The organism is Nocardiopsis ganjiahuensis DSM 45031 (genome assembly GCF_000341085.1).
Classification (GTDB): domain Bacteria; phylum Actinomycetota; class Actinomycetes; order Streptosporangiales; family Streptosporangiaceae; genus Nocardiopsis; species Nocardiopsis ganjiahuensis.
This window is the reverse complement of the sequence record NZ_ANBA01000014.1, coordinates 171,985-396,616: the sequence shown is the minus strand read 5'-3', so window position 1 is coordinate 396,616 and position 224,632 is coordinate 171,985. Positions and strand designations below refer to the sequence as shown.

The following is a 224,632-nucleotide window of genomic DNA, read 5'->3' as shown; positions in this document are numbered from 1 at the left end:
GCCGCGGCCATCACCCCGCCGGTGGGGGTGCACAACCCGCGCAGCGTCAACGCGGACCGGGCGACCAGATCCTGCTGCGTGCGGGGCAGGGACAGCTGTGAGAGCCAGCCGGACCACCCGTGTTCGGCGTGCTCGCGGCGGTCGGCCTCCGGGTCGGGGTGCGCGTTCAGCGTGTCTGCGCCGCAGCGCAGCTCGAACACGACCGGCTCGCCCTGAACCGGATGGAGTACGGCCCGGGCGGTGTCCTGCCCGTCCTCGGTCCCGACGTGCCACTCCACGCCCGGGGAGCGCAGCACCAGGGGGAAGTCGGCGCCGTGGACCCGCAGCCCGTCGTCCTCGGCGATGATCCGGACCGGGGCGCGCCCGAAGTCGGGGCGCGGGGCGAACTCCACCGTCACGGGGGTCGATCCCTCGACCACCCGGACCAGGTCGGTGCGGCCGGGGGCGGTTCCGGTCGGGGCGGCGAGGGCGGTGGACGTGTCCTGGGCGAGGTAGTCGGTCACCGACAGGCGCGACCACCGGGTGCGCACGGTCATGGTGCCGGGCAGGTAGCGCTGGCCCAGCGGCATGCGGCCGTGAGCCGGGGCGATGGTGAACACACCCGCCCGCGGACCGCCCAGGACCTCGGCGAACAGGGCGTTGGAGTCCGGCTCGGGATGGCAGAACCACAGCAGGCGCGCGTCCGGGCCCAGCAGCGCCACGGAGGCCTGGTTGGACAGCATGGACATGCGCTCGATCGGGATCGGGCGCTCCTCCGGTTCCCCGGCGCCGGAGCAGCAGCTCCTCCGCGCCGTGTCGAACCCCGTTGCCCCCTGTGTGAGAGTCACCCCGCCACCTTCCTCCGCTTCCGGCGGGTCCGGGGTCCACGTCGACTCCGGCAGCCCGATTTTCGCTGGTCACCGACCAGCGGGAAAAACCTAGAACAGGGACGAACCACCGCACACCGCGTTTCACCGGAGCTTAGGTGTGAGCTAAGGAACTCTTAAGGTCCCGGACGGCACGGCCCCGCTTCCGGGCCCGGTCCTCCGACCGGGAAAACCCTTTGCCCTGCCCGAACCCCCGTGGAACGCTGACCGGACGCGCCGCGTGAGCGTGCGCGGGAAGTCGTGGTCAGCAGAGAAGAGCAGTCGTGGGTTACGTCGACGTCAACCAGGTGACACACACCCTGCCCGACGGGAGGGTGCTTCTGGACGGGGTGTCGTTCCGGGTCGGCGAAGGATCCAAGACCGCCCTCGTGGGCGCCAACGGCGCGGGCAAGAGCACGCTGCTGCGCCTGGTCCGCGGTGAGTTCCCGCCCCAGTCGGGCGCGGTCACCCTGGACGGAGAGCTGGGGGTGATGCCCCAGTTCGTGGGACACGTGCGGGACGCCACGACCGTGCACGAACTCCTCGTGTCGGTCGCGCCCGGGGCGGTACGCGGAGCGCACGCGGACCTGGAGGCGGCCGAGCAGGCCATGATGCTCGCCGAGGACGAGCGGACGCAGATGCGCTACGCCGAGGCGATCGCGCGTTACGGCGACTCCGGCGGTTACGAGGCGGAGGTCGTGTGGGACCAGTGCTGCATGGCGGCCCTGGGCACGCCCTACGAGCGCTGCCGGTGGCGGGAGGTGCGCACGCTCTCCGGCGGTGAGCAGAAACGCCTGGTCATCGAGGCGCTGCTGCGGGGTCCCGCGCCGGTGCTGCTGCTGGACGAGCCGGACAACTACCTGGACGTGCCCGGCAAGCGCTGGCTGGAGGAGGCTCTGCGCGCCACTCCGAAGACGGTGCTGTTCGTCTCGCACGACCGTGAACTGCTGAGCCGGGTTCCGGACCGGATCATCACCGTGGAGCTGGGTGCGGCGGGCAACAGCGTGTGGGTGCACGGGGGTGCCTTCGACACCTACCACGCGGCGCGGCGGGAGCGGTTCGACCGCCTGGACGAGCTGCGCAAGCGCTGGGACGAGGAGCACGCCAAGCTCAAGGCGCTCGTGGCGATGTACAAGCAGAAGGCGTCCTACAACTCGGACATGGCCACGCGCTACCAGTCCGCGCGGACCCGGCTGCGCCGGTTCGAGGACGCGGGGCCGCCCCAGCAGCAGCCCAGGGAGCAGAACCTGCGGATGCGGCTGCGCGGCGGACGCACCGGCAAGCGCGCCCTGGTGTGCCGGGACCTGGAGCTGACCGGGCTGATGCGCCCCTTCGACCTGGAGGTCTGGTACGACGAGCGGGTCGCGGTGCTGGGCTCCAACGGTTCGGGCAAGTCGCACTTCCTGCGGCTGCTCGCCGGGGGCGGCGACGACCCCGAGTCCTCGCTGGTACCGGAGGAGGAACGCGCCGGTGTCGCACCGGTGCCGCACACCGGACGGGCCCGGCTGGGCGCCCGGGTGCTGCCGGGGTGGTTCGCGCAGACGCACGAGCATCCGGAGTTCACCGGTCGGACGCTGCTCGACATCCTGCACAACGGACAGGGCACCCGCAGGGGCGTGCCCCGGGAGGAGGCGGGCCGGGCGCTGGACCGCTACGAGCTCGCGCTCTCCGCGGAGCAGCCGTTCGACACCCTCTCCGGCGGCCAGCAGGCCCGGTTCCAGGTCCTGCTGCTGGAGCTGTCGGGGGCCACGATGCTGTTGCTCGACGAGCCCACCGACAACCTGGACGTGGTCTCGGCCGAGGCGCTGGAGTCGGCGCTGGACGCCTACCAGGGCACGATCCTGGCGGTCACGCACGACCGCTGGTTCGCCCGGGGCTTCGACCGGTTCGTGGTGTTCGGCGCGGACGGGCGCGTGTACGAGGCGGACGAGCCGGTGTGGGACGAGGGACGGGTCCAGCGGGCGAGGTAGGGGCGGTTCGGAGAACGGGGCTTCGAGGAAAGGTGTCCAGCAGGCAAGGCTTCTGGGAAGTCCAGTGGACGGGCGCCCCGACGGCCGTGCGGGACAATGTCCCGCACGGCCGGGCGAGGGCTTCACACGGCGTACCGCCCTGGGTCGAGGGTCGCTGACCCTGGTCGGCACGTAGATCCGCCTCCGAACGGTTCAGTTCAGGGGTAGTTCACCGCTGATGGCGCCCTCGCACCCTTGGAAACACTCCAGGGTCAGTTCCAGGGAACCTCCGGTCTCCGCCCCCGCGTAGGTGTACAGCAGCACACCGGAGCTGCCCGCTCCGACCACCTTGTTGCCTGCTGAGGTACCGGGCGACTCCAACACCAGGTTCCCGGCCGGGTCCCGGTAGTCGGCGATGGTCACCTCGAAAGAGGTTTCGGCATCCGCTTCCACGTAGAGGATGACCGCCAGGTGATTGCTGTCATTGGAGTAGTAGCTACTGCCAACCGTGACGGTGGCCCCCTGCTCCTCGAACTCGCCGCCTCCCGGGTGGAAGTTGTCACTGACGGTGTTGCCGTTGACCTCGAAGTCACTCAGCAGGCCGTCCTCGTACATGAAGGCGCCGAAGGTCACGCACCCCGAAGGCTGGCAGAGCTGAGCGTCGTTCTCACGCACGTCCACCTCCAGGGGTTCCACCACCTCGCCCACGTCCTGGAGCGCCTGGGCGTTGTCGGCCCGGTACTGAAGGTAGCCATGGGCCGGAGACCCCTCCCGGGCATGGACGAGTCCCTCCCCCGTCGCCGCCGCAGGTCCTACCGCGACAGCTTCGAGATAGGGCAGGGCGTCCTCGGCGCTGCCGGGTTCGGGTGAGGGTTCCGCCGACTCGGCGGACTCTGTGGCCTCCGGGGTCTCCGTGGGCTCGGATTCGACTTCCACCTGTGTTTCCGCGGTTTCTCCGACATCACTCAGGACTCCGCAGGAAGTGAGGTGGACAAGAAATGCCAGGGCCAGTGCGCCGATGGTCTGTCGGAAAGAGGTCATACCGGGAGGCCTTCTTCTTCGGGGGATGGGGGAAGCGCCCGGGGGCGCCTGGCCCTCGGGCGGTAGAAGGGACTCCACGGGCGCGGGACGGAGTCACTCCATTCCTAGCAGACACGGCCCCAGATCCCCTGCTGCCATGGTTTTTCGGCAGTCAGAACCGGTGGCTGCTCCAGGCCGCACGGACCCGACCCTCGAACCCGACCGCCCGGACCTGGGCTGGTCTGATCTTGGGAACCGCAAACATTACATAGGACCCGGAAAGACCCCCATGCGGCATCCCAACCGTCCTGGGCGCCGCGACCCTGCTGCGTGCCCCGGCAGGAGACCTGCACGGTGAGGGCGGGGGTAGGTCCGACGAACATTCTTCGCACGGGTCAGCGGATGTGGAACTCCACGTCCACGGACGAGGCGCCGCGCAACGGCCCGATCCTCTCGGCCTCGTCTGCCAGCGAGTCCTTGTCCTGGGCCGGCCACGAACCGAACGGTGTGAGGGTGACCTTGAGTTTCCGGCCGCTCTTGCGCGGACGCCAGACGCCGGTGATCTCCCCGTCGGTCAGGACGGTGCCGGGCGCGCCCGCCGACTTCCACACCTGGCCTCGGTACTCCCGGTCGACGATCGTGTCGCGGTCGCGCATCTGTGTGTACGGATCGCCCGGAGGGAGCAGCCGCGCCCCCTTCGGTGACGGAGGCGAGCCCAGTGCGTCGAGGTCCTCTGTGTGGATCCACGACGTGCCGCCGAACCCGACCTCCGTCAGCTCGTCCTCGACCGGGTCCCACCAGGGACCGGTGTCGCCCGTACCGACACCCAGCCAGGCGGCGAAGGCCGCGCGCGTCGAGGGCCCGTAGCAGCGCAGGTAGCGGCGGAGCAGTTCGGCACGCGCGGACTCCGGACCGACGTCCGGAATCGGATGGCCCAACCACTCGTCGACCAGGACGAGGGGCGCCTTGTTGCCGGCGCGCGGCGCGAAGCACACCGCGCCCCGCAGCGTGAGGACGCGGACGCAGAAGTGCACGACTCCCTCGCCGAGCGGCTGGCCCGGGGCGTAGGGGCCCTCCGCCTCCCAGATCCCGCGTCGCCCCGTCGGCAGGGTGCGGGCGATCCTCCGGGCGATCTCGGCACCCAGCTCGTTGATGGCGAGCCCGCCCCCGGTCGGACCGCCTCCGGCCAGTACGTCACCGATCTCGGCGGCGGTCAGCTCGACCGCCTCGGCCAGGCTCATCCCGAGCCGGTCCAACGCCGGGCCCGCGCCGAGGACGAAGCGGCGCGCGGCGGACTCGGTGGGCGGCAGTACCCCGGCCGTGAACACGGGGGCGTCCGCGGTCGGGAAGTAGAACGGAGATCCGCGCATGCTCCAGGTCTGCAGCAGGCTCTTGTCCTCGGCGACCGCGCACTCCAGGCGTTCGGCGGTGAGGCCCCGCGCCCTGGCGTGCAGGGCGAGCAGCGCCGACCCGGGCGGGCTGTTCTGCACCCCGCACCGGCCGACCGCATCGAGCAACCCGCTCTCCCCCACCCGTTCGGTGAGGTGATGGGCGCCCAGGCGGAACGCGATGACGTCGGCTCTCGAAACCGTGACAGCCATCGGATCATTCTAGGTCGCGCCCCCGGGACGCGACCGGTCGGTGGCCCGCACCGGGCACACGGCCGTCTCCGGTTCCGGTGGTCCTTCGGAGCATGCGCCGCTTCCTCCTCCGTTCCCGGTCGCCGGGTCCCCCACGGCGATCCGGAGCGTGGCCGCAGAGCGTTCTTCGTCACGTAGGGAGCCGGTCGCGGAGTGTTCCCCGAGCGGACTTCCGGAACGGCCCGGGGAGCCCGGCAAGGGCCGGAAGGCTTTCGGGAACGGCGATGCGGAACGCTTCGGGGACGGGAGCCGGGACCACGCTCACCCACGGTCGATTTCGGAGAGTCACACCCTCCTCCCCTTGGGTATTCGTGCGTTCATCCAAGCTAAGGCTTCGAATTTGCATGTCGGTTCGGATCATCCGATGATCTGGTGGCGCGACCGAACGACACCGGAAGGCACCACCACGATGAAGTCCCCCACGGGCGGCACCGACTCCGCCTCCGACGGCCGGACCTCCGCCGTCGGCGAGCGGCCCGAGGACGAGCGGCCTCCGCTGCGGCTCATGGTCACCTACGGGATCCAGCACATCCTGGCGCTGTACGCCGGGGTCGTCACTCCGCCGCTCATCATGGCCGCGGCGGTGGGCCTGGACCCGGTGGAGACCGGCCTCATCATCAGCGCCGCGCTGCTGGTCAGCGGGCTGATGACGCTCATCCAGACGCTCGGTGTGTGGCGGTTCGGCATGCGTATGCCGCTGGTCATCGGCTCCTCGTTCATCCCGATCACCGCGATGACCTCGATCGGCGGGGCCAGCGGGCTGCCCGCCGTCTTCGGTGCCTCCATCGTGGCCGGGCTGTTCGGCATCCTCATCGCACCGGCCATGGCCGGCCTGATCCGGTTCTTCCCCCCGGTCGTCACCGGCAGCGTGATCACCGTCCTGGGCCTCGCGCTGATCCCGGTCGCGGTCGGCTGGATCACGGACAACAGCGAGACCGGCGCACCCAGCGACACGGGGCTGCTGCTGGGCGGTGCGACGCTGGTGATCATCCTGGTGCTGTCCAAGGTCCTGCGCGGCGTATGGGGCCGGGCGTCCATCCTCCTCGGCCTGGTACTGGGCACCCTGCTCGCCGCCGCCCTCGGAGAGGTGGACTTCTCCTCCGTCCCCGAAGGGCCGGTCGTCTCCCTGCCGACGCCCTTCCACTTCGGCCCGCCCGAGTTCCAGATCGCCGCGATCATCACGATGTGCATCATGATGGTCGTCATCCTGTCCGAGGGCATGGCCGACATCCTGGCCGTGGGCGCGGTCGTGGGCAGCAAGATCGACGGCCGCCGCCTGGCCGACGGCCTGCGCGCCGACGCCGCCACCGCGGTCATCGGCCCGCTGCTGAACTCCTTCCCGGGCAGCACGTTCAGCCAGAACATCGGGCTGATCGCGCTGAACAAGGTGAAGAGCCGCTACGTGGTGGCCGCGGGCGCGGTCTTCCTCATCGCGCTGGGCCTGTTCCCGATCCTGGGCCGGGTCGTGGCGATGATCCCCTCCCCCGTCCTGGGCGGCGCCGGACTCGTGCTGTTCGGCTCGGTCGCGGCAGCCGGCATCCAGACCCTGGGCCGGGTCGACTACGAGGACAACCAGAACCTGGTCATCGTGGCGGTCTCGCTCGGGTTCGGCGTCCTGTCGATCGCCTCACTGGACTTCTTCTCCGGTTTCCCGGAGTGGGCGACGATGATCCTGCACTCGGGCATCGTCACCGCCACCGCCTCGGCGCTGCTGCTCAACGTGTTCTTCAACGTCCTGGGCTTCGGCGATCGAGCGCGCCGGTCCGAGCCCGCTCCGACGGACTGAAACCGCTCGGGACAGGCATAGGTGCCGCAGAGACCACACGAGCTCGACTCACCCACATCACCACAGGTCAGAAAGTCGCTCTGATTCTTTTGACTGAAGGGCTGATCTCCCGGATGGGAGATATTTGGGAGATCAGCTCCCAGTGGGCTCCGAAGAGAGCTCATCATTGATGTCTTCACGGTACTGCTCTTCGAGCATGGGCGCCATCGCGAAGAGGTGATCACGTTCCGCCTCGGTCAGAGCGCTGACGCTCCCCGCCCACCGAGCTTCGAGCACTCTGAGTACTTGTTTCAGCATCACAGGGGTCACATGCTCATAGACCTGGGCCATCCCCGGGAGCTTGTGTCCCAATCGAGCGGCCCGCGCCACCTCCGGAATCCCGTCTTCGGCCAACCACGTGCGATGAGTGTGTCGACCGGCTTCATGGAACGTGATCCCCTCAACAAGCGGCTGCCGCATCCATGCCTGCTCGTTAGAGTCCCCATCCCATGCCGGACGCCAGAACCGGTACTGGAAGTTGGTCCGACGGAGCCACCCTCCACTAAGAGCTCATCTCATTTGGGCTCTCAGCAACCTGCTCCTGTGTCGATGGTGGAACGGTTGGTGCCGGACGAGCTGTGGGAACTGTTCCAGCAGGTGGTACCCGAGATGCCTCCGCACGGCGACCACCAAGTCTTGGCCGCGATCATCTTCATGGCCACGTCCGGCTGTACCTGGGCCCTGCTCCCACCGGTGTTCGGCCCCTCCGGTGCCACCGCTCACCGGCGCTTCACCGAGTGGACCCAGGCAAGGGTCTGGGCCAAGCTACACGGCGACAAGGGCTACGACTACGACCACCTGCGCCGCCGGCTCCGGCAACGGAGGGTCGTGTGCACCGCCCGGCCCGCACAGGGGTGGAGCCATCGCAGCGACCAGGCAGGCATCGATGCCAGATCGAGCGCACCATGGCCTGGCTGGCCGGATGCCGCCGCGCGCACCACCGCTACCGGCCGAGCACTTTCTGGCCTTCGTCGGCATCGCCTGCACGTCGATTTGCTTCCGCAGACTTACCGAACGAGGTGAGCTCGGTAGGTGTCTCGGGTGAAATGGGTAGTGAGGTGGCCCAGATCGGCCGAGACCACCTTCACGTCCGTTCCTGCGGCCAACACACCATCGAGGCGGCTCCGTGCTGCAACCCGTACAACGTGATCGGTGGAAGTCCGCCGCTCGGATGATACCGAAAGCTGTCAGCGGTGGGATCGTCGTGGCGGGTCGGGAGCCGAGTGACATCGAGTGTTCTTTGAGGGGCTGGGTTGTTTTCCGCTTCGGAGAGTATTAGCCCCTCACCTGAGAGGACACCGAATCTCAAGATCACCGCCAGAGTCGAGCTCAGCGGGAGCGGAACTTGAACCCGACGCCGCGGACAGTAGTGATCCAACTGCTGCCTTCGAGCTTCTTACGCAGACTGCTCACATGCGTATCAATAGTTCGACGGGACCAAGAATCACCCCACACTTGATTCATAAGCTGCTTTCTCGATACGACCTTCCCCGGCTGCGATGCGAGCACCCTGAGAAGGTCGAATTCCTTCGGAGTAAGGTTGACAGGGATTGCGTTGAGTAATACCCGACGAGAGGCGATGTCGATCTCCAAAGGCCCGTGGATGATGACCGGAGAGTCCGGGACCACGGGGCGGACTCTGCGCATGATGGCCTCCATACGCGCAATGAGTTCGTGTACTTGACAGGGCTTGGGCATGTAGTCGTCGGCGCCCGCCTGCAACCCCAGGACTCGATCGAGTTCGGAGATCCGCGCCGTCACCACGATGATCGGAACCATGCTCGTGGCACGAATGGCTTGGCACACTTCCAGGCCGTCCAGATCAGGTAAGTCAAGATCGAGAATCACCAAGTCATATGCCCCACTGGAGTCCAATGCCGATTTTCCCGTATCGGCATGATGGACGGTGTGCCCGTGGCGCCGCAGGGCATCCATAAGGGTACGGGCATCAGTCGTTTTATGATCGACGACAAGGAGGTTCCAAGGAAAGAGAGATTCATTCTGTAAGCCCGGCTTCTCCAGCCTGGATGCGGCCCATTCCATCTGGAATGAGACCGGTTCCTGGGTTTCCACTACGATGCTCCCATCGGCAGTCATTTTCCCACTTCAGAAAGAAGGTCCGCAAATTTACCAACGTCGCCCTGGAGGAGTTCGATGAAATGGCGCTCGGCTCGCCGGAGCCGAAGGGCTCCGGACCATCGGCCGATGGGAAGCCGACCACACCATCGGTGAGGACGGCCCGTCCGGCCTCGGTCACTATGGTGGGCTGCCAGGCCCGGCTCACGTCGACCCCGCCCCGGAAGAAGAAGGCCGATCGCGCCGACACGCACGTCGCAGGCCTGGGATCGGCACTCTGGGATGAAACGCCACGCAGGGCTGACCGCGACCAGAGGGCCGCTGGTGTTCTCCACCGATTCGCACAGCGCCCGACCGTGGCCCACAAAGGGGAACACCGGACGACTTCTCTTGGACCTCGCGTCCGCACAAAAGCAAGGGTAGATATTTCTTATAGATTAAAACCCGTTTATTCATCCGCGCCTCTGCGAACCATGGAAGCATTGAAACTGCAACCTGCGGCGCCACCTCCTTCTAAGTTCCCGTCCACACTCCCAGCTGCCCTATCACAAATAAACACTGAAGCACCCGAGCTTCAGCACGTCGCACGCTAGCGAATCGAAACTTCCAAGGCAAGCACGGACAGAGATTCTCCGGGAGGCTCCAGGGCGATGGCGACACCACCGGGTATTGACCTGTGCAAGCGCTTACATACATTTTTTTCACAATCCTTCACAACAAAACCGATCATCCTATGATGTGATGTTTCTGCGATAAGTCCCTGCACGGCGGGGCGACGGGAACGAAGGCCTGAATCCCAAGAGCACTGAGGTGTTCTACCGCACTGGCCCATCGACTCCACGCCGCCCCCTGGGCCTGGCCATTCGCCCCCGGCCCCGACTGTGCTGCCACTGGTCTCCCGTCGCCGACGGCGGTCCTGCCCCGGCGGACGGGGCCTGCTCACACTGGTTCACCTGCACGAAAAGAGCGGATTCCCGAAGTCTCCGAACAGGGGTGTGCCGGATCCCACGCCCTCTTGAAAGGGACTTCGGGTCCTGCCAGGCCTTGTGGACATGGTGTTGATTCGCGCTTCATTGACACCGATCTGACGTTTTCCTGGCCCTTGCTTAACTTGGCCGAACATTCCTTGCATTCACTCACTGACACATGACTCGAAACTTCTTGAGTGAAAGCACACCCCCCGACAAAGATGGGGTTCGCCTCCGATGCGGAAGTACACGCACACCGTTGTGAGTTCTTTGAGTCCACTGAGCAGGAGCACCAATGAGATCAGCACCTCCCGCGACTCCCCCCGACTCCGACGCCAGAATGTACGAAGTCGCCGACGGAGTTTTCGCCTACGTTCAGCCCGATGGCGGATGGTGCCTCAACAACGCCGGCCTCATCGTGGGAGACGGGGAATGCGCACTCGTGGATACGGCGGCGACCGAGACACGTGCACTCGCACTGCGGGAGGCTGTCGGTCGGATCTCGTCCACCGCTCCCCGCTACCTAGTGAACACACATCCGCACGGGGATCACACCTTCGGTAACGGCTTCTTCGCCGCCGAAGCCGTACTCATCGCCCATGAGGCAACCAGGTCGGAGATGGACAAGGCCGGCCTGCACCTGACCGGTCTGTGGCCAGACGTTCGCTGGGGGGCCGTGGGGGTCCGGCTCCCCACGATCACCTTTCCCGACCGTATGACCCTCCATGTGGGTGGAGTGCGTGTGGAGCTCCTCCATCTGGGCGTGGCCCACACGACGAATGACACCGTCGTATGGCTGCCCGAGCAGCGGGTCCTGTTCACCGGTGACGTGGCGATGTCGGGTGTGGCGCCCTTCTGCCTCACAGGCTCGGTGTCGGGCTCCATCGCGGTCCTCGGACTGCTCCGCGATCTCGACCCGACTGTCGTCGTGACAGGTCACGGTCCCACCTCCGGCCCTCAAGTGCTCGATGAGACCGCCGGATACCTGAGGACGGTCCAACGACTCGCGGCCGAGGGCATCACGGCGGGGCGGTCCCCTCTGGAGACCGCCCGTTCCGCCGACCTCGACGCCTACGCGGACCTCCTCGACGGAGAGCGTCTGGTACCCAACCTCCACCGTGCCTATGCCGAACTGCTAGGAGACGCGCCAGGACATCCCCTCGACGTCGAGACGCTGTTCGGGGAAATGGTCGAGTTCCACGGACGACTGCCCCGATGCCGGGCTTGAGACCCGGTCGGCCTGCCCCAAGCCACATCCGAAAGTCAGGAGAAACCCATGTCACCGCCGTCCCTCGGTCGACACCAGTTGCACACTCAGGTGGACAAGGCCGTCGCGACCACCGCCGAGTACGCGGTAGAGGCGGACCGTGAGAGGCGGCTCTCGCCCTCAGCCGTCGAGGCGATCGTCGGGGCGGGCTTCGCCCGACACTTCGTTCCCGAGCGGTGGGGAGGAGCCGCAGGCACCTGCTCCGACCTGTCAGAGGCAGTGTCGATGGTCGCGGAGGCGTGTACTTCGGCGGCTTGGTGCTCCTCCGTGATCGCCGGTGCCGCACGCATGGGCGCCTACCTGCCTCTTGAAGGGCAGGAGGAGCTATGGAAGCAGGGGCCGAACACCGTTGTCTCCGGAGCGCTAGTCCCTCGGGGAACCGCTCACCGCACCGGCGGGGGTTGGCGTCTATCCGGATCGTGGGACTTCACCAGTGCGGTCGACTTCTCCGACTGGTCCCTGGTCTGCGCCCGCGTGCCGGAGGACGAAGAGTTCCCGTTGTGGTTCTTCGCCCTACCGAGGTCCGACTACGCGATCCTTGACACATGGGACCCGGTCGGGATGCGGGGCACCGGTAGCAACACCCTGGTCGCCGACGACGTCCACGTCCCTGCTCACCGGGGGTTCCGTCGCGATGACATGCTGCATGGACGGAGCTGCGATTCGACCGCGCGGTGCCACACAGTGCCACTGCGCGCGATCAGCGGCCTGTTGTTCGCCGCCCCCGCACTGGGTGCCGCCCGGACCGCTTTCGGTCTGTGGCGTACCCGTGCCACTGCCGGGGCCGACAGCACTGACACCGCCACGCCGCTCACCGCCGCGAGTTTGGCGACCACCATCGACGCCGCAAGTCTCCTGCTCGACCGCGTGGCACGCGGCGCTGATGCCGAGGCCGGTCCGATCGATTCGGTCCTGCGCAATCCCGTCGACTGCGCATTGGCGGTGAGGCGCCTAGTGGACGTGGTCGAGCGCATCTACAGGAGTGTCGGGAGCGCCGGCCAGTCCTCGTCTCTCCCCCTCCAGCGCGTGTGGCGTGACGTCCACGGATTGGCCGGCCATGTCGCTCTGCGCTTCGAGTCCTCCGGAGTCGACTACGGCCGGCACCTGCTGGCCGAGTCCTCCCACCACTGATCCGGTTGCCTTCAACGGCACATCCGCTCAGCACACACCGATCCCTGTCCCTTGAACCAAGGAGCGAGATGAAGTTCGGAATTGTCTTCTTTCCAACGGTCGGTCCAGCCGACAAACCGTCGGTACAGTATTTCGACGAATGTCTGCGACTGGTCGACCTCGCCGAAGAGCTCGGCTTCCTCCACGTGAAGATGGTGGAACACTACTTCTTCCCCTACGGCGGCTACAGCCCGGATCCGCTCACATTCCTATCGGCTGCGGCGGGCCGTACGCGCCACATCAGGCTGGGGACGAGCGCCACCATCCCTGCCTTCCAGCACCCGGTCAAGCTCGCGGGCAAGTTCGCGATGCTCGACAACATCTCTCGCGGACGGGTCGACGCCGCCCTCGGTAGAGCTTTCCTCCCCGACGAGTTCGAAGCGTTCGAGATCCCCTTGGACGAGAGCCAGGCCCGCTTCGACGAGGGGGTGGAGGCTCTCAAACGGTTGTGGTCGGAGGAGGACGTGGTCTTCGAGGGGCGGTTCCACCGCTTCGGCCCGGTCACCCTCCTCCCCCGCCCCGTGCAGGAACCCCACCCACCGGTCTTCGTCACCACCGCTCGCAGCGCGGAGTCCTGTGCCGCGGCAGGACGCAACGGGCACCACTTGCAAACGGTGCCCAACGTGATGTCCACCGAAGAGCTACAGGACCGGATGAGCCTTTTCCGGTCGGAGAGGGCAGCAGCGGGGCACGCGCCCGGTAGCGAGCAGATCCATTTCAGCTACCCGTGTGTCGTCGCCCCCGATGCGGCGGCCGCACGGGACAAAGGCCGGTTCGACGACGACCGCAACACCGAGGCGATCCATACCGCGGTGGCGTCCTGGTCGACGACCACCAGCAGTGCCTACCCCGGCTACGACAAGATCTTCGAGGCCACTCGCCGCTCCCACTTCGAGGACAAGATGTCCGCGGGCAAGCTCCTGATCGGCGGCCCCGACCAGGTACGCGGGCAACTGGAAGACATCGCCGCCTGGTTCGGCGACGACATCGTCATCAGCCTGGGCGTGCACTCGGGCCATCTCTCCTTCGAGGATGCCGCCACCACCATGCGGTTGATGGCCGAGGACGTCATCCCGAAGCTCCACCACGTGTGAAGGGAGGTCGGACATGAACGCTCAAAACGAAACACGGCCCCCGAAAGTCACAGTCATCGGAGCCGGCACCATCGGGCTCGGCTGGATCACCCTGTTCCTCGGTCACGGGCTGAGTGTGACGGTGAACAGCAGGCGCGAGAAGGCCCCCGAACTCGTCCGTGAAGGGGTGGCCCTGTACGCCCCCCACCTGCCCGAGGGCACCCTGTCTCCGGACGAGTTCGCGCCGCTGTTGTCCTTCGAACCCGACATCGACAGGGCCGTGGCCAACACCGACGTGGTCGTCGAGAACGCACCCGAGCGGTTGGAACTCAAACAGGACCTGTTCGCCCGCATCGGTGAGGCCGCCCCTCCCGACGCCCTGTTGCTGTCCTCCACATCCACGTTCGACCCCGACGCACTGGGGGCGCGAATGCGGTACCCGTCCAACCTCGTGGTGGGACACCCCTTCAACCCACCGCACGTTGTGCCTTTGGTCGAGGTCGTAGCGGGCGAGAACACTACGTCCGAGGCGGTCGACCGGACGATGGACTTCTACCGTTCGGTCGGCCGGGCCCCCGTTCTCCTGCGCAAGCCGATCGTGGCGTTCGCCGCCAACCGGCTGCAGTCCGCTCTCCTGCGCGAAAGCGTGCACCTGGTGCGCGAAGGCGTGGTGACCGTCGCCGAACTCGACGATATCGTCACCCATTCCATCGGACTGCGGTGGGCGACTACTGGCCCCTTTCGAGCTTTCCACCTCGGAGGCGGTCCTGGTGGTCTGCGAGCATGGCTCGCCACCTTGGGCGCCAACCTCGACCGCGGATGGGAACTCCTCGGGTCGCCGTCCATGGACGAGGAGACCATCTCGATGCTGGTCGCGCAGGCTGACGAGGCCTTCGGGGATCGTTCCTACCCCGACCTGGTCCGTGAGCGCGACAACCTGCAGTCCGCGGTGTTGAAGGCACTGGCCCCTGCCGCGGAACGTCTCCCGGACGGGCCGGAGGAGGTGGCTTCCGCGTGAGGCTCGAGAACAAGACGGCCGTCGTCACTGGTGGGACCCGCGGGCTCGGACGCGCGATCGCGGATGCCTTTCTACGGGAGGGCGCGCGAGTGGTCGTGGCCTCGCGGTCCCGGGGTGACTGGTCCGCCCCCGAGGATGTCCCTGGAGCCGAAGCGTTCTTCCACAACGTGGACGTGGGTGCCCCGGACTCGCCACGGCGGCTCATGGATGCGGCCGCCGACCGCTGGGGCTCCCTAGACATCGTCGTGGCCAACGCCGGGGTCAGCCGCCCTGGAACGGTGGACAAGCTCCCTCCCGAGCACTGGGAGGAGGTCCTGCGCACCAACGTCACCGGTGTCTTCCACTGTGCCCAGGCCGCGATCCCCCACCTGACGGCGAGCGGCTCCGGCCGACTGATCACCATGTCGTCGGTACTGGGCAGTCGGCTTGTCCCGGGGGCATCGGCCTACGGCGCCAGTAAGGCGGCGGTGGAGGCCCTCACCCGGACCCTCGCACTGGAGCTCGCGTCCCAGAACACCACTGCGAACTGCCTCGCGCCCGGATTCATCGATGAGGGCATGGGCGTTCAACTGCGCGGCAACGCCGCCGTGTGGGACAGGTATCGGCCGAAACTCGCCTCGGAGCGGATGGGGCTGGGCGAGGAGGTCGCCTCGGCTGCCCTGTTTCTGGCCGGGGACGACAGCTCCTACGTCAACGGCGCTGTCTTGGAGGTCAACGGCGGCCTCTTGTGGTGATCCCGAGCACGGTACCCCTTTCTGAGCCTTCTTCCTCCCGAGTCCTTCACTGAGGAGACACCATGCACCCCTCGATGAACCGCTGGACATCTCGCGCGTCCGTGCTCGCGTGTACGGCCTTGGCAGCCCCCGTACTGCTGGTCAGTACGGCAGAGGCCGCGCTGATCTCCGTCCCCTACCTCTGCCAGGCCCACCGTGACGGCGAGCAGCTCTCCTACGAGAGCACTCGCACGTGGGACACCGACGCTCCCGACGAAGCGTCTCCCGGGGGCGTGTTCGACCTCTCGTTTGCCCCTGAGGCGTTCACCCTCAACCCCGAGTACCAACAGGAGGTCCGCGACGTCACCGTCTCCGTTCTCCTGCCCCCGGACACGGAACTGGTCAGCGTCGAACTGTCGGAGGGAAGCGGTCTGGACAACTCTGTCCAAACCGTCGAGGTGACTGGAGAGCGCATCTACCTCACCGCAAGTGGCCCCTTCTACGGAGGCCAGACCTTCGAGCTTCCCACCATCACCGCGACGGTGGCGGCCCCCGGCGCAGGGGAGTTCAGCTCCTTTGCGGCTGGGACCGGATTCGACGACCCCGGCATCGAGCTGTGGTCCCTGGACCCCGCTACGCAGCAGTTCAGCCCCGCCCGGTGCTACCCGGACCCGGCACATCCCGTCACGCTGAGCACGACGACCGTCTCGTACTGATCGACCGTGTACATCCCCGGAGGAACCCACTGATGAATACCCCGACCACCGACGCCATGCGCACTGACAGCTTTGTGTCCGCTGAGCTCTACACCCAAGTGCAGCAGTTCTACGCCCGCCAGATGGGGTTGATCGACGACCGATTTCCTGAGGAATGGGCCGCCACCTTCACCGAAGAGGCGGTTTTCGAAGAGGCCAGCCGAATCGACCCGCTGCACGGACGTGAGGCCATCGCCGCGTCTTGCCGAGCCCGGGCCGAACGGCTGGAGGCCGAACAGATCGACTTCCGCCACTGGCTCGCCATGCTCGACGTCCGCCCCCAGCCCGACGGCACTCTGCGCACGCGGGCCTACGCCCTGGCGATGCGGACTGGGAGAGGTGGACCTCTCGACATCTTCGCGAGTGTTGTGTGCCGCGATGAACTCGTCCGGTCCGGCGAACTCTGGCTCGTGCGGCACCGCGAGCTTCAGCACGATGGCGTCGAGCGGTGATCGCATGCCGCAACCCGGACCCTGATGCGTATGTCACATACAAAGGTGTGCCGTGTGATCAGGGTGTATGTGGCGGACGTGGAAAGAGTTCGCCGAAACACTTGACCTCAAGTGAGCTTTAGGTTCCAGAGTGTGATGCGAGGGTCCTCCGCCGTGACCGAGGCGGAGGGCCATCCACTATCTAGGATGGACAGGTCATGAAAGCAGCAGCTTTCCAGGAGTTCGGTGAACCCGAGGTACTCAGGGAAACGGAACTCCCCACACCCGATGCTGCCCCTGGAGAGGTTCGGGTGCGAGTACTGGCCGCCGGAGTGCAGCCCATTGACTGCGCTATCCGGTCCGGGCGCCGCAGGCCACCGGGGCTGGAGATCGTGTTTCCACACGTCACCGGCGGGGAATTCGCCGGGGTCGTCGACGCGGTGGGCCAAGGTGTGACCGATTTCCGCGTCGGAGACCAGGTCTTGGGATTCCGGACACAGTGGACCTACGCCCAGTACACGGTCGTTCCCACCGACCAAATCGTCGCCAAGCCCGCCTCCATGCCCTGGGATGTCGCCGGCGGCCTTTCCGGCGCTGGGCAAGCCGCCCACACCGCCGTCGGAGCGCTCAAGGTGGCGGCTGGTGAAACCTTCCTGATCAACGGCGCCGCGGGGGGTGTGGGCACGATCGCCGTCCAGTTGGCGCGCCGCTGCGGAGCCACTGTCATCGGTACCGCCAGCGAGGCCAACCACGACTACCTGCGGTCGCTGGGAGCCATCCCGGTCACCTACGGCGACGGACTGGCCGATCGGATCCGCGACGTGGCCCCGAACGGTGTGGACGCCGCCTTGGACGCGGCGAACGAGGCAGGTCTGAAGGCCGCTTTGGACCTCGTCCAGGACCCTGACCGTGTGGGCACGATCGCCGCGCCGGAGGCCGCCAAGAAACTCGGCGCCCTGTGGATCGGGAGCCAGCGCTCTACCGAACGCCTCACCGATCTCGTGAACCTGTACACCGAAGGTGGTCTGCGCATCCTCGTCCGCGCCACCTATCCCTTGGCAAGGGCCGCTGAAGCGCACCGGAACGTCGAGTCCGGCCATGGCCGCGGCAAGGTCGTCCTCACTCTCGACTGACCTGCATCCGATGCCCGGGCCGCACCGGTCCGGTACGGCCCGGGCAGCCGCAGGTCCCCTCACCAGCATCTCCTGGAAACGAGGCCACTTCCCATGAAACAGCGGCCGACAGGTAGCGACACCTCTTCCCCCCGATCCGCACCGGTCGACGCCCCGCAGAGCCCTCACGGCGGGGCGCTGGTCGTCCTCCTCCTAGCATCGACCCTGGCCGTTATGGCCGGTTCGGTCGTCTCCCCTGTCGTCGAGGTGATCCGAGGCGACCTGGGACTCAGCGGCACGGCCGGCGGCATGGTCGTCGCAGCGCATGCCGCCGTCATCGCCGTCACCAGCCCTCTCATCGGCCGCCTCATCGACCGTTGGGGTGTTCGACTGCCCTTGGCCCTCGGGCTGATCGTCTACGGTGTGGCGGGTGGTGCGGGCCTGCTGACCTCGACCTATGCGACGCTCATCGCGAGTCGGATCGTGTTCGGCCTGGGTGCCGCAGCGGTATTCGCCGGGACGACGGTGGCGATGCTGCAAATGTTCTCCGGACCCGAACGTGACCGGGTGATGGGGTGGCGTTCCGCCGCCAACAGCGTCGGCGGTCTGCTGTGGCCGTTGCTGGGCGGCCTGTTGGGCGGGCTCTCCTGGCATGGACCGTTCGCCCTGTACCTGGTCGGCCTGCCGATGGGGTTGGTCGTGCTGTGGGCGTTGCCGCGCACCCCTCCCCCTGCCGCCGAGCGCAGGAGGAGCGGCCTATCGGCACTGTTTCGGCAGAGCCCCACTCTGGTCGGCTTCTACCTGTTGCAGGCGGCGGCGTCGATCTTCCTCTACGCGACAGTGGTCTTTCTTCCCCAGCGCCTGGCCGACCTGGGCATCCACCAACCGGTCGCGGTGTCGCTCTACTCCGTGGTGACCACTGCCGCGGTAGGTTCCCTGGCCGGGCTGGCCTACGCCCGCTTGCGGTCGAAGCTGAGCTACGGCGCGTTGCTGCGCCTCGCGGCCCTGGCATGGACAGGAGCGTTCCTGGTCCTGGGGACGGTGGACCACCCATGGCTGCTCCTCCTCGGCCCCGCTCTGCTGGGGGTGGGACAAGGTCTGTCCCTGCCAACACTGACCGTGCTGGTCAATGACCGGGCGCCGGCGGAATCACGCGGTCAGGCCGTCTCGCTGGCAGGCACCGTGATCTTCGGAGGGCAGTTCCTCTCCCCCCTGATCCTGGGGCCGCTGATCGGTGCGACGTCCAGCACAACCGGTTTCCTGGCCACAGCCGCATTCGGAGCACTCCTGACGGTGGTGCTTCTCCTTGTTCGTATTTCCCCACCTGGAAAGTGATACGCCCACAATCACCTGACACAACTTAACTCAGGCTTGAATCATCCACACTTGTCCGACAACAAATGCCGCGGAGACAATAGAAGCGATTCAACCACCCCTTCCGTAAGCGGATGCGCAAGCATGCGCTATTGAATGGGACGTCGAACTCTCCTTTTACCGGTTCCACGGAAAGGCTAGAAATGTCGGACGCACACCTTCGTCTCGCCGTCCTCACCGGGAGCGCTCCGGGCAGCAGGACCGGCCAGGCGGTCGCGAGCTGGACCAGACACGAGGCGATCAACTACGGCCAGTTCGACGTCGACCTCGTCGATGTGGCAGAGGATCCCCTTCCCGTGCTGATCACGCACCCTCCTTCGCCCGCCGCGGCCCAAAAGTTGGAGCTGATCAGCCCCCGTCTCGCCGCCGCGGACGCCTTCATCGTGGTTTGCGCCGAATACAATCACAGCTTTCCGGCCGCACTGAAGTCGGCCGTCGACTGGCACACCACTGAGTGGTACGCCAAGCCGGTCGGTTTCGTCTCCTACGGGGGCCGTTCCGGCGGCCTGCGCGCGGTGGAGCAGTTCCGTCTGGTCTTCTCCGAACTGCATGTCGTTACCTTGCGCGACGGAGTGAGCTTCCCCAACGTCTGGGAGGAGTTCGACGAAGACGGAGAGCCACGCGACACTGTCGGCTCTCACACGGCGGCGAAGACGATGTTCGACCAACTGCTCTGGTGGTCCGAGTCACTGCGCGAGGCGAGACAGAAACGTCCATACACCCCATGAGCGACCCCACCAACGGGAATTCGCCATCCACCCTTATCAGAAAGGCAACGCAGAACATGTCCAGCTCGCCACTGTCATTGGCAGTCATCATCGGCAGTGTCAGGAGCGGAAGGTTCGGCTCGAAGGTCGGTACTTGGTTCGTGGAACAGGCGGAGAACCGTCCCGATCTCAAGGTCGACACCATTGACCTGGTCGACCACGAACTTCCGCTCACCCTCCCGGACTGGGGGGAAGAGCCGCCCGAGCCTGCCCGCACGGTTGCCGCCGGACTGTCCAACCGTTTGCACGCCGCAGACGCTTTCGCCGTGGTCACGCCGGAGTACAACCACTCCTACCCCGCTTCGCTCAAGAACCTCGTCGACTGGCACCGGCGGGAGTGGGCGGCCAAGCCCATCGGTTTGATCTCCTACGGAGGTATGGGCGGTGGCATACGTGCGTCCGAGCACCTCCGTCAGGTCTTCGCTGAGATGCATGCGATGACGGTGCGCGAGACTCTCAGCTTCCACAACGCGTGGAACGATTTCAATGCCGACACGCCCCCCAAGGACGCTGAGGCGGCGGCCACCGTGCTCCTTGACCAGCTCGTCTGGTGGGCCGAGGCCTTGCGAGAGGCGAGATCCTCTCGTCCTTACCACCACTGACCCCGAAAAGCCGCCCTGCCACCGACCCGGCAGGGCGGCTTCTCCATGTCCTCGTGTCGCATACCGGCCTTCCGTCCAAGTATCGATGGACCAGCAGCTCACAAAAGATCTTCGGCAGGCACTTTCCAAGCTGCTTTCTAGAAGATTATAGAGAGTCTCTTCATTTCGGTGAACTTTCCTTGCAAAGGCTGACACTGATCTGTAGGAGAGCGTCTTGTCACCGCCCACGAACCCGGAGATGCTTGCAATCAAGTTCCGCTCCGGTGCCTTTTGGCACTGTCGATAGACCGACAAGTGCGGGAACGCCGAAGCAAGCGAGTCAGGAGAAGATCCAGCATGCACAAGGTGCTCATCGCCAACCGTGGAGAAATCGCCGTCCGCGTCATCCGTGCCTGCAAGGACTCCGGGCTCGCGAGCGTCGCCGTCTACGCCATCCCCGACGTGGACGCCCCGCACGTCCGCGCGGCGGACGAGGCGTTTGCCCTCGGGGGAGACACCCCCGCCACCAGCTACCTGGACATCGACAAGGTCTTGCGGGCGGCCGCGGACTCCGGGGCGGACGCTGTCCACCCCGGATACGGTTTCCTCTCCGAGAACGCCGAATTCGCCCAGGCCGTCATCGACGCCGACCTGACCTGGATCGGCCCTCCGCCGAAGGTCATCCACGCACTCGGCGACAAAGTCTCGGCGCGACAGATCGCCCAGCGGGCCGACGCCCCGCTGGTCGCGGGCACTCCCGGCCCCGTGGCCGACACCGCCGAGATCGTCGCCTTCGCCGAGGAGCACGGGCTTCCAGTCGCGATCAAGGCCGCCTTCGGCGGCGGCGGGCGTGGCCTGAAAGTCGCCCGGACCCTGGAGGAGATCCCCGAACTGCATGAGTCAGCCGTCCGCGAGGCGATCAACGCGTTCGGGCGCGGCGAGTGCTTCGTCGAGCGCTACCTCGACAGGCCCCGGCACGTGGAGGCCCAGTGCCTGGCCGACGCCCACGGCAACGTCGTGGTCGTCTCCACCCGCGACTGCTCACTGCAGCGCCGCCACCAGAAACTGGTGGAGGAGGCCCCCGCCCCGTTCCTGACCGACGAACAGGTGGCCGAGATCTACCGTGCCTCGAAGGCGATCCTCAAGGAGGCCGGGTACGTCGGCGCCGGCACGGTCGAGTTCCTCGTCGGTACCGACGGCACCATCTCCTTCCTGGAGGTCAACACCCGCCTGCAGGTCGAACACCCGGTCAGCGAGGAGGTCACCGGGATCGACCTCGTCCAGGAGATGTTCCGCATTGCCGACGGCGAGGAGCTCGGCTACGACGACCCGCAGGTGCACAGCCACTCCTTCGAGTTCCGCATCAACTGTGAGGACCCGGGCAGCGGGTTCCTCCCCGCGCCGGGCCGTGTCGGCCGCTTCTCCCAGCCCTCCGGTCCCGGTGTGCGTGTGGACGCTGGCGTGGAGGCGGGCACCGTGATCGCACCCGCCTGGGACTCGCTCCTGGCCAAGCTCATCGTCACCGGTTCCACCCGGCGGCAGGCGCTCCGGCGCGCCGCCCGCGCCTTAGCGGAGTTCGAGGTCGATGGGCTGCCGACGGTCCTGCCTTTCCACCGCGCGGTGGTCGAGGACCCGGCGTTCGCCCCCGAGGGCGCCGGGCCCGCCGACTCCTTCAGCGTCCACACCCGCTGGATCGAGACCGACTTCGACAACCGGATCGAGCCCTTCGACGCGCCAACCGACGCACCCAGCGATACCGTCCCCGAAAGGGAACGGGTCGTGGTCGAGGTCGGCGGCAGGCGCGTGGAGGTCTCCCTCCCCTCCGGCCTAGGCAGCAACGGCCCGCGCAACGGTATCGCCAAGCATGGACGGCCAGAGCGCCGGGTCTCCAGGGGATCCGCCCCGTCCTCCTCCGGCTCCACCCTCACCTCGCCCATGCAGGGCACGGTCATCAAGGTCGCCGCCGAGGAAGGCCAGTCCATCGAGGCCGGCCGCCCCGTGGTCGTCCTGGAGGCGATGAAGATGGAGCAGCCACTCAACGCACACAAGTCCGGCACGGTCACCGGCCTGAACCTCGAGGTCGGCGCTTCCGTCTCCTCAGGCGCAGCGATCTGCGAGATCAAGGACTGACGGCCCGCAGCCCCCGGACCTCCCTCACCACCCTCTCACCTTCTCCAACAGGATTCCGGCGCCATCCGGCCGGAATCGTCACGCGCTGTGCCCGGCAGACTCCGGGCACGCTTCTTCCACAGTTCCCACCGCGAGGAGAGAACAGATGCACAGCACACTGATCGCCGCCCGGATGGACCTGACGTCCAGCGACGACGCCATGGCCACGAGCCTCTGCTGCTGGGAGGTCGGCAAGTGACCGCCAGACGTGTGGCCATCACCGGGATCGAGGTCCTGGCGCCGGGCGGAGTCGGGCTCAAGGAGTTCTGGAGCCTGCTCACCGACGGGCGCACCGCGACCCGAGGGATCACCTTCTTCGACCCGGCGCCCTTCCGCTCCCGCGTGGCCGCAGAGATCGACTTCGACCCCTACGAGCACGGCCTGAGCCCGCAAGTGGTTCGGCGCACCGACCGGGCGGCCCAACTGGCGCTGGTCGCGGCCCGGGGCGCCATCGCCGACAGCGGCTTGCGGATCGACGAGGTCGACCCGCACCGGATGGGCATCACCATCGGCAGCGCGGTGGGCGCCACGATGGGCCTCGACCAGGAGTACCGGGTGGTCAGTGACGGCGGCCGCCTGAACCTGGTCGACAACGACTACGCCGCCCCACACCTGTACAACTACCTGGTACCGAGCTCGTTTGCGGCCGAGGTCGCATGGGCCACGGGAGCCGAGGGGCCGAGCACGGTGGTTTCCACCGGCTGCACGTCCGGGATCGACGCCGTGGGCTATGCCGTGGAGCTGATCCGCGAGGGCTCCGCCGACGTCCTCCTGGCCGGCGCCTCGGACGCGCCCATCTCGCCCATCACCATGGCGTGCTTCGACGCCATCAAGGCGACCACGCCCCGGTACGACGCGCCAGAGCACGCCTCACGGCCCTTCGACAAGAGCCGCAACGGCTTCGTCCTCGGTGAGGGCTCGGCCATGTTCATCTTGGAGGAACTGGAGAGCGCCAAGGCGCGCGGAGCGCACATCTACGCCGAGATCGCTGGCTACGCCACGCGCAGCAACGCCTACCACATGACCGGTCTGCGGCCCGACGGCGCGGAGATGGCCGAGGCGATCGACACCGCGCTGGCCGAGGCCCGGATGAACCCCGAGGAGATCGACTACGTCAACGCCCACGGGTCCGGCACCAAACAGAACGACCGCCACGAGACAGCGGCCTTCAAAAAGAGCCTGGGCGAGCACGCCTACCGGACACCGGTGAGCTCCATCAAGTCCATGGTCGGCCACTCCCTGGGGGCTATCGGCTCCATCGAGATAGCCGCCTCCGCCCTGGCGATGGAGTACGGGGTCGTGCCGCCAACGGCCAATCTGTGCACCCCCGACCCCGAGTGCGACCTGGACTACGTGCCGCTGACCGCCCGGGACCAGATCGTCGACTCGGTGCTGACGGTCGGCAGCGGGTTCGGCGGATTTCAGAGCGCGATGGTCCTGTCCCGTTCCGAGAGGAGAACGGCATGAGCACATCGACCGTGGTGACCGGGCTGGGCGTCGCAGCCCCGAACGGGCTAGGCACCCAGGACTTCTGGACGGCGACCCTCAACGGCAAGAGCGGCCTGGGCCGGATCCGCAGCTTCACGCCGGACAGCTACCCGGCACGTCTGGCCGGGGAGATCGACGGCTTCGACGCCAAGGAACACCTGCCCAGCAGGCTTATTCCGCAGACCGACCGGATGACCAGGCTGGCCCTGGTCGCGGCGGACTGGGCTCTGACCGACTCCGGGGTGGTACCCGACGAGATGCCCGCATTCGACATGGGCGTCATCACCGCCAGCTCCTCGGGCGGGTTCGAGTTCGGTCAGAACGAGCTGCGCAAGCTGTGGAACCTGGGCAGCGAACACGTCAGCGCCTACCAGTCGTTCGCGTGGTTCTACGCGGTCAACAGCGGACAGATCTCCATCCGCAACGGGATGAAGGGGCCCAGCGGCGTCATGGTCAGCGACCAGGCCGGCGGTCTGGACGCGGTTGCCCAGGCCAGACGCCAGATCCGCAAGGGCACGAACCTGGTCGTAACCGGCTCGATCGACGCCTCCATCTGCCCCTGGGGCTGGGTGGCCCAGTTGGCCAGCGGACGGCTCAGCACGGCGGAGGATGCCGAGACCGCCTATCTGCCCTTCGACCGCAGGTCGGGTGGCCACGTCCCCGGTGAGGGCGGCGCGATCCTCGTGACCGAGTCCGCCGAGTCGGCACGCGAGCGCGGCGCGAGGACCTACGGCGAGGTGGCGGGTTACGCCGCCACCTTCGACCCGCGGCCCGGCAGCGGCCGCGAACCGGGTCTGCGCCGGGCGATGGAGTTCGCCCTCGCCGACGCGGGGATGACGGCCGGTGACGTCGATGTCGTGTTCGCCGACGCCGCGGCCATCCCGGAACTCGACCGGATCGAGGCCGAGGCGATCAACGCCGTGTTCGGCCGCGAGAGCGTACCCGTCACCGCACCCAAGACGATGACGGGCCGCCTGTACTCGGGGGCCGCGCCCCTGGACCTGGCCACGGCGTTCCTGTCCATGAAGCAGGGGGTCGTCCCTCCGACCGTGAACGTGAACGCCGACCCCGGACACGGGCTCGACCTGGTCGGCCCCGAGCCGCGCACCATGCCGGTGCGCTCGGCGATGGTCGTAGCGCGCGGCCACGCGGGGTTCAACTCCGTGATGGTCGTCCGCTCCGCGGAGTCCTGACCTTCCCCCACCACCAAAGAGAGGCATTCCATGGCAGCGCAGTTCACCCTCAAGGATCTCAAGCGCATCCTCCGCGAGGCCGCGGGCGAGGACGAGAGCGTCGACCTCGACGGCGACATCCTCAGCAGCGGGTTCGAGGAGCTCGGCTACGAGTCCCTGGCACTGCTGGAGGCGGGCAGCCGCATCGAGCGCGAATACGGCATCAAGTTGGACGACGAGACCCTGTCCGAGGCCGTGACCCCTGAGGCACTCATCAAGGTCGTCAACGACCGCCTAGCCGCCTCCATCTAGCTCCGCCGGGCACGCGACCGTGCCCGGCGCCCCACCACCCACGGACAAGGAAGAAGAGGGAGCATGCCGAACAACGACAAGCGGGTCGCGATCGTCACCGGTGCCACCAGCGGGATCGGCCTGGAGGTCGCCCGGAAGCTGGGCGAGCAGGACCACCGGGTGTTCATCGGCGCCCGCAGCGCCGAGAACGTGGGCTCCACCATCAAACAGCTCAGCGAAGAAGGCATCGAGGCCGCTGGCACCACCGTGGACGTCCGCTCACGCGAGAGCGTTAGCGCGTTCGTTCAAGCGGCCGTGGACCGGTTCGACACCGTCGACGTCCTGGTGAACAACGCTGGGCGCAGCGGCGGCGGCGTCACCGCCGACATTGAGGACGACCTGTGGTTCGACGTGGTGAACACGAACCTCAACAGCGTCTTCATCGTGACCCGGGAGGTGCTCAACACCGGCGGCATGCGACACAAGGACCGCGGCCGAATCATCAACATCGCCTCCACCGCGGGCAAGCAAGGCGTCGTCCTGGGCGCCCCCTACTCAGCCTCCAAACACGGCGTCGTTGGGCTGACCAAGGCGCTGGGCAACGAGCTCGCCCCCACTGGCATCACCGTCAACGCCGTGTGCCCCGGCTACGTCGAGACTCCCATGGCCGAGCGTGTCCGCCAGGGGTACGCGGCCGCCTTCGACACCACCGAGGAGGAGATCCTCACCAAGTTCCAGAGCAAGATCCCCCTCGGCCGCTACTCCACCCCACAAGAGGTGGCCGGGCTGGTGGGCTACCTGGCCTCCGACACCGCCTCCTCCATCACCGCCCAGGCGATGAACGTCTGCGGTGGACTCGGGAACTTTTGATCCGCCCCACCCGGTACACCCCTTTCGACAACACGACAGGAGAGAGCATGACCACCGGTCACCGCGAGGTGGAGCACGAGATCACCGTCTCTGCGCCCGCGTCCGCCGTCTACCGCCTCATCGCCGACGTGGCCAATTGGCCACGGATCTTCCCTCCGACCATCTACGTCGACCACCTGGAGGAGTCCGGGAGCGAGGAGCGCATCCGGATCAGCGCGACCGCCAACGGCGAGGCCAAGACGTGGACCTCGCGCCGGAAGCTGGACCCGCAGGGGTTGCGGATCGACTTCCGCCAGGAGGTCAGCGCCCCGCCCGTCGCCTCGATGGGCGGCGCCTGGGTCATCGAACCGCTCGGCGACTCCGAGTCGAGAGTCCGACTGCTGCACGACTACAGCGCGCTCGGCGATGACCCCGGCCACCTGACCTGGATCGACGAGGCGGTGGACCGCAACTCGCACTCCGAACTCGCCGCCCTGAAGGACAACGTCGAGTTCGCCCACGCCGCCGAGGACATCACCTTCTGCTTCACCGACACCGTCCACGTCAACGGGTCGCCCAAGGACCTCTACGACTTCATCAACGACGCCGGTCTGTGGCCCGATCGGCTCCCGCACGTCGCGAGTGTCACCTTGGAGGAGGACCCCCCCGGCCTGCAGACGCTGGAGATGGAGACGCGGGCCAAGGATGGCTCCGTGCACACCACCAAGTCCTACCGGGTGTGCATCGAGCACCGGAAGATCGCCTACAAGCAGATCACCCTGCCGGCCCTGATGAAGCTGCACACCGGCTACTGGACCTTCGAGGAGGGGCCAGACGGGACCAGCGCCTCCTCCCAACACACCGTCGTGCTCAACACCGACAACATCGTCGAGATCCTCGGCGAGGACGCCACGGCGGCTGACGCCAAGGCCTACGTCCAGGAGGCGCTGAGCACCAACAGCCTCGCGACCCTCAACCACGCGAAGCGGTACGCCGAGGGAGTGCGCTGACCAAGGCCGGGGACCGGGCCGTCGTCACCGCCGCGTTCGAGCGGTAGTCCGGCGCCCCGTCGTCCTGAGCCCGAACGACGGGAGACACGATGACCACCACAGTGCCGAAGGAGAGCGCGCTGTCGCACGGCGTGCGCCGAATTACCCTGGAGGCAGACGAGGCGCCGGTCTCCGGCCTGCTCCTCACCCCGGAGGACGTGCCGGTGCGCGCCACCGTGGTCGCCGTCCACGGAGGAGGGGTCAACGCCCACTACTTCGACGGACAGGCCCACCCGCACGTCTCGCTCCTGACGCTTGGGGCGCGCCTGGGCTTCTCGGTCTTGGCCGTCGACCGCCCCGGCTACGGCCGCTACGCCGACCTGTTCCCCCTCGGGCAGCGCTTGGCCGACCAGGCCGCCACGCTCTGGGAGGCGCTCACCGACTTCAGGAACCGATACGACACGGGCGCAGGGCTGTTCCTACTCGCCCACTCCTACGGCGGCAAGCTTGCCCTGACCACCGTGGCCAACAACGACATCGGGGATCTGCTGGGGCTGGACATCTCCGGGATGGGCAACCGATACGCTGTCCAGCCCGACCAGCTCGCCGACCCGCACGGCAAGGGCCGGTGGGAGCGTACCTGGGGCGGACTCGGCCTGTACCCGCCCGGCACCTTCCAACTCAGCAGCGCGATGGTCTCCCCCATGCCCAGGTACGAGCTGGCGGAGGCGGCCGCGTGGCCGAGGCTCTTCGACGACGTGGCCAGGCGGATCCGGATCCCGGTCCGGCTGACCTTCGCCGAGCACGAGCGCTGGTGGCGCCACGATGACCGGTCCCTGGCCGACCTCGTTTCCCGGCTGAGCGTGTCGCCGAGGGTGGTCGTGGACTGCCAGCCCGACGCCGGCCACAACATCAGCCTGGGATGGGCGGCCCGTTCCTACCACCTCCGCTCCCTCGCCTTCCTGGAGGAATGCCTTGCCCGACGCGAGGGGTGAACGGACCCTGCCGCGGCGGATGTTCGGCACGATGTTCCGATCGCTGGCCGTCCGCAACTTCCGGCTGTTCGCGGTCGGCCAGGTGGTGTCCGTCATGGGAACGTGGATGATGATCATCGCCCAGGACTGGCTGGTCCTGGGCATGTCGGACGACTCGGCCATCGCCCTGGCGACGGTGACCGCGCTGCAGTTCACACCGTTGCTGCTGCTCACCCTCTACGGCGGGCGGCTAGCGGACCGGTTCGACAAGCGGACCCTGCTCCTCGGAGCGAACTCGGCCTCCGGCGCCCTGGCCCTGCTGATGACGCCCCTGGTGGTCACGGGCCTCATCGAACTGTGGCACATCTACGCCTTCGCGCTGTGCCTGGGCGTGGTCAACGCCCTGGAGGTCCCCACCAGGATGTCGTTCGTCAGTGAGATGGTCGGTGCCGACCTGCTGCCGAACGCCTCGGCGCTGAGCGCGGCCTACTTCAACACGGCGCGGGTCGCTGGTCCGGCGGTCGGCGGGCTCCTGCTCGCCGCCGTCGGGCCGGGCGCGGTAATGCTGGTCAACGCCGTCAGCTTCACGGCGGCGGTGACCGGGCTGCTGATGATGCGGACGGAAGAACTGCACCGCGCGACAAGCCGGACGGCCAGGGGCGGGGTGGTGGACGGGCTGCGCTACGCTGCGTCCCGGCCCGACCTCCTGCTGCCGCTGTCCCTCGTAGGCGTGGTCGGCCTGTTCGGGATGAACTTCGAGCTGACCCTGCCCCTGCTCGCCAGAACCGTGTTCGACGCCGACCCGTCCGCGTTCGGTCTACTCACCTCCGCACTCGCAGCTGGCTCCCTGCTGGCCGCCTTCGCCACTACGGCGCGGAGGGGGCGCCCGAGCACCGGGGTCGTCGTGGGCTCGGTCCTGATCTTCGGGGCGGCGGAGTCCCTCACCGGATTAGCCCCCACCTTCCCCGCAGCGATGGGGCTGCTGTTCGTCACCGGCTTCGCCGCCCTCTACTTCGCTCAGGCCGCCAACCACCGGGTCCAGCTCGGCAGTGATCCCGCCTATCGGGGCCGGGTCATGGCCCTTTACACAGTCGTCTTCACTGGGACTACCCCGTTCGGCGCCCTGGTCATCGGGTGGCTGAGCGAGGAGCTGGGGGTGCGGGCAGGCCTGCACGCCGGGGGTCTGGCCGCCCTGCTCACGGGGACCGCGGCGCTGGTCGTCGAGTGGCGCCGTGTCAGCTCCAGGTCCTCCCGATCCTACGGACGGTCAGGAACGAACTCCCAGAAGAAAGGCAAGGAGTGACATGTCGATCACCGAATCCGGATTTTCCGCACGGTTGGAGGAGCTGGCCCGAATCCGGGACGGCGCCCACCGGGGCCCCTCCTCCGAGGCCACCGAACGCCAGCACGCCAAGGGCAAACTCACCGCTCGCGAACGGATCGACCTGCTGCTGGACAAGGGCAGTTTCACGGAGGTCGAGTCGCTTCGACGGCACCGGGCCCACGGGTTCGGTCTAGAGGCCAAGCGGCCGCACACGGACGGCGTCGTCACGGGGTGGGGGACAGTCGAGGGACGGACGGTGTTCGTCTACGCCCACGACTTCCGGATCTTCGGCGGGGCGCTCGGCGAAGCGCACGCCCAGAAGATCCACAAGCTCATGGACATGGCGCTGGCGGCCGGTGCGCCCCTGGTCTCGCTCAACGACGGGGCGGGGGCCCGCATCCAAGAGGGGGTCTCCGCGCTCGCAGGGTACGGCGGCATCTTCCAGCGCAACACCAAGGCCTCGGGCGTGATCCCGCAGATCTCGGTGATGCTCGGCCCGTGTGCCGGGGGCGCCGCCTACTCGCCGGCGCTGACCGACTTCGTCTTCAGCATTCGCGGCACCTCGCAGATGTTCATCACCGGCCCAGACGTGGTCCAAGCCGTCACAGGAGAGCAGGTGTCGCAGGACGGGCTCGGCGGAGCGGACGTACACTCGGAAGTGTCGGGCGTGGCGCACGCCGCCTACGACGACGAGGAGAGCTGCCTCGCCGACGTGCGGTACCTGTTGTCGCTGCTACCGTCCAACAACCGCGAACTGCCGCCCGATGTGGAGGGCGCGACAGACCCGGTGGACCGGCCGCTGAACGCCCTGTTGGACATCGTGCCCACGGGCGGCAGCGCATCCTACGACGTGCGCGACGTCATCGCGGAGATCGTCGACGACGGCGACCATATGGAGGTCCACGCCGCCTGGGCGCCCAACATCGTCTGCACGCTGGCCCGCTTGGACGGGCGGGTCGTCGGCATCGTCGCCAACCAGCCAGCCGCCATGGCGGGGGTGCTGGACATCAAGGCCAGCGAGAAGGGCGCACGATTCGTCCAATTCTGCGACGCCTTCAACATCCCCTTGGTCACCCTGGTCGACGTCCCCGGCTTCCTGCCGGGCGTGGGCCAAGAGCACGACGGCATCATCCGGCGCGGCGCCAAACTCCTGTACGCCTACTGCAACGCCACGGTCCCAAGGGTGTCCGTGGTGCTTCGCAAGGCTTATGGCGGCGCCTACATCGTCATGGACTCCCGCTCGATCGGCGCGGACATAGCTCTGGCCTGGCCCACGAACGAGATCGCGGTCATGGGCGCTGAGGGCGCGGCGAACGTGGTCTTCCGCCGGGAGATCGCAGCGGCCGAGGACCCCGAGGCGGCCCGCCGCCAGAAGATCGAGGAGTACCGCAGAGAGCTGGTCCACCCCTACTACGCGGCTGAGCGAGGGCTGGTGGACGACGTGATCGACCCGCGCGAGACTCGGACAGTGCTCGCGCGGTCACTGGCCATGCTCACCCGCAAGAACGTCGACCTCCCGCGCCGCAAGCACGGAAACCCGCCTCAGTGACAGCACCGCACACCCCGAGAAAGAAGGAGAGTCCGATGACCGCCACCACCGAACGGCTGATCCATGTGGAGAAGGGGAGTCTCGACGCGGAGGAGCTGGCTGCCCTGACCGCAGTGCTCATCGCCTACGCCTCGCGCGCGAACAGCTCCGAGTCCCGGCCCCGGCTCATCGCAACCTGGCGCCGACTCGAACGGGAGTCCGCCTTCAGCGGTGCCCGGTCCTGGTGCCTCGCCGTCTGATCCCTGCCGTCCCCGCACCCGAAAGAAATATGTCCCTCAGCGACGAGGTCGCGGAGCTGTGGGAACAGGTGCGCACCCCGGCAGGGTGGCAGATCCGGCGGGTCGTCTTCGGTCTCGTGTGGCACAACGGCGGATCGGGCGCCGGTTACACGGGGCCGAGTATGGACTCGGCCATGTCGAGCCGTCTGTCGCCGGACCGGTCGGCGGACAGCCCTTGGCCGGTGTACAGGAGGTCGAAGCAGCCGAAACCGGTCAGTACCCAGAACGCCTCGAACGCTTCATCCGCCCCGAAGGCAAGAAGTTCTACCTGCTCAAGGCCCGCCTCAACCCACTCTGATACTCCTCGGTCACGCCTCGACCCCGGGTGCCCGGGGTTTGCATCGAAGCCCGGTGTGGGGGCGTGTCGTGATCGTGAAGTCAGTGAGTTCTCCAGTAAAGGGTTCATCGACCGAGAAAAACCTGAACACCGGAGACCTCGTGGCCACCCTGGCGGTGCGGCTGCAAGCCCGCCAGGAACGCAGCCGGGGAGTGCCCTGCCGATCCAGAAAGCCCTAGCAGGCCGTCGGTGATGAGAAAGAAGCGGTAACTGCGACTGTCCGCTGAGCCGTTCGATGTTCACAGCGATGGCGGTGAACACGTGCTGGACATAAGTCTTGGCCTGGCCGCGACAGCGGCATCTCCGCGTTCCGTACCCGTGAGCGAACTCGCAGATGGTGCCCTCGACTCCGCAACGCACCGCGTACCGCTCCCGCCATTGCGGAGTCTGCTGCTCGACGCGGGCCTTGACTTGCAACTCGAGGAGCTCTTGGGGGGAACCCACATTCTGCGGGCTTTCGCGGGAGGTGGTGCACTGAGCGCGGACCGGACACGGCTGACACTGGCCCTTTAGTGGACCTCGCTACGACCAGCGGGACCGTTGTGGAAGAGGACGTGGGTGGAGTCGGTGCGCTGGGTGGCGCGCTCGCGGACCAGACCGGCGTCCTCGAGTCGGGCCGGGGTGAGGTCGAGCAAGTGGTCGGCGTGATCGCCCTCGGTGAGGCGGTCGCGGAAGTCGCTGAGCACGCTGTGGTGGAATCCGGGGCCGTCCAGGTCCAGGGCCAGGGCGTATTTGAAGTCGATATGGCAGCGCACGGCGTCGGCGGCTTGGCGGTCGGACAGGTCCAACACGTACTGCAGGACGCACACGGTGGCCGGTTGCGCCGACGAGAGACTGGGGCGTTCGTCGCGGGAGTACCAGTGGGCGAAGTCCTCGTCGCTCCACAAGCTGTCGAGTCGGTCGCGAATCCACATCGCCGTGGTGCAGCTGGGATTACTGGCGCGGGCCATCTGGGCTGTCAGCGGTGGGCTCGTCGCGGCGGGTCGGGAGCCGAGTGACATCGAGTGTTCTTTGAGGGGCTGGGTTGTTTTCCGCTACGGAGAGTGTCAGCCCCTCACCTGACAGGAGCACCGAACCTCAAGATCACCGCCAGAGTCAAGCTAGTCGAGCGGCCCCGCCTCCGTGCGGGGTTGGGAACCGGCGCTCTCCGCTGCGCGCACCCCACCCGATTCGACGGCTTCCTTCCACCACTGGGGGCCGATCTGAAACCCGACCCCGCGCACGGTGACGATCCAGTCACCATCACCGAGCTTGCCGCGCAGGCTGCTCACGTGCGTGTCGATCGTCCGCCGCGACCAAGTGTCCCCCCATACCCGCTCCATGAGGTACTTCCTGGACACCACAGCCCCTGGCTGCGCAGCGAGGATATGGAGCAGGTCGAACTCCTTCCTGGTGAGTTTCACCGGCTTGCCGGACAGACACACCTTGCGCGCGGCCGGCTCGATCGTCAGGGGGCCGCAGGAGATGACGGCTGGCTCGGTACCCCGCTCCTGGCGCCGTACCCGCCGCATCACCGCGTCCATCCGCGCGATGAGCTCGTACATGGGACACGGCTTGGACATGTAGTCGTCGGCCCCGGCCCTGAGCCCAAGGACACGGTCCAGCTCGGTCGTCCGTGCGCTGACCACGATAATCGGCACCCGGCTGGAGGCGCGTATCAACCGGCAGACCTCCAGGCCGTCGAGGTCGGGCAAGTCGAGGTCGAGGAGAACCATGTCAGCCGACCGGTAGACGTCGAGCGCTTCCCGTCCGGCCCTCACGGTCTGGACGGAGTATCCGTACCGGGCCAGGCCCTCGACGAGTATCCGAGCATCGTTCGTGTCGTTCTCCACCACGAGCACTTGCCGGAGGCTGGCCGGGAGCGTCCAGCCAGCCGAGCCAGACGGGCTCGTTTGAGAATCAGGCGGCCATACCGTTTTTTCCGCCGTCGGCAGACCCATTTCTCCCATACTCCCACCCTAAGGCGATTGAATTATCAGACAGCGATTCCATTCCGAGGCTAGACGGAGGTTTCAAAACTTGTCAAACATCCACTTCAGGGGCACTCGACACGGAAATCGACCACGAATGTTAATAACTTGTTTCAAGTATTTTCAATCACCTGACTACACCACACGACACGCCAGGGATGACCAGAGACGCAACCCCCGATCACCCGGCAGAAAACTGCCGAATATATGCACCACCAGGAGGTCGATGCACATGCGGCGGGACACCCAAGGAGCCTCGCACTTATTTTCATTCACCCAAACCAGGCGGGCCACAGTCGGCCACGTGATGATCCTCATGTCACAGTCCAAAATTCGGACATCCAAAACACCAGGTCAAATGAGGTGATCTCAGAGTGTGTTTGAGAAGGGTCAGGAAATGAGGTCCTGGCCAGCCCAAGCACGCTGACGAACGGCGTCACGTCCTCGGGCGAGGCGGCGGGCCATCCGGCCGATCGCGGCCCAGCGCACCATGGCCTCGGACACCGCCGGGTCACACTCGTAGTCCCGTGCCAGACGACGGTGAGCGGTCAACCACGCCAGCGAACGCTCCACCACCCACCTGCGTGGGATCACCGCGAACCCCACCTGGTAGGGAGCCTTGCGCACGATGTGCACAGTCGTGGCCACGAACCTCTCGGCCCAGGCCACCAGCTTTCCCGCGAACCCCGCATCGGCGAACACGAACCGCACCGGCGTACACAGGTACAGGCTCAACAACGTGGTCCTGGCCCCGTCCCGGCCGGGGACAGAGGCGGCCATCACGCATACCACGGGGCCGGGCAGGTCGGTGAGCATGGACGCGGACAGATCCAGGCCGAGCGTTCGCACGCCGGGGCGCTCGGTGCGGATGCGTTGTAGGTAACGGCCGTTGCCGCAGCCCACGTCCGCCCACACCCCTGTTCGGTGCCCTGCCTCTGCCAGGACCATGCCGGGCAGGTCGTACTGGGGTGTTTGGTGGTCGTAGAGGCGTTGACGGGCAGTGAAAGGGCGGTCGTCGCGGTAGGCGTGGCCGGTGAGCAGGGTGCGGCCAGTGGAGGTGCGGGGGCGGTCTTCCATGGGCTCCATCCTCATCGACCCGCGTTGGGGCTGTGGCCGGCGGGGGTGGGGGTGAACGCGGAGAGATGGTCGCGGATTTCGCGTACGGGTGGCGCGTGGAGGCTGTCGGTCAGGGGGATGAGTCGGCGGGCGCGCTGGGTGATGCTCGCGGTGCGCTGTTCGGGTGGGCTCGCGCAGATGATGTCGATCTGTTCCAGTGCCCCGTCGGGGTCGTGGTTGCGCAGGTGAGCGGTGGCCAGATCCAGGCGGGCGGCCAGCAGGTCCCCGGTGGAGCGGGTGGGGCCGGTGCAGAGGGTGATGGCGCGTTCGGTGTGTGCGATGGCGAGCCGGCGTTCGGCCGGTGTGTCCAGGGCGAGCAGGACTCTGTGCCTGCGTAGGTGTGTGTTTTGCCCTGAGGAAGCCCAGGAGGCCCGGCCGGAGCATCTACCCGTTGTGGTCTTCAGCGGCGGTGATGGCCTCGCGGGTGGTTCGCCGGTCGCTGAGCGCGGCTGCCGCACGGGCACGCAGGGCGTGCAGGCGGGTGAGGTTGCTTTCGGTGGCGCTGTGGGCGAGCCCGGCTTCGGCGGCTCGTAAGGCGTCGCCGGGGCGGCTGTCCCAGTACGCGATGAGGCTGTGCAGGGCGCAGACCCATGTCTGCAGGCCAGGGTCGGTGACCCGGTCGGCCAGAGTCCGAGCTGCTGTGGCGTGGACAGTGGCGTGGGCGTAGGCGCCGACGTCCATGCGGGCGTGGGTTTGCAGGCCCACCAGTCGGGTGGCGTCGAAGGTGCCGAGCCTGCGGCCCTGGCCTGTGGGGAGTGGGGGGTGGCCGTAGGCCCACCGCTCCAGGCGGGCCAAGACGACCTCGGGCCGGTGGGGTGCGGTCTCGGGTTCGGAGGACAGGTCGGGTCCGGCGGCCAGCTGTACGGCGGTGACCTGTCTCAGGTCGCTTCGACCTCGGCCTGGACGCGCTGGACGGCGACCTCCTCCTCGGGGATGTCGAACTCGCGGTCGCGGGCACCCGGAGCGAAGGTCTCACGGTCGACCAAAGAGTGCATGGCGCTGACCAGGCATGTTAGGAGTTACCTCTGGTGATGAAGTCGTCCGGTTTTCAGGAGAGCATGCCCATGGGCCAAGGCCCGCACCATCCAACCGTTTCAGCACTACTCCGCTCCCGGTACGCGTTGGCGGATGTGCGCCTTGAACGGATTTCGGGTGGGCACAGCACGCAGAACTACCATGCCGTGGACAGCAGCGGCTCGGAGGTTTTCGTCAAGGTCTATCCGGAGGGGTGGGACGTCCGAGCCGAACAGCACGCCATTGCGTTGACACGGTGGGCCGGAGCCCACGGCGTACCGACAGCCCGTCTTCGAGAATCGATGGACGGTGAGCTCCTCGCCTGCTCGGGAGCGGTGGCCCTGTCGGTATGGGAGTGGGTGCCCGGAGACACTGTGAGCAGTGGGTTCACTCCCGCGGAGCAGGCGATGGTGGGGCAGGCGCTGGGCCGGATCCATGCGGTGTTCGCACACCACCGGCGGAGTCGCACGCTGTCTCCGTGGCTCGAGGAGTGGTTCTCTGCTGATCTGCGCGAAACCGAGGCCCGTATCGACTCGCTGCTCGGTGTCGTCGCCGGGCGTGACTGCCGCGATGAATTCGACGTGATCGCGCGGAGCACACTCACAGACCGTCGGATCATGCTGGCCCAGGTACCTGCTCTCCTTGCCGGTCTACCACGTGACCTGGGAACTCAGGTTCTGCATGGTGACTTCACCCCTCCGAACCTGCTGTTCGACGAGGAGGGTCTTGCCGCGGTGATCGACTTCCGCCCTCCGGTGCCGTACATGCTCGCCTTCGAGTTGGGCCGAATCGCTTTCGACCCGCGCACCGTCGTCTTGGACGAAGGCTGGATCGACTCTGCAGCCCGACTCCTCACTGCATATCTGAGGGAGAACACCGAAATCGCTCGTCGAGACGTGCTCGTCTGTGGTCGGGTGATTCTCGTCCAGATGCTCAGGAGTCTCTACGGCGTCGAGCAGCACTACTTGAACCCAGACCCCCGGCAGGCAGCACTCGACGAGTTCTGGCAGTTGCGGCACCGAGCGGCCGGTCGCCTCTTGGAGAACTTGGAAGAAGTCGAAGCGATGCTCAGAGACGTCAGTAGGAGACGTTGATCGTGGATGATGAGGGCAGAGCAGGCACTTCCTTCACCTGCCCCGCCCTCTTCGCTGCCTACAGCCGTTGGGGAGTTTCGATGCCCAAAAGGTCCAGGCCGCCCTCGAGGACCGCGGCGGTGTGAGTGGCGAGCGCCAACCTCGACGCGCGTACCTCGTCCTGGGACTTGAGGACCGGGCACTGCTCGTAGAAGCTGCTGAACGCGGTGGCCAGCTCGAACAGGTAGTTCGCCAGGCGGTGGGCCTCCAGGTGCTGCAATGCGGTGTCCATCACCTCCGGGAAACGCGCTAGCTCCAGGGCCAGCCGGCGTTCGGCGGGCTCAGTGAGCGTGACCGGCGCTCCCAGGGGCGGGGTGTGATCGGCACGGCGCAGGATGGAGCGGATTCGGGCGATGGCGTACTGGAGGTAGACGGCGGTGTTGCCGTCCATGGCCAGCATCCGGTCCCAGTCGAAGACGTAGTCCTTGATGCGGTCTGTGGACAGATCCGCGTACTTGATGGCACCGATCCCCACCGCCTGGGCGATCTCGGCGCGTTCGGCCTCGCTGAGGTCAGTGCGGTCGGCCACGATCGCCGCGGCGCGTTGAACTCCTTCGTGGAGAAGGTCGGTGAGCTTGAGGGTGGCGCCCGCGCGGGTGCGCAGGATCTTGCCGTCCTCGCCCAGCACGCTGCCGAAGGCGACGTGGTCGGTTTCGGTGACCGGGCTGACCCACTCGGCCTTGCGGGCGGCAGCGAAGATCATCGCGAAGTGCGTGGACTGGGGGGAACCGACCACGTAGATGAGCCGGTCGCCTTTGAGGTTGTGGGCGCGGTGACGGATGGTGGCCAGGTCGGTGGCGTCGTAACCGTAGCCGCCGTCGCGTTTGCGCACGATGAGCGGCAGGGGTTTGTCCTCGCGTCCGGTGAACCCCTCCAGGAACACGCACAAGGCCCCGTCACTCGTGTGGGCCAGTCCGCGGCGGGTGAGTTCGTCGGCGACATCGTCCAGGACCGGCTGGTACGCGCTTTCACCCTGGTAGTCGGCGGGGGTGAGCTGAACGCCCAGCAGGTCGTAGACGGCTTCGATGTGGTGCTTGGACTCGGTCAGGAGCCGTTCCCACAAGGCCAAGGTGTCGGGGTCGCCTGCTTGCAGAGCCACCACGCGGGCGCGGGCGCGGTCAGCGAAGTCCTGGTCAGCGTCGAACTTGGTTCGCGCCTGCTGGTAGAAGACGTTGAGGTCGCTGATGGAGAACTCGGTTTCGTGCAGGCCCTCGTCGACCAGGTGCTCGACCAGCATGCCGAAGGGGGTGCCCCAGTCCCCGAGGTGGTTCTGGCGCACGACCTCGTCCCCGGCGAAGGTGTGCATGCGCACGATGGCGTCGCCGATGATCGTGGAGCGCAAGTGCCCCACGTGCATCTCTTTGGCCATGTTGGGTGAGGAGTAGTCCACGACCACGCGACGCGGTGCGCCCTCCGGCCGGTAGCCGAACCGTGGGTCGGCGGCCAGGGCAGTGGTGTGTTCACTCAACCAGGCGTCGTTCAGAGCGACGTTGAGGAAGCCAGCGCCGGCCACCTCGACGTTGGCGGCCATCGGGCCCAGGTCCAGGTGGTCGAGGATCTGTTCGGCGACCTCGCGGGAGGGTCGTCGGAGCCGTTTGGCCAGGGCCATGGCCGTGTTGATCTGGTAGTCGACACCGTCTCGCGGGGAGGGGCGTACGACGGCCTGGTCGATGGTGATGTCCACCTCGAACGCGGCGGCCACGGCGGCGACGACGCGCCGTCCGAGATCGGCTCCGATGTCTCCTGTCACAGCTTTCCTCACTGTTTGCGCAGTTCTCCCCGGCTGCGGGGCCGGGGTGGATGTTCAGTCTGCCACGCCATCGGGCGCGATCAGGTGGGGTTTTCGGGTGGTGGGCCGAGGTGTTCACCGGCGTCGATGTGGATGATCTGCCCGGTCACCGAGGCTGCGTGGTCGAGGAAGAGCAGGGCTGAGCCCATGTCGTCCAACCGTGCCGGGGTTTGCAGCGGGGCACGGATGATGGCCAGGTGTTCCAGGTACTCCTGGTCATGACCGGGGGGTGGCAGGACCAGGCCGGGGGCCAGGGCGTTGACGCGGATGCGGGGTGCCAGTCGGCGGGCGGCGAGCAGGGTGTGGGCGGCCAGGGTGTGTTTGGACAGCTCGTAGCCGGGGCGGAGGCTGTCGAGGAGGGGCAGACGGGCGTCGAGCAGGTGCACGACGTGTCCCCCGTGGTCGGGCAGCGCCGCGTAGAGCTGGGTGGGGGCGATCAGGTGCACGGCCAGGCCTTCGTCCAGGACGGCCAGGTCATCGATTCGGTGTGGAGCGGGGAAGGGTGAGGCGTTGTTGACGATGAGGTCGGGCGGTTGAGGGCCGGTGGCCAGGGTGCGAGCCCAGTGGTGGGTGGCGGTGCGATCGGACAGGTCCACTCGGTGAGTGATCACCGGCGTCGCGTGCTGCTGGCGAAGGGTCTCGGCCAGCGGAGTCAGGCCGCGGGTGCGGGTGTGCAGGTGTAGGCCGTAGCCGTGTGCGGCCAGGGTTCGGGCCAGATGGGCGCCGATCCGGTGAGCGGCACCGGTGATCAGGGCCCACCTGTCCCTGCCGCTATGCGACATGGGTCCTCTCCTCGTGGGCTCGGGTGAAGGCCTCGAAGACCGCGGCCGATCCGCCGACGTGACGCATGGGGGCGACCAGTCGGCCGAGTTTGCCGGCCTCGACCGCGGTGAGGGTGTGCAGCTGGTCGGCGACGAACATCCCGTTGGCGGGGTCGCGGGTCAGCCCGGCCACACCTTCGCGTGCTCCTTCGTTGAGGTGCACCCAGGAAGGCCGGTGGGGGGCGGTGTAGGCCTGCCGTGCCCGGGCCAGCAGTTCGGGCGAGGGTGTGGTGGCGAACAGGGGCATGATGTCGATGTCGCTGAAGTAGGGGTGCCAGATTCCCTCTGGGGCACCGGTCATCGAGCCGGTCAGGGCCAGGGCGACCTGGTCGCTGATCTGGGGATCGAGGGCGTGGGCGAGGTCGGCGACGAGGTGCCGGTGCCGGTCGAGCTCGTCACGGTTCTGCGCATCGGTGTAGCGGGAGGTGAGTTGGCAGAAGAGCTTCTTCACCACCTGCTCCACAGCCCATCCCGGTTCCAGCTCCAGATCCCGGAGCTCCTCCAGCAGACGGCGCACTCGTGCTCGGTTGATGGGTCCGCCTCCCAGTACGGCGTCCAGGGAGCGCAGCCGTCGTCTGGCCAGCTCGCAGGTGCCGGGTGTGAGAAGGTCGGCGAGGCCTTCCAGGACCGCGGTCGCCACCTTCGGGCGCACCGTCCCAGGGGTCTGGGGAAGGTCACCGGCGTAGAGCCGCAGTTCCTCGATGAGATCAGCGAACCGTGGTGGGAATCGCTCCCACACGGAGGCGGGGGCACTCTCACCGTAGCCCGGACCGGCGACCATGTGGGTGGCGAAGGCGGGTTCCAGAGTGCCCATCAGATCGGTTTCCTCTGCAGTCCAGTGCAGGTAGGCGGCCACGCCCCACTGGTGCACGAGTTGGCCTTGGACGGCGTAGTTGGCGACCTGGTCGGCCGCGCGACGACGCATCACCACCGGGGTGTCACCGCGGCCGGTGGAGCGCTCGAACCGAAGGCGTCGAGCGACCTCCTCCCCCATCACTTCGTGGAGGTGACGCCAGTGCGGTTCGGCGTCGTTGCGCGAACACGCCTGGGAGATCAGCTCGACCTGTTGGTCGTAGTCGAAAGGGTCCACCAGGTGGGACCAACGCACGAACCGGACCGGAATCCGTGTCCCTTCCATCAAACGGTTCAGGGAGTCGTGCAGTTGCGGCCACAGGTCGTCGATCGTGGGGGTGGTGGGCGGAAGCATCCAGCTTCGCGTTACCGCCAGGTCGTCCATGGCAACGACCACCCGGACCGCCCCAGTGTGGAAGAGCCGGTCAGCCCAGGTGGAACGCAACCGGGAGGCCAAAGCGTGCACCGGGTGGGGGCGTTCGGCGTCCAGGGAGGCGAGCACCAACTGGTCGGTGGGGACGAAGTAGCCACCACTGCGTTGACAGGGCACGCACATGATCGCCAGAGCCGTGCTGTCCCACCTCACAGCGCCACCTCGATCCGCTTCAAGGCGGACGCGTCAAGGCGGGCAGCGAGCTGGGCGTAGGTGCACCCGAGTTGGGGGTGGGTGTGGCTCCCGATCAGATCAGCGACGGGTACGGCCACGTGTGCGAAACGGCCCAGATCCGGATGCGGAAGCTTCAGGGCGGGGTCGATCAGATTCCTGGCAACGAGCAGATCCAGGTCCAGCGTGCGTGAGATCCACCGACCACTCGGAAGACGAGTGCGACCATGAGCCTCTTCGACTCGCCTCAGGAGCGCCTTGAGGTCGGCCACAGGACGGGACCAGGCAAAGAGCACGGCGAGGTTGATGAAGTCGCCTGCCCCCTCGCGGAGCCCGATGGCCGGGGACCGGTACCAGGGGGAAACCTCCAGTTCCAGTCCCCGTGCGCGCAGCTCTTCCAGTGCTGTGGCTACATGGTGCTCAGGGTCGATATTGGAACCGACACCGACCACCACCGGGCCCGTCATCGGCCCGCCCCTGCGAGGTTGAAGAACTCGGTACGGGTGCGGTCGTCCTTGAGCAGGAGCCCGCGCAGGGACGAGGTGACGGTGGTGGTGCCGGCTGCCTGGACACCACGCAGGGTCATGCACATGTGCTCGGCCTGCATGACCACGCCGACCCCACCGGGAGTGAGGTGTTGCTCCAAGTAGGTGGCGATCTGCTTGGTCAGGCGCTCCTGCACCTGGAAGCGACGGGAGAACTGCTCCACGACCCGCGCCAGCTTCGACAACCCCACGATGCGTTCGCCCGGCAGGTAGCCGACCGTGGCCCGGCCGGTGAAGGGCAGACCGTGGTGTTCGCACAGGCTGACGAAGGCGATGTCCTTCTGAATGAGCAGCCCGTCATAGTCCTCCTCGTTGGGGAAGGTCGTCAGGTTGAACTCGCGCGGCTGGAGCAGTTCGCGGTAGGCCGCAGCCATGCGCTCGGGGGTGCGCTGGGTCGTCTCGCCTGCGATGTCCATGCCCAAGGAGCTCAGCATCGCTGCGGCTCCCGCAGCGGCCTGCTCCCGTCCCGAGGCCGGGCTGGAAAGGACATGTGGCTGCAGCGAGCCCAGAGGGAGTTCGGTGGTGCTCACGGGGACCCCACCCCCACCTCAGGAGTGAAGTCCGCCGGGGTACGGGTGAGGTTGATGCTGACCGTGTCGGCGAATCGCAGCGCACCGGGTTTGCGCACCCGCACCCGCACCGAAGGGGCGGCATGGTCCACCACCACGATGCGGGCGACGCGGGTGGCCAGGGCCTCGACCGTGTAGAACTCACTGGTTTCCACCGCGGCGATAATGGCCTTGGTGGGGGTGCGGTAGTTCCAGGCATCCTCCAACCGGTCGCTGTGACCGGCAGGGAAGGCATCGGTGGCGATCCTCAAGTCGATCACCACATCACTCAGGTCACGGCGTTCTTCGGTGCTACAGCCGATCCGGCAGCGCAGCCGCAGCCCTTCGACCTCGATCACGTCTTTGTGCACGGGGGTCCTCGCTTCGCTCGTCAGTGAACCGGCGGGGTGCTGCTCTCCACCCAACCCCGCACGGCGGCTCTTTCCCAGAGCACCGCTGACGCACTTTTGTGGCACCGGTGTTGCACAGACCGCACCGGCCGGGGTCGGATGGACTCGACAACAGTCCCCACAACGGCGGGTGAGGCAGTTCGATGGCATCGCGACGTGAGGCCCTGGCCCGACAACGCAAAACAGCCGGGCACACCCAGGAGAGCCTGGCCGCACTCCTGAAGGTGGACCGGTCTACAGTGGCTCGCTGGGAATCCGGGGCCACTACCCCACACCCCGGGCAACGGCCCGAGATCGCTGAAGCCCTGCAGATCACCCGTGACCAGCTGGATGTCCTGCTCGACGAGCGTCTGCGCACCCCCGACCGTCGAACCGTCCTTGCGGGAGGTGGGGCCCTGGCAGCCGGCGCCCTGGTGCTCCCGGTGATCAGCGCCCACGACTTGCGACGGATCCTGGACACGATCCAAGACGCACGCCAACGCCTGGATGACGAGGCCATCGAACACTTCGAGCGCGCCATGCACCAGAGCGCGACCGACGATGGGCTGTACGGTCCGGGAGCTGCGCTGCCCGGGTTGCTGGGTGTACTCGCCGCGATCACCGAGGCGGCCCGCCAGGCGCGATCCGCACAACGCGGCCCTCTCCTGCGGCTGGGGGTTCAAGGAGCGGAGCTGGCTGCGTGGTTCTACCGTGACCTCGGCCAGCCCGCAGCCGCCGACCAGTGGCGCGATCAGGCCATCACCTGGGCGAGGTGTGTGGATGAACCGGCCCTGGAGGCCTACGTACTCCTCCGGCGGGCCCAGGCGGCTTGGGACACCCGTGACGGAGCCACGATGATCCAGCTCTCCACCGCGGTTCTCAGCAACCGCTGGAACCTGCCGTCGCACGTGCGGGCCGAGGCACTGCAACAGCAGGCTCGAGGCCGAGCCATGGTGGGCGAACCGATCGGCGCGATCGCCCGTTCCCTGGACCGGGCGGCCAGCCTGCTCGCCGCCGACGATGGTGCCGGGTCGCTCTCGCAGCACTACGGCCGCTCACTGTTCGCGCTCCAGGCGGCGCTGTGCCACGCCGAGGCAGGACGGGTAGCGCACGCGGTCGAGTTGTACGAGACGCACCTGTACCCCGACCTGTTCTCCCACCGTGATCACGCCTACTTCAGTTCACTCCAAGCCCTGAGTCTGGCCGATGCGGGTTATCCGGAGAAGGCGTGCGAGACCGCGTTGACGGCCCTGCCCGTCGCCCAGGAGGTCGGTTCCCAACGCACCTTGGGTGAGCTGGCCCGGCTGCCAGGGCGACTGCGATCCTGGCACCGCCGCCCCGTGGTACGCGAGACCGTACGGGAGCTCACTCTCGCGGCAGGGTGACCCACCGGGAGACCTCCTCCATCACCTCGGCCTGCCACCTCTGGGTCTGGGGGTCTGCGTAGCCGGGATCGTCGTGCATGGCGATACCGTGCTGGGCACCATCGATCTCCCACAGCCGTGCCGAGCCCGAGATTCGTTCCGCTGCGCGCCGGGAGCTTTCCACGGGGATGAAGGTGTCAGCGGTGCCGTGCACGATCAACGTCGGACACCGCACACCCTCCAACGCCTGGTCGGGGCGTAGGTAGAACACTTCGTTCAGCAGACCCCGACCGAGCTTGAAGGTCGGCGAGTGGGAGAGGAAACCGTCGCGGACGAGGACCTCGCCCTCTGCGGGAGCGATACGGTCGTACGACCAGTAGGGCTTGTCGTCGATGAACCGCTTCTTGTAATCGATCAACGGATTCAGCAGGATGAGTGAGTCGAGGTCCTCTGGGTGCTGGGCGGCGTAGAAGGCGCACAACCCGCCGCTGAAGCTCGCACCGAGCAGGGCGACACGCCCTTCAGTCGAAGGCGCCAGCTCCTGGGCGTGGTCGACAGCGGCGCGGATGTCGTTGACCACGCCCGAAAGGGTGAGCTCCCTCTGATCGCCCTGGCTGGCACCGTGGCCTCGCAGGTCGAACCGGAGCGAGGCCGCGCCCGCTCGTGCGAGGCCTTGGGCCAGGCGGGTGAAGAACCCGCCTTCCTCTCGGGTCACCCCGCCGCCGTGGACCAGAACTGCCACACGAACAGGATCCATGTCCCCTGGCGCGGTGAAGGTGCCGCGCAGCCTCAGACCATCCAGGCTCGGAAACTGGGTTTCGTGCGTCTGAGCAGGGTCTGGCAGTGCCACATCCGGGTTCACTAGGCTCCTTCCAGCGGCAGTACAAGGTTCGTGCTGAACGCTACAACGGACGCGGGTCACCCAGTAAGAGCTCATCTCATTTGGGGAGTCTGCGGAAGCAGATCAACGTGCAGGGAATGCCGGCGAACGCGAGGAAGTGCTCGGCTTTGCGCTCGTGGCTGCGGTGCGGTCGGCGGCATCCGGCCAGCCAGGTCATGGTGCGTTCGACCTGCCACCGGTGCTGCCCCAACCGCTTCGAGGACCCCACGCCTTTGCGGGCCAGGCGATGGACGATTCCGCGTTCACGCAGCCATCGACACAGGTGGTTGTAGCCGTATCTCTTGTCTCCGTGGAGCTTGCCTGGCTTGCGTCGCCTGCGGCCTCGCCTGGACCTGATGGGCAGTATCGGGCGAAGCAGCGGCTACAGGGCTCGACTGTCGTGCAGGTTCGCACCCGAGATCGCCATGGAAGCAGAAAACGCCACACCCGTGAAGCGCGTCTGGCTTTCTCCGACACCACTCCATTACTCTGAGTGATGAAAGCTGATCGATGTGAGAGCTGGAGAAGTCTTGCGCACCCCGATGCTGGTCAACACCGCTGCGTTCGCCACCACGGTGGCCGTCGCCCTCACCCTGGCCAACGGTCCGGCCATGGCGGACGAGCACACTTTCGAGAAGGCGATTCCGGCCGTGGTCGGCACCACCACGACCCAACACGTAACCGCCGACCAAGACGGTCGGAGCACGCAGACCGCGACTGTGGAGGAGCGGGTCAAGAAGGTCATCGCTGAGAAGCTCGAAGTCCCTGAGGATCGGGTGGTCAACACCGCGTCCCTGACCGAGGACCTCGGTGCCGACGATCTGGCCCTGACCGAACTCGCCCTGGCCCTGGAGGAGGAGTTCGGCATCCGCATCCCCGACGAGGAGATCGAGTTCACGACCGTTCAATCGGTCATCGACCTCGTCGAAGGCAAACTGGCCTGACCGGTCCCCTTTCAGAGGTAGCCCGAGCCCTCGAGCCATACCTTGCCGCTCGGGGGCTTCGCCGGGCCGCCGTCCCCTTGCTCCCCAGGGGCTGTTTCACAGTCAGCGTTCGAGTACGTCCCCACTGGTCATGGGAGTGTGCCAGCACGGACAAGGCCCCTTGAACACGGCAACGGAGCCCTGGTAAGAGGTCAGGAACTCTCATCCCCTGACCACGCAAGGCCTCCGTTGGCCCCGGCCTGCCACGCCCTCCCCCTCCCCTGCGTGCTCACCGGCCAGGCGTCCTGTTCGGTGAGGTTGGTGACACGTGCCGCTGGGAGTCGGCTTCTGATACCGGTGGGGGCAGATGGCAGTTGTACCGGTCCGAGAAGTCGGGATAGGCAGCTCAGCGGTCGAGTTCGGAGAGGCGAGGACGTGCGTAGGCCCATTCCTGAGCGCAGAGCAGGCCGGAGCTGAGAGGCTAGCCGCTCTGGTGCAGGGCCGTTGGGGGATCGAAGCACTGCACCATGTGCGGGACGGGAGCTTCGGAGAGAACGTCTCCTGCGTGCACGGCGGGCACCCCCTTCAGAACATGGCGATACCGCGCAATATGGCCGCCCCGATCCTGACAGAGTTGGGGATGTCCAGGATCCCCGAAGCGTTCCTCTGGGTCTCCTACGAGGCCTTCATACGCCCCTCCGCATGCTGGAGATCCCCTGGCCAGCGAGGGCACGGCCCTCACCTGAGAATGCAACATCCCGGACTGGGCAGCAGGCTGGCCTGCATTCTTCTCATAGAAGCACAGCTCGACGGTGTTCCATAGGATCTGCGAGTTAATAGGCAGGGACTCCGGTGCGATATCTGCGTCAACAGTCACTACCCCTGTCCACTCGTCTCCTGTTTGCCACCCGAGGGTCGACCGCCGAAGCCGCCCCTGTTGACTGCTGATCAACCGGCCATCCGGGCCCGGACGCCATGGGCGTGGCGCCGACTGTCCCCGGTTTCCGAACAGCTCCACGGCGAACTCCAGTATGGTGATCGGCAAGGGAATTCCTTTGGAACTGTAGCGCGGATCCTGATGTTCTCGGATAATTGTCAGAGCTCCAGAACAAGTCTGGCGATGGGAACAGTGATGGGACGCTTCGAATACACCAGCGCTCTAGTTATAACAGGGGATAATCCGGATGAGTTGATGACCCGATTGGTTCAAACAGTTGCCACAGAGGATTATGTTCTCTATGAGAATCCCCCGCTGTGGAGTCTCGCTGTCGGTCGTATCGCTGAGGTCGTCCTCACCCCTACACACGCCATCTACCGCGACGCGGAAGGTGAACACGTCGTCCCCCGGGAGGAGCAGCTGCTAGCGGAAGTACCACGGCTGCTGGAACGGGTTCCTGTGGACGACTGGAGGGCCTACGGCATTGCCGGATTCGATCTGCCACACACCACTGCAACCCAGGCAGGGGAGTTCTCGGACGATGAACCCCTCCTGCACCTGATGGTTCCGAGGCTGGAAGTGAGCATCACCGACGGCACGGCCACCGTGCGCGGTGTCGACACTGCCGAGGTCGAAGCGGTGGCTGGCGCCGTGCAGAGAACGGAGCCGCGACAGCATCCGAATCCGTCACCGGTGGATGTCTCCCAGGATGAGGGCAACGCCTACCAAAAGGCCGTGGAGGAAGTACAGGCCCGAATGCGCAGCGAGGGCCTGCAGAAGGTGGTGCTCTCACGGGCAGTGCCGATCGGGGCCGATGTCGACGTTCCCGCCACGTTCCTGCTGGGGCGGCGGCACAACACCCCGGCTCGGTCCTTCATGGTCAGGATCAACGGTTCGGAAGCGGCCGGGTTCAGCCCTGAGATCATCGTCAACGTGTCCGCGGACAGACAGGTCACGACCCAGCCACTGGCCGGGACCCGACCGTACCGGGCGCACGACGCCGAGCACAGCGCGCGCCTGCGCCAGGAGCTGTTGGACGACCCGAAAGAAGTGTGCGAGCACGCGCTGGCGGTCCGAAACTCGCTGCGCGACATGGCTGCCTGCTGCGAGCCCGATTCGCCGGCGGTCAAGGACTTCATGACTGTGGAGAACCGGGGCAGCGTGCAGCACATCGCCTCTCGCGTCATCGGCACGCTGGACCAACGGCTCAGCCCGTGGGACGCGCTCATCTCTCTCTTCCCCACACTGATCGGGGCACCTCGGCCACAGGCCCACGCCATGATCCGCGAGTTCGAAACAACGCCACGCGGCCTGTACGGAGGAGCTGTACTGGTCGCCGACGCCAGTGGCTCTCTCGACGCGGCCCTGGTCATCCGGTCCTTGTTCCAGGAACAAGGCAGAGCCTGGCTCCAGGCGGGGGCAGGAATCGGCCTGGAGTCCCGACCTGACCGCGAGTTCGAGGAGACCTGCGAGAAGATGCGCAGCGTTTCCTCCCATATCGTGTTGGCTTCCAAGGCTGATCGACGGTCATGAGGTGCCCGCCCCGCGCATGCGAGGCCCCCCGGCACACCTGGCGACGGGCCGGGGCAGTCCTCCAGCCATAGCCGCCCGTCCTTGATCTCCAGACGCTCGTTGAACAGCGGGTCCAACCAGTCGAAGTGCCCGACGGTAATCCGGCTGGGTGATGTCGCAGGCGGCACCGTCGATCCACCTCTCGTACTCAGCGACCGACGCCGGCATCTCGCCTGTGACGACCGGGGTGTCCAAAGCACGGGCCAGCCGCGCGTGCCCCGCGACGTCGTAGGCGTCCAGCGGGTCCTCGGCTGGAGGGTGGTGGCGGTGTCTGTCCGGATGTGTATCGCGTCGACCGTGACCACAACCCCGTTGGTATCGATGAACTGGAGCAGGTTCCGCACGGCGAGGTTCTCGTCGTGCGGAACCTGCTCGACCTCCTGGACATCGATGGAGCGGACGTCACCCTCGACGCGATGCACACTCAGACCGACACCGCCACCACCATCCGGGCCCAGGGCACCCACTACGTCTTCACCGTCAAGGCCGACAACAGACACCTCTACGCCCAGCTCAAGAACCTGCCGTGGAAGCACGTGCCCGCATACACCACACGCGATACCGGGCACGGCCGCAAAGAGACCCGCACCATCAAGACCACTCAGGTCCCGGTGTGGATCACCTTCGAGGGCGCCGCTCAGATCGCCCAGCTACGCCGTACCACCTGGCGCAAGAAGTCCAAGGGCTCACCCAAACACAAGAGCAACTGATTCGGCTTCTGAACTCCCCAACACAGACACGTCCCTGCCGTTTTCCGGTGAACGGAAGACGACAGGGACGAATCGACCTAGGACCAGCAGCCGAGGGCAAACCAGGCCGGCGTGCCGGGCGTGACTGCGTCACACGACGGCGGTGCTGGCTGCGCGGCAGCGGCGGGCATCGCCGCCGCCCCGAGGGCGGCGGCGGTCAGGGCGAAAACAACGACGATGCGACGCATCGACTCTCCTCAATCTCCTGAGCTGGATCCTGCCTCCCAGCTAGTTCCCTCACCCCCGGACAGCCAACCCTGCCACCAGCAAAAACAGGCCGTTCCTGATCGCATACCACCACCAAGGTCCGCGAGTCGCCCCCAACCTGGCCACCAGGTTGGCGCGCCAAGGCGTTGGTCCGCTGCCTGGCCAGGCACACCACCGCCTGAGGATGCGGCACCCCTTCGGCCCGCTTACGCCGGTAGTACTCCTGAGACGCGCCCAGCCGTAGCAGCGCTGACTGCGCCGAGAGGTGGAACAGGCGACACAGCCTGCGGCTGTAGTGCCGGGGTCTGCGGTTGTTGTTCGTTCTTTTAGAGCTCATCTCATTTGGTGAGTCTGCGGAAGCAAATCAACGTGCACATGGTGCGCTCGACCTGCCACCGGCGCCGCCCCACCCGCTTCGAGGACCCCACGCCCTTGCGGGCCAGACGATGGACGATCCCGCGTTCGCGCAGCCATCGACACAGGTGGGTGTAGTCATATCCCTTGCCGCCGTGGAGCTTGCCGGGTTTGCGCCGCCTGCGGCCTCGCCTGGACCTGATGGGCGGTATCGCACGCACCAGCGGTCACAGCGCTTGGCTGTCGTGCAGGTTCGCACCCGAGATCGCCATGGACATCGGAAGCCCGGCCCGATCGGTGATCAAGTGGATCTTGGCGCCCTTCTTGCCCCGATCGACAGGATTCGGACCTGTCAGGTCCCCCCTTGGAGCGCACGCATGTTCACCGAGTCGATCGCACACCGCGACCAGTCCAGCTCACCGCGGGAGCCGAGTTCGTCCAGGACCAGGCGGTGCAGCTTCGCCCACACACGGGCCCGGCTCCACTCGCTGAAACGCCGGTGTGCGGTAGGCCCGGAGGGGCCGAAGACCGGTGGGAGCTGGGCCCACGTGCAGCCGGTGGTCGCCACGAAGATGATCGCGGCCAACACCTCACGGTCTCCGTGTCTGCGCCGCCCACCACCTTGAGGCCGGGTGGGCGCCCGAGGCGCCCACCCGCTGAAACAGCTCCCACAGTCCATCCAACACCAAACGCTCAACCATCGACACCGGGCCAGGTTATCGAGAACCCAAATGAGATGAGCTCGAAAAAGGGGACGGGAGCACCCGTGATCTACACCCCAACCGCCTGGCCATATGAACCCAGGGTTCCGACAAAGTCGGGTGATGGGGTTGTGACCTGCGTCTTCGTGAGTGCAACAAGCAGTTAATTCTGCACCCAGAGCAGCCACTTTCCCTCTTCGAAGTTGCTGGGCTGGCAGAACGCCGCCAGATCGTCCTCGCCAGCGGCCATGGCATTGCCCATGCAGGTTTCTTGTGACCCGTAGGTGGAATGGGGGCGCACGTCAGCCGAAGCCGCGCCTGAGGAGAGAGCGATCCCAGCTGCTGTGACACCCAGCGTGATGAAAACTTTCTTGAACATAACGCCTCCTTGAGAGCTTTCCCAGTAGTACGAGGAAGACCCTATACGAGGGATGGCTGACAGTCAGAAGCTGAATACGAACTCGGAGGTTTATTGCTGAATGTATTAAATCGGACCTATATTTACAGATCAGAGAAGACCCGAAGAAAAAGTAAAGATTGGCGGTATTTTTCATCCCCTCGTGGCTCGAGGAGTCGCAGATTGGCAACCTTCGGTTATTGTTCGAGCAAGGTGCCGTGGAAGCACGTGCCCGCACACACCACACGCGATACCGGACACGGCCGCAAAGAGACCCGCACCATCAAGACCGCCCAGGTCCCGGCGTGGATCACCTTCGAAGGCGCGACCCAGGTCGCCCAGGTGCGCCGTACCACCTGGCGCAAGAAGTCCAAGGGCTCACCCAAACGCAAGAGTGTCGAGGTCGTCTACCTGAGCACCTCGGCTGACCACCGCGCTGCGCCTGCGTTGGTGCTGGCCGGATGGGTTCGCCAGCACTGGGGCATCGAGAACAAGCTTCATCACGTCCGGGATGTCACCTATGACGAGGACCGCTCCCAGGTGCGCACGGGCAGCGCTGCCCAGGTCATGGCGACCCTGCGCAACACCGCGATCGGGCTGCTCAGAGCGGCCGGGTTCGACAACATCGCCCAGGCCAACCATCACATGATCCGCGACGAGGCTCGCCCACTCAGACTCCTACAGACCTGACTTTGCCGGAGCCCTGGCGATTCCCCGGGTCATGCCCAGGATAGTGAGTGTATGGGTGGTGCTCTTGGCGGCCTATTGGCCGATCGCGGTGAACCCTTGGGTTCCGGACCAGCGGGTGGCGTCGTCCGCAGAGTCCGCGTGGGTCGGGTACACGTGCGAGGGCCTGGAGCAGAGAGTCCTGGCACGAGACGGGTTCGGCGATGAGCCCGCCGGGGTGAGACGGCGGCTGAGGATTGGCTCACGCCCTGTGAGACAGAAATCCCCGCCCCGATGTGGAGGCGGGGAACCGGCGACACCAGGGGCCAGATGGCGCCGCATGGGGTGCCATCATTGGCCGGTTCTGCGAGGCACAGAATTAGTTAAAAAATCACCACAGCACCATCGTGTTCGCCTCCGTCGCAGACCATACCGAGGGAATCGTGACCCTTGAGGGTTCCTCCTCCCAGGAAGCACTCCTCCATAGTGATGACCTTCTCGGCGGCGGCGGGCGCGGCCAGCGCTCCGCAGGCGGCTGCGGTCAGAACGAGAGTGGCGATAATGCGACGCACCGGTCTCCTCGTGTTCGTATTCAGGGGCATTTCCCCGATCCGATCTTCTCTATGTTCCGCGACCAGAAACCTCCTGAGCCGAGGAAATGTCAAACCCGATGGCGCATAAAGGACGAGCGCCCGCAAGTCGCCCTTAGAAAGCCTACTTGAATGAGTTCGCAGGGGTTGATGTTTGCGTGGTGCGAAATCACCAGACAGCCACTTACAGACTGCGGCACCCGTCGGCCGATCCGCCTTTGCCCCGGACGGCAGACGGCCGAATCGTGCTGGCTGTGGACGTCCAGTGCCGTGGCCTGAAACGTTCGCCAGGGCGCCCCGAAGGGCCGCTCGCCCGAGGCCGCTGACCGGTGGACGTGGCTAGTGATCGCCGCCCGTTCGTTGAGGACCCGCAAAGCCCTTGGGCACGGTCGGTCCGGCCGAGCCGATCCATCCCGGGCCGGTTTCAGCGAGGGCTTCACCACATCCGAGCGCGGGTGGGCTGCTCGACCAGTGCACCGAAATCCTCCTGCCTGGCTTCGGGCACCTGTCGGGCTCGAAGAATCGTCATCGGGCACTCCGCCACGAGATCGGGAAGGCCGCCAAACGGGGCGTGACGCTGACAGATCACAAAAACCGAGCAGATTGACCAAAAATCTTATGTTCATACATAAGTTTCGAATTCGTCCTCAGTCCAGGAGTCTCTGCTTGAGGCATAGGCATTCGGTGCGGGCACACCATGGAGGCAGTTCCAGAGACTCTCGTTGTCGACAGCCGTCATCTCATCTGCCTCCGGCGTGTCTTCGGATCCGCCGGCAGGGGTAGTTGCCCCTCCATTGAGGGCTGGCTGCGTACGTACCTGACCGCCGCACGGAACGCCCCTATGAACAGCCTGTACGCACCGATCAGCGCGAAGGACAGCCAAGCATGGATGGCACCCAACCACGCATTGGAGGCGCCCAACCCGGCAACAGACAGCTCTTCCGGGTGTTGCGGGCCACGCTCAGCAGCGCCATAGGGGGCGCCAACCATGCAGTCCACGGAAGTACCCCGAATCCGAACACCTGCCCAACCCATCGAAAGAGTCCGGAGTTTTACGGACAATCCAGGCGATCCTTTTAAATCAATAGACTTTCCCACAAGAGTGCCAAGGAAGAGCAAAATGTTCGGACACGACAGGTGCCAATAAGGAACCGTTGCACATCCTTAATACTTCGCTTGACCCGAAATTTTTCTTGCTGCTATCTTCCAACCTCCCTCCAGAATTTCCCTGACACCCCTAGCAGGAGAAGCATGCCGGAAAACCTTTTGGGAGACAGCTCCGGAGAGACACCCCTAGGACTCCCGGAAGATGTGGTTCCGCAGAAGGCACAGAAGGAACTGGCGAGCTACCTCAAAGGCAACGCAGCCCGCTTCATCAGAGCAGACAGGGGACCAAGCGCTGCCCCCTCCTTTGGGGGACCAAGCGCCACCCCCTCCTTTTATGAGGCGGAGGTGACACCCCTGTCCCAAGATCACCCCGTGATAGCTTCCCTGGAGATCACGGAGGGAGATGGGGAGGCGTCTGCGCTGCTGAAGTTCCACCTCTCCGACTGGGAATTCACCTCGCCGAAGAACGGAAAGACCAACCTTTCCTTTCTCCGTGGACTCTTCGAAGAAGAAGAATTCCACGCGATCGCGGTCGTGTGCGCCACATCTGCCGAGGAGGAGGTGACCGCTTATGAGCGGGTCGGCGTCTTCTTTCCAGGAGCGGGCGGGCTGGAACTCCTCTACGACGGAGAGGACTCCGTCCTCGCGTGCGAGAATTTCGCCTTCTACAAAGCCTTGGACGTCATGTCCCTGCCGTTCGTCCCGGCCCAGGCCCGGAACGGTGCGCACTGGTCGCTCGGAGAGCAGCGGAACTTCCCCAGCACCGCGTCCACCCTCTCCTGCCAACTCCGGCTGGACCCGAACGACCACAAGCTCACGTCGGTAGGGCTCCTCCTGGACGTCTCGCAGCCGCTGACCCTCTTCGAGGCACCCGAGCCGATCGTCATGCGTAACCCCGGAGCCGTCGTCAACATCGACCTCTCCGGGGCCTCCCCCACCACCCGCGTGACGCTCAAGGGGGCGCTGGACTTCGGCGGTCTGCGTCTCTTCGCCGACTGCACCCTGCCCCAAGGGGAATTCGGCGCGGACCTCATCGAGATGCCCCCCACCCCGCCGGGTGAAGCGGGTGGTCCAGCCGCCACACGACTGTCCGAATCCGCCTTCTCCGCCTTCCAGGGGTTGCCGGACCTGGACGTGGTCTCGGCCTCGGTCACGGGCGACGCCCGGGCCGGTACGTGGTCAGCACAGCTCAACATGTCCGGCACCTGGAAACTCCTCGACGGGGTCGGCGTCCGGGATCCGCGTTTCACCATCACCCGAGAGGAGGCTCACCCCACCGAGGAAGACGCCGCGGGGAAGGGCGGTGCCGAGACACCGCCCGAAAGCGCGCCGTCAGACGAAGGTCGCAAGCAGATCAGGGCGACCGCCCAGGGCACCGCCCTGCTGGGGGCACTGCGTGTGGACACCACCCTGGAACACTCCCGGGACAACTGGCACCTCCGGGGAAAGCTCCTGCGCCCGAACGCGTCAGCCGTCCAGGACTGGGCGCGAGCCGGGCACGGCACCGACCTGGGTCATGTGCTCGGTGACGTGGAACTGACCGAACTGCACCTTGAGGCGAGCACGGAGAAGGGCGAGTTCTCCGTGCGGTGCTCGGGGCGTTGGTCCGTCCTGCCCCAAGGCAGCACCTGCGAACTGGACATCACCCGGGGCGCCGCCGAACGAGCGGACCTCACCGTGGTCCTGCCGGTCGTGATCGACGGAACCCCACACCCCATGACCTGGAGGGGCGACGCCTCCCGCGGGTCGGGAGAGCGCATCGATCTTTCCTGGAAGGACGAGAGCGGTGTCAACCTCGGCGCGGTCGTCCGCGCCCTGCACCCCGGGGCCGACCTCCCCGACGAACTCCTGCCGGTGGTCACGGAGCTCTCCCTGGGTTACACCAAACACCCCGGGACGCAATCCCCCGGAGGCAGCACCCTCACCCTCGCGGTGCTCTCCGACCCGGTGTCCGTCGCCGTGGCCCTCGACCACCCGGCAGCAAACGGTTCCCAGACCCCGGGCACGGCACTGGCTCTCCTCACCCGGGCGAGCCTGGGGTCCAGCCTGACCGCGTCCCACCTCCCGATGGTCGGCCAGTTGATCCCCTCGGACCTGGACGCCGGAGTGAGCCGAGCCGACCTGACACTGACCCGGCCCCGGCTCGACGCCGAGACGGTGCGACGGATCAACACCGCGCTTCCGGAGACGCTCACTCTCCCGGAGCCGTCGGAGGGCAGGACCCCCGCCACATGCCTGTCCCTCACTCTGACGCTGCCCGGACAGTCCGACAGCCGTGTGGACCTGAACCTGGGCGGCGGGTCGGACGCGGAGGCCGACACCGGTCCCCGAAGCATCCCCGCGGCGGACGCCCCCGAGGTGAAGGGGACCGGCACCGGTACCTCGGACGACTCCCCGGTCCAGAAGAGTTCCTCCGGCGCGACCTCCTCTGACGAGGGCGAAGGCACGGCCAGCGGTGGCGACTCGGAGCCCTCGGTGTCGTGGAAAGACGTCCGGCGCCAACTCGGCCCTCTCGACCTGCGCAAGATCGGGCTGGGCCACCACGACCGCAAACTCTGGCTGATGTTCGACGCCGGGCTCGCCTTCGCAGGGCTCAGCGCCCAGACGGACGGCCTGGGGTTGGGCTTCTCCCCGGCGGAACTGCGTGCGGGCCAGTTCACCCCGGAGCCGATGCTGGACGGCCTGACCGTCGCCTACTCCCGCCCTCCCCTGACGCTCAGCGGCGGATTCGAGCGCTGGCCCGCCGACGACGAGTTCGACGTGCGCCTGGGCGGTACGGTCAACGTCTCGGCCACCAAGTTCTCCCTGGAGGCCGTGGGCAGCTACCAGCACGCCAGGGCCGGATGGTTCTCCCTGGACGTGATCGGTCGCCTCGGCATCAAGTTCGGTGAACCCCCCGTCTTCGTGGTCACCGGCCTTATGGGCGGCTTCGGATACAACAGCCGGCTGCGCGTACCCGCGATCACCGAGGTCGATTCCTTCCCCCTCCTGACGGCCATGACCGACACCGCCCCCGAGAACACCAAGGACGGTGCCGAGGGCACGAAGGACGACACCGGCGGTACCGAGGGAACGGCGGGTGCGAAGGCCGAGGTCTCGGAGTCCGGGACCGAAGAGACCAAACCCGCGGAGGCCAGTACCGAAGGGGAGGGGCAGGCCCCGAAGGGCGGCACGGATCCTGCTTCCGCTGTGACCGAACGCCAGACAGCCCTGCTGGAACAACTGCGCGGCGAGGGCGATGACGCCTGGCTGGTGCCCGCGGCAGGGGAGTTCTGGGCCGCCGCAGGCCTGACCTTCACCGCCTTCGAGATGATCAGCGGTGAGGCCGTACTGGCCGTGGGGCTTGGTGACGATCTGAGCATCACCCTCATCGGGCACGCCAACGCCACCTTCCCCTCCGCCAAGGACGTGCCCGGGGCAGCCCCGGCCACCCTCTACGCGGTCGCCGACATGGATCTGCGCGTGGGCTATCTGCGTTCACAGCACCTGTTCTCCGCCGAAGCGCGATTGACCGACAAGACCTACGTCGTGTCCAAGGACTGCCGGGTCACCGGCGGGCTGGCTCTCTACACGTGGATGTCGGGCCCGCACGGCGGGGACTTCGTGCTCAGCATCGGCGGATATCCGGACGGCTACCCCGTACCGGACCACTACCCCAAGGTCGACCGGGTCGCGATCGACTGGACCCCCGCGACCGGTGTGGTCGTCCACGGGGACGCCTACTTCGCGCTGACGCCCCGGGCCATCATGGCGGGCGGCGCCCTCAACGTCTCCTATCGATCCGGCGGACTGCACGCCTGGCTGGACCTGGCCGCGCACATCCTGATCGCCTGGGCGCCCTTCCACTTCGACGTCGGTGTCTCGGTCAGCATCGGTGTGGAGTACACGTTCAGCGTCTTCGGCTGGGACATCACCCTGGGCGCACACTTCAGCGTGGACGTGGACCTGTACGGTCCGCCCACCGGCGGCCGGGTCACCATCGACTGGACCGTCATTTCCTTCCACGTCAACTTCGGTGCACCGCCCCAGGGCGCGTTGGCACAGCGTTTGAGCTGGGAGGAATTCAGTCAGAAGCTCCTTCCCGAACAGCACCTGCTCCTCACCCCGCTGGCGGGCCTGGGTACCGAAGCGCACGGAACCGACACTCAACCGCATCGGAGTGACTCGGTCTGGACCGTGGCTGCTCACGGGTTCTCCTTCAGCATGCGGTGCGCGGTACCGGCCGCACGGGTCGGGTTCTGCAACCGGGACGTCCCCGTCGCGGGTGCCGCCCCATCTCCGGTCTGCGTCCGCCCGATGGGGGTCCAGACCACCGGTGGCTACCACTCCGTACGCATCGAGGCATCACGCGACGGACAGTGGCAGAACCTGACCGCCGAGGAGGTCGAGTGCTGGACCACCACGGTGGCGACCGGGTCGGTCCCCGCCGCTCTGTGGGGGGCGATGGAGGAGACCGGACCAGGCCATGACCTGGTCCGGGACCAGATCCTCGGACTGACCTGCACCGTGGCCGACGCCGCGCGAATCTACGAGCTCGACCTGTCGGCCTCCGTGCTCAGTGCCACCACCGAACCCACGGCCGCCCTCCCGTTCCTGAACTAGAGAAGGACTCGCTGCTTTGTCTCACAACACGGCGACCCTGAGCATGGCCGACGCCGCCGTCCCCTCCCTTTCCGCGGGCCGCTACAGGGTCACCGCCGAGTACGGGATCACCACCGGCAACGATCCCCGCCAAGGGTCCACGCAACAGGAGATCCAGGTCACCGCACCGCGCTTTCGCCTCGACCCGGGGCTGGTCGCCAGGGTGTACCCGCCACCGTCCTCTACCGGTTCCTACGACACGGTGCTGCCGCACGCCACGCTCTCCCGGCTCACTCTGCCGTGGGAACGCGGCCTCGGACTCATGGAGGAAAGCCAGCCCTGGCCGCCCCCTCCGTGGTTGGCGCTCCTGCTCTTCGATGCCCGTGAGCTCCCCGACGACCCTGGTGCCCAGGGCCGCACCACCCGGACCACGGTCCGGGAGTGGCTCGCCGACACCAGCTGCGCCGTTCCCAACCTGCAGACCACGGCCGAGGAGGGCGCCCTCACCTGCCAGACCGTCCGGATTCCGACGCCGCTGTTGCGCCGTGTACTGCCCACCCCCGCCGACCTGAGCTATCTCGCACACGTGCGTACCTCGAGCACGCCCTACAGCGACGGTGTGTCCGTGCTGCCCCAGGACTGCGCCGTGCTGGTGGCCGGCCGCCTCCCCGCGGCGCCCGCCTCGGGGACGGTGGCCCAGGCCGCGCACCTGGTGTCGTTGGAGGGGGTGCACACGATGGCCGAGAATCTGACCTCGGACTCCCCCGTCCACGTGCGCCTGGTGTCCCTGCACTCCTGGTCGTTCAACTGTGCCCCGGACACGGGCCCCGGGTTCGGGGCCGTACTCCGAGAGCTCGTCGGAGAGTGCCGGACCACCGGGGGACAGTTCAGCGCTCCCCCCGTCTCCGTCCCCGGCACGCCGGAAGCGGAGACGCCCCGCACGGGGGCCGTACGCGTCCACCTCTCTCCCGCACTCCTGGACGACGAATCCGGAGCACCACCGTGCTACGGCGGTCCCCTGCAACCGCGTACCGGAACACGTCCCGCCTCCGACCTCGGCTATGCGGACGCCCGAGCCCTGGGGCGCACGATCGCGCTGGGCCGGGCCGACATTCTGGCCGCGGGCCAGGCAACGCAGCGCACACCGTCGCGCGCTCCCCGGACCCATCAGGAGCAGTTCCACACCCTCCTGACCAGCGGTGCCGCCCGCGATCTGGGCGCGGCCCTGCACACGCACCGCGCGGTCACGAAAAATCCGGCGCCAGCCCCGGCCCGACCGCCCGCACCACCCACAGCCCCCGCCCACTCCCCCGCCGACGTGACAGCGGCCGCCGAACTCCTGGCAGCCGATCTGTTCCAGTTGCGCGGCGTACCCTTCTGCCACCTGGTGCCCGACCCCCGGATGCTGCCCGCCGAGACACTGCGCTTCTTCCACGTGGACGAGACCTGGGTACAGGAATTGATCACCGGTGCCGCAGAGGTCAGTGCCAGCAGCTCCGGTCTCCGGAGCACCATCGAGGCGCTGACCGCCGCAACCCTGCAGCGGGGACGCACGCTCACCGGGCTGGACACGGGAGCCGATCACCGCACCGGTCTGCTGATCCGCTCCCAGCTGGTCGCCGACTGGCCAACCCTGCACGTCAACGCCGGAAGTGCGGAAGGGCCGGTCACCGTACGCCGCCGTGCCCTCGCCAACGACGTCCTCCTCTGCCTCTTCGACAGCGGTTCCGCCGTCACCTGGGTGGAGTTGGCCGAACCCGCGCACGGCCTGCACTTCGGTTTCACCCGGGGAGACGACGGCCTCCAGACGGTGGTGCGCGGCCCGGACGGGGAGGACACCGGACAGAGGGTGAGTCTGGCTCCCCTGATGCGTTCGGCACACGACCGCACCCTGAATCTGACCGCCCTGGCCGCTAAGGCGTGCTCTGAGCCGGCACCCACCTCCTCCCAGCTCGCGGTCCAACTCATCCGATCCCCCTTCCGGCAGTACTTCGGCACCCCCCCGCAGGAGCAGCACTGATGAACCCCCAGGAGCCGATCAACGGGGTGCACGTCCCGATCAGCGTGCACGCACTACCGGTCACGCCCGTGACCCGGTCAGAGACGGCCTTCGAACGCAGGACACCGAACTTCCACCTCACCGCGCTCCGGCTGGACCCCGAACACGAACCCTTCGCGGGCGCAGACGCCGAGTTCCGTTCCAGGAAGGACAGCGACGGCGTGTACGTCCAGTGGACGCTACCCGCCGCGCTCCGCCACGGCCGACCGGGCGTCGGCCCCGGCTCGACCGCGGTCACCTTCCCCGCCGTGCCCAACCGGTGGCTGGTCACCCGCACCGGCACCAACGCCGGGAACCCCCTGCCGCCGGAGGCGTGGATCGTGGAGAGCGACTACAGCCACCCGGAGCGGGGCAGCGCGCCCTACGTCGTCGGACACGGGGACAGCTGGCGGCTGACCCGGATCGGCCGGGCCGCCCGGCTGGTCGACTGGCCGCGCCTGCGACAGGAGGACCCCGGGCACGACCTGCCCGAGCCCCTGACCGCGCTCGGCCCCGGACTTCCCGCCTTCACCGCCTACCAGCCCTACCACCCCGACGTGCTGTCCTTCCACGACACTCTCGCCGGGCTGGACACCCCCGGCGGGACGGGGCCCGACCTGCGGCTGAACTACGGTGTCGTCGGCTGGTACTCCGACCCCCGACTCGATCCGCTCAACAGCGACGCGGGGTTGGACCGAGCACTGCAAGACGCGGGATGGCACCTGGCCTCTCCGGGACAACCCCTAACCGGGCACGGCCGGTCGGTGTACGGCGGAGCCGTCCACGGCGTGCCCTGGTCACCCGGAATCGGCACGAACGCGGTACCCGACCCCGACGACGTCGGTATCGCGGTGGGACCGACCGCCGTCGACGCCTTCCTCGCCGCCCTGAGCTCACCCTCCCTCGGTGACCAGGCCCTCGATCACGGCCAGGCCGAGGCGCTGCGGCACCTGGGATTCGGACACCTGCCCGCCTCGGACGATACCGACGGCGCCTTCACCACCGCCCAGCGCCAGTTCTCCTCCGCCTTCCTCCCCTTCTCCGGAGGACACCGGTGGACCGTCGACGCGGACGAGGACGCCACCGGGGCCGCAAAGCTGGCCGCCGAACTCAACTCCCTCCAGGACCAGCTCGACACCGCCAGGCGCGAACTCGCCTCTGCCCGCTGGGAGGCCTACGCGCTCTGGTTCGCCCGGGGCCGTCCCGCCCTGCCCTCGGGCCTGGACCGGGCCGACTTCGACCAGGAACTCGACCCCCTCCGGCCGGGCACGGTGGCCGCGCGCATCCGCCAGACCGAAGCCCGGATCACCCGACTGGCCTCCCAGATGCCGGTGGAGGGGCCGGACCGGCCCCTGGAACAGGCCGTCGCGGAGTACCGGCGCGCCCGGGCCGTCCCTTCCTCCTGGACCGTGGAGCGCTCGGAGAAACCGGCCTTCCACCGGGCGGCGGACCCGGTCGCCCTGCTGACCCTGCCCACCACCGACGTCGAGCTCGCACCGGCCGCGCCCGAAACCCAGGGGTGCCGGTTCACCAGGGAGCCGGGCTTCGTCCAGGCCACGGAGGAAAACCTCCCGGATCTGTCTCCGGCCTGGTCCGAGAGCCCCGAACTCGCCGAGGCCATCCTGGTGCAGTGCGGGCGCTGCGTCGTGTCCGGCCCCGCCTGGCACGCGCCCTGGCAGCCGCTGTACCTGGAATGGGAGGTGGAGGTCCACCCGGTACCGTGCACGGGCGCAGACGACCCCGGCTGGCGGTTCGACGGCAACCGGTACCTGCGCGAGGAAACCGAACCGGATCACGGCGACCCACTGCTCCTGAGCGGACGACAGCCCGTGGACACCGGTGCGCCGAAGGTCTTCCGTTCCCAACTCACACGCTACGCCGAACAGCACCCACAGCTCGACGAGCCGATTCGCGCACGCATCGAGGAGTTCTCCTCCTCCATCGAGCGATGGCGTGTGCTGGCCCAGCCGCTGACGGGTTTCACGGACCGGCTCGCGCTGCGTACACCGGGGCTGGCGCCGGCGCCCCCGCCCGGAACGGCCGCGCTCACCGGTCGCGGAGTGCGCCGTGTGCCCGACCTGGGCCCGCTCCCCCTGCCCTTCACCGAGCCGGTCCACCGTATGGCCCAGACCCGGGCGACCCGTTTCGTGTTCACCCGGCTGACCCTGGTCGACCGGTTCGGTCAGGCACTGCCCCTGGTCACCCCCGACAACCGCGACCAAGTCACCGTGGACGTCTCCGAACGGCTCGACAGCCGGGATCCGGCGCGGCCCCGTGCCCGGGACCAGTTCATCAGGACGCAACCGCGCCTGCTCCAAGCGGCACGACTCTCCTTCGACCTGCTGGACACCGCCGAACCCGAGCGACGGGTGGACGACCACGGCCTGACCCAGCCCGTGCACGGTTGGCTGGTGCCCAACCACCTGGACCGCACCCTCATGGCCTTCGCCGCGGACGGCAAGCCCCTGCGTCAAGTGGGTTCGGCCGCCAGCGAGCTTCCCACACCTCCCGGCTGGCGTTCCCCCCAGAACCACGGCCCCCGACCACCCGGTCCCGCCCTGCTCCGCCTGCTCAGCACCCTCGAAAGCTCACAGCACTTCGACGAGATGTGGCAGCAGATCACCACGGCGGCGGCCGTGACCAGTACGGGTAACAGCAGCGGCCACACCCACCTGGAACTGATCGGACGCCCCCTCGCGGTGGTTCGAGCCAGGCTCCGTCTGGAACTCGACGGGCCGCCACTGTTCGACCCGAGCTGGCGCAGCATCCTGCCGAGCCGCCGCGGCCACGGCACCGGCGCCGCCTACCCGTCCTACCCGTGGGCGGTGCGCCTGGGCGAGCCCGAGCGCACCACCGACGGGCTCGTCGGCTACACCGACGTCGCCCGGCCCGGCGGTCCCTTCCACGGTGTGAACGCCGCCCCCGGTATCTGGGTGCACCCCGCTGAGGGGCACGACCTCCTCCTGCGCGCCGACGGCACGTCGGAGACCACGCTCACCCTTCTCATGGACGCCCACACCCCCGTACACGCCACGACCGGGATCCTCCCGCAGGTCTCGGTCCGCCTCCCCGACCGGTGCGCGGCCCCGCTGTCGACGATGCCCGCCTTCTTCCGGGTGGCTCCGCTGCTCGCGCCCCAGAACGGCGCCTCCGTGCTCCTACCGGTCGGGGAGAGCCCCGCCCAGACCTGGGAATGGGCGGAGCATGAACCCGGGGGCACCTGGAAGTGGTGGCCGACCGCTCCCGCCAACGAACAGGCGGCGTTCACCCCGACCCCACCCCTGCGAAACGGACTCCTGGCAGTACTGCCCACCCCCTCCTCCCGCTGAGAAAGGACGAAGATGCCCGAGGAAACCCGACTGGACTACTCACTCGTCTGCACACCTTCCCCGCTGACCACCCAGGGGAGCGCGGACCTGCACATCGTGGTCTCCAACGGAGGCCAGGACCCCGTGGACGTCACCCGGATCATGATCGGTGTCCGGGTCGGCGACACCTCCCAGGCGTTGACCCCGGCTCTGGGCGCAGTCGTGCCCTCGGCCAGTTCGCAGAACTGGTCCCTGGACACGATCACCCCCGAGACGGTACTCGCCACACCCGGGTACCAGTACGCGACCTTCAAGGGAGCCAGGACCGGCGGGGAGGGCCTGACCCTCAGCCTCACCGGGGTACGGGTCAACGGACAGCCCGGGACCACCCGACTGGAGGTCCTGGAGTGGTCCGGCACCGAGACGGAACCACGACGGGCCCTGCTCTCTGTGCCCAAAGTGGGTGGGGACGCCGCGCAGCGACCGCACCAGAGGCTGGACTTCCGCGCCGAGAAACCACGGGTCACCACCTCCGAAAAGGTCCGGCTGGTGTGGAACGGGGACCCGAGGTGCGCCTACTCACTGGCGGGACTTCCGGGGGAGAGCACACCCAGGTCCGTGGTGGCGGCCGGGACCCCCGACCCCACCTACCAGTGGCTGGTCGGAACCCTGTCGGACGACGCTGTCTTCACGCTGATCGAGGAGTTCTCCGACGCCTCGGGGACCTCCGTCAAGTCCTACGCGACCTGCGGTGTGTCCGTGTCACGGCCGGTGGTCGACGCGACCGAGGTCCGAGCGGACCTGGCCCGAGCAGGGCAGGTTCAAGCAGACCAGGTTCGAGCAGATCGGGTTCTTGTGGGCGGTGAACACCCCGTGGAAGTCACCGCGCTCAACGGAAACCAAGGCCGCGGGGTGCGGATAGGTGAGAACTTCCGTGTCTGGGAGGACGGCAGCCTCTCCACCGGCGCGATCATCCGCGGTGAGAAGACCACCACGGAAACAACCCAGATTAGGTTCAACGGCCGTATCACCACGGCTTCAGGGCTGACCGTGCTCGCTCCGGAGAACATCGGTTACGACCCGGACGCTTCCGGTTTCGACCCAGGTCTGGCCCGGTTCTCCCTGGACGGGGACGGTCACGTGACCACCGGCGACCTCACGGTCAAGGGCAATGTCAGCCTCTTCGGGGAATGGGAGGTCATCAGGAATTTCGAGATACATGCCGGACAACCCGGGCAAGAAATCGATTCACTCCACATGGAATACACAGCCGAGAGCGACGGGTTGATGCTCGGATACGCCCAAACGAGTACACAAACCGAGTTCATCTCATACATTAGGCCCAAATGCGAAACAACAAATGACAATTCAGACAAATACCCCAACTTCGTTTTTGAGAACTTGCCGGGCCAACACCTGGCCTACTCCCCGCTGATTCCCGTAGCCAGGGGAAAAACCGTTATCCTGAGTTTCTCCGTGAGTCGACTGAAAGCATCCGGTTATAATATCGGCGAACAGATCGCTCTGGTCCGTTTTCACTGGCTTCCTCTCGGCGGACGGACGTAACCGATTCTACCGGCGAACGCGGCATGATTCCGGGGCTGGAGAAATGGGGCCCTCCAGCCCCGGTGCGGTCCAAACCCGACCGGTGCGCGGGACCGGGCCGCGTCAGTACATGGTCGCTCGAATTCGCAGAAGACTCCTGCTCGGGCAGCCCACCTTCAACGAAATAGGCTGGCGTGCCCGAACAGACAGCTGTCAGGCACGAAGAAGTACAGGCCGAGGCGGGTTCCCTCCGTGGTCACGGAAGGTGTCAGTGCCCAGAGCAGTCAGGTCCGGGGTGGGCGGATCGGCAGCGTCTCCCAGCAACGCGGTGGCGGTGCCGCCCAGCGGTGACACGGACTGAGCGGGACGGCCCCGGGCCGAAGTACTTCTCCTCCTGGACGTGGCGGCAGAAGGGGCCCGGCCGCGCCCCCGGAACGATCAGTCCCCGACCCGCTGGGCAGCGACGACCATGCTCACAACCGTCGACTGCGCGATTCCCGAGCTCCGGGTGAGCATGCGACGGCCGAGCCGAAGCAGCGTTGGCGCCCCCTGAAGCACTTCACCCCGAGTCCCGGAGGGATCGGGGTGCTCGTGCGAGCGACCCTGACCTCCGACAACCCATGGAAACAGAACTCACCGAGGATATCCAGCAGGTGCCGCTACCGTGCGAAACTGGGCATGTGCCAACGCTCGAATCGCCGATAGTCTTCACGAAGCCTTTCCAGGAAACCCTCTGTTATCACATCGGCCTCTCGCATGTAATCGACCACCTGTGACATGGTGATAAGCGAGTGAAGGTTGACTCCGAACTGCTCCTGGAGACTCGGGCCATCGTTCTTCCGCTGCAGCTGGCGGTCCACGACCACCACGACATCGGTCACCTCGATACCGTCTTCCTGGAGCTGTTCGATAGTGCCCCTCTTCACCTCTCCAGCGAATATGAGGTCATCGATCAGGACCACCTTTCCGTCGACGGGCCTGATCCCCTCCACCAGTGTGTCGCTGACCTTGTGCTCGATAGATTTCCGAACATAGAGCACTGGCATCCGTGCATAGAGTCCTGCGAGCGTCGCCCAGGGGATACCCGATGTCGATACGCCCATGACCGCAGAAGCCGAGCATTCCCGGGAGATCAGATATGCCATTTTCTCACCGATATGAGACATCACATCGGGAGCTCCGAGGAGCCGCCTCACGTCAAACTTACAGGAAGGGGAGTCATGCTTGTTCTTCATGTTCTCACCGAACTGAATGACCCCGTAGTCGACGATCGATTGAGCCAGAACCCGATCTGCCAATCCGAACTCCCGAATCTCGGCCTGGAGCGAGGCGGCAGCAAGCCGACCACCCTGCCCACCCTTGTGAATTTCTTGCTTTTCGCCCTATGGAGGTCCAGACGCGGAAGCGGTCGAAGGAGCGGGTTCCAGGTTCTTCGACGCTGCGCAAGAGAAACACCCCAGCCCCGTCAATGCCACCCGTTCCTCTGGAGACGCGGGCGACGTGGAGGATCCTGGGTCCCGCATCGCCCGCAACAGCAGAACCAGGAAAGTACCAGCCACGTGCGCCAGTCGTGGAACACGCCACTCCTCTTACCCGCAATTAACACGCGCCCGATCTCCAGAGGGTCAGCCCGACATGACCAGGCACAGAGAAAGCAGGACGGGATCCTCGCTGGAAGCCAGCGCTTCCCAAGAGGAGCCCTCATGTCTCGTTGGGTTCACCAACGCTGACACCGAAGAGGGGGTTACGAACTCATCTACAATCTTGCGACAGGAACCTCGAATGGGCACTAGGTTCCCCACCTCGAAGAACCCTTGAATACTGTTCGAACGAATGCGGGCAGTTGGAGTCTCGAAGGCCCCATCGACCATTGAAGGCATAGTCCCCTTACAGGCACAACTACAGGCTAACCAGAGGACGACCCAAGTCAAGCCCTGTTTGAATAATATGCACTATAAGATAAAAGTGACTTTTTTACCATTCGTCGCTTTCGCCCCACTCATGTGGAAATCTTGCAGGTCAGACTTATCGAAATGAGGTTTCCACAGCGAAAGACAGAGAGCACCAGCGAGCACGAAATGGTGTGGTCCGATCTCACTCGACGAAGGTGAAGCCCTTGGCGGGGCAGGCCATACCACAGGACCGCCCACTGAGGTGATCCCAGCAAGTTCCATGTCAGGCGCCCACGTTCGAAATGAGTGAGCACGAGAGCGGCTCTGGCGATATTTCCGATCTTGCTGGGGCTGGCAGTGATGTGCTGCAAGAGTCGCCACCGCTGGGTCAGCAACGCGAACCCACGCTCGCCCAGACAGTGCACACCCCGCTGGAGTCTGTTCAGGGCGCGGTTGTCCAGGGCCAGTGGCGGCCCCTGACCTGGCTGCTTAATGGGGGTGATGACGCGGTGGCCGGACGGCGGTGGCGGGTGGAGGAGTCCTTCGCCCAGGGCAAGGGCCTGGCCGGGCTGGACGAGCACCAGGTGCTGACGTGGACCTCCTGGCAGCGGTGGAGCCTGCTGGCAATGGTCGCTTACGCGTTCGTGTCCGTGTGTCGCCTGTCTGAGCTTCGACGGCATCCGGTTCCGGAGTGGTTGGTGGTGTTGACCTGCAACGAGATCGTTCGTTTGCTGAACGCCCTGTTCCCTTCCGTTCCGGATGTGGAGCACGTGCTGGCGTGGTCGGTGTTCAGACGTTCTCACCAGGCACGGGCCAGGTCTTGTCACTACCGCAGACAAGCAGCCCGAGAATCATGACAAACCGGATCTACAACTGGCGTACTAGGCAGCACCTCCCTCCAGTAGCCCTACGCTGGTCGCCGGAAGTTCTGTGCACGCGATGTCTGGAAAGTGCGGGAGAGCATGATTCGCTCTGTGGTGTTCGACGTCGGCGAAACCCTGCTCGATGACACCCCTGAGTGGGCACGGTGGGCTGACTGGCTGGGAGTCCCGCAGCACACTTTCTCCGCCGTGTTGGGTGCCGTGACCGCGGAAGGGCGCAACAACGCCGAGACCTTCGAGTACTTCCGCCCCGGCTTCGACCTGACACTCGAACGCCAACGGCGTGAAGAGGCCGGAAAGGGCGAGCTCATCGAGGAAGCGGACCTGTACGCCGACGTGCGGACAGGGCTACAGGCCCTGCGCGACGCCGGGCTCTGGGTGGGGATCGCGGGTAACCAGACCGCCCGTGCTGGTGAATTCCTCCACCAGCTGAATCTTCCAGTGGAGTCCGTCGCCACATCCGGAGAGTGGGGTGTGGCCAAACCCGATCCAGACTTCTTCGAGCGTGTCGTCGCCATGGCTCCCGGAGAACCACACGAAATCGTGTACGTGGGTGACCACCGCGACAACGACGTCATTCCCGCTCACGCGGCCGGACTGCGGTCCGCTTTGATCCGCCGAGGCCCGTGGGGCTACCTGTGGGCGGATGACCCCCAAGTACGCGCGTGCGCGGACTGGGTCATCGACTCGATCGAGGAGCTCCCACACCTCATCACTGAACAGGGCTGACGGCGGTCATCGCGACGAACCGCCGTGCCGCGTGTTTGGTCACGCCGGTCGCCAGGAGACGGCCTGAGAGTCGGCGTACGTGGGGGTTGAGCCGGGTGTGCTCGGGGGCCCGTCGCCATGCTTCGTGGAGGTTGGCCAGCACGACGTCATGACGCCCCAGGAGGTTGTGGGCACGGGCCACGTCGATGAAGTAATGCGAGGCCCGTTCGGCGGGAAGTTCTCTTGGCGGCACCCAGCCCGAGGCCGCGGCGAGGGCTTGGTCGGGCTCCTCGGATTCCAGGGCGAGTGTCACCCGGTGGATACGTACCGAGGCGGGTCCGAACGCTGTTCCGGTGTAGACGGCCTCTCGGGTGTGCTGAGCCGCGAGGGAGGCTTCGGCCAGATGGAGGGTGGCCTGCCGGGGTTGGCTGTCCTTAGCCGCGAAAACGGCGGCTCGCATGTGCAGCGCCCCGTAGGCCGCCCAGGAACGGGAGTCCGAGAGGGTGAAGTCTTCAGCGGCGCGTTCCAGCATGCGGCGTCCGATTTCGTGCTCGCGCGTACAGAAGAAGGTTTCCCCTCTCACGTACGCGGCGGCGGCTCGGGTCACGTCGTCGCCGGTCTGGTCCGCCGCCCACAGGAGGACCTGGATGGTTCGGGCGGAGAGATCGTGCAGTCCGAACTTGTCCGCTACCGCGTCGGCCGCCCGATAGGCCTGGACCAGCAGTCTGGCGGCGTGGGCGCGTTCTTGTCCCTGGTGGGTGCCCAGGGCTCGGCTCAGCTCGGGCAGAAGCGCTGGAAGGCGTTCCAGGAGGCAGCTGTAGTGCGAGTTCAGGCGGCATCGGATGATCGTGCTGACTTCGCGTTGGAGCTTCCCCAGGGACCGTACCCGTCCGTCTTCGGGAAGGTCGTATCGGTTGACGAGGGACCCCAACAACGCGATGCGCCGTTCCCGCTCGACATGGGTCTTCTCAGCCACCGAGGTGTGATCTGAAGACCCGGACTGGACCAGGGGCGCAGGAGCCAGCGGATCCGCCGTTTCGTTCGTGGGGCCGTACTCCATGGCTCCAAGGCCGTGGAGGGCCTCCACGGCCTTGCGGGGGTCGGTGAGCCCTTTTCCGGATTCGGCTCGGGTGATGGTGCTCTGCGCGACCCCGCACATCCGTGCCAAGGCCTCCTGGGACAGGTTCTTCACCCGCCGTCGGAGGAACTGGATCACCCTCCGCGCGTCGCGTTCACGGACGGCGGCGACTACCTCGGGGTCGCGCCACACCCACGAGGGGATGCACTCACAGGACCTGGCCCGGTCGCTCCGGTCCCACCCGCAGTTGCCGCACCTCACACCGCACCGTTCCCGGAGTCTTTGATCCGCTCCTCCACATCCTCCAAGGCGGCATCCCAGGGAAACCGGTCGAAGGCATCCGAGCCCTGGCCCGCCGGATGGGGAACGAATCCGCCTTCCCCCATGAGCACCCCCACGCCCTCTTCTTCGAGCGCGGCCACACTTCTACGGAAAGGGCCTCGACCCGCGTAGGCGGCGTTCACGAAGGGCAGGATCGTGACCGGCACACCCAGTCCGATGGTCTCGTTCAGCACGTCCAGGGCATAGTTGTCGGCGATGCCCGCGGCGAGCTTGTTGATCGTGTTGAAGCTGGCCGGGGCGACGACCACGGCATCGGCCTTGGGCGAGCGCGGTGTGTTCGGTCCTCGGTGCTGGCTGCGCACGGGACGGCCCGTGAGTTCCTCGATCGCGCCGACGTCGAAAAAGTCCACGGCGGCGGGCGTGGCGATCGCCTGGACCTGCCAACCCCGAGCCTGCACGGGTCGGATCAGCCGGTCGACGTGTCCAGCCGGCCCTGCGGCGCACACGACGACGTAGAGCGTGGTGGAGATGGGCATCAGACCACGCCCACCCGGTCGGCCAGGTGGACGAAGTCGCGCTTGAGATGGCCGGTCGACCGTGTCCGTAGCTCGTCGACGAGACGGTGCACCATCGGCCTTTCCTTGAGTTCTTCCGGGGCCAGCCGCTCCGCTGTGGTCAGTGCCTCGTAGGCCTCTCGAAGCTTTCCCCACTGGGTGTAGGCGCGTGCGGTGTCCAGGTGCAGCACGACCTCGCGCTCGACCGGGGCGACCCGGGTGGTGTCGATCTGTCGTACTTGGTGAACGGCTTGTCCGGCGTCGCCGAGTTCGACCGCGGTGCTCACCCGGTGCAGGAGCACGTTCGTGGGGCCAAAAGCTGTCCAGCGGTGGTTGTGGTCTCCGCCCAAGCGACGAGCGGCTTGATCTGCCTCGTTCAGCAGGGAGAGCGTCCGCGTACGGTCTTCCTGTCTGGCCGCGGCCACGGCGCCGATCAGCATCAGGGATCCGTACACCGAGACCGCTGATGCCGTGGAGGAGGAACTCGTGGAGGGCCCCAGCTGCTCAGCGGTGCTCACCGCGAGGTCAGCCGCTGTTCGGTAGTGGCGTTCACGCATGAGGGCTCGGACGTACACCCTGACGCTGGAGCCCACCAGCACGGGGTCCTGGGTGGCCTGCGCCGCCTGGTGGCTGCGATCCGCCGCCAGCCACGCCAGCCCTCGCTCGTCGCACTTGAGCAACACGCTCGCGGTGACGTGGTAGGCGTCCGCCCTGACCTGGAGCCAGAGGTGTCGTGTCTCCTCCTCCAGAGCGGAGGGTTCTTGACCCAGATGACGCAGGATACGGGGAAGACGGCCGGCCGCCTCCGTGTAACGGCATGCCTGGTAGGCGGTTTTGACCCGCCGAACCTCCCGAGAAAGACCAGTCAGGGCAGGGGACTCCAAAGGGCTCGATGACGGTGTCGCGTGACCGATCAGGGTGTGTGCGAGTTCGTTCACGTTCAAGATGGGACCCACCTGTGGAATGCGGTGATGGGAGCGGGGCGCCCCCGAGGAAGCGCTCGCGGTGACAGGTTTCTCAAGCGGAGCGCCGAGCCCTTGGAGCGCTTCGTGGGCCTTACGCCGGTCGGTGAGTCCGTTGCCGGCTTCGGCCCGGTTGATGGTGCTCTGCGCGACCCCGCACATCCGTGCCAGGGCTTCCTGGGACAGGCCTTTCACACGAAGTCTAAGAAACTGGATCACTCGTTGGGCGTCGTGCTCACGGACAGCGGCGACGACCTCGGGATCTCGCCATACCCACGCCGGAACGCACTCGCAGGCCCCACGGTGGCCGTCGCGGGCTCGTCCGCAGTTTCCACAACGCATCGGGGGTTCCTCCGCCACCTGGGGGTGTAACGAGATGTGCCCACCGTAACCGGGAAGCCTCCACGTGCCGGGCGTTCTTCGTGGGTTGAACCGCCGCCATCGGGACCTTTGGGCTTTTCAGGGGCAAGGAATCGAACAGGGCGCATAAATCGAACAGGACGCTTATCCGCGTGCGCATAGGTTCCAGCCCTCGGCGGGCCGGACACTGCTGGACATGACGACCACGACCCCTACGCCACCGCGCTTGATGAACACCGTAGAGCTGCCTTCCGAACACCACGATGGCCTCCAACTTCTGTTGAACCAGTTGGTCCAGGAGACCGGAACTTCCTACGGGGTGGTGTTCGGCACCCACGGACTGCACCTGTTGCGCGCCGGAGACCTGGACCAGGTCGGCGCGGAGAGCGTCACCGCCATCCTGACCAACGTGCTGCTGCTCTCCCTCGGGGCCGGGAAGCTCACCGCTCGCGGCGAAGCCGAGACGATCGTGATCCGTTACGAGTCCGGTGCGCTCGTCCTGGCCCCGCTGGGTAGCGCGTTCGGTCTGGGCTTGTTCGTTGGTGGATCCGACAACGAGTTGAAGCAAGTCGCCTACGCCCTGGCTCGATTCGCTATCCAGGCCGAGCCCCTGCTGCCTCAGGAAGACCTGGCTTCGCGGGCTGAGGGCCTTCGCGAGCGAAGGGTCCCGCGGTGAGTGCCCAGGCACCCGCGGCGCTGTTGGTACGCCCTTCCACCGGAGTGGTCATGCACTCGTTGATCGAGGCCAATCCGGCCGTCCCCATCTCCTATGAGCCCGATCTTCCCGAACTGTTCCGCCTCTGTCTCCAGGTGTTTCGGGAGCTGGAGCGGGCGGTGACGGTCGCTGAGCTGGCCGCACGCATGGGCCACTCCCCCGCCGTGGTCGGGGTGGTGGTCACCGAACTGGCCGATGCGGACCTGGTGCGCGTGGTGCGTGCCCCGGCCTGGGCCGAACGACTGCGTACCTGGGCCACCCTCACCCACCCGGTACCAGTCGCGGTCTCGGTGATCAAGACGCTCATCGTCAGTACCCGCCAAGACCATACCCACAGTGCGTTGACCAGGCTCTCTGGTAACGATCCGTGGTGCTTGCAGGAATCGCCCCGCATCGAGGTCGCCACCACCCGCCTCGCCCCGGACCTGGACATGCTGGCTCTGGGGGTCAGCGACCTGGGCGGGGCGAGCCCGCTGTGGTGGGACGTGTGCCGCGAGGCATTCGGGGCCGTGGTCGTCAGCCAAGGCTCAAGGCGAGAACTGGACGCGACCCGTGAGAGCCTGCTGGCCCTGAATGAGGCCGGTGTACCCGTGGTCGTGCTGGTTCACGAGAGCGACGACGGTGAGGTGGACACCGACGTGGTACGCGCCTGCCTCGACCTATCTCAGCGTGTTCCCGTGGTGATCGGTGACGTACACGGACGCGGCACGTGCGAGGCGCTCATGGACCTGTGCTCGGCGCTGATGAGCGGAGGTGGCCGATGAGCCCGGCTCCGCGCGCGGTGGTGTTCGGTTCCGGACACTCCGCTCTCACGTTGGCCACCGGTTTGCTGGACGACGGGTGGAGGGTGGACGTGTTCACACGCCACTCCACCCCCGAGATCCTGGGCAATCCCGCCGGGCTGACCCAACTCACCCTGCCCTCGGTGCACGCCACCGAACTCGCGTTGGGGTTGGGGTTGTGGCAGCACACCGCGCCGCCCGCCCATCAGGTGCGCATGCGCATGACCCCACCCGGGGGTGAAGCGTTCACCTTCACCGCGCCGTTGCCGGGGGCAGCGGTTGCGGTCGATCACCGACTCAAGAGTGCCTACTGGCTCCAACACGTCACCAACCGGGGCGGGCGGGTGCACGAGCGCACCTGCACCACGGGCGATGTGGCCGGGTTCGCCTCCTCACGCCTGCACGATCTGGTGGTGGTCGCCCCCGGAGTCGACTCCGACCTGCGCCACCTGTTCTCACCCGACCCCGGCCGCACCGGTGGAGCCACCGGCAGGGTCCTCGTCCAAGTCCACCTGGCTGTACCCGACGAACTGCTCCCCGAGCGGGCGGAGGTGCTGACCTGCCCATGGGGCGAGGTCATGGTCTACCCCGTCCTGACCGTCGACGGCCTCGCCCCCTCCCAGGTGCGAGCCCTGTCCGCCCCGGACGCCCCGCCCGTGCATGTCACCCCGTACGCGGCCCTGTGCGTGCAGGTCATGGCCCGCCCCCACAACCCACTGGACCCCACCTCGGCCCTCACACCCCAGGGCGATGACTCCGAGACGGGTGCGGGGCTACCGCGCAGGCACGGCGCGCACGCCCAAGCGGCTTGGGCCCACGTGTTGGACCAGCTTCCCGCGCTCGCCCCCGAGCTCGCTGGGCTGTGCACCCAAGGGAAAGTGATCCCAGGGTCTGAGCTGGTGCGCGAAGTCCACCCACAGGTGCGCCGACCGGTCACCACCATCGCCGGAACACCCGTGGTGGGCATCGGAGACGCCACGATGACCGTCGAGCACGCCTCCGGACAGGGCGCCGGGGCCTCCACCTGGGTGGCCTCGACACTGCGCGACCAGATCCGCCAACAGCGCCAAGCCAACGGAGCGCTGGACTCGGCGTTCCTGGCCGGGGCCTGGGAGGCCTACTGGGCCCGGCACGGCCAGTACACCTCAGCCTTCGGCGGATTCGTCTCCGCCTACTGGAGCGGTGCCCTGCCCGAGCACGTCCTGACCAGTTTCGCCGAGACCGTCTCCACCCCCGAGGGGGCCGCGGCGTGGGCGGCCGGGCTGGACGACCCCGCACGGATGAACCACCTGCTCACCCTCTGACCCCCACTCCCCCTGTCCTTCATCGAGATGGAAGGCGTCACCGCGCCATGCCCGAGAACACCCCCCCACACCACCCGTTCCGCGCCCAACCCCCGCTTGTACAGCCACCGCAACCTCAAGCGCTACGGCCAGGTCGTGGTTCGCTGGTCCCACCGCCTGGCGTGGAAGGTCGACAACGAGAAAATCCTGGACCTGTACGCCCTGTACATGGCGCCCACCCACCTGGAGGTGGGCCCCGCCGACGGCCACTTCCTACTCCGTGCGCCCGTCCCGGCCACGCCCGCCGGCGAAGAGGTGTCCGCACGACTGCGGCAGATCCACCTGATGGACCTCAACCCCGCACCGTTGGACTACTGCGTTCCCAAGCTGGCCGAGCACGGCCAGGTCATTCCGCACGAGCACGACGTGCTCACCACCCCGTGGCCGCTGCCAGACGCATCGGTGGGCTCGGTCGCGATGTTCCACGTCCTGCACTGTGTTCCCGGCCAGACGATGCGGCACAAGGCCGCCGCGTTCTCCGAAGCCACCCGGGTGCTGGGCGATGGTGGGGTGTTCATCGGCTCCACCCTCCTGGGTGTCGGTGACCCGCGCACCAACAACAATTGGATCGCCCGCCGGCTCCAGGGTGCCTACAACAAGCCGAGCCGGAACATGTTCCACAACAGCGGCGACCGGCTGGTCGATCTGCGGGCGATGCTGGACCTGCACTTCGCCCGGGTGGACCTGACCGTCATGGGCTCGGCCGGGGTGTGGGTGGCCCGGGAGCCGCGCCGATGAACGCCACGTCCCTCGCCCAAATGCGTGAGCCGGTGGCGATCATCGGCATGGGCTGCCGACTCCCTGGCAGCGTCAACGACCCCGATCAATTGTGGAAGGCTATTTCCCAGAGCCGCGACCACATCACTCGCGTCCCCGAGGACCGGTGGAAGGCGATGGTGGAGCGCCTGCATCCCACGCAGGTTCCGGCCGCACCCTTCCGTGCTGGGATCGTGGACCATGGCTTCGACCACGCCTTCTTCGGCATCACCGCAGACGAGGCCACTGAGATGGATCCCCAACAGGGGTGGGTCCTCGAAGTTGCCTACGAAGCGCTGGCGGACGCCGGGGTCGCCCCTTTCTCGCTGGCCGGGTCACGATCCGGGGTGTACGTGGGGGCGGCCAGCGTCGACCAAGCCGCGAAGAACTTCGCCCCCAGAAACCGGGCCGGGGTGTTCACCTCCTCGGGCGCGGGAATGGCGATCCTGGCCAACCGGCTCTCTCACGCCCTGGACTTGGACGGGCCCTCCCTGACCCTGGACACCGCCTGTTCCTCCTCGCTGACGGCGTTGCACTACGCGGTGCACGACCTACGCACGGGCGACGTAGACCTGGCCGTGGTGGCAGGCAGCAACGTCTTGACCAACCCGGTCATCACCACCTCCTTCACCGAGGCGGGAGTCCTGGCGCCTGACGGCCGGTGCAAGCCCTTCGACCAAGACGCCGACGGGTACGTGCGCTCCGAGGGTGCGGTCGTACTCGTGCTGACCCGCGCCGATCTGGCCGTCGAACGTGGGCACCGAGTGTGGGCGAACGTGGTCGGGACCGGGCTCAGCCACGGCGGCCGGTCCCCGCACCTGTTGGCCCCGCGTGCCAGCCGCCAGGCTCAGGCGATCCGACGGGCGCTCGCCGACGCCGGGATGGCGGCCGAGCGGGTGGGGTGGGTGCAGGCCCATGGAACCGGCACCAAGGCCGGAGACCGCGTCGAGGCCGCCGGAATCTCCCAAGGGCTGGAGCAGGATCTTCCGGTCGCGGTGGGGTCGGTCAAGAGCGTGCTCGGTCACCTCGAAGGCGCCGCCGGGGTCCTCGGGGTCATGGCCGCCGCCTTGGCGGTCCACCACGGGCAGGTCCCGCCCACCTCGCACCACCATCGGCTCAGGGCCGGGTTGGAAGGACGGATCCGGGTGCCCATCGAGTTGGAACCCTGGCCCTACGGGACTGGCGATGACGGAGGGCGCGTGGCGGGGGTGAGCGGCTTCGGGTTCGGCGGTTCCAACGCCCACGCCCTCCTTGCTCAAGCCCCCGTGCTCGAATCGCCAGAGCGTGAGGACCCGATGCCGCTACCGGAGACGGTGTTCGTCTCCGCCCACACCCCCGCCGCTCTGGCTATGGCCGCCGGGCACCTCGCGGTCAACGCTCCCCGGGGCGGGTCAGTGGGGACGGTGGCCGATACCTCCCTGGCGCGCGGCCCCCACCACCGTTACCGGGCCGCCGTCACCACCGCTGACCTGGGATCCCTGGTGCAAGGACTACGCGCCCTCCAAGACAGCACCCCCGATCCCCACGTCGTCGCCCCTCGCTCTGCCCCGGATACACGACCCCGAGTCGTGTTCGTCTACACCGGGCACGGCGGACACCACCCGGCGTCCGGGGCTGAACTCATGTGTCTGCCGGCCTACGCCCGGGCGGTGGAGGAAGCACGGGCCGCCCTGGCGCAACAGAGCGGGTACCAGGTATGGGCGCCGGGCGAGGCCATCACCGGTTTCGTGGACGCCCAGCACTGCACGACGCTGACCCAGATCGGCCTCACCGCCCTGCTAGCCCAACGCGGAATCGAACCCGACCTGGTCCTGGGGCACTCGGTCGGGGAGATCGCCGCCGCCCACACCGCCGGGGTCCTGGGCCTGGACGCCGCTACCCGGGTCCTGGCCCGACGGTCCGAACTCCTTTCGGGCTTGTCCGACGTCGGCGGGCTGCTAGCGATCCGTGCGAGCGTCGATGAGTTCGACGCCTTCACCGCGCCCGATGAGGGCAGAGTCACCATCGCCTCCTACAGCGCACCCGCCGTGCAGGTCGTGGCCGGACCTACCCAGGATCTGGACCACCTCCAGGCACGCCTGGCCGAACGGGACGTGTGGTGCAAGCCGGTGCCCGACGTGATCCCCGCCCACTCCCCGCTCGTCGAACCCCTCGTGCCCGCGCTGCGCGAGGCCTTGGCCGGGCTGGTCCACCGCCCCGCCCAGATCCCGATCGTCTCCACCTCCCACCCCGACCATCCCAAGGACACGGTTGGTCTGTGGAACCCCGCCTACTGGTCCGAGCAAGCCCGGCGACCGGTCCGCTTCACCCGAGCCCTGAGCGCCGCCGCGAGCGAAGGTGAAGGGCCGGTGGTGTTCGTGGAAGTCGGGCCTCGCGCCCTTCTCGTGGAACACGTGGCGCACACCCTCCCCCGGTCGGCGACAGTCTCGGTGACGGGTGACCCCTACGGCCTCGCCCGGGGGATCGGGGAGCTCTACACAGCGGGGGTCACACCCACCGGACCGATCAAGCGGGCCCACCCTCACATGGTGATCGCTCCGGGGTGGGACCACACCGGTCGCGCCACGCCCGTGGACGACGGCGGAGCGCTTCCCGTGCCCGCCCCCGATCAGGTAGAGGCACACCTGATTACTGAGGTTTCCCGTCTGCTCCCCTTAGCCGAGGGCCTAGACATGGACGGCACTTGGACCGAAAGCGGGCTGGAGAGCCATGGCCTGCTCCAGCTCACTTCACGGCTACGCCGCGTGCCCCCGTGGGCCCGGATCGACGTCCAGGTGTTCCTTCCCGATCGGACCTGGCGCCAGGTCGCCGCAGCCCTGGTCGAACGGATGCCCGACCCGCACAACCCCTCCCCGGAAGGGTCGCCGTCCGTTCTCCCCTGACCCCGGAACGGTGTCCCACGGTGGTCCCGCTCCCCCAAGGACCGGAGCGGGACCACCACCCCACCCGACGCCACCACGTCGGCGCCCGGCTTTGCACACTGGCCGAAATCACCTGGGAACACCACGGGCGCTCCAACGAACTGCTCGCCACCAACACCAACATCCAGTGGCCTGGAGAAACCCCTGTGACCGATCCGCTTTGGTGTGTCCCGCGTTTTTCGGAGTCGGATTTTTGGATCCTGGGACCACATGACCCTTAAAGGAGGGCATCGTGGCACGTCCTGGATACCCCGACCAGTTCCGACGCAAGGTCTTGGACCTGGTCCAATCCGGACGCAGCATCGCGGACGTGGCACGCGATCTGGACATCAGCACCGAGACGATCTACGCCTGGCGGCGCCAGGACCGCATTGACCGAGGTCTGGCTCCGGGCCTGACCAGCACCGAGAAGACCGAGCTGGCAACGGCGAACAAGCGCATCGCCGAGCTGGGGGCTGAACTGGCGACCCACCGCCGGGCCCGTGAGCTGCTGGGGAAGGTGGTGCCCCCAAAGACGGTTCGAGGCGATCGCGGTGATGGCCGCCGAGGGACATCCGGTCCAGGCCGCCGTCCGGGTGCTGGGGGTGTCTGAGTCCGGGTTCTACGCCTGGCGTGATCGAGGGCCCTCGACCCGATCCATCCGGCATGTGCTGCTCACCGACACCATCCGCCAGATCCACGCCGCATCCAACGGCGTCTACGGGGTGCGGCGGGTGCACGCCGAACTCACCCTCGGGCGAGGGATACAGCTCTGGCCCGGCACATCGGCGCTCTGGCTATCCACGAAGGGCGGCTCACCCCCGCTCGCGCGGGGAAGACGCACGCGGGCAGGGCCCCTCCCACGAGCGGGACGGCTCACCTCCGCTCGCGCGGGGAAGACCCCATGCCGGTGATTCCGGGCATTCTGGTGTCGGCTCACCCCCGCTCGCGCGGGGAAGACGCCGCCACGTCGCTCCGGTGGCAAATGAGTGGGTACGGGACTGGCAATCCTTGACTTTTGCCCCATATTCGAGCATTTGGGAAACTATCCACCTATTTGACCCGTAGTCGGAGATGGTGGCTGCTAGCCATGTCTCCGGTCAGAGTTAGCATGAGAGGCTGACATTCCAGAGCAAGCATTCTCAAGCCAAGGCACAGGGCTCCGAGAACAGAAGCCCACAGGGCGAGATCGCGCAGATGAACCAAAGACAGGACTTCCCGCACCTTGAGGCCACGTCAGGTCACAAAATGACAACGTCCCACTAAAGGGCCAGGTCGGGAAGTGGTCTTCCCCGCGCGAGCGGGGGTGAGCCGTACACCGACAGCTTCCCTGCGGGGAGCCGGGTGTCTTCCCCGCGCGAGCGGGGGTGAGCCGCAGCTGGACGCGATCGAGCAGCAGGCCACCGAGTCTTCCCCGCGCGAGCGGGGTGAGCCGGTTTTCGGCTGATAATGAGCGTGACTATTCGGGTCTTCCCCGCGCGAGCGGGGGTGAGCCGCCCTTCCAAGAACATATATTCAGTCTGTTTTGGTCTTCCCCGCGCGAGCGGGGGTGAGCCGACCCGGGTGGCACTCAGCGCCCTCCAGCGCGAGTCTTCCCCGCGCGAGCGGGGGTGAGCCGACGTGCTCACGCTGCCGATCCGCTCCGCCGCGGTCTTCCCCGCGCGAGCGGGGGTGAGCCGGTCGCGTTCCTGATCACGCTCACCACCACCTCGTCTTCCCCGCGCGAGCGGGGGTGAGCCGCCGAGAAGCTGACTGACCCCGGGTTCGATGTCGTCTTCCCCGCGCGAGCGGGGGTGAGCCGCAGGACATCGTGTCGGTGGACTGCCTGTACGGGTCTTCCCCGCGCGAGCGGGGGTGAGCCGCTGGAAGAGATCCAGGCCCGCATCGTGGCGACGTCTTCCCCGCGCGAGCGGGGGTGAGCCGGAGTCCGAGGAGGTTGAGCCCTGCCCAGATGCGTCTTCCCCGCGCGAGCGGGGGTGAGCCGCAGACCGACCCCCGGCCCCGCTGGGTGGCGGGGTCTTCCCCGCGCGAGCGGGGGTGAGCCGTACTGGGGTTCGTCGGCGGTGGCGGGGTCGGCGTCTTCCCCGCGCGAGCGGGGGTGAGCCGAGTGCGTTCCGCCGATCGTCCAGCGTCACGATGTCTTCCCCGCGCGAGCGGGGGTGAGCCGCCCGCTCTCATCGCGATCGTCGCCGTCGTCATGTCTTCCCCGCGCGAGCGGGGGTGAGCCGGATCCTCCTAGGAGGTGGGCCTCACGCGGCCGGTCTTCCCCGCGCGAGCGGGGGTGAGCCGTGCCCCCGGTGCGGCCCCCTCCAGCGGCTGCGGTCTTCCCCGCGCGAGCGGGGGTGAGCCGCCGGACCTGCGGACCTGACCGGCCACCAGGTCGTCTTCCCCGCGCGAGTGGGGGTGAGCCGGATCGGGGCCACACACATGCGTGGGATTAGGCGTCTTCCCCGCGCGAGCGGGGGTGAGCCGTGCTGGTGTTTAACCTGATCATGGGTGGTTAAGTCTTCCCCGCGCGAGCGGGGGTGAGCCGCAGCGTGTCCGGTACGTGCCGCTGCCGGACACGTCTTCCCCGCGCGAGCGGGGGTGAGCCGACGGAGAGCGGGGGCCCGTCTCCCCACACGCGGTCTTCCCCGCGCGAGCGGGGGTGAGCCGCAGCGTGTCCGGTACGTGCCGCTGCCGGACACGTCATCCCCGCGCGAGCGGGGGTGAGCCGACGGAGAGCGGGGGCCCGTCTCCCCCCACGCGGTCTTCCCCGCGCGAGCGGGGGTGTGCCGGGGTAGGGCGGCTCGTAACCATCCCGGGGGGCGTCTTCCCCGCGCGAGCGGGGGTGAGCCGTTCGAGGTCGAGCAGCTGTTCGAGCGGGTCCTGTCTTCCCCGCGCGAGCGGGGGTGAGCCGACCGAAACCGAACGCCGCCACTCCGGTGCGGAGTCTTCCCCGCGCGAGCGGGGGTGAGCCGGCCGCCGCGGTTCTTCGCGGTGTGAAGGTGGTGTCTTCCCCGCGCGAGCGAGGGTGAGCCGTACCTCCTCGGGTCCGGGGCGGTCCACTGGAGGTCTTCCCCGCGCGAGCGGGGGTGAGCCGTCGCGGTGATTGGGTTCGCGGTCGCTGAGGTCGTCTTCCCCGCGCGAGCGGGGGTGAACCGTGGACGTTCAGGGTGCACACGTACTCGTGGATGTCTTCCCCGCGCAAGCGGGGGTGAGCCGTCCACACAGCGGGCGTAGTGCATCTGCGCCTGGTCTTCCCCGCGCGAGCGGGGGTGAGCCGGAGACCCCCTGACATGGCCCTGCTATCTGCTGGTCTTCCCCGTGCGAGCGGGGGTGAGCCGTGGGGGCCGGGTGACCAGTGGGCACCGGTCCGGTCTTCCCCACGCGAGCGGGGGTGAGCCGTCGTCGGGGGCGATGGCGACCTCGGCGAACCTGTCTTCCCCGCGCGAGCGGGGGTGAGCCGTCCTTCCCCGTGTCCCGTGCGATCCCGGACGCGTCTTCCCCGCGCGAGCGGGGGTAAGCCAGCGAACTCAGGTGACAGCCAGTGGATGGTGCGGTGTTTGTCGATGACCTGTGAGTACTGACCCGTAGAGCCGTCCACAGTGTCGCCCCCGCTCATGTGCTTCCACAGCCTCACATAGCCGCCATATTCCAGGATCGCTGCGGGTGACCGGCGGGCAGGCTTTGGTGCACTCCCGGCCCCGTGAGGACGTTCACTCTGAGAGGGTCGCTTCGGTACGGCGTCCGTGCACCTGACCACCGGTCTCCGTCATGTTTTTGACAGTCTGCTGTGCGTCCCCTGGAAGTACCTGCGGTCGTAGAGGCCGCGTTCCTTCACCAACCGACCCCAGCGCTCCTTGCGACCGAAGCGTTCACCGATCTTCTTCCCGTCGGGCAGCTTCCCCTGGTCCCGCTCCCACTCCTCAGCCCACGCCCATGCTCGGGCCTGAAACGGTGTGAACGGCTTGGGGGCCTTGTCCTGCCCCGACGGATCCACTAGGCGCAGGCCGCTTCCCAGAGACGAATCCAGTCCATCACTCGAATCCTGCTCATCGTCTGCGTACGCAGTGCGTACGCTCTTGGCTGCGGTGCGGAACTCCCTCATGAGCAACTCGTACGCACCGATCAACGCGAACGAGGGCCAGGCATGGATGATCCTCGACCACATCGTAGGGTCAGCGACAGCCACGTTCGCGGCCAAGGATGCGACCGAACCAATGATCAGCAAGGCCCAGGGCAGCAGGCCACCCTTGCGCCCCTGACGGGCATCGCTGAGCAGGGTCATGGAGGCGCCGACGATCATGCCGTCCACTGAAAGGGGGAACAGGGCTGCTCTCCACGGAGGTTCGCCGTGGCGCAGGGCGAGTTCGTACATGTGGGAGTAGGACACCACCGCGGCGATGCCCGCGAGCATCAGCACGGCTGCGATGGTCACCGTTCGTGACCAACGAGAAGGCTCCATCACGATCACTTCATTCCTGTGACCGAGAGACCTTCGCAGCGGCAGAACCGCCGGGGTGGGTGGTGGGAGGCGGCCGTCTCCCACCACCCACTGGGAGATTTTTGGGAGACGCGAACGTCCCCTAACGGCTCCCAACCGCCGCGAAGGTCCCTCAACGGAACCCTCTGAACTGGGCGAATGCTTGTTGGCGCAGGTCACTGCGACGCCTGAACTACCTCGACACGGTAGGGGTCACAGGTTCGAGTCCTGTATCGCCCACAAGAAGAAGGCGGGTTCCTCCGGGAGCCCGCCTTCGCTGTTTCCACGGCAGTGCCCTTCGAGGGTCGGCGCCATGCCGAACAGCCGCTCCCGCTCCCTGTGCGTGAGAGCGCCCACACACCGCATCCACCGGGTCCCGGTCACCGCGAGTACGCTCTTCTCCATCTCCTCGGCAACCATCTCGTAGATGCGCTTCACCCCCGGAACCAGAGCAGGGCGTAGCCACTGCGACTCGCCGGTGTGGTTGCCGTCCCACGCGGTCCGCCAGAACCGCTGCCTGAAGTTCCCGTGCCTCAGCAGCCCACCTTGGGGAGCGGTGAACAGGCAGGGGTGTCAACTGCTCTCGATCAAAGCCAGCACATGCCAGAGCCTCTGAAGGACCCCGCACGAGACAGACAGCGGGCGGCCCCGGGAACAGGGGCCCCGGGGCCGCCCGCGACTTCGTCAGGACCGGTCCAGGCCGATGTCCCTCGCCTGCCAGGTGCGGAGTCGTCCGCACATACCGAAACGCTTCGGCCCCGGATGCGGATCGGTGCGCACCAGCGCCGCGTCGTGCATGATGCCGGGCTCGCCCCGCTCCAGCGCCGCGAGCTGACCGCGGGTCAGCTCCAGCTCCCGCTCCACGCCCTCACACCAGATCCGCCGCCACGCCTCGACCCGGGGCCGGACCACCCGCGCCGCGATCCGGTGGAACTCCCGCAGCGCCTCCTGGCCGTTCTCCTCGACCGACACCACGAGTTCGAGGTAGCCCCGCATGGCGAGGTCGCGGCGCACCCTGGCCTGTCCGGCGAGCTCCTTCTCCGGAGCGTCCGGGTCGAGCCGGGCGGCCTCGTCGTAGGCCTCCCGGTCCACCAGTACCTCGTGCGGGAAGGTGAAGACCGCGTCGCCCGCCTCCGGGAGCCCCGCGTTCTGCATGACCACGGTGAGCTCCAGACCGCCGTGGTTGACCAGGCGGTGGACCGTGCCCGGACCGAACCACAGGACGGTTCCGGCGTGTACTGACCTGAGAGGTTAGGTACGCGGGAGGCGGGAGGGCCGCTGATCGCGGTGTGGAACCGGTGGTGATTGTAGTGGTGCAACCATCCGGTGAACGCCTCCCGCCTTTGGGACTCGGACCGGTAGGGGCGGGCGTAGGCCCATTCCTCGGCCAGGATCCGGTTGAACCGTTCGACCTTGCCGTTGGTCTGGGGCCGGTAGGGGCGGGTGCGCTTGTGCTTGATGCCCTGCTCGGCCAACAGATCGCGCCAGGGGTGGGACTTGTAGCAGGCCCCGTTGTCGGTCAGCACCCGCTCCACCGTGATCCCCACCGAGGCGAAGTAGGCCTGGGCCCGCCTCCAGAACCCGGTCGCGGTCTCCTTCTTCTCGTCGGCCAGGATCTCTGAGTAGGCCAGCCGGGTGTGGTCGTCCACCGCGTTGTGCAGGTAGGCATATCCGGCCTTGGAGCGCCTCTTGCGCCCCTGGGCCCGTCCCAGCGTTTTGTGGCCGCCGCCGTCGGGGATGTTGCCGAGCTTTTTGATGTCCACGTGCACCAGCTCGCCGGGCTTGTCGCGCTCGTAGCGGCGCACGGTGCGCCCGCTGGCCCGGTCGGTGTGGGCCAGGCGGGGCATGCGGTAGCGGGCCAGGATGCGGTGCACGGTCGAGGGGTGCATGCCCAGGTGGCCGCCGATACGGGCCGGCCCCCACCGGTGGGTGTGGCGGAGTTTGACGACGCGGCGCTCACACCGGGTGGGGGTGCGCCCGGGGCTGTGGTGGGGGCGGCTGGAGGCATCGACCATCCCGGCCTCGCCCAGAGTGCGGTAGCGGCCGGCCCAGCGTCCGGCGGTGCTCACGCTGGTCTGGAAGCGTTCGGCGGCACGGCGCAGCGGCCAGCCGTCCTTGACCACGCAGCGGGCCAGGGCCAGGCGCCCGGCGGGGGTCAGGCGGGCGTTGGCATGGGTAGTGTGGGGCATCGAGGGCCTTCTGGTGATCGGTGTAGACGTGGTAATCCACACCGATACCGAAGGCCCTCTTGGCGTGTGTCAGCCGGGGTGGGTGTTACCAACCTCCATGGTCAGTACACCTAGTCGTCTCTTGTGCGGTCAGCAACAAAGCTCCATGCCAGCTGGGCACCTGCTCCAGCCTTGATCCAGCGGAACCCGGCCCTCGTGAGTGACGGGAGGCGATCCCGGCACGCACCAAAGCCTCTATCACCCCCGACGCGAGATAGGCCGCTGAGGGGCAGCCTCACGGAAGCGGGTAACCGGCTGCATCGGCGATGTACCAGGACCGAGTTGACCCGGCGTTCGAGGTTGTCGCCAGCGACGTCGACGCGCGCAGCGATGTTTCCCACGTCATGGGAGGTTGCCCGAAGCAACCGGAAGGAAATGATGCCGTGGACCAGCTGTCGCGTGTGGCAGAGCGATAAGGTGCGTTCCTGAAACGACTGCCTCCGCCTGTTGGAGGTGGAGGCCGATCATGTTGACGAGTGTTGCGGCAACTGCTGCGAGGTCTGCGGCCGAACCGTGGAAGGTGGGTACGGAGCATCCTCTGGTGGGGATCAGTTCGTCGCTCTTGGCTGCTTCCTCCCAGAGCGGGTGGTACAACTCCAGCTGGCCATCGGCTATTACCGAGCGTCCGGCCTGGTCGTCAAGCTCAGATGGTGTACAGGTAGCACCAGGTGCGCAGATGTTGGCGATGCCGAGCGTTCCCGTCCTGGAGTCGGTGGCGACCTGGGCAATGAGTGCCTTGCGCTCTTCACCGGCGGGGGCGCCGAGGTAGGTGGTGATGCTGTGGCTGACGGTTGCGTCGATGATGAGGTCCGCGGCGAGGGAGAAGGCTGGATCAGGGACCCTTCCTTCTGCGACGGTGACGGTCAGGTCGTCGCGGATCGCGCGGAGGCGTGCGGCGAGGGCATCGGCCTTGGTCTGGCCGATGTCGGCTTCGGTGTAGTTCTGTCGGACGAGGAGTCCGCCGGTAATGGTGCCGGGGTCGCAGACGGTGATGGTGGCGGCACCGGCGCGGGCGATGAACTCGGCGATCCATGATCCCAGGCCGCCGCAGCCCCAGATTTGAACGGTCTTTCCTTGGAAGCCGTTGACGGGACGGTCATCGTCGCGTCGGGTTGTGACCTCTTGCCGTTCGTCGGACATACTGCACCATTCGATGGGGATGTCGGCGTTGATGATCGCTGGATCGAGGTTGACTGCGGTGCCGTGCTTCTTGGCGATGTGCCGGAGGGTGTCGGCGATCGCTGCGGGGAGGCGTCCGCCGAGAAGATGGTGCGGTCCGCCTGCGGGGTGGGGTACGGCAAGCACGAAGTACTGCTCGGTGCCGTCAGGGTTTCGTAGAGCGCTGGCGAGGAGTGTTATGAGGAACGCGGGCGACTGCGGTGAGGCCTCCGATGCTCGTCCTTCGGCTCGGTCAAGATGCGGATCGTCCAGGAGCGTCAGGAACAGCGCGAAGGTGGATGCCGCACCGAAGGGGAGGTCACTCGCAAGCACGAAGACGGGCGTGCGGTGTCCGTCGCGGCCGGTCAAGGAGGTGAGGTCGTAGCGGTGCGGTGAGCGAGGGATGAGCCAAGCGATCTGACTCCGCTTCGGTAGGACGGGCTCGCGGACGACAATGGTGGGCGTGCCATCGGCGTGGTGGAGTACTCCTCCGACAGCGTGGTACATCGCGGTCGAGGGATCGAATGCCCCGCTGGCGGCATCGGTGAGCCAGTCCCACAGCCGGCTGAGGAATCCGGCCATTCCTGCGGACGGGCGCCACTCGCGAGAGGGGTCTAGGTAGATGCAGAGCCGTTGCCCTTGGAGGACGTGTGGGAAGCCGAGGAAGCGGGTGTGGTCGACTTCGGCTCTCGGGGGCAGGAACACCGAAGGGTGAATCCTGACGATGAATTCCTCTTCGTCTCCGAGTTCCAGCCCACCGGGGCGATGCGAGATGTCGGCGGTGCGGAGCCGGAGCCGGAGGGTAGCGTCGCCGTCAGCGTCAAGCTGGTGTTGCTGGACAAGCCGCACCTCGTGGGGGCGCTCCCTGGCGAGTGACCTCAGCTCGCCAAGGAGCCGGTTTTGCCAGGCCGAGAGTGTGGCCCGGTTGCGGCGGCTCATCCCGCGCGGCCAGACCGCCCCACAGTGGAAGCTGCGGCGGGGGCTGCTGCCGGGAACTTCGCACTGCTGGACGAGGTGGCCGGAGCCTTGAAGCCGTCGCCGAAGATGCCCTGCCACAGCTCGATGCTGCGCTCCTTGTTCTCCTCCTCGTACGCCTCCTCGATTTGGGCGGCGTGGACATGGATACGGTCCCGGAAGTAGCTGTAGGTCGCCTGTGCCTTCTCGGGATCAGAACCCCATCGGTGCCCGAAGTACACACCGGACCCGGACGGGTCGGCGACAGGCGGCGTGCTCGGGTTCGCCTGAAGCCAAACGTCGAGGTCCTTGACGATGTGCAGGAGGGCGGTCGGAACGTCGCTGTAGTAGCTGGGGTCCAGCAGCGTGCGCAGCTCGGTGACCTGCTCACCGAGCATGGTCGTCAGGAGGATGGACCGGGTACCGGTGAAGGAGTTCTTGTGGTCCCGCAAGTACTTCATCAGTCGGATGACCTTGCGAAGGTTGCCCTTCGCGAGCGCGTCCTTGTTCTTCATCCAGTCTGTGAAGCCCTGGGGGTCGGTCAGCTCCCAGTCGTTGTCATCGCGGTTGACAATGACTTCGCGTCCATCGGCGAGGTTCAGGTGCGGCACGATATCGAGGTGCATAGAGTTCGCGTAGACGAGTCGGACGCAGCGGCACTTGCGTGAGTGCGGCATGTTGCCGTAGGTGCTCTGGCGGTGCAGAGCCGCATAGACCTCCTCTATATACTTCTTGGGATCGTCGGACCAGTCCGGGTTCTCTCCCATGTCGAGCATGAAGTCCGCGTCGAACTCGTTGCTACCGACGGGGTTGATGATAGTCCTATGGGCCCAAGATCCTTGGGGCGTCTTGCCGAGAATGAGCGAGCGGATCTGCTCATCGGCATTCAACGCCTTGTAGACCGCCTCGACGCGCGAGTCGAGCAAGTCCAGCTTCACCTGGCCGAGGTTGACGGTGTCCTTGAGCAGGACGTTGAAATAGTTAGTGAGCTCCATAGGGAGACCTCGTTCTCCGGCACGCTGTAGATGGATTCCACACGGCCGACAAGTTCATCAAGTCGTCCTTGCGGGAGGTTGACCGTGTCATATAGGAATTTGTTGAAGTATTTGATCGATTTCATTTAATTCCTCAGTCCTACAAGTTGTTCGTGTCAGTGATGGCTGGGGCAGGATGGTAGGCATCACCGTCGAGGTGGTAGACGATGAGTTCAGCCTGGGCACTTCTCATCCGGTGCATACCAACACGCACCGCAAGGCTCGCCGGGATAGGACCGATCACATGGAGAATACGCGCGTTAGGCCACCTTTCCTCCACTTTCGCCAACAGCCCGATCCAGGCCTCCGCCGCGGCGTCGAGATCCACCTCCGTCTCGATGAGCCCGGCTCGGGGGGTCTCCTCATCTGGCCGGAGCTCGATGACGGGTAGATCCGTGAGGTTCCTGGGGACGCGGGAAGTCTTGACCGTCCCAGAAACGTTGAGGACCGCGACGACCTCTTCGGCGGCCTCTGGCTCAAGGGTTGCGATGATCGACCCGAAGGAAACCGGGGATCTTGTCGGCTGTTTCCAGCACCAAGCCCGGTCTCGCCCCTTACGGTCGTGATCGAAGATCTTCACTGTGAGAGTGTCGTCCAGTCGGGAGCCAAGGTAGACGAGCCACGGTATGTACGTGAGCGCGAACACGGAGACGTGGTCTATCCCGCCTTGCTTGATTCCCGTCTCCAGTTTCTCGATTCCCTGATCGATCAGGTAGCACCCGCGCTCCCATGTGTAAGGGGCTGACGGGTCGTCGTCGAGCTCGATAACGACGTCAGTGCGCCAACCGTCTCTCACATACGCGACGAGACCTGCGTCTACAAGTGCCTCAGTGATTTGCCGGTCGGTCACGGAGATGGGAGCTCCACGGAGCACACCTCGGTTGGCGAGAACAAGCGTCTTCTGCAGTGTCGCGAAGTTCGTGACCCGGTGGACACGGAGCTCATGTTCGAGCTTCCGGGCCAAGAGCCACTCTTGGGTGAACATCTCTACGTTCGCGGGATCGTCGATCGCCTTGTGACAGGAGTGGCAGAGCAAGAGGAGGTTGTCCTCCGCTGCACGCTGCTCGAGTGTCAGGGCACTCTTACCCCTCGGGGATCCCGCTGTGTCGGTGGCACCGACGTTGTGTGCGACCTCGCCGACCGCTTTAGCCGAGCGGTAGTGGAATCTCGTGTCTAGGAGGTAGGTCGAGCAAAGGACACAACGTCCGGCTGCCCTGACCCAGACGTTCCGGTACGTGGTGTCACCGATGTCTTTACGGCGGACCTCGCTCGGCCCCGATTTGCCCATGTCCGAACGGTAACCGCTGGTACCGACAATCTGCTTCCCGCCTGGGTCAGCAGAAAGCTCAGAGCCTCTCCAAGTCGCTGGCTCTGCGCGCTCCGGGCATGCACAGCTTGGCCAAGGACACGTAGCCCTGGCTCATCGTCCATGCCCATGGACGACCAGAAGCTGTCACTTTGTTGTTGACCACCGGCGCTTCCAACACCACGGTCGCAGCAACCTCTGAGCCGGAGAGCAGGAACACCATGTACTCCTCGCCCTCCTCCAGTACTCCCGCGTCCAGGGCACCGCAAATCACAGCCCCGATACGGGCATCAATTCCACCGTTGGCCTCACTCCGGTCGGCCTCGACATAGGTGAAGGGCACCCGGTCCTCGCGGGCTTCGATACGGGCGACCTCGGGCTGGTTGGCCTGCTGAGCGTAGAAACCCATGTGGGTCAACCCGTCCCGGAAGGAGCGGCGGGGCTGACAGATGTAGGCACCGGTGTCCAGGTACTCGTCATAGGCCAGGCCGGCGGCGGCAATGGCCACCTCGTCGGTGGTGAGCAGGCCGTCGTTGTCGAACAGAGCCTGCAATTCCCACAGCAGGAACCGCTTCTAATCCGACGGTCGCAGCTTCGAATCCTGCCGGGTACGCCACAAAACCCCAGGTCACAGCCATCTCTGAACATGGGCCAGCCTCGGCGTCCCTGTGGTGGGTCCACGGTGGAGCCCGGGTGGGACCAGCACCCCACTCCGCCGACCAGCCCTGCCCCGCACCTGGCGACGAACCCGGCCCGCATCCCGCAACACCAGCGACGCCGTGCGTTCCGCTGCCTCGCGCGCCACCTGCGGCACCACACTGGCATAGGTGTCTGCGGTCAGCACGATGCTGGCGTGCCCCAGCATCGCCTGCACCACCTTCAGCTCCACCCCGGCCGCCAACGCCAACGTCGCGGCCCCGTGCCGTAGATCGTGCAACCGCACCGGCGGCAATCCGCTGGAGGTGTTCAGCTTCCGAAACAGACGCGAGAGCCGCTCCGTCGCCAACACCCCGCCCTCCACCGCCGTGAACACATACCCGCCCCGGTCCCACACCCGGCCGTGGTCCTCGGCCTCCTCCTGTTGTTGACGCCACCAGTGGCGGCGCAGCACCGCAACCGTGGTGTGGTCCACCATCAACGTGCGACGGCTCGCCGCGCTCTTGGGTGCCACCTCCACCAACCCCTGCCCGCGGTGGGCCTGGAGCTGACGCACCACCCGCACCGCCCCCCGCTCCAGGTCGACGTCAGCCGACCGCAACCCCACGACCTCGCCCCGGCGCAGCCCGGTCATCACCGCCAGGTGGAACAGCGCGTACAACCGGTCCTGAGACACGTGGTCCAGAAAAGCGCGGGTCTGCTCCACCATCCACACCGACACCGACGGCCGCACACCGCTACTGCGCCAGTTGGCGACGGCCTGCTCGGTCCACACCACCGGTCGCGCACTCTGCCCGCCCTCCAGCCGGAGCCCGTTCGCCGGGTTGGACCGGAGCAACCGCTCCCTTACGGCGGTGTTCAACGCCGCGCGCAACGTGGCCCGCACCCGCTGCACCGTCGCCGCAGCCACCTGCTGGCCCCGGGGTGTGATGTGTGCGGCGATGCCTTCGAAGGCGCGCTGTACCCGGGCGGGCGTCAACTCCTCCAACACCGCCTCACCCAGATGCGGGATCAGGAAGCGGTCGATGTGCTCCTGATAGCTCACCCGGGTGCGCGCCCGCAACCTGCTGCGCCCGTCCAGCCAGTGCTGCAACCAGGCCGCCACCGTCCACACCACCGGCTCCGCAGGTCCCGCCTCATCGCCTCGGGCCCTGCGCAACGCCGCACGCGCGGCCTCACGGGAAGCGAACCCGCCCCGCCGGACCCGACACCGACCACCCTCGGACCGCTCCGAATCGAGCGAGAAGTACCAGCTCCCATGCCCACGACACCGCAACCGCGGACAACCACCCCCGAGCCTTCTCGAGGTACCGACCACCCGGCACCCGCACCGCTTGAACACCGAACCCGAACCGAACATCATCACCACCTCCAACCCCAGTCTCACCCCCGGGGGGAAAAGAAGGTGAGTGACGGGAGGCGATCCCGGCACGAGCCACAGCCTCCAGCAACCTCGATACCAAACACTACGAAGATGCAGGTCACATCCCCATCGCCCTAACTTTGTTGGAGCTCTGCGTGCCCCTGACCAGGCAAGGTCCGTCAATGATTACCCCTACATCGATTCTTTTCCAACCCACCCCAGAAATCATTATTTCTACACTCTGGGTGAATTGAAAAGATTTTCCTCCTAACCTCTCCAATTGCACCATCCACCGAAGTGTGATATTTCCACATCGACACTCGGGAGACCTCTTTGGTCAAATCGGATGACATCATCACATCGCCCTCAATGATGATGAAATACATTCGAAATGACATATCAGACGCTTCCACCTGAGACCCTCGATGGACTTGCAACTCCTTGCATGCCAGCTCTAACATCAGTAGATACTCAACTAACGGGTACGCACCCCCCCTCGGGCCAAAATCAACCCCACCGGCGGAGAATTTAATATCGGCCCGAAAGAAATCATGGACGATCCGACTTCTGCCAACTTCAGCCCAGGAACTTTTCCGCCCGTCGAGCCCAACTGGACTCCACAGTGGGGACCAAGAGAAATCTCCTTCGTCTACATCAAAATCGAATTTTATTACCATGCGTCCAAAAAGTTCTCTAGTACATATACCGAGGAGCCACGGAGGTGAAATTGTCACCCTTAATGAACAGCCTAAGCCCATTTTGTCCATTTAGGCCAATTTCTGGCTCATCAAACGACTGGTCGAGATAGTAGCCCTCCCGAGGGTCACTACTGGAACGCTCAGATCTACTCCCATTTTCCGCCACCGACTCCACCAATCCCCTAAACTGTCCCTTATCTGCAATCTCTGAAGATAGGACGTTCTCAGTTCTTCCTTCATTGTGATATTCACCTCCAGCCCTGTGCTTGTTCCATGCATGATCAATTGCCCCATCTGAGATGGTTACTTTACAGTTATGAGCGAGAACGTCCAGTGAACCAGTAGCCACGTGGTAGGTGTGGACGCCCTGCACGGTCAGGTTATGGACCGTCGCGCTCTGAGTCCAGGGCTGAACCGCGGACACCTGAACCCAAGTGCCCGAGGAGGTCTGCAGCCACATGCCCGGGGCGAGATCGATCGCGTCCACCCACAGGCCCAGATCCGGAACCCAGAACGGGTGACCATCGGTCGCCATGATCACGTCCCCGGCCACTACCGGCCCCGGAACACCCTCAGACTCCTCACCCGAACCAGCCCCATCCCCTTCAGGGACATCGCGTTCGCTCGTCGGGTCGATGGTGATCTGCACTAGGCTCTTGGCACCAGAACCGATGATGGTGGCCAGGACCGTCCGAGCTGACTGCTCCCCTGTTTCCGGGTCAGTCGCCAGGACCTTCTCACCGATATCGACGTCCTCGATGGGCTTGGTGGAACCATCAGCCATCACCACAGCCGTGCCAGGGACGAAACTGTTCCCAATCGGGCAGCTCGCCTGCATCTTCTTGTTGGCCTTGTTCAGGTCCTTGATGCCATCAATCAGGTCACCGCCGAGCGCGGAGATCCGCCGACCCAACTCCGCTGCTTTACCCCACCGCAGCCCGTACTTCGCAGCGAGTTTGGCCGGCAAACCGCCCACGAACATCATCGCGACGTTCAGCGCGGTCTCACCACATGCACCCAAATCTCCAGTGGTGAAACACTCCAGACCAGCTGTGATTCCCAGCTCGTCCGCGACCAACTTCGCTAGACCCGTCGCAGCGGCGACCAGCTTCCGCTGAGCCTCTTCCTTCTCACGCTGCGCGTTCAGATAGGCCTGCGAGGGCCCTTTCTGGCTCTGATACGTCGTCCCGCCACCACGGGACCCGGTGGACGTGCTTCTGAATCCGCCTCTGACATTTTGGTTGTATCGCTCCGTCGCTTTTTGGAGAGCAACGGGGTTGTTACGGTTGTTGTGCTGCTGGTTGTACAACCACCTGTCATGCACCAATTGCGCAGCAGGAGAAATTCGAGAAGTAGCGTATCTTGATCCCGACTCACCCGCCCAGAACAATCCAGTGGGGTCAGTGAAGGTCACCGGGTTGTTGTTCGAATAAACGTAACCGTGCATCTGCTGATGGTCGGTCACGTCCATAATCGGATCCACCGAGATGAATCGACCGAGATCCGCATCGTAGGCGCGCGCCCCAAGCTGGGTCAGCCCGGTGGAGGCATCGATAGTGCCGCCCACAAAACCGCGGTCGGAGGGCCATTCTCCGTGGCTTTCGCGATCGACACCGAACGCCGTCGTGTACCGGCGGGTCTCCTCACCGGTCCGAGCATTGACCGCGACTTGCCCGGTGCCGTGGTGGTCGGCGTGCATCCATGTCAGGGTGCCGTCGTTCTGGCGGACCGCGACCGTCTGGCCTGCATGGGAGTAGAACCGGGTCGCCTCCTGGACCAGGTCTTCCTTGTCCAGGCGCAGTTCCATACCCGGTAGATACAGGGTGGTGGAGGTCGGGTCCTCCCGGATCAGGCGCTGACCGTCGGCGTCATAGGTGTAGGAGGTCTGGGACCCGTCCTCTTCGGTGACCTGGGCCAGGTTGCCCTCGACATCCCACTCCAGTTCCTGGTCGCGGGAGGCCGTGGTGCGGCCGATCATGTTGCCGGCCTCGTCGTAGGAGTAGGTCTCCAACCGGTCCCCCGCAGGGCCGGACTCCTCCACCTGGGTCAGTGCCTGGGGCGCCACACCGGCTGCGCCGCCGTGGGTGTAGGTGCGGGTGATGTCACCGCCGGGTCCACCGTGCTGGACCTCGGTTTCGCGGTTGCCCAGAGTGTCGTAGGTGTATTCGTGCCAGTAGGGGGCCGCGCCGCCCAGAGCACTCGCGGTGGGTTCAGCAGCGCAAGCCTGTTCGCCGCTGGCATCGGGGGTCCAGACCCCGGTCATGCGTCGCATGTGGTCGTAGCTGAAGCACTGCACGTCCGTCTGGAGGTGGTCGGCGGTGGGTTCGTCGCGCAGGTTGAGGACGTTGCCCGCGTCGTCGTAGGTGTAGTGCTGGTGCACCAGGGAGCCGGTGATGCCGCGTTCGGGCACCAGCGTGGTCTCCGCGAGCCTTCCGGTGGCGGTGTCGTAGTCCCAGGTCATCCACGTGGTGTGGGCGGCAGAGACTCCGGTGTCCAGGGCGATCTGACGCAGTTCACCGGTGTTGCTGTAGACGGTGTCGGTCACGTAGTCGTCGAGCCTCGACGACATGTGAGTGGGCATGCCCAACTCGTTGTAGCTGTAGGCGATGGTTTCCTGCCCAAGGCCACCGGCAGCGGGCAGGGTCAGGGCTCGGACCGAGCCGTCGAAGTTGTACTGGGTGGAGAAGCGGTATCGCCCGGACAGCATCGCTTCGCTGTCGGGAATGCGAATCTCGGTGGTGGTGGGCCGGTAGAACTGGTCGTAGCGCACCACACGCGTGGTGTAGGGCTCCCCGTCGGTGTAGCGAGTGGACGAGGTCAGGTGCCCCTTGGCGAGGGTGTCGTAGACCCACTCGGCCCGCTTCTCGCCTTGCGACGAGTCCTCGTAGAGCCCGACTTGACGGCCGATCTCGTCATATCCATAGGCCAAAGTCTGACCACGCGCGTCAGAGGTGGTCACCAGCTGGTCGAGCTCGTTGTAGCCCATCGTGGTGGCACCGCTGATGGGATCATCGGTGCGCACCAGGCGACCGCGCATGTCATAGGTGTATTGCCAGACGTTGCCCTCAGGGTCGGTCACCGTCGCCAGCTGGTCGTTCTTGGCGTAGGTGTAGGCGATGGCGTCGTAGTCGCCCTCGGGTGTGCCTCCGTGGTGAGTTCGTACCTCGGTCAGGCGTCCTTGGACGTCAACGATGGAGGTGACGGCCGTGCCCCCGTCGGGCGGGGTGATCAGGGTACGGTCCCCGTGGTGTTCGGTACTGGTGCGCCAACGCTCCTCACCGAACGCGACATGAAGGTTGTCAGTGACTCGGCCGACGCCGTCATAGACAGTGACGCCTTGGCGGGGGATCTCGGCGTCGTTGGCGACGACGAATAGCGTGTCGGTGGGTTCCTCGGCGTTGTAGTACGGAGCGCGTTCCTTGACGACCTGGCCGCGGGTGTCATGGAAGGTGTCGGTGACCAGTCGGCCACCACCGGGTGCGGGGCTCTGGGTCTGGCGCGGCCGTAGGAAGGCGTCGAAGATCTCGTGGCCGGTGACGTATTCGGTCGAACTTTGCAGGGTGTGCGTGGTGATCGAGGTAGGCCCGTCCTGGCGGACGTGGTACTCGAACTTCGCGGTGGGGGTGTCCGTGGCCGGGTCGCGGTCGGGCAGCCATACCGATGTGACACGGCCGAGTGGGTCGTAGGCCATGTTCATGGTGCGGCCGTTGGCATCGGTCTCCGAAACCGGGAGCCCACGGGCGGGGTCGACCGTGGTGGTGGTGCTGTGACCCAGGGGGTTGGTCTCAGTGACTGACTCCGGCAGCCCGGAGGCGGTGAAACCGTACTCGGTGGTGGTCACCCGACCAGCCGTATTGATCTCTTTGACAGTGTTGCCGAAAGTGTCAAACTCAGTCTGGTCGACCGTCTGGTAGACGGGTTCACCATTGGAGTAGGAGTCGAGTTTCTGAGTGCTGGTGGGCAGCCCATGGGTAGGGGTGTCGCCGGGATCGCCACCGTCATACGCGACCCGTTCGTCGGTGATGACGTCTTCGGGTCGGTTCGGGGTGTCCCCACAGTCGACGGCGAGGGTCTCGGCACGGGAAACGAGGTTGAGGATGTGTGCGTCGGTGTTGTTGACGTAGGTGGTGTGGACACATTTCTCATCGCCGGTCACACCCACGTCACCGTGGTCACGCGTACGGGTGATAGCACCGTCGTCGTTGAAGGTGTGGTCCAGCCGTGCGTGGCGCCAGGTTCCGTCGGCTAGGCGCACATAGCTGTTCACCTGTTCGGTCCGAACCATGTGCGCGGTCTGACTACCCCAACTGTGTTTGACCTCGGCGGTCTTCTTCAGCCAAGGGGTGTCGATCTCACGGGAGATGTCCTGGCCGCCCTCACCATCACGGGTGATGGTTTCCAGTAGGGCACCGCTGAGTTCCTTGTGGTCGGTGTGTTCCTCACCGCTGGAGTCGGTGATGGATACCGAACGTTTGCCTGAGGGCTGTTTGTCCTCGTGCATGCCCTGGAAGTACAGGTACTCGGTCTCGGTGCGTTCCTCACCCTCGTGGCCGGTGCGCACGATGACGCGGTCGTAACCGCGCCAGTCGGCCCAGGTGCGGTACTTGTCCTTGACCATGCCGTCGGCCTCGGTGTACCGCCAGGCGGGGGTTCCGACGTAGTCGTAGCTGGTGGTCAACGTGGGCTGGTCTGAGACCAGGTCGACTTCGTTGACCTCGGTGACCACGTACTTGTGGAACCAGTCGGTCAGCTCCACCCCTCCCTCGGGGGTCCACAGCACCGGGTAGCAGCGTTTGGTGTTCTCGTGCGGCTTGGGTGTTTTGCCGGGTTCGCACTCGGGTTGGGAGTAGGTGATGTCGAACTGGCCGCCGGACTCGGTGTAGATCGAGGTAATGCGCCAGCGCAGCATCGGGGCGATGTCATCGGTGGGTGAGTCGACCCGGTTGGGCATCTGGGTGCCCGCGAAGCTGATCTTGGGCATCGCTTCGGTCCCGCCGACCTTGCCCACGTGCTCGATGGAGTCCAGCCACAGGGTGGGCCCGGTGCCGTCGCCAGCCTCGGGGAAGGAGTGCTCCAGCTTCCAGGTGTCCACGTCGGTGTAGGAGCCGCCGACCCGGATCTGGGTGGTGATGGCGTCGAGCTTCTTGGTGGACCAGAAGGTCGGCGAATGGCGTCCGGCGCAGGACTGGCCCGACTTGCAGTCCTGGTCCAGCGGCACGTCAGGCCAGTGCTTGGCGTTGCCCGAGGTGCGCTTGTCGGCGGCGCAGTCGAAGGAGGAGGTGACCAGGCAGCGTTCGGAGGAGGAGAAGATCACCCGGGCCGGGGCGGTGGCGTAGACGTCGTCGCTGCGCAGCCCGTACTCGATGCGCTTGACGTTGGCGGCGCGCACGTAGGGGGTGGCGGTGTTGGTGAGGTTGCGGCCGTAGTGGTTGGTCTCGGCGTCGTAGTAGAACGTCATGACGTTGCCGTGCACGTCCACGACGTGGTCGAGATTCCACTTGTTGGCCTGCTGGCACCAGGACTGGGAGAAGGTGGCGTTGTAGCAGGGCTGGCCGGACTTGGTGGCGTAGATCGGGAGGGTCTGCGCTGATTTGGTTTCGGGGTCGCCGCTGGACCAGCCGGGCAGGCGGTTTTGGCCGAAGAAGTACTGGGTGCCGTCGGGGGTGGTGACCTTCCAGTACTCGCCGTTATGGGCGCCGTTGTTGGCGCCGGTGAGGCGCTCGACCTTGGTGCCGTCGTCGTTGGAGAGCCGGTAGGTACCGTCGTCGTCCTTGATCAGGGCACCGGAGTGGCCGGTCATGGAAAGGGTGACGTTGTCGGTGTTCCAGCACAGGTCGCCGGTCTCGTGGCCGGAGTCCACGCAGGCGGAGTAGCGGCGTTCGATCGCGCCGGGGGCGTAGGCGAACCCGTCACCGATCCAGGAGGTCTGGTTGTTGGAGGTGGCGATGCGCCCGTCCACGCCTCCGGAGGAATAGCCCAGCCCGATGGCGGGGTTGAGGCTGCTGGGGGCGGGTGGGGTGGTGAAGTCGTAGGACCAGGAGAAGTCACCGGACTGGTTGTTGACGTTCCAGCTGGAGGCGGCCGAGAGCTGGGTGGCCGCGTAGTCGCCGTTGCCGCCGCCCGGGGCGGCGGCCAGCGCCATCAGGGCGCCTTGAGGTGCGGCGCTCACCCGAGCGGTGACCTGCTGTTCGTGGGTGTCGTTGGCCAACAGCTCGGCTGAGTCGTAGCTGACGGTGTCGCCGGTGTCGCAGGAGTCGTCGAGCACGCACTCGTCGATCTCGACCATGGTCAGCCGGGAGGCGTAGTCGCCGCCGAAGGCCTCGGCGAAGTCGGAGTAGTCGATATCGAGTTCGACCGGCGCGATGGTGGGTGAGTCGTCGGTGCGACTCACCCGCAGCAGCAGGCCGTTGACCCCGATCTGCTCGGCCTGGTCCTGGTCCAGGACCTCGATCTGGACTGAGGTGACCGGTTCGGGTTCGGAGACCTCGATCGGCTCGACCTGCGCGGGTGCTGCGAGGGTCTGCGCTTCTTCGTCGGGGGTGCTTTCCTCAGCCTCGGAGGGTTCTGGTTCCCGTGCGGTGGCTGACCCGTTCTCGCTGTCAGCGGCCTCTTCGTCTACCGCGGTGGCCTCAAGGTCCTCTTCGGGAGTGGCTTCCTCTGCGGTTTCGTCGACCGTTTCGTCGACCGTCTCGTCGAGTACCTCTTCCTCGACCTGTTCTTCGGCCGCCTGCTCCTGCAGTTCGCTGGCGGCCTCTTCCTCCAGCACTTCCTGCCAGTGCTCGGGAACTTCCCAGTCCTCGAACTCCTCACCGGTCACGGCCTCCACCGTGACCAGCGCGTTCTCCTGCGCGCTGAGGGTGCGAGCCGCACTCTGGTCAAGGTCGACGTCGATGCTGGTGGCTTCGGGCCAGGCCACCTTCGCCGGAGCGGTCACTGCGGCCTCGGCGACCGCGTTGTCCTGCTCCAGGGCTTGGGCGACCGCGTTACTGCCCTCGACCGAAGGCTGTTCTTCCACCTCCGGGCGGGGGTTGAACGCGGTGGCCGAGGCCGGGAGCGTGTTCAGCAGCCCGGCGACCATGACCATGGCCACCGCGTAGGTAACGCCACGACGGATCGGACCAGGCTTGGTCGAAGCAGCAGAGGTAGAAACAGGGTCAGGGGTGTCACTGCGCGGAATCACAGCAAGCCTCCTGTCACCCCGCCTTGCGGGGCGGGGTGACGATCAGGGGGAGAACAGGGGCGAGGGTGGAACGCGAGATCACAGTCGCGGGACGGGGATCTCTCCGGCGTAGATCTGGGAGAGCTCGCGTTCGTTGAGCACCCCTTGGTAGGTGTGGGCGTCGTCGAGGTCGCCGGTCCAGAAATAGGTGTTGTTACCGCGGTGCTGTCCGCTGCCGATGCGCACTGGGCCGTCGGCGTGCCAGGCATGGTCGACGCTCACGCGGGATTCTTCGAATCCGTTGACGTACAGGACGAGTTGGCCGCTGGTGTGGTCGTAGACCCCGGCCAGGTGGGCCCACTCGCCCAGCCGGGCGGGGGTGGTGGAGTAGGCGTAGGTCCATCCGGCCGAGCCGTCGGTGGGGGCGTCGTCGTGGGGGGCCATTTTGAAGGTCCAGTTGCCGTTGGAGCCCTGGTAGCCCAAATGGAAGCCGCTCTGGTACTGGCCGGCTTGGCTCAGAGCGGAGGTGTTGACGCCCTGGCCGGTCTCGTCCAGGCGCACCCAGGCGGCGGTGGTGAAGCTGCGGTCGGTGCGGATCGCTGGGCCGGTGGCTTGGATGTACTCGTCGTCGCCGTTGAGTCGGACGCCGGGTGAGAAGGTGACGTCGTTCTCGGCCAGGTCCCAGGCGGTGTCGGGGTCGGCGTGCAGGGTGGCGTGCAGGCTGTGGTCGGTGGAGTCGGCCACGGTGGTGCCCTGGTATTCGTCCAGCGCCCAGCGTCCTTCGGGGGCCAGGGGGCGGTTGGCCAGTTTCCACACTTCGGAGTGCTGTTCGGCGTCGGTGACGGTCTGGTCCAGGACCAGGCGGTCCCAGACCTTGACGTCGTCGACGGCTCCGGGCCAGTAGTAGTTCGCTGCCCCTTGGAAGAGGGCGCGGCCCACGGTCAGGGGGCCGGTGGCCTCCCAGGGGCCGGTGTGGGTGGCCCTGCCTTGGCGGATGCCGTCCACGTACAGGACCAGCTCACCGGTCTGGGAGTCGTGAGTACCCACCAGGTGGGTCCAGACCCCTGTTTCGGCCGGGGCGGAGGAGGTGACGACGGCCCATTCGCGGGAGCCGTCCCAGTACTGGTCCTCGGGGGACATCTTGAACACCCACTCGCCGGTGTTGCCCTGGTAGCCCAGGTGGAAGGCGCTCTGTTCCTCGCCTTCCTGGGCCACCGCGGTGTGGTGGGCGTGGGCGCGGTCGAGCTTGACCCAGGCCGAGACCGAGAAGGTGCCGGAGGTGTCTACGGCCGGGTAGTCGGCGTTGATCTGGTCGTAGGGTCCGGGGTCGCCGTCGGTGTAGCCGCTGGTGTGGACGGCGGTGCCGTTCAGGCGGGGGGTGGGGTTGGTGTCGGGGTTTTCGACGGTGCCGACGCGGCCGCGGACCCAGTCGACGCCTTCGGTGAGGGTGGCGCCGCGTTCGGGGTCGATGGCGTCGGAGGCGCGGTCGCCCTGGCCTTCGTTGAAGGCCAGGTGGGCGACGGGGTCGCTGGGGGGTGCGACCAGGAAGGTGTAGGCCAGTACGCAGTCGGAGGAGTTACCGAAGGCGTCCACGGTGCGGGCGTAGATCCGGTTGGGGCCTTCCAGACGGGGGGTGAGGGTGAGGGTCACCGATCCACCGGGGGTGTCGGGCTCGACCTCGGTGACGCAGGAGTCGTCGTTGAGGGCGTACTTGTAACCGGTGGCGCCTTCGACACCGTTGTTGGAGAAAGTGAACTCGCCCGGCAGCCCCGGGGAACCGTGGAAGACGTCGCCGGCCGGGTAATCGGTGGAGGTGACCTCGGGTCCCTGCTCGGGGCGATCGGTACTGACCATGAGGTAGCAGCGGGTGGACCAGCCCGACCAGGAGATGCCGTCGTTGGCGTTGGCCCGGTAGGTGATCAGCACGTTCTCAGGCAGAGTGCCCGAGCGTACTGACTGGAAGGAGCCGGAGGACCACACGGCGATGTCGGTCATTGAGGTGTCCACATCCCCCAGGCGCTGGCCGTCGACCCACCAGGCGAAGCGGGTCTTGACCTTCTGCCGGTTGGCGGAGGTGGAGTCGCGGTCGCGCACATAGGCGGTGAAGGTGGGACGGGTCTGGTTAATCAGCCGCGGGTTGTCGGGGTCGGTGGCGCATTCGCCGCCGTGGGAGTCCGAAACCCGGGTGGGAATCTCAGGCGGGTTGTTGTAGTCCACCTGCAGGGTGGGGTTGGAGGCGAAGCGCCGCCAGTCCCAGTTGCTGCTCGAGCGCGTCTCGTTGCCGCGCAACCCCACGGTGGTGGTGGCGTGTCCGGCGTCGCGGCTCCACAGGTAGCCGGTGGTCGCGTTGAACTCCACCGTCGGAGAGGCACCGCCGGGGCAGTTGGCGCGTCCGGCGTTGATGGTGCGGGTGTCGAGCCTGGTGTTCCAGAACGAGGACGAGTTCTGGGAGTTCCAGGTGGTGTTGGAGGTGATGGCGTTGGTGCGCCACAACTGCACCTGGGCGTTGGTGCACCCGTAGGCGTGGGTGACCTTGGCTCGGAAGGTGGCCCGGGTGATGTCAGCGTTCTTGGTGCGCGAGTCGATGCTGAACCGCCAGAACGCCCGCTTGGTGCTGGTCTCGTTTGGTTCGTAGCCCACGCCGGGGGTGTGGGAGGTGGCGTAGTTCCAGTACGACTGGGTGGGGTAGTTGCGGTTGACGTAAGTGCGCCCGACCCGGCTGACCGCGACTGAGGGGTCGATGTAGACCGGGTACTGGGTGGTTTCGTCGGCGAGCATCGCCGCGTCCGGGACCAGGCGAATCCTGTCCGGGGTCAGATCCACGTCCAGCAGAGCGGTGCGGGCACCGGTCGGCGCCATGAGGGTGGCGTCCTCGGCCATCTCCTCCTCCCCCGAGGAGTCCCACATGGCCGGTGCCACGGCGCTGAACACGCTCTCCTGGCCCCTGTCGCCGATGGCGTCCAGGTTGCCGTGCTCACCCAGGCGCATGCTCACGCCCTGGGTGGCCAAACCCAGTTCCAGGTCGGCGAGCTTCTCGTGCTGGGCTGCTTCAGGGGTGTGCACCACCAGTACCTGCCCGAACCCGTCGACCCCGGCGGTCAGCACCAGGTCCACGTCGGGTAGCACGTCGGGGTAGGTGGCCTGGTCGCCTTCGAGCACCGGTGCGGGCAGGTCCTCGTGCCAGCCCAACTCCACCAAGTTGGAGCCCAAACCGATGCTCGCCAGCGCACCGTCCCCGCCACCGGAGAAGACGATGTCGGCCACCACGGCTTTGGGGCGCACCCGGCCTTGGGAGTCGACCACCAGATCGGTGTCCACAGGGGTCCACCCGTCACCTTCACGCACCCGGACCGGATGGGCGTTCTGCTCCATCGTGAAGCTGCCGTCGGGGTTGGCCAGATGGCGGGTGGTCTCGGTGGTGGCCCCGGCGATCTCCACCGGTTCACCGGTCTGGCTCGCCTCGGTGAGGGCGGCCTGCTCAGACAGCTCCGCGGTGGAGACCGAACCCTCACCAGGAGGCGGCCCGGGCTCCTCATGCGCGTGGGCGCTCGAGTACAGGAAGGGGGCGAGCAACACGGCTGACAGGGCAGCGGCGGTCGCTGTACACACGGCGCGGGGCATGGCGGAGTGCTCTCTAGACCCAGGTAGGGGATGACCGAGTGGGGAATTGCTCAGCCCGGGGTCGGGCTGGCCCCGGTCGATGTCCTGGAACCGGAAGGGAAGTTAGCAGGACAAAACAAACAAACCCGGAGAGATGCACATCACTCCGGAGATGCCCAGCTGTCTTGAACAGCAGCTATAACGCTGGGTAGGCGCCCGATTGGCCTGTGGCCACGAAAGGCCAAAGGCTTGAGGTTTAGAACGCTTCCGAGTCAACAGGCTCAGAGTCGTGGCCGACACTGAAGGCCATGAATTCCCAGTTCACAGCTTTGTAAGGCTGCGGTCCGGAGATTGCTTTACTATCGGCCAGCCCATGTGGAACCGAGACGGGGCCATTTCTCTTCAGCCACATACGCCTCGGCTTCCGCCGTGGCCTGCCGGAACGACATGATGGGTTCCCTCACCCCCTGCCACCAGCGTTCTAAGCAAGCTCGTTCCCGCACAGACACGGCGACCTAGAATCACGATCCCCAGCCAACGGTTACACGTGGCCAGGGCTCCCCTGCTCGCCCAGCGCCCAGTTCGCGACACGTCGCTGGCCTCGACCTCCGGCAGCCCTGCATCAGCGTCCATCCCTTGATCTACGCTTCAGCCCGTGAGGACAACAAGATGGAGCCGTGTCTGTGAGCGGGTCCAAGCCCTTGCTCCTGCGGCCCGGGAGCACGACGTGCCCGGAGCGCGGGATCAGTACGGAGCCAACGGACGCAGCCTGCCACTCGCCGTTCCGCTCTCAGAGGCGGAGGTGGCTGAGGCGGAGATGCAGTGGGGTGTCTCGCTGCCTGACGACTACCGCGGGTTCCTCCTGGAGGTCGGCGCTGGCGGAGCGGGCCCCGGGTACGGGCTCAGCACCCTGCGCAGAACAGCAACCGGGTGGGCATGGATCGGGGAAGGGCCCTCGACCCGACACGCCACCTTGTCCGTTCCCTTCCCCACGGCCCAGGAACGGGAACGCCTCTTGGCCGAGCATGAGGACAGGGAACCGGACCGGGCTGGTTTCGCGACGCAGGAGGCGTTCGACGCCGCGTACCGCGAGTGGCGGGGCGCCGACGACGACCTCTTCAACAGGCTCGCGGAGGGGGCCGTGTGCCTGAGCCACGAGGGCTGCGACCACTTCCACTGGCTCGTCATGACCGGAGCCGAGCGCGGAAACATGTGGGTCGACGGCTTTCCGGCCGAGGGAGGTTTCCGCCCCCTGGGCACACCACAGACAAGGATCAGCTTCACGGACTGGTACCTCGGCTGGGTCGCCACGTCTGAGGTACTCCCCCGCCAGCGCTTCCAGAGGAAGAAGTAGGAACGGCGATGACGGGCCGTGTCCTCGCGGGAAACACCCAACGCACCATCGGACTCGTCCGAGAGCTGCGTGCTCCGTTCGTGCTCCGCAGTTCTGGACCGGGAGGTCATCGGGCGGCATCCCTTGACACGAAACGACAGCAGTGATCGGATGGATTGGGATGAAACGGCACCCTGTGGCACGTACAGGCACGAAAGCATCGGACTTCTAATCCGATGCTTCTCGCCAACCAAAAGAGGCCTCAGAGCGTGTTTGAGAAGGGTCAGGAAATGAGATCCTGGCCCGTCCAGGCACGCTGGCGGACGGAATCTTGTCCTCGTGCGAGACGGCGGGCCATCTGGCCACTCGCGGCCCAGCGCACCATGGCCTCAGACACCGCGGGGTCACGCTCGTAGTCCCTGGCCAGACGCCGGTGATTGGTCAACCACGCCAGCGAGCGCTCCACCACCCACCGCCGCGGGATCACCGCGAACCCCACCTGGCCGGGAGCCTTGCGCACGATGTGCACAGTCGTTCCCACGAACCCCTCGGCCCAGGCCACCAGCTTTCCAGCGAACCCCGCGTCAGCGAACACGAACCGCACCGGCGCGGTCAGGTACAGGCTCAACAGGATGGTCCTGGCCCCGTCCCGGTCCTGAACCGAGGCAGCCATCACGCACACCACCAGCAACAGCCCCAGGGTGTCGGTGACGATGAACCCCTTACGGCCGTTGACCTTCTTGCCCGCGTCATAGCCCCTGGTCCGCTGGCCGACGGTGGCGGCACCCTTCGTGCTCCGGGAGTCGATGATCCCGGCCGAGGGCTCGCCCCCGCGTCCTTGCGCGCTGCGCAGCCGGCGGCGCAGCACGGCCATGACCTGCTCGGTGACCGTGGCTTCCTCCCAGAGGGAGAAGTACCAGTACACGCCTCTGCCAGGGCGGGAAGTCCACGGACAGGTGCCGCCAGGAGCAGCCGGTGCGCACCACGTACAAGATCGCGTCCACTACATCGCGGCGGGGGTGCTTCCCGGGTCGGCCGCCGGTGTTGGCCGGTGGGAGCAGGGGCTCGATCAGGCCCCACTGGTCATCGGTCAGCTCAGAGGGGTAGGTCGGGCGTCGCGCCATGGTGGCCATGCTCGCGGCCTGACGACAGCAGCGCGGGCGAAGTGCCCGGACCGTTACCCCTTCTCAAACACGCTCTCAGAGCTGATTACTTGAAGGTCCCAGCCAGCTGAGTTAAAAGATCGATCGTTCCGGCGCGCCGAATCCGGTGCTTCCTTTGCGCACGGCTGCTAGTGACGCTCAGATAGCGTAGAAGAAAACTTTTCGAGGGTGTCATCCCGCGTCCGAAGCCCGCGTTCCTTCACCAATCTTCCCCAACGTTCCTTACGGTAGAAGCACTCAGCGATCTGTGCCCCCGTCGGTAGCTTTCCAGTCTCACGTTCTCGCTCCAACGCCCACTGCCAAGCTCGGGCCTGAAATGGCGTCAAGGCCTTTTCGTTCCCCATTCCATCCACGTCATCCACGAATTGGAGGTCAGGAGCTTCTGTCACCTCAGATGCAGTTCCCCGCTGTGTGTTGACGAACTCTGCACCTGTGATCTCAGCAGGGCCTTGCTCATCGTCTGCGTACGCAGTGCGTACGCCCCGCGCCGCCGTGCGGAACTCCCTCATGAGCAACTCGTACGCACCGATCAACGCGAACGACGGCCAGGCATGGATGATCCGCGACCACATCGTGGGGTCGGCGACCGCCACGTTCGCCGCCAAGGACGCGGCCGAGCCGATGATCAACAGTCCCCACGGCAACAGACCGCCCTTGCGTCCGTGGCGGGCGTCGCTGAGCAGGGTCATGGAGGCGCCCACGATCATGCCGTCGACCGAGAGCGGGAACAGGGCGGCTCTCCACGGGGGTTCGCCGTGGCGCAGGGCGAGTTCGTACATGTGCGAGTAGGACACCACCGCGGCGATACCCGCGAGCATCAGCACAGCGGCGATGGTCACCGTTCGTGACCAACGGGAAGGCTCCATCACGATCACTCATTTCGTGTGTGATCGAGAGACCTTCACAGCAGCGGAGCCGCTGGTGTGAGTGGTGGGAGACGGCCGTCTCCCACCACCACTGGGAGATTCTTGGGAGATACGAACGTCCCCCACCGGCTCCCAACCGTCGCGAAGATCCCTCAATGGAACCCTCTGACCTGGACAGATGCGGGTTATCGCAGATCACCGCAGGGCCCGGTACTACCAGAACCTGGTCATCGTGGCGGTCTCGCTCGGGTTCGGCGTCCTGTCGATCGCCTCATCGGACTTCTTCTCCGGTTTCCCGGAGTGGGCGACGATGATCCTGCACTCGGGCATCGTCACCGCGACCGCCTCGGCGCTGCTGCTCAACGTGTTCTTCAACGTCCTGGGCGCCGCTCGACGGCGCCGGTCCGAGCCCGCTCCGACGGACTGAAACCGCTCGGGACAGGCACAGGTGCCGCAGAGACCACACGAGCTTGACTCACCGACATCATCACAGGTCAGAAGGTTGCTCTGATTTTTTAGCTGAAGGGCTGATCTCCCGGATGGGAGATATTTGGGAGATCAGCTCACTGGATCCAGCCCGGTTATCCCCAATGCCGTGTAGTTAAGATTCTGGGTGCTGTGTCAAGGCCCCCTCGTCGAACGCACCCCACCGACATCGAGGCCGACGTTCGAGCCGCCGCTCCGCCGGGAACCGTCGCCGGACTGAACATCACTGCCGATGCCACTGGCCTGGCGCTGTTCGCGACGGTGCGGCGCGCGGACGAGCCGGGGTGATCCCAGCAGTCGGTTAGGTGTTCGTCGCCGACGCAGCCTCGATCGTCAGTCGAGGCCTTCGATGATGCGGAAGTCGCGCTCGAAGCCGTCGGGGAGTTCGGCCAGCGCCTTCTGGTAGACCGCACTCTCGTATGCGGCGACCGCCTGTCCGAAGCTGTCGAACTCGATCAGGACGACGCGCTCGGCGATTCCGGCTTCGTGTGCGACGACCCGGCTGCCGATACTGGCGAGCACCCGCCCACCTGCGGCTTTGACAGCCAGACCAGCCAGTTCGTTGTAGGCAGCAAGCCTCTCAGGATCTGTGATGGTGGGGTAGACACTGACCCAGTAGCCCTTGGCCACAATTACCTCCTGTGTTCGGAATTGATGCTCAGAAGCTTGCTCAGATCCATGGCCGGCGCGCTGCGGGGCAGCGAGCCGATGGGGCCGGTGTCCCGTGCGGTCGCGGTGAACGGTCGCTGTGATGGTGGATGGGCTGTCGATGTGGTCACCCATGCCGGGGCACCTTGCGCATGTACCGGTCCTCCCGGCCGGTCTCGCCTCTGTCGACCCGGGCCTTCAGGAACGCCTGTCACCCAGGTCGCCGGGGCAGGTTCCACAACAGCCCCTTCGTTTTGATTTCCGAAGCGGTCACCGACGCTAGCGTGTCGGAATTCGAAGCGTCAATCCTGGAGAACTGGACATCTCGACATGGCAACACCCAGACCTGGCAACCCTGTTCGCGGCTCGACCACCGGCCGCCCCCTCATGGCCGCACTCGATCTGTTCGGACGGCGGTGGAGTCTGCGCGTCCTGTGGGAACTTCGTGCGGGTCCGCTTGGATTCCGCCCCTTGCAGAAGCGGTGCGACGACATGTCCTCCAGCGTGATGCGGCAGCGCCTGACCGAACTGCTGGATGCCCAGGTGATTCACCAGCTACCGGACAGCCGCTACGAGCTCACCCCGATGGGACAGGAAGCGCGCCAAGCCCTGCACCCCCTCGCCCGCTGGTCGGAACGCTGGGCGGCCACGATCGACCCACAAGGGGCGGACCACACCGACGACCAGTCCGCCAGCCGCGTCTCACATCCGAACACCGTGGGTGATGGGACGCCGGAGAGGGGCTCCGCGGACTGACGCCCCGGCTCAGACCGGAGGCGGGGCGGTTGGAAGCCAATCTGGTCAGGTTGGCGCGGTATCCGCGGCTGATCATCGATGAGGTCGACTGCGTCCCCTGCGAGCCTGAGGCGGCGAACCTGTTCTTCCAGCTGGTCTCGAACCGGTATGAGCGGGCGTCGTTGATCGTGACCTCGAACAAGCCGTTCGGGCGGTGGGGTGAGGTTTTCGGGGACGGCACGGTGGCCGCGGCGATGATCGACCGGTTGGTGCATCATGCGGAGGTGATCGCGCTCAAGGGCGACATCTACCGGCTCAAGGAACGGGACATGGGGGCGTGCTCCTGCGTCGGATGAGAGTGCCCGTTAGCAGGCAATTCGAGAGGAATTCAGACGTCGCCAGGGGATCAGCTTTCAAACGACGTTGACATGCATCCTCAGTCCAGGAGTCTCTGCTTGAGGCATGGGTGCTCGGTGTGGGCACGACATGGAGGTAGCTCTGGTAGCTCTCGTTGTCGGCAACCGTCGTGTCGGGTGTCTCCGATGCCTCTTCGGATCCGCCGCCGGTAGGCATCTGCTCCTCTTCTGCGTACGCTCTCGGCCTCCGTGTGGAACTCGCGCATGAACTCGTACGCACCGATCAGCGCGAAAGACAGCCAGAGATGAATGACGCGCCACCACATCTTGGGATCGGCCACCGCGACGTTCGCCGCCAACGGCCCGGCTGACCCGATTTCTCCGGCTTCCCGAGTGGGCGACGATGATCCTGCACTCGGGCATCGTCACCGCAACCGCCTCGGCGCTGCTGCTCAACGTGTTCTTCAACGTCCTGGGCGCCGCTCGACGGCGCCGGCCCGAGCCCGCTCCGACGGACTGAAACCGCTCGGACACGCACAGGTGCCGCAGAGACCACACGAGCACGACTCACCCACATCATCACAGGTCAGAAAGTCGCTCTGATTCTTTTGACTGAAGGGCTGATCTCCCGGATGGGAGATATTGGGGAGATCAGCTCCCGGTGGGCTCCGAGGAGAGTTCGTCACTGATCTCTTCACGGTCCTGCTCTTCGAGCATGGGCGCCATCACGAAGAGGTGACTACGTTCCCCCTCGGTCAGAGCGCTGACGCTCCCCGCCCACCGGGATTCGAGCACTCTGAGTACCTGTTTCAGCATCACACTCGCATCGTAAGTAATGCTCGTCTGACGAGGAATGCGCAGGCCCAGGGCCCGGGGCGCGCGGTGCTCATCCTGACCCTGACCGGCCCAGCGGGCCTGGAGGGCCTGGATCGGGTGGAGGTCACCATCGCCGACCCGCTCCCCGGCCGGCATCCGGTCATCACCGGCGGCCCAACGCAGCAGGAGCTCGACGCCCAGGTGTGGGACCCCTTCCGGTTCGTTGTCTCCACGGCCGATGTCACCGGCCACGGCACCGCCCAGGCCGAACGGGTGCGCCCCGCTCCCCGGTGCATCTGGCCCTGCAACGCACTCCCGCACCCGCATGGGTGACCGACCCGGCCTTGGGGCAGGAGGAGCGAGCCGGGCAACCGCTGCTGATCACCCTGGTGTGCCACCGCACCGGGCACCGGCCGTGGGAGCTCGAGCGCTGAGCGGTGGCCATGCACTGACCCCCTGCATCAGCGCTGTTCAAAGGTGGTCTTCGGTACCGCTGGTTGCGATGATGCATTGCTGGCAGGCGACACCGGCGTCACACTCGTCCTTGAAGACCCCAACGGTATCGATGTGCGCTTCATGGCCACCTACTGCGCCAGGCGCATGGCGACTTCGGCACCCCCTTTGCCGCGCGGCGTCAGGAGCTGTTCACCCGCCTGGAAGAGACGATCGCGAAGGCCGGCCAGAGCCGGGGCGCATGCACCTGCCGCCCGGCCTCCGGTGAACTGTGATCGGTCTTTGGTGGCGACAGTGGCGGCTGGTCACTCACAGGTGGGTGTGGCGTTCCTCGGCGCGGGTGATGTCCACCGCGGTGGACATCCCGGGGAGTGCACCGCGCAACACGCGCACACCGGCTGCCTCGCCCGGGGCCAAGGCTTCCGGAGCGAAGAGGGTGTTCAGTCGGTCACCGCAGGGGCCGGAACGTGCACAGGAAGCCGCCACCGCTGCACAGCCACCTGCGCAGCGCACTTGAACTGCTGCCGTGCTGGCGCACCCCAGCCGAGCAGGCGCTCGGCCTCGGACAGAGAACACCGGTGTCGGACGTGCACACGACCGTTGTCCGGGTCAGGGGCGCGCTCTCCTACCTCGACCAGACGGGCGGCCATCCGAAGCTGGGCACGCAGTGGCGGCCCGCCGTCCTCACCCACGCTCTGATACCCCAGATACACGGGGTCCTCGAAACGGACCTGGACTTCCTCCCACACCTCACGCACCAGCGTGGCAACAGAATCCCGATCAATCTCGGGCTCAGGTGTCCCACCGGGCGTGTTCCACCTACCCGCGTTCTGGAGGATCACCACCCGCCCCTGGGCGTCAAAGACATACCCGTAGACCTGGGTGATGGGCAGGTCTGTCGGGGGGTGCTGGTCGCCGTGCCAGAGGTAGTCAAAGCCCATGCCCTCAACTTAGAGGCCTCAGCGGTTCTGGGAGGTCTGATCACACAGGTCCGTCGCAGTCCGTGCGCTGCCAGACCGATGAGCGCAGTCGGCGCCTGCTGGAGCGGCTCCAGGCCTCCCCCAGCCGCCTGCCCCTGACGGGACGCCGCCCGAACACTGAATACCCCGTGCGGATCCTCCCACCCTCGCCCACCCTTGGGTCCGGGCCCCGGCGAGGGCCCGCTCCGAGCCGCACACCCGCCCACACCGGAACCGCGGCGCCCCCGGACAAGGGCAGGCACAGCCCCCATCGCAGACGAGCCTCACCTGTGGCATACCCAAGGCCCGGGACGGTGTGGGCGCCCCTGGCCGCGAAGGGGAACATCGTGCCGCACGACAAGCTCAAGGATGCCGCCCGAGCCTTGGCCGCCCGCGAAGGGTTGTCCTACGTCGACGCCCGGCGCCGCCTGGCCCGCCGGTCCGTGATCGGCCACCACTTCCAGGCGCACATCGATGTCGACGCCTACGATGCGCTGCTGCGCGTCACCGATGTCGCCGACCGCGTTGCCGCGGAGGGGTGCGTGAATCGGCTGCTGCTCGGCCTGACCTGGGGAGAGGGTTCTCTGTGGGCCGACCTGCCTGCCCGGGGCGGACACCTGGGTGTGGTCGAGTCCGGGTTCGCCGGATCGCGCGCCCTGTGCCGCCATCTGGCTCTCCAGGCCCGCGCTCACGGGGCCGACGTCCACCTGCTGGCCCCGGCGCGTCGGCCGCCTACCCCGGCATGGACGCCGTGGAGGACCCCGAGGAGTGCCAACACCGTCTGGCCGAGCCGGCTGAGGCCGCTCCCACCGCCGAGCGGCCGGTGTTCGCGGTGATCGACGACCCGTACGCCCTGGGCACGGACACCCTCAGCAGGGGCATCGCGCATACCCGCATCCATCGGTTGCCCACCCGCGCCCCCGAGCATCTGCACGTCGTCCTGCGCTGTGCGCGCCCCACCGACACCTGGCCGTTGGAGGCGTTCGCGGTGGTGGCGGTGACCGGGGTGCTCGCGTCCACCTGGCACACGGTTGTCGGAGAGCCGATCTCGGAAGCGGCCACGTCCGGCCCGGACATGTGGACGTTCCTGCCCGGCCCCGCCCACCGGGGCCAGGGCGTGCTCGACTGCGCGCTGAACCCGGGCGGCGAGCGGGTGGTGGCGTTCGTGCCCGGTGCCCCCGACGTGCCCTCCCCGAGCGCCTCGCGCCACCCCCACGACGGGGAGGTCGCGGAGAGGGACTGGGCGCGCCATGCCCGAGTGCGGATCCGAGCAGCTGTGGACCGCTACTCTCCCGAGGCCGAGGGAGCGCGGTTCGAAGCCGGGCAGGTGCTGCGCATGTACCAGGGCGGGCAAAGCGGCTGCACCGTCAGCTCCGCCTGGTGGACCACCCATCACCTGCGGGGCGCCTACAGGTTCGACCCGAACGAGGTATCGATCGTGGAGGAGCTGACCGCCGACTGGCCGATACAGCACGATCCGCCCCTCGGTCAGGCCCGTGACGAGTGCCCTTCGCAGGGTTCAGAAGCACCGAAGCCCCTGCGAAGGGCAGCCTCTTGCCGCCATATCGTGACGGCAGTGCCCCAGAGCGCTGGCGTGGCCTTTTCTCAGAACAGCCCTGGCCGCAGGTGTTGGCGTTCTACCCTGACTCTGCCTCGCCCGGCCCGGGGTGTTCGTGCCGGACCAGGGCCTGGTCCAGCTGGTCCTGTCTGGGACCTGTAGGCGCTCAGACCACAGCCGTTCCGTCAGGAAGAGAACGTATGCCCACGTGGAGGATCGGCTCCAGGGGGAGCCGTCTGGCCCAGACCATGGTGACCGAAGTCCTGGACCACCTGAGCACCGCCCATCCGGAGCACACCTGGGTGCGGCGCACCATCATGAGCGCGGGAGATCAGGACCGCAGCAGCAGTCTGCGCGACCTCGCCTCCTCCAGCGCCGGGGTGTTCGCCGGCGCCGTCGAACAAGCCCTGCTCAATGGGGAGATCGACGTGGCCGTCCACTCCCTGAAGGACCTGCCCACCGCCACCACCCTGGGGACGGTGGTCGCTGCGATCCCGCGCCGCCACGAGGTGCGCGATGCCCTGTGTGGCACCACCCTGGACGCGCTCGCCCCCGGACACCGGGTGGGCACCGGCGCGCCCCGCCGGGTGGGCCAACTCCACCACGCCTGCCCCGGTGTGGTGGCGGTCCCCATCCGCGGCAACGTCCCCCCGCGCCTGCGGCAGATGCGCGAGAAGGGCTTGTCCGGGGTGGTGCTGGCCGCGGCCGGGCTGCACCGGCTGGGCCTGCAGGAGAGCATCACCGAGTACCTGGACCCCGTCCGTTGGCCGCCCTCCCCTGCCCAGGGGGCGATCGCGGTGCAGGTGCGCGCCGCCGACGCCGCGTTGGCGCGGGTGGTGGCCGCGGTGCACGACGAGGAAGCAGCGGCCACCACACAGGCCGAGCGCGCCCTGCTCCAGGTGTTGGGGGGTGGTTGTCACGTGCCCATCGGCGCTTATGCCACCATCCGCGCCGGACAGCTACACCTGCTCGCCCAGGTGACATCGACCGACGGCTCCACCACCATCCGCGCAGAGGCCACCGGAGCGGCCGACCAACCGGAGATGGTGGGCGAGCACGTGGCTCGTCGGCTCCTCGACGAGGGGGTAGAGGCCGTCCTGGCCTCCAGCGCTTGAAGTACAGGGCTCTGACAGGCTCCGCATTCGACGGCGGACGATCTGGGATGATCCGGGATGTTGTGGCTAGAGTCTGCGTTCATGACCGACTTGGAAAGACTGCTCGCGCTCGTACCGCCGCCCGCGGATCCGGTGGACACCGACACCGACTGGACGCGGGTGGAGGAAGCGCTCGGGCTGTCCCTCCCCTCCGAGTTCGTCGAGCTTGCCCGGCGGTACGGACGCGGTGCGTTCTGCGAAAAGTTCTCATGCTTCGACCCCGAAGAGATGATCCACAAAGGCCGCGGGTGGCTGGCGGACAAGCAGTGCATTCTCCAGGACGACGGCGAGGAATGCCCGCACCCCCTACACCCTGAGCCCGGCGGGCTGGTGCTGTGGGGATCGGACTCGGTCGGCGGGGCGCTGTGCTGGCTGACCGAGCCCGCCGACTCCCCCGAACGGTGGAAGACCGTCTACTGGACGATCGACGACGAGTTCGAGTATCCCGAGGGTGGCGTGGCCGCCGCACTCACCGGGTTGATCGAGGATCTGCTGGCGAGGATGAGGCAAGACGGCCAGGACGTCGACGGCGCCTGGTTCGACCCTTACCGCAGGAATGTCCACGTCTATCTGCAACTGGCGGAAACCGAAGGCGCGCCGCCGTACGAGCGGCGACTCCGCGTCTTGCGCGAACACCTTGCACCGACCAGCGCGCGCGGCGGCTCCAAGGGCGCGGACGAGGACCGGCAGGACCACTTCGCCGCGGCCCAGGACCAGTGGAGGCTGATCTACGAGACGGCCTCCGGGCACCAGATCCGGGTCGCCTACCCACCCGGGGACGATGCGCGGGTACGCAACGCGCTGCTCACCGCGATCGACGCCATGGGCTGCCGCGTCAAGGGCGTGCTGCCGTTGTACGGCACCGCGCACTGGCCCGAACTGGAGTGAACGGCCCTGTCCCGATGGGCGACAGGCGTCGCCCGACAGTGGAGTCATTCATGGATTTGTCGGGGGTCGTCGAAGTCGAGTCTCGCCGCAGAGTGCGGACCGAGTGCTGATCGGTTGGCGCCGGAGTGGCGGCTGGTCGAGGTTCGGCCACGTCGGCGAGGGCTTCGGCCACGTCGACCCGGAGGACGCGCTCTGGTGGCTGCTCAATCGGGGCGCCCGCCTGGGGTCGATCCGTCCTGCACTGGCCGCCGCCTGCCCCGACTTCGATCCGGACACCGAGATCGACCGTGTCACCATGCCCGACCGCACCGAACAGCGGGCGAAGGACAAGCAGCGCAGACTCGCCGCCCGCGCCGAATTCGAACGCGCGCGGCACCGACGCTGAACATCCGGATCTGCCGCGATGAGCGTGTTTCGGAAACCTGGTCGAGGTGGGTCGGCACCTGTGCACACGTTTTGGCGTGACGGTCGCACCAGACGAGCAACGTGTATGGCTGGGCACCCCGGAGAACACACTTCCCATGCTGTAAATCAGCGAGACAGATCGACAGAGCCCCCGCGCTTGGGAGGCAGCAGGGAAGCCAGGCCGTGCCCGGTCGGAGTGACCGTGACGGTCGGGGGCGACCAACGACTGTGGGTGGACACACGCCACAACCCCGTGGCTTGACCCTCCCCCCAATGCCCCCCTTCCGGAGGCTGCTGGCACCGCGGAGACTCATCGACGGTCGTCCAGCATCCCCAACGGACAGGGAGCGCACACCCCTGAAGGATGTGCGCAGAGAGGGGCCCCAAGCCGGGCAGCGCCCTTCCCGATCGTTCCGGAGTAATTGGCAAGACTTGTGGTTCGAGAGCGTGTGGGTGTTCGGTACTCCTACTCACCCCGCCGCGGTTCGAACTCCGCGGTGAACTCCTCCCAGAGCCCGCCGATGTCCTCGTGCAGGCTGTCGAGGTGGCGGTCCGTGTGTTCACCGGTCGGCGTGGACTCCACCAGGCACCAGCCAGGAAGTTCGTCGCGGAGCTCCAGGGGCGGGTACCCGTCGGGATCCTCCGGGTCGTGGTCGACGAAGTCGGAGTCTGCCAGCCGATAAGCCAGGTCGAAGGCGGTGGCATGGGCGACTCGACCGGCGAAGAGCGCCAACGTCCGCGGCTCGATGCCCGCAGCCTCGAACTGCGCCAGCGCGTCGGGATTTCGCGGATCGGCGAGCAGCTGCTCCACGGCGCCGGGCTGCTCCCACTGCGCCACTACCTGCCGAACACAACGCAGGAACAGGAAACGGGCCAGCTGCGGAATGTCCTCGCCCATTTCGGAGTCGGCCCAGGCCTGCGGATCCGCCGCGCCCAGAGCCGTGAAGACCCGGACCAGGTGGGCACGGCGCTCCTCAGGGTCCTGATGAGTGTTAACAGTCATGGGCTCAGCATGCCAGGAGCATTGCTCTCAGTTCTGGCGGCGGCGGTATTCGGCCGGCCAGGCCATGGTGCGCTCGACCTGCCACCGGTGCCGGCCCAACCGCTTCGAGGAGTCCACACCCTTGCGGGCCAGGCGGTGGACGATTCCGCGTTCTCGGAGCCATCGGCGCAGGTGGTCGTCGTCATAGCCCTTGTCGCCGTGCAGCTCGGCAGGCCTGCGCCGCCGCGGGCTCCGAGTTCGTCCAGGACCAGCCGGTGCAGCTTGACCCAGACCCTGGCCCGGGTCCAGTCGGTGAAGCGACGGTGCGCGGTGGGCCGGAGGGGCCGGAGGGGCCGGAGGGGCCGAACACCGGCGGTAGCTGAGCCCAAGCGCGGCCGCTGGTCGCGACGAAGATGATCGCGCTGGCCGCCAGGACAATCGCCCATGCGGGTGTCCGCCACACTGCCCGGGCCACGAACGCCACAGCGGCCATGGCCATCGCCTCGGGTGAAACCACCGCTCGTGAAGACGGGGTAGTGCAGCACCCGCGGCGAGGACACCCATCACGGCCGCCCCGGTGCCGGCCACCGCACTCCGCGCACGCGGTGCGGCGCGCAGTCGCTCCCAGGAGGGCAGGACGCCGACGACCAGCAGGACCGAAGGATGGAGTTCGAGGTTGTCAGCAGCACGCTGGAGACGGGACGGATTCTGCTCAATCACCACGAAGCCTCACGGTGTGTGATTACTCCACAGAAAATGCGCCAGAACCCACTCTCACGAACAAAACCAACTTGGGGCGGTGGGTACGGGAGTGAACAGTCGGGGCAGACTGAGCGTCCCAAAACATATCCGTCCTTCGTCCGCCGGTACGGCCAGTCCAGCGCCGCTCCCCCACGGCGGCATCCCCAGCCTCCCGAGGACCCCCATGATCCACCCGAAGCCGACCGTACCGCCCAGATTCACCCCGCTACACGCGACCGACCCTCGTGCGATCCCGCCGTTCACCATGCACGGCAGGCTCGGCGCCGGTGGTATGGGCGTGGTCCTGGCGGCCACGGACCCGCGCGGCGCGTGGCTGGCGATCAAGGTCGTGCGCCCCGAGTATGCGGGCGACCCGCAGTTCCGGGTTCGCTTCGCCAATGAGATCCAGCTGATGCACCGGGTCAAGGCGCGCTGTATCGCGCCCGTGCTCGCCCATGACACCGATGCCGAGCAGCCCTGGTACGCCACCGCCTACCTGCCCGGACCGACCCTGGGCGAGCGGGTGCGCGACGGCGGCGCACTCCCGCTCCCGCAGACGCGGGTGGTGGCCGCGGGCATGGCCGAGGCGATCCACGCGATCCACGCGGCCGGGGTGGTGCACCGCGACCTCAAACCGGCGAACGTCATCCTCGCCCCCGAGGGGCCCAAGGTCCTGGACTTCGGTATCGCACGGGCGGTGGACGCGACCTCGCTCACCCGGACCGGTGGCCTGGTGGGCTCCCCGGCGTGGCTGAGCCCGGAGCGCTACCGGGGCACGAGCGGCCCGGAGGCGGACGTGTTCTCGTGGGGCGCGATGGTCGCCTACGCCGCCACGGGCCGCGCGCCGTTCGGCACGGGCGGCGCGGAGACCCTGATGTATCGGATCCTCCACGAGGAGCCCGACCTGAACGGGCTGCCCCAGGAGCTGGCGGGCCCGGTGGCCGAGGCGCTGGACAAGGACCCCGGGCGCAGACCGAGTGCGGCACAGCTGCTGCACCGGATCGCCGGGACGTCCCCGGAGGACGACGAGACCACGGTCGTAGACGGCCTCATCCGTGACCACTGGCGCGAGGGCACTCGGATCAGGGGAGCCGCCCCCGGCCCCCGTCCGCGGCACACACCGCCCCCGACACCGTCGAGGCCGCCGGGCCGCCGTTGGCGGGGCCCGCTGGCTGTGGGAGCCGGAGGGCTCGCGATCCTGCTCCTGGGAGGCACCGGATTGGTCATCGCGCAGCGCCTGGTGAACACTGGTGACCCGGGCTCGAACGAGGGCGGAGTGGCACGGTTGGAACCCCTTGAACTGGCCGAACCCGGCACGCTGAACGGGGAGATCCGGGGGGCGGGGTCCACGTTCCTGGCCGGTGCGATGGAAGCGTGGGCGACCGGGTACGGGGCCGAGCAGCAGTCGGCTGTCACCGTCCACTACAACGCCGTCGGTTCGGGGGCGGGAGAGGAGGCGTTCGTCGCGGGTGAGATCGACTTCGGTTCGTCGGAGGACGGCCTCGACCGGGCTCAGATGGAGGCGGCCGAGACCGCGCGGGACTGTCCGGTCGTACAGTTCCCCGTGGTCGCCGGGGCGGTGGCCGTCGTAACCGTGAACGAGGAGCTGGCAAGGGGAGAGTGGAGCGCGTCCGAACTGGAGGAGTACTACCTCGGTGAGATCTCCTCGCTGGAGGTGGACGGGGTGGATCAAGGGGAGATCCTCCCAGTCCGGCATCGGGACGAGGCTGCGACCGCCCGAGTGTTCAGCGACTTCCTGGCCGACTACGGGGAAAAGTGGTCCCAGACAGCCGGCTCCGGAGAGTCCACCGACTGGGGCGAGAGATCCGTCGCCGCCGATGGCGATGAGGGCGTGCACGCCCAGTTGGCGCAGTTCGACATGGGGATCGGATTCGTCAACGCTTCCTACGCGCAGGAGAACGAGGACTTGATGACCGTCCCCGTTGTCAATGGTTCGGGGGCGGCGGTCGAGCCGACAGTCGGAGCCACCCAGGCGGCCACGGGTCAGATGGAACTGACCGAGGAGGGTACGGCCGAGCTTCCGCTCGTCGAGGGCCAGGCCTACCCGATCACTCGGATCAACCACCTGTTCGCCTTCGAGTGCGGCTACGAGAAAGACACCGGAGACGTAATGCGCGACTTCTGGACCTACGCCCTCAGTGTGGCCGGCGGCGAGGCCGCTCGAGACGCCGGGTACGCGCCCCTGGGCGATTCGATCAGCCAGGAGGTTGCGGGGATCGTCGCACGGGTGGCCTCCTCCTGACCACTGTTCAAGCGCCTCCTGGTCTCTCGCGAGACCGTCTCGGCTCGGCGGTGTCCTGAGGCCGTTCGGAGGCCGTACTCGTACAGGGCGGGGCGGGAAAGCTGCGGATTTCACGGCGATAGGTTCCTGCTCGATCGAGCTCTCGCGGCGTGCGTCCGCGGTCCCGGGCTGCTCGCCGAGATCCTGGACGGGGACTTCGTCGCGGTCAGCGACCAGCGCATCCGCGACCACACCCTCGGGTCGGCGACCGCCACGTTCGCCGCCAAGGACGCGGCCGAGCCGATGATCAACAGTCCCCACGGCAACACACCGCCCTTGCGCCCCTGGCGGGCGTCGCTGAGCAACGTCATGGAGGCTCCCACGATCATGCCGTCCACCGACAAAGGGAACAGGGCCGCTCTTCACGGAGGTTCACCGTGGCCCAGGGCGAGTTCGTACATGTGCGAGTAGGACACCACTGCGGCACTACCCGCGAGCATCAACACAGCGGCGATGGTCGCCGTTCGTGACCAACGGGAAGGCTCCATCACGATCACTCGTTTCGTGTGTGACCGAGAGACCTTCACAGCAGCGGAGCCGCTGGTGCGGGTGGTGGGAGACGACCGTCTCCCACCACCCCTGGAGATTCTCGGGAGACACGAACGTCCCCCAACGGCTCCCAACCGCCGCAAACGTCCCTCAACGGAACCCACTGACCTGAACAGATGCGGGTCATCGCAGGTCGCCGCAGAACCCGGTACCACCAGAACCTGGTGATCGTGGCGGTCTCGCTCGGGTTCGGCGATCGAGTGCGCCGGTCCGAGCCCGCTCCGACGGACTGAAACCGCTCGGACAGGCATAGGTGCCGCAGAGACCACACGAGCTCGACTCACCCACATCATCACAGGTCAGAAACTTGCTCTGATTCTTTTGACTGAAGGGCTGATCTCCCGAAGGGGAGATATCTGGGAGATCAGCTCCCGGTGGGCTCCCAAGAGAGCTCGCCATTGATCTCTTTACGGTCCTGCTCGTCAGAGTCCCCATCCCGTGCCGCACGCCGGAACCGGTATAGGAAGTTGGCCCAGCGGAGCCACCCTCCACTAAATTCGTGAACAGATACTCCTGCTCACAGGAACGCAAAGCGACCTGCTCAGACCATCGCAGCCCTGTGTAGCTGTTGAGCGGTGCCAGAACCATGCCGGTATGCCCGAAGGTCTTGTACAGGCGCATTGCGATGCGACATGTCCGAGTTCCTGGCCTTCGTCGGTGTCGAGGTCAGCGCGCGGCGAACGTCGAATCTGCCGCGATGAGCGCGACCGTCTCGCTGACCGCCTCCAGCGCCGCCGCCCTTTCCTGGTCGGTCATATGGGCCGGTCCATAGGTGACTACGGGGTCGAGGACCTGGTAGCCGACGAACTCGAGCATGCCGCGGTGGATGTGGAACAGGAAGTCGTCCATCGGGCCGAAGGCGCCGCCGGGCCGGAACGACTCACTGGGCCCACCGGTCGTGAGCAGCAGCATCGCTTGCTTCCCGGCGAGCGCTGCGTCGTCGAAGAGTCCGTGGTCCCCGCCGAAGACCCCGCCCATCACGAAGACCCGGTCCACCCATCCCTTGAGGATGGCGGGCAGCGAGAACCACCACATCGGGAACGACAGCACGAGCAGGTCAGCGGCGAGCAGCCGGTCGAGATGAGCTTTGACGGCTGCGTCGAGGGTCCCGTCCTCGACCGCGCGCATCTGCTCGGCCTGCGGCTTGAACGGGCCGTCCGCCGGTGCGAATTCCTCACGGGCGAGGACCGGGGCCCAGGCGTCGGCATAGAGGTCGAGGACGTCGACGCGGTAGCCGACGTCGCGCAGGGTCTGAGCCGCAGTGGCCATCTGGGCGGTGCTGAACGAGTGGGGCTCAGGGTGAGCGTGGACGATCAGGGCTGTGGGGGCAGCATCAGAGGTCGACATGAGGAGATCATATCGACATATTGCGATTCGTCAATCAGATGGCGGTGCTGATCGCCCGCGCCACCTGCGTCAGCCGCTCTTCGTTGCGCCGGTAGTGAGTCCACTTGCCCACCCGGGTGGGACGCACGAGTCCCGCCCGCTCCAGCGTGCTCATGTAGCTCGAGACGGTCGACTGTGCGAGCCCCGACTTCCCCTGGATGTGCGTGACGCACACACCGACCGACTGGCGGTCTGCGATCGGCTCGTACTCACGGAAGTGCGTGTCGGGATCCTTCAACCACTGCATGATCTGCAAACGGGCAGGGTTGCCCAGGGCCTTGAACACCTCGATCAGGCCATCCGGCCCCGGCCCCGATCCGGCCGTCACGGTCATAGTCATCTCCCTCACCAGACAATCGTCACACCACGATATCTCGATACCTGGCCCGGGACGGCCGGGCTGACGGTCGACGCCGTCAACTACGTCCTGACCCGCAACACACCGACGAGGGCCGCCGGGACGGCGACACCGAGTACGACCGTGCGGTGGGCGTCACTCAGCATCTGCCCGCGAACAGGGCTCGGTACGGGGTCGACGGCAACGGGGACGGCCAGGCGAACCCGCACAACGTCCACGACTCGGTTGCCTCGACCGCGGTCGAGCTGTGCCGGAGCGCCCAAAGCGAAGCGGTGGACTCCGATGACCGCCAGGACCTCGAAGACGCGCTGTTCCGCTACAACCCGGCGCAGTGGTACGTGGACCGGGTCATGGCCGAGATCGACCCCTCCGACACCGAACACCCCGGGGCTGGGCTCGGCGTCGTCGGCATGGACAGCACGCAAGGTGTGGCTGCTGCGGAATGGGCCCTTGAACAGGTCGGCAAACCGTATGTGTGGGGCGGCACCGGGCCGGAGGGGTTCGACTCTCCCCGGATCACGGGAGCGGTGCGCCCCGCTCCCTGACATGGGCTGTACTGCGCCCGGGGCGGCTCGTTAGGGTGATCTGGCGGGCTTGTTTGCTTGGTAACTTTCGGGCGCCGCAGGAGGGGCCGGGGTGTCACCCGGCCCCTTTCTTCGTCACCGGTCCTCTTCAGCGGGGGCGGGCCACTCCTGAACCCGCCCGCCAGGGCCCATCCACAGTGAGGGATCGCCTTGACCAGCACAACCATCAACAGCGGCAAAGCGGCTGTCTATGGCGCCTTCGCGGCGAACGGAGTGATGTACGCGGCGCTGGTGAGCCGCGTGCCGGCCCTGGGGACGGAGCTGGGTCTGTCCACGGCAGAACTCGGGCTGCTGTTGTTGTGGCTGTCCGCCGGGGCCGTGTCCGGGCTCCCCATCGCGGGCCTCCTGGTCCAACGCCTCGGAGGGAGCCGTGGCACCACCGCCGGGATCTCGCTCGCGGCGACAGGACTACTGCTGCTCGCCCTCGGTCTGGGCACGGCCTCGTGGCCGATCACAGCTGCCGCACTCTTCTTCACCGGGTTGGGCATGGGGCTGTGGGAAGTCAGCATGAACGTCGTCGGCTCGCGGATCGCACAACTCATCGGCAGCGAGAACCTGTTGCCGCGGCTTCACGCCACGCTCAGCCTCGGAACCGTGTTCGGGGCCCTGCTCGGTGCGCTTCTCGCGAGCGTGTCGGTGGCCCTGCCGGGCCAGAACCTGGGCATGGCGGCCCTGCTGGTGCTGATCGCCGTTCTGCTCCGGCGGGCGACCCAAGGTGCGGAGCCGCGGAGGAAGGGTGAGGCCGCGCGCGCTTCCGGCAGCGTGCTGCTGGCTTCCTGGCGTGAACGGCGCACGCTGCTCATCGGGATCTGTGTCCTGGGCTTCGCCTTCGCCGAAGGCACGGCCAACGAATGGATCGCCTATGTCCTGGTGGACGGCTACGGTGCCGCCGAGCACACGGGGGCGCTGGTGTTCGCCGCCTTCGTGGCGGCGATGACCGCGGGACGGCTGACCGGCGGAGCCCTCGTCGCTCGCGTGGGCCGTGTCTACGTCCTTCGCGTCTCAGTCGGGTTGGCTCTGTGCGGTGTGCTCATCGTGGTTTTCAGCACCGTGGTGGCATGGGCTTTCGTGGGAGCGCTTCTGTGGGGGTTGGGCGCCGCGATGGGGTTCCCGGTCGGCATCGCGGCGGCGGCGGATGACCCCGCGAGGGCCGCGGCGAGAGTATCTGTGACCAGTTCGCTGGGCTATGCCGCCTTCCTGGGGGGACCGCCGCTGCTGGGGCTGCTCGGCGAGCTCTACGGCATCCAGCAGGCGGTACTGGTCGTCTGTGCGGCGCTCTTGTTGGCCTTCCTCGCGGCGGGATCCACTCGCCGGGTCACCACCGTCAGGGACAGAGAGACTTCTGACGAGTCTCAATAGGAAGCCAGTCGCAGGCATCGCCCGGCCATTACTTGAGTGTCCGTCAGACACGATGTGGACGGCTCCCTACGACACAAGCGGTTCGCGAAGGAGAACGTGGGAAACGCTGAGTCGAATGGGGCGACCGCCCTCATTGTGGGTGCGGCTCTGACGTGGCGCTCGACCTCGCCCGGGTGAGCGCCACGTCCCTGGACCGATCCGTCGGCAGTGGCTCATTCATCGCACGTGCGCAGGCGTGGGCTCGGCCACGCCGGCGAAACGGGCGAGGTCGAGGAAGCGGTCCAGCACCACCGCCGGATCCGCTGCCGCAGGCGCGAAACGTCGGTTCGAAGGGCTGTGCTGCAGCGAGGTCACCACCCTGGCCGGGGTGAGCGTCGAGCACTACACGGAGCTGGAGCGCGGAGCGATCAGCGAAGCGTCCCCGGAAATGCGTTGTGCGGCGCTTCCGAGAGGCCCCGTCGACTCGATCCGTCGGCCGAGTCGCGTCCGGACCTCGTTCGACCACGTCGGAGGGTGATGATGCCCAACACGGTGGTCGGGATCAGGGTGAGCGCGATGACGGCTGTGCCGACCGCGGCCGGCCCGTCGAGCCCGAGCGGCGAGGCCAGAGCGGCCCCCGCGACAGGGGTGACGACGGCGGTGCCGAGGTTGAACGCAGCGACGCTCAGTGCGGAGCCCAGCGACGCCGCCCTCCCGGAGAAACGCACGGCGAGGTGGATGAGCACGCCGTTCGCGCTGAGCCCGAACAGTCCGAGCAGCGCGATCAAGGTGACCATCGCCCAGGACCAGCAGGAGAAGAGGAAGATCGCCGCCATCAGGACGGTCGATACCGCCGGGGTGACGATCGTCACCGCGTGCGGATGCCTGTCGCCCAAGCGTCCGGCGACGAGGGTACCGACGAACGAACCGATACCGAAGACGGTGAGCACCAGGGGCACGGCCGAGGCCGGCACACCGGACCGGCCGATGAGGACGGGCGCGATGAAGGAGTAGGCCGCGAGGACGCCGCCGCTGGTGGTGGCGCAGGCGAGCAGGACGAGCCACAGCCGGACGGAGAGGAGTCCGGCCAGGTCCGCGACGAGGGAGGGCCTCTCCCCGTTGGCGGGCTCGTCGCGGGGCACCGACCTGGAGACGAGGACGGTGACGAGCGCCGCGGCGATCGCCAGAGCCCAGAAGGTCCCGCGCCAACCGGTCAGCTGGGCGACGTACGCGCCGATCGGCACACCGAGGACGGTGGCCAGGGAGCCCCCTGCGGCCACGATTCCGACCGCACGGGAGCCCATCGCGGAGCCGGCGGCGCGGCTCGCGACCACGGCGGACACAGCCCAGAACGCTCCGGTGGCCAGGCCCGTGAGGAACCGGGCGATCACGATCTGATCGACGTCGGAAGCCAGTGCCACCCAGACGTGCCCGGCGACGAAGATCCCGAGCGCCAGGATCAGCGTCAGGCGTGGGGAGAGCCGAACAGTGAGCATCGTCATGAGCGGTGCGCCGACGATCATGCCTGCGGCGAAGACCGTGATGAGCGATCCGACCCGCGCGAGGGAGACTCCCAGGCCTTCGGCGATGTCGGGGAGAATTCCGGCGACGACGAACTCGGTGGTGAGCATCAGGAACGTGCCCACGGCGAGGACATGGACAACAAGGGGAAGACGCTTGTGTTCTGCGGATGCCGTCCGGTGGGTGGGATCGTCGGAACGAGAAGCCGACAGGGCTTCAACCTGCATGGGTGAACCTCGACACGGGATTGCGACGTAGGTCGGCCGCTGTTGCGGTGACCGGGATGTCTGCACGCTGACCGCATGATGCGGTCGGGTCGGGGCGACCTGCTGCGTGGGCCGGGGAAGCAGTGCCGAAGCACTACCGGGCCTCGCAGCCGGTCGCCCCGTACTCAGAGGCTGAGGAGTACCTTGACCGCACGGCGCTCGTCCATCGCCCTGTAGCCCTCAGCGGCCTCCTCGATCGGGAGCTCGAGATCGAAGACGACACCCGGGTCGATCTGGTCGGTCATGATGAGATCGATCAGCTCGGGCAGGAAGCGGCGCACGGGCGCGGGGCCGCCGAGCAGGCTGACCGTGGAGAAGAACAGATCGAGGCCGTCCAGCTCGACGCCGTGCGAGACACCGACGTAGCCGACGTGCCCGCCGGGCCGGGTCGCGTGGATCGCCTGCATCATCGACTCCTGCGTGCCGACGGCCTCCACGGTGGAATGGGCCCCGTAGCCGCCCGTCAGCTCCCTGATCCGTGCAACGCCTGCGTCGCCGCGCTCCTCGACGATGTCGGTCGCGCCGAACCTCTTCGCCAGCGCCTGTCGGTCCGCATGGCGCGACATCGCGATGACGCGGTCCGCACCGAGGCGCTTGGCCGCGAGGATCGCGAGCAGTCCGACGGCTCCGTCGCCGACCACGGCCACGGTCTTGCCCGGTCCGGCCTCGGCCGCGACAGCGGCGAACCAGCCGGTACCGAGTACATCGGAGGCGGCGAGCAGGCTGCGCAGCTGTGCCGAGGTGGGCTCGCCGTGCACCTTGACGAGAGTGCCGTCGGCGAGCGGAATGCGGGCGAAGTCGGACTGCGTGCCGACCGAGCCCATCATGACCTGATGGATGCAGCGGGACTGGAACCCGGCCCGGCAGATCTCACAGCTGTTGTCGGAGGCGACGAACGACCCGACGACGAAGTCACCGACGGCGATGTCGTGCACGTCCTCGCCGATCTCCTCGACGACGCCGACGTACTCGTGGCCCATCGGGGTGGGGCCGTTCAGTTCCTCCGCGCCGCGGTAGGGCCACAGATCGGAGCCACAGATGCACGCCGCGGTGACTCGGATGATCGCGTCGGTCGGCTCGACGATGGCGGGCTTCTCGATGTTCTCGACCCGGACGTCTCCGGGCGCGTGCATGACGACGGCGCGCATGGTTCCTCCTCGTGTTCGTTCGTTCATCGCCCTCAACGACACCACGGTTCACACCCGAGCGGGAGACCCGCTCGATAGGGGTACCACCAGGGACTCCCTCGTGCCCGGCCCGGCCGATTACCGTTGAAGCCATGGACAACCGAGCCGAGGTTCGAGAGTTCCTCACCACACGGCGGGAAAAGATCACGCCCGGTGATGTCGGGCTGCCGGCGGGCACGAACCGGCGGGTCAAGGGGCTGCGCCGCAGCGAGGTCGCCACCCTGGCCGGGGTGAGTGTCGAGTACTACACGAAGCTGGAGCGCGGAGCGATCAGCGGAGCGTCCCCGGAGGTCCTCGACAGCATCGCGAAGGCGCTGCGGCTCGACGACGCCGAACGGGCCCATCTGTTCGACCTCGCCCACGCCGCGAGCACGGTGGCCCGGCCCCCTCGTAGGCGAAGCCCGAAGTGCTGGACGCCTCATCCGAGCCTGCAGTGGACGCTGGACGCGGTCACCGCCGGGCCCGCGTTCGTCCGCAACGGGCGGATGGACCTGCTGGCGGCGAACGCGCTGGGCCGCGCGTTCTACAAGGACACGTACGACATGCCCGGGCAGCCGCCGAACATCGCGCGGTTCACCTTCCTCGACGAGCGCGCCTACGCGTTCTACCCCGACTGGGATGCGTTCGCGGAGGTCACCGTTTCGATCCTGCGCACCGAGGCGGGCCGCGACCCGCACAACAAGGAGCTGCACGACCTCATCGGAGAGCTCTCGACCCGCAGTGGTGTTTTCCGCCGCCTCTGGGGCGCGCACAACGTGAGGCACCACGGCACGGGGTTCAAGACGTTCCACCACTCGGTCGTCGGCGAGATGACGCTGGCCTACGAGGGGATGGGGCTGGAGGCCGAGCCCGGCCTGACGCTGACGATCTACGCCGCCGAACCCGGTTCGCCGTCGGCCGAGCGCATGCAGTTGCTCGCCTCGTGGGTCGCCAGCGAGGAACGCGCATCGTCCGCGGCGACCGTGGACGAACAGCGTTCGAAGCCCAGCACCTGACCGGCACCGCGTGCAACCAGCTGGACGCCTGGGCCTGGAGAGGATTCGCTCCGTGAACGTCCCCCTGCGCACCGGCGACGCTTGGGTCGTCGGGGTGCTCTCCGACGAACCGGTCACCGACCCGATCGCGACGACGCTGCCGTTGGAGCGAGGAGGATCACCACAGGATTCGGCGGTGGTCCCTCACCGGTTCATCAGTCGGTGGTGAGCGCGTCCAGCGGCTCCTCAGGGGTGGTGCGCACCCGGGCGCACATCATCACGCGGAGGCCGTTGCGCCGTGCGGAAAACGATGGAGCCCGTGACCGGGACGGTATCCGGTCACGGGCTCGAGGTTGAACGTCGAGCCGACTGGCTCGGCCCTTCCCCACGGCCCCGCACCCGTCTCCGGCGGAGACCGGCGGACCGACGGACCGGTGGACCGGCCGGTGAGGCCACCACCCGGACTTCCCGGAAGGCCCGCTACGCCTGCCGGATGGGGTGCGGGGCTCGCCTCGGCGCCGACCGGGTCTGGGCACGCGCCACTCGCGCACCCGGCGGTCCATGACCCTGCCGGGACAGGGCCGTGCGACGGTTCCTCAGGATTCGCGGCCCGAGAGCGCGTCACGCATCCGATCGATGAGACCTGCTCCCGGGTCCAGGATCTTGTTGGCGGGCGGGGTGTCCGGCGCACTGGGGTGAGGGCGTGTGGGAGCCCGTTCCTTGGCCTTGACCACCTTGGCGCCCAGGTCCCGCAGTTCCTCCTGCGTGCACGCGGCACGCAGGCGCGGCAGGAGGTCCTTCTCCTCGTCGTCCACGTGGTGGCGGATGTCCGAGATCAGCGTGTTCAGCAGCCGCTGGAACTCGGGATCGCCGGCGTCCAGGCCCTCCAGGTCCTTCATCACCTGTTCGGCCTCGGCGTGCTCCTGGAGCTCGTGGTCGACGATCTGGTCGCCGTCGTCCAGCACCCGGCGCGCCGCGGGGTACATGTGCTGTTCCTCGGCGACCGAATGCCTCACCAGCTCGGTGATCACGTGCTCGGTCAGCTGCTTGCGCACTTCGGGAGAGGGGGAACTCTCCAGCTCCTTGAATATCTGTTCGACCTGGCGGTGGTCGGAGATGATGACATCGATGAGGTCGGGATTCTGAGATTCCGTGGTCATGGTCTCCTCCTGAAGTCACGGATATCGACGACCTACGTTTCAGACGGCTCCGCCCTCACACGACGGATCCCTCAGATGGCGCGCCGACAGTGTGCGCGACCAGCTGCGTTCCCTGTGTCCTCCGAGCGCGACTCGACGTCGTGGAGCGTCCTGGGCCGCACTCGAACAGGCCGTCACTCATAGTGACGGACGTCAGACGTTACCACCGGACGTCCTCTTCAGTTTTGATGTGCGCGCGTGTCACCGACCGCGCGTTGACGTGTATGGAACCATCGCGCACGGATCATTTCCACACTCTGTCCCCGCGTGTCGGAACGTGATGAAGGAGGGGTGGGAAATGAGGCCTGGTACTCCGGTGGAGCTTCCGGTTCGGTCAACAACGATCATGTCCGCAGGGGCCGAAGGGAACGCCGAGCCGACCCTGCGTCGTCCGCGACAGCACCACGCCATCGGGTCACCCGCCATGTCGGGTCCGGCGGTGCCCGCTGCTGGGAGACGAACGCATCAAAGCCTCCGGGCTCATCGCCTTGGGCGGCAAGGGGTACGTGGGGCGGTCCGAAGTGGTGTGAGGGAATCTGCTCAGTGCCTCGCCGATACGGCACCCTGTGGCGAGCATGCGGTCCGCGAGATCAGGGAGTCGCGTGCCGCCGTGACGTGAGCAGCGAGCGCCGCACGGAGTCTCGGCAACTCCGCCGCATCAGGGCTGTCAGCCGGTCGGGGAAGCCTCGCGGGACCGGATCTCGGGGAGACTGGAGGAGAGCCTCGGCTGTGGCCGCGGCGGAGGCTGGACAGGTGGGTCGACGACCCCCGTTCCTCTCCGAACTGGATGCCGCAGCGCCCTGGAACCATGAGGCCGTTCGGTGGCCGTGCCCGTGCGGGACGGGTCGACCGGAGCGGCGCAAAGCGGGCGGATACGCTGCTGGGCGGGGCGGGCCGCGGACTTCACGCGATGGATTCCCTGCTCGATCGCGCTCTCGCGGCGTGCGCCCGCGATCCCGAAGAACAGTGAGGTGGACGGCTGTGGACAAGCCGCATGGAAAAGACTCGTTCTCGTTGCTGTACAGGACGGGGTTCCGGATCAACTACGCGCTCCTACAGGTCATGGGCCCGGCGGCCCTGTCCCCGGAACGCGATCCGCGGGTCCGCGCGAAAAAGGAGTACGAGCGTCGGCGTGAGCTCCACCAGGCGTGGAAGGCGCACCAGCGGTCCGCGTAGCACGGCCGGGCAGGAGGCGTTCGCCCACACCGAGCCCCTGGTGGACAGCAGGGAAGGGCCGCAGTTCCGGGGTGGAACGCCGCCGCTCCCTGCGCAGCGGTGCGGCCGTGGTGTCGGAGACCACGGCGCGCACCGAACACACAGCGGGTCGATCTGAGCCGAGGGTGTGGGTGGCGGCGGGTCGCGCAGGACGGTGACCGGCTCTCACCGGAGAACGACGTTCACGCCTCCCTCCTCGAATATCTCCAGGAGCAGGTCGAACAGAGCGACATCGTCACGACCGGTGGGCACCCGTTCCACCAACCGTGCCCTGGACTCGGCCGAGAAATCCCAGTGGAGGGTGAACGGGGTAGCGGCGCCCCAACCGCCCCTCAGGCAGTCAACCAGAGCGTCGAGGTTCCAGCCGAAGTACCCGCCCGGCCCGTTGACGGCCTCACCGATCGCACAGTAGAAACTGGCCCGGTCCACGACGCGCCGACCGTCCACGGTGAACACCTGGCCGGCGGAAGCATCCGGTTTCCCCCGGCGCCGGTACCGCGAGGACCACAGCGCCACCGACAACCACGCTTTTCTGTCCTCGGAGGCGAGTTCGTGCCACATGCCGGTACGGCTCAGGTGTCCCGTGCGGATCAGGTCCCACACCGGTGCCGCCCCGGGCAGGGCGTCCTCGCACCACAGCGTCAGGGTGAGGTCGACGAGTCCGGACCCCCAGCTGGAGGGCTCGACGTCGATGACGGTGACCTCGTTGACGAAGTAGGACCCCATGGTGACGCCGTCGGCGTCGAGGAGGTCCCAGTAGGCGTTCCCGGCCACGGCACGACGGCTGCCGATGCGGTCCACGCTTTTCAGCAGGCCGCCCTCCGGGAGACACCCCGAAAGAAGCACTCGGCGTGCTCCGGCCTCCTCCGGCAGCGGAGTGAAGAGCCCCTCTGCCTCGTGAGCGGAGCCCCAGAAGTCGGCGTCGTCCTCGTCCGAGGTCAGCGCGTACTTCTGTCCCCCGGCGGACCGGGCTGATGCTCGCGTCGCGTTTCCCATGAAGGGCTGATCCTAGCTCCGGCCGGGAACGTTCACCGGCTTGGGGAATGGGTGCTCGTGACGGTGCGGACCCATCCAGGTGGAGAACGTGGTCTGTTCTGGCCGATGCTGCGCTACTCGCCGGTGACACCGTCGGCGAGTTCGCGGACCACGTCGAGCTGGCCGATGTGTCGGGCGTACTCCTGCAGCATGTGGAACAGGATCCAGATCAGGGCCGGGTGGTGGTCAGGGGGGTTGAAGCCGCCACCACTGCGTGCGGATTCCTGCAGGTCGACGCCCGCCACGATCTTGCGGGATCGTGCGCACTCGTCCAGGAAGAGGGCTCGGACCTCTTCTGTCGATTCCTCGGCTCCGACGTGCCATTTTCGTGTGTCAGGGTCTTCATCGCCCCAGACGGGATCCACTTGTTCGGCGGCGAACCCCCAGCGGAACCATCGCCGTTCCACGAACGCGAGGTGCTTGAGCAGGGCGAGTGGGGCCCAGCCGGACGGGAGCCTGCTGTTGCGCAGGTCTTCCTCGGACATGCCGTCGAGCTTGCGCAGCAGCGCGGCCCGGTAGTAGTCGAGGTAAGCGAGCGCCAGCTCGCGGGGGTCGGTCAAGTTGTCCGGCGGCTCTGCTGCGTGCTCCGAGGAAGCGTTCATGCGCCGGACGGTAGCATCGGGCGGTCTCTGCGGACCACTCGATATCGCCGGGACAGCCGGCCTCCTACGGCGCCGCGATCTTCACAAGTTTGTCTCACGCCGCCTCGGCGAGGGGCGTCCTCCCCAGCGGATGCCCTTCTCGCTGCGGATGCGGGCGCGCTCGCGCCGCTGGGCGGCCAGCAGGTCTGGGTGCCGGGCGTTCCGGTTGCGCCAGCGCAGGTAGCGGTGCAACTCCCGTGTCTGGACGGTGTGGTTGGGATGGTGGGAGTTGGCCAGGGTGAACTGTCGCAGCGGCCCGAAGTGTGCCTCGATCGGGTTCGCCCATGACGCATTCGTCGGGGTGAAGCACAAGTTGACTTTGTTTCTCCGCGCCCACTGGCTGATCTTGCTGCCCTTGTGAGCGGAGAGATTGTCCAGGACCACGTAGATCGGGGCGCCGTCCGGGCGGGGCGCGCGGATTGACTTCAGCGCGGCCAGCGACTGGCCGGCACCCTTGTGGCGCCGGTTGACGCCCCAGAGCGTGTCATCGCCGACCGAGTAACAGCCGTGGAAATAGGTGGCCCCGTGGGTGCGGTGGTAGGTCGCTGGCAGCCGGTCGGGGCGGCCCTGCTTCGCCCAGCAGGATCCGGCAGTGGGGCGGATGCCGAGCGGCCCGAACTCGTCGAAGGCAAAGGTGCGGTCGGGCCGCTCGTTGATCGCGTATTCGATGCGGTCCAGCTTGGCGTCGAAGTGCGGGTCGCTGGACTCCTTCCAGGTCTTGCTGCGCTGGAAGGTGATCCCGCGGCGAAGCAGCAGGCAGCGCAGGGCCTCGCGCCCGATGCGTACCGGCCGGGTGATGTTGCGGCGCAGATGGTCGGCGAGCTTGCGGATCGACCATCGGGTGAAGGGTTCGCCGAGCTTGGCGGGGCGGGTGGTGGCCGTCTGGATGACGAAGTCTTCGTCGTCCGAACCGAGTTGGCGGGGACGGCCTCCCGCCCACTTAGGGTCCAGCCAGGCCAGGCCGGACTCGTTGAACTTGTGGATCACGTCTCGGACGGTGTCCTCGTCGGCCTGCACCAGTTGGGCGATGACCGGCACGCGGTTCCCGCCGGCCGAGGCCAGCAGCATCATCGTGCGCCGGTAGCGCACCGAGTTGGTGCCGCCACGGCGCACGATCCGCTGCAGCTTCTGCCCCTCCTGGTCGGTCAGTCTGCGCACACGGACGGGCTCGGCCACCGCGCCTCCAACGGTCGGATCGGACACCACCGGACATCCAACCGCCAGGACCACCGACCCGGCGAACCTATGCGGTCACAGCACTAGCTGCGGCCCTTCTCATCCGGTGCCGCAGGTTCGCATCCTTCTGGGTGCGCAACGGAACCGCGGTTCAGACGGGTCGCGACACTCATGGGACCGCTCCCCGCGCGCTCCGTCCCCGCCCCTACCGCGGGTTCCAGAACCTCCACCGCCCCACAGAACCCAGAGGTCAACGGGGGTCAGGCCGAACCTGGCGCCGGGCCAGCGTCAACCTGCGTCGTTCTCGATCAACTTCGATCACGACCACCGAGAGTTCCTCACCGACCCGGACCACCTCCTCCGGAGTCTCCACCGGCACTTCCGACAGCTCTCGCAGATGGACCAAACCCTCAACACCGTCGGCCACCTCGACGAAGACACCGAACGGCACGAGCTTGGTGACGCGCCCGCACAGTACCCGCCCCTCCCGCGCACTGTCAGCGAACACCTGGAACGGGTCAGGCTGCGTCGCTTTCAGCGACAACCGGGCCTCTCCGTTCGAAGTGTCGAAAGCGAGGAACTCGCACGAGACACGCCGGCCGACCCGAACGATGTCGGAGACCGCGTCGAAGCGGCGCCAGGACAACTCGGCGTACGAGATGAACCCGACACCGGGGAAGACGGGGTGGCCGGGCCCTTCGTCCAACGCCACGAACAGGCCGAACGACTCGATCGACACGATCACGCCGGACAGGACCTCACCGCGGCGAAGCCCTTTGAGGAACGCCCACAGTCGCGGGTTCTCCGTCGCAGCCGTTGACAGCCGAACCCGGCCCGCCTCCAGATCGACGGCGGTCACCTCAGCTGTGACGCGTTGCCCGACCTCCATGCTCCTGGCCATGGCCGCGAACCGGCTCCAGGAGAGGTCCAAAGGCCCGATCACGCCCAGCGGGCGTCCAGCGGACCCGTCCAGGGCCACTGCCACGGCGCCGTCGCGGGTCACTTCAGTGACGGTCCCGCTGCGGTGCTCGCCGAGGTGAACCGTCGCCAGGAAAGCTTGAGCGGCCTGAGTATCCGATGCTTTGTGCATGACCCTCCAGCCTGCCAGAAAAAGCCACGAAGGAGCCTGCCGACGTGTTTCGCGCGGTAGCCGTGGCGATGGGAGCCGAGAGCGACGTACGTGTGGGCAACCAGGGTGCGGCCGGGGCGGGGAATAAGGAAACCCCTGCGTTGAAGAATCGAGGCCGGACCGTGATCACCCTCAAGAACGTATGGAAATAGAACTCGCTGAGAAAAGCTCGCCGAGGAACCAGGCCAAGGTCACCTCAACGGACCTCTGAACACGAAGGAAAAGTAACTTTCCTCACCGGAGAAGAGATCGTAAAAACTTTCCCACCTCTGCCTGACATACCCATATCCTCCGTCGTACCAAGCCTCCTGCCCAACCACAAAACCTCCATCGACCCTCTTCCAAAGATCACCACCCAGAATCGAACATTTCGCGGAAATGAGGGAGTCAAAAACCTCACGCGCCACGGTCGAGGGGAAGGCGAACTCACGCGCCCCTTCATCATGGAGGTCCACTGCCCGGGCAAACAGATCTCCCGATATGAGCCCACTCATTCCACCCCAATCCCCATTGACAACACCCACCGCGTTCTCCCATCAAGGAATCGGTGATCGACGGTCGTACCCGACTCGACGATCCGGAGAAATACTCCACGTCTACCACCTGCCCGGGGCCGGATCGACCACGTCCACCCACGACCCCGGGCCCGAAATCCAGACCGGGCGAACACCGGTCGCCATGATCACGTCCCCGACCGCAACCGGCCCCAGAACACCCTCGGACTCCTCACCCGAAGCGGCATCGTCACCACCGCGCCGCTGCTCAAGGTGGTCTTCACCGTGCTGGATGGGAAAGGCGACGCCGCCGGGCCCGCGGGGACGGGACGACGCCGACGATTCGGGGGTTTGACGGCACCCGGAACGGAACACTCTCCTATCGAGCAACCACTCGAAGGGAACCCCCTTGACCGTTCGTTCCACCACCGCTGAGAGCGGCCTGCCCGCGGAGTTCGCCGTCGACCCCGACTGGTGGCGCCAGGCCGTCGTCTACCAGATCTACCCGCGCTCCTTCGCCGACGCGGACGGCAACGGGATCGGTGACCTGCAGGGGGTCACCTCCCGGGTGCCGTACCTGCGGGAGCTGGGCGTGGACGCCGTGTGGCTGAGCCCGTTCTACCCCTCCGCGCTGGCCGACGGCGGGTACGACGTCGACGACTACCGCGACGTGGATCCCAGGATCGGCACCCTGGCCGACTTCGACGCCATGGCGGCGGCGCTCGCGGCCGCCGGGATCAAGCTCATCGTCGACATCGTGCCCAACCACACCTCCGACCGGCACGAGTGGTTCCGGGAGGCCCTGACCGCGCCGCCGCACTCGCCCGCCCGGGACCGCTACATCTTCCGCGACGGAACCGGGCCCGACGGTTCGCTGCCGCCCGCGGACTGGAGGTCGGCCTTCGGCGGCCCCGCCTGGACCCGGGTCCCCGACGGCCAGTGGTACCTGCACACCTTCACCCGGGAGCAACCGGACCTGAACTGGGACCACCCGCAGGTGCGCGAGGACTTCCTGCGGACCCTTCGGTTCTGGTCGGACCGCGGGGTGCACGGCTTCCGGGTCGACGTCGCGAACGGACTCGTCAAGGACCTTCCGGAGAAGCTGCCCAGCCAGGCCGAACTGGACGCGATGCCCCAGGACGGGAGCCATCCCGTCCTGGACCGGGACGAGGTGCACGAGGTCTACGAGGCCTGGCGCGAGGTCTTCGACGAGTACGATCCGCCGCGTTTCGGTATCGCCGAGGCGTGGGTGGCACCGGAGCGGCGAGCGCGCTACGCCAGCCCGCGCGGGTTGGGGCAGGCGTTCAACTTCGACCTGCTGGAGGCGGACTTCGACGCCGGGCGGTTCAGGGAGATCGTCACCTTCAACCTCGCATCGGTCCGGCGGGTCGGGTCCTCGTCCACCTGGGTCCTGTCCAACCACGACGTCGTGCGCCACGCCACCCGTTACGGGCTCCCGCCCGCGGCCGGGAACGAGGGCAGGGCCGGGGTCCGGTGGCTGTTGAACGGCGGCCGCGAACCGGCACTGGACACCGGGGCCGGGTTGCGCCGGGCGCGTGCCGCCACGCTGTTCACACTCGCCCTTCCCGGTAGCGCCTACCTGTACCAGGGCGAGGAGCTGGGGCTGCACGAGGTGGCCGACATCCCCGACGGAGCGCGCCAGGACCCCGCCTTCTTCCGCGACCGCGAGGCGACGGTGGGCCGGGACGGCTGCCGGGTGCCGCTCCCCTGGTCCGCTGAGGGCCCTTCCTACGGGTTCGGTCCCGGGGAGGCCCACCTCCCCCAGCCGTCGTGGTTCGCGGATCACTCCGTGGCGGTCCAGGAGGAGGACCCGGGTTCCACACTGAACCTGTACCGGCGGGCCCTGGCGCACCGGCGCCGGCTCCGGGCCGGGGAGTCACTGGAGTGGGTGGAGACCGGACACGAACAGGTCCTGGCGTTCCGCCGTCCCAACGGATGGCTGTGCGTGACCAACTTCGGTGACTCGGCCGTCGACCTTCCGGAGGGAGAGGTCGTCCTCACGAGCCGCCCTCTGGAGGGCGGGCGCCTTCCCGGCGCCACGACGGCGTGGCTGCAGACTTAGCGCCCGTCCCCCGCAACACACGGCTGCCACCCGGCCGCTGCTCACTTCACGGGGAACTCCAGGTCGATCACGGCGAAGCACTCGTCGAGGCAGCCGGTGACGGCCAGGTCCCCGCCGACCTCCGCGTCGGGGAAGAACAGGGCGGTCTGGGTGGTGGCCCCCGCGTCCAGGTCGTACTCCCCCACCGCCTCCTCGGCGCGGTACTCGCGGCCGTCCGGGGCCGTGTAGGCGGCGCCGAACAGGTCGAGGTCGACGTTGTCGACCGTGGTGAACTCGGCGGTGACGACCAGGACGTCGTCGGTGACGCTCTGGTAGGCGGTCAGCAGGTGGACGTCCACGCCCTCCGAGCTGGCGGCGACTCCGTGGCCGGAGACCAGCCGTTTGCCGGGGTCCGCGCCGTCGACCAGGAACCCCGTGATCAGCCCGTCCTCCGTGGTGAAACGGGTGAACTCGGTGCACGTCGGGGCTTCGGGCTCCGGTCGGCAGAGTTCGAAGCCGCCGTCGACAGGAGTCAGGGTCGAGCTCCGGTACGTGTCCCCGGCGGCGTCCCAGGCACTGAACACCTGGACGAAGTGGCGCAGGTAGGTGTGGGCGGTGGAGTCCTCCGCAGCCAGGCTGAGCCCTTCGCGCATCCGCTCGGGGTCGTCACCGGCGGCGAGGGCGGCCATGTACTCGGCCGCCTCGTCCGGAACCTCCTCCTCGGACTCCCCCTCGGTTTCCGGTTCCCCGGTCCCGCCCGTCGCCTCGGGTTCCCGCGGGTCCTCGGTCTCCCCCGGCTCGGGTTCGGCGGTCCCGGTCCCGGCAGTGGGTTCAGGGCTGCTGACCGGCTCCTCCGCCCCGGGGACGGGGGGCTCCTGGTCGGCCGGTTCCGTGGTCCGCTGTTCGTCGGCGCCCGGCACGGTCTCGCGCACCGCGGGCAGGCCGCATCCGGTCGCGAGGAACAGCAGGGCGACGGCGGCGATCACAGCCGGTTTCGGCATGTCCTGACGCTCCCTCGGAACGACACTCGGACTGCCGATTTTAGGGATGAATGTGGCGCCTAGTCCGTTTTCTCCATATTTTGGGGATTTCCTGGAGTCCCTCTGTCCCCCCGTGACCCGCATACGGCGCGGGGCCGCTCCCCCTGTGGGGCACGGCCCCGCGCAGGGCCTAGTCCTGGGGGCGCAGGACGACCGGGAACTCCTTGAGGCTGTTGGTCGACAGCGCCGCCACGACCTCCAGGTCCTCGTCCGGGACGGCCGGCTTCAGGTCCGGGAAGCGGTCGAACAGCATCGGCAGGATGATGTTCGACTCCAGGCGCGAGAGCGGCGCGCCCGGGCAGATGTGCGGACCGTAGCCGAAGCTGATGTGGCGGCCCCGGGTCCGGCTCGGGTCGAACACGTGCACGTCCTCACCGAACTCGGCGCGGTCGCGGGTGGCGGCGCCGTAGTGCGACACCAGGGCCTCGCCCTTCTTGATGGTCTGCCCCGCGTACTCGACGTCCTCGGTGGCGAAGCGGAACATCATGACGTTGTTGGGCGGGTCGAAGCGCAGCGTCTCCTCGACCACCTGCTCCCAGGTGATCTCGCCCTTGCGGAGCCTGGCGTGCTCCTCGGGGTGGTTCAGCAGGGCGCGGACGGCGTTCGTGAGGAGGTTGACCGTGGTCTCGTGCCCGGCGGCCACCACCGTCAGCAGCGTGACGACGACCTCCATGTCGTTGAGGCCGTCCTCGCTCTCCAGGCCGGTGCGGATGAGGTCGGCCGTGAAGTCGTCGCACTCGTCCAGGTGGGCCTTCTTGCGGGCGATCACGTCCGTGAAGAACTGGAAGAGGTTTCCGTAGATCTCGAGGTGCTCGCCCGGCTCGGTGGTGCCGGAGAAGAGCTTGGAGTACATCTCGCCGAGGTTGACGTACTCGTGCTCCTCGATCCCGTAGAGCTCGCCGATGACGCCCATGGGCACCTTGAAGGTGAACGCGGACTTCAGGTCCTGGACCTCGTGGGCCCTCTCCTCCAGCTGGTCCAGGTACTTGGTGGTCAGCCGCTCGATCCGCGGGCGCAGCCGCTCCACCCGGCGGGCGGAGAAGGGGCTGGCCGTGAGCGTGCGCAGCCGGCGGTGGGCCTCGCCGTCCAGGGCGAGCATGTTGGTGCCGTCGGTCGGGATGGTCGCCATGAGCGGCCACTCCTTGGTGACCACGCCGTTCTGGAAGTCGGCCCAGTGCTCGACGCTCTTGACGAGTCGGGGGTCGTTGACGGTCTCGCGGGTGATGTCGTGGTGGGTGGTGGCCCAGGCCATCACACCGCCGGGAAGCTCGACGCGAGTGAGCGGCCCCTCCTGGTAGAGGCGCTCGCGGTCGGCCTGTACGTCCTCGGGGACGGCGTGGAGGTAGGGGACGCCGTCGGCGTTGTGCTGCACGGGGCAGGGCATCAGGGGGCTCCTTGGGGGAGTGCGGGGGTGAAGGTGACGGGAAGGGAGGCGACTCCGCGCACCCAGGGGGACGGGCGCCAGCGGAGTTCTTCGGGGGCGACCGCCAGCTCGATGTCGGGGAGACGGTCGAGAAGGACCTCGATCGCGGTGACGGCGATGTTCTCGGCGAGCTCGCGCGCGGCGTAGGGGCAGCCGTGCTCGCCGTGGGAGAACGACAGGTGGGCGTGGTTGGCTCGTTCGCGCCCGGCCTGGGACGCGTGCAGTTGCGGGTCCTTGTTGGCCGCCGCGTAACCGAGGAGGACCATGTCGCCCTTGCGGATGCGCTGACCGCCGAGTTCGACGTCGTGGGCGGCGTACCGGCCCGCCTGCATCTGGGAGGGCGAGTCCTCCCACAGGACCTCGTTGAGCGCCTCCCGCACGCTGCTCCGGGCGCCGGACAGGGACGCGGAGAAGCGGCTGTCGGTGAGCATCAGCCGCAGTGCGTTCCCGATCCACTCGGTGGTGGTCTGGTGGCCGCCGCCCAGCACCGCGAGGAGTTCGGGGACCAGTTCCTCGTCGGTGTAGCCGCGGGGATCGGAGATCAGCCGGGAGACCACGTCGGGCCCGGGCCGCGCCCGGCGCAGGGCCACCAGCTCCCCGACCCGGGCGGCCAGGTCCGTGTAGGCCTTCATGACGTCGGGACCGGCGTCGAAGACCGTCGACATGATGGCGGTGAGCTCCTCACCGCGTTCTTCGTCCAGCCCGAACATCCAGCACAGGACCAGAGCGGGGATCCGGGCGGCGTACTGGCCGCGCAGTTCCGCCCCCGCAGAGGTGCAGAAACCGTCGACGAGCCGGTCGGCCAGGCGCACGGTGACCGCGCGGAGCTCGTGGGGGTCTCCCCCGCTCAGCGCGGCGTTGACCGCCTGGGCCCGGCGCCGGTGGTCCTCGCCCTCGGCGGAGAGCATGTTCGGCAGCGGCATGACGACCGGCAGCATCGACCAGTTCTCGGGAACGCGGTCCCAGGCGTTCCACCGGCGCGGGTCGCGTGCGAACACCGAGGAGGTCACGAGTACGTGGTGGAGCTCGAGGTAGCCGATGACCAGCCACGCCGGGACGTCGCCCTCCATGAGCACGGGCACGACCGGGCCGTGTTCGGCACGCATCCTCCGGTAGGAGTCCGTCGGATCGGTGTGGAAGCCCGGTTCGTACAGCCGCACGGGTTCGCTGGTCATCGGCGTCCTCTCCGTTGCCTGGGGTCGGGGCGGGTACTACGGGCGCAGGAGGACCGGCAGTTCCTTGAGGCTGTTGACCACGATGGAGGGGTGGTTCTCCAGTTCACCGTCGGGGACCGCGAGCTTCAGGTCGGGGAAGCGCTCGAACAGCAGGGGCAGGGCGATCTGGCCCTCGATCCGGGCCAGGTGGGAGCCCGGGCACACGTGCGGTCCGTAACCGAAGGAGATGTGGCGGCCCTTCTGACGGGTCAGGTCGAAGGTGTCCGGGTGGGGGTCCTCCCCGTGCTCGTCGCGGTCGCGGCTGATCGCGCCGTAGGAGGTCATCAGCGCCTCGCCCTTCCTGATGGTCTCCCCTCCGATCTCGATGTCCTCGGTGGCGAAGCGGAAGACCATGTTGGAGGTGGGCGGGTCGAAGCGCAGGGTCTCCTCGACCACGGTGTCCCAGCCGACCTTGCCCTGCTTGACCAGGTCGAACTGCTCGGGGTGGGCCAGGAGGGCGCGTACCGCGTTGCACAGCAGGTTGACGGTGGTCTCGTGGCCGGCCGCCACGACGACCTGGAGGGTGCCGCGCACCTCCAGGTGGGTGAGGGCGTCGCCGTTCTCCCCGGCGTTGAGGAGCTCGGTGGTCAGGTCGTCACCCGGGTTGGCGAGCTTCTCCGCGATCAGGTCCTCGTAGTAGCGCTCCATGGTCGCGTAGGTCTCCATGAACTCCTCGGGACTGGTGACCGAGCTGAAGAACTTCACGTACATGTCGCGCAGGTGGCCGTGCTCCGCGGAGTCCACACCGTAGAGCTCGCCGATCACGCTCATCGGGAGCTTGAAGGCGAACTCGCCCTTGAGGTCCAGCGGCTCGTGCGCCCGGGGCTCGAGGGCGTCCAGGAGGTCGTTGGTGAGCTCGTGGATGCGCGGACGCAGGCGCTCCACGGTGCGGGCCGAGAACGCCTTGGCGGTGAGCAGGCGCAGACGCTTGTGCTCGGCCCCGTCAGCGCCCAGGAGGTTGGTGGGGGCGGGCGGGATCGTGCTCATCAGGGGCCAGGCCTCGGGGATGCGCCCCTGCTGGAGGTCGTCCCAGTACGCGACGTCCTTGACCAGGCGGGGATCGGTGAGGGTGGCGCGGGCGACCTCGTGGCGGGTGGCGGCCCAGGCGGTCACCCCGCCGGGCAGCTCGACGCGGGTGATCGGGCCGGCGGCGTAGAGGATCTCGCGCTCGGCGCGCAGGTCCTTGACGTAGGGGTCGAGGGTGACGGTTCCGCCGGAGCCGTGCTGAACGGGACAGGACATCGGGTATCTCCTCGGGGGTGCGGATGGGGAAGGGGGTGCGCCCGCCCGTGGTGCGGGGCAGGGCTTGTCGTGGGGTGGCGTGGACCGGCCGGTTCCTACGGGCCCGGCGGGGCCGGGCACTCCTCGGGGCTGTCGGCCGGGATCGAGGGGCCGCGCTCCGGTTCCCCGCCGGCGACCGCCGTCCTTCGACCCCGGAAGCGCTCGGAGGGCGTCGGCAGGACGAGGCCCGCTTCCGGCAGGGGCGGGTGTCTACGGGCGCGGGACCGCGGAGTGCCGGTCGGGGCCGGTGACCCGGCTGCGGGAGTTCGGGAAAAGACCGTGGCGTAGGGGGCGGGACATCAGCGGGCTCCCTGGGGGGTGGTAGGGGTGAAGGTGACCGGGAGGGACGCGACCCCCCGCACCCACGGGGAGGGCCGCCACCTGAGCTCGTCCTCGGGAATGGCCAGCTCGATGTCGGGGAGGCGGTCGACGAGAACCTCGACCCCGGTGACGGCGATGATCTCGGCGATCTCCCGAGCCGGGTAGGGGCACTGGTGGGGGCCGTGCGAGAAGGACAGGTGGGCCTGGCTGCCGAGGTCGCCGATTTTGGCGCCGCTGGAGCGCACGCTCGGGTCCCGGTTCGCGCCGGAGATCCCCAGGAGCACCAGGTCTCCCCGGCGGATGGTCTGTCCGGCCAGCTCCACGTCGTGCAGGGCGTACCGTCCCGCGTGGATCTGCGTGGGGGTGTCCTCCCACAGGACCTCGTTGAGGGCCTCCTGCACGCTGTTGCGGGCCCCGGCGATGGAGGCGCCGAACCGCTCGTCGGTGAACATGAGCCGGAGCGCGTTGCCCAGCCACTCGGCGGTCGGCTGGTTCCCCCCGCCCAACACCACGATCAGCTCGGGCACCGCTTCCTCGTCGGAGTACCCGGCGGGGTGGGCGAGCAGGCGGGAGACCACGTCGGGCCCGGGCCTGGCACGGCGTTCGGCGACGAGCTCGCCCATGGCGGCCATCAGGGAGCGCTGGGCCACCATCGCGTCGGGGCCGCCGTCGATCATCGTGGTCATGACCTCGGCGAGGTGGTCGCCGCGCACGTCGTCCAGCCCGTACATCCAGCTGAGGACGAGGGCGGGGAGCCGCGCGGTGTAGGAGGTGCGCAGGTCCGTGCCCGCGGTGGCACAGAAGGAGTCGATGAGCTGGTCCGCCATACGCGCGGCGGTCGCGCGCAGTTCGTGGAGGTCGGTCCCGGCCAGGGCGTCGCTCACCGCGCCGGCTCGGCGGCGGTGCTCCTCGCCCTCCGAGTAGAGCACCGTGGGCCGCCTCATGACCATCGGCAGCATCGGCCAGTTCTCGGGGACCAGGTCCCAGGCGTTCCAGTGGCGGGAACTGCGGGCGAACACCCCGGGGCTGTTGAGGACGTGGTGCAGCTCCCGGTATCCGACCACCAGCCAGGCGGGTACGCCGCCCTCCATGGTGACCGGCACGACCGGGCCGTGTTCGGCACGCATCTTCTCGTAGAGGCTCCCCGGGTCGATCTGGAACTCGGGACCGTACAGCTGGACCGGGCAACCGCTCATCGGGCGCCTTTCGTGATCAGGAACCGGACGTGGTGCACGAGCTCGATGAGGACCTTCTTGGCGGACGCGCGTTCGCGGGCGTCACACCGGATCAGCGGAATGTCCGGATCCAGGTCCAGGGCCGCGCGCACGTCCTCCAGGGAGTGCTCGGTCTCGCCGAAGTCGTTGTGCGCCACCACGAAGGGGGTTCCCTGGGCCTCCAGGCGGTCGATGGCGTAGAAGCAGTCCTGGAGCCGGCGGGTGTCGACGAGGACCACGGCGCCCAGGGCACCGGTGAACAGCCGGTCCCACAGGAACCAGAAGCGCTCCTGCCCGGGCGCGCCGAACAGGTAGAGGACCGAGGTCTCGTCCAGGGTGATGCGGCCGAAGTCGAAGGCGACGGTGGTGGTGCGTTTGCCCTCGACTCCGTTGTTGTCGTCGACCCCGGCTCCCGCCTGGGACATCGTCTCCTCGGTGGTGAGCGGACGGATCTCGCTGACCGAGCGGACCATGGTGGTCTTGCCGACCCCGAAACCGCCGACGACGGCGATCTTGAGGGCCTGTTCCGTACCGGCCGCGAGTGGGGCGACCGGTTCGTTCACATGCGCGGGTTCAGAGGTTGTGGAGTGCAACGAGCACCTTCTCCAACACGTCCGGGGAGGCGAGCGGGTGCGCCGGGGAGGGCGCGGGGGCCGGGTGGCGTGCGGTCACCTGACCGGTGTCGATGAGGTCGGTGAGCAGGATGCGCACGACCGTCACGGGCAGACGCAGGTGGGCGGCGACCTCCACCACCGCCATGGGGCTCACGCACAGGCGCAGGATGTCGGCGTGCTCGGACTGCATCCCGGGCGCGGGGGCGCTCTCGGAGACGATGAGCGTCACGGCGTCCAGGGAGTCGTCGGCTCCGCTGCTGCGGCCCGAGGTGATGACGTAGAGCCGGTCAGGGCTCTCCCCGCGGTGCGGGCTCATGCCGTCTCGGCCCCGGCTCGGGGCGGCGTGGTCAGGTACTCGCCCATCTGCTCGACCAGTTCGTTCATGTTGTGGCCGACCAGGCCCGGTTCGGCCTCGCTGTCGGTGATGACCGCGAGGTGGGTGCCGTGGCCGGCCTCGACGATGAACAGCAGACCGCCGTAGAACTCGGCCATCGCCTGGCGGACGCCGCCCCGGCCGTCCCCGAACTCCACCGAGGCGCTGTGCGCCAGGCTCTGCACCCCGGCCGCGATGGCGGCGAGGTGGTCGGCGCTGTCGGTCCCGAGGCCCGGGCTGTGGCACAGCTTGAGCCCGTCGCGGGAGAGTACGAGCGCGTGCCGTGTGCCCGGCGTGCGTTCCAGGAGGCCTTCGAGCAACCAGGTCAGCGTCTTGAGGTCCATCATGCTTCCTTCGGTGAGTCGGTCGGCCCCTGGCCGCGTACCGCGGAGCGGAACGCGCCGAACCCCTTCGCCGAGGTGGGGGGACCGGTGTCCTTGGGGACGGGCCGGGTCCGCTCCGCCGCGGCGAGCGCCTGTCCTCGGCGCCGCATGGGCAGGCCGTTCTCCGCCCTGGGTGCGGGCGCGGAGTCGGCGGGAGGGGCCTCCGACTCGCGGGTGGGGGTCTCCGCGACGGTGATCGGCCGGGGTGCGGTGGGGGCGGACTGCGGTTTGATGATGCGCTGGGGCAGGAGCAGGACCACAGCCGTGCCGCCCCTGGAGGAGGAGCGGAAGGAGACTTCGAGACCGTAGCGGTGGGCGATCTGGCCGACGACAGACAGGCCCAGGCGCGTGCCGGAGATGGTGGTGATGTCGAGCCCGCTCCGAACCGCGTGGCGGGCCCGGCGCAGGGCCTCCTCGCCCATGACCAGGCCGCCGTCCTCGACCATGACGGCGATCCCGGCCTGGACCTCCTCCACGTGGACGTGCACCTCGGCGGTGGGCGGGGAGAACTTGGCGGCGTTGTCGAGGATCTCGGCAAGCGCGTGGATGACCCCCTCGGCCGCGAACCCGGCGACCGCCAGGTGGGAGAAGCTGTGGGTGCGCACCCGCTGGTAGGCGCCGATCCGGCTCATCGCGCCGCGCAGGATGCTCTCCATGGGGATGGCGCGGCCCCACCGGCGGCCCGAACGCGCGCCGGTGAGGATCGCGATGCTGTCGGCGACCCGACCGGTCTGGGCGGTGGTGTGGTCCAGCTGCATGAGGTCGCCGAGGACGTCGGAACCGGCGCTGCCGTCACCGTGGCGCTCCTGCATCTGGCGCAGGTCCGCGAGCATGGTGGTGGTCAGTGCCTGGACCCGGCCCGCGGCGGTGGCGCAGGCGGCCATGGCGGCGGAGCGGCGGCGTTCGGCGGCGGAGATCTCCTCGGCGACGACCTTCAGGACCGCCGCGCTCGCCGGATCGTCCACGGCGGGCATCCGGTGCAGGACGGTGTCGGCGGAATCGCCGGAGCGCAACTGCGCGACCAGGGCGGGAAGGTGTTCCTCGGCCAGGGCCGCGGTCTCGGCGCGCGCCGCCTCGACCTGGGCGCGGAGTTCGGCGATCCGGCGGTCCCGGTGTCCCAGGAGGAGGGCCGTGGCCAGGACCAGCAGGAGGACGACCCCTCCGGCGACCAGGACCGGCAGCAGCCCGTCGGGGTAGGTGGCCCAGACCGCCCAGCCCCAGGCCGGCAGGACCGGGACCAGGAGGAGGAGCCATCGTGAGGTGGTGGACCCCGGCGGCAGCACTCCGGGGGATCGGGGGGATTCGTCAGTCATGGTGCTCCACGTCCGGCCGCGTCGTCACTCCTTGCACACGCCGAAGGGCACGCCGAACAAGCACCGGCAATCCACGTGCGAAGGTGCGTTGAATAGGCGGTCAAATTGTCTCGACCAGCCTTTTTCTGCACACAGCGAGTCAACATACCATCTTGTTCATCTGTCGCCTATGTCAGAACAATGAACGATGAATTTGTTATCCGGGCGACGAACACAGCTCCTACAGGGCAGGGGATCCCGCGCCCCGGCTACCTGCGGACGACCGGGCCGCACAACCACCGAAACCCTTGTCCGAATCCCGCTCCACATATCTTGAACTGCGCGGACACACAAGGAATCAGCGACCCGGAAATCTTCCGACCGAAGTCCGGGGTCCGGGAGGGCACCGGTTCGGGACACTTCTCGTCCGAACCCGCCCGGACCCGTCCGCGGGTGGCCGGGAAGCGCGGGAGGGGTGTGTCGGGGTGGGTGTCGGGACTTTCGGGAACGAGCCCCTAGAGTGGTGCAGGTCACACGCGCCGGAGGGCTCGGTGACGCAGGTTCTCGTGGCGCAGACGGGGTCCCGCGCCCGCCGGAGTGGTTCGACCTCAGGTCAGCGGGGAATCTTGACGTGGACCGACGCGTTACACCCCGCGAGACCGCACAAGCGCCTGGAGGCACCCACACGATGGCCGAGCGAGCACTTCGCGGCACACGGCTCGGGGCGACGAGCTACGAGAACGACCGCAACACCGACCTGGCTCCCCGGCAGGAAGTCACCTACGACTGCACCCGGGGTCACCGCTTCTCGGTCACCTTCGCGACCGAGGCCGAGATCCCCGCCGAATGGGAATGCCGCTTCTGCGGCGACCGTGCGCGGCGCCGTGACGGCAGTGGCGAGGAGCCCAAGAACACCAAACCGGTACGTACCCACTGGGACATGCTGCTGGAGCGCCGGAGCATGGAGGACCTGGAAGAGGTCCTCGCCGAGCGGCTGGAACTGCTCCGCGCCCGCCGCCGTGAAGAGGCGGCCAAGGTCGAGGAGATCGCCAAGCAGCGGCAGAGCGCCTGACCTGACGACGGATACGGGGGCGGTGGACCATGTCCACCGCCCCCGTCGTCATGTCAGCCCCGCCCGGGCGCGCCGCGGGCAGTCGTCGGCGCTCCGGTCAGTCCTCGTCACCGAAGGGGGTCTGGGTGTTGCCCACGAGCTCCTTGACCGACTCGATCACCCGGGTGGGCCGGTAGGGGAACTCCTCGGCGGTCTCGCGGCCGGAGATCCCCGACAGCACCAGCACGGTCTGCAGACCGGCCTCCAGCCCGCTGAGCACGTCGGTGTCCATGCGGTCACCGACCATGAGGGTGTTCTCCGAGTGCGCCCCGATCCGGCGCAGCGCCGACCGCATCATGAGCGGGTTGGGCTTGCCCACGAAGTAGGGGCGCCGTCCGGTGGCCTTCTCGATCAGCGCGGCGACGGCACCGGTCGCGGGCAGCGGCCCCTCGGCGCTGGGCCCGGTCTCGTCGGGGTTCGTGGCGATGAACCGGGCGCCGTTGCGCACGAGCCGGATCGCGCGGGTGATGGCCTCGAAGCTGTAGGTGCGGGTCTCCCCGAGGACCACGTAGTCGGGGTCGCGCTCGGTCATCACGTAGCCCACGTTGTGCAGCGCGGTGGTCAGGCCCGACTCACCGACCACGTAGGCCGAGCCGCCGGGGCGCTGGGTCTGGAGGAACTGGGCGGTGGCCAGCGCGGAGGTCCAGATGGACTCCTCGGGGATGTCCAACCCCGTGTTGAGCAGCCGCGCGCGCAGATCGCGCGGGGTGTAGATGGAGTTGTTCGTCAACACCATGAACGGGGTCCCCAGCTCGCGGAGTTCCGCGATCAGCGTGTCCGCTCCGGGGATCAGGTGCTCCTCGCGTACGAGCACGCCGTCCATGTCGAAAAGGTAGTTCCACTCGTTGCTCACATGCCCCATTGTGCAGGTATTCGGGACACCGGCGCCATTCCTACCAGTCGGTAGAAGCGTGTTGCGGGGTTGACACTGCTCACACCGGGCCTCGTACCGGCCCCGCCCGGGCCGTCGGGAGCCTCCTCCGAGGGGTCCCGGCGCCCCCGAGCCGGCGGCTATCACGACCGCAGGACGTCGCGCACCGCCTCGTACACCTCGATGGCGACGTGCACGAGTCCGAAGAGCAGGATGCACACCAGGCAGGCGAGGAGACCCCACAGGGCCCAGGTCTCGTACGGGCCCTCCACCTCGAGGACGACGTTCAACAGGTAGGGCACGGGGAGCAGCACCAGGAGGCCGACGAGCGCGGCCGAGGCCACGAACACCCACGCGCGTCGCAGCCGCTTCCTCAACGAGGAGTCGGCCCCACGGCGCCGCCCGGTCACACCGGGGGCCAGGGGACCGAGGGCCAGTCGGGGGCCGGATAGGGGTGGATGCCGTGGTGGATGAGCAGGTCTACCCGGGCCCGGAGCGCGTAGACCTCGGGTCCGGTCAGGTGGTCGGCCAGCTCGACCGACAGCGGGTCGTCGGGCCGGCGGAGCCGGGTGCGGACCGCGGCCAGGGCGGTCAGGGCCTCCTCGGTGAGGGGCCGGCCCTGCCACTGCCAGAGGACCGTGCGCAGCTTGTAGTCCTCGGCGAAGGACACCCCGTGGTCGCAGCCGTACAGGTGCCCCTCGGGGGTGGGGAGCAGGTGGCCGATCTTGCGGTCGGAGTTGTTGATGACCGCGTCCAGGACGGCCATCCGGCGCAGCCCCGGGTGTTCGGTCTCCCGGGAGAGCGCGACCAGGTCCACCGTGGTGTCACCGTGCACCCACAGCTGGACCATGCCCTCGCCGTAGGGGCCGTCGCGGTGGACGGTGGGCGGCACCACGGCCCACCCCAGGGCCTCGGAGACGGCGTAGGCCGACACCTCGCGACCGGCCAGGGTGCCGTCGGGGAAGTCCCACAGGGGCCGCTCCCCCGCCACCGGTTTGTACACGCACACGGCCGAACGGACGCCGTCGGAGACCGTGCAGTACAGGGTGGTGTTGGAGGCCGCGGTCAGGCGGCCCTCCACGCTGATCTCGCCCCGGCGCAGCAGGTCCAGGCCCTCGGCGGGGGTGAGCCCGCCGAAGGCGCCCGTGGCGTCGGGTGGCGGGTCCACGGCGGCCGGGTTCGGGTGGCTGGCGGTGTCGTCGTCCACGAAGGCCTCAGACCAGGCGGTCCGGGCGGTAGCCGTTCTGCCGGGCGCAGATGTGGCCGTTCGGGTCGAGCGGGCGGCCGCACAGCGGGCAGTCGGGGCGTCCCGCCGCCACGACCTTCAGGGCCCGTCCGGCGAAGGCGCGCGCCTCGCCGGGGGTGAGGTAGACGCGCAGGACGTCGCGGTGCGCGGGGGCCTCCTCGGCGAAGACCTCCAGTTCCTCCTCGTCGTCGTCCTCGACCAGCTCCTCGGTGGCGGTCTCGTCGATCTCCTGGGCCTCGATGATCACACGGGCCGCCTCGGCGTCCCAGGCCAGGGCGAGGGTGCCCACACGGAAGTCCTGCTCGATGGGCTGCTCCAGAGGTCCGTCGTCCTCGGGCGGGGTCACGTCGTCCGGCGGTGCCCCGAAACGTCGGTGCACCTCTTCCAGCAACTCCTCGATACGGGTGGCCAGGGCCTCCACCTGGGCCTTCTCCAGCGCGACACTGGTGATGCGACCCTCACCGACGGCCTGGAGGAAGAAGGTGCGGTCCCCAGGCTGACCCACGGTTCCGGTGACGAACCGTTCCGGCGGATTGAACTGAAAGACGGGCATACCTAGAACCTTAAGGGATGTCAGTGGCACGGTGCGATTCGCCCGCGCCGGGGAGGACCGGGGCGAGGGGAGCGCCCGGGTTCAGGAGATTTCGACCACCTCGACCGGCAGGTTCAACTCACCCCACAGGATCCGGTCCGCCGCCCGTCCTGCCCCAGCGTCGGTCAGGTCGTCGCCGACACGAGTGACCGCGGTCGGTTCCGCACAGGCCGGTTCGAGGGCCTTCCTGACAGGAGGGGATCGGTTCAGCGGGTCGCGGGAGGTGGGACGCGTCCGGTGCTCACCCGGTTCGGTGGGCCTGGCCCGCTCCCCCGCCGACCGCGGCGTCGCCCTTGGCCTCCGCCGCCGTGGGAAGGGCGCCCGCCAGGGGCTCGCCGGTGTCGTTGAGCTTGTTCAGGAAGGGCCGGGTCCGCGTGTAGGTGATGGAGGTGACCGAGCAGGGGTCCACGCGCAGGCGCTGGAAGAGGTCGAGGTGCAGGCCCAGGGCGTCGGCGATGATCGCCTTGATCACGTCGCCGTGGCTGCACACCACGTACACGGGCGGCGCGGTTCCCGGGGCGGCCTGTTCGAGCAGCCGCCCGTTCCAGTCGCGAACCGCCTCCACGGCGCGGGCGGAGGTCGTGGCCAGGGCCTCGCCGCCGGGGAAGCGGGCGGCGCTGGGGTGGTCCTGGACCACCCGCCACAGGGGTTCGGCGGCCAGGTCGGTGAGGGACCGTCCGGTCCAGCTGCCGTAGTCGCACTCGACGAAGCGCTCGTCGGTGGTCACGGGTGTGCCGAGCCGTTCGGAGACCGCCTCGGCGGTCTCCTGGCAGCGCTCGAGCGGGCTGGACACGAGCGCGGCGGGGGCGAGCCCCTCCAGCCGGCCCGCCAGGTGGGCCGCCTGGATCCGGCCGTTGTCGTTCAGGTGCACACCGGGTGCGCGTCCCGCGAGGCGGGGCCCGGTGGAGTCGGTCATGCCGTGCCGTACGAGCAGGAGGGTGACCGCCTCGGGCGCGGCCGGGGCGTCCTCGGTCTCGGCCCGGGTTCCGGCAGGGGTGTCAGCAGGTGTCGCCATGCCCCCAGCCTAGGCGCGGACGGCGTCGGGGGCGGGCCACCGGTCGCGGCGGCCCGCCCCCAGGGGGCGGAGGTGAGTGGCTAGCCGACGCCGGCTCCGCCCGCCGGGGCGAGGACACCGGTGGAGACCAGCACGATGATGAGCACGCCCAGGGCGATGCGGTAGTACACGAACGGCATGAAGCTGTGGGTGGTGATGAACCGCATCAGCCAGGCGATGACCACGTAGCCGATGACGAAGGCGACCAGGGTGCCGACGATGGTGGCGCCCCATCCCGCGTACTCGTCGCCGCCGATGTCGAGCATCTTGTACAGGCCCGAGGCGAACACCGCGGGCATGGCGAGCAGGAACGCGAACTCGGCCGCGGCCGGCCGGGTGAAGCCGAGCAGGCGGCCACCGGTGATGGTGGCGCCCGACCGGGACACGCCGGGGATCAGCGCGAGGGTCTGGAAGAGGCCGAAGGTCAGGCCCCGGCCGAGGGTGAGGTCCTCGAGCTCGTTCTGCTTGCGGGCGTAGTGGTCGACGGCGCCGAGGATGAGGCCGAAGACGATCAGGGTCAGGGCGATGAGGCGCAGGTCCCGGAAGACCCCGTCGATCTGGTCCTCGAAGAGCAGCCCCAGGACGCCGATGGGGATCGTCGCGAGGATGATGTACCAGCCCATGCGGGCGTTGACGTCACCGCGCAGGTCCCGGTCGACCAGGGAACGGCACCAGACGGAGATGATCGCCCACACGCGTTTGCGGAAGTAGACCACCACCGCGAGTTCGGTGCCGATCTGGCTGACCGCGGTGAAGGCCGCGCCGGGGTCGGGCCAACCGAAGAAGGCCGCGAAGACGCGCAGGTGGGCACTGGAGGATACGGGCAGGAACTCGGTGAGCCCTTGGATGAGGCCGAGAACGACCGCCTCGAAGATGGACACTCGGTACGGACTTTCGTGACAGGTCCGGGCCTGGGGCGCGGAACTCGAAACCAGAAGGGTGACGGCCCGGGCGGACCGTGTCACGAGGAGGTGTGTGTCGGTCCCGGTCCGGACTGCGATGACAGTACGCAGCCAAGGTGTACCCAAGACCTACGCCGGGTCAACTACCCATGGCCGAGAGCCTACGGATTTGTGTGGATATGCCCCTTCGGTCGGCGGGAAGCCTCCCGCACCCAGCGCGTTCTCGGAGTGGGGTCCGGGGGACGGACGGGCGTGCGACCGGCGACCCGCGAAGCCCCCTCCCGGACGCCGGAGGTTCACCGGGCGTTCACGTCGGCATGTGGGATCCCGGCGCCTCCCGCCCCTCCCGGAGGCGGGTCCTCCCAGGTGTGGGCGACCGGTCTCCCGCACCTGACGCAGGTGGACACGGTACTCTCCGCCGCATGGAACAGCGACAGGTGGGCAGATCAGGGCTCTGGGTGTCTCGTACCGCCCTCGGCACGATGAGCTGGGGAAACGACACCTCCGAGGAGGAGGCCGGGCAGCAGCTCACCGCGTTCGTGGACGCGGGCGGAACGCTCGTGGACACCGCGGACATCTACACCGGCGGGCAGAGCGAGCGGATTCTGGGGCGTCTGCTGCGCGGTGCGGTCCGCCGCGAGGACGTGGTGGTGGCCACCAAGAGCGGGCACACCCCCGAGGGCTACCGTCCCGTGGACGGGTCCCGACGTCACCTCCTGGCTTCCCTGGACGCGTCGTTGCGGCGCCTGCAGACGGACTACGTGGACCTGTGGCAGCTGCACGTGTTCGACCCGCACACACCGCCCGAGGAGACACTGTCCGCGATGGAGGCGGCCGTGGCCTCGGGCAAGGCCCGCTACGTGGGGACCGGAGACCTGAAGGCCTGGCAGTTCGCCACCCTGGCGACCTGGCAGCGGGCGCACCCCGGGCGGGTGCCCCTGGTGAGCGCGGGCAGCGAGTACTCACTGCTCAACCGGGGCGCCGACCACGCGCTGCGCCCCGCCGCCGCGGCCAACGACGCGCACGTGATCGCGTGGTCGCCGCTGGGGCGGGGCGTGCTCAGCGCCAAGTACCGCAACGGGGTCCCGGCCGACTCCCGTGCCGCCTTCCCGCACATGGCGCCCTACGTGGAGCCCTACCTGGACGACCGCAGCCGCCGGGTGGTGGAGTCGGTGTGCACGGCCGCGGAGGGACTGGGCGTGTCCCCGCTCGCGGTCGCGCTGAGCTGGGCCCGGGACCAGGAGGGCGTGGCGGCCGCCGTGGTGGGTCCGCGCACCCTCTCCCAGCTGCAGGAGATCCTGTCCGTGGAGTCCGTGGAGCTTCCCCCCAAGATCCGGGACGCCCTGGACGACGCCACGGCCGGTCCCGAACGCTGACCCGGCCCGGCCCTCGACGGGTCGGGCGCGGACCGGGTCCGGCGGCGTCCGGAACAGGCGCGGCCGGGCGGGCGCTCAGGCCCCGGGCGCGGGTGTGACGGGGAAGTTCTGGTCGAAGACGTGGTCCGGGTCGTACTTGGCCTTGAGCTCGCGCAGGCGTCCCAGAGTGGGTTCGGGGAAGGCCTCGGACAGGACCTCGGGCCCGGTACGGGTGTCGAAGCTCAGGTAGAGCCCGCGCGCCGCCTCCCCCAGTTCCGCCCAGCGCCGGTCCAACAGGGCGGCCCGGCTGCCCATCGCCGCCAGGGAGAAGTTGGCCGAACGGTGGGCGTAGGCGGTGGCGTCCGGGGCGATGTCGTTGACCGCCCCGCCCACCTGCCGCAGCTGCATGAAGTACGTGTCACCCGTGTTGAGCATCCTGGCCATCGTCCGGGCCGCGTCAGGGGTGATGTGCTCCAGCAGAGCCGACCGGGAGACCGGGGTCCGGCTGCCGCCGTGCGGACCGCCGTGCCCGACCAGGACCGCCGGGTAGGGGGTGACCTGGGCCCGCTGGTCCAGGACCGGCCCCACCTGGAGGAAGGGCTCCAGCGCCCGGACCGCGGCGTCGGTGTCCTCGCCCGCGTACACGACCATCGCCTGGGCCGTGGGCCCCTGGCCGCCGCGGCCCGGGCCCGCGGCCAGGAACGCGGTGACCTCCCGTGGGGCGGCCTCGGCGACCGTCCCCCAGGCCTGGAGGAAGCCCTCGGTGTCGGAGGCGTCGTAGACGAACTGGCCGAGGACGACGTCGCGCACCGGGGAGGCCACGGCCTCCACGGAGGTGACCACCCCGAAGTTGGCGCCCGCGCCGCGCACGGCCCAGAAGAGGTCGGGGTGGTGTTCGGCGTCCACCCGCAGCACGCTGCCGTCGGCGGTGACCAGCTCGGCGGCGGTGAGGCGGTCGATGGTCAGCCCGTGGGCGCGGGACATGTAGCCCAGGCCGCCGGTGGTGGCGATCCCGCCGACGCCCACTCCCCCGTGGTCGCCGGAGCTGATCGCCAGGCCGTGCCGGTGCAGGGCGGAGCCGACGTCGCCCCACCGCGCGCCCACGCCGAGCCGGACCCGGCCGGACTCGGCGTCCAGGACCTCGATGCCGTTCATCCGGCCGAGGTCGAGGACGACGCCGCCGTCGTTGGTGGAGCGGCCGCTGATGCCGTGGCCGCCGCTGCGCACGTTGAGCGGCGCGTCCTGTTCGAGGGCGTAGGCGAGGGCCTCGGCCACCTGGTCGGGGTCGGTGGGCCTCAGCACCAGACCGGGTCGGCCCTGCTGCATGTAGCCGTGCCGGACCTTGGTGTAGCCCTTGTCGCCGGGTTCCACCGCGGAGTCGCGCAGGGCGGTGGGGACGGCGTCGTAGTCGATGCCGGGGCTGCGGGCGGCCAGGGCGGCGGCGGGGCGGACCGGCCCGGTCGGGGTTCCGGCGCCGGCGCGTTCGCGGTCGACCGCCTCGCGCAGGGCCGGGGCCACCTCCCGGCCGTAGGTCTCGATGGTGCGGGGGTCGTCCGTGCCCAGGATGAAGGTGCTGACCCCGTTCTCCAGGGCCAGGGGCAGCAGCTGCTCGACCCACTGTTCGGGCGGGCCCTGGAGGAAACCCCGGCCGACCGGGGTGAAGGCGGCACCGCTGAGGTTGAGCAGACGGCGGATCTGCCGCGGGTCGCGGCCGTTCTCGTGTGCGGAGTCGTCGATGACGCCGTTGAGTCCGGGCAGGTCCTCGACCTGGACGTAACCGAGGCTGGGCAGCCAGCCGTCGGCCTTGGCGCCGACCAGGCGGAGCATGCGGGGCTTGTAGGCGCCCAGCCAGATGCCGATGTCGTGGGCGGGCTCGGGGCCGCGCTTCATGCCGTGGGCGGAGTAGTGCTCGCCCCGGGTGCGCACCCCGCCCCGGCTGTCGGTGTCCCAGGTGGCGCGTATGAGGTCGATGGCCTCGGAGAGGGCGTCCACGGACTCACCCGGGGTGCGGCGGCCGCCGCCCATGGCGTGGATCGCGTCCCAGAAGCCCCCGGCGCCGAGCCCGAGTTCGAAGCGGCCCTTGGAGAGGCGGTCGAGGCTGGCCGCGGCGCGGGCCAGGACCGCGGGCGGGCGCAGGGGCAGGTTGATCACGTTGCCGGAGACGCGGAGGCGCTCGGTGCGGGAGGCGACCCAGCTCAGCAGGGTCCAGGTGTCGAGGAAGTCGGAGTTGTAGGGGTGGTCCTGGAAGGTGGCCAGATCCAGCCCGGCCGCCTCGGTGAGTTCGGCGAGCCCGACCACCCGGTCGGGGTCCTGGGCGCTCGGCGTGAGGAAGGTGCCGAATTCCAGGGGGTGTCCGTAGTCGGGCATGGATGGGTCTCCTCAGGGGATGGATCGTTTGTTCAGCAAATGATGTTCTGCACAACTTATCTTCCTCCACACCTATTCCTGGTAATCTCGGGCCATGACACCCACCACGCCGGAACGCGGCGAGGCCACCGGGGACAGCAACCTGGGCTGGTCCCTGGCCGTGCTGTTGCGCCGCTGGCACGAGCACGCGGAGGCGGCCCTGGCCGACCTCCCGCACGGCAGCCGCGGCTACCACGTGCTCGCCGCGACCTCCCGGGGTGACGCGCCCACACAGGCGGCGCTGGCCGAACGCCTGCTGATCGACCGCAGCGTGATGACCTACCTGATCGACGACCTGGAGGCGGCCGACCTGGTCCAGCGCCGCCCCGACCCGGCGGACCGCCGGGTCCGCAGGGTCTGCCCCACCGAGCACGGACTCGAGGTCCTCGCCCGGGCCGACGCCCTGGTCGGGCACATCGAGGAGCGGGTCCTGGGCGGGCTGGACCCCGACGCCCGGGCCCTCTTCCACGCCTCCGCCGCACGGGCCGCCACCGCCGTCCAGGAGTCCTCCCCCGGCACCGACCCCTGTGCCGCCGTCGTCCAGGTGACCGGGGGCGCGGCCGGAAACGCACAGGGCACCGTCGGCTGAGCCTCCGGCGGGCGGTCCCGCGCGCCCGCCCGAACGGCCGCGGACGCCCGACCGCGGGCAGTCCGGCGGGGCCGCCCTGTGGACAACGAACGCCGCGTGTCACCGCGAGTCGGTAGGCTCCCAGCGAGTCCATGAACGACCTGACGAGGGGAACCGGTGTCCGAGGCTGTCGAGAAGGTCAGTGCCGTCCTTGACCGGATGGGCGCTCCGCGCGCCCTCGCGCCGCGGCTGGTGTCCGTGTTGGGCCCACAGCCCGCAGCCGAGCTGGACGCCAACCCGTGGCTGCTCCTGCGCCTGCCCGACGTGACCGTCGAACAGGCCGACTACTGCGCCCGCAAACACCTGGGCGACGCAGCGCGGCCCGAGGACCCCCGCCGCCTGGGCTCCCTGGTCGGGCACACGCTGCGCACCGCCGCGTACCGCGGGCACACCGCGATCGAGGAGAAGCGGCTGGCCACGGTGGTCGGCCAGCTCGGGGTCGGCGATCCCCGCAGGGCCCTGGAGGCCGCGGTCACCGCCGAGGAGGTGGCGCTGTTCGAGAGCGCCGACGAACCCGACGACGACTTCGACTTCGAGGAGGACGGCGTCCCGGAGGTCCCGGACCTGCCCGACCCCGAGCGCTTCTACGCCCCCTACGACGTCGGCCACGCCGAGCAGCGGCTGGGCGAGCAGCTGCTGCGGCTGATCGGCGGCAGCGAACCGATCATGGACCCGGTGACCGCCGCGGAGACCCTGGAGGCCGCCACCTCCCAGGGAGGTTTCGAGATCTCCGAGACCACGCGGGAGGCGCTGCTCACCGCGACCCTGCGCCCGGTCACGGTGGTGCACCACGGCCCCGGCGACCAGGCCGAGGCCGCCCGGACCCTGGTCTGCCTGGCCGCGATCGCACAGGAGAGCCAGGTGGGGATCGCGGTGGTCGCCCCCACCGCGCAGACCGCCGCCGCCGTCAACGCCGACCTGGACCGGCTCCTCGGTTCGGGGACGTCCGAGGGTGCGCAGACGTCCGAGGAGGGTGAGCCCGGCGGGGACGCGGACGTACCGGGGGCGCCTCCGGTACGCGCGGTGTCCCTCGCCGCGCTCCTGGCCGGCGACCCGGTCCCGGCGGGGATCGTGGTGCTGTGCGAGTCGATGTCCCTGGGTGTGGCCCGGATGGCCGACCTGGTGTCGACCTGTGTCGACGACGCCCACCTGGTCCTGCTGGCCGACCCGGACCAGGCCCCCTCGGCCGCTCCGGGCCGTGTGGTGGCGGACGTGGCCGCCTCGCGCACCGCGCACGTGGCGGCCGTCGCCGACGACGCCGAACCCGGGCCCGTGGCCGTGCTCGCCCGCGCGGTCGCCGAGGGCGGATGGCCCGAGGTCGAGGCGCCCGGCCGCGAGGTGGTGCGGGTCCCGGCCGCCTCCGCCGAGGAGGCCGCCCACCGTGTGGTCCAGCTGGTCACCGACTCCATCCCGCGCGCCCTGGGCATCGACGCCGACCAGGTCCAGGTGGTCACCTCACGCGAGGACGGCCCGGCCGGCGCCCGCGCGATCAACGCCGCCTGCAAGGAGGGGCTGAACCCGGGCCCGGGGGCGCACGGCGGATTCGACGCGGGCGACCGGGTGGTCCTGACCGCTGGGGGCCCCGGCTACGGGCCGGGCGAGACCGGCTACCTGCGCGAGGTCTCCGGCGGCGCGGTCGTCGAACTGACCGGCGGGTCCCGGGTCACCGTGACCGACCCGTCCGCGCTGCGCCACGGTTGGGCGGTCAGTGTGGCGGTCGCCCACGGCGGCCGCTGGCCCGCGGTGGTGGCGGTCTTCCCGCCCCAGGTCCCGGTCTCCCGCCCCCAGGTGTACACGGCACTGACCCGGGCCACCCGGCACGTGTCGGTCGTGGACGCCACCGACGGCGCCCTGGAGACCGGTGTGCGCGAGACCCTCGCCCCGGACCGGACGACCCGGCTGGCCCTCGTCCTGAGGGAGGGCTGAGCCCCGCCCAGGGCCCCGGAATGTCGCACCCCCGTGGCAGTCTGCGCGGCATGGAGACCACCGCACTCGTCGACGCCTGGCGTCGGCTGCTCATCAACCCCGACGCCACCTGGGTGCTCTTCGAGCACGGCACCTGCGTGGTACTGACCTCACCGGGCGAGGACCTGCGAGCCCAGGCCCTCGACCTCCTGCGCGAGTACGGCCCGATCCTGCCGGGCAGCCCGGCCGGGGACTTCGACGTGATCCACCCCGACAGCGCCGAGGGATGGGTGGTGACCGGGCACCATGCCGACATCCTCACCTACGTTCCGCCCGAAGCGGTGACGGAGGAGTCCGATCTCGCGATCGGACTGCACGGACGCGACCGGCGCCACCGGGACGCCGCAGATCCGCGGATCGTGCACGTGGAGGACGGCCGTACCGCTCTCAGCGACGGTACCGGCGGCACTCCCCCGTGAACACGGTGGCGACCTGGTGCCGCATCAGGCAACGTTTGCCCTGTCGAGGACGGCGCGTAGGCACCGGTCGTCGTCGGGATCCTTGGATGTCTTCCAGGTCTTCAGGCTTGGAAAGGAGACGGCCACCGGCGTACTTCGGATACAGCGAGCAGAAGCCGCCGGCGTCGAAATTGTGGATCACATCCCGCACCCGGTCTTCGCTGGTGAACGCCACCTGGGCGATTCTCGCCACCGGCATGCCCTGGGCGGACAGCAGGACCGTCTGGGCTCGCCGCCAGGTCACCACCGACCCGGTGCCCCTGCGGGATGATCCGCAGCAGCCGTCTGCCCTCGCCGTCGTCGATCTCGCGTACACGTACTCGCTCGGCCATAGGCCAACGGCCTGGCGTCAACGTGCAGCCAGGAACAGGACCTTCGCGAGTCACCCCATGCGGCGCCGCCGCAGTTCCTCCAGCCACCCTCGTACCTGCCCGTCGTCGTGCAGGTACGGCTCCTCGGGCCCTGGCCGCAGATCGATTCCATGCAGCAACCCCAGTGCCCACCAGGTCAGCTCATCCCGCTCAAGACGACTGCCGTCGTCGTGGCAGTCCTCCTCGGCCCAACGGGCGGCCCACCGGTCGGCAGCGTCACGGCTCATCCGGCCTTCGAGCAGCGCGACGAAACAAGCCTCGACCTCATCCAGACCCGGCTGCTGATCACCATCCACACCCCGCAGCGTAGCCACCACCTGCAACCATCCGCGGAACACTCCCCAGGACCGGGCGGCGGCGCTGGGCGACGGTGGGTGGCCTGGACCGGGTTCGGGGCGCTGGCCGCGGCAGGTGCGCTCTGGCTGGTGCTGGGTCCCGGGGTTCGCGGCGGTGCATTTCGTCCCCGACGCGTCGGTGGCCCTGCCGGCCACCGGCGCCCTCGGGGCGTCGACGGTGCTGCCGCGGCTGGTCAGACCCGGTCGAGGAAGCCGCCGTCGACGACCAGGTTCTGGCCGGTGACGAAGGTGGCGGCCGGGCTGGCCAGGAACGCGACCGAGCGTGCGACCTCCTCCGGGCGGCCGAGACGACCTGAGGGGATGCGTTCGCGGATGCTCTCGTAGAAGTCCGGGTCGTTCTCCCTGCGCCGCTCCCAGCCGCCGCCCGGGAACTCGATGGGACCGGGCGAGACGGTGTTGACCCGCAGGCCCTCGGGCGCCCACTCGCGGGCCAGCGAGGACGCGTGGTGGTTCAGCGCCGCCTTGACCGCGCCGTAGGAGCGGGCCCCGGCGGGCTTGGTCACGTGCAGGGCCGAGGTGGTGGAGACCAGCACCACCGAACCGCCGCGCTCGGAGGCGAGCAGGTGCGGTTTGGCCGCCTCGGTCAGGCGCACGAACGGCATGACATCGGCGTTGAACCCGCGTTCCCACTGGTCGGGGGTGGGCGCGCTACCGCCGGAGACGTTGGAGACCAGCACGTCCAGCCCGCCGAGTTCAGCGGCCGCGTCGTCCACGAAGGCCGGCAGCGCGCCGTGGTCGGTCACGTCCAGGGCCCGCTCGAAGACCTTGGCGCCGGTCTCGGCCAGTTCCCGGGCCGCCTCGGCCAGAGCCTCGGGGCCGCGCGCGCAGATGGCGAGGTCGGCGCCCTCCTCGGCGAACACCTGGGCGATGGCGCGGCCGATCCCCCTGCTGGCGCCGGTCACCACGACCCGCGCCCCCGACAGTCCCAGTTCCATACCGTCCGCCTTCCGAAACGTCACCGTGCCGCCGGTACCCGCGCGGGTACCGGCGGGCAGATCGTACCGGTGCCCGGGACACACGTGTGGGCGGCACCCCGGTCTGGGGGGCCGCCCACAGTACGCGGGTCAGGCTCCGGTGGAGTGGAACCCGCCGTCGACGTGCACGATCTCACCGGTGGTGGCCGGGAACCAGTCCGACAGCAGGGCCACGACCGCCTTCGCGGCGGGCTCGGGGTCGGTGACGTCCCAGCCCAGCGGGGCGCGCTCGGGCCAGTGCTTGGCCAGTTCCTCGAACCCGGGGATGCTGCGGGCGGCCATGGTGCTCAGCGGGCCCGCCGAGACCAGGTTGACCCGCACGTTCTTGTCACCCACGTAGCGGGCCAGGTAGCGGGCGGTGGAGGTCAGCGCGGACTTGGCCACGCCCATCCAGTCGTAGATGGGGTAGGAGACGCTGTTGTCGAAGTCCATGGCGACCACCGAGCCGCCGTTGCCCATGAGAGGCAGCAGGGACGTGGTGAGCGACTTCAGGGAGAAGGTGGACGTGTGCATCGCCGTGGCGACGTCCTGCCACTCGGTGTTGAGGAAGTTGCCGCCCAGGGCGTCCTGCGGGGTGAAGCCGATGGAGTGGACGACGCCGTCGAGTCCGTCGACGTGCTCGCCGACCCGCTCGGCGAGGCTGGCGAGCTGCTCGTCGTCGGTGACGTCCAGTTCCAGGACGGGGGGCGTCTCGGGCAGGCGCTTGGCGATGCGCTGCACCAGACCCATACGGCCGTAGCCGGTGAGCACGACCGTGGCACCCTGCTCCTGGGCGAGGCGGGCGACGTGGAAGGCGATGGAGGAGTCGGTGAGCACCCCGGTGACGAGGATGCGCTTACCTTCGAGGATTCCCATGGTGGGGTGGTCCGTCCTGTCTGTGGCTGGGGCCGGAAGGGATCCGGCCGTTGGCGTGCGGTCAGCGGACCCGGCTCAGTGGCCCATGCCCAGGCCGCCGTCGACGGGGATGACGGCGCCGGTGACGTAACCGCCGCCGGGGCCGGTGAGGAAGCTGACGGTCTTGGCGATGTCGTCGGTGGAGCCGAGACGGCCCAGGGGGACGTTCTTCTTGATCTCCGCCTGGCGCTCCTCGGGCAGGGCGGCGGTCATGTCGGTCTCGATGAACCCGGGGGCGACGACGTTCACGGTGATGTTGCGCGAACCCAGCTCGCGGGCGAGGGAGCGGCCGAAGCCGACCAGCCCGGCCTTGGAGGCGGCGTAGTTGGCCTGGCCGCCGGAGCCGAGCAGGCCCACGACCGACGAGATCAGGACGATGCGGCCGAAGCGCTTGCGCATCATGCCGCGCACGGCGCGCTTGGCGACGCGGAAGGATCCGGTGAGGTTGGTGTCCAGGACGGAGGAGAAGTCGTCCTCGCTCATCAGGGCGAGGAGCTGGTCCTTGGTGACACCGGCGTTGGCGACGAGCACCTCGACGGGGCCCTGGGCCTCCTCGACCTCCTTGAAGGCGGCGTCGACCTGGGCCGAGTCGGTGATGTCGCAGCGGACGCCGAGCAGGCCCTCCGGGGGTTCGCCGGAACGGTAGGTGACCGCCACGTTGTCCCCGCCCGCCGCCAGCTCACGGGCGATGGCCAGACCGATCCCTCGGTTGCCACCGGTGACCAGTACCGAGCGCGACATAGGGGTTCCTCTTCTCTGCGGCTGTCATGAACAGCCGTGACGTAGTTCAGGGGTGGACGTGTTCCGGGTGCGGATCGCCTTGCAGGTTACCGAGCTACCCGCCAGTAGACGCAACCGAGGCGGCGAAGGGGACCGATCGGGGCGATCCGGATGAGCGGGCACGCCCGGGAGGGCCCGGTGGGACGGGGCTCCCGACCTGGAGGGGACACGGAGTGAACCCGGTCACCCGGGCCGGCCGGCGGCGACATGGCTCACCCGTTCCGTCCACTCCGACGGCGGTCGCCCGGCGTACGCCCTTCTGGCGGCCCTGCCTGCGGGCCGGGGGATGCGGCTTGCCCCGGGACTGTCCGGCCGGCACCGTCACAGGTGGAGGCGGTGCGGATGGCGAAGGACGGTTCAGGCCCAGCCCGCGTCGTGGGCGAGGATGGCCGCCTGCACCCGGTTGGACATGTCCAGTTTGGCGAGGATCCGGCTGACGTGGGCCTTGACGGTGGTCTCCCGCATACCCAGAGCCCGCCCCACCTCGGCGTTGGACTTGCCCTCGGCGACCGCCACCAGGACCTGGCGTTCGCGTTCACTGAGTACCGAGAGCCTGCGCAGGGCCTCGGTGCGCCCGGCCGCGGAGTCCGCGGGGGCGGGCGCGGCGAAGCGTTCGAGCATGCGCTTGGTGACGCTGGGAGCGAGCATGGCGTGGCCCTCGTTCACGGTGTGCACGGCGTTGATGAGCTCGCGCGGCGGGGTGTCCTTGAGCAGGAAGCCGACCGCCCCGGCACGCAGCGCGCCGTGCACGTACTCGTCCAGGTCGAAGGTGGTGAGCAGGACGGTCTTGGGCGCCTGGGGCAGCGCGCTCAGCCGGGCGGCCGCGGCCAGGCCGTCCGTGCCGGGCATACGGATGTCCAGCAGCACCACGTCGGGGGTGAGCTCCTGGGCCAGGCGCACGGCCTCCTCGCCGTCGCTGCCCTCGCCGACCACCGCGATACCGGGATCGGCCTCCAGGATCATCCGCAGCCCGGACCTGACCAGGAGTTCGTCATCGACCAGGAGCGTGCGGATCACCGTCGGCGCCCTCTTCCTCAACCTCGGCGGAGTGTGGTTCGGGTTCGGGGACCGTGTTCGGGCCCTCCTCCCCCACCGGCAAGATAGCGCGCATCCGCCACCCTCCGTCAGAGCACACCTCGGCGCTGAGCTCTCCCCCGGCCAGCACGACGCGTTCACGCAGCCCGGTCAGGCCGTACCCGCTGCGCGGAGGGGCGTGGACCGGGCCGGTTCCGGGCCCGTTGGCCACCTCGATCTCCAACCGGTCCTCGCCGTGGTGCAGCCACACCTCCACCGGGGCGCCGGTGGCGTGCTTGGCGGCGTTGGTCAGGCCCTCTTGGACGATGCGGAAGGCGGTGCGCTGGACCGCGACCGGCAGCGGCCGGACCCGCCCGGTCTCCTCCCGTCTCACCTGCATCCCGGCCCCGCGCCATTCGCTGATCAGGCGTTCGAGGTCGTGGAGGACAGGTTGGGGCGCGGTGGGCGCGGTGTCGGTGCCGTCGTCACGCAGGACGCCGAGGATGCCGCGCAGTTCAGCGAGGGCCTCGCGGCCGGTGGTGCGGATGAGCCCGGCCGTCTCGACGGTGCGCGGTTCGGTGGCCGACACCTCCAGGCCGCCCGCGTGCAGGACCATGAGGCTGACCCGGTGGGCGACCACGTCGTGCATCTCACGGGCGATGCGGGTGCGTTCGGCGCTGATGGCCTGCTCGGCCATCATGTGCTGTTCGCGCTCCAGGCGCTCGGCCCGTTCCTGGAGGCGGTCGATGAGCTGGCGGCGGGTACCGATCCACAGTCCGGCGATGGTCGGCACGACCAGGAACAGGATCGCGCTCATCACGAAGGCGAACACTGTGGGACTGAGGGTGACCGCAACGCCCAGACAGCCCAGCGCGAACCAGCCAACGAGGGGTCTGCGTTCGCTGAAGTGCGCCGGATAGGAGTACAGCCCCACCATGAGCGGGACCGGGTTTCCGTACAGGAACAGGAGCACCAGGCCTGCCAGCATGAGCCATTTGGGTTCGGTTCGGCGCCACAGCATCGTAGCCGAGGCCAGGACCCCGGGCACCACGAAGATCAGGAAGCCCCATCCGAGGACGACCAACTGGTTGGCCAAGAGATCGGACCCCAGCGGAAGCAGGAAGGCGGTGAAGCCCAGGGCGGCCCCGGCCCCCGCCAGCATCCCGATCCCGGTGAACGGCAGGGTGAAGACGGCGTAGCTCCAGTCGGCGACGCGCAGGCGGCGGCTCCACCACCAGTGCCAGTTGTGGCTCAGCAGGGCGCCGAAGTCCCGCAGCCGATCCTCTACCCACGTCCTCATCCGCCAGAGTCTACGGCGGCCCGACCACCCCGGGTCGTTCGTTCGGCCGACCCCGTGCTCCGGCGGTCCGATCGTCGATCTTTGCGTGTCGCCCCAGTTCACCGAGGTCTCCCGAGCCCGGCGGGCACGACCGAATGCACCGGCACCCCCTACGAAAGTCGGGGGGTGTCCTGTCGAAGGAGTCCCGAACCCCTGCCGTGTCATGCCTTTGGCCGGTACCGGGATCAGCCCCTGGGCCGAGGCGCCGGGGTCCCTCACGGTCCTAGCGTGGAGAACACGCCGAAGGACACGGGGCCACCCGGCCGGTCGGCACCATCCCTTTCCCGAGTTCTGGAGTTGTTCTGTCGTGACCGAGTCCGCTGTGAAACCCACGTCCCCGGTCCAAGCCCCGCCGGTGGTGGTGGCGCGAGGACTCACCAAGATCTACGACACCGGCGGCAGCCAGGTGCACGCCCTGGCCGGGGTGGACGTCGAGTTCCACCGGGGCGCCTTCACCGCGATCATGGGGCCCTCCGGTTCGGGCAAGTCGACCCTGATGCACTGCCTGGCCGGGCTGGACGTGCCCACCTCCGGCACCGTGCACCTGGGCCGCACCCAGATCACCGGCCTGCGCGACGGCGACCTCACCCTGCTGCGCCGCGACCGCATCGGCTTCATCTTCCAGTCGTTCAACCTGCTGCCGATGCTCACCGCCGAGCAGAACATCCTGCTCCCCTCGCAGATCGCCAAGCGCAAGGTCGACCAGGCCCGCTTCGACCACGTCGTCGACGTCGTGGGGCTGCGCGACCGGCTCGGCCACCTGCCCGCCAAGCTCTCCGGCGGCCAGCAGCAGCGCGTGGCGGTCGCCCGCGCCCTGCTCAACGCACCCGAGGTCGTCTACGCCGACGAGCCCACCGGCAACCTGGACTCCCGTTCGGGGGCCGAGGTCCTGACCTTCCTGCGCGACTCCGCCAAGGACCTGAACCAGACCGTCGTCATGGTCACCCACGACCCGGTCGCCGCCTCCTACGCCGACCGGGTGGTCTTCCTGCGCGACGGCCGCCTGGTGGACGAGGTCCTGGACCCGACCGCCGAGACCGTCTCCGAGCGCCTGCTGAAGCTGGAGGCCTGAGCCCCGTGCTACGCACCACACTCGCCGGGCTCAGACTCCACAAGTCCCGGTACGTCACCACCGTCCTGGCCATCCTGCTCGGCGTCATGTTCGTCTCGGGCACCCTGGTCTTCGCCGACACCCTCGAGGCCAGTTATGAGGAGTCGGTGATGGGTTCGGCGACCAGCGTCGACGCCATCGCCGTCCCCGAAGCGCCCGAGGGCCAGGACGAGGACGGCTTCCCGCTGGACCCCGTCCCCTTCGACGAAGCCGTACTCGACGACATCCGCGCCCTGCCCGAGGTCTCCGAGGCCGACGGCCTGATCCGCGGCCAGGCCGTGCTCCTGGACCCCGAGGGCCGGGCCTTCGGGTTCGTCCCGCCCGCCGCCATCGCGTTCGGTGAGGTCAGCCGGCTCTCCGCGAGCGAGGGGGCGCTGCCCGCCGCCGACGACGAGATCGCCCTGGCCACCTCCACCGCGGACCAGGCCGGGTTCGGAGTCGGCGACACCGTCACCGTGCTCGACCCCGACCAGGAGAAGCGCGAGTTCACCGTCACCGGTCTGGTCAACTTCGGTGTGGACCGCACGTACAGCTTCGCCGGCGCCCTCGTCTTCGCCCCGGAGACCATCCAGGAGATGACCGGGGCCGAGGGCTACTCCGAGATCGACGTGCTGGCCGCCGAGGGCAGGACCCCCGAGGACGCGGCCGCGGCGGTCGCCTCGGTCACCGGGACCGACGTGCCCACCGGCGCGGAGTTCGGTGAGGAGATGGCGGAGGCGTCCGGGGCCGACACCCAGATCCTGCGCATCTCCCTGCTGCTCTTCGGCGTCATCGCGATGTTCGTCGCCGGGATCGTCATCTACAACACCTTCGCGATCCTCATCGCCCAGCGCCAGCGCGAACTCGCCCTGCTGCGCTGCGTGGGCGCCAAGCGCGGACAGGTCTTCCGTTCCGTACTGACCGAGTCGTTCGTGGTGGGCCTGTTCGCCTCCGCGCTCGGTGTGCTCGCCGGTGTGGGCATCGGTGCGCTCGGAGCGCGGTTCGGCGGCCGGCTGGTGGGGACCGACGCCACCGCGAGCGTGGTGATCAGCCCCACCGCCGTGATCATCGGTCTGCTGATCGGCACCCTGATGACGGTGTTCTCCGCGCTCGTCCCGGCCGCACGCGCCACCCGCGTGTCCCCGCTGGCGGCCCTGCGCACCAGTGCCACCGCGGCCGGCCTGGAGAAGGGCACGGGTTGGGTGCGCGTGGTCTTCGGCCTGCTGGCCTTCGGTGTCTCCGCGGCGCTGGTCGGCATGAGCCAGATGACCCGCCCCGACCCGGCGGGCCTGTTCATCGTGACGGGTGCCGCCCTGGTCGCCTTCGTCGGTGTGGTCGTCCTCGGCCCGCTGCTGGTACGCGGGATCGTACGGATCATCGGTGTCCCGCTGCGCCGCGTGGGTGTGCCGAGCATGCTCGCGGTGGACAACTCCACCCGGAGCCCGCGCCGCGCCGCCACCGCGATGATCGCCCTCACCGTGGGCGCCACGCTCATCACCGGCTACTCGGTGGTCAGCGCCTCGGTCGAGACCACCATGACCAAGCAACTGGACGAGTCCTTCCCGGTGGACTACCAGGTGAGCGCCCAGTACTCCCTGGAGGACACGGGCAGCGCCGAGGACCCGGGGACGGACCAGGCGGAGGCTCCCGAGGACGGGGGCGCCGAGGGTCCGGTCACCGAGGACGACGCCGGGACCGAAGCCGCCGCTGAGGACGGCGCCACCGACGAGGTCGGGGAGCCCTTGGTCCCGGACGAGGTCAAGGAGACACTGGCCGCGAGCCCCCTCCTGGGCAAGGTGATGGGCGAGAGGTCCACCTACGTGGACCTGTCCCCGGACTCCGGCGTGCCGGGGATGCCGGTGACCGCCTACTACGGAGCCGAGATGGGTGTCGACCTCCAGGGCGAGACCGTCGAGGGAGAACTGACCGACCTCGGGCCCGGCAAGGCGCTGATCACGGAGGACCACGCGGACGGGCTGGGCGTCGGTGACACCCTCGCCGTGCCCGCGCCGGGGGGCGACCTCGACCTGGAGGTCGCCGCGGTCCTGGAGACCAACGCGTCCTTCTGGGGCGCGATCATCACCCCCGAGGACTTCACCTCGGCCTTCCCCGACATCCAGGGGGACCGCTTCCTCCACATCCGCGCCGCGGAGGGGGCCGACCCGGCCGAGGTCCGCGAGGCCGTCTACACGGCGGTCGACGAGTACCCGACCGTCCAGGTCATGTCGGTGGCGGAGATGAAGAACCAGTTCTCCGAGATGATGGACATCGCCTTCTACACGATCGCGGCGATGCTGGGCCTGGCGATCATCATCGCGGTGTTCGGCATCTCCAACACGATGGCGCTGTCGGTCCTGGAGCGCACCCGCGAGTCCGCTCTGCTGCGTGCGCTGGGGCTGGCCAAGGGACAGCTGCGCCGGATGCTCAGTGTCGAGGCCGTGCTGCTGTGCCTGATCGGCGCGGGGATCGGCATCGTCCTGGGTGTGGTCTTCGGCTGGGCGGCCAGTTCCGCGGTCCTGCCGGGCCTGGTGTTCAGCGTCCCCGGGGCGCAGATCGCGGTGTTCATCGCGATCGCGGTCCTGGCCGGTCTGCTGGCCGCGGTGCTGCCCGCCCGCCGGGCCGCCGGAACCTCGATCACCGGGGCGCTCGCCAGCGAGTAGGTCGGTCAAAACCGAACAGCACCACGGAAAATCGGCGCGGGCCCTCACCTACGGGTGGGGGCCCGCGCCTACTGTGTCGGTAGTCCAGGGAGGGGTGGCGTGATGAGTGGTTCGGCCTCGGTACCGGTCGCCGCCGGGCAGGTGGTGTGGGGAACACCCGCGGCCCGGTGGATGCTGACGGCCATGGTCCTGGGTTCGGGGATGGCGTTCCTGGACTCGACGGTGGTGACGGTGGCGCTGCCCGCGATCCAGGGGGACCTGGACACGGGGCTGGCCGGACTCCAGTGGATCGTCAACGGCTACATGGTGACGCTGTCCGCGCTGATCCTGCTCAGCGGTTCGCTGTCCGACCGGTTCGGCCGGGTCCGGCTGTTCATGGTCGGGGTGGCGGTGTTCGCCCTGGCCTCGGCGCTGTGCACGTTCGCGCCGACCCTGGAGTGGCTGGTCGCCGGGCGGGTGATCCAGGGGGTGGGCGGCGCGCTGCTGACCCCGGGGAGCCTGGCCATCCTCCAGGCGGGCTTCCATGAGGACGACCGGGCGAGGGCGATCGGGGCGTGGTCGGGGCTGACCGGTGTGGCCTCGGCGGTGGGACCGTTCGTGGGCGGCTGGCTGGTGCAGATCGGCGACTGGCGGCTGATCTTCCTCATCAACCTGCCGATCGCCGCCGCGGTGCTGCTGATCGCCTGGTTCAAGGTGCCCGAGTCCCGGGACGCCTCCGCGGCCCGGCGCCTCGACTACAACGGCGCGCTGCTGGGTGTGGTGGCGCTGGCAGGGATCACCTACGCCCTGATCCAGTGGGGCGCGGCGGGCGGCACGCCGACGGTGTGGACCGCCGTCGCCGTGGGTGTGCTGGCGCTGGCCGCGTTCCTGTTCGCGGAGTCGCGCAGCACCGCCCCGATGCTGCCGCTGGGCATCTTCCGGTCGCTGCCGTTCAGCGTGACCAACGCGGCCACCGTGATGATCTACGGTTCGCTGGGGCCGCTGCTGTTCCTCCTGGTCATCTACCTCCAGGAGGTGTCGGGCTACTCTCCGGTCGCCGCCGGGGCGGCCTCACTGCCGATCACCGTCCTGATGCTGCTGCTGTCGGCGCGGTCGGGCAGGATCGCCGCCCGGATCGGACCGAGGCTCCAGCTGGTGGTCGGCCCCCTGCTGCTGGCTGCCGGTTTCGTGCTGCTGTCCCGGTTGGAGGGGGACGCCCCCTATCTGACCGGAGTGCTGCCGGGGGTCCTGCTGGTGGCGCTGGGCCTGTCCACCACCGTGGCACCGCTCACCGCGACGGTGCTCGCCTCGGTCCCGGAGCGGCACGCCGGTCTGGCGTCGGGGGTGAACAACACGTTCGCGAGGGGCGCGCAGCTGATCGGTGTGGCCGCGGTGCCGGTCCTGGCCGGGATCGGCGGTTCGGGCGGTGAGGGCTCGGAGGCGCAGGGGGACACGTCGGCGCTCGCCGCCGGCTTCGGCACGGCGATGCTGATCCTGGCAGGGCTGTGTGTGCTGGCCTCGCTGTGTGCGCTGGTCCTGCCGCGCGGCCGGATGCCCGAGGCCTCCGAGGCGGCCGACCGGGGGTCCCTGCCGGAGGAGACCAGCGCGCTGGAGCCGCTCGACCATGAGCACCCGGTGCGGTTCTGCGGCGTGTCCGGCCCACCGCTGCGCTCCTGCCCCGGGTCGACCGCGGGCGGCAGTACCGATGGCCCTTCGGCCTAGTCCTCGTAGCGCTCCGGGGGCCGGTCGTTGGTGGCGTTGGGATCGGGGACCACGCTCAACGCCTCCTCCTCGGCGCTGCGGTCACCGCCCCAGCGCTGACGCGGGACAGCGCCCAGGCGCTCGGCCCGTACCTCGTCGTTGATGCCCAGCCTGCCGCGGCTGTCGTCGTCCTCGAAATCGTAGCTGAGGATGTTGTGGTCGGGGTCGATGACCCGCTCTCGTTGGGCGACCTCACTCGCCTGGGGATCGTCGCCCAGGTCCAGGTCCACCTCGTAGGGTTGCTCGGTCACTGTGTCCGCCTCCTACCCCTGGGTCTTCCCCGCTTTGACCTCGATGATCGCAAATCCTCGTGCGCTTGTGAAGAAACTCGTGCGTCGGCGGGGGCGGGCGTGGGGCGCATACGCGAAGGACCCCGAGGCGTGTGCTCTCGGGGTCCCAGTGGTGCCGGAGGCGGGCGTTCAGACCTCGTCCGGGTCGTCCACCTCGTGCATCGCCTCCTTCTCCGCGCCGATCTCGTCGAGGTCGAAGTCCTCCTTGGGCAGGACGTCGTCGCGTTCCTCGCGGACCTCCTGGTCGATACCCCGCTCGGTGGCGGAGCTCTCGTCCTCGAAGGTGTAGCCGTAGACGGGCGCGTCCGGGTTCTGGCGGCTCTCCGCCAGAGCGATCTCGCTCTCCTCGGGGTCCTCACCCATGTCGGAGTCGACGTCGTAGGGCTGTTCGGACATGTGGTCCCCCTTTCTCACTGTCCTGACACTCGCATGATGGCAGTTCAGGCACGAGGGACGAAAGGGGACACGGTCCCGGGCCCGGATCAGCGCCGGGTGTTCTCCGCGCGGCGCAGCCGCAGCGGGCGCAGCGCCGCCTCGAGGGCGACCGCCCCGTCGAGCTTGCTCTGGCCGACCACCCGGTCCTCGAAGTGGATGGGGATCTCCATGATCTTCTGGCCGCGGCGGAAGGCCCGGTAGTGCATCTCCACCTGGAAGGCGTAGCCGGTGCTCTCGATGCTGGCCAGGTCCAGCACCTCCAGGGCCGAGGCCCGCCAGATCTTGAAGCCGGCGGTGACGTCCTGGACGGGGATCGACAGGACCGTCTTGATGTAGGTGTTGGCCCAGCCGCTGAGGAGGCGGCGGCGCATCCCCCACGTCTCGGACAGGCTGCCGCCCGGAACGTAGCGGCTGCCGATGACCACCCCGGCGTTGGTGGAGTGCAGGGTGCCCAGGAGCTGGGGGAGGTATCCCGCCGGGTGGCTGAGGTCGGCGTCCATCTGCACCACGTAGTCGGCGCCGTCGGCCAGGGCCCGGGTCATGCCCTCCACGTAGGCGCGGCCGAGGCCGTCCTTGCGGACGCGGTGGACCACGGAGAGCCGCCCCCCGAGCTCCACGGCGAGCTTGTCGGCGACCTCGCCGGTGCCGTCGGGCGAGTTGTCGTCCACCACCACGATCCGCAGCTCCGGCAGGTCGAGCGCCATGAGCTGGGCGACCAGCACGGGCAGGTTCCCGGCCTCGTCGTAGGTGGGGACGACCACGGTCAGGCGCGAGCTCCGCCACGGCTCGGGCAGTGCCACCGGCTCGGGGGTGACCCGCACCGGCGCGGACGGGGCGTGCTCCGGGTGCGTCGGGTGGGAGGGCATGCGCGGCAGCTCCTGAAGTGCGTGGGCGTCGGTACTGGCTGAGCAGGGAACGAAAAGGACGCTGGTGCGTCAAGGATCACGCATAGTGCGCTGACCGCACAATAGCCGTGGACGGCAGGGTACGCGCTTCTTCGGTCCGCCGAGGGAGGAAGGCCCCTCCGGGGTCACTGGCCGCGTTCGTCGGCGACCACCGCCACGTGGACGAGGGCGCCGGTCTCCTCCAGGGTCAACAGGACCTCGGGGTCGGCACTGCTGTCGGTGACCAGGTGGGCGATCTCCTCGGGGGCGACGGTGGGCACCATGGTGTCGGCGCCCACCTTGGTGTGGTCGGCCAGCACGATGGTCTCCTCGGCGCAGGCGGACAGTGCCCGGTCGAGACTGGCCACAGCGGGGTTGGGGGTACTCAGCCCCCGGTCGGCGCTGACACCGTTGCCGGACAGGAAGGCCCGGTTGACCCGCAACCCCGCCAGGGACGCCTCCGCGGCCGCACCGACCAGGGCCCGCATGGGCGCGTGGAGGGTGCCGCCGGTCATGACCACCTCGACCCCGGTGGCCCCGGCCAGTACGTCGGCGACCCGGAGGGAGTTGGTGACCACGGTGAGGTCGCCGTGGCCCAGGAGCGCCCGGGCGAAGGCCTCGGCCGTGCTGCCGGGGCCGATCGTGACCGCGTCACCGGGGCGGACCAGCCGGGCGGCGACGGTGGCGATCGCGGCCTTCTCCGCGGCGCACTGGCCGCTCTTGCCGGTGTAGCTCTGCTCGTGGCCGATCCTGCCGGGCAGCGAGGCGCCGCCCCGGCGGCGGTCCAGCAGGCCCTCGGCCTCCATCGCCCGCACGTCACGGCGGACCGTGACCTCGGAGGCGCGTACCTTGGCGGCGATGTCCCTCAGGGACATGCTGCCGTTGGCCCGCACCAGTTCCAGGATGCGCTCCCGGCGCTCGGCGGCGAACGCCGGACGGCTCTCCTCGGCCATGGGTACGGACCCACCCTTCCGTGCTGGTGACTGTGGCACGGCAGGGGAACCGTGCCGTTCTAGAGTACGGAGCGATCCTCGGGGGAATGCGTTCCGGACTCGGGCTCCTCCGTCAGAAGGGTCACCAGGACCACAGCGGTGAGGGCCACGAGGCCGATGAGCGCTCCGGCGCCGAACAACATGACGACAGACATCTGAGCCTCCAAGGGGGCGGGCTGACCTGCCACTTACCGGATGCCCCGTTTGGCTCCGGCTCACACCACCGATCGTGTTGAAGATCAGCCACAATGGGGGCATGACCCTCAGCTCCGCGCCCCTCGAGTCCACGGTGTGGTGGGCCCACACCTCCGCCGCGAGCGAACGTCTGCTGCGCCTGCTGGACAGTGGGGAACTCGCCCGCCAGTCCCGGTTCCGGCTCCAGGCCGACCGCGACCGCCACCTCCTGGGGCGTTCCCTGGCCCGGCTGGTACTGGCCGAGCGCGCCGGCTGTGCTCCCGAGAAGGTGACCTTCGAGCTGCGCTGCCTGTCCTGCGAGGACAAGTCGCGGACCGGCGCGGAGAGGGGCGACGACGCCCCCCACGGCAAGCCGGTGCCCACCGGCGCGGCCCAGGGGTGGGAGATCTCGGTCAGCCACTCCGGCGAGTGGGTGGCCCTGGCCCTGGCCCGGGAGGTGGCGGTCGGCGTGGACGTGGAGCGGGTCTCGGAGACCCGGGACCTGGCCGGGCTGGCGGGGTACACGCTGTCCGACGCCGAACAGCAGGTGTGGAGCGCCCTGCCCGCGGAAGGCAGGGTGGGGGCGTTCTTCGGTTACTGGGCGCGCAAGGAGGCCCTGCTCAAGGCCACCGGGCTGGGACTTTCGGGTGGGCTGAGGAGGGTCACGGTCAGTCCTCCGCACGCACAGGCGCGGCTGCTCTCCTGGGAGGGCGGTGGCGGCCCCGGAGCCGCGTGGCTGTCGGACCTGGACCGCGGCTCCGAGTACCGGTCGGCGCTGGCCGTGCTGACCGACCGTCCGGTGCAGCTGGCGGTGCACCCTCCCGAGCACACCGCCGACCTCCTGCGCGGTTAGGCCTCCCGGGCCAGGTGGCGGCTGATGACCATGCGCTGCACCTGGTTGGTGCCCTCCACGATCTGCAGGACCTTGGCCTCGCGCATGTAGCGCTCGACGGGGAAGTCCCGGGTGTAGCCGTAGCCGCCGAAGACCTGGACGGCGTCGGTGGTGACCTTCATGGCCGTGTCGGTGGCCATGAGCTTGGCCATGGCGGCCTGTTTGCTGAAGGGGCGCCCGGCGTCGCGCAGGCGGGCGGCGGACAGGTAGAGCTCCCGGGACGCGGCGGTCTGGGTCGCCATGTCGGCCAGCATGAAACCCAGACCCTGGAAGTCGCCGATGGCGCTGCCGAACTGGCGGCGCTCGCGGGAGTAGGAGACGGCGGCGTCGAGGGCCGCCTGGGCCAGACCCACGGCGCAGGCGGCGATGCCCAGCCGACCCGAGTCCAGGGCGGACAGGGCGATCCCGAAGCCGCGGCCCTCCTCCCCCACGAGGGCGTCCGCGCCGATCTCGACGTCGTCGAACAGGACCCCCGCGGTGGGTGAGGAGCGCATGCCCATCTTGTGCTCGGGTGCCGCGGAGCCGAGGCCGGGGGTGTCCGCCGGGACGTGGAAGCAGCTGATGCCGCGCGCACCCGAGTCCGGGGCTCCGGTGCGGGCGAAGAGCGTGTAGTAGTCGGCCTCCCCGCCGTGGGTGATCCACGCCTTGGCTCCGTTGACCCGGTAGCCGCCGCCGGTGCGTTCGGCCCGGGTGGCCAGTGCCGCGGCGTCGGAGCCGGACGCGGTCTCGGACAGGCAGTAGGCGCCCAGGAGTCCACCGCCGACCATGGCGGGCAGGCGGGCGGCCTTCTGCTCGGGAGCGCCGAAGGCGGCCAGCGGGTAGCAGGAGAGGGTGTGGACGCTGACGCCCAGGCCGACCGCGAGCCAGCCGCGGGCGAGCTCCTCCACGACCTGGAGGTAGACCTCGTAGGGCTGCTCGCCGCCGCCGTACTCCCCCGGGTAGGGCAGTCCGAGCAGCCCGGCCTCGCCCAGGGTGGCGAAGACGCCGCGGGGGAAGACGGAGTTCTCCTCGTCCCCGGCCGCGCGCGGGGCGATCTCCTTGTCCACGATCTCGCGGGTCAGCTCCAGGAGCTGCTCCGCCTCCGGTGTGTGCAGCGTGCGTTCGACCGTCATGAACTCTCCCAGGGTTGCGCGCCCAGGTGCGCCTCGGACCGACTGCCTCCGCGGGATCGCCGCGTATTTAGTAGGTCGTCCAACTATATGGTGACGCACGGCACCATATCCCAACGGGCCACGCCGGGCGGCATCCAGGTACGTCTGGACGAAGGGCGCGGATCGCACCCCGCCCACTGCACGGGATGTGTGGCTCACCCCTTCTCGTCACCACGTCTGTACACAGAGCGCCTCCGCACCTTAGATTCCACGCATGGACCTCGAACTCCGCCACCTACGTACGATCTGCCTCCTGGCCGACACCGGCAGCGTGACCAAGGCGGCCGCCGCGCTGTCCACGTCCCAGCCGGCGCTGACGACCCAGCTGCAGAGGATCGAGCGTCAGGTGGGCGGCCCCCTCTTCCACCGCGGCCGCTCGGGGGTGCGGCCGACGGAGCTCGGGGAGTTCGTGCTGGTCCGCGCGCGTGCGGTCCTGTTGTCGATGGACGACCTGGTGCACGACATCACGGCGCGCGGAGCCTCACCGAGCACGCTGTGCGTGGGCGGGGTCGGACCGCTGACCGTGGAGTTGTCGGCGCGCCTGCCGGAGGTCTTCCCGAACGTTCCGGTCCACGTGCGCACCGAGTACTCTCCCAAGCTGGTCACCGACCTGGTGCGGGCCGGCCGGCTGGACGTCGGTACGACCATCGACTACGTGGACCGCGACCTGCCCACGGACGGCCCCCTGGCCTGGGCGATGCTCGCCGTGGACCCCCTGCACGTGGCCCTGTGGTCCGATCACCCCATGGCGGAGAAGCCGTTCATCCGCCTGGAGGACCTGGCCGAGTGCCCGTGGGCGCTGACCCCGCCGGACGGCACCGGCTGGCCCGAGTGCTTCTACCTGGCCTGCCAGCGGGCCGGGTTCAGCCCGCAGGTGCCCTACCGCCTCTACGAGCGCTCCGAGATCCGCGACCTCATCGCCGACCGCCGGGCGATCGCCCCGTGCCAGTCGGACTTCGAGTCCGGGAGGGGCGTGGTGGTGCGCCAGCTGGAGGGCGCCCCGATACAGCTGCGCCACCTGTTGGTCTGGCGCCGTGACAGCAGCGTGCACCAGGCCTCCGACCGCATCGCCCGCCTCGCCCGCGAGATCCTGGACCGGGCGCCGGCCGACAGGGGAAACCCGCCGACCACGGCCTGACCTCGTCCGACGCACCGACATCGCAGGTGGGTCCCTCAGCCGTGCCCACTTTACGTTACCGGCGGTTGCAGTTATGAACCATGTTCGTATGATGTTTACGCACCGGTAACGTACTGACGAGTAGGAAGCTCTGCCCCCCGTCCTCTCTTGAGCTACGAAACCGCTTTCCCCCACGGGCCGACAGGCCTCCCGCTGCGAAGGCACAACCGAGTTCAGGACACCACCATGCGATCACTGGGAATTGTCGCGTCGGCGCTCGCCGTCGCGGTTCTCGCCGCCTCCTGCGCCGACCCCGAGTCGGCGGACGAGGCCCCCGCGGCGGACGACGTCACCATGGGGGTCACCGACGACAGCGTGGTCATCGGCACCCACCAACCGCTCACCGGTCCCGCCTCCCCCGGCTTCGTCCACGTCTCCACCGGGGCGAGCGCGGTTTTCGACTACATCAACGACAACGGCGGCATCCACGGTCGACAGATCGACTACCGGGTCGAGGACGACGCCTTCGACCCCGCGCAGACCATGGACGTCACCGACAAGCTGATCGACGAGGACGAGATCTTCGCGATGCTCGGCGGTCTGGGCACACCCACCCACGAGTCGGTCATCGGAGAGCTCAACGAAGAGGGCGTCCCCGACCTCTTCGTCTCCTCAGGGGCACTGGCCTGGGACCAGCCCGAGGAGTACCCCTACAGCTACGGCTTCCAGGTGGACTACTCCAGGGAGGCCAAGGTCCAGGGCTCCTTCATCGCGGAGAACTTCGCCGGTGACGACGTCGGCCTCCTCTACCAGAACGACGACGTCGGCCCGGCCTCCCACTCGGGGATCGAGCAGTACCTCCTCGACGACATCGTCGCCTGGGAGGACTACGACCCCGGGGTCCCCGAGCTCGACGGACAGGTCGCCGCGCTCAAGGAGTCCGGCGCCGACGTCGCGGTCTGCTACTGCATCCCCGCCTTCCTGGGCATGGCCATCCTCCAGGCCCAGGCCATCGGCTACGAGCCGCAGTGGGTGGCACCGAGCTTCGGCGGCGACGTGGAGATCGTCTCCCAGCTCATCGAGGAGTACGCCGAGGGCACCCCTGCCGAGGACGTGCCCCCGGAGGCCTTCACCGACGGCCTGATCATCACCGCGTTCCTGCCCATGGCGGCCCAGACCGACGACCCCTGGACCGCCTTCTACCGTGAGATCCACGACGAGTACAACGACGGTGCCCCCTTCACCGACACCACGGTGTACGGCATGGTCCAGGCGACGCTGTTCGCCCAGGTCCTCATGGAGGTCGGTCCGGACCTGGACCGCGAGACCCTCCTGGAGACCCTGAACTCCCAGGAGTGGACGGGCCCGGGCCTGGTGCCCTTCGCCGCCACCGAGGACGACCACAGCGGGTACTCCGGTGTGATGGTGGTCCAGAACCGTGCCGGCGAGGAGCCCGAACTCCTCCAGGAACCCCGGGTTACCGACAGCGACGGCGGAGAGATCCTCCCCTTCGACCTGGACCGGCCCGCCCCGGAGGACGTCCCGCTGTTCGGCGGCACCTCCTAGGAGACGCACCTCCCAGGAGGACGCACCGGGCGCCCCCGGAACGCTCCCGGTGACCACGGGCGCGGGCCTGCTCAGGCCCGCGCCCGTTCCTTCTTCCTGGAACGGCGCGAGCGGAGCCACCACGCCAGGGCCAGGAGCGCCGCGGCGGCCCCGGTGGCCACCGCGACCGGGAAGCCCAGGTCGACCCCGCCCGTACCGACCACGACCATCGCCGCCGTGGCGGGCAGCGAGCCCACCGCGGTCCCCAGGGTGAACGGACCGGGTCTCAGCCCGGTCAGCCCGAAACCGTAGTTGACCATCTGGTAGGGGATCACCGGGATCAGCCGCAGCTGCACCACCGCGAGCAGGGCCCGCCTGCCGGTCAGCCCCTCCAGCCGGGTGCGCACCCGTTCGGGAAGTCTGCGGGCGAGCGCGTCGCCGGCCACGTACCGGGCCACCGTGAACTGGACCAGGGCGGCCAGCACCCCGCCGATCAGGGCCAGGACCACCCCGGCCGCCAGACCGAAGAACAGTCCGCCGGCGATGTTCAGCGCCGGGCGCGGCACCAGGGCCTGCACGGCGAGGGTGTAGGCGAGCAGGTAGACCAGGGCGGCCAGCACGCCGGCGTCGGCGGTCCAGGCCTGCACCGCCTCCAGGTCGGGCCCGTGCAGTACGGCCCAGAGCAGGAGCCCGATCCACCCCGCGAGCAGGGCCGCGCGCCACACCCACCCCCACTTGTGCCCCGTTCGCTCCGGGCCGGGGCTCTCCTCCGAGGTACTCAGCGCTGCTCCAGGCGGGGGAAGACGACCTTCTTGAGCACCAGGGTGAACGCGGCCGCCGTGGGAATGGCCAGCAGTGCACCGACCAGACCGAGCAGGGCACCGCCGACCAGCGCCGCCGTGATGTTCACCGTGGGCACCACGTCCACCGCGTGCCGCATCACCCGGGGCGAGATCACGTAACTCTCGATCTGCTGGTAGATCAGGAAGAACACCAGGGTGACCAGCCCCATCCAGGGATCGCCGATCGCTACCGCCAGGGACGCCACCACGGCGCCGATGGTGGTGCCGATCAGCGGGATCAGGGCGGTGGTGGCGACCACCAGCGCCAGCGTGAGCGCGTAGGCCGAACCGGTCAGCCACAGGAACAGGAAGGCCACCACACCGCCGAAGGCCGCGACCACCAGCTGACCGGCGATGAACGCGCCGATGCGCTGGACGATCTCGTCGCCGATCTCCCGGACCCCGTCCCGGTGCGAGCGCGGCACGAACCGGTAGGAGACGTCCATGATGCCGTGCAGCGAGGCCATGAAGAACAGTGTGAGGATCAGGACCGTGAAGGTGGCGAACAGCGAGTTGAACACCACCTGGCCCACCCCTACCAGGCCGCCGAAGATCTGCTGCCCGAAGTCGGCGTCGGTGACCGCCGCCTCGAACCGCTCGAGGACGTGGTAGCGCTCGTCCAGGTCCCGGAAGAACGCGGAGTTCTGGAGCTGCTCGAAGGCGGCCGGCAGGTTGGCCGCGAAACTGCTGACCTGTTCGGTCAGGGGCGGCACGATCGCCCAGACGAACACGACCAGGAAGGCCACCAGCGCCAGGCAGACCGTGACGATCGCCGCCCAGCGCGGCATCCGCAGCCGCCGCAGGAGCTCGATCACCGGGTTGAGGCCGATCGCGAGGAAGAGCGCGATCAGGATGTAGACGAGCACGGCCCGCACACTGATCAGGGCGTTGACCAGCAGCCAGGCGCTGAGCACCCCCAGCGCGCCGACGAATCCCAGCACGAAGTGGTTGGGGCGCCGCGGGCCACCGCCCGCCAGGTGCTTCGCCGGGTCCTCGCCGTCACCCCCTCCCTCGGCCGAGGGGTCGGCGACGTCCTGTTCCTCGGCCTCGGCCTCGAGCTCGGGGATACGGGAGGGCGGAACCGCCTCGTCCTCGCCGGCGGACCTGTGCTCGTCAACCGTCACTGGTGCGACTCCGTCCGGTCAGGGATGCGCAGGACGAACAACGCGCCGCCGAGCAGGTCGCTGTGACCGGCGGCCAGGGTGCCGCCGTACGCCTGCACGATCTCCCGGGAGATCGGCAGTCCCAGGCCGCTTCCGCCCGGGTCGCGCTCCTTGGACTCCGGCAGCCGGGCGAAGCGCTCGAAGACGCGTTCACGGTCCTTGACCGGGATCCCCGCGCCGTCGTCGTGGACCTCCACCACGGCGGCTCCCTGGTGGTGCTGGACGATGATGTCGATCCGGCTGTTCGCGTGGCGTTCGGCGTTGGCCACCAGGTTGGTCAGCACACGGACCACGCGGAGCCGGTTGACCAGCGCCGGTACCGGCCCCGAGGTGTGCACGCGCATCTCTAGGGGTCTGCGGCGTCCGGTGAACTCCTGCTCCACCAGGGCGGCGAGGTCGACCTGTTCGCGTTTCATCGCCACGTCGGTGTCCAGACGGGCCAGTTCCAGGAGATCGGAGACGATGTTCTCCAACCGCTCGGTGTCGGACAGCAGACCGGTCAGGAGGCGTTCGCGCGCACGTTCGTCGGGGTCGGGGTCGGAGAGTTCGACCTCCAGCTTGGTGCGCATGCCCGCGATGGGGTTGCGCAGCTCGTGGGAGGCGTCGGAGACGAACCTGCGCTGCCGGGTGACCGCCTCCTCCAACCGGTTCAGGCTGGAGTTGGCGGTCCGGGCCAGGTGGGCGATCTCGTCGTCGCTCTTGGGCACGGGGAGCCTGCGGTGCAGGCCGCTGACGGAGAGGCGGTCCAGCTCGGCGCTGATCTTCTCGACCGGGCGCAGCGCGCGTCCCACGCCGTACCAGATGATGAGGGCGGAGCCGGAGATCAGAAGGACCCAGATCCCCAGCATCACGAACTCCAGCAGGTTGCCGGACAGGACCAGCGGGGTGCGCGTGGCCGCGAGCACCATGATGTCGTCCCCGTAGGCGGAGTCGGAGATCGAGTAGCCCACCACCTGGAAGCAGTCCCCCTCGTGGCCCCCGGCGGCCAGCCCGCAGGAGACGTCGTCCAACCGGAAGTCGCTGACCTCGGGATCCTGATCGGTCAGGGGCGGGAAACCGGTCAGGGCGTCGCTGGCGGCCAGGACCTCGTCGGTCCGCCAGTCGACCACCTGGAAACGCAGGATGGGTTCCGAGGCCGGGATCGGACCGCTGTAACGCTCCGTCATGATCTGTTCGACCACGTGCCGTGCGCCCTCGGCGGCGCGGTCCCGCGCCTGGCTCAGGGTGAGCTCACGGATGGTGAAGGCGGAACCGGTGAGGATGATGCTGACGACCAGAGCGAGTACGGCGACGGCACCGGCGGTGACCCGGGCGCGGATGCTGCGCGGACGTAGTGCGCGCAATGGTCTCCAGGGTCGCTCGTACCGTTCTGCCACGCCCCCATTGTCACCCAGGGCAATAAAAAACTGTCGAATTGCCGCCGGTGTGGCGACCGAAGCGCATGATCGGGTACAAGATCCCGATCAGGGTGTTTTTCTCCGGCGCCCCGTTCGGTACCGCTCGCAGGGACACACCGGGCGACTACTCGTAGGGGTCCGGCGGGTTGGTCACCTCCTCGACCGAGGAGGTCGAGATCTCGTGCTGGGAGACCTCGTACAGGTCGCCCTCCGGCTCCACCCAGGTGCCGCGCACCCGCCACCAGGTGTCGGCCTCCGGTGCGGGGTGGTCGGTGATGAGGACCTTGTTGACGACCGCGTCCGCAGCGCAGCAGGCCATCTGGAGCCGGGCCAGGTACCAGCCCTCCCCCTCCGGGTTGGGGACCGCGAAACCGGTCAGCTCGATCTCACGGCCGGCCAGCTCCCGCTCCTCGTCGATCCAGGCCCGCATCACGAACTCCTGGACGTTGAGCTCGACCACCTCGTCGGGGGCCGCCTCGCTCAGGTTGTCGGTGAACCGGGAGGGACCGCGCTCGTCGCGGGGCGGCGGCCCGGCGGAGCCCCCGGTGCTCTCCACCGTGTAGGAACCCAGGGCCGGGGGCGCGATGACGAACACCGCGAGCACGGGGAACAGGAGCAGCCAGGCCACCCAGGGGGCGCGCGAGTGGTCGTGACCGTGCCCACCGCTCTTGCCGCTGCCGTACTCGGAGACGGCGTGGTCGAGCTCGGACCGGCCCTCGTCGCCGGCCTCCGCCGCGGCGGCCCCCTCCGGGACCGCGGCCTCCTCGTCCAGGGCATGGCTCTCGCCACGCAACTCGGCCGTGATGACCAGGACGCCGAGCAGCACCATGACCACACCGGCGGCGATCAGGAACGGACCGAAACCCGCCTTGACCCAGTTCAGGTACATGTCTGTGAGGAGCGTGCTGGTCAGCGCGGCGGAGCCGAGCAACACGAGCGTGAGCCCCTGAGCGATGCGGTTCAAAAGAGAATGCCTCCGATCAGGAACGTACTGAGCAGGCCCACGACCAGGCAGATCGGCACGAAGCGGGCGACGAACCGCCAGCCGAACACCCCGGCCTGCATGGCGATGAGTTTGAGGTCCACGATCGGTCCGATGACCATGAACGCGAGTTTGGCCGTGGGAGAGAAGTCGGTGAGGCTGACCGCGACGAAGGCGTCGGCCTCCGAGCAGATCGAGAGCAGGACGGCCAGCCCGGCGAGCACCAGCACGGAGATGATCGGGGCCTCGGCCACGGCCAGGAGCCACTCACGGGGCACCATAACGTTGAGGGTCGCGGCCGCGAGCGCGCCGACCACCAGGTAGCCGCCCGCGTGCATCATGTCGTGCAGCATCGACTCGCGGAAGACCTGCCACTTGGAGGCCCCCGGGGCGTGGGTGCGGGAGGGCAGGCGCAGCCAGTCGGCCTTGCCGAAGCGCACCCAGACCCAGCCGATGACCACGGACGCCAGCAGCGAGGCCACGAACCTCGCCAGGATCATCTCCGGCTGCCCGGCGAAGGCCACGGCGGTGGCGATCATGACGATCGGGTTGATCGAGGGCGCCGCGAGCAGGAAGGTGAGCGCCGCCGCGGGGGCGACCCCGCGCTTGATCAGGCTGCCCGCGATGGGGACCGACGCGCACTCGCAGCCGGGCAGGAGCGCCCCGGAGATCCCGGCCACCGGGACCGCGCGGCCCGGCTTGTTCGGGATGAACCGCTGGTAGGCCGAAGCCGGCACGAACGCGACGAGCGCCGCGGACAGGGCCACGCCGAAGACCAGGAAGGGCAGTGCCTGGAAACTGATGGCGGTGAAGATGGTCGCCCAGGCCAGGAAGGCCTGGCTGGTCAGCTCATCGGTGAACCAGGCGTGGGCTATCGCCATCACTGTGGTGAAGAGGGCGAAGAGCCAGACCGTTCCGGTTCTGCGTGAGCTCTTCTCCTTCCCCCAGTCAGCGGGGGGCAGCTCGTCCGCACGCTCGTCCCAGCCAGCGGCGATCGAGTCACCGAGGGATGCGGCGGGGTCGGGTGCGGAGTCGCGCTCCGGCGTCGTCCGTTCGGACACAGGGGTACTCCGTTGGGCTTTGGTTGGGGACTTCCCGAATGGTAACCGAAAACGATTGTCGTTTGGGTCCCGAAGAGCCGCCCTGTGGACGACCGGGGGTGCGACCACACATGGCGGGACGGACAAGTGTGCCCTCGACCCCCATAGCCGGGCGGGGCCGGCCTCCCTGGTGTGAGCGGGCATGGAAGCAAGAAAACGGTGCCCGGATCGGCCGCGGACAGCTCCTCGTCCCGAGCCTGCTCCTCAGGGGCGGGGCGGCCTTCGCGATCGGCCTGCTGCCCGCCTGCGCCGCCACCGGTGTGGCCGCGGTCGGTGTCATCACGGTCGTGGCGGTGGTGTGCTCCCGGGAGACCAAGGGGACCGGCCTGTCCGCCGTACCGAAGGGCGGGGTTCCGGCCGAACCCCGCCCCTGGTACCCCGAATCCCTAGCCGTCCCGGCCCGGGCCCCGACCGCTGTCGGTGTCCGGGCCCTCCTCGTCCGTGCCGTCGGCCTCGTCGGCCACCGGGCCCTGCCGCGTCAGGGGGTCGCCGAGCACCTTCCCCTCGGACCGGTCGACCGCCTCCGGCAGAGGACCGCCGGCCTCGCCCCAGCACGTCACGTTCCTCAGGTCGGGCATCTTGGCCAGGGTGAACTGCGGGTCCAGACCGTTGCGGAGCTGGCGGCTGTAGTCGGCCAGCAGGCGGAAGGCGGTCGCCGACAGCGGCGCCAGCGCGATCAGGTTCACGACGGCCATGACGCCCATGGAGATGTCAGCGGTGTTCCAGACCAGCGACAGCGGAGCCACACAGCCGAGGAAGACCGCGACCAGGACCGCGGAGCGGAAGTAGAGCATGTTCCGGGGGTTGGCGTCGAGGAACTGGAGGTTGGACTCGCCGTAGTAGTAGTTGCCCAGCACCGACGTCCACGCCAGCAGGAGCAGGATGATCGTGAGGGCGTGGATCGACCAGTCGCCCAGGCCGTCCTGGAGCGCCCGCTGGGTGACCTCGGCACCGGCCTCGGCGTCGAAGTCGGGCCCGTACAGCAGCACGATGAACGCGGTCACCGAGCACACGAGCCAGGTGTCGAAGTAGACCCCCAGCGTCTGCACCAGGCCCTGCTTCGCCGGGTGGGAGACCGAGGCCGTGGCGCCGGCGTTGGGCGCCGAACCGAGCCCGGCCTCGTTGGAGAACATGCCCCGGCGCAGACCCTGGACGATCGCCGTGCCCACGCCGCCGGCCGCGATCTCCCTCAGGCCGAAGGCCGAGGCGAAGATGTCGGAGACGACCCCGGGCACCTCGCCGATGTTCATCACGATCACCGCGACACCCAGAAGGATGTAGAGGACGGCCATGAGGGGGACGAGCGCCTGGGCGACGTGCGCGATGCGCCGGACCCCGCCGAAGATGACCGCGGCCGTGATCCCGGCCAGGGCCACGCCGACGACGGTGTTCAGCAGCCAGCCGGTGGGAAGGCCCAGCGTGTCGGCAGAGGTGGAGATGGCGCCCGTGATGCTGTTGGCCTGGACCGAGTTGAAGACCAGGCTGAAGGTGATCGTGATGACCACGGCGAAGAGCACGCCCATCCAGCGCTGTCCGAGGCCGTGCAGCATGTAGTAGGCCGGGCCGCCTCGGAAACCGGTGCTGGTGCGCACCTTGTACAGCTGGGCGAGAGTGGACTCGACGAACGAGGCCGACGCCACGACCGTGGCCATCGCCCACATCCAGAACACCGCGCCGGGGCCGCCGAGCATGATCGCGGTGGCCACACCGATGATGTTTCCGGTACCCACCCGGGACGCGGCCGAGATCGCGAAGGCCTGGAAGGAGGAGATCTCCTTCCTGCCGTCCGGGGCCACCCCCGGGCTGCTGCGCAGGACTCGGAACATCTCCGGGAGGAGGCGCAGCTGGACGAATCCCGATCGGACCGTGAAGTAGACGGCGAGCACGATCAGGAGCGGGATGACGAGCCAGCTCCAGAAGAAGTCGTTGAGGGCGACCAGTGCGTTGTTGAGAACGGTCACGCGTTCCCCTTCAGGCGGCGTGTGGTCCCGGGTGCGGGATCGGGGTTTCCGGCCCACTGTCCACTCCGGACGTGGTTTCGGTCGCCTGGGACACGTGAAGGGGCGGCAAAGGAGTGTAAAACGATGAAGAGGCGGGCCCGACCTGTGGTCGGACCCGCCTCGGGTGCTTCAGTACCGCTTCGGGCTAGCGCTGCGGAGCGGAGTCGTAGCGGTCGTTGCGGTCGTTGCGACGGGGACCGCCGCGGTAGCCGCCGCCGTTGCCGCCACGGTAGCCGCCGCCACCGCCGCCACGACGGTCGCCGCCGCGGTAACCGCCCTCGGTGCGGCGCTCGCCGCCGCGGTAGCCGCCCTCGGTGCGGGGGCGGTCGTCACGGTAACCGCCGCCGCCCTCGGTGCGGGGACGGTCGTCACGGTAACCGCCGCCGCCCTCGCCGCGGGAGTCGCCGCCGCGGTAGCCGCCGCCGTTGCCGCCGCGGTAACCACCGCCGCCGCCACCGCGGTAGCCGCCACCGCCGCCGCCACGGTAGCCGCCGCCACCGTAACCGCCACGACGGGGACCGCCGCGGCCGCGACGCTCACGGACGGGCTCCGGCGGCTCGATCCACGGCTCCCAGCTCGGCTCCTTGGCGCCGGTCACCTCGGAGAGCAGCTCGTCTCCGGGGTTGACCAGGTGCTGCTTGGCGTCGACGCCGGCGTCACTGAGCAGACGGCGGGCCATGCGGCGCTGGTTCGGAGCGACCAGGGAGACCACGGCGCCAGCGGCACCCGCGCGGGCGGTACGGCCGCCGCGGTGCAGGTAGTCCTTGTGGCCGGTGGGCAGGTCGATGTTGACGACCAGGTCGATGCCGTCGATGTGGATGCCGCGGGCCGCGACGTCGGTGGCGACCAGGGCCTGGATCTTGCCCTCACGGAACTTGGCCAGGGTGCGGGTGCGCACGCTCTGGGTCTTGCCGCCGTGCAGGGAGGCGCTGGGGACGCCGGCCTCGGCCAGCTGCTCGCTGATGGTGTCGGCGCGGTACTTGCTGCGCACGAACAGGAGGGTGCGGCCGTCGCGCGCCGCGATCTGGGTGACGATCTTGTTCTTGTCACGGGGCAGCACCTTGAGCAGGTGGTGCTCCATGAGGGTGACCTGCGAGACCGGCGGGTCCACCGAGTGGGTCTGCGGGTCGTTCATGTACCTGCGGACCAGCTTGTCGACGTCGCCGTCGAGCGTGGCCGAGAACAGCAGGGTCTGGCCGTCGGGGCGCACCATGTCGAGGAGTTCGCTGACCTGCGGCATGAAGCCCATGTCGCACATCTGGTCGGCCTCGTCCAGCACCGAGATCTCGACGTCGCCCAGGTCGCAGGCGCCCTGGTCGATGAGGTCGGAGAGGCGGCCCGGGGTGGCGACGAGGACGTCGACACCGCGGCGGAGTTCGTTGATCTGGCGGGTGTAGGAGCTACCGCCCACGACGTCGCCGACCTTGACGCCCAGGACACGGGCGTAGATGCGGAACGCGTCGCGCACCTGGTGCGCGAGCTCGCGGGTGGGCACCAGGACCAGGGCCCGGGGACGGTTGGCGGCGGCGCGGCGCTCGGCGCAGCGCAGCAGGACCGGCAGGCCGAAGGCCAGGGTCTTGCCCGATCCGGTGCGGCCGCAGCCGAGGACGTCGCGGCCCTCGATGGCGTCCGGGATGGTCGCGGCCTGGATCGGGAACGGGGTGGTCACACCGTTCTTCGCCAACTCGTCGACAACGTCCTTGGGAAGCCCGAGGCTGTCGAAAGCGGGCATTACGGCAGTGTCCGTCGTCAAGTGACGTGTACCTTCCTCATCGTTTGGCAGCGTTTCGAGGAAGGCTCCACACGGTCACAGCGAACCCAGCGAAGAAATCACACAAACGCGCCTGATCACACGCGGAAGCGACCCCGACAAAGGTGGGGTTCGTGTGCTCTTCGGGTCAAGAGTGATGCCGACGAGGTCGACACGCTCTCCGCGTCTTGGCGGCCCGGCGCGCTCGGATGCGCGCGGCATTCAACGACCGCTTGCAGCAGCGTACTAGACATCGATCGGGCGCGGGGACGGGATGGGGGATTTTCACCGGTGATACCGGTCTCCCCCGTTCCCGCCCCCGGGACCGGATCAGGTTCCCTGGGCCATGCCCTCGGCCAGGGCGGTGAGGCGGCCGATCTGCGCCCTGCGCTCGGCGGCGCACTGCTCTTCGAGCGTGTTGTCCGCGGCCTGCTGGAGGAGGGCCTTGGTCGCGACTGCGGCCTCGGCGTTGGTCGCCAGGAGGGCGGCGACGGCGTCGTCCACGGCGCCGTCGAGCTCGTCGACGCCGACGACCAGGGTGGCCAGGCCGAGTTCGCGGGACTCCTCCGCTCCGACCTTGCGGGCGGTCAGGCAGATCTCGGTGGCGCGGTGGACGCCGACGATGTCCACCAGGGGCTTGGTGCCGGTGAGGTCCGGCACCAGGCCCAGGGCGGGCTCCTTCATGCAGAACTTGGCGTCGTCGGCGAGGATGCGCAGGTCGCAGGCGAGTGCGAGCTGGAACCCCGCCCCGATGGCGTGGCCGCGCACCGCGGCGATGGTGACCAGGTCGGGGCGGCGCAGCCAGAGGAAGCCCTGCTGGAGGCCGGCGATGTAGGCGTCCAGCCCGGCCTCGTCGGCCGAACCGTCGGCGAGGCCGGCGACAATCGAGCGCTCTCCGTCCACGCCCTCGGGAGTGAACATGTTGAGGTCGATGCCGGCGGAGAAGATGTCACCCTCCCCGGCGATGACGACGATTCGGACATCGGCCGGAAGCGCCTGGCCGATGTGGGCCAGGGTCGTCCAGGTGCGTCCGGTCATCGCGTTGCGGCGCTCGGGGCGGCTGATGGTGACGCGGGCGACCGCTCCCTCCACCGTGAGCCTCAGTCCGGCCCGGGTCAGTTCCTCCTCGGTGGGCAGTTCCTGTTTCCCGGGCTCCCGCGGGGCCTGTGCCATGGGTTCCTCCGTCACGTCGGTTGACAACAAACCGACCCTACTCGCCAGTAACCCTGGGCTCGTGCCGGGGATCAGGCTTTGCGTGTCGCCCCTCCGCGACCGCGCAGCTCCACCCCTGCCTCGCTCAGCAGCCGGTGCACGAAACCGTAGGAACGGCCGGTCGCGGCGGCCAGGCTGCGAATGCTCTCACCCTCGTCGTACCGGCGCCTGAGCTGGATGGCCAGCTCCGAGCGGTCCGCCCCTGACACGCGGGTGCCCTTTCTCAACGCGTCACTCACAGTTCTCTCCCCTTCGACGGCGGTCGGGTCTCCCCTCCCGGGAACCACAGCCATGATCGGCCATCTCCCTCGCACGCCGCCACATTCGTCCGGCGCCACGCCGGACCGGCCGATTTTCGGAACACCATTAACCACATCCGAAAAGGACGGGGGTGAACCTCCCAGCACTCTGGGCGTCCACCCCCGTCCCCGTGGCCACACGGGCCCCTCAGGCCATGGCGATCGACCGCCTCCACCAGGCCTGACGGATCAGGCCAGTGAGATGAGGTCCTCGAACTCGGCGTTCCACACGTCCTCGACACCGTCGGGCAGCATGATGACGCGCTCGGGCTGCAGCGCCTCCACCGCGCCCTCGTCGTGTGTCACCAGCACGATCGCGCCCTTGTAGTTGCGCAGTGCCGCCAGGATCTCCTCACGGCTCGCCGGGTCCAGGTTGTTCGTGGGCTCGTCGAGGAGCAGCACGTTGGCGCTGGAGACCACCAGGGTGGCCAGGGCCAGCCGGGTCTTCTCCCCGCCGGAGAGCACACCCGCGGGTTTGCTCACGTCGTCCCCGGTGAACAGGAACGAACCCAGGGTCTTGCGCGCCTCGACCTCGGGCAGGTTCGGTGCGGCGCTCATCATGTTCTCGAGCACGCTCCGGTCCACGTCCAGGGTCTCGTGCTCCTGCGCGTAGTAGCCGAGCTTGAGCCCGTGCCCGGGGATGACCTTTCCGGTGTCGGGCTCCTCCACCCCGCCCAACAGGCGCAGCAGGGTCGTCTTGCCCGCGCCGTTCAGACCCAGGATGACCACGCGGCTGCCCCGGTCGATGGCCAGGTCCACACCGGCGAAGATCTCCAACGATCCGTAGGACTTGGACAGGCCCTCGGCCATCAGCGGCGTACGACCGCTCGGTGCCGGGTCCGGGAAGCGCAGCTTGGCGACCTTGTCGGACTTGCGCACCCCCGCGACCCCGTCCATGAGCTTGTCGGCGCGGTTGATCATCTGCTGGGCGGCGCGCGCCTTGGAGGCCTTGGCCCGGAACCGGTCGGCCTGCTTGCGCAGGGTGTCGGCCTGCTTCTCGGCGTTGGCCAGCTCCCGGCGGCGACGGCGCTCGTCGGCCTCGCGCTGGGACAGGTACAGCTTCCAGCCCATGTTGTAGATATCGATGGCGCTGCGGTTGGCGTCCAGGTAGAACACCTTGTTGACCACGTGCTCGACCAGTTCCACGTCGTGGCTGATCACGATCAGGCCGCCCTGGTGGTGCTTGAGGAAGTCACGCAGCCAGACGATGGAGTCGGCGTCCAGGTGGTTGGTGGGCTCGTCCAGCAGCAGGGTGTCCGCACCGCTGAACAGGATGCGCGCCAGCTCGATCCGGCGGCGCTGACCGCCGGAGAGCGTGTGCAGCGGCTGGGACAGCACCTTGTCGGGCAGGCCCAGGCTGGAGGCGATGGCGGCGGCCTCGGACTCGGCGGCGTAACCGCCCAGCACGTGGAGGCGCTCCTCCCAGCGGGCGTAGGCGCGCACGCCCTTGTTCCGGGTCTTCTCGTGGTCGCTGGCCATCTTCTTCTCGGCCTCGCGCAGGCCGTTGAGGGCCTCGTCGATACCGCGCGCCGACAGCACCCGGTCCTTGGCGATCACGTCGAGGTCGCCGGTCCGCGGGTCCTGCGGCAGGTAGCCGATGCTGCCCGAGTTGGTGACGGTGCCGCCGGTGGGCAGCCCCTCCCCCGCGAGCACCTTGGTCATGGTGGTCTTGCCCGCACCGTTGCGGCCGACCAGTCCGATCCGGTCCCCCGCGGCGACACGGAAGGTCGTCGGCTCCAGCAGGAGTCGAGGTCCGACGCGCAGTTCGAGGTCGGTGGCGATCAACATGGGTGGGGCATCCTCAAAAAGTGGTGTACCGGTTCGGGGCGGTCGGGGTCCGCACGGCGCCGACCCCCGGAGGGGTTGGTTCGGCGGTGGTGTCGCGGCAGGGGCCGCGGCGGACGTGTCCTCAGACCGACCGACCCAGCCTAACGGCAAGGACGAGGGATGGTGCTAGGGGTTTTCACCCGGGCGGTCCGGACGAGGGACCGCCCGGACACGGGCGCGCCCCCGACCCGCACAACGGGACCGGGGGCGCGGGACATTCCCGGCGGGGAGAGATCCGGGATCAGCTCACTCCTTGGAGGGACGGTCCTTCTGGTCGGCCTGCTCCGCGGCCGGGGTGACGACCACGACCGCGGCCGCTTCCTTATCCGACGAGGGCTCCGATCGGTCCTCGCGGCCGTTCCCGTGGTTCTCGTCATCGGGCTGGGCGGGGGGACGGTTGCGCAGCAGTGCGGCGAGCACGGCCGCCACCGGGGTGGCGAGGAACATGCCCGGGATGTTGCCCAGGATGCCGCCGGCGGTGATGGCGATCAGGACGATGGGTGAGGGCAGTTCCAGGGCCTGGCCGTAGATGCGCGGGGCGAAGACGCTGCTCTCCAGCTGCTGCACCAGGACCACCGCCGCCACGATGATCAGGGCGGTGGGCCACCCCTCGGCGACCAGGGCCACCATGGCGGCCAGGAGCCCGGTGAGGAAGGCGCCGATGACCGGGAGGAAGGCGCCGACGAAGGTCAGCACGATCAGCGGGATCGCGAGGTTCACGTCCAGGAAGATGAACAGGAAGATGCCGATACCGACGGCGTCGATGACACCGACCATCGCCACTCCGCGCACGTAGCGGCCCATCACCCCGTAGGCGACGCCGCTGGCGTGCCGCAGGCCCGGGCGGGACTTGGGCGGCAGCAGCGTGACGAACCAGTCCATCAGCTTGTCGCCCGAGTGCACGAAGTACACGGTCAGGGCGATGATCAGCACCAGGCTGATGAGGATCTGGACGACGGCCGCACCGGCGGTCCAGGCGCCGTTGACCAGCTCCTGGGTGTTGTCGGTGATCATCTCCTGGATCTGGTCCCAGGCGTTGGTGAACGCGTTGGTGAGGAAGGCCGGGTCCGCCTCCAGGCCGAAGGGGAGCTCCAGCTGGAGTTCCTGGAGTTCGACCAGCGCGCCGGAGACGCTGGCGATCAGACCGTCGAAGCCCTGGATGGCGGGCTGGATGATCAACGTGACCACGCCGCCGAGCACGACCAGCGCGGTGAGGACCGAGACGGCGGTGGAGGTCCCGCGCCCCAGGCCCTTGCGCCGGAGCCACTTGGCCATCGGCATGAGCAGCGCGGTGACGAACACCGCGATGACGACCGGCAGGGTGACGATCGACAGGTAGAGGACGGCGTAGACGAGCAGGCCCGCCACGACGCCGATGATGAGCATCCGCCAGGCGACGTCGCTGACCACGCGCAGCAGGTCCCCGGCGCCGACGTCATCCTGTTCGGCGGCCTCCTCCTTGACCGGGGGTTCGGCCTCGGCTCTGGCCTCCTCCTGCGCCTCGAGTCGGGCGAGGCGCTCGGCGCGGGCTCTTCGGGCGCTGAGCCATCTGTTCAGGAGCGCCCACACTCCCGGCCGCTGGGCTTGCACATGGACTCCATTCTCTGGTTGTTGCGCGGTGGCCGGTCCGGAGGGGGCGACCACGTGACGACACTGTTCCGGGGGATGTCTGGGGGATGCGCCGGCGGGGGCTCCGGTTCTGCCGAACCCCCGCGAATGACCAACTCCGTCAGAACTGCCAGGGTTCCCGAGGGTGGCCGCTACTGACGATCTCGTTGCCGAAGGGCGCCAGCGCCACAGGGATCATCTTGAGCGAGGCCCACGCCATCGGGATACCGATGATGGTGACCGCCAGGCCGATCGCGGTGGCGATGTGCCCGATGGTCAGCCACCAACCTGCGACGATCAGCCAGATGATGTTCAGGAAGGTGCTGCCGCCACCCGATCCGGGCCTGCGCACGAGGTCGCGGCCGAAGGGCCAGATCGCGTAGCTGGCCATGCGGAAGGAAGCGACACCGAAGGGGATCGTCACGATGAGGACGCAGCAGATGACTCCGGCGATGACGTAGCCGACCGCCAGCCAGAATCCGGCGACGAAGAGCCAGATGATGTTCAGGATGAGCCGCAAGAGGGCCACGGTGTTCGTCTCCTTGGTTCGGTCCCGTGCAGGGTGGCGCGTGCTTCTTCCGATCGAGGCGGAAGACGAACGCACCCTGTTTTCTATCGTCTGGGACGCCCGCACACCATGACCTGTTCCTCGCCGACCCCCTGGTCCTTCCCCTAAGGGACGGCGCCGACCGGCCGCGGCGGAGGATCACCGTGGTGAGGGCGCGGCGTTCGGGCCGGGAGAGGTCCGGGAGTCCGCGGTGGTACGGAGGAGGCGGCGTGTCGCGAAGGGTCCGACGACACACCGAGCCCAGCGGGAGGGAACGGAACGGCCGCGGACCTTCGTTGCCCTGAGTGAGGACATACGGTCGCACCCAATCTCGAGAGCCTGACTAGACCGCAATGTGATGGGCGCATCAGGAAGACCCCCTAGGCAGGAGGGACATCGCCCCATACGATGTGCTGTGTCCTTCGCAAGACATGTAGATCTGGCGATGCGGGACAAAATCCAACAGACAACCAGAGACCGGACGCCAAGCATCAGGTTTCGGTAACGGTTGGATGAGTAATTTTCCCACCCCCCGTGCATGATCGGGAGTGGGGATGGCATGATTACGTACCGGCTCGCACGGAGGCTTGTCACCGCCTCCGCAGCCGTTCGCGTGAGAGCACCCCATCATCGGCAGGCATCGCCTCTGTGATGGCGCTTCTCGTGGTCTCAGCCACACCGGGGAACAACGTCAACACCGCTCGACGTTTGCGTCGTGCGGGGTGACTCACGCCGCATGACCAACTTTTGGTGACTGAAGCTTTTTCAGACAGCTTACTAGTGATTTCAGTAGAGGTGGTTCAAGCATGTCTCAGGTACGTCGGCAGGCCGCGCTGCGCCCCCGCCCGAGCTGGGGGTGGCAGGATGCCGCCGCGTGCCGGGGCGAGGACCTTGTGCTCTTCTTCGGCCCCGATGGCGAACGCCAGCCGGAGCGGGAGATTCGGGAGCGCAAGGCCAAAGAGATCTGTGCGGCTTGCCCGGTTCGAACGGACTGCCTGGACTACGCGATCTCGCGTCCGGAGAAGTACGGAACCTGGGGTGGACTGAACGAGGACGAGCGCGCCTCCGAGCGCCGTCGCCGTATGCGCCGCGCCAACGCCGCCTAGCGTTTCCCGCCAAGCGGATCTCTCTCCCGGTGGCCCCGGCCCCGATAACCCGCGGCGCCCCGACGTAGTACGTCGAGGGCGCCGCGGGTTTTCCGTGTCCTCTGCCCTGCCGCCGGATCCGTGTGGTCCCGCCACCGGACCTGTGTCCTGCCGCCGGTTCGGCGGACTCACTCCGGCCGGTGCGAGAGGTGCCGGTCGAACCAGCCCAGCGTCTCCACCGCCACCTGGCGCCACCCCAGGTCACCTCGGAGCAGCTGCTCCGCGTCGGACACCACCCTCAGCTCCGAGGGACCTCCCAGGCGGCCCCGCGTCCACTCGCCCAGTTCGCGCACGAACGAGTCACCGCTCTCCAGCAGGAGCAGGGTCGGCGCCCGCACCGCGGCCAGGCTCGGCTCCGCCTGGTCGACACGTCCTCCGTGGACCACCACCGACGCCACGTCCTGAGGCCGTTCCGCGGCCGTCACCAGGGCGGCGGCGGCCGCGTCCCCCGAACCCAGTACCCCGAGGGGTTCGCTGGCCGCGTCGGTGGCGCGCCGCAACCAGGTGACCGCCGCGCTCAGCCGCTCTCCCAGGACCCGTGTGTCCGCCGCCCCGCCGTCGCCCGCGTTCCTCCCCAGGGGGTCGGAGTCCTGTTCCTCGCCGGTGAGCAGGTCGAGCAGCAGGGTGGCGTACCCCGCGCGCTGCAGCGCCGAGGCGGTCGCCCGCCAACGGGGATCGCTCTGGCCCTGACCGAAGGCCATCACCACAGCGCCGCGCAGCGCCGTCGGCATGGTCAGGTCGCCGTCGAGGTAGACCTGCCCCGCCCTGATCCGCACCGCCCTGGCCGTGTCGGGACCGCGGTGGAGGCGTTCGCGTTCGGAGAGGATCGAGACGACGTGCCGGTCGGTGAGCTGGTCGAAGTCGCGGTACCACTCCCCCACCGCGCGGAAGTTGTCCGGAGCGGTCAGCACGACCAGGGCGTCGGCCTCCTCGCTCAGCATCTCCAGAGCCTCCGGGGCGGCGACCGGAACGGCCAGGACCAAGCGCGCCGGACCGGCCTGGCGCACCATCCGCAGAGCCGCCCGGGCGGTGCCGCCGGTGGCGACCCCGTCGTCGACGATCACGCAGTCGCGCCCGGCGATCCGGGGGGCGGAGCGCTCGCCCCGGTACACCCGGCGTCTGCGCTCGAGTTCGTCCCGCTCGGAGGCCACGGTGTCGGACAGGGCCTGGCGGGGCACCCGCATCCGGGCCAGGGCGAGGTCGTCGTAGAAGACGTGCCCGTCCTCGGCGATCGCTCCCACCCCGGTCTCCGGGTGGCCGGGCAGGCCGATCTTGCGCACCACGAGCACGTCGAAGTCGGCGGCCAGGCGTTCGGCCAGTTCCGCCCCGACCGGAACCCCGCCTCGGGGCAGCGCGAGCACGATCGGGTCGTTGACGGCGTGGGGACGCACCCGGTCGGCGAGGCGTCGCCCCGCCTCGGACCGGTCGGCGAAGGGCAGTGAAACGGGTACCGGATTCATGTCCTCACCGGTGCCGACGGCCGCGGAGCCCGGCACCGCTCCTTCCGGACGTGTGGAATGAGCCGCTGGAAAAGTGGTACCGGCATACCCCGCCGCACACGGATTACAACCCCGCACCGGGGCAAAACCCGCACAGCTTCGGCGCCTGCCGGAGCGGGCGCCCCGGCAGCGGGTACCTCCGGTGGGAGGCACCGCGGAACCGGATCCCCGGCGGGGACCGGCGCCGCCGTCGGAGGTCAGCGCCCCCTGAATCCGCCGCGGAGCACGGCCATCAGCAGGGCGTCGTGCCGGCGTCCCTCCCAGAGCAGGGAGTCGCGCAGCCTGCCCTCCACGTAGAAGCCGCAGGAGCGGTAGACCGCGATGGCCCGCATGTTGAAGGCGTACACGTACAGCCAGACCCGGTGCAGACCGATGTGCTCGAAGGCGTACTCCAGGACCAGTTGTGTGGCCTCCTTGCCGAGCCCCTGTCCGGTGAACTGGATCGCCGACAGGGCGATGCGGTACCCTGCGGTCTCGTTCTCGGGGGAGACCGCGTAGATGGACAGCTCGCCGAGGTAGCGGCCGTCACCGGGCGCGATGATGGCCAGGTCCAGCCGGTCGGTCCGGCCCGAGCGGCTCTCGCACCACTCGCGCGCCCGTTCGTAGGTGAGATGGCCGTGGCTGCCGGTGAGCCTCCTGACCTCCTCGTCGAGACCCGCCGCGAAGTAGGCGTCCGTGTGTTCGGGCCCCAGCGGGACCAGTCGTACGCTCTTCCCGGTGAGTGTCGGCGTTTCTCGCAGCGCGCTCGTTCTGATCATGTGATCTTCCGGTTCCGACCGGGACCGTCGGGGCACGGCGCGTCCCGGTGTGAGGGAGTCGGCGGGCAGGGGGCGCCTACGCGGGAGCGGGCCGCGGGGGCTGGCCGGTACAGGGGCCGGGTCCGTGGGCGGGAGGGGCTCGGGTTCCGGAGCTTCGGAGTTCGGGGGTTTCACGTTGACGAGGGCAGGACCCCTATGTAAAACGGCTCCGTGCCCGATGGCAAGTCCGGCGGCCGGGCACCGGTGAAAAACCCTGGTCGTCCGCTGATGGGACAGATAACATCGGCGAGCACTGAAACGAGCCTTGGGAGCCGCCCGTGAAAACGCCGACCGACAAGTCCACCGCTCCACCGCCCGAGGCCAGGCGCGCCCGGGTCGCGGTGTCCACTCTGTTCTTCGTCAACGGCTTCACCTACACGAACGCCGTGCCGTGGCTCCCCGTGATCAAGAACAGTCTGGGGCTGACCAACGCGGAGTTGGGGCTGGCGATCGCGGCGATGCCCTTCGGGGCGATCCTGACCGGGATGCTCGCGGGACCGCTGATCCACTGGTTCGGCAGCGGCCGGACCGCGGTGGGGACGAGTCTGATCAGTTTGGGAGCGCTCCCATTCATCGCGCTCGCCCAGAACTGGTGGATGCTCGCCGCGGCGCTGTTCGTCCTGGGCGCGGCCGACGCCTGGACCGACTCCGCCCAGAACTCCCACGGCCTGCGCGTCCAGCGGCGCTACCGGCGCAGCATCATCAACACCTTCCACGCGGTGTGGAGCCTGGCCGCGGTCTCCGGCGGCCTGCTCGGCGCGACCATGGCCGGAGCCGGGGTGCCCATCCTCTGGCACCTGGGCGGGGTTGCGGTCGTCCTGGTGGCGGTGAACCTCACCGTGAGCCGCATGATGCTGCCCGGACCGGAGAACAGCGAGCGCGAGGAGGGCACCAACGGCCACGACGGCGGCCGTTCGCGCATCCCGGGCAAGAGCCTCCTCCTGTTGCTGATGCTGGGTGTGCTCCTCATGGCGGCCGGCGGCATCGAGGACTCCGCCGCCTCGTGGGGCGCGGTGTACATGACCACCGAACTGGGCGCTCCGCTGTTCCTGGCCGCCATGCCGTTCGTGGCCTGCCAGGCGATGATGACCGTCGGACGCCTGCTGGGCGACCGGGTGACCGACCGCTTCGGCGCGGCGACGGTGGGGCACGCCTGCGGCCTCCTCGCCGCGGGCGGCCTGGCCTTCGCTCTGCTCCTGCCGCACCCGGCGACCACGATCATCGGTTTCGGCGTGATGGGTCTGGGTGTGTCCACGCTGTTCCCGCTCACCCTGGCCGCCGCCGGGAACGTCCCCGGGGTGCGTACCGGGGACGGGGTGACGCTGGTGGGCTGGCTCGGCCGGGCCGGGTTCCTCGCCTTCCCGCCCCTGGTGGGCTTCCTCGCCGACTCCCTGACCCTCGGCAGCGCCCTGTGGGCCATCGCGTGCGCCGGGGTGGCCGCCTTCCTGCTCGCCTCCGCCCTGCGCCCCCGAGCCTGATCGGGGCCTGCGGGCCCGGGACCGACAGAAGGGCCCCGCCCACCGGATTCCTCCGGCGGGCGGGGCCCTTCCCCGCGTCAGACCCACGGGGATGTGGGACCGAGCGCTGTGTTACTCAGCCATGCCCGGACGACGGCTGCCGGCCCACAGGGCCAGAGCGCCGATACCGGTCACGACGGCGCCGCCGAGCACGAAGCCCGACATGTCGACACCGGTGGCCGCGAGGTTCTCGCTGCCGGCGGCACTGCCACCAGAGCTGCCGCCAGAGCTGCCGCCGGTGGCCGGAGCCGGGGCGGAGCTACCGGGGGCAGAGGTACCGGGGGCGCTGTCACCAGGGGTCTGGTTGTCGTCGCCCGGGTTGCTGCCCTCGTCCGGGTTGCCGGGGTCGCCCGGGTTACCGGGGTTACCGGGGTCGCCCGGGTCTCCGGGGTCACCAGGATCGCCGGGGTCACCGGGGTCACCCGGGTCGCCCGGGTCACCAGGATCGCCGGGGTCACCAGGATCGCCCGGGTCTCCCGGGTCACCGGGATCGCCAGGGTCGCCGGGGTCACCCGGGTCGCCGGGGTCCTCGCCGTCACCGGGGTCCGGCGGGTCCACCGGGTCCGGCGGGTCAACCGGGGCCGGCGGCTCCTCCGGCACAGGGCTCTCGCCCTCGTCCCCGTCCGGAATGTCGAACGTGATGACGCTCTCGAGGGTCTCCACGACCGGCTCGAGGTCGATCACCGGGGCCTGAACCGTCTCCTCGGTCGCCTCGGGGGCGGTCTGGTCCACGGTCTCGGCAGCGAACACCGGGCCGACAGAGAAACCGGCCATGAACAGGCTGGCCGCGGTGACGGTGAGTACCCGTTTTTTGGGGGTCATCCCACTCCTTTCCTTCACTTGTGTACTGATCTACTCAGGGGGGATGGCATACAGGTGGCCGTCGTGCACCACCACCGCGCGGTCGCCGAGAAGGCCGCGCGGAGTCTGTGCGTCCTCGGGAACCTCGGTGGGCTCCCCGGAGGCGTCCAGCGCCACCCGGGTCCCGTCCAGTTCTCCGAAGACCTGGTCGCCGACCGTGATCTCGGGGATGAAGCCCGGGACGACGGTGGTCTCGCCGGAGGCGGGGTCGAACAGCACCGGACCGTAGGCGACCTGTTCGACGCCGATGGGCGCGGAGAGGTGTCCGACGTCCTCCAGCGCGTCCTCCTCGATCGCGGCGGAACCGAGCACGGAACCGTCCTCGCGGTCGTGGAAGGCCAGGATCGAGCCGTCGCCCTGGAGCGGCTCCCAGCGGATGATGACGTACTCCCGCAGGGCGGTGAGCACGGCCTCCATCTCACCTGCCTCGCTGGGGCGCGCGGCGTGGACCTGTTCGGTGTCACCATCGGTGTCCACCCAGTTCCAGGGGCCGGTGACGACGGCGGTCAGGGCACGGTCGTTCACGGCGAGCATCGGAACCGAGCTTCCGGGGGCGTCGAACTCCTCGAGCTCGCCGTCGATCGGCAGGTAGGAGGCGTCGTCGTCACGGATCAGAACCGAATCACCGGCGTACCGGGCGGAGCCGGCCTCGGGGAGTTCGACGCTGGTGGCCGAGCCGCCCGACTCGGGCCAGAACCACAGGGTCTCGGCGGTCTCCATCACGATGGTGCTCTCGCCGCCGTACTCCACGAAGCGGGGCGCGCCGAGCCCGGAGGCCGCTTCGAAGGGCAGGTCCACCGACCATTGACGCGAACCGTCGGCGTCGATCAGGTTGAGGCGCTCCTCGGGGTCGACGTAGGCCAGGGCCGAACCGTCACGGCTGATCCCGGGCTGGGACTCGGGGGCGAGCTCCTCGGTGAGGTCGACGACCGGCTCGAACCCCGGCGGGGCCGAGTACTCCAGGAGCACGGAGTTGTCCTCGGGCTCATCCTCCCCGGAGGCGTCGGAGGTGCCCGGGAGGAATCGGGTGACGACCACGCCGCCTCCGATGACGAGCAGCAGGGCGAGCACGGCGGCTCCGCCCATCACCAGCTTCCTGCCGAGGCTCCCCTGCCCTTGGGCCACCGGGGCGGGCCCTTGCACGGGCGCCGGGGGGCGGTCCGGCACGCTCTGCTCCGCGGCCTGCACGACACCGTCGGGGGTCGCGACCAGACGCCAGTAACCGTTGGCGTCCCGGGCGTCGACGAGCACCGGCTGGCCGATACGGGCGGCGTAGCCGGTGGCGACGTCCAGCGCCGCACGCCTGGTGTCCTTGGGGGCGAGCCCGGTCACCACCTGGCGGTGCCCCTCGATGACGATCTCGGCGCTGCGTTCATCGGGAGCGATGACGATGACGGCGGTGGGCCGGGAGTACCCCGGACGGGACGCCCGGCTCATGGTGCCTCCGAAGGCATGGGGAACGTGAACCTGTTCGTGTACGGGAGCAGGGGAAGGTCAGCGGTGACGAGGTGCCGTGGCTCGGCGGGGTGACCGAGCAGGGGGTATCGGCACACGGGTAGCCATTGCTGCACGTGATGATACTGATCGTTCCAGAGGGTGTTCACTCCGTGCCTCCACCCGGGAATCGGACACCGGTCGTGCTTCTTCCACTCGGGTTCTCACTTCGCCTGCACTGACCTGCTGTGACTTCAGAACCCCTGCCACGGACCGGATCCAACTCACTCCACCGACCCTGGAGTGGACACTCCAGAAGGCGACGAGGTTCACGCCGAAAATGGCCGGATCCGGCCACACGGAGTTCCACGAGGCTCACCGGTTCACCCCCTGCGCACCCGTTCCGGGGCCTGCCCAGAGCTGGTCACGTCGGGTGAGCCGGAGGTAACGGCCCTTGTCGAACATTTTGGGCAGTGCGTCCAGGGCCGTCCCATCGGGTTCCAGCACCAGGTGCACGGACTCCCCCGTGTTCGGAGACAGGTGCAACGGCGGACTGCCGTACCCGTGGATCCAGCCCTGGACCACGTGTGGACCGGCTGTCAGACCGACCAGCAGGGTCTCCCCCGCCCCCACCGTTCCGACCCGGGCACCGTCCATGTGAACGCGGTAGTCCACCAGCATGTCGCGGTAGAGACCCGTCGGGCGGTGCACGTAGACGGGAATCCACCCCTCCGGAAGCGGCGTTCCCGGAAGCAGTCCGACCAGCTTCGGAGTGGCCTCGGACGGAGGGGAATCGGCTTCGTTCCGCTCCCGGTGCTGAGCCACGAGCGCCATCACGAGACCGCCCACCCCGGCCAGCAGCGGCAGGACCAGAGCCCACTGTCCGGTCAGCACCGTCGCGACGGCGGCAACCGGCAGGCCGAACGCCGACATGATCAGGTTGGCGTCGGCCATCCTCTCGAAGGGGTTGGCTGCCCCTCTGGACCTGCGTCTCTCCGACGGGGTCAGGTCCAAGAACGCGTAGAGACAGGACATCGCGGTCGCGGCCAACAGCCCCACCGCCATCCACAGGCCCGCCATGAAGGGCACCTGGCCTCCGAAGAGATGAATCTGCGCCGCGGTGAGGATCACCGCCAGCGAGGCGAGCGAGGGAAAGTTCGCCATCATGTGCGAGGTCCTCATGCGGCTTCCTCTTCCTCGGGCTGTCGGACGCGTTCCCGGAAGTAGGCGTGGGTGGTGAGGAAGGCGAGGACGAGCGCCGACGCGGGGAACAGGGCGAAGGGCCAGAACGACGGGACCAGCTGAGGCTCGACCAGGACCACCGTGCTGGGCATGACCGAGACCGGGACCGTGAACCAGGCCAGCCAGGTGAAGACGCCGTTGACCATCGGGGGTCGGGCCGATCCGCTGAAGCGTGGCGGTAGAGCCGGCTCAGCCGTTTGGAGGGCGAGGGCGGCCAGCACGGCCACCAGGAACAGGAGGATCAGAGTGGAGCCGGGGCGGACCCCGGGCAGGTGCCCGGTGTGGAGCAGATAGAAGAGCATGTGGCTCAGGAAGGTGGTCATCAGGGCGGCCGTGCCGAAGCGCTGGGAGGCGGTGACCGGATAGCGCCGGGGCTCCTTCGGGGCCGGGCCGCGATCGGGTTCGTCCGGGACCCGGCGGAGGTGGCCCCGGACGCCCAGGAAGGCGAGGGCCAGCCCGGTGAGGGGCAGCAGGAGGAGCGGCCACAGCCGCGGGTGGGGGTGCAGCTCGGAGACGATCAGCAGCAAAGACGTCAACGCCACCGGACACGGCAGCCAGACGAAGATCCTGGTGTGGGCCGGCGGCGCGGGCTCGCCGGGGCGCCGGGGCAGAGCGGCGAGGAAGAGCACCGCCAGGACGACGAGTGTCAGGCCCAGGAAGGCCAGGGGGAATCCTCCGCGCAGGGGGTGGCCCACGGTCAGGGTGTTCCACAGCAGGAAACCGAGGCAGGAAGCCATGAGGGAGCAGGAACCGAGGAGGACCGGTGGGTGGAGCGGGGGCCCGCTGGGGGATCGCACGAGGGCCTTTCAGGAGGGAGGTCCGGGACCGGGGCGGCGGGTTCGCGGCTTCCCGCCGGACATCGTGAAAATACCGGCAAACCCGGTGCCGTGGGCTCCCTGGCCGTTTGTGGTCAGCGGCCGTTGAGGGTCTCGATGACCGCCTTCTCCCGGCGCTGGGCCATCCGATCGGCGCGTTCGAAGTGACGGTTGGCGAGCTCGGCGCGGGCCGCGGCTGTGCGCCTGGTGGGCCACAGGGCATCGATCTCGGAGTTGAGCGACGAACCCACGAGAACGGCGATCGCCATGACGTACAGCCAGGCCAGGATGGCGATCGGCGCCGCGAGGGAACCGTAGATGGTCACCTGCCCGAAGGAGGCGTCCAGGTAGGCGCGCAGCCCCGCGGAACCGGTGAGGAGCACCAGGGTGGCCAGGACCGCTCCCGGCAGGTGGCGCCAGAGCGGGGTGCGCACGGGCACGCTGAGCGCGTACAGGAGGGTGACCGCGGCGATGACGAGCAGGCCCACGAGCGGCCAGTAGAAGAGGTTGAGGCGGCCCACGGTGAGCGGCAGCAGTTCGTGGATGATGTCGGGCCCGGCCACCATGACCGGCAGCACCAGGACCGCGAACAGCAGGCCGCCCAGGTAGGCGAAGAAGGCGAGGAGCCGCTGGCCCAGCCAGCCGCGCAGTTCGTCCAGGCCGTAGGAGATGGTGATGGAGCGGATGAAGACGTTCATCGCCCGGGAGCCCGACCACAGGGACACCAGGAAGGTGAACGAGAGGATTCCGCCCGGGACACCGCCGAGGAAGTCGTCCACCAGCGGTTCCACCACGCTCTCGACGGTGGCGGGGGTGAGGATGCGCGCTGCCAGGTCCAGCATCCACTCGCGGATCTCCACCACGAGGTCCTCGCCGAACACCATGGCCAGCGGCCCCAGGGCACCCAGGAGGCAGAGGAGCAGCGCGGGCAGGGAGATCAGCGCGAAGAAGGCCGACTCAGCGGCCAGGCCGACCACCCGGTCACGGGCGAAGGCCTTGACGGTACGCAGGACCAGGAGCGCCCCGTGGTGGAAAACGGGATGCCGTCGGAGCCAGGCGTCGGCCATGCGCCACAGGCCCTCCCAGAATCCCACCACAGGGAGAACGTTAGCGGTCCCGGGAGCAGCAGGCACATCCCGAGCATGACGTGACTCACATCTCGCCCGGATGGGCGCGCCTGGACAAGGGCCGGACCCGCGTGCCATTCTCGAGACATGACCGCTGTTCTTGACCCCATGCTCCGCGTGCGCCGCCACGTGGACTTTCTTCGGGTCAGCAGCGCCATCTGTTGCAGCGTCGGATAACTCCTCGCCGCCTTTATGACGCACCCGTGACACAGGGGTGCGCGCGGCTCCGGCGCTCCCCCCTTCGAACTCCCACATACGCGGATTCACCCGTATCACCAGCCACGACGACGTGCGGTGAGTACGGGTCTGCGGTGCGGGCGCCGGGACCGTGAGCACCCCGCGACCCCATCGGAGACACCCGCGATGCCTCCCTCTTCCGCGCAGCCCGGCAAGGCAGCGACGGCAGCCAAGCCACGCCGCCGCCGTGGCGAGGGCCAATGGGCCCTCGGCTACCGTGAGCCGCTGAACAAGAACGAGGAGAACAAGAAGAACGACGACGGACTCAACGTCCGCGATCGGATCGTCAACATCTACTCGAAGGCCGGTTTCGACTCGATCGACCCGGCCGACCTCCGTGGACGCTTCCGCTGGTTCGGCCTCTACACCCAGCGCGCCCCCGGCATCGACGGCGGCAAGACCGCCGTGCTGGAGCCCGAGGAGCTCGACGACCGCTACTTCATGCTGCGCGTGCGCATCGACGGCGGCCAGCTGACCGCCGCCCAGCTGCGCGCCGTCGCGGAGATCTCACGGGACTACGGGCGCGACACCGCCGACATCACCGACCGGCAGAACGTGCAGTACCACTGGATCCGGGTCGAGGACGTGCCCGCGATCTGGGACAAGCTCGAGTCGGTGGGCCTGTCCACCATGGAGGCCTGCGGCGACACCCCGCGCGTCATCCTCGGCTGCCCCCTGGCCGGTGTGGCCGAGGACGAGGTCCTGGATCCCACCGCCCAGATCGAGCAGATCTACGACGAGCACATCGGCAGCCCGCTGTACTCGAACCTGCCGCGCAAGTTCAAGTCCTCGCTGTCCGGCTGCACCGTGCACTGCGTCAACCACGAGATCAACGACGTGGCCTTCGCGGGTGTGTACAACGAGGCCGGTGAGGCCGGGTACGACCTGTACGTGGGCGGCGGCCTGTCCACCAACCCGATGTTCGCCCAGCGCCTGGGCGCTTTCGTGCGCCCCGACCAGGTGAGCGAGGTGTGGGCCGGGGTCTGCTCGATCTTCCGCGACTACGGCTTCCGCCGGCTGCGCACCCGCGCCCGGATCAAGTTCCTGATCAAGGAGTGGGGCGCTTCGAAGTTCCGCGAGGTGCTCGAGGAGGAGTACCTGGGCTACAAGCTCGCCGACGGCCCCGCCGTGGAGCTGGACCCGGGGGTGCGCCGCGACCACGTGGGCGTGCACCGCCAGCGGGACGGAAAGTTCTACGTGGGCTTCGCGCCCAAGGTGGGCCGGGTCTCGGGCAGCGCGCTGCTGCGGGTCGCCGAGATCGCCGAGGAGCACGGTTCGGACCGCATCCGCACCACCGCCGACCAGAAGCTGGTCGTCCTCGACATCGAGGAGGACCTGGTCCCCTCGATCACGGCGGCACTGGAGGCGGAGGACTTCCAGGTCAATCCGAGTGTGTTCCGCCGCCAGACCATGGCCTGCACCGGCATCGAGTTCTGCAAGCTGGCGATCGTGGAGACCAAGGGCCGCGCCGCGACCCTCATCGACGAGCTGGAGAAGCGCCTCCCCGACTTCGAGGAGCCGCTGACCATCAACGTCAACGGCTGCCCGAACTCCTGCGCGCGCATCCAGGTCGCCGACATCGGCCTCAAGGGCCAGCTGATGCTGGACGACCGCGGCGAGCAGGTGGAGGGCTACCAGATCCACCTGGGCGGCGGGATGGGTCTGACGCAGGCCTTCGGCAAGAAGATCCGCGGGTTGAAGACCACCGCCGAGGATCTTCCCGACTACGTCGAGCGGCTGCTGCGGCGCTTCCAGGAGCAGAAGCAGGACGGCGAGAACTTCGCCGCCTGGGTCGGCCGCGCCGACGACGCCGATCTCAAGTGACCAGCTGAACCCGACCCGCCCCAACACCCCGACCCAGGGTCTGTTGGGCCCGCCCGGCCTCCCACGGGGGGCCGGGCCCCGACCGGAAGGAAGAGGTGCGCCATGTCCGAAAGGGCCGCGCCTTACTACTGCCCCTACTGCGGCGACGAGGACCTGATGCCCGAGGAGGGCGCAGCCGTCAAGGGCGAGGGCTACCCCTGGGCCTGCCTGTCGTGCGCCCGGGTGTTCCGGGTCAAGTACGTGGGCCTGCGCTCCGCCTCGTTCTCCGCGGGCGGTGCCCCCTCCAGACCGACGGAAGGCAACGAATGAACGCCACGATCACCCAGACCGGCGGCCCCGAGCTGGCCGAGCGGGCCGCACTGGAACTGGAGGAGGCCTCGGCCCAGGAGATCATCGCCTGGGCCGCCGAGACCTTCGGTTCCGAGCTGTGCATGACCTCCTCCATGGCGGACGCGCTCATGGTGGACCTCGCCTCGAAGACCGCGCCGGGGATCGACGTGATCTTCCTCGACACCGGCTACCACTTCCCCGAGACCATCGGCACCCGCGACGCCGTGGCCTCCGTCTACGACATCAACCTGATCAACGTGGAACCGAGGCGGACCGTGGCCGAGCAGGACCTGGCCCTGGGTCCGCGGCTGCACGGGCGCGACCCCGGCATCTGCTGCCACCTGCGCAAGGTGGAGCCCCTCCAGCGGGCGCTGGAGCCGTACTCGGCGTGGCTGACCGGGCTGCGCCGCGAGGACTCGGTGACCCGGCGCGACACCCCGGTCGTGCAGTGGGACCGGCGGAGGCGGATGACCAAGATCAACCCGATCGCCCGGTGGACCCAGGAGGAGGTGGACACCTACATGGCCGAGCACGGCGTGATCGTGAACCCGCTCCAGTACGACGGCTACCCCTCGATCGGTTGCGAGCCGTGCACGCGCCGTGTCGCGCCGGGAGAGGACCCCCGCAGCGGCCGCTGGGCGGGCAGCGGCAAGACCGAGTGCGGCATCCACACATGAGCGCCGTGAACGCGGACGGACGGGGGCCGGTGCGGTCCCCGTCGGTTCGGCTGCTGGCGGTGGCGCACGGGAGCAGGGACCCGAGGTCGGCGGAGGCGGTCTCGGCGGTCTTCGAACGGGTGCGCGCGCTGCGCCCCGGACTGGACGTGCGGCTGTCCTACCTGGACCACGTCGCGCCCGGCGCCGAGGACGCCCTGGACGAACTGGCCGCGGGCGGTGCCGGTGAGGTCGTGGTGCTGCCCACCCTGCTGACGGCCGCGTTCCACAGCAAGGTGGACCTGCCCGCGGTGCTCGCGCGGGCGCGCGAGCGCAGCCCTTGGCTGCGGGTGCACTACGCCGACCCCCTGGGCCCGCACCCGCTGCTGCTGGACGCGGTGGAGCGGCGCCTGGCCGAGGCCGGCGCGCAGGCCGGCCCGGAGACCGCTCTGGTACTGGCCTCGGCGGGGTCCAGCGACGCCGAGGCCAACGCGGTCGTCGAGTCGTTGGCGGGGGAACTGGCCGAGCGGGGACCGTGGGGCGAGGTCGTGGCGGCCTACGCCTCGGCTGCGAAGCCGGCCCCGGGCGACGCGGTGCGGTCCCTGCTGGAGCGCGGCCACGCGCGGGTGGCGGTCAGCGGCTACCTGCTGGCGCCCGGGTTCTTCTCCGACCGGGTCCGCGACCAGGCGCTGGCGGCGGGCGCCTCGGTGGTCGCCGACGCGCTCGGGGACGTGCCCGAACTCGCCCGCGTGGTCCTGGAACGCTACGACGCGGCGGTCGCGGCCCGGCACGCCACCGTATAGAGGACGACAGAACACGGAGAGGCGGCCCTCCCCCGGGGCCGCCTCTCCGTGTGTCCGGACCCGGGTTCTCGACGGCACAGAAGGTTTGACGGCACGGAGGGCAAGCAATAAAATTGAGCGCACTCGCATCAAGTCATTGGCTCTGAAGTAGACAGGTGGAGGTGACGACGGTGATGTTGATGCGCAACGAACACTTCCGAGAATTCGACCGGATCGCCCAGCGGCTCATGGAGAGCAGCCGCCCGGCAGCGATGGCGATGGACGCCTACCGCGAGGGCGACGACTTCGTGATCCACTTCGATCTGCCCGGCGTCAGCCACGAGAGCATCGACCTGGAGGTCGAGCGCAACGTGCTGACGGTGCGGGCCGAGCGGGCGGGCCTGCGGAAGGAGGACCTGGAGCTGCTGGTCAACGAGCGCCAGACCGGGACCTTCACCCGACAGGTGTTCCTCGGCGACACCCTGGACACCGAGCAGATCCGGGCCAACTACGCCGACGGGGTCCTCACTCTGCGCATCCCCGTGGCGGAGCAGTCCAAGGCCCGCAAGATCACGGTCGACCACAGCGCCCCCGGGCAGGACCGGACCGTCCTCCCCGAACAGGAGAAGAGCGCGATCAGGTCCTGACCCGTCACCTTCCGGGCGCCCCGCGCGGGGCGCCCTTCCTCATGCCCGGGGGCGGATCACGCGTCCCGGGCGGGCCGCGGCGGGGCGCGCCCGGGCCGGCGGCCTCACCACTCGCGGGTGCCGACGAGCTCCTCGGGGTCGGCGTCACCGAACCCGTGGGCGGTGGCCACAGCCTGGAAGGCGCCGCCGATGTCGTCCCGGGCCACGGTCTCGATCTCGCTGCCCGCGGCGTCGAACTCCTCTTCCAGGGCGTTGAACTCCTCGGTGGCCGCGTGCGTGAGGACGTACAGCGCGGTGAGGTCGGCGGGGCGTTCGGCCTCGATGCGTGCGCTCAGCCGCAGCAGGACCTCCCTGCCCCTGGCCACGAGGTGGTCGGGGAAGTAGGGGTCGGCGGACATCTCCCGGAGCAGGGAGCGCTCGTCCAGCTCGGCGGGTTTGGCGGTGTCACGGCTCATACGGGTCTCCCTGGCTCCGTGGGGCGGGTGTTCGGGGCCAGTCTGGCGTGCGGTGACGACATTCCGCCGCGCCCGGGCCGGGGCGCGGGGGCCTGTGGTCGGTAGGTTCGACGTATTGGCGACGACGCGACGGGGAGTGCGCGATGACCGAGCAGGGCGGGATCAGGGACATGCTGCGGGGGCTCCGGGTGTTCGCGGGGCCGTTGGCGACGTTCGACCCGGCGACGGCGCCGGAGGACCCGGTGGGCCTGTTCGTGGAGTGGTTGGGCGAGGCCGTCGAGGCCGGGGTGCCCGAGCCGCACGCGATGACGGTGGCGACGGCGGACGCCGACGGCACGCCCTCGGCGCGCGTGCTCATCCTCAAGGACCTCACCCCCGAGGGCTGGTCGTTCGCGACCACCACGACATCGGTGAAGGGGCTGGAGCTCGCGGTCAACCCCCGGGCGGCGCTGCTGTTCTTCTGGGGGCCGCAGGGCCGTCAGGTGCGGCTGCGGGGTCCGGTCGAGCTGGCCGGCCCCGAGGAGCGCGCCGCCGACTTCACCGCGCGTCCCCTGGAGGGGCGGGTGGCCGGACTGCACGGGCGGCAGAGCCAGCCGCTGGACAGCCTGGAGAGCGTCCACGCCACGGCCGAGGAGAGCCGGGCCAGGCTGGAGGCCGAGCCCGACCTGGTCCCCGACAACTGGGGCCTGTACCGGTTGGCCCCCACCGAGATCGAGTTCTGGCAGGGCGACCCCGACCGGAGGCACACCCGGCTGCGGTACCGCCGCAAGGACACCACCGCGGTCTGGGAGCGCGAGCTCCTGTGGCCCTGATCCCCCGGCCCCCGGACGTCCCGCGGCCCTGACCCGGAACCACCCCTGAACAGGCGTTCGGGCCCCGGCGGGTGCTGCGCCGGGACCCCGAACCCGGCTCGGTTCGACGGCGGCACAGGGATAGGATTCCCGCACCCGACAGCCGCCCGACCGGGCCGCCGACACACGCCCCCGACCCAGGAACGGATCCGGTATGCCCGCCACACACGAGGTGTTCAACCAGGCCACTCCGCTCGGTGACTACAGCGCCGCCGACGACCCCGCCCTCCTGGAGGGCCTGCGCCGAGAGGGCGCGGGCTGGGCCGAGGCCGACGTGCGCGAGATCGGTGACGCCGCGGGCTCCGAGCGGGTGCGCGCCTGGGGTGAGTCCGCGAACACCTACCCGCCGGTCCTGCGCACCCACGACCGCTACGGCCACCGCATCGACGAGGTCGACTTCCAGCCCGCCTACCACGTGCTCATGGACCAGGCCGTGGAGCACGGTCTGCACGCCGCGCCCTGGGCCGACGGGCGCGAGGGCGCCCACGTGGCCCGAGCGGCCAAGTTCTTCCTGTGGGGGCAGGCGGAGAGCGGGCACGGCTGCCCGATCTCGATGACCTACGCGGCCGTCCCGGCGCTGCGCCACTCCCCCGGGCTGGCCGAGCAGTACGAACCGCTGCTGACCGCGCGCACCTACGACTTCGGCCTGCGGGCGCCGCTGACCAAGCGCGGGCTCATCGCGGGCATGTCGATGACCGAGAAGCAGGGCGGTTCGGACGTGCGCGCCAACACCACGCGCGCCGTGCCCACCGCCGAGGGCCACTACCTGCTGACCGGCCACAAGTGGTTCACCTCCGCCCCGATGAGCGACCTCTTCCTGACCCTGGCGCAGGCGCCCGAGGGCCTGACCTGCTTCCTGGTGCCACGGGTCCTGCCCGACGGAAGCCGCAACCGGCTGTTCGTCCAGCGGCTCAAGGACAAGCTCGGCAACAGGTCCAACGCCTCCGCCGAGCTGGAGTACGACGGTGCCGTCGCGCACCTGGTCGGCGAGCCGGGCCGGGGCGTGCCCACCATCATCGAGATGGTCAACAGCACCCGTCTGGACTGCGTGATCGGCTCCGCCTCGGGCATGCGCGCCGCCGTGGTGCACGCGCTCAACCACGCCGGCTCCCGGAGCGCGTTCGGCAAGCCGCTCGTGGAGCAGCCGCTGATGCGCAACGTCCTGGCCGACCTCGCGCTGGAGTCGGAGGCGGCCACAGCGCTCATGACGCGTCTGGCGGGGGCCGTGGACCGCTCGGTGCGCGGTGACGAGGGTGAGACCGCGTTCCGCCGCCTGGGTGTGGCCGTGGGCAAGTTCTGGGTGACCAAGCGCCAGTCCGTGCACGCCGCGGAGGCCCTGGAGTGCCTGGGCGGCAACGGGTACGTCGAGGAGTCGGGCATGCCCCGCCTGTTCCGCGACTCCCCGCTCAACTCCATCTGGGAGGGTTCGGGCAACGTCGCGGCGCTGGACGTGCTGCGGGCGATGGCGAAGTCCCCGGAGTCGGTGGAGGCCTTCATGGCCGAGCTGAACACGGCGGCGGGCTCGGACGACCACTTCGACGCGGCCCTGAAGCGGCTGGGGCAGACCCTGGGAGACCCGGACGAGATCCAGTACCGGGCCCGGTCGGTGGTGGAGCTGATGGCGCTGGCCCTGCAGGCGTCGGTACTGCTGCGCTACGCCCCGACCCCGGTGGCGGAGGCCTTCACCGCGTCGCGGTTGGGCGGTGAGTGGGGGAACGTGTTCGGGACCCTGCCCCGGGGCGTGGACACCCAGCTGATCCTGGACCGGGCCCGGCCCCGCGGATAGAATCGCCCTTTCCGCGCCATATCCAAACAACACCCCTATCCCTGGCGATAACAACATCAAAAACCCCCGCGAACTCGACCGATGAATGATCATCGGTCCAGTTCGGCATACTTCCGCTGCCTTAGCGGAAGAAAGAAGTCGTCACCAACACCAACGCCCGGCAGGGCCCCGACACCAAGAGACTGACGACGCCCATGGTGGAAGTCTGGCCAGGTAGTTCCTATCCGCTCGGTGCGACCTACGACGGGTCCGGCACCAATTTCTCCCTCTTCTCGGAGGCGGCCGAACAGGTGGATCTGTGCCTGTTCGACGACGACGGCAAGGAGACCCGAATACCGCTGACCGAATACGACGGTTTCGTCTGGCACGGATACCTTCCCGGGATCGGCCCGGGGCAACAGTACGGGTATCGCGTGCACGGACCCTACGCACCCGAACACGGGCTGCGCTGCAATCCGAACAAACTGCTCACCGACCCCTACGCGAAGGCGCTCAACGGCGACCTCACCTGGCACGAATCGCTCTTCAGCTACCACTTCGCCGACCCGGACCGCAAGAACACGGCCGACAGCGCGAAGTACGTGCCCAAGTGCGTGGTGGTCAGTCCCTTCTTCGACTGGGGAAACGAGTCCAGGCCCCGCACCCCGTACCACCAGACGGTGATCTACGAGACGCACGTGCGCGGCCTGACCATGCGCCATCCGGACATCCCCGAACACCAGAGAGGCACCTACTCGGGGCTGGCCCACCCGGTGATGATCGACTACCTCACCTCGCTGGGGGTGACGGCGGTCGAGCTGATGCCGGTCCACCACTTCGTGCCCGAACACGCGATGGTCGCGCGGGGGCTGACCAACTACTGGGGGTACAACACCCTGGCCTTCCTGGCCCCGCACAGCGGGTACGCCGCGCGCGGCTCACACGGCCAGCAGGTGCAGGAGTTCAAGGCGATGGTGAAGTCGCTGCACGAGGCGGGCATCGAGGTGCTCCTCGACGTGGTGTACAACCACACCGCCGAGGGCGACCACATGGGCCCCACCCTGTCCTGGCGGGGCATCGACAACCTCGGCTACTACCGGGTCAGTGACGAGGACCAGCGCTACTACCTCGACTACACGGGCTGCGGCAACAGCCTGAACGTGCGCCACCCGCACTCGTTGCAGCTCATCATGGACTCGCTGCGGTACTGGGTCCTGGAGATGCACGTGGACGGGTTCCGCTTCGACCTCGCCTCGGCCCTGGCCCGCGAGTTCCACGACGTGGACCGGCTGAGCACGTTCTTCGACATCGTCCAGCAGGACCCGGTGATCTCCCAGGTCAAGCTGATCGCCGAACCCTGGGACGTGGGCCCGGGCGGCTACCAGGTGGGCAACTTCCCGCCGCTGTGGACCGAGTGGAACGGCAAGTACCGCGACACCGTCCGCGACTTCTGGCGGGGCGAGCCGGTCAAGGGGGAACTGGCCTCGCGGCTGGCCGGGTCCAGTGACCTGTACCAGGACGACGGGCGCCGCCCGGTGGCCTCGATCAACTTCATCACCTGCCACGACGGCTTCACCATGGCCGACCTGGTGTCCTACAACGACAAGCACAACGAGGCCAACGGCGAGGAGAACCGGGACGGCACCGATGACAACCGCTCCTGGAACCACGGGGTGGAGGGCCCCACCGAGGACCCCGCGATCCTCACCCTGCGCCGCAGGCAGGTGCGCAACTACCTGACCACCCTGTACCTGTCGCAGGGGGTGGTGATGCTCTCGCACGGCGACGAGATCGGGCGCACCCAGGGCGGGAACAACAACGCCTACTGCCAGGACAACGAGATCGCCTGGATCGACTGGGAGGGCGCGGGGCTCATCGGCGAGTACCCGGGCAACGACCTCCTGGACTACGTGCGCGAACTGGCCCGGCTGCGGCGCGAGCACCCGGTCTTCCGGCGCCGCCGCTTCTTCCGCGGCAGCCCGGTGGAGAGCGGGTCGGGGAGCTGGAAGGCCCCGGAGAACGGGCTGCCCGACATCTCGTGGCTGCGCCCGGACGGGTCGACCATGGAGGGCGACGACTGGAGCACCGGTGAGCGGGCACTGGGGGTGTTCCTCAACGGGGACGCCATCACCGAACCCGACTCACGCGGCCGCCGCATCCGCGACAGCTCCTTCGTGCTGCTGCTCAACAGCGGGCCCGAGTCGGTGGAGTTCAAGCTTCCCGGCACCGAGTACGGCATGGCCTGGGAGACCGTGCTGGACACCGCCGAGCCCGACGTGGGCGGCCGGCCGTTCGTGACGGCGCGCGGCCCCGTTCGGGTGATCGACCGCGCGCTGGTGCTGCTGCGGCGCGTCTCGCACCGGCACGGCTGACCGGAGCGCCTCCGGGAGGAACACGGACACGACGGCGAGGGGCCGGGCGGACACCGCCGCGAGAGCGGCGGGCCCCCGGTCCCTCGCCGTGCGCCCGGAGGGTCCGGAGCGAACCGGGGAGCAGGCCCTAACCTGGGTGACCATGTCGAGCACACACAGCGCGGGCGCCTCCCCGGAACCGGCCCGCTTCCGCGAACTCCTGCCCGTCCCCGGCCGTACCGACGTGGACCTGGCCGAGGCCTACGCCTACCCGCCGTCCCCGGACCGGCCCTGGGTGCGCGCGAACATGGTCGCCAGCGCGGACGGCGGCGCGATCGGCCCCTCGGGACGCAGCCGCGACCTCTCCTCGGCCCCCGACCGCAGGGTCATGGGGGTGCTGCGCGGCCTGTGCGACGTCGTCGTGGTCGGTGCCGCGACCGCCCGCAAGGAGGGGTACCGGCCGGTCCGGCCGCGTGAGGTGTGGTCGGACCTGCGCGCGGGACGCCCGGCCACACCGCGGATCGCGGTGGTCTCCCGTTCCCTGGACGTGGACGAGGAGCTGCTCACCACCGCGCCCGAGGACGCGCGCACGATCGTGTTCACCGTCGCGGACGCCCCGGCCGAACGCCGGGCGTTCGTCGCCGAGCACGCCGACCTGGTGGTGGTCGACGGGGTCTCGGTCGGCCCCGAGCACATCGTGAACGCCCTGTCCGAGAAGGGTCTGTACCGGGTGCTGACCGAGGGAGGGCCGCACCTGCTGGCCGAGTTCGTGGGGGCGGGCCTGCTGGACGAGCTGTGCCTGACGGTGAGTCCGCACCTGCTGGGCGCGGGGTCGCCCCGGATCGTCACCGGCGGTCCCGGAACGCCCGGCGCCCCGGAGCACTCATCGGCCATGAGCACGCCCGTGCGGATGGCGCACCTGCTGGAGGCCGAGGGCAACCTGTTCACGCGTTACCTGAGGGAATAGGGCGTCACACGGGAAGCACCTGTAACCGCTCGGTTTCGGCCGCCCCACAATGACGCATGAACCATCCCGCAACCGGACATACCCGTTGTGTGCCACCCACTGGAAACGCTGTGACTGGACACACCGCATCGACGGGGCTCACCGGTTCGGTCCCCTGGGCGAGAGGATGAATGTAGTGCCGACGTCCGAAAACGGGTCCCCTCCGGTCTACCGGGAGATAGCCGGGGAACTACGAGGCCAGATCCGCTCCGGACGGTACGCCGACGGCGACCGCCTTCCCGGGGAGAACACCCTCATCGAGCGCTACGGCGTCGCCCGGGCGACGGCCCGGCAGGCGCTCTCCCTACTCATCAACGAGGGCCTGGCCGTGGCCGTGCGCGGTTCGGGCATCTACGTGCGGGCGTTCCGGCCCCTGCGAAGACACGGGGCCCGGCGCCTGTCCAAGGACCTGTGGGGCAACGGGCGGGCCATCTGGCAGACCGACAGCGACACCCGGGGGTACGAGGTGGAGGGGCTCGTCATCGACGAGACCGTCCCCGAGAGCCACGTCCTCCGGGCCCTGGAGTTGGAGGAGGGGGTCACGGTGGTGCGCCGCTCCCGGCGCTACCTCGTGGACGGAAGACCGGTGCAGAGCGCGGTCTCCCACCTCTCCCCGCACCTGTGGGCGGGCCGGGAGGACTCCACCGCCGCCCGACGCGTCCGGGCCCATGACAGCGGCCCCGGGGGCATCTACGCGCGCCTCGCGGAGCTCGGGCACGCCCCCGCCCACTTCACCGAGGAGATCCGCGTCAGGATGCCCACCCCCGAGGAGGCGCAGGACCTGAGCCTGTCCCCGGGGACCCCCGTGTTGGAGGTGGCCCGCACCGCCCTGACCTCGGACCACCGGCCCGTCGAGTTCAACGAGATCACCATGGACGGCTCGGCGTACGTGCTGCAGTACGACTTCGACGCCTGAGGCCGCACCCGCGCCCCCGTTCGGGACCCGCGGGAAAGGGGCGCCCCTGAGGGGCGCCCCTTTCCCGTGTTCTCTCGCTCTCGGTCCCTTCCGCTTCCTACACTCGTTCCGGCACCCGGTCGCCCGTACCCGGGCTCCCAGCGCTCAGGCGACGTCTCCGTTTGGAGGCGAAGACCAGGTACGCCAACGGCAGGAGGGTGAGTCCCACCGCCAGGGCACCGGCCGCCGCGAAGATCATGGCGTCGGACGAGGTCATCGCCCAGTGCGCCATTCCCACCCCCAGGACGAGCGCCACCGCCAGCGCGCCGACGGCGATCACCGTGACGAACACCAGCAGTTTGCGGTCGCCCCAGGGCTCCGGTCGCACGTGGTCGATACCCGCCAGGGTGGAACGGACGCTGAGCTCCGCGGCCCAGCGCAGCTCCCGGCCCACGGTGGCCGCGCCGCCGGTGACGGCGCGGGCCCGCGAACGGGCTCCCGCGGTGCTCTGGTCGATCCACCACAGTCCGTATCGAATTCTGCCCACGCGCAGAGGTCGCCTGCTCACTCCGAGTGCCTGTTGAGCTGTAACAGCCATGCCACCTGCCTCAGTGCACCTCGACCACTGACCCCTGTCTGAGCCCGTACCCGCCCGATAGGACACCGAACGTCATCGAAGGTGAAGTTAGGCGTATGTGGCTCTTAAGGATGATTTACCTGACTCGTGTGTCCAAGGGCCGTTCTTGACCCCGGGATCCCCTGTCGGCATCGGAGCGCGTTTCCAGGTAGCGTCGTCACCATGGCTGACGCAGCGGACCGGACCCCGGACAGCACGGGCGGGGCACCCAGGGAACTTCCCCGAACCGACCAGGAGTGGCGCGAGCGCCTCAACGAGCAGGAGTACGCGGTACTCCGCTTGGCGGGCACGGAACGCCCCTGGTCCGGGGCCTATGTCGACACCAAGACCACGGGCGTCTACCGTTGCCGGGGATGCGGGACCGAACTGTTCCGCTCCGACGAGAAGTTCGACTCCCACTGCGGGTGGCCGAGCTTCTTCGACCCGGCCGGCTCCGACGCCGTCACCCTGCACGAGGACTCGTCCCTCGGGATGGTGCGCACCGAAGTGCGATGCGCCACCTGCCGGTCCCACCTGGGTCACGTCTTCTACGGGGAGGGGTACGGCACCCCGACGGACGCCCGGTACTGCATCAACTCCGTCGCTCTCACCCTGGAGCCCGAAGAGTAGGTGGCATACGATCCTGGTTCCGGGTACCCGCCGTTCCGCCGGAACAGGCCGTCCCGGAACCAGCCTGCTTTCCGCCCCCGCGGGATCAGGGATAATCTCACCAGCGCACCGAAGTTCGACCCCCCGGTCGGCCGGAGGGCGCGCGCGGCGAGGGTGCCCCACCCGGTGACCGCGCACACTCGAACCAGGCCAGCGCCGGGTTCACCCCTCACAGAGGTATCCGATGTGCGGGCGACCAGACCGACCCGTGACGAAAGCGCTCGATGACCGACGACTCACCTTCCTCATCAGTCTCCCCGCGTCCCGCGGCCAGACCGCGGTTCGGTATGGCCCAGGGCTCCGCCCCGTGGCTGCTTCCGGCGCTCGGCGCCGCGGGCGCCGCCGCTCTCCTCGCCCGGCGCTCCCGGGTCGGGGCCGTGGCCGCCGCTCCGGTGATCGCCCTCGCGGCGGGGATGACCTGGTTCTTCCGGGACCCCGACCGGGGGCCCGCGACGGGACGGGTGCTGTCCGCGGCCGACGGCGTCGTACAGAGCCTCGACCCTCAGCCCGACGGGCGCATCAGGGTCGCGGTGTTCATGAACCCCCTCAACGTGCACGTCAACCGTGCCCCCCTCGCCGGTGTCGTGACCGGTGTCGAACACCGCCCGGGGGGTTTCCGCCCCGCCTTCGACAAGGACAGCGAGCGTAATGAACGCGTCATCTGGACCCTTGAAACCGAGATCGGTGAGATCACGGTCGTTCAAATCGCCGGCGCGTTGGTCCGGCGTATCGTCCCGTATCTCGCTGCGGGGCAGAAGGTCGAGCAAGGCGAGAGGATCGGCCTCATCCGGTTCGGGTCACGCGTCGACGTCTACCTTCCGGCCGGGGTCGCCCCGGCGGTGGAGATCGGCCAGAAGGTCCGCGCCGGAGAAACCCGTCTTGACGCCGGCTGAGACCGTCCCCGCCGCTGAGCGATCCGGCACCTCCGCTCCCGAAGAGGCGCCCAGGCTCCGTCTGGGTGTGGCCGACTACCTGACCCTCGGCAACGCCCTGTGCGGATTCCTCGCGGTGTGGGCGCTGGCCACGGCCCAGGCCGCGCACCTGGCCGGCGGCACCGCCGGTCCGCTGCCGAAATCGGCGATGGCCACCGCCGTGGGCCTGATGATGGTCGCGGCCGCCCTGGACGTGCTCGACGGCCGGGTCGCCCGCAAGCTGGGCGGCAGCGGCATGGGCGCCGAACTGGACAACCTCGCCGACGTGATCAGCTTCGGGTTCGCCCCGGCGTTCTTCTTCGTCGTGTGGGGCACCATCGCCGGCGGCGCCGGTGTGCTGCTGGGCGGCCCGGTGCTGCCGGTCGTGGCGGGCGGCGCCGTGCTGCTCGCGGTGATCGTCCGGCTGGCCAGGTTCTCCTGCCAGGCGCCGGACTCGAACTACTTCACCGGTCTGCCGAGCCCGTTCGGGGCCATGGCGGTGGTGACGATCGTGCTGCTGGACCCGCCGGTCCTGGCCGCGGTCGCCGCGGTGCTGCTCGTCTCCTGGCTGATGGTCAGCCGGATGGAGTACCCCAAGCCGCGGGGCAGGAGGGCCTACGTGGTGCTGGGCCTGCTCGCCCTGGGCGTGGCCTTCATCGCCGCCTGGGGCCTGGGCCTGCCCGCGGGTGAGGTCCTCGTCTACCTGATGAGCGCCCTGCTGCTGGTGACGATCCTCGCGCTCCCCTTCTACGTGATCGCCACCCGCCGCACGACGCCCCCCGTCGCGCGGCACGGCGAATAGCGGTTCCCGACCGCAGTGACGACGAGGGACGGCCCCCGCACCCGGTGCGGGGGCCGTCCCTCGTCGTGTGTGCCCCTCGCGTTCACGACGGGGGCCGCCGGCTACGGCAGGGAGGCGACCAGCTCGGCCACGCTCTTGCGCCGCCCGGTGTAGAAGGGCAGTTCCTCACGGGTGTGCAGGCGGGCCTTGGCACCGCGCAGGTGCCGCATGAGGTCCACGATGCGGTGCAGTTCGTCGGCCTCGAAGGCGAGCAGCCACTCGTAGTCGTTCAGACCGAACGAGGAGACCGTGTTGGCGCGCACGTCCGGGTACGGGGCGGCCATGCGGCCGTGCTCGGCGAGCATCGCGCGGCGCTCGTCGTCGGGCAGCAGGTACCACTCGTAGGAGCGCACGAACGGGTACACGCAGATGTTGTCCCGCGGCTCCTCGCCGGCCAGGAAGGCGGGCACGTGACCGCGGTTGAACTCGGCGGGGCGGTGCAGGCCCACGACCGACCACACCGGGGTGCTGGCGCGGCCGATCCGGGTGCGGCGGAACTCGGAGTAGATCCCCTGCACCTGCTCGGGGGTGTCGGCGACCCACCAGAACATGATGTCGGCGTCGGCCCGGAAGCCCTGGACGTCGTAGCTGCCGCGCGTGGTCACGCCCTGCTCGGCGGCCTTGTCGAGGAGCGCCTGGAGCTCCTCGGCGGCACCGTTGCGGTCCGTGTCCTCCAGGCTGTCGACCTTGAAGACCGACCACATGGTGTAGCGGATGAGTTTGTTGAGGTCGGTGCCGTCCTGGGCGACGGCCTCGTTCTGCTGCCCCGTCACGGGTTGACTCCTTGCTGGTTCGGTCCGTCGGCGCTCTGGTCGCCGCGGTCGGTGTGACAGTGGTCTGTGTGGCTGGGGGCCGTGAGGGTGTCGGCCAGGCGCCCGGCCGCGTCGGTGGCGTCGGCGACACAGGCGGGGATGCCCACTCCCCCGTAGGCGGCACCGCACACCCCCAGACCGGGGTGGCGTCCCACGGCCGACCGCACGCGCTCGACCCGGGCGGCGTGGCCGACCGCGTACTGCGGCAGCCCGTCGGCCCACCGGGTCACCCGGGTCTCGACCGGTGCCCCGCGGACTCCGGTGACGTGGGCGAGGTCGGCGAGGGCCGTCTCGGTCAGTTCCCCGTCGGAGCGACGCAGCACGCCCTCCTCGCCGAACCGGCCGATCGAGCAGCGCAGGACGACCAGGTCCTCCCCCGGGTTGACCCTATCCAGCTCCTCGGCCAGCCAGGGCCACTTGTTGCTGGAGAAAGTGGCCGCCTTGATGGTCAGCCCCTCCCCGGCCGGAACAAGGAAACCGGTTCCCGTGAGGGGTTGCGGAAAAGCGGAGGCGGGCAGGGCGAAGGTCACCAGCGCCATGCTCGCGTACTCGATCCCGCGCAGCTCCCGCGCGGCGTCGGGTTCGGTGGAGTCGAGCAGGCGCGCGGCCTCGGGCGCGGGGCAGGCGAGCAGGACGGCGTCGCAGTCGAGCGCCTCCGCCCCCTCTGCGCCCTCCAGACGCACTCTCCAGCCCTCGGGGAGCCGCTCCAGGGCCTGGACCCGGGTACCGGTGCGCAGGTCCTTCTGCCGCGCCGCGAGCGCCTCCACGAGCGAGGCGACACCGCCGCGCAGGGAGGCGAAGACGGGACCGGCCTTGGTGGGCGCTTCGCCACGGCCGCTCAGGCTCGTGTGCACGGCGCTCATCAGGGAGCGGTCCCTGCGGGCCATCGGGGCGATCTGGGGCAGGGTGGAGTCGAGGGAGAGCTCGTCCGCGCGGCCCGCGTAGACACCGCCCAGGAGGGGTTCGACCAGCCGTTCCACCACCTGGTGGCCCATGCGGGTGCCGACGTAGGCGGCCACGGGCACGTCGGAGCGGACCGGGGTGCGCGGCCAGACGAGGTCGAGGGCGGCGCGCAGGGTCCCGGCCGGGGAGAGCACACCGCTGCGGGCCAGGGCTCGCAGGTCGCCGGGGACGCCCATGAGCTGTCCCTTGGGCAGGGAGCGGACCCGGCCCCGGCTGTAGATGGCAGCGGCTCCGGGCCCGGGGTGCACCACCTGTTCGTCCAGGCCGAGTTCGGCGAAGAGGTCGAGGGCTTCGGGGCGGCGGGCGAGCACCGCCTCGGCACCGGCGTCGACGGACACACCCGCCACGGGTGAGGCTCGGAGCTTGCCGCCCGGGGCGTCGGCGGCCTCGATCACCGTGGTGGCGACCCCCCGGCCGTTGAGGCGGTGTGCGGCGGTGAGTCCGGAGACCCCGCCCCCGATCACGACGACATGCGGTGCTTCAGGCATGCCACCAGCTTTCCAGATGCCGCGGGTCACATCGATCCGCCGTCCCCGAAGCGGGACCTGCGGCCGGGAGGTTTCGGTCGAAGGTCCCGGAGTCAGGACGTTGCGGTCTCGTTATCCCCCGAACGCAACGGCGTCCCCGCGGGCCGCGTCGAAGCGGCATGGACATTTCAGCTCCCCCCCGGGCGGGCCGCGTGGCCGTGACGGCCGTCGCCACCGGCATGGCAGCCCTCCTGTTCACGGCCTGCGGAGCCTCCGGCGACTACGCGGACAGCGGCGGCGCCGGCAGCTCCGCTCCGGAGTCCGCCGACATGGCGGCGCCCGACGAGTCCGTGGCGGCCGAGGCCGATCGCGCGGAGGAGAACGGTGAGAGCGGCGAGGGCAGCGTCGGCGCGGACGTGGAGGTCGCGGACCGGCGACTGATCCACATCGCCGACATGACCGTGCGCGTCGACGACGTCGCCGAGGCCGCCGTTCTGGCCAAGGAGATGACGATCGAGGCCGGCGGCTACGTGGCGAACGAGAGCCTCTCCACCCCCGCGAACGGATCCCCCGACGCCGGCCTCACCCTGCGCATCCCCAACGAGGACTACGAGAGCGCTCTGGACGCGCTGGCCGAGCTGGGTGACCGCTCCACACTGGAGCGCTCGGTGGAGGACGTCACCGACCAGGTCGCCGACGTCGAGAGCAGGATCGAGTCCTCCGAGGCCGCCCTGGAGACCCTGCGCGGCTACCTGGAGGAGGCGGAGGACGTCGACGACCTGCTGCGGGTGGAGGGTGAGATCCAGCAGCGCCAGGAGGACCTGGAGGCGTTCCAGGCCCGGCTGAAGACGCTGGAGAACCAGACCGCCTACTCCACGGTGCACCTGAGCCTGGTGCCCCCGGCGACCTACATCGAGGAGCCCTCACAGGACTCCGTCGGCTTCCTCGGCGGCCTGGAGCGCGGCTGGCTGTCCCTGGTCGGCCTGGGCCAGGGACTGGCCGTGGCCGTGGGGTGGCTGCTGCCCTTCGCCGCGGTGGTCGCCGTGATCGGCGCCTGGCCGCTGTGGCTGTGGCGCCGTCGGGGCCGTGCCCGCCGGGCGCGGTCCGCGGCCGTCTCCGTCGACGCGGGCCGGGGACGCGGGCCCACGCCCCCGGACGGCCCCGACGGCGGTTCGCCCGACGGCCCCTCGGGTGACCCCGCCGCCCCCTCCGACGGGCCCGCCGAAGGCCCTTCGGGCACCTCGGCGTCCTCCGGGGACGAGCGGTGACCTGACCGGGACGACCGGAAAGCGCCGATGCCCGGCTCCCCGAGGGGGCCGGGCATCGGCGCGTCGGACAGGGAGGACCGGCCTAGACGGCCGTCTCCTCGTGCACGAAGGCGGTGAGCCGTTCGAGCATGTTCGGGTCGGTGCTGGGCAGCACGCCGTGGCCGAGGTTGAAGATGTGGCCGTCGGCGGCGCGGCCGCGCGCAAGGATGTCGCGTGTGCGGTCGGCGACGACCTCCCAAGGCGCGAACAGGGTCGCGGGGTCCAGGTTGCCCTGGAGCGCCGTGCCCGGCTGGACCCGCTGGACGGCCTTGTCCAGGGGCACGCGCCAGTCCACGCCCACCACGTCGGCCCCGGCCTCGCTGAGCAGGCTCAGCAGCTCGCCGGTGCCCACCCCGAAGTGGATGCGCGGCACCTCGTACTCGGTCAGCTGACCGAAGATCCACGAGGTGTAGGGCAGCACCGAGGCGCGGTAGTCCTCGGCGCTCAGCGCGCCGACCCAGGAGTCGAAGAGCTGGACCGCGCTGGCCCCCGCCTCGATCTGGGTGCGCAGGAAGCCCAGGGTGATGTTGGCCAGACGGCGCATGAGCTCGTCCCACAGCTCGGGCTCGCCGTACATCAGCGCCTTGGTGTGCTCGTGGTTCTTCGACGGCCCGCCCTCGATGAGGTACGAGGCCAGCGTGAACGGAGCCCCCGCGAAACCGATGAGCGGCTTGTCGCCGAGCTCTCCCACGAGCTGGCCGACCGCCTCGGTCACGTACGGGACGTCGCCGGGTTCGAGATCGCGCAGCCGCTTGATCCCGCCGGCGTCCCGGATCGGGTCGTCGACCACGGGGCCGACCCCGGGCTTGATGTCCAGGTCGATCCCGATGGCCTTGAGCGGCACGACGATGTCGCTGAAGAAGATCGCGGCATCGGTGTCGTACCGGCGGACCGGCTGCATGGTGATCTCGGTGATCATGTCGGGTCGCGCACACGCCTCAAGCATCGGCACGTCGGCGCGGACCCGTCGGTACTCGGGCAGTGAGCGCCCGGCCTGGCGCATGAACCACACCGGTGTGTGGGACACCGGGAGGCGCCGGCAGGCGCGAAGGAAGGGAGATTCTTGAAGCGTCACCCTTGAATCGTGCCATGCCCGCCCGGGTGGTCTCACTCGGATCGCCGGACCGGGGGTCCCGGAAACGGGAGCCGCCGGGGCCGAAGCGCGGCGGTCGGCACCCGAGCGGTTCCAAGATCATCACAAAACACCGACACGCCGGGGGAACTACGACCTCCCGCCGGTGACTCGTGCCACGGTCGAATCCGTGCCCACCATCACACCATCGGCGGGACACGTCCCGGCGACCCCCGCCAGGACGTGATCACCACAATTATGAAGGCTGACGTTTCCACCATGCCCGATGTCGGTAGCGCCGAGAACGCGCATGAGACGTTCCGGCGAGCGGTCGAGGCCCTGCGCTCACCCCTCATCCGCCCCGAGATCACCGTCCGGGAGATCCCCTCCCCGCAACGGCTGGCGCCCCATTCCGCCGCCGTTTCCGCCGAGGTCTCGGTCCAGGGTGAGGAGATCGCCTGGGGCCGGCTGATCGTCCTGTACGACCCCGAGGGCACCCGTGACTGGCCAGGCCCCTTCCGGGTGGTCTGCCAGGCCAACTCCGAGCTGGAGTCGGAGATCGCGACCGATCCCCTGCTCGGCCCGGTCGCCTGGAGCTGGCTCACCGACGCCCTGGAGACCCACGGAGCCACCCACCACACGCTGAGCGGCACGGTCACCCGCGCCACCACCGAGGGGTTCGGGACCAAGGCGCACGAGGGGGCCAACACCGAGGTCGAGATGCGCGCCTCGTGGACCCCGGAGTCGGACGACCTGTCCGGACACATGAGCGCCTGGCTGGCGTTGCTGGCCTCGGCGTCGGGGCTTCCGCCACTGGACGTCACCGACATCGCGAGGCAGCGGTCGCGCCCCTGAGAGGTGTCCTCACGGCCCCGCGGCACCGGCGCGGGGCCGCACGGAGCGGTCTCGGGGACTCCCCGAGCGGTATCAGCCACCGATCCCGAAACGGCCCGTATCTGCGTTCGGTGGCGACAGCGCATACCGTAGTGGTGTGGCGAACGCGTTGAACTCCAAGACAGAACCCCGCGAACCGGACAACGAAGACGCGGAGAGGGCGCCCCTACTACGGGAACCACGCGAGGGCCTGCCCGAGGTCACCGCCGACGCCGACGCCCTCGCCGGTGTCATCGCGGCCGTCCGTGCCGGCTCCGGACCCGTTGCCGTGGACGCCGAGCGCGCCTCGGGTTACCGGTACGGCCAGCGCGCCTACCTGGTGCAGCTGCGTCGGGAGGGATCCGGTTCGGCGCTGATCGACCCGATCGCCTGTCCCGACCTGAGCGAGCTGAACTCCGCGGTCGGTGACGCCGAAGTGGTGCTGCACGCCGCGCACCAGGACCTCCCGTGCCTGTCGGAGGTCAACCTGCGGCCGACCCTGCTGTTCGACACCGAGCTGGCCGGCCGGCTGCTGGGTTACCAGCGGGTGGGGCTCGGGTTCATGGTGGAGCGGCTGCTGAACGTGCGCCTGGCCAAGGAGCACTCGGCGGTGGACTGGTCGCAGCGCCCGCTGCCCGAGGACTGGCTCCGGTACGCGGCCCTGGACGTGGAGATCCTCATCGAGCTGCGGGACTCCCTGGAGACCGAGCTGACCGAGACCGGGAAGCTGGAGTGGGCCCGGGAGGAGTTCTCCTCCGTCCTGGCCGCCCCGCCCAAGGAGCCGCGCACCGACCCCTGGCGACGCACCTCGGGCATCCACAAGGTCCGCAACCAGCGCGCCCTGGCCGCCGTACGCGAGCTCTGGTACGAGCGCGACCGCATCGCCCAGGAGCGGGACATCTCCCCCGGCCGGGTGCTGCCGGACGCGGCGATCGTGGAGGCGGCGACGGCGATGCCGCGCAACACGACGGAGCTGACCAAGATCCGGCAGTTCGGGATCAAACTGGCCCGCCGTTACCTGACCACGTGGATCAAGGCGGTGGACCGGGCCCGCGAGATGGCCCAGGCCGACCTGCCGCGCCCCAACGCCCCCGGTGACGGTCCGCCCCCGGTGAACCGCTGGGCCGACCGCGCCCCCGAGGCGGCGCGCCGTCTCGAGGCCGCGCGGGCGACCGTGACGGGGATCGCGGAGGACGTCGTGATGCCGACCGAGAACCTTCTGCTGCCGGACACCGTCAGAAGGTTGGCGTGGGCGCCCCCGAAGACCGTGGACCCGGACTCGGTGGGCGATTTCCTGCGCACGCGCGGCGCCCGGAACTGGCAAATCGGGCTTACCGCGGAACCGCTGGCCACGGCCATCCGGGACGCGGCAAAAGCGTGAACATTACCCCCTTCATCCCCTTTGAACCCAAAGGTGACTGAAGTCACATGCCACCAGGGGCGGTTCACGCCTGTTCCGTAGCCCGTTGTCCGATTAAGTTATAGAAACGTGCCCTGGCAACTCAGGGCCGCTTGGCTTCTTTTACGGGTGTGTACAGAACCGTGGGCCCACAAGGCCCGGGTACTTGTGATCAGGGAAATGTGGTGAGTCTGCTTGTCGTTCTGGCGTGCGCTGCTGCGCGAGACGGGGTTGACGCGTTCTGCCAAGGTCGAGCCGACCGAGGCCGCCATGCCCACTCCCGAGGATCACCTCGAGGAACCCGCCGCGCCCCTGCCCGAGCAGGTGCCGGCTTCCGCGGGCGGGGTGTCCTCCGGCGCCTCGCACCGGGCGCTGCCCCAGCGCCCGGTCTCGTCCGCTCCGGCCGCCAAGGTCCCCACCGCCGGGATGCGCGCGGCGGCCCTGGAGCGCACCCTCCAGTCGCTGGTGGAGCGGCTGGGGACCGAGCACCCGGACACCATCACCGCCCGCAACAACCTGGCGACCAAGTACGCGCAGATGGGTCGGCGCCAGGCCGCCGTCCAGCAGTTCGAGCTGGCGCTGGGCGAGGCCGTCGCGGTCTACGGCGACGACCACCCCCGCACCGAGATCATCCGGGAGAACCTGGCCTGGGCCCTGGAGGACGTGGGCTGCCCGGCCGACGCCGCCGGACAGTGGGAGATCCTGCTCAGCCAGCGCGAGAACCAGTTCGGTCCGGCCGACGAGGACACGGTGGAGGCGCGCATGCGCCTGGCCGTCTGCTACCGGCGCAGTGGCCGGGTGGACGCCGCGGTGGCGCACTACGCGCGGGCCATCGAGGACGTCGCCTCGACCGAGCGCCGTGAGGAGCTGCGCCTGGGGATGAGCGCCGCGCAGAGCATGGCCGGACGGTACGAGGAGGCCATCTCACAGCTGCGGATGGTGCTCGCCGGACGCCGCCGCCGTCTGGGCAAGGGCCACCTGGACACCCTCGCGGTGCACCACCGCCTGGGCCGCGCCTACACCCAGGCGGGCCGCGCCGACGAGGCCGTCGAGGTGCTGCGCGAGGCCTACCGGGTGGCGCTGAACTCCTCCGGGGACCCGGAGGTGCGCCGGCTCACCATGCGGCTGCGCCGGGACCTGGCGGGCGCCTACAACGCCGCCGGTCGCCACCGCGAGGCCAACGCCCTGCTCTGAGCCGGGCAGCACACCCGTCACACCCGGGGCCGGGAACTCCAGCCGGAGTTCCCGGCCCCTTCGCGTGTGCGGGAGACCTCCTGGGTAATGGGTAAGGAGCTGGCCAGGGGCCTGGAGCGGGTCCGGCGGACCGTTGCGGACGCGCACCCGCCACGTGCGAAAACCACTCGCGCGAGCTTCGTGGGACTGGGAGTATCCATCCGTTGATCCCACCAATCGATCGGAGAGAGCCGTGCGCGAACTGAGCAGCGAGGAGATCCGCTCCTCCTTCCTCAACTGTCCCAAGGGCGAGGCCAAGCGGATGCACTTCCCGCCGACCATGCCGCTCCTGGACTGGGAGGACATGGACTTCCTCGGCTGGACCGACCCGAAGGCGCCCAACCGCGCCTACCTGGTGCTCGACGCCGGGGAGGACCCGCTCGGGATCGCCCTGCGGCTACCGGCCACGAACCGCAAGACCGACTTCTTCAAAACGATGACCTGCTCGTTCTGTGTGACCTCGCACCCCGTCGGAGGCGTGCGCATGTTCAGCGCGCCCAAGCCCGGCAAGGCGGGAAAGCGGGGTGACACGGTCGGCCTGTACCTGTGCGCCGACCTCGCCTGCCCGCT

At 68.6% G+C, this 224,632-nt stretch carries 193 protein-coding genes, 1 tRNA gene, 9 pseudogenes and 1 CRISPR repeat array (1 of these 204 cut by a window edge); of the genes and pseudogenes, 92 read left to right on the top strand and 111 right to left on the bottom strand.

Features of this window, described 5'->3' with window-relative positions; translation table 11 throughout:
• Window positions 1-827, bottom strand: an 827-nt coding sequence (locus tag D458_RS0121485) for a trehalase-like domain-containing protein (RefSeq protein ID WP_040702611.1), incomplete at its 3' end; no start/stop codon positions are given.
• A gap of 302 nt (window positions 828-1,129) precedes the next feature.
• On the opposite strand from D458_RS0121485, the gene D458_RS0121480 reads away from it, so the two are divergent.
• A complete protein-coding gene (locus D458_RS0121480) occupies window positions 1,130-2,815 on the top strand; it encodes an ABC-F family ATP-binding cassette domain-containing protein (RefSeq protein WP_017588804.1) in 1,686 nt (561 codons plus the stop codon).
• A 192-nt stretch (window positions 2,816-3,007) separates the two neighbouring features.
• On the opposite strand, the gene D458_RS0121475 is transcribed toward D458_RS0121480, so the two are convergent.
• Both D458_RS0121475 and D458_RS0121470 read right to left on the bottom strand, forming a co-directional pair.
• Window positions 3,008-3,730, bottom strand: coding sequence for a hypothetical protein (locus tag D458_RS0121475; protein ID WP_017588803.1), 723 nt, complete (start codon window positions 3,728-3,730; stop codon window positions 3,008-3,010).
• A gap of 479 nt (window positions 3,731-4,209) precedes the next feature.
• Window positions 4,210-5,415 carry a winged helix DNA-binding domain-containing protein gene (locus D458_RS0121470; protein ID WP_017588802.1) on the bottom strand — a complete coding sequence of 402 codons (1,206 nt, stop codon included), beginning with the start codon at window positions 5,413-5,415 and terminating at the stop codon, window positions 4,210-4,212.
• Window positions 5,416-5,863: 448 nt separating this feature from the next.
• Between D458_RS0121470 and D458_RS0121465 the strand changes: the two genes are divergently transcribed.
• Window positions 5,864-7,240, top strand: coding sequence for a nucleobase:cation symporter-2 family protein (locus tag D458_RS0121465; RefSeq protein WP_026119550.1), 1,377 nt, complete (start codon window positions 5,864-5,866; stop codon window positions 7,238-7,240).
• Window positions 7,241-7,372: 132 nt separating this feature from the next.
• On the opposite strand, the gene D458_RS37665 is transcribed toward D458_RS0121465, so the two are convergent.
• Entirely contained in the window at window positions 7,373-7,570 is a 198-nt protein-coding gene (locus D458_RS37665; RefSeq protein ID WP_193374640.1) for a hypothetical protein, read from the bottom strand.
• A gap of 252 nt (window positions 7,571-7,822) precedes the next feature.
• Between D458_RS37665 and D458_RS35695 the strand changes: the two are divergent.
• Window positions 7,823-8,324: pseudogene (locus D458_RS35695) on the top strand (transposase).
• On the opposite strand, the pseudogene D458_RS37660 reads toward D458_RS35695, so the two are convergent.
• Window positions 8,305-8,444 (bottom strand): annotated as a pseudogene (locus tag D458_RS37660) (site-specific integrase); the annotation flags it as partial. The pseudogenes D458_RS35695 and D458_RS37660 overlap by 20 nt on opposite strands.
• 164 nt (window positions 8,445-8,608) lie before the next feature.
• On the bottom strand, window positions 8,609-9,352 hold the full coding sequence (locus D458_RS33940) for a response regulator transcription factor (RefSeq protein ID WP_239648030.1): 744 nt from the start codon (window positions 9,350-9,352) through the stop codon (window positions 8,609-8,611).
• 1,266 nt (window positions 9,353-10,618) lie between these two features.
• Between D458_RS33940 and D458_RS0121445 the strand changes: the two genes are divergently transcribed.
• From D458_RS0121445 to D458_RS37985, 22 genes are all read left to right on the top strand, one after another.
• Window positions 10,619-11,551, top strand: a complete 933-nt coding sequence (locus D458_RS0121445) for an MBL fold metallo-hydrolase (protein ID WP_040702610.1) — start codon at window positions 10,619-10,621, stop codon at window positions 11,549-11,551.
• A 48-nt stretch (window positions 11,552-11,599) separates the two neighbouring features.
• Window positions 11,600-12,721: an acyl-CoA dehydrogenase family protein gene (locus tag D458_RS0121440; RefSeq protein WP_017588795.1), complete on the top strand. Its 1,122-nt coding sequence runs from the start codon at window positions 11,600-11,602 to the stop codon at window positions 12,719-12,721.
• Window positions 12,722-12,789: 68 nt separating this feature from the next.
• Window positions 12,790-13,854: an LLM class flavin-dependent oxidoreductase gene (locus D458_RS0121435; protein ID WP_017588794.1), complete on the top strand. Its 1,065-nt coding sequence runs from the start codon at window positions 12,790-12,792 to the stop codon at window positions 13,852-13,854.
• 13 nt (window positions 13,855-13,867) lie between these two features.
• Window positions 13,868-14,851 (top strand): 3-hydroxyacyl-CoA dehydrogenase NAD-binding domain-containing protein, encoded by a 984-nt coding sequence (locus D458_RS0121430; protein WP_017588793.1) that lies wholly within the window; start codon window positions 13,868-13,870, stop codon window positions 14,849-14,851.
• The gene (locus tag D458_RS0121425) at window positions 14,848-15,585 is read left to right on the top strand and encodes an SDR family NAD(P)-dependent oxidoreductase (protein WP_017588792.1); all 738 of its coding nucleotides are present in this window, start codon (window positions 14,848-14,850) and stop codon (window positions 15,583-15,585) included. The genes D458_RS0121430 and D458_RS0121425 overlap by 4 nt, the downstream gene beginning before the upstream one ends.
• Before the next feature lie 119 nt (window positions 15,586-15,704).
• Window positions 15,705-16,280 carry a hypothetical protein gene (locus D458_RS34930; RefSeq protein ID WP_160168064.1) on the top strand — a complete coding sequence of 192 codons (576 nt, stop codon included), beginning with the start codon at window positions 15,705-15,707 and terminating at the stop codon, window positions 16,278-16,280.
• A 32-nt stretch (window positions 16,281-16,312) separates the two neighbouring features.
• On the top strand, window positions 16,313-16,771 hold the full coding sequence (locus D458_RS0121415; RefSeq protein WP_017588790.1) for a nuclear transport factor 2 family protein: 459 nt from the start codon (window positions 16,313-16,315) through the stop codon (window positions 16,769-16,771).
• Between the two features lie 197 nt (window positions 16,772-16,968).
• Entirely contained in the window at window positions 16,969-17,883 is a 915-nt protein-coding gene (locus D458_RS0121410; RefSeq protein WP_026119548.1) for an NADP-dependent oxidoreductase, read from the top strand.
• A 93-nt stretch (window positions 17,884-17,976) separates the two neighbouring features.
• A complete protein-coding gene (locus tag D458_RS0121405) occupies window positions 17,977-19,197 on the top strand; it encodes an MFS transporter (RefSeq protein ID WP_017588788.1) in 1,221 nt (406 codons plus the stop codon).
• 113 nt (window positions 19,198-19,310) lie between these two features.
• Window positions 19,311-19,964 (top strand): NADPH-dependent FMN reductase, encoded by a 654-nt coding sequence (locus D458_RS0121400; RefSeq protein WP_239648028.1) that lies wholly within the window; start codon window positions 19,311-19,313, stop codon window positions 19,962-19,964.
• Complete coding sequence (locus tag D458_RS0121395; protein ID WP_239648027.1) at window positions 19,961-20,605, top strand: NADPH-dependent FMN reductase; 645 nt, start codon at window positions 19,961-19,963, stop codon at window positions 20,603-20,605. The genes D458_RS0121400 and D458_RS0121395 overlap by 4 nt, the downstream gene beginning before the upstream one ends.
• A gap of 336 nt (window positions 20,606-20,941) precedes the next feature.
• On the top strand, window positions 20,942-22,714 hold the full coding sequence (locus D458_RS0121390) for an acetyl/propionyl/methylcrotonyl-CoA carboxylase subunit alpha (protein WP_017588785.1): 1,773 nt from the start codon (window positions 20,942-20,944) through the stop codon (window positions 22,712-22,714).
• A 234-nt stretch (window positions 22,715-22,948) separates the two neighbouring features.
• Entirely contained in the window at window positions 22,949-24,220 is a 1,272-nt protein-coding gene (locus tag D458_RS0121380; protein ID WP_017588783.1) for a beta-ketoacyl-[acyl-carrier-protein] synthase family protein, read from the top strand.
• Window positions 24,217-25,434 (top strand): ketosynthase chain-length factor, encoded by a 1,218-nt coding sequence (locus D458_RS0121375; protein WP_017588782.1) that lies wholly within the window; start codon window positions 24,217-24,219, stop codon window positions 25,432-25,434. The genes D458_RS0121380 and D458_RS0121375 overlap by 4 nt, the downstream gene beginning before the upstream one ends.
• A 30-nt stretch (window positions 25,435-25,464) precedes the next feature.
• Window positions 25,465-25,725 (top strand): acyl carrier protein, encoded by a 261-nt coding sequence (locus D458_RS0121370; protein WP_017588781.1) that lies wholly within the window; start codon window positions 25,465-25,467, stop codon window positions 25,723-25,725.
• Between the two features lie 63 nt (window positions 25,726-25,788).
• Window positions 25,789-26,574, top strand: a complete 786-nt coding sequence (locus D458_RS0121365) for an SDR family NAD(P)-dependent oxidoreductase (RefSeq protein WP_017588780.1) — start codon at window positions 25,789-25,791, stop codon at window positions 26,572-26,574.
• Window positions 26,575-26,621: 47 nt separating this feature from the next.
• Complete coding sequence (locus D458_RS0121360; RefSeq protein WP_017588779.1) at window positions 26,622-27,563, top strand: aromatase/cyclase; 942 nt, start codon at window positions 26,622-26,624, stop codon at window positions 27,561-27,563.
• 89 nt (window positions 27,564-27,652) lie between these two features.
• Window positions 27,653-28,537 carry an alpha/beta hydrolase gene (locus D458_RS0121355; protein WP_017588778.1) on the top strand — a complete coding sequence of 295 codons (885 nt, stop codon included), beginning with the start codon at window positions 27,653-27,655 and terminating at the stop codon, window positions 28,535-28,537.
• Entirely contained in the window at window positions 28,518-29,819 is a 1,302-nt protein-coding gene (locus tag D458_RS0121350; RefSeq protein WP_017588777.1) for an MFS transporter, read from the top strand. Before D458_RS0121355 ends, D458_RS0121350 begins: the two co-directional genes overlap by 20 nt.
• A gap of 1 nt (window position 29,820) precedes the next feature.
• Window positions 29,821-31,389 (top strand): acyl-CoA carboxylase subunit beta, encoded by a 1,569-nt coding sequence (locus D458_RS0121345; protein ID WP_017588776.1) that lies wholly within the window; start codon window positions 29,821-29,823, stop codon window positions 31,387-31,389.
• Between the two features lie 35 nt (window positions 31,390-31,424).
• Window positions 31,425-31,628, top strand: a complete 204-nt coding sequence (locus tag D458_RS0121340; RefSeq protein ID WP_017588775.1) for an acyl-CoA carboxylase subunit epsilon — start codon at window positions 31,425-31,427, stop codon at window positions 31,626-31,628.
• A gap of 214 nt (window positions 31,629-31,842) precedes the next feature.
• The gene (locus D458_RS37985; protein ID WP_017588774.1) at window positions 31,843-31,965 is read left to right on the top strand and encodes a hypothetical protein; all 123 of its coding nucleotides are present in this window, start codon (window positions 31,843-31,845) and stop codon (window positions 31,963-31,965) included.
• Window positions 31,966-32,241: 276 nt separating this feature from the next.
• Here D458_RS37985 and D458_RS38210 read toward each other — a convergent pair.
• From D458_RS38210 to D458_RS0121310, 6 genes and pseudogenes are all read right to left on the bottom strand, one after another.
• Window positions 32,242-32,496, bottom strand: a pseudogene (locus tag D458_RS38210) (transposase); the annotation flags it as partial.
• A 17-nt stretch (window positions 32,497-32,513) separates the two neighbouring features.
• Window positions 32,514-32,891: a transposase gene (locus D458_RS37255; protein ID WP_017588773.1), complete on the bottom strand. Its 378-nt coding sequence runs from the start codon at window positions 32,889-32,891 to the stop codon at window positions 32,514-32,516.
• 213 nt (window positions 32,892-33,104) lie between these two features.
• Window positions 33,105-33,845: a response regulator transcription factor gene (locus tag D458_RS33925; RefSeq protein ID WP_017588772.1), complete on the bottom strand. Its 741-nt coding sequence runs from the start codon at window positions 33,843-33,845 to the stop codon at window positions 33,105-33,107.
• Between the two features lie 519 nt (window positions 33,846-34,364).
• Window positions 34,365-35,051, bottom strand: a complete 687-nt coding sequence (locus D458_RS36790) for an IS5/IS1182 family transposase (RefSeq protein ID WP_017588771.1) — start codon at window positions 35,049-35,051, stop codon at window positions 34,365-34,367.
• Window positions 35,052-35,062: 11 nt separating this feature from the next.
• Window positions 35,063-35,554: a hypothetical protein gene (locus D458_RS36785; protein ID WP_204366911.1), complete on the bottom strand. Its 492-nt coding sequence runs from the start codon at window positions 35,552-35,554 to the stop codon at window positions 35,063-35,065.
• Window positions 35,475-35,885 (bottom strand): hypothetical protein, encoded by a 411-nt coding sequence (locus tag D458_RS0121310; protein WP_017588769.1) that lies wholly within the window; start codon window positions 35,883-35,885, stop codon window positions 35,475-35,477. The genes D458_RS36785 and D458_RS0121310 overlap by 80 nt, the downstream gene beginning before the upstream one ends.
• 236 nt (window positions 35,886-36,121) lie before the next feature.
• Between D458_RS0121310 and D458_RS0121300 the strand changes: the two genes are divergently transcribed.
• Entirely contained in the window at window positions 36,122-37,198 is a 1,077-nt protein-coding gene (locus tag D458_RS0121300) for a phosphotransferase enzyme family protein (protein ID WP_338037017.1), read from the top strand.
• 58 nt (window positions 37,199-37,256) lie between these two features.
• On the opposite strand, the gene argS is transcribed toward D458_RS0121300, so the two are convergent.
• The 6 genes from argS to D458_RS33915 all read right to left on the bottom strand — a co-directional run bounded on the left by argS (window position 37,257) and on the right by D458_RS33915 (window position 42,755).
• Window positions 37,257-38,987, bottom strand: a complete 1,731-nt coding sequence (gene argS / locus D458_RS0121295) for an arginine--tRNA ligase (protein ID WP_017588766.1) — start codon at window positions 38,985-38,987, stop codon at window positions 37,257-37,259.
• A gap of 80 nt (window positions 38,988-39,067) precedes the next feature.
• On the bottom strand, window positions 39,068-39,808 hold the full coding sequence (locus D458_RS0121290; protein ID WP_017588765.1) for an SDR family oxidoreductase: 741 nt from the start codon (window positions 39,806-39,808) through the stop codon (window positions 39,068-39,070).
• Window positions 39,798-41,285, bottom strand: a complete 1,488-nt coding sequence (locus tag D458_RS0121285) for a hypothetical protein (RefSeq protein ID WP_017588764.1) — start codon at window positions 41,283-41,285, stop codon at window positions 39,798-39,800. The genes D458_RS0121290 and D458_RS0121285 overlap by 11 nt, the downstream gene beginning before the upstream one ends.
• Window positions 41,282-41,770 (bottom strand): 2-amino-4-hydroxy-6-hydroxymethyldihydropteridine diphosphokinase, encoded by a 489-nt coding sequence (folK, locus tag D458_RS0121280; RefSeq protein ID WP_017588763.1) that lies wholly within the window; start codon window positions 41,768-41,770, stop codon window positions 41,282-41,284. Before folK ends, D458_RS0121285 begins: the two co-directional genes overlap by 4 nt.
• Window positions 41,767-42,348 carry a GTP cyclohydrolase I FolE gene (gene folE, locus D458_RS0121275; protein WP_449406592.1) on the bottom strand — a complete coding sequence of 194 codons (582 nt, stop codon included), beginning with the start codon at window positions 42,346-42,348 and terminating at the stop codon, window positions 41,767-41,769. The genes folK and folE overlap by 4 nt, the downstream gene beginning before the upstream one ends.
• A 26-nt stretch (window positions 42,349-42,374) precedes the next feature.
• Window positions 42,375-42,755 carry a dihydroneopterin aldolase gene (locus tag D458_RS33915; protein ID WP_239648025.1) on the bottom strand — a complete coding sequence of 127 codons (381 nt, stop codon included), beginning with the start codon at window positions 42,753-42,755 and terminating at the stop codon, window positions 42,375-42,377.
• Between the two features lie 194 nt (window positions 42,756-42,949).
• Between D458_RS33915 and D458_RS33910 the strand changes: the two genes are divergently transcribed.
• Entirely contained in the window at window positions 42,950-44,170 is a 1,221-nt protein-coding gene (locus tag D458_RS33910) for a helix-turn-helix domain-containing protein (protein ID WP_083936378.1), read from the top strand.
• Here the strand turns inward: D458_RS33910 and D458_RS0121260 are convergent.
• Window positions 44,151-44,891 (bottom strand): alpha/beta hydrolase, encoded by a 741-nt coding sequence (locus D458_RS0121260; RefSeq protein ID WP_204366910.1) that lies wholly within the window; start codon window positions 44,889-44,891, stop codon window positions 44,151-44,153. The two genes, D458_RS33910 and D458_RS0121260, sit on opposite strands and share 20 nt — an antisense overlap.
• A gap of 196 nt (window positions 44,892-45,087) precedes the next feature.
• Window positions 45,088-45,459: pseudogene (locus tag D458_RS37050) on the bottom strand (transposase); the annotation flags it as partial.
• Window positions 45,460-45,559: 100 nt separating this feature from the next.
• Here D458_RS37050 and acpP point away from each other — a divergent pair.
• Window positions 45,560-45,973: an acyl carrier protein gene (acpP, locus tag D458_RS38245; protein WP_017588758.1), complete on the top strand. Its 414-nt coding sequence runs from the start codon at window positions 45,560-45,562 to the stop codon at window positions 45,971-45,973.
• Between the two features lie 1,111 nt (window positions 45,974-47,084).
• The gene (locus tag D458_RS0121250) at window positions 47,085-48,422 is read left to right on the top strand and encodes a salicylate synthase (protein ID WP_026119543.1); all 1,338 of its coding nucleotides are present in this window, start codon (window positions 47,085-47,087) and stop codon (window positions 48,420-48,422) included.
• Here the strand turns inward: D458_RS0121250 and D458_RS35670 are convergent.
• On the bottom strand, window positions 48,417-48,656 hold the full coding sequence (locus tag D458_RS35670; protein WP_275042293.1) for a hypothetical protein: 240 nt from the start codon (window positions 48,654-48,656) through the stop codon (window positions 48,417-48,419). The genes D458_RS0121250 and D458_RS35670 overlap by 6 nt on opposite strands.
• Before the next feature lie 86 nt (window positions 48,657-48,742).
• On the opposite strand from D458_RS35670, the gene D458_RS33905 reads away from it, so the two are divergent.
• Window positions 48,743-49,171 carry an ISAs1 family transposase gene (locus tag D458_RS33905; RefSeq protein ID WP_017588756.1) on the top strand — a complete coding sequence of 143 codons (429 nt, stop codon included), beginning with the start codon at window positions 48,743-48,745 and terminating at the stop codon, window positions 49,169-49,171.
• Window positions 49,172-49,248: 77 nt separating this feature from the next.
• Here the strand turns inward: D458_RS33905 and D458_RS36780 are convergent, their stop codons facing one another.
• From D458_RS36780 to D458_RS0121235, 3 genes and pseudogenes are all read right to left on the bottom strand, one after another.
• Window positions 49,249-49,398, bottom strand: coding sequence for a hypothetical protein (locus tag D458_RS36780; protein WP_160168062.1), 150 nt, complete (start codon window positions 49,396-49,398; stop codon window positions 49,249-49,251).
• Window positions 49,399-49,755: 357 nt separating this feature from the next.
• Window positions 49,756-50,478: pseudogene (locus D458_RS36480) on the bottom strand (IS5 family transposase).
• Between the two features lie 157 nt (window positions 50,479-50,635).
• On the bottom strand, window positions 50,636-50,851 hold the full coding sequence (locus D458_RS0121235; protein ID WP_017588754.1) for a hypothetical protein: 216 nt from the start codon (window positions 50,849-50,851) through the stop codon (window positions 50,636-50,638).
• A 201-nt stretch (window positions 50,852-51,052) separates the two neighbouring features.
• On the opposite strand from D458_RS0121235, the gene D458_RS33895 reads away from it, so the two are divergent.
• The 5 genes from D458_RS33895 to D458_RS0121205 all read left to right on the top strand — a co-directional run bounded on the left by D458_RS33895 (window position 51,053) and on the right by D458_RS0121205 (window position 64,725).
• Complete coding sequence (locus tag D458_RS33895) at window positions 51,053-51,559, top strand: ISAs1 family transposase (RefSeq protein ID WP_160168061.1); 507 nt, start codon at window positions 51,053-51,055, stop codon at window positions 51,557-51,559.
• 2,207 nt (window positions 51,560-53,766) lie between these two features.
• Window positions 53,767-57,834: a DUF6603 domain-containing protein gene (locus D458_RS0121220; RefSeq protein WP_152521194.1), complete on the top strand. Its 4,068-nt coding sequence runs from the start codon at window positions 53,767-53,769 to the stop codon at window positions 57,832-57,834.
• A 16-nt stretch (window positions 57,835-57,850) separates the two neighbouring features.
• Entirely contained in the window at window positions 57,851-59,833 is a 1,983-nt protein-coding gene (locus tag D458_RS0121215; protein ID WP_017588750.1) for a hypothetical protein, read from the top strand.
• Window positions 59,833-63,180, top strand: a complete 3,348-nt coding sequence (locus D458_RS0121210; protein ID WP_017588749.1) for a hypothetical protein — start codon at window positions 59,833-59,835, stop codon at window positions 63,178-63,180. The genes D458_RS0121215 and D458_RS0121210 overlap by 1 nt, the downstream gene beginning before the upstream one ends.
• Window positions 63,181-63,192: 12 nt before the next feature.
• Window positions 63,193-64,725, top strand: a complete 1,533-nt coding sequence (locus D458_RS0121205) for a hypothetical protein (protein ID WP_017588748.1) — start codon at window positions 63,193-63,195, stop codon at window positions 64,723-64,725.
• A gap of 638 nt (window positions 64,726-65,363) precedes the next feature.
• Here D458_RS0121205 and D458_RS36475 read toward each other — a convergent pair.
• On the bottom strand, window positions 65,364-66,002 hold the full coding sequence (locus D458_RS36475; protein WP_152521193.1) for a hypothetical protein: 639 nt from the start codon (window positions 66,000-66,002) through the stop codon (window positions 65,364-65,366).
• 1,100 nt (window positions 66,003-67,102) lie between these two features.
• Between D458_RS36475 and D458_RS38240 the strand changes: the two are divergent.
• A pseudogene (locus D458_RS38240) lies at window positions 67,103-67,453 on the top strand (IS701 family transposase); the annotation flags it as partial.
• A 117-nt stretch (window positions 67,454-67,570) separates the two neighbouring features.
• Window positions 67,571-68,206 (top strand): HAD family hydrolase, encoded by a 636-nt coding sequence (locus D458_RS0121185; RefSeq protein WP_017588744.1) that lies wholly within the window; start codon window positions 67,571-67,573, stop codon window positions 68,204-68,206.
• Here the strand turns inward: D458_RS0121185 and D458_RS0121180 are convergent.
• The 3 genes from D458_RS0121180 to D458_RS36470 all read right to left on the bottom strand — a co-directional run bounded on the left by D458_RS0121180 (window position 68,190) and on the right by D458_RS36470 (window position 71,037).
• Window positions 68,190-69,455, bottom strand: coding sequence for a helix-turn-helix domain-containing protein (locus D458_RS0121180; RefSeq protein WP_239648023.1), 1,266 nt, complete (start codon window positions 69,453-69,455; stop codon window positions 68,190-68,192). The genes D458_RS0121185 and D458_RS0121180 overlap by 17 nt on opposite strands.
• Window positions 69,456-69,520: 65 nt before the next feature.
• The gene (locus D458_RS0121175) at window positions 69,521-70,081 is read right to left on the bottom strand and encodes a flavoprotein (RefSeq protein WP_017588742.1); all 561 of its coding nucleotides are present in this window, start codon (window positions 70,079-70,081) and stop codon (window positions 69,521-69,523) included.
• Window positions 70,081-71,037, bottom strand: a complete 957-nt coding sequence (locus tag D458_RS36470; RefSeq protein WP_239648022.1) for an XRE family transcriptional regulator — start codon at window positions 71,035-71,037, stop codon at window positions 70,081-70,083. The genes D458_RS0121175 and D458_RS36470 overlap by 1 nt, the downstream gene beginning before the upstream one ends.
• A 664-nt stretch (window positions 71,038-71,701) precedes the next feature.
• Here D458_RS36470 and D458_RS0121165 point away from each other — a divergent pair.
• The 6 genes from D458_RS0121165 (at window position 71,702) to D458_RS35655 (ending at window position 78,530) form a co-directional block, all read left to right on the top strand.
• Window positions 71,702-72,097: a roadblock/LC7 domain-containing protein gene (locus tag D458_RS0121165; RefSeq protein WP_160168059.1), complete on the top strand. Its 396-nt coding sequence runs from the start codon at window positions 71,702-71,704 to the stop codon at window positions 72,095-72,097.
• On the top strand, window positions 72,094-72,900 hold the full coding sequence (locus D458_RS0121160; RefSeq protein ID WP_152521191.1) for a MarR family transcriptional regulator: 807 nt from the start codon (window positions 72,094-72,096) through the stop codon (window positions 72,898-72,900). The genes D458_RS0121165 and D458_RS0121160 overlap by 4 nt, the downstream gene beginning before the upstream one ends.
• Entirely contained in the window at window positions 72,897-74,222 is a 1,326-nt protein-coding gene (locus D458_RS0121155) for a hypothetical protein (RefSeq protein ID WP_017588738.1), read from the top strand. The genes D458_RS0121160 and D458_RS0121155 overlap by 4 nt, the downstream gene beginning before the upstream one ends.
• 96 nt (window positions 74,223-74,318) lie before the next feature.
• Complete coding sequence (locus D458_RS0121150) at window positions 74,319-74,999, top strand: class I SAM-dependent methyltransferase (RefSeq protein WP_017588737.1); 681 nt, start codon at window positions 74,319-74,321, stop codon at window positions 74,997-74,999.
• Window positions 74,996-77,899 (top strand): type I polyketide synthase, encoded by a 2,904-nt coding sequence (locus D458_RS33885; RefSeq protein ID WP_051049728.1) that lies wholly within the window; start codon window positions 74,996-74,998, stop codon window positions 77,897-77,899. Before D458_RS0121150 ends, D458_RS33885 begins: the two co-directional genes overlap by 4 nt.
• A gap of 271 nt (window positions 77,900-78,170) precedes the next feature.
• On the top strand, window positions 78,171-78,530 hold the full coding sequence (locus D458_RS35655) for a transposase (RefSeq protein ID WP_160168058.1): 360 nt from the start codon (window positions 78,171-78,173) through the stop codon (window positions 78,528-78,530).
• A gap of 853 nt (window positions 78,531-79,383) precedes the next feature.
• Window positions 79,384-81,426: a CRISPR direct-repeat array (repeat unit 29 nt; unit sequence GTCTTCCCCGCGCGAGCGGGGGTGAGCCG).
• Window positions 81,427-81,671: 245 nt separating this feature from the next.
• On the opposite strand, the gene D458_RS0121140 is transcribed toward D458_RS35655, so the two are convergent.
• Window positions 81,672-82,364 carry a DUF2637 domain-containing protein gene (locus D458_RS0121140; RefSeq protein ID WP_040702645.1) on the bottom strand — a complete coding sequence of 231 codons (693 nt, stop codon included), beginning with the start codon at window positions 82,362-82,364 and terminating at the stop codon, window positions 81,672-81,674.
• A gap of 171 nt (window positions 82,365-82,535) precedes the next feature.
• Between D458_RS0121140 and D458_RS36465 the strand changes: the two genes are divergently transcribed.
• Window positions 82,536-82,622, top strand: a tRNA-Ser gene (locus D458_RS36465).
• Here the strand turns inward: D458_RS36465 and D458_RS33880 are convergent.
• From D458_RS33880 to D458_RS0121095, 10 genes and pseudogenes are all read right to left on the bottom strand, one after another.
• Window positions 82,596-82,820 carry a hypothetical protein gene (locus D458_RS33880; RefSeq protein ID WP_017588735.1) on the bottom strand — a complete coding sequence of 75 codons (225 nt, stop codon included), beginning with the start codon at window positions 82,818-82,820 and terminating at the stop codon, window positions 82,596-82,598. The genes D458_RS36465 and D458_RS33880 overlap by 27 nt on opposite strands.
• 246 nt (window positions 82,821-83,066) lie before the next feature.
• On the bottom strand, window positions 83,067-83,543 hold the full coding sequence (locus D458_RS33875) for a hypothetical protein (protein ID WP_017588734.1): 477 nt from the start codon (window positions 83,541-83,543) through the stop codon (window positions 83,067-83,069).
• A gap of 71 nt (window positions 83,544-83,614) precedes the next feature.
• A pseudogene (locus tag D458_RS35650) lies at window positions 83,615-84,571 on the bottom strand (IS481 family transposase); the annotation flags it as partial.
• 381 nt (window positions 84,572-84,952) lie between these two features.
• The gene (locus tag D458_RS0121125) at window positions 84,953-86,707 is read right to left on the bottom strand and encodes a ThiF family adenylyltransferase (RefSeq protein ID WP_026119542.1); all 1,755 of its coding nucleotides are present in this window, start codon (window positions 86,705-86,707) and stop codon (window positions 84,953-84,955) included.
• Window positions 86,704-87,717: an SMODS domain-containing nucleotidyltransferase gene (locus D458_RS0121120; protein WP_017588731.1), complete on the bottom strand. Its 1,014-nt coding sequence runs from the start codon at window positions 87,715-87,717 to the stop codon at window positions 86,704-86,706. The genes D458_RS0121125 and D458_RS0121120 overlap by 4 nt, the downstream gene beginning before the upstream one ends.
• A gap of 139 nt (window positions 87,718-87,856) precedes the next feature.
• Window positions 87,857-89,044 (bottom strand): SAVED domain-containing protein, encoded by a 1,188-nt coding sequence (locus tag D458_RS0121115; protein WP_152521189.1) that lies wholly within the window; start codon window positions 89,042-89,044, stop codon window positions 87,857-87,859.
• Window positions 89,045-89,102: 58 nt separating this feature from the next.
• Complete coding sequence (locus D458_RS0121110; RefSeq protein WP_017588729.1) at window positions 89,103-89,615, bottom strand: hypothetical protein; 513 nt, start codon at window positions 89,613-89,615, stop codon at window positions 89,103-89,105.
• Window positions 89,616-89,690: 75 nt separating this feature from the next.
• Window positions 89,691-90,824: a tyrosine-type recombinase/integrase gene (locus tag D458_RS33870; RefSeq protein ID WP_239648021.1), complete on the bottom strand. Its 1,134-nt coding sequence runs from the start codon at window positions 90,822-90,824 to the stop codon at window positions 89,691-89,693.
• Window positions 90,825-91,775: 951 nt separating this feature from the next.
• Window positions 91,776-98,864 (bottom strand): RHS repeat-associated core domain-containing protein, encoded by a 7,089-nt coding sequence (locus D458_RS33865; protein ID WP_017588727.1) that lies wholly within the window; start codon window positions 98,862-98,864, stop codon window positions 91,776-91,778.
• A gap of 174 nt (window positions 98,865-99,038) precedes the next feature.
• A complete protein-coding gene (locus tag D458_RS0121095) occupies window positions 99,039-102,560 on the bottom strand; it encodes a LamG-like jellyroll fold domain-containing protein (protein ID WP_026119541.1) in 3,522 nt (1,173 codons plus the stop codon).
• A gap of 706 nt (window positions 102,561-103,266) precedes the next feature.
• Here D458_RS0121095 and D458_RS0121090 point away from each other — a divergent pair.
• Complete coding sequence (locus tag D458_RS0121090; protein WP_239648020.1) at window positions 103,267-103,893, top strand: SMI1/KNR4 family protein; 627 nt, start codon at window positions 103,267-103,269, stop codon at window positions 103,891-103,893.
• Between the two features lie 262 nt (window positions 103,894-104,155).
• Here D458_RS0121090 and D458_RS33860 read toward each other — a convergent pair whose 3' ends face one another.
• The 3 genes and pseudogenes from D458_RS33860 to D458_RS0121080 all read right to left on the bottom strand — a co-directional run bounded on the left by D458_RS33860 (window position 104,156) and on the right by D458_RS0121080 (window position 105,910).
• On the bottom strand, window positions 104,156-104,797 hold the full coding sequence (locus tag D458_RS33860; RefSeq protein ID WP_017588724.1) for an IS5 family transposase: 642 nt from the start codon (window positions 104,795-104,797) through the stop codon (window positions 104,156-104,158).
• Between the two features lie 16 nt (window positions 104,798-104,813).
• Window positions 104,814-104,996 (bottom strand): annotated as a pseudogene (locus D458_RS38195) (transposase); the annotation flags it as partial.
• 167 nt (window positions 104,997-105,163) lie between these two features.
• Complete coding sequence (locus tag D458_RS0121080; RefSeq protein ID WP_026119539.1) at window positions 105,164-105,910, bottom strand: DUF2637 domain-containing protein; 747 nt, start codon at window positions 105,908-105,910, stop codon at window positions 105,164-105,166.
• Between the two features lie 169 nt (window positions 105,911-106,079).
• On the opposite strand from D458_RS0121080, the gene D458_RS0121075 reads away from it, so the two are divergent.
• Window positions 106,080-106,328, top strand: a complete 249-nt coding sequence (locus D458_RS0121075; protein WP_017588722.1) for a hypothetical protein — start codon at window positions 106,080-106,082, stop codon at window positions 106,326-106,328.
• A 392-nt stretch (window positions 106,329-106,720) separates the two neighbouring features.
• On the opposite strand, the gene D458_RS0121070 is transcribed toward D458_RS0121075, so the two are convergent.
• Window positions 106,721-107,170, bottom strand: a complete 450-nt coding sequence (locus D458_RS0121070; protein WP_239648019.1) for a DUF1330 domain-containing protein — start codon at window positions 107,168-107,170, stop codon at window positions 106,721-106,723.
• A gap of 195 nt (window positions 107,171-107,365) precedes the next feature.
• Here D458_RS0121070 and D458_RS33855 point away from each other — a divergent pair, with 195 nt between their 5' ends.
• Window positions 107,366-107,791, top strand: coding sequence for a winged helix-turn-helix transcriptional regulator (locus D458_RS33855; RefSeq protein WP_083936373.1), 426 nt, complete (start codon window positions 107,366-107,368; stop codon window positions 107,789-107,791).
• A 29-nt stretch (window positions 107,792-107,820) separates the two neighbouring features.
• Window positions 107,821-108,126: an ATP-binding protein gene (locus D458_RS33850; RefSeq protein WP_017588719.1), complete on the top strand. Its 306-nt coding sequence runs from the start codon at window positions 107,821-107,823 to the stop codon at window positions 108,124-108,126.
• A 651-nt stretch (window positions 108,127-108,777) separates the two neighbouring features.
• On the opposite strand, the gene D458_RS37045 is transcribed toward D458_RS33850, so the two are convergent.
• A complete protein-coding gene (locus tag D458_RS37045; protein WP_193374639.1) occupies window positions 108,778-108,945 on the bottom strand; it encodes a hypothetical protein in 168 nt (55 codons plus the stop codon).
• A 63-nt stretch (window positions 108,946-109,008) separates the two neighbouring features.
• Between D458_RS37045 and D458_RS0121045 the strand changes: the two genes are divergently transcribed.
• Window positions 109,009-109,275 carry a hypothetical protein gene (locus D458_RS0121045; protein WP_017588716.1) on the top strand — a complete coding sequence of 89 codons (267 nt, stop codon included), beginning with the start codon at window positions 109,009-109,011 and terminating at the stop codon, window positions 109,273-109,275.
• A 560-nt stretch (window positions 109,276-109,835) separates the two neighbouring features.
• On the opposite strand, the gene D458_RS0121035 is transcribed toward D458_RS0121045, so the two are convergent.
• Window positions 109,836-110,336, bottom strand: a complete 501-nt coding sequence (locus tag D458_RS0121035) for an NUDIX hydrolase (RefSeq protein WP_017588714.1) — start codon at window positions 110,334-110,336, stop codon at window positions 109,836-109,838.
• A gap of 365 nt (window positions 110,337-110,701) precedes the next feature.
• Between D458_RS0121035 and D458_RS0121030 the strand changes: the two genes are divergently transcribed.
• The 5 genes from D458_RS0121030 to D458_RS0121010 all read left to right on the top strand — a co-directional run bounded on the left by D458_RS0121030 (window position 110,702) and on the right by D458_RS0121010 (window position 114,339).
• Entirely contained in the window at window positions 110,702-111,190 is a 489-nt protein-coding gene (locus tag D458_RS0121030; protein ID WP_152521187.1) for a hypothetical protein, read from the top strand.
• Window positions 111,097-112,074, top strand: coding sequence for a hypothetical protein (locus tag D458_RS0121025; protein ID WP_160168057.1), 978 nt, complete (start codon window positions 111,097-111,099; stop codon window positions 112,072-112,074). Before D458_RS0121030 ends, D458_RS0121025 begins: the two co-directional genes overlap by 94 nt.
• A gap of 38 nt (window positions 112,075-112,112) precedes the next feature.
• A complete protein-coding gene (gene hemC, locus D458_RS0121020; protein ID WP_017588711.1) occupies window positions 112,113-113,027 on the top strand; it encodes a hydroxymethylbilane synthase in 915 nt (304 codons plus the stop codon).
• An 81-nt stretch (window positions 113,028-113,108) separates the two neighbouring features.
• A complete protein-coding gene (locus D458_RS33840; RefSeq protein WP_040702638.1) occupies window positions 113,109-113,954 on the top strand; it encodes an SMI1/KNR4 family protein in 846 nt (281 codons plus the stop codon).
• A 103-nt stretch (window positions 113,955-114,057) separates the two neighbouring features.
• The gene (locus tag D458_RS0121010; protein WP_017588709.1) at window positions 114,058-114,339 is read left to right on the top strand and encodes a hypothetical protein; all 282 of its coding nucleotides are present in this window, start codon (window positions 114,058-114,060) and stop codon (window positions 114,337-114,339) included.
• Window positions 114,340-114,825: 486 nt separating this feature from the next.
• On the opposite strand, the gene D458_RS0121005 is transcribed toward D458_RS0121010, so the two are convergent.
• Both D458_RS0121005 and D458_RS37650 read right to left on the bottom strand, forming a co-directional pair.
• On the bottom strand, window positions 114,826-115,362 hold the full coding sequence (locus tag D458_RS0121005; protein WP_017588708.1) for a hypothetical protein: 537 nt from the start codon (window positions 115,360-115,362) through the stop codon (window positions 114,826-114,828).
• A 39-nt stretch (window positions 115,363-115,401) separates the two neighbouring features.
• Window positions 115,402-115,596, bottom strand: a pseudogene (locus D458_RS37650) (IS5/IS1182 family transposase); the annotation flags it as partial.
• Between the two features lie 670 nt (window positions 115,597-116,266).
• On the opposite strand from D458_RS37650, the gene D458_RS34925 reads away from it, so the two are divergent.
• Window positions 116,267-118,345 carry a serine/threonine-protein kinase gene (locus D458_RS34925; protein WP_051049726.1) on the top strand — a complete coding sequence of 693 codons (2,079 nt, stop codon included), beginning with the start codon at window positions 116,267-116,269 and terminating at the stop codon, window positions 118,343-118,345.
• Between the two features lie 110 nt (window positions 118,346-118,455).
• On the opposite strand, the gene D458_RS37980 is transcribed toward D458_RS34925, so the two are convergent.
• The 3 genes from D458_RS37980 to D458_RS0120980 form a co-directional block, all read right to left on the bottom strand.
• Window positions 118,456-118,737: a DUF2637 domain-containing protein gene (locus D458_RS37980; protein ID WP_275042294.1), complete on the bottom strand. Its 282-nt coding sequence runs from the start codon at window positions 118,735-118,737 to the stop codon at window positions 118,456-118,458.
• A gap of 862 nt (window positions 118,738-119,599) precedes the next feature.
• Window positions 119,600-120,280 (bottom strand): NAD(P)H-dependent oxidoreductase, encoded by a 681-nt coding sequence (locus tag D458_RS0120985; protein WP_017588705.1) that lies wholly within the window; start codon window positions 120,278-120,280, stop codon window positions 119,600-119,602.
• Window positions 120,281-120,314: 34 nt separating this feature from the next.
• The gene (locus D458_RS0120980; RefSeq protein ID WP_086002531.1) at window positions 120,315-120,653 is read right to left on the bottom strand and encodes an ArsR/SmtB family transcription factor; all 339 of its coding nucleotides are present in this window, start codon (window positions 120,651-120,653) and stop codon (window positions 120,315-120,317) included.
• 152 nt (window positions 120,654-120,805) lie between these two features.
• Between D458_RS0120980 and D458_RS33825 the strand changes: the two genes are divergently transcribed.
• Both D458_RS33825 and D458_RS0120970 read left to right on the top strand, forming a co-directional pair.
• Complete coding sequence (locus tag D458_RS33825) at window positions 120,806-121,222, top strand: lytic murein transglycosylase (protein ID WP_017588703.1); 417 nt, start codon at window positions 120,806-120,808, stop codon at window positions 121,220-121,222.
• Between the two features lie 189 nt (window positions 121,223-121,411).
• Complete coding sequence (locus tag D458_RS0120970; RefSeq protein ID WP_239648017.1) at window positions 121,412-122,620, top strand: MFS transporter; 1,209 nt, start codon at window positions 121,412-121,414, stop codon at window positions 122,618-122,620.
• Between the two features lie 407 nt (window positions 122,621-123,027).
• Here D458_RS0120970 and D458_RS33820 read toward each other — a convergent pair whose 3' ends face one another.
• Window positions 123,028-124,245, bottom strand: a complete 1,218-nt coding sequence (locus D458_RS33820; RefSeq protein ID WP_017588701.1) for an MFS transporter — start codon at window positions 124,243-124,245, stop codon at window positions 123,028-123,030.
• A gap of 266 nt (window positions 124,246-124,511) precedes the next feature.
• Complete coding sequence (locus D458_RS0120960; RefSeq protein ID WP_017588700.1) at window positions 124,512-125,534, bottom strand: zinc-dependent alcohol dehydrogenase family protein; 1,023 nt, start codon at window positions 125,532-125,534, stop codon at window positions 124,512-124,514.
• 131 nt (window positions 125,535-125,665) lie between these two features.
• Between D458_RS0120960 and D458_RS0120955 the strand changes: the two genes are divergently transcribed.
• Entirely contained in the window at window positions 125,666-126,568 is a 903-nt protein-coding gene (locus tag D458_RS0120955) for a helix-turn-helix transcriptional regulator (RefSeq protein WP_017588699.1), read from the top strand.
• A 575-nt stretch (window positions 126,569-127,143) separates the two neighbouring features.
• On the opposite strand, the gene D458_RS0120945 is transcribed toward D458_RS0120955, so the two are convergent.
• Entirely contained in the window at window positions 127,144-127,707 is a 564-nt protein-coding gene (locus D458_RS0120945; protein ID WP_017588697.1) for a hemerythrin domain-containing protein, read from the bottom strand.
• A gap of 1,020 nt (window positions 127,708-128,727) precedes the next feature.
• Between D458_RS0120945 and D458_RS0120940 the strand changes: the two genes are divergently transcribed.
• Entirely contained in the window at window positions 128,728-128,922 is a 195-nt protein-coding gene (locus D458_RS0120940; protein ID WP_026119533.1) for a hypothetical protein, read from the top strand.
• 204 nt (window positions 128,923-129,126) lie between these two features.
• Here the strand turns inward: D458_RS0120940 and D458_RS37645 are convergent, their stop codons facing one another.
• From D458_RS37645 to D458_RS36445, 5 genes are all read right to left on the bottom strand, one after another.
• Window positions 129,127-129,957: a barstar family protein gene (locus D458_RS37645; RefSeq protein WP_017588695.1), complete on the bottom strand. Its 831-nt coding sequence runs from the start codon at window positions 129,955-129,957 to the stop codon at window positions 129,127-129,129.
• Between the two features lie 113 nt (window positions 129,958-130,070).
• The gene (locus tag D458_RS0120930; protein WP_040702605.1) at window positions 130,071-130,598 is read right to left on the bottom strand and encodes a DinB family protein; all 528 of its coding nucleotides are present in this window, start codon (window positions 130,596-130,598) and stop codon (window positions 130,071-130,073) included.
• Between the two features lie 81 nt (window positions 130,599-130,679).
• A complete protein-coding gene (locus D458_RS36450; RefSeq protein ID WP_017588693.1) occupies window positions 130,680-131,813 on the bottom strand; it encodes an IS630 family transposase in 1,134 nt (377 codons plus the stop codon).
• A 250-nt stretch (window positions 131,814-132,063) separates the two neighbouring features.
• Window positions 132,064-132,903: a S1 RNA-binding domain-containing protein gene (locus tag D458_RS0120920; protein ID WP_017588692.1), complete on the bottom strand. Its 840-nt coding sequence runs from the start codon at window positions 132,901-132,903 to the stop codon at window positions 132,064-132,066.
• A 230-nt stretch (window positions 132,904-133,133) separates the two neighbouring features.
• Window positions 133,134-133,466 carry a hypothetical protein gene (locus D458_RS36445; protein ID WP_152521184.1) on the bottom strand — a complete coding sequence of 111 codons (333 nt, stop codon included), beginning with the start codon at window positions 133,464-133,466 and terminating at the stop codon, window positions 133,134-133,136.
• Window positions 133,467-133,845: 379 nt separating this feature from the next.
• On the opposite strand from D458_RS36445, the gene D458_RS0120915 reads away from it, so the two are divergent.
• Window positions 133,846-135,519, top strand: a complete 1,674-nt coding sequence (locus D458_RS0120915) for a glycoside hydrolase family 13 protein (RefSeq protein ID WP_017588691.1) — start codon at window positions 133,846-133,848, stop codon at window positions 135,517-135,519.
• Between the two features lie 41 nt (window positions 135,520-135,560).
• Here D458_RS0120915 and D458_RS0120910 read toward each other — a convergent pair whose 3' ends face one another.
• The 9 genes from D458_RS0120910 to D458_RS0120870 all read right to left on the bottom strand — a co-directional run bounded on the left by D458_RS0120910 (window position 135,561) and on the right by D458_RS0120870 (window position 144,674).
• Window positions 135,561-136,499: an SPOR domain-containing protein gene (locus D458_RS0120910; protein WP_051049725.1), complete on the bottom strand. Its 939-nt coding sequence runs from the start codon at window positions 136,497-136,499 to the stop codon at window positions 135,561-135,563.
• Window positions 136,500-136,668: 169 nt separating this feature from the next.
• Window positions 136,669-137,922, bottom strand: a complete 1,254-nt coding sequence (locus D458_RS0120905; protein WP_017588690.1) for a cytochrome P450 family protein — start codon at window positions 137,920-137,922, stop codon at window positions 136,669-136,671.
• Window positions 137,922-139,136, bottom strand: coding sequence for a cytochrome P450 (locus D458_RS0120900; RefSeq protein WP_017588689.1), 1,215 nt, complete (start codon window positions 139,134-139,136; stop codon window positions 137,922-137,924). The genes D458_RS0120905 and D458_RS0120900 overlap by 1 nt, the downstream gene beginning before the upstream one ends.
• 36 nt (window positions 139,137-139,172) lie before the next feature.
• Window positions 139,173-140,417, bottom strand: a complete 1,245-nt coding sequence (locus D458_RS0120895; protein ID WP_017588688.1) for a cytochrome P450 family protein — start codon at window positions 140,415-140,417, stop codon at window positions 139,173-139,175.
• Between the two features lie 338 nt (window positions 140,418-140,755).
• The gene (locus D458_RS0120890) at window positions 140,756-141,973 is read right to left on the bottom strand and encodes a cytochrome P450 (RefSeq protein WP_017588687.1); all 1,218 of its coding nucleotides are present in this window, start codon (window positions 141,971-141,973) and stop codon (window positions 140,756-140,758) included.
• On the bottom strand, window positions 141,970-142,584 hold the full coding sequence (locus D458_RS0120885; RefSeq protein WP_026119530.1) for a GTP-binding protein: 615 nt from the start codon (window positions 142,582-142,584) through the stop codon (window positions 141,970-141,972). Before D458_RS0120885 ends, D458_RS0120890 begins: the two co-directional genes overlap by 4 nt.
• Window positions 142,565-142,921 carry a DUF742 domain-containing protein gene (locus D458_RS0120880; protein ID WP_017588685.1) on the bottom strand — a complete coding sequence of 119 codons (357 nt, stop codon included), beginning with the start codon at window positions 142,919-142,921 and terminating at the stop codon, window positions 142,565-142,567. The genes D458_RS0120885 and D458_RS0120880 overlap by 20 nt, the downstream gene beginning before the upstream one ends.
• Complete coding sequence (locus D458_RS0120875) at window positions 142,918-143,322, bottom strand: roadblock/LC7 domain-containing protein (RefSeq protein WP_017588684.1); 405 nt, start codon at window positions 143,320-143,322, stop codon at window positions 142,918-142,920. The genes D458_RS0120880 and D458_RS0120875 overlap by 4 nt, the downstream gene beginning before the upstream one ends.
• On the bottom strand, window positions 143,322-144,674 hold the full coding sequence (locus D458_RS0120870; protein ID WP_026119529.1) for an ATP-binding protein: 1,353 nt from the start codon (window positions 144,672-144,674) through the stop codon (window positions 143,322-143,324). The genes D458_RS0120875 and D458_RS0120870 overlap by 1 nt, the downstream gene beginning before the upstream one ends.
• Window positions 144,675-145,341: 667 nt before the next feature.
• Here D458_RS0120870 and D458_RS0120865 point away from each other — a divergent pair.
• Entirely contained in the window at window positions 145,342-145,725 is a 384-nt protein-coding gene (locus D458_RS0120865; RefSeq protein ID WP_017588682.1) for an RNA polymerase-binding protein RbpA, read from the top strand.
• 97 nt (window positions 145,726-145,822) lie between these two features.
• On the opposite strand, the gene D458_RS0120860 is transcribed toward D458_RS0120865, so the two are convergent.
• The 6 genes from D458_RS0120860 to D458_RS0120835 all read right to left on the bottom strand — a co-directional run bounded on the left by D458_RS0120860 (window position 145,823) and on the right by D458_RS0120835 (window position 150,408).
• Entirely contained in the window at window positions 145,823-146,626 is an 804-nt protein-coding gene (locus tag D458_RS0120860) for an HAD-IIA family hydrolase (RefSeq protein ID WP_017588681.1), read from the bottom strand.
• 152 nt (window positions 146,627-146,778) lie between these two features.
• Window positions 146,779-147,045, bottom strand: coding sequence for a hypothetical protein (locus D458_RS0120855; RefSeq protein ID WP_152521183.1), 267 nt, complete (start codon window positions 147,043-147,045; stop codon window positions 146,779-146,781).
• Window positions 147,042-147,842 carry an SCO1664 family protein gene (locus tag D458_RS0120850; protein WP_017588679.1) on the bottom strand — a complete coding sequence of 267 codons (801 nt, stop codon included), beginning with the start codon at window positions 147,840-147,842 and terminating at the stop codon, window positions 147,042-147,044. Before D458_RS0120850 ends, D458_RS0120855 begins: the two co-directional genes overlap by 4 nt.
• A 7-nt stretch (window positions 147,843-147,849) precedes the next feature.
• The gene (locus tag D458_RS0120845) at window positions 147,850-148,434 is read right to left on the bottom strand and encodes a DUF3090 domain-containing protein (protein ID WP_017588678.1); all 585 of its coding nucleotides are present in this window, start codon (window positions 148,432-148,434) and stop codon (window positions 147,850-147,852) included.
• A 280-nt stretch (window positions 148,435-148,714) separates the two neighbouring features.
• Complete coding sequence (locus D458_RS0120840; RefSeq protein ID WP_017588677.1) at window positions 148,715-149,488, bottom strand: MSMEG_4193 family putative phosphomutase; 774 nt, start codon at window positions 149,486-149,488, stop codon at window positions 148,715-148,717.
• Window positions 149,489-149,568: 80 nt separating this feature from the next.
• Complete coding sequence (locus D458_RS0120835) at window positions 149,569-150,408, bottom strand: undecaprenyl-diphosphate phosphatase (RefSeq protein ID WP_017588676.1); 840 nt, start codon at window positions 150,406-150,408, stop codon at window positions 149,569-149,571.
• Between the two features lie 443 nt (window positions 150,409-150,851).
• Between D458_RS0120835 and D458_RS0120830 the strand changes: the two genes are divergently transcribed.
• Complete coding sequence (locus D458_RS0120830; RefSeq protein ID WP_193374638.1) at window positions 150,852-151,805, top strand: aldo/keto reductase; 954 nt, start codon at window positions 150,852-150,854, stop codon at window positions 151,803-151,805.
• Between the two features lie 75 nt (window positions 151,806-151,880).
• Here D458_RS0120830 and D458_RS0120825 read toward each other — a convergent pair whose 3' ends face one another.
• Window positions 151,881-154,151, bottom strand: a complete 2,271-nt coding sequence (locus D458_RS0120825) for an LLM class flavin-dependent oxidoreductase (protein ID WP_017588674.1) — start codon at window positions 154,149-154,151, stop codon at window positions 151,881-151,883.
• 94 nt (window positions 154,152-154,245) lie between these two features.
• On the opposite strand from D458_RS0120825, the gene D458_RS0120820 reads away from it, so the two are divergent.
• From D458_RS0120820 to D458_RS0120810, 3 genes are all read left to right on the top strand, one after another.
• Window positions 154,246-154,779, top strand: a complete 534-nt coding sequence (locus D458_RS0120820) for a MarR family winged helix-turn-helix transcriptional regulator (protein WP_017588673.1) — start codon at window positions 154,246-154,248, stop codon at window positions 154,777-154,779.
• Window positions 154,780-154,935: 156 nt separating this feature from the next.
• Window positions 154,936-156,744, top strand: coding sequence for a helix-hairpin-helix domain-containing protein (locus tag D458_RS0120815; RefSeq protein ID WP_017588672.1), 1,809 nt, complete (start codon window positions 154,936-154,938; stop codon window positions 156,742-156,744).
• Window positions 156,745-156,794: 50 nt separating this feature from the next.
• Window positions 156,795-157,202: a hypothetical protein gene (locus D458_RS0120810; RefSeq protein ID WP_017588671.1), complete on the top strand. Its 408-nt coding sequence runs from the start codon at window positions 156,795-156,797 to the stop codon at window positions 157,200-157,202.
• Here D458_RS0120810 and D458_RS37245 read toward each other — a convergent pair.
• From D458_RS37245 to D458_RS0120780, 7 genes are all read right to left on the bottom strand, one after another.
• Window positions 157,171-157,440, bottom strand: a complete 270-nt coding sequence (locus D458_RS37245; RefSeq protein WP_338037016.1) for a hypothetical protein — start codon at window positions 157,438-157,440, stop codon at window positions 157,171-157,173. The two genes, D458_RS0120810 and D458_RS37245, sit on opposite strands and share 32 nt — an antisense overlap.
• 183 nt (window positions 157,441-157,623) lie before the next feature.
• Window positions 157,624-157,908 (bottom strand): hypothetical protein, encoded by a 285-nt coding sequence (locus D458_RS0120805; protein ID WP_026119528.1) that lies wholly within the window; start codon window positions 157,906-157,908, stop codon window positions 157,624-157,626.
• Window positions 157,909-158,141: 233 nt separating this feature from the next.
• A complete protein-coding gene (locus D458_RS0120800) occupies window positions 158,142-158,903 on the bottom strand; it encodes an SDR family NAD(P)-dependent oxidoreductase (RefSeq protein WP_017588669.1) in 762 nt (253 codons plus the stop codon).
• A 129-nt stretch (window positions 158,904-159,032) separates the two neighbouring features.
• Window positions 159,033-159,797, bottom strand: a complete 765-nt coding sequence (gene fabI / locus D458_RS0120795; RefSeq protein ID WP_017588668.1) for an enoyl-ACP reductase FabI — start codon at window positions 159,795-159,797, stop codon at window positions 159,033-159,035.
• A gap of 75 nt (window positions 159,798-159,872) precedes the next feature.
• Window positions 159,873-160,577: a 3-oxoacyl-ACP reductase FabG gene (gene fabG, locus D458_RS0120790; protein ID WP_017588667.1), complete on the bottom strand. Its 705-nt coding sequence runs from the start codon at window positions 160,575-160,577 to the stop codon at window positions 159,873-159,875.
• A gap of 396 nt (window positions 160,578-160,973) precedes the next feature.
• Complete coding sequence (locus D458_RS0120785; protein WP_017588666.1) at window positions 160,974-161,633, bottom strand: response regulator; 660 nt, start codon at window positions 161,631-161,633, stop codon at window positions 160,974-160,976.
• Window positions 161,608-162,930: a histidine kinase gene (locus D458_RS0120780; RefSeq protein WP_017588665.1), complete on the bottom strand. Its 1,323-nt coding sequence runs from the start codon at window positions 162,928-162,930 to the stop codon at window positions 161,608-161,610. Before D458_RS0120780 ends, D458_RS0120785 begins: the two co-directional genes overlap by 26 nt.
• A 346-nt stretch (window positions 162,931-163,276) precedes the next feature.
• Between D458_RS0120780 and D458_RS0120775 the strand changes: the two genes are divergently transcribed.
• From D458_RS0120775 to D458_RS0120765, 3 genes are all read left to right on the top strand, one after another.
• Window positions 163,277-164,041 (top strand): ABC transporter ATP-binding protein, encoded by a 765-nt coding sequence (locus D458_RS0120775; RefSeq protein WP_017588664.1) that lies wholly within the window; start codon window positions 163,277-163,279, stop codon window positions 164,039-164,041.
• Window positions 164,042-164,046: 5 nt separating this feature from the next.
• Entirely contained in the window at window positions 164,047-166,719 is a 2,673-nt protein-coding gene (locus tag D458_RS0120770) for an ABC transporter permease (RefSeq protein ID WP_017588663.1), read from the top strand.
• Between the two features lie 102 nt (window positions 166,720-166,821).
• Window positions 166,822-168,420: an MFS transporter gene (locus D458_RS0120765; RefSeq protein ID WP_017588662.1), complete on the top strand. Its 1,599-nt coding sequence runs from the start codon at window positions 166,822-166,824 to the stop codon at window positions 168,418-168,420.
• Here the strand turns inward: D458_RS0120765 and D458_RS33815 are convergent.
• From D458_RS33815 to D458_RS37975, 5 genes are all read right to left on the bottom strand, one after another.
• Window positions 168,417-168,710: a hypothetical protein gene (locus D458_RS33815; protein WP_017588661.1), complete on the bottom strand. Its 294-nt coding sequence runs from the start codon at window positions 168,708-168,710 to the stop codon at window positions 168,417-168,419. The genes D458_RS0120765 and D458_RS33815 overlap by 4 nt on opposite strands.
• 168 nt (window positions 168,711-168,878) lie before the next feature.
• The gene (locus D458_RS0120755; RefSeq protein ID WP_017588660.1) at window positions 168,879-169,145 is read right to left on the bottom strand and encodes a hypothetical protein; all 267 of its coding nucleotides are present in this window, start codon (window positions 169,143-169,145) and stop codon (window positions 168,879-168,881) included.
• 86 nt (window positions 169,146-169,231) lie between these two features.
• On the bottom strand, window positions 169,232-170,050 hold the full coding sequence (locus tag D458_RS0120750; RefSeq protein ID WP_017588659.1) for a polyprenol monophosphomannose synthase: 819 nt from the start codon (window positions 170,048-170,050) through the stop codon (window positions 169,232-169,234).
• A 164-nt stretch (window positions 170,051-170,214) separates the two neighbouring features.
• A complete protein-coding gene (locus D458_RS0120745) occupies window positions 170,215-171,021 on the bottom strand; it encodes a DeoR/GlpR family DNA-binding transcription regulator (protein WP_017588658.1) in 807 nt (268 codons plus the stop codon).
• A gap of 59 nt (window positions 171,022-171,080) precedes the next feature.
• Window positions 171,081-171,215, bottom strand: coding sequence for a hypothetical protein (locus tag D458_RS37975; RefSeq protein ID WP_017588657.1), 135 nt, complete (start codon window positions 171,213-171,215; stop codon window positions 171,081-171,083).
• A gap of 101 nt (window positions 171,216-171,316) precedes the next feature.
• On the opposite strand from D458_RS37975, the gene D458_RS0120735 reads away from it, so the two are divergent.
• Complete coding sequence (locus D458_RS0120735; protein WP_017588656.1) at window positions 171,317-172,087, top strand: 4'-phosphopantetheinyl transferase family protein; 771 nt, start codon at window positions 171,317-171,319, stop codon at window positions 172,085-172,087.
• On the opposite strand, the gene D458_RS0120730 is transcribed toward D458_RS0120735, so the two are convergent.
• A complete protein-coding gene (locus D458_RS0120730; RefSeq protein ID WP_017588655.1) occupies window positions 172,084-173,238 on the bottom strand; it encodes an acyl-CoA dehydrogenase family protein in 1,155 nt (384 codons plus the stop codon). The two genes, D458_RS0120735 and D458_RS0120730, sit on opposite strands and share 4 nt — an antisense overlap.
• A gap of 253 nt (window positions 173,239-173,491) precedes the next feature.
• On the opposite strand from D458_RS0120730, the gene D458_RS0120725 reads away from it, so the two are divergent.
• Together D458_RS0120725 and D458_RS0120720 are read left to right on the top strand one after the other, a co-directional pair.
• The gene (locus tag D458_RS0120725) at window positions 173,492-174,415 is read left to right on the top strand and encodes a LysR family transcriptional regulator (protein ID WP_017588654.1); all 924 of its coding nucleotides are present in this window, start codon (window positions 173,492-173,494) and stop codon (window positions 174,413-174,415) included.
• A 225-nt stretch (window positions 174,416-174,640) separates the two neighbouring features.
• A complete protein-coding gene (locus D458_RS0120720) occupies window positions 174,641-175,960 on the top strand; it encodes an ABC transporter substrate-binding protein (protein ID WP_017588653.1) in 1,320 nt (439 codons plus the stop codon).
• 71 nt (window positions 175,961-176,031) lie between these two features.
• On the opposite strand, the gene D458_RS0120715 is transcribed toward D458_RS0120720, so the two are convergent.
• From D458_RS0120715 to D458_RS0120660, 12 genes are all read right to left on the bottom strand, one after another.
• A complete protein-coding gene (locus D458_RS0120715) occupies window positions 176,032-176,664 on the bottom strand; it encodes a TVP38/TMEM64 family protein (RefSeq protein ID WP_017588652.1) in 633 nt (210 codons plus the stop codon).
• Between the two features lie 53 nt (window positions 176,665-176,717).
• The gene (locus D458_RS0120710; RefSeq protein ID WP_017588651.1) at window positions 176,718-177,905 is read right to left on the bottom strand and encodes an AI-2E family transporter; all 1,188 of its coding nucleotides are present in this window, start codon (window positions 177,903-177,905) and stop codon (window positions 176,718-176,720) included.
• Window positions 177,902-179,287, bottom strand: a complete 1,386-nt coding sequence (locus tag D458_RS0120705; RefSeq protein ID WP_017588650.1) for a sensor histidine kinase — start codon at window positions 179,285-179,287, stop codon at window positions 177,902-177,904. The genes D458_RS0120710 and D458_RS0120705 overlap by 4 nt, the downstream gene beginning before the upstream one ends.
• Before the next feature lie 178 nt (window positions 179,288-179,465).
• Complete coding sequence (locus tag D458_RS0120700) at window positions 179,466-180,305, bottom strand: TIGR03943 family putative permease subunit (protein ID WP_017588649.1); 840 nt, start codon at window positions 180,303-180,305, stop codon at window positions 179,466-179,468.
• Window positions 180,302-181,384, bottom strand: a complete 1,083-nt coding sequence (locus D458_RS0120695) for a permease (protein ID WP_017588648.1) — start codon at window positions 181,382-181,384, stop codon at window positions 180,302-180,304. Before D458_RS0120695 ends, D458_RS0120700 begins: the two co-directional genes overlap by 4 nt.
• Before the next feature lie 425 nt (window positions 181,385-181,809).
• Window positions 181,810-183,384 (bottom strand): alanine/glycine:cation symporter family protein, encoded by a 1,575-nt coding sequence (locus D458_RS0120690; RefSeq protein WP_017588647.1) that lies wholly within the window; start codon window positions 183,382-183,384, stop codon window positions 181,810-181,812.
• A gap of 184 nt (window positions 183,385-183,568) precedes the next feature.
• Window positions 183,569-185,155 (bottom strand): DEAD/DEAH box helicase, encoded by a 1,587-nt coding sequence (locus tag D458_RS0120685; protein WP_017588646.1) that lies wholly within the window; start codon window positions 185,153-185,155, stop codon window positions 183,569-183,571.
• Between the two features lie 348 nt (window positions 185,156-185,503).
• Entirely contained in the window at window positions 185,504-186,346 is an 843-nt protein-coding gene (locus tag D458_RS0120680; RefSeq protein WP_017588645.1) for an enoyl-CoA hydratase/isomerase family protein, read from the bottom strand.
• Between the two features lie 71 nt (window positions 186,347-186,417).
• Window positions 186,418-186,624, bottom strand: a complete 207-nt coding sequence (locus tag D458_RS0120675) for a helix-turn-helix domain-containing protein (RefSeq protein ID WP_026119526.1) — start codon at window positions 186,622-186,624, stop codon at window positions 186,418-186,420.
• 249 nt (window positions 186,625-186,873) lie between these two features.
• The gene (locus tag D458_RS0120670; RefSeq protein WP_017588643.1) at window positions 186,874-188,472 is read right to left on the bottom strand and encodes an ABC-F family ATP-binding cassette domain-containing protein; all 1,599 of its coding nucleotides are present in this window, start codon (window positions 188,470-188,472) and stop codon (window positions 186,874-186,876) included.
• A gap of 285 nt (window positions 188,473-188,757) precedes the next feature.
• Complete coding sequence (locus D458_RS0120665) at window positions 188,758-190,080, bottom strand: AI-2E family transporter (RefSeq protein WP_017588642.1); 1,323 nt, start codon at window positions 190,078-190,080, stop codon at window positions 188,758-188,760.
• A gap of 160 nt (window positions 190,081-190,240) precedes the next feature.
• Window positions 190,241-190,648, bottom strand: coding sequence for a YccF domain-containing protein (locus D458_RS0120660; protein WP_017588641.1), 408 nt, complete (start codon window positions 190,646-190,648; stop codon window positions 190,241-190,243).
• 824 nt (window positions 190,649-191,472) lie between these two features.
• Between D458_RS0120660 and D458_RS0120655 the strand changes: the two genes are divergently transcribed.
• On the top strand, window positions 191,473-191,772 hold the full coding sequence (locus D458_RS0120655) for a WhiB family transcriptional regulator (protein ID WP_017588640.1): 300 nt from the start codon (window positions 191,473-191,475) through the stop codon (window positions 191,770-191,772).
• A gap of 167 nt (window positions 191,773-191,939) precedes the next feature.
• Here D458_RS0120655 and D458_RS0120650 read toward each other — a convergent pair whose 3' ends face one another.
• Complete coding sequence (locus D458_RS0120650) at window positions 191,940-193,271, bottom strand: phosphoribosyltransferase family protein (protein WP_026119524.1); 1,332 nt, start codon at window positions 193,269-193,271, stop codon at window positions 191,940-191,942.
• Window positions 193,272-193,507: 236 nt separating this feature from the next.
• Window positions 193,508-194,068, bottom strand: a complete 561-nt coding sequence (locus D458_RS0120645; protein ID WP_017588638.1) for a GNAT family N-acetyltransferase — start codon at window positions 194,066-194,068, stop codon at window positions 193,508-193,510.
• A 317-nt stretch (window positions 194,069-194,385) separates the two neighbouring features.
• Between D458_RS0120645 and D458_RS0120640 the strand changes: the two genes are divergently transcribed.
• On the top strand, window positions 194,386-195,585 hold the full coding sequence (locus tag D458_RS0120640) for an MFS transporter (protein WP_017588637.1): 1,200 nt from the start codon (window positions 194,386-194,388) through the stop codon (window positions 195,583-195,585).
• 111 nt (window positions 195,586-195,696) lie between these two features.
• On the opposite strand, the gene D458_RS37640 is transcribed toward D458_RS0120640, so the two are convergent.
• The 5 genes from D458_RS37640 to D458_RS0120615 all read right to left on the bottom strand — a co-directional run bounded on the left by D458_RS37640 (window position 195,697) and on the right by D458_RS0120615 (window position 201,073).
• A complete protein-coding gene (locus D458_RS37640) occupies window positions 195,697-196,446 on the bottom strand; it encodes a hypothetical protein (RefSeq protein WP_017588636.1) in 750 nt (249 codons plus the stop codon).
• Between the two features lie 30 nt (window positions 196,447-196,476).
• A complete protein-coding gene (locus tag D458_RS0120630; RefSeq protein WP_017588635.1) occupies window positions 196,477-197,922 on the bottom strand; it encodes a hypothetical protein in 1,446 nt (481 codons plus the stop codon).
• A gap of 372 nt (window positions 197,923-198,294) precedes the next feature.
• A complete protein-coding gene (locus D458_RS34920) occupies window positions 198,295-199,101 on the bottom strand; it encodes a hypothetical protein (protein WP_017588634.1) in 807 nt (268 codons plus the stop codon).
• A complete protein-coding gene (locus tag D458_RS0120620) occupies window positions 199,098-199,898 on the bottom strand; it encodes a hypothetical protein (RefSeq protein WP_239648015.1) in 801 nt (266 codons plus the stop codon). The genes D458_RS34920 and D458_RS0120620 overlap by 4 nt, the downstream gene beginning before the upstream one ends.
• Window positions 199,899-200,071: 173 nt before the next feature.
• Window positions 200,072-201,073, bottom strand: coding sequence for a YihY/virulence factor BrkB family protein (locus tag D458_RS0120615; RefSeq protein WP_017588632.1), 1,002 nt, complete (start codon window positions 201,071-201,073; stop codon window positions 200,072-200,074).
• A 117-nt stretch (window positions 201,074-201,190) separates the two neighbouring features.
• Here D458_RS0120615 and D458_RS38190 point away from each other — a divergent pair, with 117 nt between their 5' ends.
• The 6 genes from D458_RS38190 (at window position 201,191) to D458_RS0120590 (ending at window position 205,576) form a co-directional block, all read left to right on the top strand.
• Complete coding sequence (locus D458_RS38190; RefSeq protein WP_394296592.1) at window positions 201,191-201,280, top strand: putative leader peptide; 90 nt, start codon at window positions 201,191-201,193, stop codon at window positions 201,278-201,280.
• A gap of 186 nt (window positions 201,281-201,466) precedes the next feature.
• Window positions 201,467-203,164, top strand: coding sequence for a nitrite/sulfite reductase (locus D458_RS0120610; RefSeq protein WP_017588631.1), 1,698 nt, complete (start codon window positions 201,467-201,469; stop codon window positions 203,162-203,164).
• A 102-nt stretch (window positions 203,165-203,266) separates the two neighbouring features.
• Entirely contained in the window at window positions 203,267-203,473 is a 207-nt protein-coding gene (locus D458_RS0120605; protein ID WP_017545529.1) for a hypothetical protein, read from the top strand.
• Window positions 203,470-204,171: a phosphoadenylyl-sulfate reductase gene (locus tag D458_RS0120600; RefSeq protein ID WP_017588630.1), complete on the top strand. Its 702-nt coding sequence runs from the start codon at window positions 203,470-203,472 to the stop codon at window positions 204,169-204,171. Before D458_RS0120605 ends, D458_RS0120600 begins: the two co-directional genes overlap by 4 nt.
• The gene (locus D458_RS0120595; RefSeq protein ID WP_017588629.1) at window positions 204,168-204,950 is read left to right on the top strand and encodes a sirohydrochlorin chelatase; all 783 of its coding nucleotides are present in this window, start codon (window positions 204,168-204,170) and stop codon (window positions 204,948-204,950) included. Before D458_RS0120600 ends, D458_RS0120595 begins: the two co-directional genes overlap by 4 nt.
• 173 nt (window positions 204,951-205,123) lie before the next feature.
• On the top strand, window positions 205,124-205,576 hold the full coding sequence (locus tag D458_RS0120590; protein ID WP_040702631.1) for an Hsp20/alpha crystallin family protein: 453 nt from the start codon (window positions 205,124-205,126) through the stop codon (window positions 205,574-205,576).
• 104 nt (window positions 205,577-205,680) lie between these two features.
• Here D458_RS0120590 and D458_RS0120585 read toward each other — a convergent pair whose 3' ends face one another.
• Window positions 205,681-206,031 (bottom strand): DUF5713 family protein, encoded by a 351-nt coding sequence (locus tag D458_RS0120585; RefSeq protein WP_017588627.1) that lies wholly within the window; start codon window positions 206,029-206,031, stop codon window positions 205,681-205,683.
• 143 nt (window positions 206,032-206,174) lie between these two features.
• On the opposite strand from D458_RS0120585, the gene D458_RS0120580 reads away from it, so the two are divergent.
• The 5 genes from D458_RS0120580 to D458_RS0120560 all read left to right on the top strand — a co-directional run bounded on the left by D458_RS0120580 (window position 206,175) and on the right by D458_RS0120560 (window position 212,920).
• Entirely contained in the window at window positions 206,175-206,843 is a 669-nt protein-coding gene (locus tag D458_RS0120580; RefSeq protein ID WP_017588626.1) for a pyridoxal 5'-phosphate synthase, read from the top strand.
• A gap of 193 nt (window positions 206,844-207,036) precedes the next feature.
• On the top strand, window positions 207,037-208,668 hold the full coding sequence (locus tag D458_RS0120575; RefSeq protein WP_017588625.1) for an acyl-CoA dehydrogenase family protein: 1,632 nt from the start codon (window positions 207,037-207,039) through the stop codon (window positions 208,666-208,668).
• Window positions 208,669-208,862: 194 nt separating this feature from the next.
• Window positions 208,863-211,019, top strand: a complete 2,157-nt coding sequence (gene glgX / locus D458_RS0120570) for a glycogen debranching protein GlgX (RefSeq protein ID WP_017588624.1) — start codon at window positions 208,863-208,865, stop codon at window positions 211,017-211,019.
• A gap of 142 nt (window positions 211,020-211,161) precedes the next feature.
• The gene (locus D458_RS0120565; RefSeq protein WP_017588623.1) at window positions 211,162-211,965 is read left to right on the top strand and encodes a pyrimidine reductase family protein; all 804 of its coding nucleotides are present in this window, start codon (window positions 211,162-211,164) and stop codon (window positions 211,963-211,965) included.
• Window positions 211,966-212,131: 166 nt separating this feature from the next.
• A complete protein-coding gene (locus D458_RS0120560; RefSeq protein ID WP_040702629.1) occupies window positions 212,132-212,920 on the top strand; it encodes a GntR family transcriptional regulator in 789 nt (262 codons plus the stop codon).
• 97 nt (window positions 212,921-213,017) lie between these two features.
• On the opposite strand, the gene D458_RS33805 is transcribed toward D458_RS0120560, so the two are convergent.
• Window positions 213,018-213,446, bottom strand: a complete 429-nt coding sequence (locus D458_RS33805; protein WP_017588621.1) for a hypothetical protein — start codon at window positions 213,444-213,446, stop codon at window positions 213,018-213,020.
• Between the two features lie 252 nt (window positions 213,447-213,698).
• Between D458_RS33805 and msrB the strand changes: the two genes are divergently transcribed.
• The 3 genes from msrB (at window position 213,699) to D458_RS0120540 (ending at window position 215,897) form a co-directional block, all read left to right on the top strand.
• The gene (msrB, locus tag D458_RS0120550) at window positions 213,699-214,145 is read left to right on the top strand and encodes a peptide-methionine (R)-S-oxide reductase MsrB (protein WP_017588620.1); all 447 of its coding nucleotides are present in this window, start codon (window positions 213,699-213,701) and stop codon (window positions 214,143-214,145) included.
• A 263-nt stretch (window positions 214,146-214,408) separates the two neighbouring features.
• Complete coding sequence (locus tag D458_RS0120545; RefSeq protein WP_026119523.1) at window positions 214,409-215,077, top strand: phosphatidylserine decarboxylase; 669 nt, start codon at window positions 214,409-214,411, stop codon at window positions 215,075-215,077.
• The gene (locus tag D458_RS0120540) at window positions 215,064-215,897 is read left to right on the top strand and encodes a CDP-alcohol phosphatidyltransferase family protein (RefSeq protein ID WP_017588618.1); all 834 of its coding nucleotides are present in this window, start codon (window positions 215,064-215,066) and stop codon (window positions 215,895-215,897) included. Before D458_RS0120545 ends, D458_RS0120540 begins: the two co-directional genes overlap by 14 nt.
• Before the next feature lie 101 nt (window positions 215,898-215,998).
• On the opposite strand, the gene hemQ is transcribed toward D458_RS0120540, so the two are convergent.
• Entirely contained in the window at window positions 215,999-216,709 is a 711-nt protein-coding gene (hemQ, locus tag D458_RS0120535) for a hydrogen peroxide-dependent heme synthase (RefSeq protein WP_017588617.1), read from the bottom strand.
• Entirely contained in the window at window positions 216,706-218,199 is a 1,494-nt protein-coding gene (gene hemG, locus D458_RS0120530; protein WP_026119522.1) for a protoporphyrinogen oxidase, read from the bottom strand. Before hemG ends, hemQ begins: the two co-directional genes overlap by 4 nt.
• A 158-nt stretch (window positions 218,200-218,357) precedes the next feature.
• On the opposite strand from hemG, the gene D458_RS0120525 reads away from it, so the two are divergent.
• Window positions 218,358-219,446: a DUF4349 domain-containing protein gene (locus tag D458_RS0120525; RefSeq protein ID WP_051049724.1), complete on the top strand. Its 1,089-nt coding sequence runs from the start codon at window positions 218,358-218,360 to the stop codon at window positions 219,444-219,446.
• 82 nt (window positions 219,447-219,528) lie between these two features.
• Here D458_RS0120525 and hemE read toward each other — a convergent pair whose 3' ends face one another.
• Window positions 219,529-220,497 carry a uroporphyrinogen decarboxylase gene (gene hemE, locus D458_RS0120520; protein WP_239648032.1) on the bottom strand — a complete coding sequence of 323 codons (969 nt, stop codon included), beginning with the start codon at window positions 220,495-220,497 and terminating at the stop codon, window positions 219,529-219,531.
• A gap of 339 nt (window positions 220,498-220,836) precedes the next feature.
• On the opposite strand from hemE, the gene D458_RS0120515 reads away from it, so the two are divergent.
• The 4 genes from D458_RS0120515 to D458_RS0120500 form a co-directional block, all read left to right on the top strand.
• On the top strand, window positions 220,837-221,412 hold the full coding sequence (locus tag D458_RS0120515; protein ID WP_026119521.1) for a DUF3000 domain-containing protein: 576 nt from the start codon (window positions 220,837-220,839) through the stop codon (window positions 221,410-221,412).
• A 148-nt stretch (window positions 221,413-221,560) separates the two neighbouring features.
• Complete coding sequence (locus D458_RS0120510) at window positions 221,561-222,811, top strand: HRDC domain-containing protein (protein ID WP_017588612.1); 1,251 nt, start codon at window positions 221,561-221,563, stop codon at window positions 222,809-222,811.
• 213 nt (window positions 222,812-223,024) lie between these two features.
• Complete coding sequence (locus D458_RS0120505) at window positions 223,025-224,023, top strand: tetratricopeptide repeat protein (RefSeq protein ID WP_017588611.1); 999 nt, start codon at window positions 223,025-223,027, stop codon at window positions 224,021-224,023.
• Window positions 224,024-224,255: 232 nt separating this feature from the next.
• Window positions 224,256-224,632, top strand: partial view of an FBP domain-containing protein gene (locus tag D458_RS0120500; protein ID WP_017588610.1) — the 5' portion only. 130 nt of this gene lie beyond the right edge of the window; only the first 377 of its 507 coding nucleotides appear in the window; its start codon is at window positions 224,256-224,258; its stop codon lies beyond the right edge, outside the window.

Excerpts from the sequence above, each read along its gene's own strand:
- D458_RS0120890 (WP_017588687.1), bottom strand. The coding sequence starts at position 141,973 with ATGAGCGGTTGCCCGGTCCAGCTGTACGGTCCCGAGTTCCAGATCGAC.
- D458_RS0121435 (WP_017588794.1), top strand. The coding sequence starts at position 12,790 with ATGAAGTTCGGAATTGTCTTCTTTCCAACGGTCGGTCCAGCCGACAAA.
- D458_RS0121430 (WP_017588793.1), top strand. The coding sequence starts at position 13,868 with ATGAACGCTCAAAACGAAACACGGCCCCCGAAAGTCACAGTCATCGGA.
- D458_RS37665 (WP_193374640.1), bottom strand. The coding sequence starts at position 7,570 with ATGGCCCAGGTCTATGAGCATGTGACCCCTGTGATGCTGAAACAAGTA.
- D458_RS0120755 (WP_017588660.1), bottom strand. The coding sequence starts at position 169,145 with ATGTCCGAACAGCCCTACGACGTCGACTCCGACATGGGTGAGGACCCC.
- D458_RS0120575 (WP_017588625.1), top strand. The coding sequence starts at position 207,037 with ATGCCCGCCACACACGAGGTGTTCAACCAGGCCACTCCGCTCGGTGAC.
- D458_RS0120595 (WP_017588629.1), top strand. The coding sequence starts at position 204,168 with ATGAGCGCCGTGAACGCGGACGGACGGGGGCCGGTGCGGTCCCCGTCG.
- D458_RS0120985 (WP_017588705.1), bottom strand. The coding sequence starts at position 120,280 with ATGTCGACCTCTGATGCTGCCCCCACAGCCCTGATCGTCCACGCTCAC.
- hemC (WP_017588711.1), top strand. The coding sequence starts at position 112,113 with ATGCCCACGTGGAGGATCGGCTCCAGGGGGAGCCGTCTGGCCCAGACC.
- D458_RS0121115 (WP_152521189.1), bottom strand. The coding sequence starts at position 89,044 with ATGGGCAAATCGGGGCCGAGCGAGGTCCGCCGTAAAGACATCGGTGAC.
- D458_RS0120875 (WP_017588684.1), bottom strand. The coding sequence starts at position 143,322 with ATGGACCTCAAGACGCTGACCTGGTTGCTCGAAGGCCTCCTGGAACGC.
- D458_RS0121205 (WP_017588748.1), top strand. The coding sequence starts at position 63,193 with ATGCCCGAGGAAACCCGACTGGACTACTCACTCGTCTGCACACCTTCC.
- D458_RS0120910 (WP_051049725.1), bottom strand. The coding sequence starts at position 136,499 with ATGCCGAAACCGGCTGTGATCGCCGCCGTCGCCCTGCTGTTCCTCGCG.
- D458_RS0120610 (WP_017588631.1), top strand. The coding sequence starts at position 201,467 with ATGCCTCCCTCTTCCGCGCAGCCCGGCAAGGCAGCGACGGCAGCCAAG.
- D458_RS0121290 (WP_017588765.1), bottom strand. The coding sequence starts at position 39,808 with ATGTCGCATAGCGGCAGGGACAGGTGGGCCCTGATCACCGGTGCCGCT.
- D458_RS36790 (WP_017588771.1), bottom strand. The coding sequence starts at position 35,051 with ATGGAAGACCGCCCCCGCACCTCCACTGGCCGCACCCTGCTCACCGGC.
- D458_RS0120590 (WP_040702631.1), top strand. The coding sequence starts at position 205,124 with ATGTTGATGCGCAACGAACACTTCCGAGAATTCGACCGGATCGCCCAG.
- D458_RS37640 (WP_017588636.1), bottom strand. The coding sequence starts at position 196,446 with ATGACCCCCAAAAAACGGGTACTCACCGTCACCGCGGCCAGCCTGTTC.
- D458_RS0121035 (WP_017588714.1), bottom strand. The coding sequence starts at position 110,336 with ATGGGCTTTGACTACCTCTGGCACGGCGACCAGCACCCCCCGACAGAC.
- msrB (WP_017588620.1), top strand. The coding sequence starts at position 213,699 with ATGGCTGACGCAGCGGACCGGACCCCGGACAGCACGGGCGGGGCACCC.
- fabG (WP_017588667.1), bottom strand. The coding sequence starts at position 160,577 with ATGTCGCGCTCGGTACTGGTCACCGGTGGCAACCGAGGGATCGGTCTG.
- D458_RS33865 (WP_017588727.1), bottom strand. The coding sequence starts at position 98,864 with ATGGTCATGGTCGCCGGGCTGCTGAACACGCTCCCGGCCTCGGCCACC.
- D458_RS33840 (WP_040702638.1), top strand. The coding sequence starts at position 113,109 with ATGACCGACTTGGAAAGACTGCTCGCGCTCGTACCGCCGCCCGCGGAT.
- D458_RS0121390 (WP_017588785.1), top strand. The coding sequence starts at position 20,942 with ATGCACAAGGTGCTCATCGCCAACCGTGGAGAAATCGCCGTCCGCGTC.
- D458_RS0120655 (WP_017588640.1), top strand. The coding sequence starts at position 191,473 with ATGTCTCAGGTACGTCGGCAGGCCGCGCTGCGCCCCCGCCCGAGCTGG.
- D458_RS0120620 (WP_239648015.1), bottom strand. The coding sequence starts at position 199,898 with ATGGCTTCCTGCCTCGGTTTCCTGCTGTGGAACACCCTGACCGTGGGC.
- D458_RS0120960 (WP_017588700.1), bottom strand. The coding sequence starts at position 125,534 with ATGCGCGCCGTCGTCATGCACGCGCCCGGAGACGTCCGGGTCGAGAAC.
- D458_RS0121300 (WP_338037017.1), top strand. The coding sequence starts at position 36,122 with ATGAAGTCGTCCGGTTTTCAGGAGAGCATGCCCATGGGCCAAGGCCCG.
- D458_RS0120725 (WP_017588654.1), top strand. The coding sequence starts at position 173,492 with ATGGACCTCGAACTCCGCCACCTACGTACGATCTGCCTCCTGGCCGAC.
- D458_RS0120680 (WP_017588645.1), bottom strand. The coding sequence starts at position 186,346 with ATGGCACAGGCCCCGCGGGAGCCCGGGAAACAGGAACTGCCCACCGAG.
- D458_RS0120880 (WP_017588685.1), bottom strand. The coding sequence starts at position 142,921 with ATGAGCCCGCACCGCGGGGAGAGCCCTGACCGGCTCTACGTCATCACC.
- D458_RS0120870 (WP_026119529.1), bottom strand. The coding sequence starts at position 144,674 with ATGACTGACGAATCCCCCCGATCCCCCGGAGTGCTGCCGCCGGGGTCC.
- D458_RS0121370 (WP_017588781.1), top strand. The coding sequence starts at position 25,465 with ATGGCAGCGCAGTTCACCCTCAAGGATCTCAAGCGCATCCTCCGCGAG.
- glgX (WP_017588624.1), top strand. The coding sequence starts at position 208,863 with ATGGTGGAAGTCTGGCCAGGTAGTTCCTATCCGCTCGGTGCGACCTAC.
- D458_RS0120525 (WP_051049724.1), top strand. The coding sequence starts at position 218,358 with ATGGACATTTCAGCTCCCCCCCGGGCGGGCCGCGTGGCCGTGACGGCC.
- D458_RS0120930 (WP_040702605.1), bottom strand. The coding sequence starts at position 130,598 with ATGAACGCTTCCTCGGAGCACGCAGCAGAGCCGCCGGACAACTTGACC.
- D458_RS0121075 (WP_017588722.1), top strand. The coding sequence starts at position 106,080 with ATGCGGGTTATCGCAGATCACCGCAGGGCCCGGTACTACCAGAACCTG.
- D458_RS0121445 (WP_040702610.1), top strand. The coding sequence starts at position 10,619 with ATGAGATCAGCACCTCCCGCGACTCCCCCCGACTCCGACGCCAGAATG.
- D458_RS0120820 (WP_017588673.1), top strand. The coding sequence starts at position 154,246 with ATGACACCCACCACGCCGGAACGCGGCGAGGCCACCGGGGACAGCAAC.
- D458_RS0120515 (WP_026119521.1), top strand. The coding sequence starts at position 220,837 with ATGCCCGATGTCGGTAGCGCCGAGAACGCGCATGAGACGTTCCGGCGA.
- D458_RS0121025 (WP_160168057.1), top strand. The coding sequence starts at position 111,097 with ATGGACGCCGTGGAGGACCCCGAGGAGTGCCAACACCGTCTGGCCGAG.
- D458_RS0120685 (WP_017588646.1), bottom strand. The coding sequence starts at position 185,155 with ATGCCCGCTTTCGACAGCCTCGGGCTTCCCAAGGACGTTGTCGACGAG.
- D458_RS0120860 (WP_017588681.1), bottom strand. The coding sequence starts at position 146,626 with ATGGGGCATGTGAGCAACGAGTGGAACTACCTTTTCGACATGGACGGC.
- hemG (WP_026119522.1), bottom strand. The coding sequence starts at position 218,199 with ATGCCTGAAGCACCGCATGTCGTCGTGATCGGGGGCGGGGTCTCCGGA.
- D458_RS0120945 (WP_017588697.1), bottom strand. The coding sequence starts at position 127,707 with ATGACCACGGAATCTCAGAATCCCGACCTCATCGATGTCATCATCTCC.
- D458_RS0121155 (WP_017588738.1), top strand. The coding sequence starts at position 72,897 with ATGAGCCCGGCTCCGCGCGCGGTGGTGTTCGGTTCCGGACACTCCGCT.
- D458_RS0121250 (WP_026119543.1), top strand. The coding sequence starts at position 47,085 with ATGGGACGCTTCGAATACACCAGCGCTCTAGTTATAACAGGGGATAAT.
- D458_RS0121095 (WP_026119541.1), bottom strand. The coding sequence starts at position 102,560 with ATGCCCCGCGCCGTGTGTACAGCGACCGCCGCTGCCCTGTCAGCCGTG.
- D458_RS0120730 (WP_017588655.1), bottom strand. The coding sequence starts at position 173,238 with ATGACGGTCGAACGCACGCTGCACACACCGGAGGCGGAGCAGCTCCTG.
- D458_RS34920 (WP_017588634.1), bottom strand. The coding sequence starts at position 199,101 with ATGAGGACCTCGCACATGATGGCGAACTTTCCCTCGCTCGCCTCGCTG.
- D458_RS0121360 (WP_017588779.1), top strand. The coding sequence starts at position 26,622 with ATGACCACCGGTCACCGCGAGGTGGAGCACGAGATCACCGTCTCTGCG.
- D458_RS0120565 (WP_017588623.1), top strand. The coding sequence starts at position 211,162 with ATGTCGAGCACACACAGCGCGGGCGCCTCCCCGGAACCGGCCCGCTTC.
- D458_RS0121465 (WP_026119550.1), top strand. The coding sequence starts at position 5,864 with ATGAAGTCCCCCACGGGCGGCACCGACTCCGCCTCCGACGGCCGGACC.
- D458_RS0120900 (WP_017588689.1), bottom strand. The coding sequence starts at position 139,136 with ATGACCAGCGAACCCGTGCGGCTGTACGAACCGGGCTTCCACACCGAT.
- D458_RS0120560 (WP_040702629.1), top strand. The coding sequence starts at position 212,132 with ATGAATGTAGTGCCGACGTCCGAAAACGGGTCCCCTCCGGTCTACCGG.
- folK (WP_017588763.1), bottom strand. The coding sequence starts at position 41,770 with ATGACGGGCCCGGTGGTGGTCGGTGTCGGTTCCAATATCGACCCTGAG.
- D458_RS0120585 (WP_017588627.1), bottom strand. The coding sequence starts at position 206,031 with ATGAGCCGTGACACCGCCAAACCCGCCGAGCTGGACGAGCGCTCCCTG.
- D458_RS0120780 (WP_017588665.1), bottom strand. The coding sequence starts at position 162,930 with ATGAGGACGTGGGTAGAGGATCGGCTGCGGGACTTCGGCGCCCTGCTG.
- D458_RS0120810 (WP_017588671.1), top strand. The coding sequence starts at position 156,795 with ATGGAGACCACCGCACTCGTCGACGCCTGGCGTCGGCTGCTCATCAAC.
- D458_RS38190 (WP_394296592.1), top strand. The coding sequence starts at position 201,191 with ATGACCGCTGTTCTTGACCCCATGCTCCGCGTGCGCCGCCACGTGGAC.
- D458_RS36780 (WP_160168062.1), bottom strand. The coding sequence starts at position 49,398 with ATGCGTCGCATCGTCGTTGTTTTCGCCCTGACCGCCGCCGCCCTCGGG.
- D458_RS33855 (WP_083936373.1), top strand. The coding sequence starts at position 107,366 with ATGGCAACACCCAGACCTGGCAACCCTGTTCGCGGCTCGACCACCGGC.
- D458_RS0120605 (WP_017545529.1), top strand. The coding sequence starts at position 203,267 with ATGTCCGAAAGGGCCGCGCCTTACTACTGCCCCTACTGCGGCGACGAG.
- D458_RS0120955 (WP_017588699.1), top strand. The coding sequence starts at position 125,666 with ATGGACAACCGAGCCGAGGTTCGAGAGTTCCTCACCACACGGCGGGAA.
- D458_RS0120630 (WP_017588635.1), bottom strand. The coding sequence starts at position 197,922 with ATGAGCCGGGCGTCCCGTCCGGGGTACTCCCGGCCCACCGCCGTCATC.
- D458_RS0120745 (WP_017588658.1), bottom strand. The coding sequence starts at position 171,021 with ATGGCCGAGGAGAGCCGTCCGGCGTTCGCCGCCGAGCGCCGGGAGCGC.
- D458_RS0121345 (WP_017588776.1), top strand. The coding sequence starts at position 29,821 with ATGTCGATCACCGAATCCGGATTTTCCGCACGGTTGGAGGAGCTGGCC.
- D458_RS0120980 (WP_086002531.1), bottom strand. The coding sequence starts at position 120,653 with ATGACCGTGACGGCCGGATCGGGGCCGGGGCCGGATGGCCTGATCGAG.
- D458_RS0121175 (WP_017588742.1), bottom strand. The coding sequence starts at position 70,081 with ATGCCCATCTCCACCACGCTCTACGTCGTCGTGTGCGCCGCAGGGCCG.
- D458_RS0120650 (WP_026119524.1), bottom strand. The coding sequence starts at position 193,271 with ATGAATCCGGTACCCGTTTCACTGCCCTTCGCCGACCGGTCCGAGGCG.
- D458_RS0121405 (WP_017588788.1), top strand. The coding sequence starts at position 17,977 with ATGAAACAGCGGCCGACAGGTAGCGACACCTCTTCCCCCCGATCCGCA.
- D458_RS0120895 (WP_017588688.1), bottom strand. The coding sequence starts at position 140,417 with ATGTCCTGTCCCGTTCAGCACGGCTCCGGCGGAACCGTCACCCTCGAC.
- D458_RS37975 (WP_017588657.1), bottom strand. The coding sequence starts at position 171,215 with ATGTCTGTCGTCATGTTGTTCGGCGCCGGAGCGCTCATCGGCCTCGTG.
- D458_RS0121440 (WP_017588795.1), top strand. The coding sequence starts at position 11,600 with ATGTCACCGCCGTCCCTCGGTCGACACCAGTTGCACACTCAGGTGGAC.
- D458_RS34925 (WP_051049726.1), top strand. The coding sequence starts at position 116,267 with ATGATCCACCCGAAGCCGACCGTACCGCCCAGATTCACCCCGCTACAC.
- D458_RS0120865 (WP_017588682.1), top strand. The coding sequence starts at position 145,342 with ATGGCCGAGCGAGCACTTCGCGGCACACGGCTCGGGGCGACGAGCTAC.
- D458_RS0121410 (WP_026119548.1), top strand. The coding sequence starts at position 16,969 with ATGAAAGCAGCAGCTTTCCAGGAGTTCGGTGAACCCGAGGTACTCAGG.
- D458_RS0120920 (WP_017588692.1), bottom strand. The coding sequence starts at position 132,903 with ATGCACAAAGCATCGGATACTCAGGCCGCTCAAGCTTTCCTGGCGACG.
- fabI (WP_017588668.1), bottom strand. The coding sequence starts at position 159,797 with ATGGGAATCCTCGAAGGTAAGCGCATCCTCGTCACCGGGGTGCTCACC.
- D458_RS0120845 (WP_017588678.1), bottom strand. The coding sequence starts at position 148,434 with ATGCCCGTCTTTCAGTTCAATCCGCCGGAACGGTTCGTCACCGGAACC.
- D458_RS0120830 (WP_193374638.1), top strand. The coding sequence starts at position 150,852 with ATGGAACAGCGACAGGTGGGCAGATCAGGGCTCTGGGTGTCTCGTACC.
- D458_RS0120645 (WP_017588638.1), bottom strand. The coding sequence starts at position 194,068 with ATGATCAGAACGAGCGCGCTGCGAGAAACGCCGACACTCACCGGGAAG.
- D458_RS0121125 (WP_026119542.1), bottom strand. The coding sequence starts at position 86,707 with ATGAGCCGCCGCAACCGGGCCACACTCTCGGCCTGGCAAAACCGGCTC.
- D458_RS0121140 (WP_040702645.1), bottom strand. The coding sequence starts at position 82,364 with ATGGAGCCTTCTCGTTGGTCACGAACGGTGACCATCGCAGCCGTGCTG.
- D458_RS0121210 (WP_017588749.1), top strand. The coding sequence starts at position 59,833 with ATGAACCCCCAGGAGCCGATCAACGGGGTGCACGTCCCGATCAGCGTG.
- D458_RS0121355 (WP_017588778.1), top strand. The coding sequence starts at position 27,653 with ATGACCACCACAGTGCCGAAGGAGAGCGCGCTGTCGCACGGCGTGCGC.
- D458_RS0121120 (WP_017588731.1), bottom strand. The coding sequence starts at position 87,717 with ATGGAGCTCACTAACTATTTCAACGTCCTGCTCAAGGACACCGTCAAC.
- D458_RS0121340 (WP_017588775.1), top strand. The coding sequence starts at position 31,425 with ATGACCGCCACCACCGAACGGCTGATCCATGTGGAGAAGGGGAGTCTC.
- D458_RS0121005 (WP_017588708.1), bottom strand. The coding sequence starts at position 115,362 with ATGACTGTTAACACTCATCAGGACCCTGAGGAGCGCCGTGCCCACCTG.
- D458_RS0120580 (WP_017588626.1), top strand. The coding sequence starts at position 206,175 with ATGACCGAGCAGGGCGGGATCAGGGACATGCTGCGGGGGCTCCGGGTG.
- D458_RS0120765 (WP_017588662.1), top strand. The coding sequence starts at position 166,822 with ATGAGTGGTTCGGCCTCGGTACCGGTCGCCGCCGGGCAGGTGGTGTGG.
- D458_RS0120905 (WP_017588690.1), bottom strand. The coding sequence starts at position 137,922 with ATGCCCTGCCCCGTGCAGCACAACGCCGACGGCGTCCCCTACCTCCAC.
- D458_RS0121375 (WP_017588782.1), top strand. The coding sequence starts at position 24,217 with ATGAGCACATCGACCGTGGTGACCGGGCTGGGCGTCGCAGCCCCGAAC.
- D458_RS33885 (WP_051049728.1), top strand. The coding sequence starts at position 74,996 with ATGAACGCCACGTCCCTCGCCCAAATGCGTGAGCCGGTGGCGATCATC.
- D458_RS0121365 (WP_017588780.1), top strand. The coding sequence starts at position 25,789 with ATGCCGAACAACGACAAGCGGGTCGCGATCGTCACCGGTGCCACCAGC.
- D458_RS0120825 (WP_017588674.1), bottom strand. The coding sequence starts at position 154,151 with ATGCCCGACTACGGACACCCCCTGGAATTCGGCACCTTCCTCACGCCG.
- D458_RS33910 (WP_083936378.1), top strand. The coding sequence starts at position 42,950 with ATGGCATCGCGACGTGAGGCCCTGGCCCGACAACGCAAAACAGCCGGG.
- D458_RS0120800 (WP_017588669.1), bottom strand. The coding sequence starts at position 158,903 with ATGGAACTGGGACTGTCGGGGGCGCGGGTCGTGGTGACCGGCGCCAGC.
- D458_RS0120600 (WP_017588630.1), top strand. The coding sequence starts at position 203,470 with ATGAACGCCACGATCACCCAGACCGGCGGCCCCGAGCTGGCCGAGCGG.
- D458_RS0121395 (WP_239648027.1), top strand. The coding sequence starts at position 19,961 with ATGAGCGACCCCACCAACGGGAATTCGCCATCCACCCTTATCAGAAAG.
- D458_RS0121470 (WP_017588802.1), bottom strand. The coding sequence starts at position 5,415 with ATGGCTGTCACGGTTTCGAGAGCCGACGTCATCGCGTTCCGCCTGGGC.
- D458_RS0121235 (WP_017588754.1), bottom strand. The coding sequence starts at position 50,851 with ATGTTCAAGAAAGTTTTCATCACGCTGGGTGTCACAGCAGCTGGGATC.
- D458_RS37645 (WP_017588695.1), bottom strand. The coding sequence starts at position 129,957 with ATGGGAAACGCGACGCGAGCATCAGCCCGGTCCGCCGGGGGACAGAAG.
- D458_RS0120750 (WP_017588659.1), bottom strand. The coding sequence starts at position 170,050 with ATGCCCTCCCACCCGACGCACCCGGAGCACGCCCCGTCCGCGCCGGTG.
- D458_RS0121415 (WP_017588790.1), top strand. The coding sequence starts at position 16,313 with ATGAATACCCCGACCACCGACGCCATGCGCACTGACAGCTTTGTGTCC.
- D458_RS0120840 (WP_017588677.1), bottom strand. The coding sequence starts at position 149,488 with ATGGCGACACCTGCTGACACCCCTGCCGGAACCCGGGCCGAGACCGAG.
- D458_RS37245 (WP_338037016.1), bottom strand. The coding sequence starts at position 157,440 with ATGCCGGTGGCGAGAATCGCCCAGGTGGCGTTCACCAGCGAAGACCGG.
- D458_RS0121400 (WP_239648028.1), top strand. The coding sequence starts at position 19,311 with ATGCGCAAGCATGCGCTATTGAATGGGACGTCGAACTCTCCTTTTACC.
- D458_RS0120735 (WP_017588656.1), top strand. The coding sequence starts at position 171,317 with ATGACCCTCAGCTCCGCGCCCCTCGAGTCCACGGTGTGGTGGGCCCAC.
- D458_RS0120545 (WP_026119523.1), top strand. The coding sequence starts at position 214,409 with ATGACCGACGACTCACCTTCCTCATCAGTCTCCCCGCGTCCCGCGGCC.
- D458_RS0120720 (WP_017588653.1), top strand. The coding sequence starts at position 174,641 with ATGCGATCACTGGGAATTGTCGCGTCGGCGCTCGCCGTCGCGGTTCTC.
- D458_RS0120670 (WP_017588643.1), bottom strand. The coding sequence starts at position 188,472 with ATGTTGATCGCCACCGACCTCGAACTGCGCGTCGGACCTCGACTCCTG.
- D458_RS0121070 (WP_239648019.1), bottom strand. The coding sequence starts at position 107,170 with ATGGGTGACCACATCGACAGCCCATCCACCATCACAGCGACCGTTCAC.